We start from the raw sequence: 230,686 nt of genomic DNA on the forward strand, positions 1-230,686 counted from the left end.
GAGAGAATATGACGATTACCTGCTCGGATTGCCGGGCACCGCTTGAGCCTCTGAATGGGGTGGCACACTGCGAGAGCTGTAATAAGGATATTGCGCTTGAAGCCCGCTGCCCGGAGTGCCATCAGCCACTCCAGGTCTTAAAAGCCTGTGGGGCGGTGGATTATTTCTGCCAGAACGGCCACGGTCTTATCTCCAAAAAACGCGTGGAGTTCGTTCGGGCCGAAGGTTAATCGCACACGCAGCCTTCGCCTTTCTTCCACAGCTCGACCAGCGACTCGGGCGCTTCCTGCTCCGGTACCAGCACGATGATATCGGCGTAGTGCGCCTGATTTTGCCCGGTCCAGATAATCTGGATGCGGAAATAGCGCTGGTCGCCGCTGCCGGGTGAAGAGGCTTGCCCGGGCGGCTGGCCGCGCGGAAAGGCCTGCTCCAGGATGCTTACCAGGCGCTGGCGCTGGGCCTCATTGAGCGAGGAGAGCGCGATGGTGCGCTGTCCGCTCAGCTTGGGAATAAAAGCGACGCCGCCTTCCCGGGCCAGCTCAACAACGGCGTCATCCGTCAGTTCCGGAACCTGCATTTACAACACTCCCACCTGTTCCCAGGCTTGTTTAATGGCCGCCCCCACGTCGCCGCCGGAACGTTTCTCTCCGTGCGCGATCGTCAGTTTTGCGAAGGCCTCAAAATCCGCATCCTGCGCCAGATTGCGATCGCAAACCGTGTCGTACCAGGCATAACCCGCTTTTTTCCAGGCGTAGCCGCCGATCGCCGTTGCCGCCAGATAAAATGCCCGGTTGGGGATGCCGGAGTTCAAGTGCACGCCGCCGTTATCCTCACGCGTTTTGATGAAATCTTTCATGTGTGCAGGCTGCGGGTCTTTGCCGAGCAGCGGATCGTTGTAGGCGGTGCCCGGTTCAGACATCGAGCGCAGCCCTTTGCCGTTGATGCCTTTTGCCAGTAATCCCTCACCAATCAGCCAGTCCGCTTTATCGGCGGTTTGCTTCAGATGGTACTGCTTCACCAGTGAGCCAAACACGTCCGACAGCGACTCGTTCAGCGCGCCGGACTGCTCAAAGTAGATAAGCCCGGCTTCGGTCTCGGTCACGCCGTGGCTCAGCTCGTGCGCCACGACGTCTATGGCGATGGTAAAGCGGTTAAATATTTCCCCGTCACCGTCGCCGAATACCATCTGCTGTCCGTTCCAGAAGGCGTTCTGATATTCCCGGCCATAGTGAACGGTACCGGTTAAAATAAGTCCTTTATTATCGAGCGAATCGCGCTGATATTCTTTCCAGAAGAAATCATGGGTAATACCTAAATACTCGTAGGCCTCATCCACCGCTATATCACCGTTCGACGGCTGGCCTTCGTAACGCACCTGTGTGCCCGGTAGTTCCTGGGTCTGCTTCGCGTCGTAAATATCACGCTCGAGCTGTCCGGCTTTATTCACGTGCGGCGCGGCGGGTTTGCCGGGCATATGGGCCATCAGCGTCTGGACATGGGTTAAGGTCTGGCGGGCACAGCGCTGCTGCGGTTCGGAACCGCTTTCGATAATACGACGAAGAATATACGGGGGAATCACGCTATAAAGATGGGTCATGCTGCTCTCCTTATTAAAAAAGGGAATAGCAGCAGTATAGTAAGTAACCGGCGAAGAATTATCCGGTTTTACGCTGACGCGTTTTTTTCACCGGTTTAATTGATTTCACTTCGCTTTCTACCCAGCCGTCTGACAGGCGCGTCGTCAGCACATCGCCGGTACTCACCTGTTTGGTTTGCTTCAGCACTTTGCCGTCCGTCGCCGTCGTCACGCTATAGCCGCGCGCCAGCGTGGAGAGGGGGCTAACCGCTTCAAGGTGGGTCACCGCATTGCCAAAGCGTTCGCGGGTGGTGCTCAGTCGCGCACGGATAGTTTCCGCCAGACGATACTCCAGCTGCTGAATTCGCGTTTGCGCGCGATAAATTTTCGGCTGCGGGTTCTGCTGGTTCAGGCGCTGGGTCGCGCGCTGCTGGCGCGATATCGCGCGCTTAAGCTGCGCGTCCACCGCAACGTTCATGCGCTGACGCAGACGTTCCAGAACGGTCTGCTGACGCGCCAGACGCAGCTGCGGGTGCTGCTGCTGTAGACGGTGGTGAAGCTGGGTAAAGCGCCGGGTCCGGTTGGCGAGGTAGTAGTCCATCGCCATCTCAAGACGCTGCTGGCCGTTCTGAATCTGACGCAGCAGCTCCAGCTGGTTGCGGCTGACCACTTCCGCCGCGGCGGACGGCGTCGGCGCGCGGAGATCCGCGACAAAATCGGCGATCGTTACGTCCGTTTCGTGGCCGACGGCGCTCACCACGGGGATCTGACTTGCAAAGATTGCCCGCGCAACGCGCTCGTCGTTAAAGCTCCACAAGTCTTCCAGCGAGCCGCCACCGCGCCCGACGATTAGGACGTCGCACTCCTGACGGGCGTTCGCCAGCTCAATGGCGCGCACAATCTGGCCCGGCGCATCGTCACCCTGCACGGCGGTCGGGTAGATGATGACGGGCAGGGAAGGGTCGCGACGCTTCAGCACGTGCAAAATATCGTGCAGTGCCGCACCGGTTTTCGAGGTGATGACCCCAACGCAGTGGGCGGGGGAGGGCAGCGTCTTTTTGTACTGCTGGTCGAACAGCCCCTCGGCAGAGAGCCGGGCCTTTAACTGTTCATACTTCTGCTGCAGCAGGCCTTCGCCCGCAGGCTGCATGCTCTCGACGATAATCTGATAGTCGCCGCGCGGCTCATACAGGGTGATATTGGCGCGAACCAGAACCTGCTGGCCGTGCTGAGGGCGAAACGTCACGCGACGGTTGCTATTGCGGAACATCGCGCAGCGCACCTGGGCGGTGTCGTCTTTTAAGGTAAAGTACCAGTGACCGGAGGACGGCTGCGTGAAGTTAGAGATCTCACCGCTGATCCAGACCTGCCCCATTTCCTGCTCAAGCAGCAAACGCACCGTCTGATTCAGGCGGCTGACGGTATAAATTGAGGGGGATTGAGAGGATAACATGTGAGCGGGATCAAATTCTAAATCAGCAAGTTATTCAGTCGATAGTAACCTGCTGAGAGGCAATCGCAAGCTTTTTTATAAAAAAGTGTAGATGCAATCGGTTACGCTCTGTATAATGCCACGGCAATATTTAACCACCCAGGTCAGAGATATTGCCCATGCTACGTATCGCTAAAGAAGCACTGACGTTTGACGACGTCCTCCTTGTTCCCGCTCACTCCACCGTTCTGCCGAATACTGCCGACCTCAGCACGCAGTTGACGAAAACCATTCGCCTGAACATTCCTATGCTCTCTGCGGCAATGGACACCGTGACTGAAGCGCGCCTGGCTATTGCCCTGGCACAGGAAGGCGGCATTGGCTTTATCCACAAAAACATGTCCATCGAACGTCAGGCAGAAGAAGTTCGCCGCGTGAAGAAGCATGAATCCGGCATCGTGTCTGACCCACAGACCGTTCTGCCAACCACCACGCTGCACGAAGTGAAAGCCCTGACCGAACGTAACGGCTTCGCCGGTTACCCGGTGGTGACCGAAGAGAACGAGCTGGTCGGTATTATTACCGGTCGTGACGTGCGTTTCGTGACTGACCTGAACCAGCCTGTTAGCGTGTACATGACGCCAAAAGAGCGTCTGGTCACCGTTCGCGAAGGTGAAACCCGCGATGTGGTGCTGGCAAAAATGCACGAAAAACGCGTTGAAAAAGCGCTGGTTGTTGACAGCAACTTCCACCTGCGCGGCATGATCACCGTTAAAGATTTCCAGAAAGCAGAACGTAAGCCTAACGCCTGTAAAGACGAGCATGGCCGTCTGCGCGTTGGCGCTGCGGTAGGCGCAGGTGCCGGTAACGAAGAGCGCGTTGACGCGCTGGTTGCAGCGGGCGTTGACGTCCTGCTGATTGACTCCTCTCACGGCCACTCCGAAGGCGTTCTGCAGCGTATCCGTGACACCCGTGCCAAATACCCTGACCTGCAGATCATCGGCGGTAACGTGGCGACGGGCGCAGGTGCTCGCGCGCTGGCTGACGCCGGCTGCAGCGCGGTGAAAGTGGGTATCGGCCCTGGCTCTATCTGTACTACCCGTATCGTGACCGGCGTGGGCGTTCCGCAGATCACCGCGGTGTCTGACGCGGTTGAAGCGCTGGAAGGCACCGGTATTCCGGTTATCGCTGACGGCGGTATCCGCTTCTCTGGCGACATCGCGAAAGCGATCGCAGCGGGCGCAGCTGCCGTAATGGTAGGCTCCATGCTGGCCGGTACCGAAGAATCCCCGGGTGAAATCGAACTCTACCAGGGCCGTTCTTACAAATCTTACCGCGGTATGGGCTCCCTGGGCGCGATGTCCAAAGGCTCCTCTGACCGTTACTTCCAGACCGATAACGCCGCAGACAAACTGGTGCCAGAAGGTATCGAAGGTCGCGTTGCCTATAAAGGCCGTCTGAAAGAAATTATTCACCAGCAGATGGGCGGCCTGCGCTCCTGTATGGGTCTGACCGGCTGTGGTACCATTGACCTACTGCGTACTAAAGCGGAATTCGTACGCATCAGCGGTGCGGGTATCCAGGAGAGCCACGTTCACGACGTGACGATCACCAAAGAGTCCCCGAACTACCGTCTGGGCTCCTGATAAGTTTCCGCGCCCGGCTTCTGCCGGGCGCTCTGTTTTTGTTTCACTTGCCTCGGAATTAGCGTCAATGACGGAAAACATTCATAAACATCGCATTCTCATCCTGGACTTTGGTTCTCAGTACACTCAGCTGGTGGCGCGTCGCGTGCGTGAACTGGGCGTTTACTGTGAGCTGTGGGCGTGGGATGTCACGGAAGCACAGATTCGCGAATTCAATCCAAGCGGCATCATCCTGTCCGGCGGCCCGGAAAGTACCACCGAAGAGAACAGCCCGCGCGCGCCGCAGTACGTGTTCGAAGCTGGCGTGCCGGTATTTGGCGTCTGCTACGGTATGCAGACCATGGCAATGCAGCTGGGCGGCCACGTAGAAGGCTCCAGCGAGCGCGAGTTCGGCTATGCGCAGGTTGAAGTGGTTAACGACAGCGCGCTGGTGCGCGGTATCGAAGACTCCCTGACCGCAGACGGCAAACCGCTGCTGGACGTATGGATGAGCCACGGCGACAAAGTTACCGCCATCCCGTCTGACTTCGTGACCGTTGCCAGCACCGAAAGCTGCCCGTTTGCCATCATGGCGAACGAAGAAAAGCGCTTCTACGGCGTGCAGTTCCACCCGGAAGTGACCCACACCCGTCAGGGTATGCGCATGCTGGAGCGCTTCGTGCGCGACATCTGCCAGTGTGAAGCTCTGTGGACCCCGGCAAAAATCATCGACGACGCCGTTGAGCGTATCCGCCAGCAGGTTGGCGATGACAAAGTGATCCTCGGCCTCTCCGGCGGCGTGGACTCCTCCGTGACCGCGATGCTGCTGCACCGCGCCATCGGCAAAAACCTGACCTGCGTCTTCGTGGACAACGGTCTGCTGCGTCTGAACGAAGCCCAGCAGGTTATGGACATGTTCGGTGACCACTTCGGTCTGAACATCGTTCACGTGGAAGGCGAGCAGCGCTTCCTGGCCGCGCTGAAAGGCGAGAACGATCCGGAAGCAAAACGTAAGATCATCGGCCGCGTGTTCGTGGAAGTGTTCGACGAAGAAGCGCTGAAGCTGGACGACGTGAAGTGGCTGGCGCAGGGTACCATCTACCCTGACGTGATCGAGTCTGCGGCTTCCGCCACCGGTAAAGCACACGTCATCAAATCTCACCACAACGTGGGCGGCCTGCCGAAAGAGATGAAGATGGGCCTGGTTGAACCGCTGCGCGAGCTGTTCAAAGACGAAGTGCGTAAGATCGGTCTGGAACTGGGTCTGCCGTACGACATGCTCTACCGTCACCCGTTCCCGGGCCCGGGTCTGGGCGTGCGCGTGCTGGGTGAAGTGAAGAAAGAGTACTGCGACCTGCTGCGTCGCGCGGACGCTATCTTCATCGAAGAGCTGCACAAAGCTGACCTGTACAACAAGGTAAGCCAGGCGTTCACCGTGTTCCTGCCGGTTCGCTCCGTCGGCGTGATGGGCGATGGCCGTAAGTACGACTGGGTTGTTTCCCTGCGTGCGGTGGAAACCATTGACTTCATGACCGCGCACTGGGCGCATCTGCCGTATGACTTCTTAGGCCGCGTGTCTAACCGCATCATCAACGAAGTGAACGGTATTTCCCGCGTGGTGTATGACATCAGCGGTAAACCACCGGCTACGATTGAGTGGGAATAATGTCCCTCTGAATTAACCCAAAACCCTCTGCCTGTGCAGGGGGTTTTTTTATTGCCTTACTTCCCCTCTCCCAGCCGATACGCCAGCGCCACCACCAGCGACTGCACCAGGCACAGCGTCGCCGACTGCGAGCGAAACGCATCCACCTGAGCCTCCTTCACCACAAAGCAGAGATCGCTGAACGTCGCCAGCGGGCTAATCTGGCTGTCCGTAATCACAATCTGCCGCGCGCCGACGCTGGCGGCGGTTTCGCTGACCATCACCGTCTCTTCCGCGTACGGCGAGAAGCTGATCGACACCACGATGTCGCGCGCCTTAATGCGGCTGATCTGTTCGCGCAGCATCCCGCCCATGCCATCGAGCAGAATAGGGCGACACTCCAGGTGGCTCAGGGCATAGGTGAGGTACGCGGCGACGCTAAAGGAGCGGCGCAGTCCGGCGATGTAGATGGTGTCGGCCTCGGCCAGCAGCTGTACTGCGCGCTCCAGCATCTCCGGCTCGGCGCGGGCGGCCAGCTGCTGCAGCGCCTGCGCGTTCGAGCGGGCGAACTCCTGCAGGATATCGAGCGGCGTTTCCGGCACGGCCTCGCTCTCCATTTCGCGGAACAGCCGGGCGCGGTCGCTGTAGCTGGCGGTCTCCTCCACCAGGTTCATGCGAAACAGCTGTTTCATTTCGTTGAAGCCGGTGAAGTCAAAGGCGTTGGCAAAGCGGATCAGCGTCGAGGGCGGCACGTCGGCGCGCTCGGCAATAACGGCAACCGTATCAAAGGCCACGCTGTTGGTGTTATCCAGCACGTAGCGGGAGACCTGCTGCAGCCTCTTGCTCAGGCTATCGTAGCGATCGCGGATTTGCTGCTGCAGTTCGTTCAGGCTGGTTGCTGTCGTCATCTTTTCCCCCAAATACAGTCATATGATTCTAAACGCAAAACCGCGTCTTTTAAATGTCGGCCATCCATCTGGCAGCAAAAATGAAACAGAAGCTTCAGTCATTTCCTCGCCCGAGAACCCTTAATAGCGCACGCGGCGTCAGTGATGCTGGCTGTTAACATAAAAATCCATCCTTGATCACAATAATCATCATTTATTTTATTTCAACTTAAAATGGAATATTTGTTTCATATATAGTGTTCAGTACAGAGTGTTCAGGTCAAGTCACGTATCAACAGCGAGAGGTTAAGGATGGAGACGGTAGCGAATTTTATTCACGGCGAATGTGTCACCGGTTCAGGCCAGCGCGTTCAGGCGATCTTCAACCCGGCCACCGGCGAGCAGATCCGCCAGGTGGTGATGAGTACGGCACAGGAAACGGAGCAGGCGATTGCCGCCGCGCAGCAGGCGTTTCCGGCGTGGGCGCGTCATGCTCCGCTTAAGCGCGCGCGCGTGATGTTCCGCTTCAAGGCGCTGCTGGAAGAGAACATGGATCGCCTGGCCCGCCTCATCAGCGAAGAGCACGGCAAGGTCTTCTCCGACGCGGTGGGCGAGCTGACCCGCGGCCTGGAAGTGGTGGAGTTTGCCTGTGGTATTCCGCATCTGCAAAAGGGCGAACACTCGGCGAACGTCGGGACCGGCGTTGACAGCCACTCGCTGATGCAGCCGCTCGGCGTCTGCGCCGGGATCACGCCGTTTAACTTCCCGGCGATGGTGCCGATGTGGATGTTCCCGATTGCGCTGGCGACCGGGAATACATTCGTGCTGAAACCGTCGGAAAAAGACCCTTCGCTGGCGCTTGCGCTGGCGCAGCTGCTGAAAGAGGCCGGCCTGCCGGACGGCGTCTTCAACGTGGTGCAGGGCGATAAAGAGTCCGTTGACGTGCTCCTGACCGACCCGCGCGTGCAGGCGGTGAGCTTTGTCGGCTCCACGCCGATTGCCGAATACATTTACCAGACCGCGTCCGCCCACGGTAAGCGCTGTCAGGCGCTGGGCGGCGCGAAAAACCACTGCATTTTAATGCCGGATGCCGACATGGAGATGGCGACCAACGCCATCATGGGCGCGGCCTACGGCGCGGCGGGCGAGCGCTGCATGGCGCTCTCGGTGGTACTGGCGGTGGGCGATAACACCGCCGATGACCTCTGCGCCCGGCTGGAAAAACAGATTGCCGCGCTGCGCGTCGGGCCGGGGCTGGACCAGACGCCGGAAAACGAAATGGGGCCGCTCATCTCCTCCGCGCACCGCAGCAAGGTGTTGGGCTACATCGACAGCGGAGAAGCGCAGGGGGCGACGCTTCGCGTGGACGGTCGCAGCTTCAGCGTGAAGGGCCACGAGCAGGGCTATTTCGTCGGGCCGACGCTGTTCGATAACGTCACCCCGGAGATGACCATCTATAAAGAAGAGATTTTTGGTCCGGTGCTTTCTGTGGTGCGCGTAGCAGATTACGCCAGCGCGGTGGACCTGATTAACCGCCATGAATATGGTAATGGCTCGGCAATCTTCACCCGCGACGGCGGCTGCGCGCGCCGCTTCTGCGAAGAGGTGCAGGCGGGCATGGTGGGCGTCAACGTGCCGATCCCGGTGCCGATGGCATTCCACAGCTTCGGCGGCTGGAAGCGCTCCATCTTCGGCGCGCTCAACGTCCACGGCAGCGACGGCGTGCGCTTCTACACCCGAATGAAAACCATCACCGCGCGCTGGCCGGAAATGCAGCAGGAGACAGGCGCTGCGTTCTCCATGCCGACGCTGGGCTGACAGGAGGCGTTATGCAAACCGAACGTATCACCATGGCTCAGGCGCTGGTCCGGTTCCTTAATCAACAGTACGTTAGCGTGGATGGCAACGAAACGCCCTTCGTGGAGGGCGTCGCCACCATCTTTGGGCACGGCAACGTGCTGGGCATTGGCCAGGCGCTGGAGCAGGATCCCGGCCATCTGCAGGTGATGCAGGGCTGCAACGAGCAGGGCATCGCCCATATGGCGACGGGATTTGCCAAACAGCACCGCCGTCAGCGCATCTTTGCCGTCACCTCCTCCGTCGGGCCGGGCGCCGCCAATATGGTCACGGCCGCGGCAACCGCCACGGCGAACCGCATCCCGCTGCTGCTGCTTCCGGGCGATATCTATGCCAGCCGCCAGCCGGACCCGGTGCTGCAGCAGATCGAGCAGTATCACGACCTCAGCATCAGCACCAACGACTGCTTCCGTCCGGTCTCCCGCTACTGGGACCGCATTAACCGCCCCGAGCAGTTGATGAGCGCAATGCTTAGCGCGATGCGAACGCTTACTGACCCGGCAGATACCGGTGCGGTGACGATTTGCCTGCCGCAGGACGTGCAGGGGGAAGCGTGGGATTACCCGCTGAGCTTCTTCGCGCGTCGCGTGCACCACATCGAGCGTCGTCCGCCCGATCCGCAGCGTCTGGCGCAGGCGCGGGCGCTGATCGCCCGCAAGCGTCGCCCGCTGGTGGTGTGCGGCGGTGGCGTGCGCTATTCCGGCGCACATGAGGCGTTTCGCGAATTTGTCGAGACGCTGCAGCTGCCGTTTGCCGAAACTCAGGCCGGAAAGGGGGCGCTGGTAAGTGACCACCCACTTAACCTCGGCGGCGTAGGGGTGACGGGCGGAATGGCGGCCAACCAGCTCGCGCCGCAGGCTGACCTGGTGATTGGCATCGGCACGCGCCTGACCGACTTTACCACCGGCTCCAAGGCGCTCTTTTCCCATCCGGACGTCGAATTTCTGCTGCTGAACGTGGCCGAGTTTGACGCCCTGAAGCTGGACGCCACGGCGCTGATTGCCGACGCTCAAACCGGGCTCGAGGCATTGACCCACGCGCTCGGTGATTACCGCAGCGGCTGGGGAGAGGCGATCGCTGAGGCGAAATCCGCCTGGCGCGACGAGTGCCGCCGCCTGTGGGATCGCCAGTGGCGTCCTGACGACGCGCCCGAAGTGGCGGGGCACCTGGACGCGCAGTTGGCGGAGTACGGCGAGGCGCTCAATACCCGCCTGACCCAGACGCGGGTGCTGGGGCTGATCAACCAGCATGTGGAAGATAACGCCATCGTGGTGGGCGCGGCCGGTTCGCTGCCGGGCGATTTACAGCGCCTCTGGCAGGTCAAAACGCCGGACAGCTATCACCTGGAGTACGGCTACTCCTGCATGGGTTACGAGATTGCGGCAGCCATCGGCGCGAAGCTTGCCCGACCCGAGCAGCCGGTATACGCCATGGTGGGGGATGGCTCCTACATGATGCTGCACTCCGAGCTGCAAACCGCGGTGCAGGAGGGCATTAAGGTCACCGTTCTGCTGTTTGATAATGCCAGCTTCGGCTGCATTAACAACCTGCAGATGGGGCACGGTATGGGCAGCTTTGGCACGGAAAACCGCCATCGCAACCCGGAAACCGGACGGCTTGACGGTCCGCTGGTGAAGGTCGATTTTGCGCAAAACGCGGAGAGCTACGGCTGCCGCGCGTGGCGGGTGCACGACGAGCAAAGCCTGCTGGCGGCGCTGGAGGCGTCACGCGCCCATCCGGGCCCGACGCTGCTGGACATCAAGGTGCTGCCGAAGACCATGACCCACGACTACGCCTCCTGGTGGCGAACCGGTGATGCGCAGGTGGCGGAATCGTCTGCCGTGCGTGAGGCCGCTGAGCAAACGCAGGCGCAGGTGAAAAAAGCCCGGCAGTATTGAGTTTTCTTTTCGTAACGAAATTTTCATTTCATTTTTGTTTTCCCCTCACCCTAACCCTCTCCCACAGGGAGAGGGGACGGATCGGTGCGGTTTTTTCTCCCTCGCCCCTTTGTAATGGCGAGGACATCCCTCCCGCCATGTTGTGAGATTGATAACAAAATTTATCTCATTCATCTCAAAAGTGTTAACCCGCACTCAAAAACATAATTTTCACTATTTATAAAAATGAAATAAATGTTTTATTTATAGGGTCGTTAGTTCACAGCATTCACCAACACCGGGAGCCGTTATGTTTAACATTGCTTTACTGGGCGCTGGCCGAATTGGCCAGGTACATGCAGCTAACATCGCCAGCCACGGCGCGACCACGCTCTGGTCCGTGGTTGACCCGAATCAGGAATTTGCCACCCGTCTCGCCACGCAGTATCAGGCCCGCCAGCAGAGCCTGAACGAGGCGATGACCGACCCTAACGTTCACGCCGTGCTGATCGCCTCCGCCACCGATACCCACGCGGACCTGATTGAAATGGCCGCCCGCCACGGCAAGGCCATCTTCTGCGAAAAGCCGGTCCACCTCGACCTCGCCCGCGTGCGCGACTGCCTGAAGGTGGTAAAAGAGTATGACGTGCCGCTGTTTATCGGCTTTAACCGCCGCTTTGATCCGCAGTTCCGCCGCGTGAAAACCGACGCGCAGGCCGGGTGCATCGGCAAACCGGAATCGTTGCTCATCATCTCCCGCGACCCGTCTCCGCCGCCTGCGGAGTACGTGCGCGTTTCCGGCGGCATGTTCCGCGATATGACCATTCACGACTTTGACATGGCCCGCTTCATCATGGGCGAAGAGCCGGTGTCGGTGTATGCCCAGGGCAGTAACCTGGTGGATCCGGCGATTGGCGAGGCGGGGGACATCGATACCGCGTTTATCGTCCTGAAATACGCTTCCGGCGCGATGGCGACCATCGTCAACAGCCGCCGCTCATCTTACGGCTACGACCAGCGCCTGGAGCTGCACGGCTCCGAAGGGCTGCTGTGCGCGGGCAACATTCTGGAAAACCAGGTGCAGCACTACGGCAAACAGGGCTGCACCAGCGCGCTGCCGGAACACTTCTTCCTGCAGCGCTACAAATCCGCTTACGCCGCGGAATGGGAACACTTTGTCGCGGTCCTGCGCGGCGAAGCGGTGCCTGACTGCAGCGGCGATGATGGTGAACGTGCGCTGTACCTCGCGGATAAAGCGCTGGAGTCACTGCGCAGCCAGCGCGAGATCGTCCTCTAAACACAACTACCCTACACAGAGAGACATAATAATGAAAAAACTGATCGTAGCCGCCCTCATCGCCATGACGTCCGGGGCCGCCCTCGCCGAAAACGAGCAAATTGTTTTCAGTACGCCAAACCTGGCCATGCCGTTTGAAGTTCACATGCAGCGCACGGCGGTGAAAGCCGCAAAAGAGATGGGCGTGAAGCTTCAGGTACTGGACGGGCAGGGCAGCTCGCCGAAGCAGGTTGCTGACCTGGAAAATGCCATCACCCGCGGGGCGCAGGGCTTTATCGTTTCCCCGAACGATGTGAACGCGGTCTCCAGCGCGGTGGATGAAATTCAGGATGCGAAGCTGCCGGTGGTCACCCTTGACCGCTCCGTCGACAGCCAGAAGAAGGTGCCGCACTTTGGCGCCAACAACTACAAGGGCGGCCAGGCGATTGGCGACTTCGTTAAAACCAAATACCCCGACGGGGCGGAGATCATTCTGCTGACCGGCCAGCCGGGCTCCTCCTCCAACATCGAACGCACCAAAGGGATCCGCGACAGCCTGAAGGCAGGCGGGGATAAGTACAAGATCGTCGCCGATCAGACCGGCAACTGGATGCGTTCTGAAGGGATGCGCATCGTGGAAAGCGTGCTGCCCTCGCTGCCGAAGCGTCCTCAGGTGATCCTCTCCGCCAACGACGACATGGCGCTGGGGGCGATTGAAGCCCTGCAGAGCCAGGGCGTGAAGCCGGGCGAAATTCTGGTCACCGGCTTTGATGCGGTACCGGAAGCGCTGGCCCGCGTGCGCGACGGCTGGCTGGCGGTGACGGCGGATCAGCGTCCGGGCTTTGCGGTGCAGACGGCGATGAGCCAGCTGGTGGCCAACGTGCGCGAGAAAAAAGCCATCACCGGGGCCGACTACCCGCCGACGCTGATCACCAAAGAAAACCTGCAGCAGGCTGAGCGTATCGGTGAGGCCGGTAACTGATTTATCCGCAGCCGCCGCTGGCGCGGCGGCTCACTCTAAAGGAGGAGCAGACCGATGTCGCAACCCTTACTGAAAGTGACCGACCTGGCAAAAAGCTTTTCCGGCGTCTGGGCGTTAAGCAGCGCCCAGCTGACCGTCGGCGCGGGCGAGATCCACGCCCTGCTGGGGGAAAACGGGGCGGGTAAATCCACGCTGCTGAAGGCGCTCGCGGGGGCGCAGCCGCAAACCCGCGGGGATATCTGGTTCAACGGCGAAACGCTGCCGGTGGACGACTCCCCGGTGGAGCGCCAGAACAAGGGCATTATCACCATCTATCAGGAATTTAATCTGCTGCCCAACATGACCGTCGCGGAAAACATGTTTCTCGGGCGCGAGCCGCGTAAACGCAACCTGATCGTCGACGAAAAGGCGGTAAATCAGGAAGCGCAGGTCATTCTCGACTATCTGCAGCTGAACGTTGCGCCGACCACGCCGGTCGCCCGTCTGAGCGTTGCCCAGCAGCAGATGGTGGAGATCGCCCGGGCGCTGACCCTCAACGCCAGGCTAATCATTATGGACGAACCGTCCGCCGCGCTGAGCGATAGCGAGGTGGAAAGCCTGCATCGCGTGGTGCGGGAGCTTAAAAACCGCGGCGTAAGCATTATTTATGTTACCCACCGTCTGCACGAAGTTTTCCAGCTCTGCGATCGCTTCACCGTTTTCCAGGACGGCCGCTTCACCGGCACCGGCGCGGTGGCGGAGACCAACGTCGAACAGCTGATCCGCCTGATGGTCGGTCGCGACGTGGCCTTTAACCGCCGTCCCGCCAGCGAAACGCATCATGAGGATAAACCCGTCCGCCTGGCGGTGAAGGGGCTGAGCCGCGAAAAGCCGCCGCTGGATCCGCACGGCATAGCCCTGCATGACATCAGCTTCCACGTTCACGCCGGGGAGGTCTTAGGCATTGCCGGACTGGTGGGCGCCGGGCGCACCGAAGTGGCCCGCTGCCTGTTTGGCGCGGACGCGTTTACCTCGGGCAGCTTTGAACTGGACGGCGTGCCGTACCAGCCGCGCGACCCTCTTTATGCGCTCGATCAGGGCGTGGCGCTGGTGCCGGAAGACCGCAAAAAAGAGGGGGCGGTGCTGGGGCTGTCGATTCGCGACAACCTGTCGCTCTCCTGCCTCTCCTCGCTGCTGCAGTGGCGCTGGTTCGTGAACACCCGCAAAGAGGACGATCTGATCGAGTCCTACCGCAAGGCGCTGCAGATCAAAATGGTCAACAGCGCGCAGGAGGTGCGCAAGCTCTCCGGCGGTAACCAGCAAAAGGTGATCCTCGCGCGCTGCATGGCGCTCAACCCGCGGGTGCTGATCGTAGATGAGCCGACGCGCGGCATTGACGTGGGGACCAAATCAGAAGTGCACCAGGTGCTGTTTGACATGGCGAAAAAGGGCGTGGCGGTGATCGTGATCTCCTCCGATCTGCCTGAAGTGATGGCGGTGTCAGACCGGATCATCACCCTGAGCGAAGGGCGAGTGACCGGCGAGATCCACGGTGACGACGCTAACGAAGAACGGCTGATGACGATGATGGCCATCAACCACAACGCCCTGAACGCGGCATAACGGAGTTTCTCATGACGCAGATGATTTCTAAAACGCAGGCCCCGGTCAAACGCGCCGGACGCATCGATCCCATCGCCTTCTTCGAGCGCTTCGGGGTGCTGATTTTCATGATCCTGCTGCTGATCTTCTTCCAGTCGCAGAACAGCAATTTTTTCTCTGAACGCAATATTTTCAACATCCTGACCGAAGTCTCCATCTACGGGATCATGGCCGTGGGGATGACCTTTGTCATCCTGACCGCCGGGATCGACCTTTCCGTCGGCTCCATTCTGGCGGTCTGCGCCATGACCGCGGCGTACGTGATTAAGGGCGACAACTTCACCACCGTCGACCCGAACGCCTGGGGCGGCATGAGCTGGCTGATTGGTCTGGGGATTTGTCTGGCGATGGGCACGGCGATTGGATTCCTGCACGGTCTGGGCGTAACACGCCTGCGCCTGCCGCCGTTCATCGTGACCCTCGGCGGGATGACCATCTGGCGCGGCCTGACGCTGGTGATCAACGACGGCGCGCCGATTGCCGGTTTCGATCAGGGCTACCGCTGGTGGGGGCGCGGGGAGCTGCTCGGCATCTCCATTCCGATCTGGATCTTCGCCATCGTCGCCCTCGGCGGCTATCTGGCGCTGCATAAAACCCGCTGGGGCCGCTTCGTCTACGCCATCGGCGGTAACCCGGAGGCGGCGCGCCTGGCGGGGGTGAACGTCAAGCGCGTGCTGGTCAGCGTCTATGTGCTGATCGGCTGTCTGGCGGGACTGGCGGGCTTCATCCTGAGCGCGCGTCTGGGGAGCGCCGAGGCGGTGGCCGGGATCTCCTTTGAGCTGCGCGTCATCGCCTCGGTGGTGATCGGCGGTACCTCGCTGATGGGCGGCTACGGGCGCATCGGCGGCACCATTATCGGCTCCATCATCATGGGGATTCTGATTAACGGCCTGGTGCTGATGAACGTCTCGGCCTACTACCAGCAGATTATCACCGGATTAATTATCGTTCTGGCGGTGGCGTTTGATACCTACGCCAAGAGCCGTCGCGGCGCACTGTGAGGATCACGATGAAAGAGGTTCGTATTGGATTAATTGGCACCGGGTATATCGGCAAGGCGCACGCTATCGCCTATGCCCAGGCCCCAACGGTGTTCAACCTGCGCGGCAGGCTGGTGCGCGAGATGGTGGCGGAAGTCACGCCGGAGCTGGCGGCAGAGCGCGCGCAGGCGTTTGGCTTCAACCGCTCCACGGGCGACTGGCGGGCGCTGGTGGCCGACCCGGCTATTGATGTGGTGGATATTTGCTCACCCAACCATCTGCATAAAGAGATGGCGCTGGAGGCGATCCGCCACGGCAAGCACGTCTACTCGGAGAAGCCGCTGGCGCTGAACGCCCACGACGCGCGGGAGATGGTTGACGCCGCGAAGCGGGCCGGGGTGAAAACGCTGGTGGGGTTCAACTACATGAAGAACCCGACGGCGCAGCTGGCGAAGGAGATTATCGCCCGCGGCGAGATAGGCGAGGTGATCCACTTCTACGGCACCCACAACGAAGACTATATGGCCGACCCGTTGTCGCCTATTCACTGGCACTGCTTTAAAGAGACCGCCGGGCTGGGGGCGCTGGGCGACCTCGCGGCGCACATCGTCAACATGGCCCAGTACCTGGTTGGGGATATCGAGCAGGTCTGCGGCGATCTGAAGATCGTGGTCCCGGCGCGCCCGGCGAAGGCCGGATCGTCGGAGATGATTGCCGTCGAAAACGAGGATCAGGCCCACGCGATGGTGCGCTTCGCGGGCGGGGCGCAGGGCGTGATTGAAACCTCCCGCGTCGCCTGCGGCCGCAAGATGGGGCTGTCGTACGTCATCACCGGGACGAAAGGCGCCATCAGCTTCACCCAGGAGCGCATGGCGGAGCTGAAGCTCTATCGGCATGACGATCCGGTGAACCGTCAGGGATTCCGGACCTTACTCGTCGGCCCGGCGCACCCGGACTACGCCGCGTTCTGCATGGGCGCAGGACACGGGATTGGCTTTAACGATCAAAAAACGGTGGAGGTGCGCGATCTGGTAGACGGGATTGCCGCCGACGCGCCGATGTGGCCGGACTTCGAAGAGGGCTGGAAGGTGTCGCGCGTGCTGGACGCGATTGCGCTCTCGCACCGGGAAGGCCGCTGGCTGAACGTGAACGACATTGTCTGATGAGGTATCAACGTGGAAAAGCAGTTTGATGTGATATGCATGGGCCGCGTGGCGGTAGACCTCTACAGCCAGCAGATTGGTGCCCGTCTGGAGGATGTGTCGAGCTTCGCCAAATATCTCGGCGGGTCGTCCGGCAACGTGGCGTACGGCACCGCCCGTCAGGGTTTACGCTCGTCGATGCTGGCGCGCGTCGGCGATGAACATATGGGCCGCTTCCTGCGGGAAGAGCTCAACCAGGTGGGCTGCGATACCAGCCATCTGATTACCGATAAACAACGCCTAACGGCGCTGGTGCTACTCGGCATTAAAGACCGGGACACCTTTCCACTGATTTTTTATCGCGATAACTGCGCGGACATGGCGATTACCGCCAGCGATGTGGACGAAAGCTACATTGCCTCCGCACGTTGTCTTGCCATCACCGGGACCCACCTTTCTCATCCGCAGACCTGCGAGGCGGTGCTGACGGCGCTGGGCTATGCCCGCCGTCATGGCGTGCGCACGGTGCTGGACATCGACTACCGTCCGGTGCTGTGGGGGCTGACCGCCTTAGGCGACGGGGAAACGCGCTTTATCGCCGCCGATAAGGTCACCCGCGAGTTGCAGGAGGTGCTTCACCTCTTCGACGTTATTGTCGGCACCGAAGAGGAGTTTCACATTGCGGGCGGCAGCACGGATACCCTGCAGGCGCTGGAGCAGGTGCGCGCCGTCAGTGAAGCAGCGCTGGTCTGCAAACGCGGCGCGCTCGGCTGCTCGGTCTACACCGACGCCATTCCGTCCCGGCTGGACGACGGCCTGACGGTGACCGGCGTGCGCGTGGAGGTGCTGAACGTCCTCGGCGCGGGGGACGCGTTTATGTCCGGCCTGCTGCGCGGCTATCTGAACGACGAGGGCTGGGAGCAGGCGTGCCGCTACGCCAACGCCTGCGGCGCGCTGGTGGTCTCGCGCCACGGCTGCGCCCCGGCGATGCCGAGCAAAATCGAGCTGGATGACTATCTTTCGCGCGCTGCAGATGTGCCGCGCCCGGATCTCGACCCGCGTCTTAACCATCTCCACCGGGTGACCACCCGACGCCGCGAGTGGCCGGAGCTGTGCGTGATGGCCTTCGACCACCGCAGCCAGCTTGAGGATATGGCGATGCAGTGCGGCGCGTCGCTTAAGCGCATTCCGGCGCTGAAGCAGCTGATCCTGCAGGCCAGCCGCGAGGCGGCGAGCCGCGCCGGGCTGGAGGGCAAAGCCGGTCTGCTGTGCGACGGCACCTTTGGTCAGGACGCGCTGAACGCCATTACCGGCGAAGGGTGGTGGATTGGCCGCCCCATTGAGCTGCCGGGCTCGCGTCCGCTGGAGATGGAGCATGGCAACATCGGCACCCAGCTCATCAGCTGGCCGCAGGAGCACGTGGTGAAATGCCTGGTCTTTTTCCATCCGGAAGACGCCCACGGCCTGCGCCTGGAGCAGGAGCAGAAAATTGCCGAGGTGTACCACGCCTGCTGCCGGTCCGGGCACGAGCTGCTGCTGGAGGTGATCCTGCCCGCGACCATGCCGCGCAGCGACGAGCTCTACCTGCGCGCTATCTCCCGCTTCTACAACCTCGGCATTTACCCGGACTGGTGGAAGCTGCCGCCGCTCTCCGCCGACGGCTGGACGGCGCTGAGCGAGATTATCGAACGCCGGGATCCGCACTGCCGCGGGGTAGTGATCCTCGGCCTGGACGCCCCGGCGGAACAGCTGCGCGCTGACTTTAAAGCCGCAGCGGGTCAGACGCTGGTGAAAGGCTTCGCCGTAGGGCGCACGCTGTTTGGCGATGCCTCCCGCGCGTGGCTGAAACACGATATTGACGATGCGCAGCTGGTGGCGCGCATCAGGGACAACTACCTGCAGCTTATCGCCTGGTGGCGCGAGCGCGGACACGCATAATGGAGACGACAATGAGTGTACAACTGGGCATTAACCCGCTGACGTGGACGAACGACGATCTGCCTTCTCTGGGCGCAGAGACGTCGCTGGAGACCTGCCTGAGCGAAGGTAAAGAGGCCGGTTTCGCCGGCTTCGAGCTGGGCAATAAGTTCCCGCGCGAAGCGCGCCTGCTCGGCCCCATCCTTCAGCGCCATGACCTGCAGCTGGTCTCCGGATGGTACTCCGGCCGCCTGCTGGATCGCAGCGTGGAGGAGGAGATCGCCGCCGTGCAGTCCCACCTGACGCTGCTGCGCGAGCTGGGGGCGAAGGTGCTGGTCTTTGCGGAAGTGAGCGGCTGCATTCACGGCGAGCAACAGACGCCGGTGCATCTGCGCCCGCGCTTCCCGCAGTCACGCTGGAAGGAGTACGGCGAGAAGCTTACCGAATTTGCCCGCTACACCCAGCAGCAGGGCGTGCAGATTGCCTACCATCACCATATGGGCACGGTGATTGAGTCCGCCGACGACGTGGACAACCTGATGACCCACACCGGCGACGCGGTGGGGCTACTGCTCGATACCGGCCATCTGACCTTTGCCGGGGCCGATCCGCTGGCGGTGGCGCAGCGCTGGGCGTCGCGTATCAACCACGTTCACTGCAAAGACGTGCGTGCCGACGTGCTGGCGGACGTGAAAAACCGTAAAACCAGCTTCCTTGATGCGGTACTGAGCGGCGTGTTTACGGTGCCGGGCGACGGCTGCGTGGATTATCCGCCGATTATGCAGCTGCTGAAGGCGCAGGACTATCACGGCTGGCTGGTGGTCGAGGCGGAGCAGGATCCGGCCATTGCCCATCCGCTTACCTACGCCCGTCTGGGGTACAACAACCTGAGCCGCCTGGCGCGCGACGCCGGGCTTATCTGAGGAGGCGACATGTCACGTTTGCTATCACGCTGGCAACAGCCGAACGCGGAGGGACGCACCCAGTCCGTCACGCCGGAAAGCGCAGGGTGGGGGTACGTCGGCTTTGAGGCGTATGAGCTGCAGGAGGGGCAGACGCTGACGCTGCCCGCCGTCAGCGAAGAGCGCTGTCTGGTGCTGGTCGCCGGGCGCGCCTCCATCAGCACGCCCTCCGCGCAGTTTACCGACATTGGCGGGCGGATGAGCCCGTTCGAGCGCATCAAGCCGTGGGCGGTGTACGTCACCCCGCAGGAGACGGTGCAGGTGAAGGCGCTGACGAAGCTTGAGCTGGCGGTCTGCGCCGCGCCGGGCAAGGGCACCTATCCGACGCGGCTGATTGCGCCGCAGGATATCGACGGTGAAGCGCGCGGCAAAGGTCACAACCAGCGCTATGTGCACAACATTTTGCCGGAAGACAGGCCCGCCGATAGCCTGCTGGTGGTGGAGGTCTGGACTAACGAGGGCTGCACCAGCTCGTACCCGAGCCACAAGCATGACACGGATAACCCGCCGCAGGAAACCTATCTGGAGGAGACCTACTACCATCGCCTCAACCCGGAGCAGGGGTTCTGCATGCAGCGCGTCTACACCGACGACAGAACGCTGGATGAGTGTATGGCGGTCTATAACCGTGACGTGGTGATGGTGCCGAAGGGCTACCACCCGGTGGCGACGATGGCCGGGTATGACAGCTACTACCTCAACGTGATGGCCGGGCCGGTGCGCAAATGGATGTTCACCTGGGAGGAGGACCACGCGTGGATTAATCGCGATTATCCCGGGGATAGCGGGCACTGAGGCTATTATTTGCCGGGTGGCGCTGCGCTTACCCGGCCTACAATTTACAAAATATTATTTTGCTTCAATCGCCTGCTCAATCGTCCGGGCAACGATCTGCGGCTGGCTCACCATCGATACGTGGCTTGCCGCCACCTCGGTGGTTTTCGCGTGGATCGTCTTCGCCATCGCCCGTTCAAGATCGGGGTTGATCATTCGGTCATTCTTGCTGACCACATACCAGCTCGGTTTGTCATGCCACGCCGCGTGGACGACTTTTTCACCAAACGCCTCTGCCTTAATTGGCCCCTGCGTGGCTGCAATCGTATCTTGAATGGCTGGCTTCACGTCAGGCGCGAAATCCTTCCTGACGGCTTCCGTCGGCAGGTATAAATAGCCGTCCGCCGTTTTGGCAATGCCCGCGCTACCCGGCGGTGCAGGGTAGCTTCCTGCCAGGTCCGCCGTCGACTGGCCGGAATCCGGGGCGAACGCCGCCACGTACACCAGCGATTTTACCCGCGCATCGTTTCCCGCCTCGCTAATCACGGTGCCGCCCCAGGAGTGGCCCACCAGCACCACGTCACCCTGCGCACGGGCGATGGCCCGCTTTGTGGCGGCAACGTCATCGTTGAGCGACGTGAGCGGGAGCTGGACGGCAATGACCTCGGCGTGCTGCTTCTGCAACAGGGCAATCACCTTATTCCAGCTGCTGCCGTCGGCAAACGCGCCGTGAACCAGCACGACGCTGGTTTTACCCTGTGCAAAGGCGCTGGCGGAAAGCGCCAGCAGGCCTGCCGTGACTACAGACAGTGCTTTCATCTTCAGACTCCTTAAAAATGGTGGACCGCCGCGTGGGGCGGGACGGTGAATTCAACGGTTTTGTGGTCGAGCGGCTTGTGTGTCGGGTCGGCCAGAATTATCGTCACCTTGTGTTTACCGGCGGGCAGCCCCACCAGGATCACCGGCTCTCCGCTGGCGTCAGCCCAGTGCCACGGCGCATCATCCACCACCACGTGAATGTGCCCGATGCGCGGGGTGACCTTGAGCGCGTCGGGCCCGAATACCGGCTCGATGCGAAGATTTTCGGCGCGGTATTGGATAAACACCGCGCCTTTGCTCAGCGGCCCGGCAAGCGGCGGATCGACGATCAGTTTTGCAGGCGGCTGCGGCTGCGCCAGCGGGGCAACGGCGGCGGGGCCGTTAACGTCCGCGGCGCTCAGATTGTCCAGGGGAGTGGCCTGGGCACCTGCGACGGATGTCAGGACAAGCAGGGGGAAAAGTACGTAGCGACGAATCATTGCTCTCTCTCCTCATCAGTTCTCAATGGCGACAGGGAAAGAAAACCATTTTTATGTATCGGAGATATTTGCCGGAGGGGGCGTTTTGTACCCGTTTGTCACCGTGGCCCGCGGGATACAGTGCGATACAGTTTGCCTCCCGGGACGGCGCACAATGGCTATCGCCAGCCCGGCAATCAGCAGCGTCAGGCCCGTCGACACCCCCATTACACCCGCGATCCCCAGCGTTTTATTTAGCCACGCATAGGCATACGGTGAGGCTGCGGCCAAAAGCTGACCGGGGATAAGCAGCATGCCCGTGCGGCGGGCATAGCTTTCCGCGCTAAACAGCTCCAGCGGCAGGGTGGCTTTGACAAGGGTAACCAGCCCGTTGATGGCCCCATAGCCCAGCACAAAGCCGGCCGCACACCAGACAAACAGGGCGCTGCTCAACCCAACAAGAAAACAGAGCGGCATGGCGAGAGCGGTAAAAAGCGTTAATGTGAATGGCGTTAAGCGAGCCCCCGCCAGCACCTCCAGCGAGCGCGCGCCTGTCTGGCCGATTCCCCACAGCATGCCGATAGCGACCGGCAGGCCGTAGTGGGCAATAAACTCCGGCAGATGGGTGGAGGTGCCGTTAGAGACAAAGGTGATGAGGGCAATGAAGGCGGCATAAAGCCAGCCGTTTCGGCGCTCGTTGTTCAGCGGCGGTGCGGCGATTTTCGTCGTCACCGTCAGCCGCTGCCGGGGAAGCGTGCGGATCAGCAACGCGCTCAGCAGGCCAAGCAGGGCATAAATGCGTAATGCGTCCTGCCAGCGCATCACGTGAAGCAGCGCATCGCCCAGCGGCCAGAAGACGACAGAGGCCAGCCCGCCCGCCAGCGTGACGCGCGAGATTGTTCTTCGCGCCTGTTGTCCGTAGAGGTTGACCAGCGCGGCGAAGAGCGCATCGTACAGCGACAGGCGCATTCCCACGCCTGTGATCAGCCAGGCGCCGTACCATCCATAAAGCGTCCGGGTATACGCCATACAGGCACAGCTTGCGGCGATCAGCAGCGTTCCGCCCACCACCACCTTCTGACCGCCAAAGCGTGCCAGCAGGCGGGCGACAAAAGGGGAAACCGCCGCCATCACCAGCATCGCCAGCGTCAGGCCGAGGTAAATCTGCGGTGATGACCATCCCCGGTCGGCTGAAATGGCCAGCGCAAAGGTGCCGGGCATATAAAACGAGATCCCCCAGTTGATGAGCTGATTGCACCCGGCTGTGAGGGCGAGGCGGTGTGGCAGGGCAGGTATTTCCATGAGTGTTCATTCCGCTATGCAGTTGTCCTGAGCATAACGGGCGCGGTATTGTGCTGGCAGGGCTGCAACCTTATGCGCGGTATAAGAGAAACTTTGAATGACGACGCTTAATCTGGGCTATCTCGCCACCTTCCGTCTGGTGATCCAGCGCGGCAGCTTTTCAGCAGCAGCGGATGTGCTGGGTATCTCCCAGCCCGCCGTCAGCCTGCAAATACGCCAGCTGGAGCAGTTTCTGCAAACGCGGCTGGTGGAGCGTACCGGGCGAGGGATAAAGGCGACGGCAGCCGGAGAGGCATTGCTGGCGCATGGGGAGCGTATTCAGCAGGTGGTGGATGACGCCATTCGGTCGGTGAGCGCATTCAGCCACGATGTGAGCGGCACTATTACGCTTGGCACGGGGGCAACGGCCTGCATTCATTTTCTGCCACCTCTGCTGGAGCAGCTACGACGCGACTATCCGCTCCTGAACGTAGGGGTGACGACGGGCAACACCCGCGATATCGTCAGGGCCATCGAAGAGAACCGTCTCGATATGGGGCTGGTCACGCTGCCGGTGAGTGGCAAGGCGTTGGACGTCATGCCGGTGATGGACGAAGAGTTTGTTTTTATCGCCTCGCCGGAGCTGAAGGATGTTTTCAGAGACTTTACCCCGGATGCGCTGCACGCTCAGCCGCTGATTGCCTTTGAATCAGGTAGCGGAACCCGGACGCTGATCGATGGCTGGTTTGCGGCTAATGGATTAACGATCGCACCGGTGATGCAGCTTGGCAGCATCGAGGCGATCAAACGCATGGTTCGCGCGGGACTGGGCTACAGCATCGTGCCTCGAATGGCGGTAGAACAGGATGGCGATCGCGAAGGGCTATGCGTGATGTCGCTTACGCCCATGCTGCAGCGGCAGCTGGCGGTGGTGATGCGACAGGATAAAATCCTCAGCAAAGGGATAGCGGCCATTATTCGGCTCGTGCAGCATCCTTCGGCGGTTTAGCGGTCAGCGGTGTCGACGGTGAGGCTGGATTGCTGCGACTGGGTTTTGTCCTGATGGTGGTACCAGGCGCCAATCGAGGAGTAAACGAAGCGGCCAAAGAAAAACAGAAAGCTGATGAGCAGTATGATGCGGGTCATTCGGGTGTTAAATCGATGTCGTTTGCGCATACGCGTGACCTGACTCACTCTGTTTATCCTGGGTAAGCCCTTTTGGGCGATAAGGATATTAAGGCACAGCGGGAAGAAGGGGTCAATTCTGCAGTGTGTAAATAACCGTCAATGTATACATTTATTAATGTTATTGAATTTAATTAATGCATTTACCATATTGATAATATGAAGAAAATTATTTCAAAAAAAATGCCACAAAGAGTAATTTGCGTAAAGTAGTTTGATTTAAGTCAACGGATTCCCGGCCCTTATATTTAAAATCCTTCCTCCACACAGTTCGCCCCGCACGCCGCCGGGCGGCGCGTACGTCAGGTTGGATGCCTGTCTTTATTTTCCCTCTGGAGCGAAAGGGGTTTAACCGGGCATCTATGAACATTCTCGCTTTCCTGAAAAAAAATGAAAACCGTTGGTGGGCATTGCCGCTTATTTTGCCTGTGGTTTTGCTTCCCGTACTGAGCATCGCGAATACCTTCACGCAGCTGGGAGACGGCATTGCGGCACTCTATTATTTACCCCTCTCATTTTTGCTTTCGCTGATGATGTTCTTTGGGCTGGAAGCGCTGCCCGGGATCGTATTGTCGCTGTTTATCCGCTATTACCCCTCGGTCGGCATGTTCGAAACGGTCGCTGGTATGCTCCATTTTGTCGTCCCTTTAGTGCTGAGCTGGGGCGGCTACCGGGGGTTTGCGCCCAGACGGAATATGACCGCATACGGCGACATCCGGCTGATGGCGCAGCGCATCTTCTGGCAGGTCTTCTGCCCCGCGACGCTATTTCTGGTGCTGTTTCAGTTTGCGGTGTATTTAGGCGTGTATGAGAGCCGGCAGAGCCTTGCGGGATTAAACCCTCTTAATATTCGCACGCTCATCAACTATCAGACGCTGCTGGTCAGCGGGCTGACGGGCGTGCCGCTGAGCTATCTGCTGATCCGCCTGATTCGCCATCCGCGCTATCTCAAAAGCCTTTTCTCGCAGATCCGTTCCCAGATAGATAAAAAGGTGACGGTCATTGAGTTTCTGATGTGGGCGATTGCGCTAGGCGGGCTGCTTACGCTGCTGCTGCTCCCGATGAATGAAAACAGCTCCATTTTCACCACGAACTACACCCTGTCGCTGCTCATGCCGGTGATGCTCTGGGGCGCGATGCGTTTTGGCTATAAGCTGATTTCGCTAATCTGGACGCCGATACTGCTGGTATCTATTCACTATTTTTACCGCTATATCCCGGTGAACCCGGGGTATGACATTCAGCTGGCGATCACCTCTTCCAGTTACCTGGTCTTCTCGTTCGTGGTGATTTATATGTCGATGCTGGCAACCCGGCAGCGCGCGGTGAACAAACGCTCGCGCAGGCTGGCGCTGCTCGATCCGGTCGTCCATATGCCTAACCTGCGGGCGCTGTCGCGCGATCTGGCGAAAAACCCGTGGTCGGCGCTCTGCCTGCTGCGTATTCCGGAGCTGGAAATTCTGGGTCGAAATTACGGCGTGTTGCTGCGGATTCAGTACAAGCAGCAGCTGGCGCAGTGGGTAAACGGTACCCTCCAGCCCAACGAGCAGGTGTATCACCTCACCGGGTATGACATGGCGGTGCGGCTCAACGCGGAATCGCACCAGCAGCGAATTGAAACCCTGGACGAGCATATCAAGCAGTTCCGCTTTGTCTGGGACGGCATGCCGCTGCAGCCGCAGGTGGGCGTGAGCTATTGCTATGTCCGGTCCCCGGTTAACCATCTTTATCTGGTGCTGGGCGAGCTGGGCGTGGTTGCCGACCTGTCGCTCGCCTCCAACCATCCGGAAAATCTTCAGCAGCGGGGTGCCGTCCATTTGCAGCGCAACCTGAAGGATAAAGTCGCGATGATGAGCCGCCTGCAAAAGGCGCTTGATAACGACGAATTCACCCTGCTGGTTCAACCCGTTCGCGGCATGCGTGGCGATTGCTATCACGAAGTCCTGCTCCGGATGCCGGATATCAACGGGCTATTGATCTCCCCCGACCAGTTCCTGCCCGTCGCGCAGGAGTTTGGTCTCTCTTCTCGGGTAGATTTGTGGGTGCTCGAGCACACCCTGCGCTTTCTCGCCGCGCATCGCGAAAGACTGCCCGGCCAGCGCTTTGCCATTAATCTGGCCCCGTCGACCGTGTGTCGGGTGCAGTTTCCGCTTGAGGTGAGCCGCCTGCTGGCGAAATACGCCATTGAGCCGTGGCAGCTAATCTTTGAAGTGACGGAGTGCAGCACCTTTTGCAATGCGGAGCAGGCGCAACACATCCTCCGGCAGCTGCAGAAAATGGGGGTACGTATTGCGATTGATGATTTTGGCACCGGCTATGCGAGCTATGCGCGGCTGAAAAGCGTGGATGCGGATATTCTCAAGATCGACGGCAGCTTTATCCGCAATATCGTCAACAACAGCCTGGATTATCAGATTGTGGCGTCTATCTGCCATCTGGCGCGCATGAAGAAGATGCTGGTGGTGGCGGAGTACGTCGAGACCGAAGAGATACGTAGCGCGGTTCACGCGCTAGGCATCGATTATGTGCAGGGCTATCTGATTGGCAGACCGGCGCCGCTTGAGTCGCTGCTGGAAGCTGAGGCGTCCTGCGCGGACGCCTGAACCGTTACGCGGCGACGTCGGCGCTCTCTTCTTCAATTTTAAGCAGCCAGCCGGTGACCGCTTCCCAGTACTGCTGCTCTTTTTCCAGGTCCAGCAGGACCAGCGCGTTCTGGCTGAACCAGTCGTGCGGGAAGCTCAGCGTCCAGTGATGGTCGTCGGTTTTAAGCTTCAGCGTGGGCGGCGTGGTGGTGGCCTGGCGCTGGTTATTGAGCAGTACGCCCAGACGCAGCAGCTGTATAAGCGGCAGGAACTGTTTTTTCTTGAACAGCGTGAAGCGCGGCAGGTCGTCGAGCTTGATAGCTTTGCGGTGATAACGCACCAGGGTCGCCATCATGGTTTGCTGCTCCTGGTTGAAGCCAGGCAGATCGCTATTTTGCAGAATGTAGGCCGAATGGCGATGCATCCCGCTGTGGTTGATGTTGAGCCCCACCTCGTGGAGCATTGCGGCCCATTTTAACAGCGCGGCAAGCTGCGGGTGCGCGAGCTTCGGATTCTGCTCTTCCCACTGCTCGTACATCTGCACCGTGGTGTCCAGCACGCGCTTCGCCTGCTCGCGGTCGATGTTGTACTGGTTAGCCAGGCTTTGCGCGGTGCGGCTGCGAATATCCTGATGGCGGAAGCGGCCTTCCATCTCATACAGCACACCTTCGCGCAGCGCGCCGTCGGAAAGGCGCAGCTCTTTAATGGCGAGGGCATCAAACACGCCGCAGAGGATGGCCAGCCCCGGAACGAAGACCACCTTACGCTCGTCGGAAAGCCCCGGCAGGCTTAAGGCGTCAAAACTTTTATGCTTCAGCACCTCTTCGGTCAGCAATGTCAGGCGTTCGGGCGTGATAAACCCGTCTTTTTCACCCATCGCCAGCAGCACTTCATGCGCCGCTTTGATGGTACCCGACGCGCCAAGCGCCACGTTCCAGCCCTGGATACGGTACTGCCAGGCCAGGTTTTCCAGCTTCTGGACGGCCGCCATCCGCGCACGCTGGAAGTTCTCGCGGGTGATGCTACCGCCCGGGAAATACATCTGTGCGAAGCTGACGCAGCCCATACGGCGGCTTTCCACCAGGCGCGGCTCAAAGTCTTCGCCGATCACAAGCTCCGTAGAACCACCGCCGATGTCGATCACCAGCTTGCGCCCTTTTTCCGGCTGGGTGTGCTCGACGCCCATGAAGATCAGACGCGCTTCCTCGTTGCCGGAGATGATCTCAATCGGGTAGGGGATCACCTTTTCGGCCCGCTTGAGAAACTCAGGGGCATTCAGGGCCTGGCGCAGGGTGTGGGTGCCCACGATGCACACGCTGGAGGGCGAGAAGCCCTGCAGGCGCTCAGCAAACAGCGACAGGCAGTTTAACCCGCGCTCCATCGCCTCTTCGCTGAGCATGCTGCGTTCATCAAGACCATCCGCCAGGTGTACGCGCTGCTTCAGACGACCGATGATCTGCAGCGCGCCATCCACCTCACGGGCGATGACCATGTGGAAACTGTTAGAGCCAAGATCGACCGCGGCGAATTCCTGCGGGCGTGGGGTCTTATCATTTATCGGCATAGGTTAATCGGGTTGCTCGAGTGATTTGATATAGTCGTAAATCGCCAGTTGCGACCGCACTTTACGGCGGTTGCCGCGCGGTACATAGCGGTTACTGAGTTCTTTGTCGATATAGCGTGCTTTCACGGTATCGCTGAACAGAATCTCGATGATGTCGAGGATCTGCTGCTTCAGGCGCGGATCCAGCAGCGGTGCCGCGACTTCAATTCGGTAGTCAATATTGCGCGTCATCCAGTCTGCCGAAGAAAGATAGACCTGCTTATCACCCGCATTATCGAAAATATAGACCCGATCGTGCTCCAGGTAGCGGTCAACAATGCTGATCACGCGAATATTGTCGCTGATGCCTTCCAGTTCCGGGATCAGCGAGCACATGCCGCGGATCAGAAGATTAACCGGTACGCCGGAGCTGGACGCCGCATACAGCCTGTCCACCAGCCCTTTATCGACCAGGTTGTTAAGCTTCAGCGTGATGCCGGACGACAGCCCTTTCTGGGCATTGGCGATCTCTTTATCGATCATATCGTACAGCAGACGGCGCGAGTTCTGCGGCGAGACCAGCAGATAGTCAAAGCTCACCGGACGGTACGGGTTTTCGATAAAGTTAAAGACCCGGCGCACTTCGTTAGTGATGCGGGCATCGGCAGTTAAGAGCGAGTAGTCGGTATAAATTCGCGCGGTTTTCTCGTTAAAGTTCCCGGTACCGATGTGGGCATAACGCACCACCTCATCGCCCTCTTTACGAGAGATGAGGAACAGCTTGGCGTGAATTTTCAGCCCCGGCGCGGAGAAAATAACGTGCACACCGGCTTCCGTCAGACGACGCGCCCAGTGAATGTTCGCCTCTTCGTCGAAGCGCGCCTGCAGCTCAACCACCACGGTGACTTTTTTGGCGTTGTGCGCCGCGTGGATCATCGCATCGATGATGCGGGAATCTTTTGCCACGCGGTAGATGTTGATTTTGATCGCCAGCACGCTCGGGTCGAACGAGGCCTGACGCAGCAGTTCCAGCACGTGCTCGAAGGTGTGGTACGGATAGTAGAGCAGGACATCGCGTTCGCGGATGGCGTCGAATCCGTTGCGGAATTTATCGAACCAGAGATGGCGCAGGCGCGGCAGCGGCTTGTTTACCAGATTGGCTTTGCCGACGTTCGGGAAGCCAATAAAATCTTTAAAGTTGTGGTAACGACCGCCCGGAACGATGGAGTCATAGCGCGAAATGGTCAGTTTCTCACGCAGCATCTCCACCATGGCGTCCGGCATATCGCGCTGATAGACGAAGCGCACCGGTTCAGCCGTCAGGCGCTGTTTCAGGCTGGATGACATCAGCTCCATCAGGCTGGCTTCCATCTCGTGCACCAGGTCATATTCGGCGTCACGGGTCATTTTCATCGAGTAGGCGTTTAACGCATCGTAATCGAAGAAGCCTTTGAAGATGTCGTCCAGACAGTAGCGCAGGATGTTATCCAGCAGGATCATTGGTTTGCGTCTGCGCGGAGTTTCCGGCGGCAGGTTCACAAAGCGCGGCACCTTGTCGGATGGGATCTCCAGCAGCGCGTAACGGATAGACTCACCGCGAATAATTTCCACCGCCAGGTAGGTGTAGTCATCTTTCAAAAACTGCACCAGATCGGTTTCGCGGTTGATCAGAATGGGGGTAATGTGCTGGCGCAGATAGTGTTTGAAGTAGTGGCGCAGCCAGTTTTGTTGGTTAACGGAAAGCTGACGTTCGTTAATCAGGAAGATTTGATTGCGCGCCATCTCCAGCAGCAGTTCGTTATACAGGCCGTCAAATTCCTGATCGGCTTTCAGCACGCGGGACTGGATTTTGCCCAGCAGATGCCGCGAGTGCGAGTTTAAGCCCTGTTCTTCGCTGATGATGATGCGTCTTTTCAGCTCGGCAAAGCGAACTTTGTAGAACTCATCCAGGTTGTTCGAATAAATACCCAAAAAACGCATGCGCTCGATCAGCGGGTTACTTTTGTCTGCCGCTTCCTGGAGTACACGTTCGTTGAATGCTAACCAGCTTAGCTCTTTCTCGATATATAACTTTTCCTGACCCATTACAGCTCACACTCCAGTTCAATCACAGGACGTGGTAAATCCGTCTCGTCCTTATTATGGCGAGCATTTCCACGATATGTCCAACAGTGCCAGAAAAGTATGACAGTTATTTTTTTTGTTGAGGAATTTAAAGGGTTGGGGAGGGGACATTCGGGTAATGCATCAGGCAGGTCGGGTAAGCGCAGAAGCGCCACCCGACATATTAAACTACTCTTCCGCCGCATGGCCCTGCGGAGGTAACTTAACGCCGTCCAGCCAGGCAGCGCCGTCGCGCATCTCGAGACGTCCGTCGACAAACCAGCTTACCACCAGCGGGTAAATGGCGTGTTCCTGGGTCTGCACGCGTTCGGTCACGTCTTCTTCGCTATCGCCGTCAAAGACCGGGACTTTCGCCTGCAGGATAACCGGACCGCCGTCCAGCTCGTCGGTAACGAAATGCACGGAGGTGCCGTGCTCCTCATCGCCATTTTCCAGAACCTGACGATGGGTATGCAGGCCGGGATATTTCGGCAGAAGAGAAGGGTGAATATTCAGCAGACGTCCGGCGAAGTGTTCTACAAAAGCCGGGCTCAGAATGCGCATATAGCCCGCCAGCACGACTACGTCCGGCGCGTAGGCATCAATCTCATGCACCAGCTCGCGGTCAAAGGCTTCACGTCCGGCGAACTGGCTGGCTTCCAGCGCGTGCGCGGGAATGTTGGCTTCCCGCGCGCGCTCAAGGCCGAACGCGTCGGCCTTGTTGCTGAATACTGCCCGAATGGTGCCGTTGATTTTCTTCTGCTTGCAGGCGTCTATGATGGCCTGCAAATTGCTTCCGTTGCCGGAAATGAGCACCACGATGTTTTTCATTCAATGACCACACGCTGTTCGGAATCGGAGGCTTTAATCGTACCGATTTTCCACGCGTTTTCACCTTTCTCCGTCAGCAGCTTCACTGCTTTATCCGCTTCGCTTGCCGGCAGGGCGATAACCATGCCCACGCCGCAGTTAAAGGTGCGGTACATTTCGTGAGAGCTCACGTTGCCCGCGGTCTGCAGCCAGTTAAACACGGCTGGCCACTGCCATGAGGATTCGTCGATCACCGCCTGGGTGTTGTCCGGCAGAACGCGCGGAATATTTTCCCAGAAGCCGCCGCCGGTCAGGTGGGCAATGGCGTGAACGTCGACGTTCTCGATAAGCTCGAGCACGTTCTTCACGTAGATACGGGTTGGCGCCAGCAGATGGTCGGCCAGCGGTTTACCGTCGAGTTCGGTCGTCAGCGGGTCACAGCCGCTCACTTCGAGGATTTTACGCACCAGGGAGTAGCCGTTAGAGTGCGGGCCGCTGGAGGCCAGCGCGATCAGCACATCGCCATCGGCCACTTTGCTGCCGTCGATAATTTCTGATTTTTCTACTACGCCGACGCAGAAGCCCGCGACGTCATAATCTTCGCCGTGATACATGCCCGGCATTTCTGCGGTTTCACCACCGACCAGCGCGCAGCCAGACTGCAGACAGCCTTCGGCGATACCGTTAATCACGCTTGCCGCGGTATCTACGTCCAGTTTGCCGGTCGCGTAATAATCGAGGAAGAACAGCGGCTCTGCGCCCTGTACCACCAGGTCATTCACGCACATCGCGACCAGATCGATACCGATCGTGTCGTGACGTTTTAAATCCATCGCCAGGCGCAGCTTGGTGCCTACACCGTCAGTACCCGAGACCAGAACAGGTTCACGATATTTTTGCGGCAGCGCGCACAGTGCGCCGAATCCACCCAGACCACCCATCACTTCCGGGCGGCGGGTTTTTTTCACCACACCTTTGATTCGGTCAACCAGCGCATTACCTGCGTCAATATCAACACCGGCATCTTTGTAGCTGAGAGAAGTTTTGTTGGTCACGGCTTAAATCCCCACGCGATTGCATAGCTAGTAAGAAAAATCGGCGCAATTCTAACAGTCCAGGCAAACGTTTGCGAGCCTATTCTGGACGTGGGGATCTTTTTTTCTGTGTGCCTTATGAATGCAGCCAAACTTGACTCTGTTCACGAAAATGAAACCGGTTTCTGAGAACTGCTTGCAACAGCTATGCCCTTTGCACATCATCGAACTGAAACCGGTTTCTGTAATTGTTTTTGCAGAAAATAACGCAGAATGAGGGAAAGCGAATGTCAGGATTTAAAGCAGATTTTCTGTGGGGCGGGGCCGTTGCGGCGCACCAGCTGGAAGGCGGCTGGAAAGAGGGCGGCAAGGGCGTGAGCGTTGCCGATGTCATGACCGCGGGGGCGCACGGCGTGCCGCGTGAAATCACCAACGGCGTGCTGGAGGGGAAAAATTACCCTAACCATGAAGCCATTGATTTCTACCACCGCTATAAAGAAGACATCAGACTCTTTGCCGAGATGGGGTTCAAATGCTTCCGCACCTCTATTGCCTGGACGCGGATCTTCCCGAAAGGCGACGAGCTTGAGCCTAACGAGGCTGGCCTGAAATTCTATGACGATCTGTTCGACGAATGCCTGAAGTACGGCATCGAACCGGTTATCACCCTTTCTCACTTCGAGATGCCTTTCCATCTGGTCACGGAATACGGCGGCTGGCGCAACCGTAAGCTGATCGACTTCTTCGTTCGTTTTGCAAAAGTGGTATTCCAGCGCTATCAGCATAAAGTGAAGTACTGGATGACCTTCAACGAGATCAACAACCAGGCCAACTTCCACGAAGATTTTGCGCCGTTCACTAACTCCGGGCTGAAGTACGCGCCGGGTGAAGACCGTGAGCCGGTGATGTTCCAGGCGGCGCACTATGAGCTGGTGGCCAGCGCCCTGGCGGTGAAGGCGGGGCGCGAGATTAACCCGTCGCTGCAGATTGGCTGCATGATTGCCATGTGCCCTATCTACCCGCTCACCTGCGCGCCGGACGATATGATGATGGCGATGAATGCCATGCACCGCCGCTACTGGTTCACCGACGTGCACGTGCGCGGCAGGTACCCGCAGCATCTGCTCAACTACTTTGCGCGTCGCGGCTTCACGCTGGATATTACCGAAGAAGATAAAGCCGCGCTGAAGCAGGGCTGCGTCGATTACATCGGCTTCAGCTACTATATGTCCTTCGCCACCAAGGCGACGGCGGATAACCCGCAGCTGGATTACGACGAGAGCAAGAGCCTGGTCACTAACCCGTACGTGCAGAAATCGGACTGGGGCTGGCAGATTGACCCGGTGGGGCTGCGCTACTCCCTAAACTGGTTCTGGGATCACTATCAGCTGCCGCTGTTTATCGTTGAAAACGGCTTTGGCGCGATCGACGTGCAGGAGAGCGACGGCACGGTGAACGACCAGTACCGCATTGACTACCTGTCCGCCCACATCCGCGAGATGAAAAAAGCGGTGGAGGAAGATGGCGTGGATCTGATGGGCTATACCCCGTGGGGCTGTATCGACCTCGTTTCTGCCGGTACGGGCGAAATGAAAAAACGCTACGGCTTTATCTTTGTCGACAAAGACAATGAAGGCAACGGCACGCTGAACCGCAGCAAGAAGAAATCGTTCGACTGGTATAAGCAGGTAATTGCGAGCAACGGCGATAGCCTGTAATTGCCGGGTGGCGCTAACGCTTACCCGACCTACACTACACGTAGGTCCGCGTAAGCGCAGCGTCACCGGGCAGAACCCGCACCCAAGCCGGAGTCTCGCCTCCGGTTTTTTTTGTCTCTAAATCACTTTGCTTGATATACGTCAAGCAAGATGGGTATGGCCTAATCCGAAAAAAGCGGTATAATCCCGCGATTTTTTTGCGGACGCCGCCTCAGAGGAGAAAGAGAATGAAGATTGTGGAAGTGAAACACCCACTCGTTAAACACAAGTTGGGCCTGATGCGTGAGCATGACATCAGCACGAAGCGTTTTCGCGAACTGGCATCTGAAGTCGGCAGCCTGCTGACATACGAAGCGACCTCCGATCTGGAAACAGAAAAAGTCACCATCGAAGGCTGGAACGGCCCGGTGCAGGTTGAGCAGATCAAAGGTAAGAAAATTACCGTGGTGCCAATCCTGCGTGCCGGTCTCGGCATGATGGAAGGCGTGCTGGAGCACGTGCCAAGCGCGCGCATCAGCGTGGTCGGGATCTACCGTAACGAAGAAACCCTTGAGCCGGTTCCTTACTTCCAGAAGCTGGTGTCTAACATCGACGAGCGTATGGCGCTGGTGGTTGACCCGATGCTGGCGACCGGTGGTTCGATGATCGCCACCATCGACCTGCTGAAAAATGCAGGTTGTAACAGCATTAAGGTGCTGGTGCTGGTTGCGGCTCCGGAAGGGATCGCGGCGCTGGAAAAAGCGCACCCGGACGTTGAGCTGTATACCGCCTCTATCGACCAGGGCCTGAACGAGCACGGATACATCATTCCGGGGCTCGGCGATGCCGGCGATAAGATCTTTGGTACGAAATAATCGAATAACGATAAATAAGCCGACTTTGATAGTCGGCTTTTTTTTGAATAAAACACCAACAACAATACTACTCAGAGGAAAACACTATGACGCGCCGTGCTATCGGGGTGAGTGAAAGACCGCCGCTTTTACAGACTATCCCGCTTAGTTTGCAGCACCTGTTCGCCATGTTTGGCGCAACCGTGCTGGTGCCAATCCTGTTCCACATTAACCCGGCAACCGTGCTGTTGTTCAACGGCATCGGTACGTTGTTGTACCTCTTTCTCTGTAAAGGCAAAATCCCGGCGTATCTCGGGTCGAGCTTCGCGTTTATCTCGCCGGTTTTGCTGCTGCTGCCGCTGGGTTATGAAGTCGCGCTGGGCGGCTTTATCATGTGTGGCGTCCTGTTCTGCGTGGTGTCCTTCATTGTGAAGAAAGCCGGTACCGGCTGGCTGGACGTGATGTTCCCGCCTGCGGCGATGGGCGCCATCGTTGCGGTCATCGGTCTTGAACTGGCGGGTGTGGCGGCGAATATGGCCGGTCTGCTGCCTGCTGACGGCCAGTCACCGGATTCCAAAACCATTATCATCTCGCTGGTTACGCTGGGCGTAACGGTGTTTGGCTCCGTCCTGTTCCGCGGCTTTATGGCGATAATCCCGATCCTGATCGGCGTGCTGGCGGGCTACGCGCTCTCCTTCGCGATGGGCGTGGTGGACACCACTCCGATTGCCGAGGCGCACTGGTTCGCGCTGCCAACCTTCTACACCCCTCGCTTCGAATGGTTTGCGATTTTCACCATTCTGCCTGCGGCGCTGGTGGTGATTGCGGAGCACGTCGGCCACCTGGTGGTGACGGCGAACATCGTTAAGCGCGATTTGATCCGTGACCCGGGTCTGCACCGTTCCATGTTTGCGAACGGTTTCTCCACCATTATCTCCGGTTTCTTTGGCTCAACGCCAAACACCACCTACGGTGAGAACATCGGCGTGATGGCGATTACCCGCGTCTACAGTACCTGGGTTATCGGCGGCGCGGCGATCATCGCCATTCTGCTCTCCTGCGTCGGCAAGCTGGCGGCAGCGATTCAGATCATCCCGGTGCCGGTGATGGGCGGCGTGTCTCTGCTGCTGTACGGGGTAATTGGTGCCTCCGGTATTCGCGTGCTGATTGAATCCAAAGTGGATTACAGCAAGGCGCAGAACCTGATCCTGACCTCAGTAATCCTGATTATCGGCGTGAGCGGCGCGAAGGTGCACATCGGTGCGGCCGAGCTGAAGGGCATGGCGCTGGCGACCATCGTCGGCGTTGGCCTGAGCCTGATCTTCAAGCTGATCTCGGTGATCCGCCCTGAAGAGGTGGTACTGGACGCGGACGAAAGCGAAAAAGCGTCACATTGATCGAAAAGTCGGGCGAGGGATCGCCCGGTTCTCTCCTTGCAGGTTCCGTGTTAAACTCCTTTCCGATTTTACGTAGGATCTCTGGTTGAGGTATTTCTGAACGGACCGGCACAGCTCTCTCTGCCACTTTATCTCCCTGACGACGAAACTTTCGCGAGTTTCTGGCCGGGTGATAACCCCTCTTTACTGGCTGCACTGCAAAACGTGCTGCGCCAGGATCACAGCGGATACATCTATATCTGGTCACGCGAAGGCGCGGGGCGCAGCCATCTGCTGCATGCCGCCTGCGCGGAGCTTTCAGCGCGCGGTGATGCAGTAGGCTACGTGCCGCTGGATAAACGTACGTGGTTCGTGCCTGAGGTGCTGGAGGGAATGGAACATCTCTCGCTGGTCTGCATCGATAATATCGAGTGCGTGGCGGGGGACGAGCCGTGGGAAATGGCGATCTTCAACCTCTACAACCGCATCCTGGAGTCGGGCAAAACCCGGCTGCTGATCACCGGCGATCGTCCACCGCGACAGCTGAATCTGGGGCTGCCGGATCTGGCGTCTCGTCTGGACTGGGGGCAAATCTACAAGCTCCAGCCGCTGTCGGATGAAGATAAGCTTCAGGCGTTACAGCTGCGCGCAAAACAGCGCGGATTTGAGCTGCCGGAAGACGTGGGCCGCTTTCTGCTCAAGCGGCTGGATCGCGAAATGCGTACGCTGTTTGACACGCTCGATCAGCTCGATCGCGCCTCCATTACCGCCCAGCGCAAGCTGACCATTCCGTTTGTGAAAGATATTCTCAAGCTTTGAATTTTCTCGCCCGGTGGCGGCTAAATATCCCCAATTAGATGCTCAACCAGAAGTGGAATCGGTCTTCCCGATGCCACGCTCCGTCCGTTTCCGCGCCACAGCGCCGTACCGCTGATGTCCAGATGCGCCCACGGGATTGTCGGCGGGCAAAAGTGGTGCAGAAGCCACGCTGCCGAAGCACTGATTGCTGCATTATTGGTCGGCGTGTTGCACAGATCGGCGATGGCGCTGTCGGTCTGTTTTTTCAGCCGCGCATCCAGCGGCAGGGACCACACTTCATCGCCGCTCTGCTTGCCCGCCAGCGTCAGCGCCGCGCGCAGCGGTTCATCCTGCGTCATTAATCCGCTCAATTCATACCCCAGCGCCTTCACGACCGCACCGGTTAAGGTCGCCATATCAATAATATAGCGCGCCTGCGGATGGCGCTGGCTGGCCCAGGCGATGGCGTCTGCCAGCACCAGTCGGCCTTCGGCATCGGTATTGTTGATTTCAACCGTGGTGCCGTTGCAGGCCGTCGCCACCGTTCCGGGCTGCATGGCGTCCGGGCCAATGGCGTTTTCCGCCAGTGCCAGCACGCCCATAATGCGTACGGGCAGCGCCAGCTCTGCGGCGGTCAGCATCAGGCCCAGCACGTTAGCCGCACCGCACATGTCGTATTTCATGGTATACATGCCCGCGCCTTCCTTCAGCCACAGGCCGCCTGTATCAAAGGTTATGCCTTTTCCCACATAGCAGCGCACCGGGCCGTCGTTGACGCCGTCATAATGGATCGCCAGCAGGCGCGGCGGACAGGTCGCCCCTTTGCCAACGGCGTGCAGCAGCCCCAGACTCTGCTCAACGATTTGCTTTTCATCCAACACCTCGCAGCGCAGAAAAGGGAAGGCGGCACACAGTTTTTGCGCCTCTTCCACCACAAACTGCGGCGTGCATCGGTCGGACGGGATATCCGCCAGCCGTCGCGCAGCGACCATTCCGTGGGCGATGGCCTGCTGCTGGCGGAAGATTCCCTCCAGTTTTGCCTGCTGTTCCGGCAGGCAAAGGGCAGTAATGTGCGTAAGGCGCACCGTCGATTCATCCGTTTTCTTCAGCTTCAGATCGCTTAGCCTGTGCGCCTGATTAAAGAGAAAACGCAGCACCTGCGCCAGCACCACATCGTCGATATCGGTAACGTCCAGTATCAGCTCGGGGCTGACGGGCGAGGCCAGCAGCGGGCGCAGCGCCGTCAGTAATCCTTCGGTCAGGCTATCCTGCCAGAGCGCATCGGGCAGCAGAGTGATCCGGGCAAACGGGGCGCAGCCAAAGCGGGTGTCAGCGATGCTGGCAGACTCGCGCATTTCTGCGACCAGCGCCGTTTCGGGCAAATGCGTACAGGTGGCGGACGCAATCAAATGGCTCTGCGGAGCCGCGTCAGAAAGCGCGTTGATAAACTGATACGTAATCATCATGACTCCTCAATCGGCGCGCGGATCCGCGCGGCATAGGCCTGCATCCACTCATCGTCTACCGCGTGATAATGCGTTTTCTCCCGCAGGCGTTCGGTACGAAAAACGGTGAGAGGCTGGCGAGCCGTCGCCACCACAAACGAGAAGGTTTTGATGTTGGTGGCGGCACCAAATTCGCCTTTGTTGTTCATGCACACCACTGAGAGATCGCCCGCGCGCCCAAAGCGCGACATCAGCTTGTCTTCCAGTTCGAACACTACCGAATCGGCAGCCTGCTGGGGCGTCATGCCCTGCGCCATGCGGCGGACGATTTCGTAGCTGGTGCAGCCTTTCATCAGATCTTCACCGACGCCCGTGGCGGTGGCAGCGCCGATTTCACTGTCGCAGTAAAATCCGGAACCAATAATGGGCGAATCCCCGAGTCGACCGCGCTTTTTCATGAACAGGCCGCTGGTGGACGTGGCGACGCTCATCGAGCCCTGCTTATCGAGGCCGATAATGCCGACGGTGTCATGCCCGTCGTAAGGGCTTAAGCCCTTATCCAGCGTTTCACGGCAGCGTTTGCGGTAGTGCTGCAAGGCGCGGTCAGTGAGCATGGTTTTGTCGGCAAAGCCCTGGCTCAGCGCCCATTCGCGCGCGCCCTGGCCCACCAGCAGGCTGTTGTAGCGCTGGCGGCTTAACGCATGCGCCACCCGCACCGGGTTGGCGATATCCACCAGGTTGCCCACGGCACCAAACGCCAGCGTATCGCCGTCCATGTAGGCGGCGTCCAGCTCCACTTCGCCATTTTCGGTGGGCAGCCCGCCGTAGCCGACGGATTTATAAAACGGAAAATCTTCGACGGCGGCGACGGCATCCACCACCGCTGCCGAGACCGGTTTCCCCGCAGCCAGCGCAGATGCAGACTCGGTGACGCCTTCAAGCGCCATTCTCCAGGTCGCGATAATTCCCCACATGCTTTACTCCTGTTTTGCAAGGGTGGTGTCGGTTTGCGTAACGGTGACCATTTCCGCCGCGCGGTACTGTTTGTCCACGATACGCATGAAAGGTAGGTACAGCATGGCGCCAATTAGCAGGTTGATAAGCTGCATCACGCTGCCGCTCAGGTGCCCGGTAACGATAAAACCGCTGATAACGGGTGGCAGCGTCCAGGGAATAAACACCCCGGTGGTGACGGCAACCGCGCCAATCTTCATCGCTGCATACTGCACGGTAACCAGCACCAGCGGCACCAGATTGAACGGGATAAGCATGATTGGGTTCATGATCACCGGCAGGCCAAACAGGATCGGTTCGTTGATGTTAAACACTGACGCCCCGGCGCCGAGGCGCGCCACTTCCCGCATGTTTTTGCTGCGGGCGAAAATCAGCATCGCAATGACCAGCGACAGCGTGGCCCCCGCGCCGCCCATCCAGATCATGTCAAAAAACTGTTCGGTGATAATGTGCGGCGGCGTGGCGCCAGCCTGAATGGCCGCGATGTTGTCGGTCTGGTTCTCCATCCACAGCGGGCGAATGATGCCGTTAATCATCGAGCCGGAGTTAATGCCCACTGACCAGAGAATGGTGATGCTGAACACCGTCATCAGCGCGCCAAAGTATGAGGTACCGTAGTGGCGAACCGGCGTGGCCACTACTTCGTAAATAAACTGGTGGATAGTGTTGTAGTGGGTGTTTTCAAACACGATACGGATACCCAGCACCAGAATCATCACCAGCAGGGCCGGGATTAATGCCGCGAACGACTCCTGCACCGCCGGCGGCACGCCGTCCGGCATTTTGATGACCAGTTTTTTGCGCTTGAGCCAGCAGAACAGTTCCGTCCACAGCAGAGAACCAATCATCGCCACGAACAGCCCTTTACTGCCAATCCACTCCACCGGAATGACGGTAATACCGCCGTTTTCCGCCACTTTGATAAAGGGCGTCAGGATGAGAAAGGCGACCAGCGCCAGGATGCCGCAGGAGATGCGATCCTCGCCGTAGTGTTCCGCCAGGCGGAAGGCCACCAGGAAGCTGATGAACAGCGACATGGTGGAGAACACCGCGTTGAACGGAATTTCAATAATGGCGCTCCAGCTCTCACCAAAGGCCTGAGACATAAACTGCTGATAGGCTTGATTCGGGAATGACGAGATCACCAGCAGAACGGAGCCGACGATGATAAACGGCATGAAGGATACGTAGGCGCCGCGAATGGCCCCGAGATGACGCTGCTGGGCCGTTTTGGCCGCCAGCGGCATCAGTTTTGCTTCAAGAAATCCCAGAACATTGTTCATTGTGAACTCCGTACAAGATTGAGGGGTGTTGGTTGTGTTATGTCTGGGAATTATCAGTGAAGCGTGGCGAGCGAAAGGTGAAATCGGTCACAAAGCAATCGCTACTGTAGTATAAATCTCATAAGATTAGTTCTGAGGACTTGCGATGGAAATTAAACTGCATGCTAATGCCACCACGACGCCGCGCATCCGTCGCTATCTTCAGCAGTCAGATAAAAGCGACAGAGAGCTTGCCGCTGAGCTGGGCATTTCGGTCACTACCGTCAGGCGCTGGCGCAACCGCGAGCAGATTTCGGACAACCACACAACGCCAAAAGTGATACACAAAGCGTTGAGACAAGAGCAGATCGCACTGGTGAATGTCCTGCGTGACGTCTCGGGAGCGCCGCTTGATGAACTGCTGCAGATTGTAAACGGCGTGCTGGGGATCCCCGTATCCCGGGCGACATTGAACCGCTACCTCAAACCTACCTCTGCGCAACAAAGAGGGGCTCCGTTGCAGGGGAAAAAGGCGCTCAAGGCAGGTATCGTGCCGCAAAAACTTCTGTTACATCATCAGCCCCTGTCTCTGCATATGGACGATGGCGGAGAACAGCATCTACTTTGGGCGCGTGAACCGGTGAGCGGCTGGTGCTACGCCCGGCTGTACGCGGGCACTTCTCCGCAGCTGCTGGCCCGCTGGGCGCACGACGCGCTGGAAGCCTGTCCGGCTGATATTCAATCTATTGAGACTTTTGGTTTCGAGGTGAAGCCAGAGGAGCGTAATACCACCGTTACGGTGCATCCGCAGCAATACTCCGCCGTTCAGGTTGCTCAGCCGCTCTGTGAAATCATTCCACGCCTGAACAGTGAGCCGGCAGGCGAGCTGTTGATCCAGCTGTGCGAATTTTACAACCGGGGAAAAGCGCAGAAAAAGTTAGGAGAGAGTACGCCGCAGGCCTTTCTTGAAGCGCTGCGGCGTAACGATTAGAGGATCTCGAGCACGTCTTCCGGCGGACGTCCAATGCGCGCCTGGCCGTTCGCCACCACAATCGGGCGCTCAATCAGCTTTGGATTTTCAACCATCGCCTGGATCAGCTCAGACTCGGTGAGACGGCTGTCATCCATGTTAAGCGACTTATACAGATCTTCTTTCTGACGCATCAGCTCTCTAGCACTGCCCATTCCCAGCATGCGCAGCAGCTGGCGGAGGGTTTGCGCGTCAGGTGGAGTGTCGAGGTACAGCACCACTTCCGGCTCCACGCCGTTAGACTTCAGCAGGCTCAGGGTATCGCGGCTCTTGGAGCAGCGAGGGTTGTGATAAATCTTTACGGCGTCTGTCATGACGTGAATTCTCCTTTATTACATCTTCTCGTACGGCTTAAAGCGCTGCTGCAGGCCGCGCAGCTGATCGATACGCGCGTCGTAACGTGCCTGCTGGAGGCTGCCGAGCTTGACCTGCGAGCTGGCGCTGCTGAGCGCGGAAATCGCCTGATCGAGGCGGCCCACCAGGGCAAAGCCTTCGGCACGCGCCGCAAGCTCCTGATCGCGGTTGCCGAGCTGGGCTTCCGCCTGAGCGAGCAGATCCCAGCCGTTTTGATCGTCTTTATTATTAAAGGTGTAGCGGTTCAGGATAATCGCCGCTTCACCCGGCTGGCCGCCCTGCAGGTAAGCATTCGCCAGGTTAAGCTGCAGCACCGGGTTGGTACGGACGTCTTTCGCCCCTTTCAGACGGTTAATCGCATCGGCGGTTTTCTTCTGCCCCAGATCGATATCCGTCGACAGATCGAGATACCACGGGTTGTTCGGGTCGGCAGCCAGAAGCGGCTGCAGCGCTTTACGCGCCTCGTCGTATTTGCTGGCTTCCATCGCCTGAAGCGCCTGACCATACTGCGCGGCGTTTTTCTCACGCACGTTGCCTTTCGCCAGGGTATCCAGCAGGTCACTGGTGAGCTGGTTACGCCCGGAATTGTACATTCCCAGGGTTCTCACTTTCGCCATGTAGAAATCCTGCGAAGACTGGACCACCACAGGACGCATCTGGTTTGCACGGTTACGCGCGTCCGATAGTCGGCTTTCAGGCAGCGGGTGCGTCAGCAGGATTTCCGGCGGACGGGAAGAGTAACGCGCCTGATCGAGCAGTTTTTCCAGGAAGCTCGGCATGGCCTGCGGGTCAAAGCCCGAGCGCTGCAGCACCTGAATCCCGATGCGGTCCGCTTCCTGCTCGTTTTGTTGGGTAAAGCTGATCATCCCCTGACGTGTTCCCGCCAGCGTACCGGTCAGCGCTGCCATCCCGGCCTGCGGGCTGGCCATCGCCAGCAGAATCGATCCCAGTGCACCCACCCAGGTGAGGGGAGCGTTACGTTTCTGGTCTTCCATCGCACGCGCCAGGTGACGTTGTGTGACGTGCGAAATTTCGTGCGCCATTACCGAGGCCAGCTGGCTTTCGTTGTCAGAGTAACGGAATAACGCCGAATGCAGCACCACGTTACCGCCAAAGAAGGCGAAGGCGTTGATTTCGTCATTATTGATTAAATAGAAATGGAAGGGGGTCTTTACCGAGTCGGCGTGCGCTACCAGACGCATCCCCAACCCGTTTATGTACTGCACCAGCAAAGGGTCGTTGATCAGCGGGGCGCTGCCGCGCAGCTGGCGAACATAGTAATCCCCCATTTGCATCTCTTGCCCAATAGAGAGCGTGCTTCCTGCTGTGGTGCCCATGTCCGGCAATGAATCGGACGAGTCAGCAAAAGCGGGCAACACCTGACCGACCGTCACCGCGGCAATCAGTGTTGCAACCAGTGTTTTTCTCAATTGCCTGAACATAACCACTGTCCTGTATGTTGGATGTGCTAATTTGACCGATGAACCGGCATATCGTTCATCTCTGCTGCCCTGCGAGTGTAGCCGTGTTGTAGCATGAAGAAAATCCCATTCATCAGGGTTTTGCGGATTGCGATCGGGATACAAAAAGCGAAAGTCTTTTTTGTGACAGTTAGATACAATTCACCGTCTCACTCCCGCCATTCGATTCAGGGAAGGGTTGTATGCTCGAAATGTTAATGCAGTGGTACCGGCGTCGGTTCAGCGACCCGGAAGCCATTGCTTTGTTGGTTATTCTGGTTGCCGGGTTCGGTATTCTGTTCTTCTTCAGCGGCCTGCTCGCCCCTCTGCTGGTGGCGATTGTGCTGGCGTACCTGCTGGAGTGGCCCACGGCGCGTCTGGAACATATCGGCTGTTCCCGCCGCTGGGCGACCAGCATCGTGCTGGTGCTGTTTGTCGGCATCCTGCTGTTAATGGCTTTTGTGGTGATGCCGGTCGCCTGGCAGCAGGGAATTAACCTGATCCGCGACATGCCCGGCATGCTGAACAAGCTGTCTGATTTTGCCGCCACGCTGCCGCGCCGTTATCCGGCCCTGATGGATGCCGGAATTATCGACGCGATGGCCGAAAATATGCGCGCCCGCATCATGACGATGGGTGATTCGGTGGTGAAATACTCTCTGGCGTCCCTGGTCGGACTGCTGACGCTGGCGGTTTACCTTGTGCTCGTGCCGCTGATGGTCTTCTTCCTGGTGAAAGATAAAGATCAAATGCTCAACGCCGTGCGCCGTATTCTGCCGCGCAATCGCGGGCTGGCGGGGCAGGTCTGGGAAGAGATGAACCAGCAGATCACCAACTACATTCGCGGCAAGGTGCTGGAGATGATTGTCGTGGGGGTAGCGACCTGGATTGGCTTCCTGATTTTCGGCCTGAACTACTCGCTGCTGCTGGCGGTGCTGGTGGGGCTGTCGGTTCTGATCCCGTACATAGGCGCGTTTGTGGTGACCATTCCGGTTGTTGGGGTCGCGCTGTTCCAGTTTGGGCTGGGGACTGAGTTCTGGAGCTGTTTCGCGGTGTACCTGATTATTCAGGGCCTGGACGGTAACCTGCTGGTGCCGGTGCTGTTCTCCGAAGCGGTGAACCTGCATCCTCTGGTGATTATCTTATCCGTGGTGATTTTCGGCGGGCTGTGGGGATTCTGGGGCGTGTTCTTCGCCATTCCGCTGGCAACGCTGATTAAAGCCGTGGTCCACGCGTGGCCGGATGTGCCGGCGGTGGAAGAGAAGTAGAGGGGGGCGGCCTGATGCCCTCACCCCGACCCTCTCCCACAGGGAGAGGGAGAAAACATGAAAAACGGCAACCTGGGTTGCCGTTTTGCTGTTTATCAGGCGCTTTGTTTCAGCCAGTTCAACACCACGTCGTGGTGGTTGCTGGTTTTGAAGTCGTCAAACACGTGTTCAACTTTACCGTCAGCGTCAATCAGGAAGCTGATGCGGTGGATGCCGTCGTAGGTTTTACCCATAAACGTCTTCTCGCCCCAGACGCCGAACTGCTCGCATACCTGATGATCTTCATCGGAAAGCAGCGTGAAGTTCAGCAGCTCTTTTTCAGCAAATCGTGACAGCTTTTCTGGTTTATCGGTGCTGATACCCAGCACTTCCACGCCGACTTTTTTCAACTCGTCCATGTTGTCGCGTAAGCCGCAGGCCTGTACGGTGCAGCCGGGGGTCATGGCTTTCGGGTAGAAATAGACCAGAACACGCTGTCCCTGGAAGTCGGTCAAATTTACTTGCTCGCCGTCTTGATCCGGTAAGCTAAATTTCGGTGCGATGTCACCGGCTTTCAGTGGGTTCATTACTCAACTCCATCCTGTTCGTGCTGCGAATAATTGACGACGCTTATACTGCCCTGCGCGTTTAATTCTGTACAGAGGGCTTTGAACGCTTGCTCGATATTTGACGCATCCTGTGAGGCAGGGCTGTGCGCGGTAATTTGAATAAACAGCACCGGAAGACCATGGTCATCGCTTGTCTGCGTACGGGAAACCAGTTCGGCAATATTCATCTGATGACTGTCAAAAAGCGCCGTGAAACGCTCAATCAGATGCGGAGAATCAGGCACTTCAACCTGTACCCAGACGGTAGAAGGCAGTGCCGGACGCGGACGCGCAGTGGTGCGCTTCATGACAATCAGCAAATCCAGTTCGGCCCCTTTCAGCGGCAGGGTCGATTCAATCAACGTGATGGCGTTCCATGTCCCGGAAAGTAACATTATAAATGTGAACTCTTCACCGAGCATCGCCAGACGGCTGTCTTCGATATTACAGCCGCAGCTGCTTACGTGGCGGGTGATGGTGTTCACGATACCCGGCCTGTCGGCACCCAGCGCAGTGATAACCAGGTAATGTTGTGATGAGGTTGTCAAACCTGTTCTTCCTTTGCATGGTTAAGTCTTCCTAAGGAAAGCATAAAAAAAACATGCATACAACCGCCTGAGAGCCTCAGGTCGCTTGCTTTTATTACAGTTCCAAACGTAACATTGAGGCTCTTGTTCGCACAGAGGATGGCTCATGTTCACGGGAAGTATTGTCGCGCTTGTTACACCGATGGATGAAAAAGGTAATGTCTGCCGGTCAAGCATGAAGAAGCTCATTGATTACCATGTCGCCAACGGAACCTCGGCGATCGTTTCGGTAGGGACTACCGGTGAATCCGCAACGCTGAGCCACGACGAGCACGGCGATGTGGTGATGCTGACCCTGGAACTGGCTGACGGACGTATTCCGGTCATCGCGGGCACAGGGGCTAATGCAACCGCAGAAGCTATCAGCCTGACCAAACGTTTTAACGACAGCGGCATCGTTGGCTGTCTGACGGTGACTCCTTACTACAACCGTCCTACTCAGGAAGGTTTGTTCCAGCACTTCAAAGCCATCGCTGAACATACTGACTTGCCACAAATTCTGTATAATGTGCCGTCCCGTACCGGTTGCGATATGCTGCCGGAAACCGTTGGTCGTCTCTCGGAAGTAAAAAATATTATCGGTATTAAAGAGGCGACAGGGAACTTAAGCCGCGTTCATCAGATCAAAGAGCTGGTTTCAGACGACTTTATCCTGTTGAGTGGTGATGATGCGACCGCGCTGGACTTTATGCAGCTCGGTGGCCATGGCGTGATCTCCGTAACGGCAAACGTTGCGGCGCGCGACATGGCTGAAATGTGCAAACTGGCAGCAGCAGGTCATTTTGATGAAGCGCGCGTCATTAATCAGCGTCTGATGCCGCTGCACAATAAATTATTTGTCGAACCCAATCCGATCCCAGTGAAATGGGCATGCAAGGAGTTGGGTCTTGTAGCAACCGATACGCTGCGTCTGCCAATGACACCGATCACCGACCACGGTCGTGATATCGTCAGGGCTGCGCTGAAGCATGCCGGTTTGCTGTAGAGTTTAGGGAGATTTGATGGCTTATTCAGTACAGAAGTCGCGCCTGGCGAAGGTTGCGAGTGTTTCGCTTGTTATGCTGCTCGCTGCCTGTAGTTCAGACTCGCGCTACAAGCGCCAGGTGAGCGGTGATGAATCCTATCTGGATGCAACCCCGCTTGCTGAACTTCACGCACCGGCTGGTATGATCCTGCCGATTCAGAACGGCGATTATAATATTCCCGTGACCAACGGCAGCGGCCTGGTCGGTAAAGCGCTTGATATTCGTCCGCCAGCACAGCCTCTGGCGCTGGTTAGCGGGGCGCGTACCCAGTTCACCGGTGATACGGCGTCTCTGATGGTTGAGAGCGCGCGCGGTAGCAATCTTTGGCCGCAGGTTGTCAGCGTCATTCAGTCGAAGAACTACACCATCGATAAACGCGATGACGCCAGCCAGACGTTAACCACCGACTGGATCGAATGGAACCGTCTGGATGAAGACCAGCAGTACCGCGGTCGCTATCAAGTCTCCGTTAAACCACAGGGTTATCAGCAGGCGGTCAACGTTAAGCTGTTGAACCTGGAGCAGGCGGGTAAACCGGTTGCGGATGCCGCGTCCCTGCAGCGTTACAGTACCGAAATGTTGAACGTGATTGCCGCAGGTCTGGATAAGACCGCTACCGATGCCGCCAACGCTGCGCAGAGCCGTAACGGTGTGACCTTCGATGTTCAGAGCGGCGCGGATGATACCGGCCTGCCAATGCTGGTAGTGCGTGCACCGTTTAACCAGACCTGGCAACGTCTGCCAGCAACGCTGGAAAAAGTGGGCATGAAAGTGACCGACAGCACGCGTTCAACCGGCAGCATGACGGCAACCTATAAGCCGCTCTCCGACAGCGCGTGGCAGGAACTGGGCGCGAAAGATCCACAGCTTGCCTCCGGTGACTATAAGATTCAGGTAGGCGACCTAGATAACCGCAGCAGTCTGCAGTTTATCGATCCAAAAGGTCACACGCTGACCCAGTCGCAGAACGATGCGCTGGTCGCTGTCTTCCAGGCAGCATTCAGCAAATAAATACGAGGGCTGGTGAATCCAGCCCTTTTTATTTTAGTGCCACGCAAACGTGTGCGTGGCATAATATCCCCAGTTTTGAACACAAATCATCACACCAGGAGTAATGAAGATGCAGAAGCAAGCTGAGTTGTATCGTGGCAAAGCGAAGACCGTATACAGCACGGAAAACCCGGATCTGTTGGTGCTCGAGTTCCGCAATGATACGTCAGCAGGGGATGGCGCACGCATTGAGCAGTTCGATCGTAAAGGCATGGTGAACAACAAGTTCAACCACTTCATTATGACCAAACTGGCCGAAGCGGGTATCCCGACCCAGATGGAAGCGTTGCTGTCCGATACGGAATGTCTGGTGAAAAAACTGGATATGGTTCCGGTTGAGTGCGTTATTCGTAACCGTGCGGCGGGCTCCCTGGTGAAGCGTCTCGGCATTGAAGAAGGTATCGAACTGAATCCACCGCTGTTCGACCTGTTCCTGAAAAACGATGCCATGCACGATCCGATGGTCAATGATTCCTACTGCGAAACCTTCGGCTGGGTGAACAAAGAGAACCTGGCGCGCATGAAAGAGCTGACCTACAAAGCCAACGACGTGCTGAAAAAACTGTTTGATGACGCGGGCCTGATCCTCGTCGACTTCAAGCTGGAGTTTGGTCTGTTCAAAGGCGAAGTGGTGCTGGGCGATGAGTTCTCACCAGACGGTAGCCGCCTGTGGGATAAAGAAACGCTGGATAAAATGGACAAAGACCGTTTTCGCCAGAGCCTGGGTGGCCTGATTGAAGCGTACGAAGCGGTTGCTCACCGTTTAGGCGTTAAGCTCGACTAACTCCCTCACTTGCCAAAGGATGTTCGCATCCTTTGGCGTCTTACCTTTGTTTCCTATGGTAATCTTGCCGTTAACCGCCTACGATCATAGCTATTATAAATGGAATAGTTAGAGGTGGTTATGCGCTGGCAAGGGCGTCGTGAAAGTGACAATGTAGAAGACAGACGCAGTGATGGCGGCGGCGGTCCTTCAATGGGGGGACCCGGCTTCCGGTTACCCAGCGGTAAGGGCGGCATCATCCTGCTGATTGTGGTTTTAGTCGCGGGTTATTACGGCGTTGACCTCACAGGGTTGATGACCGGTCAGCCGCTGCAACAGCAGCAATCTCAGCACTCCATCAGCCCGAATGAAGATGAAGCGGCCAAATTTACCTCCGTTATCCTCGCCACAACGGAAGACACCTGGGGTCAGCTGTTTGAGAAGATGGGGCGTACCTACCAGCAGCCGAAGCTGGTGATGTACCGGGGCGCAACCCGCACCGGATGCGGCACCGGACAGTCCGTGATGGGGCCGTTCTACTGCCCGGCGGACGGCACCGTCTATATCGATCTCTCCTTTTACGATGACATGAAACGCAAGCTTGGCGCTGACGGTGATTTTGCCCAGGGCTACGTGATCGCGCATGAAGTCGGCCATCACGTGCAAAAGCTGCTGGGGATTGAGCCTAAGGTGCGCCAGCTGCAGCAAAATGCCTCGCAGGCAGAAGTTAACCGACTGTCCGTCAAAATGGAGCTGCAGGCGGACTGCTTCGCGGGCGTCTGGGGCCACAGCATGCAGCAGCAGGGCGTTCTGGAATCCGGCGATCTTGAGGAGGCGTTAAACGCCGCTCAGGCTATCGGTGACGACCGTCTTCAGCAGCAGAGCCAGGGGCGCGTCGTGCCGGACAGCTTCACTCACGGTACCTCACAGCAGCGCTACAGCTGGTTCAAACGCGGCTTCGACAGCGGCGACCCGGCGCAGTGTAATACCTTCGGTAAAGCGATGTAATGCTGGCGTTTGAACAGCTGATACGCGAGCTTGAGCGCACCGGCCATCGTCGGCTGGTGGTGCTCAGCGGCGAGGCGCAGTGGACGTTAACCCAGGCGCTTGCCCTGCGTGCTGCCCTGCCCGGAGACTGGGTTTGGCTTGACGAACATCCTTCAAAAGCCATCAGCGGCCTGCTGGGACGCGAGTTCCGGCATGCTGTTTTTGACGCCAGCGCCGGGTTTGATGTCGCCGCGTTTGCCGCCCTGAGCGGAACGCTGAGCGCCGGAAGCCTTCTGGTGCTGCGGGTTCCGCCACTCGACGCGTGGGCCGGGTTGCCAGACAGCGATTCACTGCGCTGGAGCGACAGCGCGGAAGCAATAGCCACGCCGCATTTTGTCCACCATTTCTCCCGGACGATTGCAGCCGATCCCGACGCGATTGTCTGGCTTCAGGGCCGCGCGTTATCCCTTCCGCCTTTACCCGACGCGCCAGACTGGCAGCCTGCCAGCGGCGCCCCGCAGCGCGAACAGGCTGAGATCCTGGATGTGCTGCAGGGGATGTCGGGTGGCATCGTGGCCGTCACCGCCGCGCGCGGGCGCGGAAAATCAGCCCTGGCAGGAATGTTGCTGAGCCGCATTGCTGGCAGCGCCGTGGTTACCGCGCCGTCGAAGGGGGCAACGGATATCATCGCCCGCTTTGCCGGAGAGCGTTTTCATTTTATGGCCCCGGACGCGCTGCTTGCCTCTTCACGCCAGGCAGACTGGCTGATTGTTGATGAAGCCGCTGCGATCCCCGGACCTCTGCTGGAAAAGTTAGTTGCCCGTTTCCCCCGCGTGCTGTTAACCACCACGGTGCAAGGCTATGAAGGGACGGGCCGGGGATTTTTGCTTAAATTCTGCGGTCGGTTTGCCGGGCTGCAGCGCTACAGCTTATCTACACCTGTGCGCTGGGCGGCGGGCTGCCCGCTTGAGCGGATCGTCGCCAGCGCGCTGCTGTTTGACGATACGCTGATCGACCGTCGCCCGGAAGGAGAGGTGCACTTAACGTCTCTGGCGCCGACGGCATGGGAAAGCCGCCCGGCGCTTGCCGCGAGCGTGTATGAGCTCCTCTGCGCGGCGCATTACCGCACCTCGCCGCTCGATTTGCGCCGCATGATGGACGCGCCCGGGCAGCAGTTTGCCGTTGCCGAAACGAACCCGGTTATCGCCGGGGCGCTATGGCTGGTGGAGGAGGGCGGGCTGTCCCCTGAGCTTAGCCGCGCCGTGTGGGCGGGGTTCCGGCGTCCGCGCGGGAACCTGGTGGCGCAGTCTCTGGCGGCACACGGCGGCTCTCCGCTGGCGGCGACGCTCAGAGGACGGCGGGTGACCCGCATTGCCGTGCACCCTCGCCGTCAGCGGGAAGGGATTGGCCAGGCGCTTGTTCGCAGCGCCTGCGGCGAAGATTATCTGTCGGTGAGCTTTGGTTACACCGATGAACTTTGGCATTTCTGGCAGCAGTGCGGCTTTGTGCTGGTGCGGATGGGCAGCCATCGTGAAGCCAGCAGCGGCTGCTACACGGCGATGGCGCTGCTGCCGCTTAGCGAGGCAGGGCGTCGGCTGTGCGCGCAGGAACATCAGCGTTTGTGCCGGGATATGCGCGTCCTGTCTGCCTGGAACGGTGAAAAGATCCCCGTGGAAGACCGATGGGAAGCTACCCTTAATAGTGACGACTGGCTGGAGCTGGCGGGGTTTGCTTTTGCACACCGGGCGTTTTCAACCTCGGTTGCCGCGCTGACGCGGCTGTTGTTAGCCGTGGACATGCCGCTTCCGGCCCTGCGTGGGAAAATGGCAGGAAAAACGGAAGACGTCGGGCGAAAAGCGTTGCTGGCAAAGCTGCGCAGTGAAACCGCGCAAGCGCTTGAAAGCCTTGATTATCCCCGCTGCCAGCAGTTGAAGGAAGACATTTTGCAATGGCAATTTTTTCAATGACTTCTTCAGTAAAGTGGCATGGTCATTCACGTCGGGAGGCGTAGAATCCAGGTCATCTATTAAGGAGACCACCATGAAACACGATCATTTTGTTGTTCAAAGCCCTGACAAACCGGCTAAACAGTTACTGCTTCTGTTTCATGGGGTTGGCGATAATGCCGTCAATATGGGGCAGATTGGCAGCTGGTTTGCGCCCGTTTTCCCCGAAGCGCTGATTGTCAGCATCGGTGGCGTAGAGCCATGCGGCCCGAACGGGCGCCAGTGGTTCTCGGTTCAGGGCGTGACGGAAGAGAACCGTCAGGCGCGCATTGACGCCATCATGCCGACCTTTATCGACGTTGTCCGCTACTGGCAGCAGCAGAGCGGCGTGGGTGCCGAGGCGACCGCGCTGATTGGCTTCTCGCAGGGGTCAATCATGTCGCTGGAAAGCGTAAAGGCGCACCCGGGTCTGGTGTCACGGGTGATTGCGTTTAACGGCCGTTTTGCGACGTTACCAACAAGCGCAACCACGCAGACCACGATCCACTTAATCCACGGCGGTGAAGACCGGGTGATTGAGCTCTCGCATGCGGTTGCTGCCCAGGAAGCGCTGATTCGGGAAGGTGGGGATGTGACGCTGGATATCGTTGACGATCTGGGCCACGCCATTGACGACCGCAGCATGCAGTTTGCGCTCGATCGTTTACGCTATACCGTACCGAAGCACTACTTTGATGAAGCGCTCAGCGGCGGTAAGCCGGATAACGATGATATTGTTGAGTTTATGTGAGGTTATCCCCTCTCCACAGGAGAGGGGATACGGACCGGTTACTTCTTCTGGTCTTTCTTCGGCCAGTCGTCGTCATCGTCCCACTTGTCGTTGAAATCACGGTGCGGGGGAAGATCCGGTTTGTCGGCGAGAAATTTTTTATGGTCCACGCGCTTAAGGTCTTTAATCACGTTAAGCAGTACGCCGACCAGAAAAACCAACACCAGAACCCACCAGTACTTTGAAAGCCAATCCATTCGCTATTCCTCTCAGAGCGTTCGTCAGGCGACGAGTTGCTCCATAATACGTTGATACATACGGGCCAGCAGTTGCAAATCTGCCGCATTGACACACTCATTTATTTTATGAATGGTTGCGTTCACTGGCCCCAGTTCGACAACCTGAGCACCCATACGGGCGATAAAGCGTCCGTCTGAGGTGCCACCCGTTGTCAGCAGCTGTGGCTTAATTTCATTATAGTGCTCGATGGCGTTCACCACCGCATCCACCAGTTTGCCGCGCTGCGTCAGGAACGGCTGGCCGGAAAGCCACCACTCCACGGTGTAGCGCAGGTGATATTTTTCCAGCAGGGCGACAACCCGCGCCTTGATCATTTCATCGGTCAGTTCCGTGCTGAAGCGGAAGTTGAACTGGACGAAGTAATCCCCCGGGATCACGTTATTGCTTCCGGTCCCGGCCTTGACGTTCGCAATCTGCATGCTGGTCGGCGGGAAGAACTCGTTGCCCTTATCCCACTCAATCGCCACCAGCTCGCTCAGCATTGGCGCAGCGCGGTGGACCGGGTTATCGGCCAGATGCGGATACGCAACGTGCCCCTGAACGCCGTGAATGGTCAGGTTACAGGTCAGCGAGCCACGGCGTCCGTTTTTGACGACGTCACCCACCACTTCGGTGCTGGACGGCTCACCGACCAGGCAGTAGTCGAGACGCTCGTTGCGTGCCATCAGCGCTTCAACAACCTTCACGGTACCGTTGTGCGCGCTGGCTTCTTCGTCGGAGGTTACCAAAAACGCGAGACGGTTTTTGTGGTTGGGATGCTGCGCCACAAAGCGCTCTGCCGCCACGACCATCGCCGCCAGAGAGCCTTTCATGTCTGCCGCGCCGCGACCAAACAGCATGCCGTCGCGAATGGTCGGTTCAAACGGCGGGTTAATCCAGCGGTCCGCGTCACCGGCGGGAACGACGTCAGTATGCCCGGCGAAGGCCAGCGTTTCGCCCTGTCCGCGCCACGCCCAGAAGTTCTGGGTATCGCCAAAGTCCATGCGTTCAACGGTAAAACCGATGGCGCGCAGGCGTTCAATCATAAGAGCCTGACAACCTGCGTCGTCCGGGCTAAGGGAAGGACGGCGAATAAGCTGCTGAGTCAGCTCAATGACCGGGCATGACATAAACTACACCTCAACGAAAAAAGTCGGAATAAAGGGTTTCACTGAAACCCAGCAGCATAGGCTGCCCTGGCGCGCAGAGCAATGGGCGTTTGATAATTGCCGGCATCTCGATCATCAGTTTTGCCGCGCTGTCGGCATCGGTGATGCTGGCGCGCAGAGATTCGTCCAGTTTACGCCATGTGGTACCGCGGGTGTTCAGCAGAGCTTCCCAGCCCAGTTCGCGGATAGCGCTATGCAGAAATTCTGCATCAAGCCCATCGGCGCGGTAATCGTGGAAACGGTACTCCACGCCGTTCGCTTCCAGCCATCGACGGGCTTTTTTGATGGTGTCGCAATTTTTAATGCCGTACATCACAACCATGGTGAATCCTTTTGACCTTATGATGATTAAATGTTCAGTAAATTCGAAGATATATCCTTAAGTGGAATATAACACATTCAGGAATCGTCTGGATTTACACTTTATATTAATTCAACTCACATCTGTGCGCTGAATATTCTTTCACCATTTAAGCATAGATGTCCATAAACTTTAAAAACCCAATAAACTCAGCAAATAAAATAAAACTCACCCATCCGTAGGGTTATTTCAAAATATTGCTGGCCGTCACAAAAAATTGAGGTCTCACCGTTCATATTTATCATAAATCCCCGCAGGACGTGGGTTACAATCACAGCAATTGGTTAAATAGTCTTCACAATGATGGCCCGTTTTTGTAGAATGCGCATAATAATAAGAGAGGTAGTTATGATTGAACGTGAACTGGGGAACTGGAAAGATTTTATCGAAGGCATGCTTCGTAAATGACATTCAGTAAGAATTGCAAGAGCACTAAAATAAGTAAAATAACCATAGTGTGAATTAATCACACAGTAAAAAGGCGGCCGATAAAGCCGCCTTTTTTTATTTCAATCACTTACTCAGCACGTTCCTTTAGCGGGAAGCGACGACGCACCAGCACAAAGAATAGCGGAACGAAATAAATGGCCAGGATGGTGGCCGAAATCATGCCGCCCATGACCCCCGTCCCGACGGCATGCTGGCTGCTGGAGCCTGCTCCCGTACTGGTTGCCATCGGCAGTACGCCAAAGACAAACGCCAGTGACGTCATCAGGATCGGGCGTAAGCGCTGACGGCAGGCGTGCAGCGTGGCCGCCATCAGCTCGTGGCCTTTGGCATTCATCTCGTTGGCAAACTCAACGATCAGAATGGCGTTTTTCGCCGACAGCCCAATCACGGTGAGCAGACCCACCTGGAAGTAAACATCGTTCTCCAGACCGCGCATCCAGGTCGCGAGCAGGGCACCAATGACGCCAAGGGGCACGACCAGCATGACGGAGAACGGGACCGACCAGCTTTCATACAGGGCGGCGAGGCAGAGGAAGACCACCAGCAGAGAGAGTGCGTAAAGTGCGGGAGCCTGTGCCCCGGAGAGGCGCTCCTGGTAAGACATGGCCGTCCACTCCAGACCAAAACCGGCGGGCAGCTGTTGCACCAGTTTTTCCATAGTGTCCATGGCGGTACCGGTGCTGACGCCCGGCGCGGCTTCCCCGACGATTTCAACCGCAGAGTAGCCGTTATAGCGCTCCAGGCGTGGCGATCCGCTCTCCCAGTGCGAAGTCGCAAAGGCAGAGAACGGCACCATGCCGCCAGCGTTATTCCTGACAAACCAGCGGTTAATATCATCCGGCAGCATGCGGAACGGCGCGGCGGACTGGACATAGACTTTTTTCACGCGGCCACGATCCATAAAGTCATTCACATAGCTCGAGCCCCACGCCGTTTGCAGGGTATCGTTGATATCGTTGATCGATACGCCCAGCGCCTGCGCCTTACGCTGATCGATATCCACCTGAAGCTGCGGGCTGTCATCCAGACCGTTATGGCGAACGCGGGTCAGGCCGGGATCGTTGCCCGCCAGCGCTAACAGCTTATCGCGTGCCGCCATCAGCGCCGTGTGTCCCGCACCGGCGTGATCCTGCAGCTCCATGTCAAACCCGGCGGAACTGCCAAGGCCGCTGATTGCCGGCGGGCTGCTGGCAAAGACGCGCGCCTCTTTGATGTGCGCGAAGGCTTTGGTCGCGCGTTCAATGATGGCAAATGATGTTCCCGTTCTGGTATCGCGCTCGTCCCAGTCCTTCAGGCGGACGAACATGCGGGCGACGTTCTGCCCGTTCCCGCCCGGCCCGGAACCGACGGTAGAGAAGACGGATACGACGTTATCTTTCTCTTTAGTAAAGAAATACTGCTCCACTTTCTGGACTACTTTCAGCGTCTGCTGCTGCGTTGCGCCGCTCGGCAGCTGCACCGAGGTGGTAAACATCCCCCGGTCTTCCATCGGCAGGAACGAGGTGGGCAGGTGCAGGAACAGCCACACCATCCCGCCCAGCAGCACGACGTAAACCATCATCCAGCGCAGGCTGCGGTGGAGTACACGCCCAACGGCAGATTCATACCGCGCGGCGTTGCGGTCGAACATGCGGTTAAACCAGCCGAAGAACCCTTTCTGCCCGCGATGCTCTCCTTTATGCAGCGGTTTCAGCAGGGTGGCGCACAGCGCGGGGGTGAGGATCAGCGCGACCAGCACGGAGAGCACCATCGCCGAGACGATGGTGATCGAGAACTGGCGATAAATCGCCCCGGTGGTGCCGCCAAAGAAGGCCATCGGGATAAAGACAGCCGACAGTACCATCGCGATACCGACTAGCGCCCCCTGAATTTGACCCATGGATTTACGCGTCGCCTGGCGCGGAGAGAGCCCTTCTTCGCTCATGATGCGCTCGACGTTTTCAACCACGACGATGGCATCATCCACCAGCAGGCCGATTGCCAGCACCATCGCAAACATCGTCAGGGTATTAATGCTATACCCGAACGCGTAAAGCACCGCAAAGGTCCCAAGCAGCACCACGGGGACTGCAATGGTGGGGATCAGCGTCGCGCGGAAATTTTGCAGGAACAGGTACATGACCAGGAACACCAGCGCGATGGCTTCCAGCAGGGTCTTCACCACGTCCTCAATGGAGGCTTTAACGAAGGAGGTGGTTTCATAGGCGACTTTGTACTCCAGCCCGTGCGGGAAATACTGTGAAAGCTCGTCCAGACGGTCTAACACCAGTTTTGCTGTCGCCATTTCGTTCGCGCCGGAGGCCAGTTTAATCCCCAAACCGGAAGCCTGATTGCCGTTAAAGCGGCTAAGGTAGTCGTATTTTTCGGCCCCCATTTCCACCGTGGCGACATCGCCCAGACGCACTTCCGACCCGTCCTGATTCACGCGCAGGGTGATGTTGCGGAACTGGTCCGGCGTCTGCAGCAGGGATTGCGAATTGATGGTGGCGTTCAGGGCTTGCTTATCAACGGAAGGCGTTCCCCCCAGTTGCCCCACCGCAATCTGGGCGTTCTGGGCTTTGATGGCATTCGTTACGTCGGTCGCCGTCATCTGATAGCTGTTGAGCTTGTTGGGATCGAGCCAGATGCGCATGGAGTATTGTGAGCCGTAGGCGTCAATATCTCCGACGCCGTTAATCCGGCTGATGGGATCCTGAATATTACTGGCGACGTAGTCCGCGATGTCCTGTTTATCCATTGAGCCATCTGTCGAGACAAACGCGATGGTCAATATGTTGGTATCACCGGTTTTACGCACGGTTACACCCTGGTTCTGCACCGCCTGGGGCAGCTTGCGCATGGCCGACTGCAGCTGGTTTTGGACCTGCTGCACCGCTTCGTCCGGGTCGGTGCCCGCCTTGAAGCTCAGGGTCACCGTCGCCTGTCCCGTGGCGCTACTTTGCGAGGACATGTACATCAGGTTATCCAGACCCGTCATGTTCTGCTCGATAACCTGCGTGACGGTATTTTCCAGCGTCTGTGCCGACGCGCCGGGGTAGTTTGCTGTGACGCGCACGTTCGGCGGTGCCAGGTCGGGGTATTGCTCAACGGGAAGTGAAGTAATCGCCAGGACGCCCGTCAGACACAACAGGATGGCAAGCACCCAGGCAAAAATGGGGCGATCGATAAAAAAATTCGCCATGAAAGTGTGACCTCGTTTTGCTGCACGTCATTATTGTTTATTGCCCGCATAACTTTAGCGGTAAGGCCCAGGTCAAACGTGGAGAAATAAAGGAGATAATGTAAATTATCATGCGCTTTTCCCTGCGCTTCCCTCTTTACCGTTATTTACCCGTTAACGGCGTGGGCGCCGGAAACGTCACGCTGACCAGCGTGCCGCCGTTTTGCGGCTGCGAAAAGTGCAGCATCCCACCGAGCCGTTGCGCGCGTTCGCGCATAATATTCAGGCCGTAATGTCCCGGCGGCTCGCTGGCCTCGCCAATCCCAATACCGTTGTCACGAATGCTGACGCTGTGCGTCCCGTCCACTGAGGTCACGCAGCTTACGGTGATCTCGCTGGACTGCGCGTGCTTAATGGCATTCAACACGGCCTCGCGGACGATCTGCAGCAAATGCACCTGCTTTTGCGCATCGAGCGCCAGCGAGGACAGACGACAGTCCAGATGCAGTTTGGCCTGCGTCTGGCTCTGCAGCACGTCGAGGGACTCCTGCAGCGCCGCGGGTAAGTTCGCGTGGTTCAGCGTCAGGCGGAAGGTGGTCAGCAACTCGCGCAGCTGCTGCCAGGCATTGTTCAGCTCGCGGGAGAAGTCGGTGATGATGGTCTGCGCCGGGGTATTTTCCTCGGGCACGGCGCGTTTGAGCAGCGCAAGCTGAATGCGCAGATACGACAGCACCTGCGCCAGCGAATCGTGCAGCTCGCGGGCAATGGTGGCGCGCTCTTCCATCAGCAGCAGCTGCTGGTAATGCTTTTGCGCCTGGTTAAAGTACAGCCCGCGCCCGAGCATAGTCGCCACGCTTCTCATCAGCGGAAGGGGGACGCTGTCCGCCTCGCTTTGCCAGCGCAGCTCGCCGTAGAGCGTGTCCTGCATCAGTACCGGCAGGTTTTGCAGAGGAGTGCCATGTGCCTCCGTCCCTTCACACAGCCGCCAGTCGTCGCTGGTGCGCAGTTCCAGATAATTCATCTGCGTATAGTCATGGACAATCTGCAGGATATGCCGGAAGCAGTGGCTGTCTATCTGGCCGGTATTCAGCGCCTGCGAGCACTTGAACAACATGTCGAGCTGCTGGTGGGCTTCGTGCAGGTGCCGCGTCTTTTCCGCAACCGAGGCTTCGAGCGAACGGTAGAGCGTATCGAGCTCGGCTGACATGTGGTTAAAGGCGCGCGAAAGCTGACCCAGCTCGTTCGGCAGGGCGCTATCCGGCGCAGGCGTGGCAAACTCGCCGCGCTCAATGCGTTCGCTGGCCGCCACCAGGTTATTCAGCGGTAGCACCACCTGGCGGCGGATGCGTCGCAGAGTAAACAGCGTCAGCAGCAGGATCCCGAGTGCGCCAGCCAGCGAGAGCAGGGTGACCGTCTGAATTTTATGTTCAGTGTAGTGCTGCAGGGCGAGCACAAAGGCATCAATGCGGCCGACAAAATCTTCAATATTGCGTTGATACCACGCGCTGTCGCCGCGGGCGATGCGCGCATCCATCTCCTGCCAGGCCACATGCAGCTGCTGATAGCGTGCTTTCACATTGTCCGGGACGTACCAGCGGTTCAGCTTCTGCAGGGCAGGCGCGCCGAGCGTCTGTTGCCAGCTCTCGCGATGTGCCGCAAGGGAAGGGCTGTTGCGCTGCATTTCGTAGCCCAGACGATAGCTCTGCATGCGCAGCGAACCGGCGATATTAATGGCTTCGGCATCGCGCTGGCTGCTTGCCAGCGTCAGCAGCGCGACGGTGCTGGTCAGCACGGACAGGGCTATGATCGAAAAGAAAGCCCAGGCAAGGCTTCCGGAAACGGGTCGTTTAACGGTCACAGAACGGCTCTCTGAATAAAATTGATCTGCCACAGGTTCACTGGAAATAATTGGGCGCTTCAGTCATGTGAACGTTGCCCGATCGCACCGTGATGCGTAAATACCATACTCTTATAAAGAGAAAGGTTATTGAACCAAAAACAGGTGTGGTTATGAATCGTTTTATTATGGCTAACAGCCAGCAGTGCATTGGGTGTCACGCCTGCGAAGTGGCCTGCGTGATGGCGCACAACGATGAGCAGCATGTCGTGAGCGAGCGCCATTTTCATCCGCGTATCACGGTCCTGAGAGCTGGCGAGAAGAGCCGCCCCGTGACCTGTCATCATTGCGAAAACGCGCCCTGCGCGCAAAGCTGCCCGAACGGCGCCATCAGCAAATGCGATGACAGCGTACAGGTGAATCAACAAAAATGCATCGGCTGTAAGGCCTGCGTGGTGGCCTGCCCGTTTGGCACGATGGAGATTATCGTCACCCCGCTCGACAACGGCGGTGTGAAGGCCTCGGCGAATAAATGCGATCTCTGTCTGACGCGTCCACACGGCCCGGCCTGTATCGAAAATTGCCCGGCGGATGTCCTCTCTCTGGTAACGCCTGCCGCGCTGTATAACCTGGCGAAATCGCGCCGACAGCGCACGGCCTGCCTGGAGGCGCAGCCCTGGCATGCGGAGGTCGTCGGCGTGGACGCGCCGCGTACCAAACTGCAGCAGATGCAGGCGACGGCGCCACGCGGCGAGCCCGACAAGCTGGCTGCTGCAGAACGCGTGGGCCATTTTAACGAAATTTACCTGCCATTCCGGGCCGAACAGGCCGCCCGCGAGGCGTCGCGCTGCCTGAAGTGCGGAGAGCATAGCATTTGCGAGTGGACCTGCCCGCTGCACAACCACATTCCGCAATGGATCGAGCGCCTCAACGCGGGAGATATCGCCGGCGCGGCCGAGCTTTCTCATCAGACTAACTGTTTACCTGAAATTACCGGTCGCGTCTGCCCGCAGGATCGATTATGCGAGGGTGCCTGCACAATACGTGAAGAGGCAGGATCCGTGACCATCGGCAACATCGAGCGCTATATCTCCGATCGGGCGCTGGCGATGGGCTGGCGGCCGGATATGTCCGCCGTCACGCCGTCAGGTAAACGCGTCGCGATCGTCGGCGCGGGGCCTGCCGGGCTGGCGTGCGCCGACGTGCTGGCGCGCCGCGGCGTGAGCGTGACGGTCTATGACCGGCACCCGGAAATTGGCGGATTGCTGACCTTTGGCATCCCGGCGTTCAAGCTGGACAAATCGCTGCTCGCGCGGCGCAGAGAGATATTTACCGCGATGGGGATCCGCTTCGAGCTTAACTGCGAGGTGGGCCAGGACGTGTCGATGTCGCAGTTAAAGCACGATTACGACGCCCTGTTTATTGGCGTGGGAACCTATCGCTCGATGAAGGCGGGTATCCCACATGAAGACGCGCCAGGTGTCTACGACGCGCTGCCTTTCCTGGTGGGCAACACGCGCCATGTTATGGGGCTGGAGGCAACGGCCAGCGAACCGTTCATCGACGCCCATGGCCTGAACGTGGTGGTGCTTGGAGGGGGCGATACCGCGATGGACTGCGTCCGAACCGCGTTACGCCACGGGGCGGCGAAGGTGACCTGCGCCTATCGTCGGGATGAGGCCAACATGCCGGGCTCGAAGAAAGAGGTGAAGAACGCCAGTGAAGAGGGGGCGGCGTTTGAATTTAACGTCCAGCCGGTTGAGCTGACGCTGGATCCGAACGGAAAGGTCAACGGTATCCGAATGCTGCGAACCGAGCTCGGAGAGCCGGATGCGCAGGGACGGCGGCGACCGGTTCCGGTGGCGGGCAGCGAGTTTGTGATGGCCGCGGATGCGGTCATCATGGCGTTTGGTTTTAACCCGCACGCGATGCCGTGGCTGCAGGCGCAGGGTGTCGAAACGGATGACAGGGGGCGGATCGTGGCCTCTGTCGAGAGCCGCTACCGTTACCAGACGACCAACCCGCAGATCTTCGCCGGGGGCGATGCGGTACGCGGCGCGGATCTGGTGGTAACCGCAATGGCGGAAGGGCGCCATGCCGCGCAAGGGATCCTCGACTGGCTTGGGGTTAACGCGCCAAAACATCATTAAACCGGCGGGCGACAAAGCGGGATTCACGGCGTAGTATAGGACGACTCATTGTGTTGTGGAGCCCGTATGACCCTGAAAATTGACGTTATCAAAGACAAAATTCTCTCTGAAAACTACTTTGTCCTGCGTAACATCACCTATGATCTTACACGTAGCAATGGTGAGGTTATCCGCCACAAACGCGAGGTCTACGACCGCGGCAACGGAGCGACCATTCTGCTCTATAACCGTGACAAGCAGAGCGTGGTGCTAATCCGTCAGTTCAGGGTGGCGACATGGGTTAATGGCAACCCTGATGGACGTTTGATTGAAACCTGCGCGGGCCTGCTTGATGACGATGAGCCGGAAGTTTGTATCCGCAAAGAGGCCGTGGAAGAAACCGGCTTCGAAGTGGGTGAGGTCAAAAAGGTCTTCGAGCTGTTTATGTCGCCGGGCGGCGTAACGGAAATTGTGCATTTCTTCATTGCCGAATACAGTGACGCCCAGCGCACGCACCGGGGCGGTGGCGTAGAGGATGAAGATATTGAAGTGCTGGAGCTTCCTTTTGCCCGGGCGCTGGAGATGATGCGTTCAGGCGAAATCAGGGATGGTAAGGCAGTGATATTACTGCAGTATTTACAGACGACCGGGTTGATGAACGCTGCTTTCGAGCGGATGTAGTGCATTTTTCGGGTATATCTGATAAATCCGATTGAGCAACCCCGCCGGGAACACGAAGATACTGCCCAGTTAAGCGTTTTCGTTCCGGGATTGTGTCATTCATGCGCTACAGCGTCTTTTTGTTTTACCTGTTTTGTGTGCTCCTCGCGCCGCAGGTGCGGGCTGCACCTGCCCAGCAAGCCTTCTCCGACTGGCAGGTAACCTGCAATAACCAGAATTTTTGCCTTGCACGCAACACGGGTGAACACCGTGGTCTGGTCATGACGCTCACCCGTAGCGCCGGGGCGAAAACGGATGCCACGCTGCGTATCGATCTTGGCGGTCTTGATACACCCTCGATCAAAGAGCCAGAGATTGCCCCCCGGCTGCTGCTGGATAGCGTTCCTCTGAAGCTGGACAAACAGCGCTGGCAGCTCACGCCATGGCATCTGAAAACGGACGATGCGGCCACCATCACCGCCTTTCTGAAAAATATCCAGGAAGGGAAGGCCCTGACCCTGCGCGGCGGTAAGCAGGTCATTTCACTGACAGGGCTTAAGGCCGCACTACTGTTCATTGATGCGCAGCAAAAGCGCGTCGGCAGCGAAACCGCGTGGATCAAGAAAGGTGACGATCCGCCGTTAAGCGTTCCGCCTGCACCCGCCTTAAAAAAGGTGGCGGTCGTCAATCCGACCCCGACGCCACTCTCCCACGCCGAACTGAACGACCTGCTGGACTATGGTACCGGACGGATGAACAGCAGCCAGTGCTCGCTGGATCCTAACCGCCGTGAAGTGCGCGTCACCGCGTTAACCGATGAGAAAGCGCTGCTGATCGTCAGCTGCGAGGCGGGGGCCTATAACACGGTCGATCTGGCGTGGCTGGTATCACGTAAAAAACCGTTCACCGCACGCAGCGTCAGGCTGCGTCTGCCGTTTACGCCGTCAGGCGACGGGAGCGAAATGGAGTTGATGAATGCCAGCTTCGATGAAAAGACGCGCGAGCTGACAACGCTGGCGCTGGGGCGCGGTTTGGGCGATTGCGGAGTCCAGACGCGCTGGCGTTTTGACGGACAGCGATTCCGCCTGGTGCGCTACGCCGAGGAGCCCAGCTGTGATAACTGGAACGGGCCAGATGCCTGGCCCACGCTGTGGATCACGCGCTAGTTTTGCCCGGTAAGCGTAGCGCCACCGGGCACGCAGACCGCGCTACAGCACGCTTAACGCCTTCTCAACCACGTTCTCAACGGTAAAGCCGAAGTACGGGAACAGCTTGTCGGCAGGGGCGGACTCACCGTAGCCCCTCATGCCGACAATCGCCCCTTTCAGACCCACATATTTGTACCAGTAGTCGGCAATACCGGCTTCCACCGCCACGCGCGCTGCGACGTTTGAGGGCAGTACCGATTCGCGGTACGCCTCATCCTGGGCATCGAAAATATCCGTAGAAGGCAGGGACACCACGCGCACCGCGTGGCCTTCGGCGGTCAGTTTCTCCGCCGCTTTCACCGTGATTTCCACCTCGGAGCCGGTGGCAATCAGGATCACGTCCGGCTTGCCGCCGCTGTCCTTGAGGATGTAGCCGCCGCGGGCGATGTTTTTCACCTGCTCCGGGGTACGCTCAATCTGCGCCAGGTTCTGGCGCGACAGAATCAGTGCCGTTGGGCCGTTGTGGCGTTCTACCGCCAGCTTCCAGCCCACCGCAGCTTCGACCTGATCGCAGGGACGCCACGTGCTGAAGTTCGGCGTCAGGCGCAGGCTCGCCAGCTGTTCAACCGCCTGGTGGGTGGGGCCGTCTTCTCCCAGACCGATGGAGTCGTGGGTATAGACCATAATCTGCCGCGCCTTCATCAGCGCTGCCATGCGCGCCGCGTTACGGGCGTACTCGACGAACATCAGGAAGGTGGCGGTGTAGGGCACGAAGCCGCCGTGATGGGCGATGCCGTTGGCAATCGCGGTCATCCCGAACTCGCGCACGCCGTAATGGATGTAATTCCCGGCGATGTCCTCTTTCAGCGATTTCGAACCCGACCAGATAGTCAGGTTACTCGGCGCCAGATCCGCCGATCCGCCGAGCAGTTCGGGCAGAAGAGGGCCGATTGCATTCAGGGTATTTTGCGACGCCTTACGGGTGGCGATTTTCGCCGGGTTGGACTGCAGATTTTCAATCAGCGCCTGGGTTTTATCGTCCCAGTCTTCCGGCAGGCCGCCGCTCATGCGGCGGGAAAACTCGGCCGCCAGTTCAGGATGCGCTTTTTTGTAGGCGGCAAATTTATCGTTCCATGCGTGCTGCGCTTTCTCACCCTCTTCGCGTGCATCCCATGCCCGGTAGATCTCTTTCGGGATCTCAAACGGCGGATGTTTCCAGCCCAGCTTCTTCCGGGTCAGCGCCACTTCCTCCTCGCCCAGCGCCGCGCCGTGCGCTTCTTCTTTACCCGCCTTGTTCGGCGAGCCGAAGCCGATCGTGGTGCGGCAGATAATCAGGGACGGTTTATCCTTCACGCTTTGCGCTTCCTGAATCGCTTTTTTCACTGCCTCAGGGTCGTGACCGTCGATCTCATGCACCACGTGCCAGTGGTAGGCTTCGAAGCGTTTTGCCGTGTCGTCGGTAAACCAGCCTTCGGTTTCCCCGTCGATGGAGATGCCGTTGTGATCGTAGAACCCGATCAGCTTGCCGAGCCCCAGGGTGCCCGCCAGGGAGCAGACCTCATGGGAGATCCCCTCCATCAGACAGCCGTCACCCATAAACACGTAGGTGTAGTGATCGACAATCTCGTGGTCCGGCTGGTTGAACTGTGCCGCTAGCGTGCGTTCGGCAATCGCCAGCCCGACCGCATTTGCCAGCCCCTGGCCGAGCGGCCCGGTGGTGGTCTCCACGCCCGGCGTATAGCCGATCTCCGGGTGCCCCGGGGTTTTGGAGTGCAGCTGGCGGAAGTTTTTCAGCTCCTCAAGCGGCAGATCGTAGCCGGAAAGGTGCAACAGGCTGTAGAGCAGCATTGAGGCGTGACCGTTGGAGAGAATAAAGCGGTCGCGATCGTACCAGGTGGGGTCATTGGGGTTGTGCTTCAGAAAGTCGTTCCACAGTACTTCGGCTATATCAGCCATGCCCATCGGCGCGCCGGGGTGGCCGGAATTGGCTTTCTGCACGGCATCCATGCTGAGGGCGCGGATGGCATTGGCTAGCTCTTTACGGGACATAGTTCACTCCGTGGCAAGGTTAAAGTTTGGCGGCGAGAAGATCTTCTAGTTTGCGCTGGTCGACGGCGAACTGGCGGATACCGTCCGCCAGTTTTTCCACGGCCATGGCGTCCTGGTTGTGCTCCCAGCGGAACTCCGCTTCGGTCATGGCTTTCGGTTTTGGCAGAACGGTGGAGGTCGGCACCAGCTTGCGGATCACCGTTTCTTCTTTGTCCTGTAGCTCCTGGAGCAGGTTGGGTGAAATTGTCAGGCGGTCGCAGCCTGCCAGGGCGAGGATCTGCTCGGTACGGCGGAAGCTGGCACCCATCACGATGGTTTCGTAGCGGTGCTGCTTGTAGTAGTCGTAGATATTACGTACCGATTTCACGCCCGGATCCTCATCCACCACGTACGGATCCATCGGCTGTTTCGCCTGGTACCAGTCGTAGATGCGCCCGACAAACGGTGACACCAGGAACACGCCCGCTTCGGCACAGGCGCGCGCCTGGGCAAAGGAGAACAGCAGCGTCAGGTTGCAGTGGATGCCCTCTTTTTCCAGTACCTCTGCCGCGCGGATGCCTTCCCAGGTGGAGGCGAGCTTGATCAGAATGCGTGATTTATCTATCCCCTGTTCCTCGTACAGTTCCACGAGGCGACGCGCCTTGTTAATGCTCTTTTCTTTATCGAAAGAGAGGCGGGCGTCGACTTCGGTCGAGACGCGGCCCGGGATGCTTTTAAGAATTTCCGCACCAAAATTAACCGCCAGCTTGTCGCTGGCTTCGGCGACCTGCTGCTCCTGCGTCTTCCCGCGCTTTTTACCGTAGGCAATGGCGTCATCAATCAGATGACTAAAATGGGTAAGCCCGGCAGCCTTGAGCAGTAGCGAAGGGTTGGTGGTCGCATCCTCCGGCTGATAGTGGCGAATCGACTCGATATCGCCGCTGTCTGCCACCACCGTGGTGAATTGTTTGATGCCGTCTAGCTGGTTCATAAATGATTACTCCTTGGAAATAAAAGAGTTAGATGAGTGCGTTAGTTCACACTTCTGGAAAAATCATGATGGACTTAACAAAAAAGCATAGCAGACGGGGGAGGCATTGCTTTTGAGACGGGTAACATGGCTGTTATAAATTGATAACAATTTTTAATGTGTGATGGTGAGAGTTTGGCTGCCTTCAAAGTTTAGGAGGCGGCCTGAGGCGATACTAGGCGGCACACCAGGGTGTGCATCAGGATCGCTTACGTCACCCTTTTGACCGATACGTGAAAGGAAAAATAAGATGGATGAGCAGTTGAAACAGAGTGCCCTCGATTTTCACGAGTTCCCTGTCCCGGGCAAAATCCAGGTCTCCCCAACCAAGCCGCTGGCAACTCAGCGCGATCTGGCACTGGCCTATTCCCCGGGCGTAGCTGCCCCGTGTCTGGAAATCGAAAAAGACCCGCTGGCGGCCTACAAATACACCGCGCGCGGCAACCTTGTCGCCGTGATCTCTAACGGCACGGCGGTGCTGGGGCTGGGCAACATCGGCGCGCTGGCCGGTAAGCCGGTGATGGAAGGCAAGGGGGTGCTGTTCAAGAAATTCGCCGGTATCGACGTGTTCGATATCGAGGTGGATGAACTCGATCCTGACAAGTTCATCAACGTAGTGGCCGCGCTGGAGCCTACCTTCGGCGGGATCAACCTGGAAGACATCAAAGCGCCGGAATGTTTCTATATCGAGCAGAAGCTGCGCGAGCGTATGAATATTCCCGTGTTCCATGATGACCAGCACGGTACGGCCATTATCAGCACCGCTGCGATTCTGAACGGCCTGCGCGTGGTTGAGAAAAACCTCTCCGACGTGCGCATGGTGGTCTCCGGCGCCGGCGCCGCGGCCATCGCCTGTATGAACCTGCTGGTGGCGCTGGGTATGCAGAAACACAACATTGTGGTCTGTGACTCCAAGGGCGTTATTTATAAAGACCGCGAGCCGAACATGGCGGAAACCAAAGCGGCGTATGCGGTAGAAGACGACGGCAAGCGCACGCTTGAGGACGTCATTGACGGCGCGGATATCTTCCTCGGCTGCTCGGGTCCGAAGGTGCTGACCCAGGAGATGGTGAAGAAGATGGCGCGTGCGCCAATGATCCTGGCCCTGGCCAACCCGGAACCGGAAATTCTGCCGCCGCTGGCGAAAGCGGTGCGTGAAGACGCCATCATCTGTACCGGCCGTTCGGACTACCCGAACCAGGTCAACAACGTGCTCTGCTTCCCGTTCATCTTCCGCGGCGCGCTGGACGTCGGCGCGACGGCGATCAACGAAGAGATGAAGCTTGCAGCCGTTCACGCCATCGCGGAGCTGGCCCACGCCGAGCAGAGCGAAGTGGTTGCCTCAGCCTATGGCGATCAGGATCTTAGCTTTGGCCCTGACTACATCATTCCAAAACCGTTCGACCCGCGTCTGATTGTTAAAATTGCGCCAGCCGTTGCCAAAGCGGCAATGGATTCCGGCGTGGCGACGCGTCCGATTCACGACTTCGACGCGTACGTCGATAAACTCACCGAGTTTGTCTATAAAACCAACCTGTTCATGAAGCCGATCTTCTCTCAGGCGCGCGCCGACGCGAAGCGCGTGGTGCTAGCGGAAGGGGAAGAGGCGCGCGTGCTGCACGCCACCCAGGAGCTGATCACATTAGGCCTGGCGAAACCGATCCTGATTGGTCGTCCGAGCGTGATTGAAATGCGTATCCAGAAGCTGGGCCTGCAGATTAAGCCGGGCGTCGACTTCGAGATCGTCAACAACGAATCCGATCCGCGCTTCAAAGAGTACTGGAGCGAATACTACGCGATCATGAAGCGTCGGGGGATCACCCAGGAGCAGGCGCAGAAAGCCGTCATCAGCAACACGACGGTGATCGGCGCGATCATGGTCCATCGCGGCGAGGCGGATGCGCTGATCTGCGGTACCATCGGGGATTATCACGAGCACTTTAGCGTGGTGCAGGAGATCTTCGGCTATCGCGACGGCGTCCATACCGCCGGGGCGATGAACGCCCTGCTGTTGCCGAGCGGGAACACCTTTATCGCTGACACCTATGTTAACGACGATCCGAGCCCGGACGAGCTGGCGGAGATCACCGTGATGGCCGCCGAGACCGTGCGCCGCTTCGGTATCGAGCCGAAGGTGGCACTGCTGTCGCACTCTAACTTCGGTTCGTCCAAATCAGCGGCGGCGTGCAAAATGCGTGAGACGCTGGCGCTGGTGCGCGAGCGTGCGCCGGAGCTGATGATTGACGGGGAAATGCATGGCGATGCCGCGCTGGTGGAGAGCATCCGTAACGAACGTATGCCGGACAGCCCGCTGAAAGGATCGGCAAACATCCTGATTATGCCGAACGTGGAAGCGGCGCGTATCAGCTATAACCTGCTGCGCGTCTCCAGCTCTGAAGGGGTGACCGTAGGACCGGTGCTGATGGGCGTGGCGAAGCCGGTGCACGTGTTAACGCCGATTGCCTCCGTGCGTCGTATCGTGAACATGGTGGCGCTGGCGGTGGTTGAGGCGCAGACGCAGCCGCTGTAATTTTTACCCTCACCCTAACCCTCTCCCTTTGGGAGAGGGCCGGGGTGAGGGGAGGGTTACACCCAGTCCCGAACCTGAATAAACTCTTTTAAGGCAGCCTCCGGGCTGCCTTCTTTTGGCTCGTAGCAGTACTCCCAGCGCACCAGCGGCGGCATCGACATCAGAATTGACTCCGTGCGCCCGCCGGTCTGCAGGCCGAACAGCGTCCCGCGATCCCACACCAGGTTGAACTCCACGTAGCGCCCGCGGCGGTAGAGCTGGAACTCGCGTTCGCGCACGCCGTAGTCGGTGTTTTTACGGCGTTCGACGATGGGCAGATAGGCGTCGGTATAGCCTTCACCCACCGCGCGCATAAAGCTGAACGCGGTATCAAAATCAGGCGTGTTGAGATCGTCAAAGAACAGTCCGCCGATGCCGCGCTGCTCGTCGCGATGCTTCAGGTAAAAGTAGTCGTCGCACCACTTTTTATATTTCGGGTAAATGTCTTCGCCAAACGGCAGGCAAAGATCCCGCGCGGTGGTGTGCCAGTGTACGGCATCCTCTTCGAAGCCGTAGTAGGGCGTCATGTCGAAACCGCCGCCAAACCACCAGACCGGATCGGCCCCCTGCTTTTCCGCAATGAAAAAGCGCACGTTGGCGTGGCTGGTTGGCACGAACGGGTTGTGCGGGTGCACCACCAGCGAGACGCCCATCGCTTCGAAGCTGCGGCCCGCCAGCTCAGGACGATGTGCCGTCGCAGACGCGGGCATGGCGTCGCCGTGAACGTGGGAAAAATTCACGCCAGCCTGTTCGAAGATGCCGCCGTTACGCAGCACGCGACTGCGCCCGCCGCCGCCGGCCTCGCGCTGCCAGGTATCTTCCTGAAATTCTCCGCCGTCTGCGGCGGCCAGTTTCTGGCAAATCTCATCCTGCAGCTGCAGCAGGAAAGTTTTGACCAGTTGTGCATCGGGTTTCATCAACGTTTCCTGGAGTGCGCTTTTTGGTTATCGAACCAGTTGAAATAACTGATAATGCCGGAGGCGATAGCGTTGGCGATCTTCTGACGAAATGCCGTGGTGCCAAGGAGTCGCTCCTCTTCCGGGTTCGTGATGAAGGAGGTTTCCACCAGCACGGACGGGATGGACGGTGATTTCAGGACCACGAACGCCGCCTGCTCGGTGCCTTTGCTGTGCAGGCGATGCACCGGCTTAATCTTCTTCAGGATGTGCGAGCCAAGCGTCAGGCTGTTTTTGATCGTATCCGTCTGCACGAGGTCGAACAGCACCTGCTGTAGCAGGTGGTCTTTGTCGGTGGCTTTTTTCCCGGCGACTTCATCCGCCCGGTTTTCGCGGTCGGAGAGGTATTTCGCCATGGCGCTACTGGCGCCGCGGTTGGAAAGCGCAAATACCGAGGCACCTGCCGCAGAAGGGTTGGTAAAGCCGTCCGCGTGAATCGACATAAACAGATCCGCACCGTGCTGGTGGGCGATCTCTACGCGGTCATACAGCGGAATAAAGGTATCGCCAGAGCGCGTCAGACGGGCGTCAATGCCGTTACTGCGTAAAATCGCCCGCACATTTTTTGCAATCGCCAGCACGACGTGTTTTTCTTTCGACCCGTTTTTGCCGATGGCGCCGGTATCAATGCCGCCGTGCCCAGGGTCGAGCATCACCAGACGCTTCGCGCCCGGCTTTTTGGTTTTCGGTTTGCTGTGTCCGTTACTGGTTTTAAGCGTGCTCTCGTCTTTCGCCTGAGCCTGCTTTGCGATACCCGTTAACGTTAAGGCCGCCAGCCCCGCTTTGAGAACCTGACGACGCGATGTGAGTGCTTTTAATGGTTTGAATGTGCTCATGCGGCCTGAATACTAAAAAATGGGGTCCTGGTGTTATATCGTATCGTGTTTCCCGTTACGACAGTCCATGTTGAGAATTGTTTTACTTTTCATTTCAATACGTGACAAAGTGACATTATGCCAAATTTTGGCGAGATTTTCCCCGGTTATTGGCTAAAGGCGAGCTTCGCGCCATAATCACAGTTTTTAAACCCGAAAAGGCGGTTAATACCATGGAGATACGCGTTTTTCGCCAGGAAGATTTCGAAGAGGTGATTACCCTTTGGGAGCGCTGCGATCTGCTGCGTCCGTGGAACGATCCGGAAATGGATATCGAACGTAAGGTGAATCACGACGTCAGTCTGTTTCTGGTCGCGGAAGTCAACGGTGAGGTTGTGGGGACGGTAATGGGCGGTTACGACGGCCACCGCGGCTCGGCCTATTATCTGGGCGTCCATCCGGAATACCGTGGTCGCGGCATTGCCAATGCGCTGCTTAACCGGCTCGAGAAGAAGCTGATCGCTCGCGGCTGCCCGAAAATCCAGATTATGGTGCGGGAAGATAACGATGTGGTGCTGGGCATGTATGAGCGTCTGGGCTACGAGCATTCTGACGTGCTGAATCTGGGAAAGCGTCTGATCGAAGATGAAGAGTACTGAGATTCATCCGGCAGACTATGACGCGCAGGGCCGCGTCAGGCTGCCCTTTTTATTCTGGTGCGTTCTGCTGCTCCAGGCCCGTACCTGGGTGCTGTTTGTGATGGCCGCCGCGTCGCGCGGGCAGGGCGATACGCTGCTGAATCTTTTTTATCCCGATCACGATGCTTTCTGGCTCGGCTTACTGCCGGGCGTACCGGCGGTGGTGGCTTTTTTGTGTAGCGGACGACGGCACCTGATCCCTCGTTTTTGGCGCACGCTTCGCTGGCTGCTAATCCTTGCCCAGACTGCGCTGCTCTTATGGCAGCCGGTTCTCTGGTGGTACGGTGAACCGCTGACGGGCTCCGGCGTTGCGCTGGTGGTTGCTGATATTGTGGCGCTGCTGTGGCTGATGACCAACCCGCGTCTTCGCGCCTGTTTTGCGCCTCAGGATGATTAATCCGGCACTTTTTGCCGATGTCGCACTCCAACAAGCGTTGATTTAACAAGTAAGGACGTTTCAATGAAATCGCTGCGTTTACTCTTATGCGCTCTCCCGCTGGCATTGACCGGCTGTTCGACGCTCTCCTCCATTAACTGGTCCGCTGCGTATCCGTGGAACTGGTTTGGCTCATCAACGGAAGTAACCGAGCAGGGCGTGGGGAAAATTACCGCCGCGACGGCGCTGGATCAGAATGCTATCCAGGATGCGCTCAGCAGTGATTACCGCCTGCGCAGCGGCATGAAAACGGAGAATGGCAATATTGTTCGCTACTACGAGGCGCTGAAGGGCGACAAGCTGGCGCTGGTGATTAACGGTGATAAAGGCACGGTCAACCGAATTGCGGTGATGGATGAAGATATTCCGACGGCGAGCGGTGTGAAGGTGGGGACCCCGTTTAGCGATCTTTATAAGCAGGCCTTTGGCAACTGCGCCAGCGTGCCGTCTGACGACAAGGTTGCGGTGGAATGTAAGGCTGAAGGCAGCCAGCACATCAGCTATGTATTCACCGGCACCTGGAGCGGCCCGGAAGGACTGATGCCGTCTGACGACACGCTTAAGAGCTGGAAAGTGAGCAAAATACTCTGGAAGCAGTAATTTGCGCCTGAGCAAACCGCCTCGCTGAAATCCGGGTATAATACCCGCCATCAATGCCACGCTGACGTGGCATCTTTATTTCAGGAGGAGCGATGTCTCAGGTTCAGAGTGGCATTTTGCCAGAACATTGCCGCGCGGCGATTTGGATTGAAGCCAATGTTAAAGGGGACGTGGATGCCCTGCGTGCGGCCAGCAAAGCGTTTATTGATAAACTGGCGACCTTCCAGGCCAAATTCCCGGAAGCACACCTCGGCGCCGTTGTCGCCTTTGGCAATAACGTCTGGCGTCAGCTGAGCGGCGGGGAAGGGGCGGAAGAGCTGAAAGACTTCATCCCTTACGGCAAAGGCCTGGCTCCGGCGACCCAGTACGACGTGCTGATCCACATCCTTTCTTTACGTCACGACGTGAACTTCTCGGTTGCGCAGGCGGCGGTGGCGGCCTTTGGCGACAGCATCGAGGTGCAGGAAGAAGTTCACGGTTTCCGCTGGGTCGAAGAGCGCGATCTGAGCGGCTTTGTCGACGGAACCGAAAACCCGGCAGGGGAAGAGACGCGTCGTGAAGTCGCGGTAATCAAAGATGGCGTGGACGCGGGCGGCAGCTACGTGTTCGTGCAGCGCTGGGAGCACAACCTCAAGCAGCTTAACCGCATGAGCGTGCACGACCAGGAGATGATGATTGGCCGTACGAAAGAGGCTAACGAAGAGATCGACGGCGACGACCGTCCCGTTACCTCGCACCTGACCCGCGTTGACCTCAAAGAAGACGGCAAAGGGCTGAAGATTGTCCGCCAGAGCCTGCCGTACGGTACGGCAAGCGGAACGCACGGCCTTTACTTCTGCGCCTACTGCGCGCGCCTGTATAACATCGAGCAGCAGCTGCTGAGCATGTTCGGCGATACCGACGGCAAGCGCGACGCAATGCTGCGCTTCACCAAACCGGTGACCGGCGGCTACTACTTTGCGCCGTCCGTTGAGCGTTTGCTAGCGCTGTAATGGCATTTCTCCCTCTCCCTGCGGGAGAGGGCCGGGGTGAGGGCACCAGGCCTCACCCTTATTCCCTTTTCTGCTTCTAAATCACCAAACGGTATATAAAACCGTTACTCCTTTCATCCCCGTTATAAATATTATGACTATAAGATAGTCATCACATTTATAAGGGTGCGCAATGGCCGTTACTGTACTGAAAAAAGGAACTCTGGCGCTGGCAGGTTTACTGCTGGTGGCACAGGCGCAGGCGACTGAACTGTTGAACAGTTCGTATGACGTCTCCCGCGAGCTGTTTGCCGCCCTTAATCCCCCGTTCGAACAGCAGTGGGCGAAAGACAATAACAGCGATAAGCTCACCATCAAGCAGTCCCACGCCGGCTCGTCCAAGCAGGCGCTGGCCATTCTTCAGGGACTGAAAGCGGACGTCGTGACCTACAACCAGGTGACTGACGTGCAGATCCTGCACGACAAAGGCAAGCTCATCCCGGCGGACTGGCAGAGCCGACTGCCGAACAACAGCTCGCCGTTCTACTCCACCATGGGCTTCCTGGTGCGTAAGGGCAACCCTAAGAATATCCACGACTGGAGCGACCTGGTGCGTTCCGACGTGAAGCTGATTTTCCCGAACCCAAAAACCTCCGGTAACGCGCGTTATACCTATTTAGCCGCGTGGGGCGCGGCGGACAAGGCTGACGGTAACGATAAAGCCAAAACCGAGCAGTTCATGACCCAGTTCCTGAAAAACGTCGAAGTATTTGATACCGGCGGCCGCGGGGCGACAACGACCTTCGCGGAGCGAGGTCTCGGCGATGTTCTGATCAGCTTTGAATCGGAAGTGAATAACATCCGCAAGCAGTATGAAGCGCAGGGCTTTGAGGTGGTTATCCCGAAAACCAACATTCTGGCCGAGTTCCCGGTCGCATGGGTGGATAAAAACGTGCAGGCGAACGGTACCGAGAAAGCGGCAAAAGCCTATCTCAACTACCTCTACAGCCCTCAGGCGCAGACCATCATTACCGATTACTACTACCGCGTGAACAACCCGGACGTGATGAACAAGCTGAAAGATAAATTCCCGCAGACCGCGCTGTTCCGCGTGGAAGACCATTTTGGCTCCTGGCCTGATGTGATGAAAACGCATTTTGCCAGCGGCGGTGAGTTAGACAAACTGCTGGCGGCGGGGCATAAGTAATGTTTGCTGTCTCGACAAAACGCGTCCTGCCGGGCTTTACCTTAAGCCTCGGGACCAGCCTGCTGTTCGTCTGCCTGATCCTGCTGTTGCCGCTCAGCGCGCTGGTGATGCAGCTTGCTCAGATGAGCTGGGCGCAGTACTGGGACGTGGTCACCAACCCGCAGGTGGTGGCGGCCTATAAGGTGACGCTGCTGTCGGCGTTTGTCGCCTCCATTTTTAACGGCGTGTTTGGCCTGCTGATGGCGTGGATCCTGACCCGCTATCGCTTCCCGGGTCGCACGCTGCTTGACGCCCTGATGGATCTGCCGTTTGCGCTGCCGACGGCGGTGGCAGGCTTAACCCTCGCGTCGCTCTTCTCTGTAAACGGGCTGTACGGCGAGTGGCTGGCGAGATTTGATATCAAAGTAACCTACACCTGGCTCGGTATCGCGGTGGCGATGGCCTTCACCAGCATCCCGTTTGTGGTACGTACCGTGCAGCCGGTGCTGGAAGAGTTGGGTCCGGAATACGAAGAAGCGGCGGAAACGCTGGGCGCCACGCGCTGGCAGAGCTTCCGCAAGGTGGTGCTGCCGGAGCTCTCTCCAGCGCTGATGGCAGGTGTCGCGCTGTCGTTTACCCGCAGCCTCGGTGAGTTCGGCGCGGTGATTTTTATCGCCGGGAACATCGCCTGGAAAACGGAAGTGACCTCGCTGATGATTTTCATCCGCCTGCAGGAGTTTGATTATCCGGCGGCGAGCGCGATTGCTTCGGTGATCCTCGCCGCCTCGCTGCTGCTGCTGTACTCGATTAACACTCTGCAAAGTCGCTTTGGTCGACGTGTGGTAGGTCACTGATGGCGGAAGTTACGCAATTGAAGCGATACGATGCGCCCCGCATCAACTGGGGTAAATGGTTTCTGATTGGGGCGGGCGTGCTGGTTTCCGCCCTCATTCTCGTCGTGCCGACGATTTATATTTTCGTTCAGGCGTTCAGCAAGGGTCTGATGCCCGCGCTGGAAAACCTGGCGAACCCGGATATGCTCCATGCCATCTGGCTCACCGTGCTGATTGCCCTGATCACCGTCCCGGTGAACCTGGTGTTCGGGACCCTGCTGGCGTGGCTGGTGACGCGCTTTAACTTCCCCGGACGTCAGCTGCTGCTGACCCTGCTGGATATTCCGTTTGCCGTGTCGCCGGTGGTGGCGGGCCTGGTGTACCTGCTCTTTTACGGCTCCAACGGCCCACTGGGCGGCTGGCTGGATGCGCATAACCTGCAGATCATGTTCGCCTGGCCGGGCATGGTGCTGGTCACCATCTTCGTGACCTGCCCGTTTGTGGTGCGCGAGCTGGTGCCGGTGATGTTAAGCCAGGGGAGCAACGAAGACGAAGCGGCGGTGCTGCTGGGGGCTTCGGGCTGGCAAATGTTCCGCCGCGTGACGCTGCCGAATATCCGCTGGGCGTTGCTTTATGGCGTGGTGCTGACCAACGCCCGCGCGATTGGCGAGTTCGGTGCCGTTTCCGTTGTTTCCGGCTCTATCCGGGGTGAAACCCTGTCGCTGCCGCTGCAGATTGAACTGCTGCAGCAGGACTACAACACCATCGGCTCGTTTACTGCCGCAGCGTTATTGACGCTGATGGCCATTTTGACCCTGTTTTTGAAGAGTGTGGTGCAGTGGCGTTTAGAAAATCAGGAAAAACGTCAGCATCAGGAGGGAAATCATGAGCATTGAGATTGCCAATATTAAGAAGTCTTTTGGTCGCACCCAGGTGCTGAATGATATCTCGCTGGATATCCCTTCCGGACAAATGGTGGCGCTGCTGGGGCCGTCCGGCTCGGGCAAAACCACGCTGCTGCGTATTATCGCCGGGCTTGAGCACCAGACCAGCGGGCACATCCGCTTCCACGGCACCGACGTGAGCCGCCTGCACGCCCGCGATCGTAAAGTGGGTTTTGTGTTCCAGCATTACGCGCTGTTCCGCCACATGACCGTGTTTGACAACATCGCGTTTGGGCTTACCGTGCTGCCGCGTCGCGAGCGCCCGGATGCGGCAACCATTAAGGCGAAGGTGACCAAACTGCTGGAGATGGTGCAGCTGGCTCACCTGGCGGATCGTTTCCCGGCCCAGCTGTCCGGCGGGCAGAAACAGCGCGTGGCGCTGGCTCGCGCGCTGGCCGTTGAACCGCAAATTCTGCTGCTGGATGAGCCTTTCGGCGCGCTGGATGCGCAGGTGCGTAAAGAGCTGCGCCGCTGGCTGCGTCAGCTCCATGAAGAGCTGAAATTCACCAGCGTCTTCGTGACCCACGATCAGGAAGAGGCGATGGAAGTTGCGGATCGCGTGGTGGTCATGAGCCAGGGCAACATTGAGCAGGTTGACGAACCGGAGCAGCTCTGGCGTGAACCGGCGACCCGCTTCGTGCTGGAGTTTATGGGCGAGGTGAACCGTCTGCAGGGCACTATTCGCGGCGGTCAGTTCCACGTGGGCGCGCACCGCTGGCCGCTGGGCTATACCTCCGCGCACCAGGGCCCGGTCGATCTGTTCCTGCGTCCGTGGGAAGTGGACGTGAGCCGCCGAACCAGTCTGGATTCACCGCTGCCGGTGCAGGTGCTGGAAGCGAGCCCTAAAGGTCACTACACCCAACTGGTGGTACAGCCGCTGGGCTGGTATACCGAGCCGCTGACCGTGGTCATGCGCGACGACGTCCCGCCGCACCGGGGGGAGCGCCTGTTTGTCGGGCTGCAGCATGCCCGGATTTATCACGGGAAGGAGCGCATCGAGACGCGCGAGGATATTGCTCTGGCGGAGTCAGCCTGATAGGTTATTAGGATGTTTATCGCCCGGTGGCGCTGCGCTTACCGGGCCTACAGTTATCACTGCGTCTTGTAGGCCGGGTAAGCGAAACGCCACCCGGCTTTTTTATTGAGTAAAAAACGTGAATACACTCGAACACACCATCGGCAACACCCCTCTGGTCAAACTTCAGCGCATGGGGCCGGCTAACGGCAGCGAAATCTGGGTCAAACTCGAAGGCAATAACCCGGCGGGGTCGGTAAAAGATCGTGCCGCGCTGTCGATGATTGTCCAGGCTGAAAAGCGCGGCGAGATTAAGCCGGGCGACGTACTGATTGAAGCCACCAGCGGTAACACCGGTATCGCCCTGGCGATGATTGCGGCGCTGAAAGGCTACCGCATGAAGCTGCTGATGCCTGACAACATGAGCCAGGAGCGCCGCGCCGCGATGCGTGCCTACGGGGCCGAGCTGATTCTGGTGACCAAAGAGCAGGGGATGGAAGGCGCGCGCGACCTGGCGTTAGAAATGGCCGAGCGCGGCGAAGGTAAACTGCTCGATCAGTTTAATAACCCGGACAACCCGTACGCGCACTACACCACCACCGGCCCGGAAATCTGGCAGCAAACCGACGGGCGAATTACCCATTTTGTCTCCAGCATGGGCACCACCGGCACCATTACCGGCGTATCGCGTTTTCTGCGCGAGCAGGACAAAGCCGTCACCATTGTGGGCCTGCAGCCGGAAGAGGGGAGCAGCATTCCGGGCATTCGCCGCTGGCCGGCGGAGTATATGCCCGGCATCTTTAATGCGCAGCTTGTGGACCAGGTGCTGGATCTTCACCAGCGCGAGGCGGAAAATACCATGCGTGAGCTGGCCGTACGCGAAGGTATCTTCTGCGGCGTCAGCTCGGGCGGCGCGGTAGCGGGCGCGATTCGGGTAGCGCAGGCAAACCCGGGTGCTGTGGTGGTGGCGATTATTTGCGATCGAGGCGATCGCTATCTGTCTACCGGCGTCTTTGGTGAAGAGAGTTATTCGCAGGGGGCGGGGATTTAAGCGTCATGGAGATGATTCTATTCCGGGATAATACCCGGGCGCAGCAAACTGATATTGTCGCGGTACAGTCGCAGGTGGTGTACGGCAGCGTGGGTAACAGCATTGCGGTTCCTAATATTCGAACCCACAGGCTGAACGTCACCGCCGTGCCAACGGTACTGTTCAGCAACACGCCACACTATGACACCTTCTATGGTGGCGTGATCCCCGATGAGTGGTTCAGCGGCTACCTGAAGGCGCTGGAAGAGCGCGAGATCCTGCGCGAGCTTAAGGCGGTTACCACCGGCTATATGGGAAATGCCAGCCAGATCGTCCTGCTGGCGCAGTGGCTGAAGGCGGTCAAAGCTCAGCATCCTGATCTGCTGGTGCTGGTCGACCCGGTTATCGGAGATATCGACAGCGGGATGTACGTGAAGCCGGATATCCCGCAGGCGTATCGGGAGCACCTGCTGCCGCTGGCGCAGGGGATTACGCCAAACGTCTACGAGCTGGAAGTGTTAAGCGGCAAACCGTGCCGCACGCCGGAAAGCGCCATCGCGGCGGCACAGGGACTGCTTTCAGACAGCCTGAAATGGGTGGCGATCACCAGCGCGCCGGTCGCAGACGACCCGCAAAACATCCACGTGGTACTGGTGACGAATGAGGGCGTGACCGTCAGCGCGCACCCGCGCGTAGAAACCGATCTGAAAGGGACGGGCGACCTGTTCTGTTCAGAGCTGGTGAGCGGAATTGTAGAGGGGAAAACCGTTGCAGATGCCATTCGCATGGCCGGCGATCGGGTGACTGACGTGATGCTTTATACCCAGTCGAAAGGCTACGACGAGCTTATCCTCCCGGCATAAACAAAAATGGCGCCCGAAGGCGCCATTTTTCTGTGCGGCAAGAATTACTTCTTGATGCGGATAACCGGGGTTTCACCCACGGTGACGCTGCCAGACAGTTTGATCAGTTCTTTGATTTCGTCCATGTTGGAGATAACAACCGGCGTCAGGGTAGACTTGGCTTTTTCTTCCAGCAGTGGCAGATCGAATTCAATTACTGGGTCGCCAACTTTAACACGCTGGCCTTCTTCCGCGATACGTTTGAAGCCTTCGCCTTTCAGTTCAACGGTGTCGATACCGAAGTGAACGAACAGTTCGATACCGCTATCAGATTCGATAGAGAACGCATGGTTGGTTTCAAAAATTTTACCGATGGTGCCGTCAACTGGAGCAACCATTTTGTTGCCAGTTGGTTTGATAGCAATGCCATCACCAACGATTTTCTCAGCAAACACTACATCCGGCACGTCTTCGATGTTGACGATCTCGCCGGAGAGCGGAGCAACAATCTCAATAGTTCCGGAGTCTTTCTTATCATCAGAAACCAGAGATTTCAGTTTATCGAACAAACCCATGATCTTCTCCTAAGCAGTAATTTGGGCCGCATCTCGTGGATTAGCAGATTGTTTTTTCTTCAATGAACTTGTTAACCAGCGTCATTAACTCGTCCGTTGTCGGTTGAGCAAGAGCCTGCTCTGCTAACACCTTCGCATCTTCGAAGTTCGTGTTACGGATAATCTTCTTAATGCGCGGGATGGAAATGGCGCTCATAGAGAATTCGTCCAGACCCATACCCAGCAACAGAAGTGTAGCACGTTCGTCGCCTGCAAGCTCACCACACATGCCAGTCCATTTACCTTCTGCATGAGAAGCATCAATAACTTGCTTGATCAAGTTCAGTACGGACGGTGACATTGGCTGGTAGAGATGTGAAATCATATCATTACCACGGTCAACTGCCAGGGTGTACTGCGTTAAATCATTGGTGCCGATACTAAAGAAATCAACTTCTTTGGCTAAATGACGCGCAATAGTCGCCGCCGCAGGTGTTTCCACCATTACGCCGATCTCGATTGACTCGTCAAACGCTTTACCTTCGTCGCGCAGTTCCTGCTTGTAAATTTCGATCTCTTTCTTCAGTGCACGCACTTCTTCAACAGAGATGATCATCGGGAACATGATGCGCAGTTTACCGAAAGCAGAGGCACGCAGGATCGCGCGAACCTGGTCACGCAGGATCTCTTTACGATCCATCGCGATACGAATCGCACGCCAGCCCAGGAACGGGTTCTCTTCTTTCGGGAAGTTCATGTACGGCAGCTCTTTGTCGCCACCAATGTCCATAGTACGGACGATAACCGCCTGAGAGCCACACGCTTCAGCCACGGCTTTATAGGCAGCAAACTGCTCTTCTTCCGTTGGCAGCGCGTCGCGGTCCATGAACAGGAATTCTGTACGATAGAGACCTACGCCTTCCGCACCGTTGCGCTCAGCGCCATCAACGTCGCGAACGGTACCGATGTTTGCGCATACTTCTACCTGATGGCCGTCAAGGGTGATAGCTGGCAGGTCTTTCAGCTTAGCGAGTTCCGCTTTTTCAGTCGCAACCTGCTCCTGAACCGCGCGCAGTTTATCGATCTCTTCATTAGTTGGGTTGACGTAAACCAGATTGTTTACGGCATCCAGAATCAGATAGTCGCCATTTTTCACCTGAGAGGTGACGCTACCGGTACCCACGATGGCAGGCAGTTCCAGAGAGCGCGCCATGATAGAGGTGTGGGAGGTACGGCCACCCGCGTCGGTGATGAAACCGAGGACCTTTTTCAGGTTCAGCTGTGCGGTTTCAGACGGGGTGAGGTCCGCGGCAACCAGGATCACTTCATCCTGAATTGCGCTCAGGTCGATAATGGCCAGACCCAGGATGTTGCGCAGCAGGCGCTTACCGATGTCACGTACGTCAGCCGCACGCTCTTTCAGGTATTCATCATCCAGTTCTTCCAGGGCAGTTGCCTGACCTTCGATAACTTCATGCGCAGCCGCGTCGGCCGTCATGCCTTTATCTTTAATCAGGGCTATGATTTCCTGCTCCAGCTCCTCATCTTCGAGCAGCATGATGTGCCCTTCGAAGATGGCTTCTTTTTCTTCACCGAAAGTTTCGCCAGCTTTAGTTTTGATTGCTTCCAGTTGCGCAGATGCCTTGGCACGACCGCTCAGAAAACGTTCAACTTCCTGATCAACCTTGTCGGCAGAAATTTTTTTCCGGTCGATGACGATCTCGTCTTCTTTCAGCAGCAATGCTTTGCCGAAAGCGATACCCGGGGATGCTAAAATGCCTGAAATCATAACCCTACCTTACTTGTGACTGATATTTAAAAGAACCCGGAAACTTACTCGAGCTCAGCCATCAGTTTTACCAGATGCTCAACTGCTTTCTGCTCGTCTTCACCTTCCGCAGAGATGGTGACAACGGTGCCCTGAGTCAGGCCCAGAGTCTGCAGTTTGAACAGGCTTTTTGCGCTCGCGCTTTTGCCGTTGGAAGTCACAGTGATTTCAGAAGAAAAGCCTTTTGCTTCTTTAACAAACTGAGCAGCAGGGCGGGTGTGCAGACCGTTCGGAGCGGTAATGGTAACTTCTTGCTGGAACATTGTATTTCCCCAACTTATAGGTTTAGTGTTGTGGAACTAAAGTCTAGCCTGGCGACTGAACTTTAGCCTGTATTGTTAGCGCTGACGTTTCGATCGTCATTAAACATTATGCAGCGAAAGCAAGACTTGAACCAAATCATAAAATCGATTCAGCAAGGCTATTTCATTCACCGATTAATTTCACGCATCAAAATAATTGCTGGTTTAAATACCAGACCCAACGGGGTGAAGCAATGCCAGGAGGGGTAAAAGTTTGAAGCAGGCCACAAAAAAGCACCTGAAAAGGTGCTTTTTTACGCGTTATTAACATGCTGGCACTACTGTTGCAGCTCTTTTTCGGTAAACAGATCGGCAAACAGTGCGGTGCTCAAGTAACGCTCACCCGAGGACGGAAGGATAACCACAATATTCTTATTGGTAAAGGCTTCGTCTTCCTGCAGCTTGAGCGCTGCCGCAACGGCCGCACCGGAAGAGATACCCGCCAGAATGCCTTCTTCATCCATCAGGCGACGCGCGGTAGAGATGGCTTCTTCGTTAGTGATGGTGACCACTTTATCGATCAGCTTCAAATCCAGGTTGCCCGGAATGAAGCCTGCGCCAATACCCTGGATTTTATGCGGGCCTGGTTTGAGCTCTTCACCGGCCAGGGCCTGGGTGATAACCGGTGAGTCAGTCGGCTCAACGGCAACGGTGATCAGGTCTTTTTTACCCTTTGTGCCTTTAATATAGCGTGACACGCCGGTCAGCGTACCGCCGGTACCCACACCGGAGATAAAGACGTCAACCTGGCCGTCGGTATCTTCCCAGATTTCCGGACCGGTGGTCTTCTCGTGAATTTCCGGGTTTGCGGGGTTGCTGAACTGCTGCAGCAGCAGATATTTCGCCGGATCGCTGGCCACAATCTCTTCGGCTTTCTGAATGGCGCCCTTCATGCCCTTCGCGCCTTCGGTCAGCACCAGGTTCGCGCCAAGCGCTTTAAGCAGCTTACGACGCTCGATGCTCATCGTTTCTGGCATAGTCAGCGTCAGCTTGTAGCCGCGCGCAGCAGCAACATAGGCCAGAGCAATACCGGTGTTGCCGCTGGTCGGTTCCACCAGCTCAACGCCAGGCTTCAGTACGCCACGTTTTTCAGCATCCCAAATCATGTTTGCACCGATACGGCATTTAACGCTGAAGCTCGGGTTACGTGATTCGACCTTCGCCAGGATGCGTCCATTACCGATACGGTTCAGTCGAACCAGGGGCGTATGACCGATAGTCAGCGAGTTGTCTTCATAAATCTTACTCATGGCCTGTCCTTAACTGTATGAAATTGGGATACCGACCCAGCATACCTGTTGAGCAGGTAGGGGGAAGTAAGGAATTCGCATATCTATATACTGCAAGGAAATAATGGGGATCAGTATGGAATAAGGGGCGGCATAAGCCACCCCTGCTTTACACATTTTTGCATTATTTCCATAACGCGTGCTTAGCACGGTAGCAGTCGACCCACATCGCCGTCGCGCCGCAAACGGCGACGGGCATGATGAACAGATTCAGGAAGGGAATCATGGTGAACAGGCTGGTCAGTGCGCCAAACTGCATATTGGCGACCTTCTGGCTGCGCAGGGCGGTGCGCATCTCTTTAAACGGTACCTTGTGGTTATCGAAAGGATAGTCGCAGTACTGAATGGCCAGCATCCAGGCGCTGAACAGGAACCACAGCACTGGTGCCACGGTCTGGCCAATGCCTGGCACAAAATAGAGGATAAGCAGCACGAGCGCGCGGGGCAGGTACCAGGCAAACTTCTGCCATTCGCGCTTCATAATGCGAGGGAGGTCTTTCATGATCCCCCATATCCCTGTGTCCGGCGGCGTCGCACCGGTAAGCCGCGCTTCCAGCTGTTCCGCCAGCAGACCGTTAAACGGTGCGGCTATCCAGTTTGCAATTGTCGAGAAGAAGTAGCCAAACACCAGCAGCACGGAGATCACCGCCACCGGCCAGAGCAGGTAGTTAAGCCACTGCAGCCAGTCCGGCACGTAACTCATCAGCGACGGGATCCAGCTCTCCAGCTTTGTAAACAGCCACCAGAACGCGCCGCCCATAAGAATAATGTTGATCAACAGCGGCAGAATGACGAAGCGTCGAATCCCCGGCAGGGAGACCAGTTTCCAGCCCTGAGAAAAATACCAGACGCCGCTGCGCGGGGGGGAAGAAGATGTTGAAACCATAGCCAGGCTGTACTCCTTTTTACACAACCAGTGGAATTGCCCGCCTATATTATCCACTTACTGAGCAATGACCAGTTCGGAAATGTTCGAAAAACCAGCAAAAAGCACGATTTCCTTCATCTTTATGCTGTGAATGCTCTGCACACACTTGCACTTGACGTAAACGGCAAATACTCTTAGTGAGTAAATGTTTGCCGTGGTGGCAAGGTGTTAGAACAACAGAGAATATAATGATGCAGGATTTGCGTCTGATATTAATCATTGTTGGCGCGATCGCCATAATCGCTTTACTGGTACATGGTTTCTGGACCAGCCGTAAAGAGCGTTCATCGATGTTTCGCGATCGCCCACTGAAGCGCATGAAGTCCAGTCGTGACGACGATGACAGTGAAGATGACATCGACGGCAGCGATGACGACGGCGTGGGTGAAGTTCGTGTTCATCGGGTCAATACTGCGCCCGGCGCAGGCCATGGGGAGCATGAAGCGCCTCGTCCTTCGCAGCACCAGTATCAACCGCCGTATGCTTCTGCACAGCCGCGCCAGCCAGCGCCGCAACCTGTGGAAGAGCCGGTGCGCCAGCCGCCGCAACAGCCTGTTTATCAGCAGCCTGCTGCGCCACAGCCGGTTCAACATCAACCGGTACAGCAACCGGTTCAGCAGCCCGTGCAGCAACAACCTGCTCAGCCGGTACAACAACCGCAGCAGCCTGTTCACGTACAGCCTGCGCCTCAGCCTGCTCCGGCCCCGCACGTTGAGCCTGAGCCCGTTGCAGAGCCAGAGCCGGTTGTTGAAAAACCGCAGCGTAAAGAAGCGGTGATCATCATGAACGTGGCCGCGCATCACGGTAGCCATCTCAATGGCGATGTGCTGCTTAACAGTATTCAACAGGCAGGCTTCAAGTTTGGCGATATGAATATTTTCCATCGCCACCTGAGCCCTGACGGTAGCGGTCCGGCGCTGTTCAGCCTGGCCAACATGGTTAACCCTGGCACCTTCGATCCGGAAATGACCGGTGATTTCGTGACCCCGGGCGTCACTATTTTTATGCAGGTGCCGTCATACGGTGATGAACTGCAAAACTTTAAGCTGATGCTGCAGTCCGCTCAGCACATCGCTGACGAAGTCGGTGGCGTGGTGCTCGACGATCAGCGTCGAATGATGACCCCGCAGAAATTGCGCGAGTATCAGGACCGCATCCGCGAAGTTAAGGAAGCTAACGCGTAATCGCCGCGTTGACTTCAACTCCTCCTCAACCCCCGCATGTCGGGGGTTTTTTCTCATTGATGGTGCGATATGGACTCAATCGAACAACAACTCACTGAACTGCGAACCACGCTTCGCCATCATGAATACCTCTATCATGTTATGGACGCGCCGGAAGTGCCGGATGCGGAGTATGACCGCCTTATGCGCGAGCTGCGCGAACTAGAGGCGCAGCATCCTGAACTCATCACGCCGGATTCCCCCACCCAGCGTGTCGGCGCTGAGCCTCTGGGCGCTTTCAGCCAGGTGCGTCATGAAGTGCCGATGCTGTCGCTGGATAACGTCTTCGATGAAGAGAGCTTCCTCGCGTTTAACAAGCGCGTGCAGGATCGCCTGAAAAGCAGCGACTCTCTCACCTGGTGCTGCGAGCTCAAGCTGGATGGCCTGGCGGTCAGTCTTCTCTATGAAAACGGCGTGCTGGTGCGTGCCGCGACGCGTGGCGACGGCACGACGGGCGAAGACATCACCACCAACGTGCGTACCATCCGCGCGATCCCTCTGAGGCTGCAGGGTGACAACATTCCTGCTCGTCTGGAAGTGCGCGGCGAAGTGTTCCTGCCGCAGGCGGGCTTCGAGAAAATTAACGAAGAGGCTCGTCGCACCGGCGGGAAAGTGTTTGCTAACCCGCGTAATGCGGCGGCGGGCTCGCTGCGCCAGCTTGACCCACGTATTACCGCGAAGCGACCGCTTACTTTCTTCTGCTACGGTGTGGGTATTCTGGAGGGCGGCGAGCTGCCGGATACGCACCTCGGACGCCTGCTGCAGTTTAAAGCGTGGGGCCTGCCGGTAAGCAATCGCGTCCAGCTCTGCGACTCGCCGGAAGCGGTACTGGCGTTCTACCACAAGGTGGAAGAGGACCGTCCGACGCTCGGTTTTGATATTGATGGCGTCGTCATCAAGGTGAATTCACTGGCGCTGCAGGAGCAGCTGGGCTTTGTGGCGCGCGCGCCGCGCTGGGCGGTGGCGTTTAAGTTCCCTGCCCAGGAGCAGATGACCTTCGTTCGCGACGTGGAGTTCCAGGTCGGTCGAACGGGGGCTATTACACCGGTCGCCCGTCTGGAGCCGGTGCAGGTGGCGGGCGTGCTGGTGAGTAACGCCACGCTGCACAACGCCGATGAAATCGAACGCCTGGGCCTGCGCATTGGTGACAAAGTGGTGATTCGCCGCGCAGGGGACGTGATCCCGCAGGTGGTTAACGTTGTGGAGTCAGAACGTCCTGATGATACGCGCGAGGTTGTCTTCCCAACCCATTGCCCGGTGTGTGGTTCGGACGTTGAGCGTGTGGAAGGTGAAGCGGTGGCCCGCTGTACGGGGGGCTTAATCTGTGGCGCGCAGCGTAAAGAGTCACTGAAGCACTTCGTCTCCCGTCGCGCAATGGACGTTGACGGCATGGGCGACAAGATTATCGATCAGCTGGTTGAGAAAGAGTACGTCCACACGCCAGCGGACCTCTTCAGGTTGACCGCTGGTAAACTGACCGGTCTGGACCGCATGGGACCAAAGTCTGCCCAGAATGTGGTTAACGCGCTGGAAGCCGCAAAAGAGACGACTTTCGCCCGTTTCCTCTACGCGCTGGGCATTCGTGAAGTGGGTGAAGCAACCGCAGCAGGTCTGGCAGCATACTTTGGTACGCTGGAGGCGCTGGAAAAGGCGAGCATCGAGGAGCTGCAGAAAGTCCCGGACGTAGGTATTGTCGTCGCCACGCACGTCTTTAACTTCTTCGCCGAAGAGAGCAACCGTAACGTCATCGGCGAACTGCTGGAAGAGGGCATTAAATGGCCCGCGCCGGTGGTGGTTAACGCTGAAGAGATCGACAGCCCGTTCGCCGGTAAAACGGTGGTGCTGACCGGCAGCCTGAGCCAGCTTTCACGCGACGATGCAAAAGCGCGTCTGGTGGCGCTGGGGGCAAAAGTGGCGGGCAGCGTGTCGAAGAAAACCGACCTGGTGATCGCCGGAGAAGCGGCGGGTTCTAAGCTGGCGAAAGCCCAGGAGCTCGGCATTGAGGTTATCGACGAAGTGGAAATGATGCGTCTGTTAGGAGAGTAACGTGGAGAAAGAGCAGCTCGTTGAGATCGCCAATACCGAGATGCCGTTCGGTAAATACAAGGGCCGCAGGCTGATTGATTTGCCGGAGGAGTATCTGCTGTGGTTTGCCCGTAAGGATGAATTCCCGGCAGGGCGACTGGGCGAGCTGATGGCTATCACGTTACTGATCAAAACCGAGGGGCTGACTCAGCTGGTGCAGCCCCTGAAACGTCCTTAACTTAAGCCTTCGCGGCGCGGGTCTCTTCCTGTGCCAGCTTTTCGGTCTGGCGCTTGTAGCGACGCGCCAGCACCGCGCAGACCATCAGTTGGATCTGGTGGAAAATCATCAGCGGCAGCACCATCATCCCAATCACCGAGGTCGGGAACAGAATGTTGGCCATCGGGATGCCGTTCGCCAGGCTCTTTTTCGAACCGCAGAATACGATCGTAATTTCATCCGCTTTGTTGAAGCCGCATTTGCGTGCCACAAAGACGTTAACGGCAATAACAATCGCCAGCAGGACGATGCTGACCACCACGATAAACAGCAGCGAGCCTGCCCCCACCTTGTGCCAGATCCCGTTTACGACCGCTTCGCTGAAGGCGGAGTAAACCACCAGCAGAATCGAGGTCTGGTCGGTTTTTGAAATCCATTTTTTATGCTTCGCCACAAACGCGCCGGTCCACGGTCGGGAAAGATGCCCCAGCACAAACGGCAGCAGCAGCTGCAGACAGATTTTGCCGACCTGCTCAAGGTTACCTTCCGCACCGTGCATGTTCATCAGCAGGCCTACCAGCAGCGGCGAAACGAAAATCCCTAACAGGCTGGATGCCGATGCCGAGCAGACCGCGGCCGCCACGTTCCCTCCCGCGAGAGAGGTAAAGGCAATCGCGGACTGCACCGTGGCCGGAAGAATACAGAGATACAGGAAACCGGTGTAAAGCGCCGGGTCGACGTTAACCGGCGCCCACCAGGCAAACAGCACCCCGAGGATCGGAAACAGAATGAACGTGCTGCACATCACCCACAGGTGTAGTCGCCAGTGGCTACCGCCCGCGATAATGGCTTCGCGGGAGAGCTTTGCGCCGTGCATAAAGAACAGTAGCGCGATGGCGGCCGTCGTCAGCCCTTCAAAAAACGGAACGAAACCGCCGCGAGCGGGGAAGAAAGAGGCCAGTAAAACGGTAACTACCAGGGTGAGCGTAAACGGATCAACAATACGAAATAGTTTCATAATGACTCCTGAAAACAGATGACGCTATTGTGCTTTTTTCCATTTGAGAAATAAAATTGATTTATTGCATCCATTCATGAATTAAACAGATGAATTATTCACTCCGTCAGCTTCGTGTTTTTGTCACCGTGGCGCAGGCTCGTAGCTTTAGCCGGGCAGGAGAGATGATTGGCCTGAGCCAGTCGGCGGTTAGCCACAGCGTGAAAGAGCTGGAAAATCAGACTGGCGTCCGGTTGCTTGACCGCACCACGCGAGAAGTGGTGCTGACCGAAGCCGGGCAGCAGCTGGCTCTGCGCCTTGAACGGTTGCTGGATGAGCTCAACAGCACGCTCAGAGACGTGGGAAGGCTGGGCCAGCAGCTTTCGGGTACCGTGCGGGTCGCGGCCAGCCAGACGATATCCGCACACCTTATACCTCAGTGTATTGCCGAGGGAAGCCATCGCTACCCGGACATTGATTTTGTGCTGCATGACAGGCCGCAACAGTGGGTGCTGGAGAGCATCCGCCAGGGGGATGTCGATTTTGGTATTGTTATCGATCCCGGTCAGGCAAGCGATCTGGCGTGCGAAAGCGTACTTTCTGAGCCTTTTTTGCTGCTCTGCCGTGACGACGATCCGCTGGCCTCGTTGCCGGAGGTCAGCTGGCAGTCCCTGCAGGGCGCGAATCTGGTATTACAGGATTATGCCTCGGGCAGCCGTCCGTTGATTGATTCCGCGCTGATGAATCAGGGCGTAAAGGCAACAATCGTGCAGGAGATTGGTCACCCGGCGACGCTGTTTCCCATGGTGGAAGCCGGCATTGGCATCAGCGTATTGCCCGCCCTGGCGCTCCCCCTGCCGCAGGGAAGCAGACTGGCCGTCAGGCGATTAACGCCCGTTGTCGAGCGAAAGCTGATGCTGGTGCGGCGAAAAAATCGTTCACTCTCGGGGGCGGCGCAGGCTATCTGGGAAGTGGTGCGTATCCAGGCACAACGATTAACCGAAGCCCGCATACGCGACCCACTGTTTAACGCATCAGAAGATCAGATGTAGATATCAATCTGATTATTGTCTGACGGGCTATTCACGCCTTCCACTTTGCCCAGTTTTTGTTCCTGCTTCTTCTGGGCCTCTTCGGCCTGCTGGCGCTGCAGCGCCGCGAGCTGAGCCTGCAGCACTTTGAGCTGGGTCTGAATAAGTTCCTGCTGCTTTTTCTTCTCGTCGGTGCTGATGGGGCTGTTCGACAGCTCTTTTAACTGCTGGGTCAGTTTTTTGATCTTGTCGAGAATGCGGGTGATTTGCGCAGAGATATCGTTACTGCTCGAAGTTCCACTCGCGCCGCTGGTTTGAATCTGTTGGGTTGAAGCCTGAATGGTCGTCATACTTTTTCCTCGCGTTATAAAACAGAAGTATCGGCACCAATGGGATTAGCTTGAGCAAAACTGCCATATCTGGCAGGGAGTTGCATCGATACACAATCAGTATTGATTGCGACGTTGAAGGCAGGGAAGTAGACAAACTGCGGATAGCAAAAAGGCGCCTTTAGGGCGCCTTTTTACATTGGTGGGTCGTGCAGGATTCGAACCTGCGACCAATTGATTAAAAGTCAACTGCTCTACCAACTGAGCTAACGACCCGAAATGGTGGGCGATGACGGGCTCGAACCGCCGACCCCCTCCGTGTAAAGGAGATGCTCTACCAACTGAGCTAATCGCCCATTTCGGAACTGCTGCGATAAGGTGAGAATGGTGGGCGATGACGGGCTCGAACCGCCGACCCCCTCCGTGTAAAGGAGATGCTCTACCAACTGAGCTAATCGCCCAATCTCAATTCTTATCTACACTGCGGGTCTACCGAAGTAGATGGTGGGTGATGACGGGCTCGAACCGCCGACCCCCTCCGTGTAAAGGAGATGCTCTACCAACTGAGCTAATCACCCCCGCTGTGTGGAGTCGCATTATAGGGAGAGTTGAAAATGAGTCAACGCATTTTCTAAAGTTTTTATTCGTTCGTCGTAAAATTAAGCAAAACGATCGCGAAACGGGCTGTGGCGCATGATTTCTAAACAAAAATCGCAAACTCGGTCACGATAAAGGGATCAACATTGAGGAATCGCCGCACAGTGATAGAATATTGCCCATCGTTTTTTCCCCAGGATTTGCCGATTGCCGGCATCTTTATAACGTAAGGCCATTTCATGAAAATCAAAACTCGCTTCGCGCCGAGCCCGACAGGCTATCTGCACGTCGGTGGTGCACGTACCGCTCTCTATTCCTGGCTTTTCGCACGCCACAACAAAGGTGAGTTCGTGCTGCGTATTGAAGACACCGATCTTGAGCGCTCCACGCCGGAAGCAATTGAAGCCATTATGGATGGGATGAACTGGCTGAATCTGGAATGGGACGAAGGCCCTTATTTCCAGACCAAACGCTTTGACCGCTATAACGCCGTCATTGATGAAATGCTGGTCGCGGGCACGGCGTATAAGTGCTATTGCTCCAAAGAGCGTCTGGATGCGCTGCGCGAAGAGCAGATGGCGAATGGTGAAAAGCCGCGTTATGACGGCCGCTGCCGCCATGACCACAGCGAGCATGCTGCTGATGAGCCTTGCGTTGTGCGTTTTGCTAACCCGCAAGAGGGGTCTGTGATCTTTGACGACCAGATCCGTGGCCCGATCGAATTCAGCAACCAGGAGCTGGACGATCTGATCATCCGCCGCACCGATGGTTCCCCAACCTACAACTTCTGCGTGGTGGTTGACGACTGGGATATGGAAATTACTCACGTTGTCCGTGGTGAAGACCACATCAACAACACGCCACGTCAGATCAACATCCTGAAGGCGCTGAACGCCCCTGTGCCTGTTTATGCGCACGTCTCCATGATCAACGGCGACGACGGGAAAAAGCTGTCTAAACGTCACGGCGCGGTCAGCGTCATGCAGTATCGCGACGACGGTTATCTGCCAGAAGCGCTGCTGAACTATCTGGTGCGTCTGGGCTGGGCTCACGGTGACCAGGAGATCTTCAGCCGTGAAGAGATGATCGAACTGTTCTCTCTGAGCTCTGTCAGCAAATCAGCGAGCGCGTTTAATACCGACAAGCTCCAGTGGCTGAACCATCACTACATCAATACCATGCAGCCAGAATATGTAGCGACTTACCTGCAGTGGCACATTGAGCAGGCAAATATTGATACCCGCACTGGCCCTGAGCTGGCGGATCTGGTGAAACTGCTCGGCGAGCGCTGCAAAACTCTGAAAGAGATTGCTGAAAGCTGCCGCTACTTCTATGAAGAGTTTGCTGAGTTCGACGCGGACGCCGCGAAGAAACACCTCCGTCCGGTTGCGCGTCAGCCGCTGGAAGTGGTGCGTGACAAGCTGGCTGCGCTCACCGAATGGACCGCTGAGAATGTGCATCACGCCATTCAGGCGACGGCAGACGAGCTGGAAGTCGGCATGGGTAAAGTCGGTATGCCACTGCGCGTTGCGGTGACCGGAGCGGGTCAGTCTCCGGCGCTGGACGTAACGGTTCATGCCATCGGCAAATCACGCAGCGTGGCGCGCATTAACAAGGCGCTGAACTTTATCGCTGAACGAGAAAATCAGCAGTAATAACGTCTCAGATAAAACAAACGGCAGGGGAACCTGCCGTTTGTTTATGCTTCTTCTTCTGCAATACCCAGACGCTTAAGAAATCCGTGTATGCCTTCGCGCTTCAATAACGCATCCAGACGCTTCTGCTCCGGCTTAGTCATACTCTCCAGCGTCTCAATAATGCCCGGATACAGGTTTGAAGAGGGGGTATTGTAGGAAGACGTGGCCTCCGCGAGATGGTAAACCTCGTGAGTGGTACGAATTGCCGGGAGGCTCATAATATGTTCCTTCACCCGCGCATCGACATGAATGAGCCGCGCGCGACCGCCTTTCACGCCGTTGAGTCCTTCGGTTTTCCATCCCTGCTGGCGTATCCAACGATTAACCGTTTGCCTGGCGACGCCCAAACTCTCCGCCAGCTCTTCCGTGGTCATTTTGCTCCGTAATCTTTTCATATCAGTCCCGATCGCGAATCCCTAAACGTTGCAACAATCCGGTGATCCCTTCTCGCAGTAATAGCGATGTCATCTGCTTCTGCTCTTCCGGCGTCATTTCATTGGCTAGCGTCAGGAGCAGGGTGTGAAGTGAACTATCATGACTGACGCCTTCTGGCAGTTCGGATGTTTCGCTTGCCCGACGTGCACTGCGGATAAATTCACGGACTTTTTCGTTCACATGTACCAGACGCGCTTTCCCGCCCTGGACGCCTGGTTTAGGTGACGTAATCCAACCCTCTTTGCGTACCCATTTATTGATGGTCTGTCGGCTATAGCCAGTGAGGAGGGCTAACTCTTCTGGCGTCATTCGTTCCTTGATCATGCAATTTCCTGAATATCTGTGGGGTTAATTAGCGGCTCATTTTATAGCACCCTTTAACGTGAAAACGTGACAGGCTTAACTCCTGACTGCGAGCAGGCTCGCAAAGTGATTCATTTGCATGATTTTTCGGCGATTGAATAGCTGGAATTGATTTTGCCGTTGACACTCCGCAGCGGAATTCATATTATGCCGCCCGTCAACATGACAGCTTTACGATGGGGCTATAGCTCAGCTGGGAGAGCGCTTGCATGGCATGCAAGAGGTCAGCGGTTCGATCCCGCTTAGCTCCACCAAACTCTGAACCCAACAGAGTGCGGTTAGTAAAGTCATATGTGGGGCTATAGCTCAGCTGGGAGAGCGCTTGCATGGCATGCAAGAGGTCAGCGGTTCGATCCCGCTTAGCTCCACCAAAATTGTAAACCCTCGTCGAATGACGGGGGTTTTTTTTATCTGTTTGTAACGCCCTTTACCGCATTTTGTTATCAAAAAGAAGGTATTTCTGTACCTCGCCTCAATCGTAATCAATAAACCGGTCTATAAATAGACTTGAACTTGATTCGCGCAATTAATAAACCTATTATCCATCCGGTCAATGATTCTCCTGGAAAATAACGTCCCTGATTAATGAATAAAAAAACGTATGATAATGTAAAGATATTTATGATTGCCCTGGCACTTTGCCTGATTGCGGTGCCTGTCTCCCGTTATCTTTCTCCACGCGCAATTGTTAATGGTCACGACGTTTATTTAGCATGGTTGCCACTCAGCGTTATGCTGGCGGTCATTCTGATATTTGGGCGCAGAGCAATTCTTCCCATTCTGTTAGGTTTTACTGTCACTAATTTATTCTATATTAATTTAGCGCCGCTACAATATCCAGTTTTACTGTTCTGTCAGACCCTTGCGTTATTCGCGGGGTGCGGCCTGCTACGCCTTATGCTGGGCAAGCGCTGGCGCTACAGTATCCCTAACAAACACATCGGGCTTCGTATATTCTGGCTCGGTTTTGTCGTGCCATTAGGTATTAAGCTGTCGATGTATATGGCAGGCTATTTCTTTGATTTTCCGGTGACAATTTCGACCTATTTCGGCGAAGGTACGGTAATTTATAACGTTGTGGATATTCAAAGCCTGATATGCGCGGCGCTGATTTTTACCATGATGTTCTATTACCCGTTAAGAATGATAATTAATCCTCGTTATGCCGTCACCTTCTGGCGGCGAAGCGTGAAGCCCGTGTTTTATCACAAGAATCCATTATATATTTTTGTCTGGTTAGCGCTTTTAAGCTTCATTCTTGTCATTTTATGTGGTCCTTTTGAGTCACCGGTCATTGCGGGCTATTTGATGCCGCTGATATTTATTCTTTTTACCTTAGCGATAAGCCGCCTGACCTATGCGTTGATTTCTCTGCTGTGGGCCACATCAGCGCTCCTGCTGCTGACATACAACTATAATTTCCTTAACGGGGTGGAATCGGGACATTCGCTCTCCTTTATCCTCTCCGTGCTGATCTCTTTCGCCATCTGTTTGCTTTACATGTCTCGCATTTACCAGCGCAGCGAGTGGCTGAAGCGGGGCTGGCAGGACAGGGCGCTGACCGATCCTCTTACCGGTCTGCCTAATATTCGTGCGCTGGAGGATTACCTTGAAATTCATCCGGATGCCAAAGTGTGCATTTTGCGCATGGATAATCTGGAGTTTTTGAGCCGCCACTACGGGATTATCATGCGGGTCCATTGCAAACGAACGATCGCCACGTCGCTCCAGCCGCTCCTGCAAAAAGATGAGATGCTCTTCCAGCTTCCCGGAAGCGAGTTGGTGCTGGTCTTGCTCGGGCCGGAAATTGCTGAACGTCTCCAGCATATGGTCGATCGGCTCAACAGCAATAAGATTTTCTGGAACAACACCGGGCTGGATATTGAGTTTGGCGCGTCATGGGGAATGGTCGAAGACGGTGAGAAACTGCATCACACGCTGGGGCAGCTAAGCTGGCTGGCAGAACAGGCCTGCGGAGAGCAAAACGTACTCGCGCTCACGAATAGTCTTGAGGTGGCATCAGGGCAAACGACAGAGCGTGTCCTGATGCTGGCCCGGATTAAGCATGCGCTTGAGGCGGGGCAGTTTAATTTGTATGCGCAGCCGATCCAGAAGGCGGACGGGAGCGGGTACTATGAAATCCTGACGCGAATGGAGAGCGAGGGGGAGATTATTACCCCTGACCGCTTTATTCCGCTGATTGCGCAGTTCAACCTCAGCCACCGGTTTGATATGTGCGTCATGGAAAAATTACTGGTGTGGCTGCGCGATAACCCTGCAACGCACGCTGGCGCCCGTTTTTCCGTCAACCTGATGCCGCTGACGCTGATGCAAAAAGAGGTGGCGACCGAGATTTGCGCGCTGTTTGAACGGTACGGCGTTGCGCCTCAGGCAGTCGTGATTGAGATTACTGAAGAGCAGGCTTTCTCAAATTCAGGCACGAGTATCAACAATATTCAGCAATTGCGGGAGTATGGTTTCCGTATTGCCATCGATGATTTTGGTACTGGCTACGCTAACTATGAGCGTCTCAGACGCCTGCAGGCGGACATCATTAAAATCGACGGCTGCTTTGTGAAAGACATTTGTACAGACGACATGGATGCAATGATTGTGCAGTCGATGTGTAATCTGGCAAAGACAAAATCGCTCTGCGTCGTCGCGGAATATGTGGAAACACCGGCGCAGCGGGAGATGCTGCTCCGCTTCGGTGTGGATTACCTGCAGGGCTACCTGATAGGCAAACCCAAACCGCTGGAAGAATTACGGACATAAAAAAACCGGGAGCCTGGCTCCCGGTTTTTGTTTCACGGTAAACGTTACAGGACCAGTGCCGCAATGGACGCTGACAGGACGCTCACCAGCGTAGAGCCGTAAACCAGTTTCAGGCCGAAGCGAGATACCACGTTACCCTGTTCTTCGTTCAGACCTTTAATCGCACCCGCGATAATCCCGATGGACGAGAAGTTCGCGAAGGAGACCAGGAACACGGAGAGAATGCCTTCCGCACGCGGAGAAAGCGTACTGGCAATTTTCTGCAGATCCATCATTGCAACGAATTCGTTAGAAACCAGCTTGGTTGCCATGATACTGCCCACCTGCAGCGCTTCGTGAGCCGGAACACCCATCACCCATGCAACCGGATAGAAGATGTAGCCCAGAATCCCCTGGAAGGAGATACCCAGCACCGCAGCGAACAGGGCGTTCAGCGCAGAAATCAGCGCAATGAAGCCGATCAGCATGGCGGCAACGATAATCGCGACTTTGAAACCGGCCAGAATGTACTCACCCAGCATTTCGAAGAAGCTCTGGCCTTCGTGCAGGTTTGACATCTGAATGTTCTCTTCGCTTGCGTCAACGCGGTACGGGTTGATCAGCGACAGAACGATAAAGGTGCTGAACATGTTCAGAACCAGCGCAGCAACCACGTATTTTGGTTCCAGCATGGTCATATACGCGCCCACGATAGACATGGAAACGGTAGACATTGCGGTTGCCGCCATGGTGTACATGCGGTTGCGGGACATCTTGCCGAGAATATCTTTATACGCGATGAAGTTCTCAGACTGACCGAGGATCAGGGAACTGACGGCGTTGAAGGATTCCAGCTTGCCCATACCGTTCACTTTGGATAACAGGAAGCCAATTCCACGAATCACGAACGGCAGAACGCGGATGTGCTGCAGAATACCGATCAGCGCGGAGATGAAGACGATAGGGCAGAGAACCTTCAGGAAGAAGAACGCCAGACCTTCGTCGTTCATTTTACCGAAGACAAAGTTGGTCCCTTCGTTGGCGAATCCGAGCAGTTTTTCGAACATTTCGGAGAAGCCTTTCACGAAGCCGAGGCCTACGTTGGAGTTCAGGAAGAACCACGCAAGTAAAACTTCAATGACCAGCAGTTGAACAACATAACGGATACGAATTTTTTTGCGGTCTGTGCTGACCAGCAATGCAAGTGCAGTAACGACAACAAGTGCCAGGACAAAATGAAGGACGCGGTCCATATTTGCTCCAAATATGAGGCAGGTTTAATTTTCGTGCACATTCTATGTAACAACCGAAAAGAAAACGAGATCGAGGACACACTATAGTTACATCCTGTGACGAGTCTCAAAAATAGTGATCCACAATACATTTTTGTAATGTTAGGTAAATGCGTGAAAAGTTAAGTTTGTGTGCTAGTCTTCACAAAAGCATGCGCGATTTCAGTTTCGGTTAGATCGCCCCACTTACCCGCCCGTCTATCGTTCAAAGCTATCAGAGAAATCACTGCAAACTTTATAAATGATCTTGATAACCATTCTCATTTTGATAGCATTAAACATAGCAAAGGCTATATTTCAGAGGCAGAAATGACAAACAGTCGCGTAGAGGGTAGCAGTGGCAGAGCCGCGCGCAAGTTGCGGTTCGCATTAATGGGACCTGCGTTCATCGCTGCCATTGGCTATATCGATCCAGGAAACTTTGCGACCAATATTCAGGCCGGGGCCAGCTTCGGCTATAAGCTGCTGTGGGTGGTGGTCTGGGCTAACCTGATGGCGATGCTGATTCAGATGCTCTCCGCAAAGCTGGGGATTGCGACGGGTAAAAACCTGGCGGAGCAAATTCGCGACCATTACCCGCGTCCCGCCGTCTGGCTCTACTGGGTTCAGGCTGAAATCATCGCCATGGCTACTGACCTCGCTGAGTTTATCGGTGCAGCGATCGGCTTTAAGCTGATTCTGGGCGTGTCGCTGTTGCAAGGGGCGGTGCTGACCGGGATTGCCACTTTCCTCATCCTGATGCTGCAGCGTCGGGGTCAAAAGCCGCTGGAGAAGGTGATTGGTGGTCTGCTGCTTTTTGTGGCGGCGGCCTACATTGTCGAGCTGATTTTCTCACAGCCGAATCTGGCACAGCTCGGTAAAGGGATGGCGATCCCAAGCCTGCCAACGTCGGAAGCGGTGTTCCTGGCCGCCGGGGTGCTGGGGGCGACCATCATGCCGCACGTGATTTATTTGCACTCCTCGCTGACGCAGCATCTCCACGGTGGGACGCGTAAAGAGCGTTACTCCGCCACCAAGTGGGACGTCGCGATCGCTATGACCATCGCAGGGTTTGTAAACTTGGCGATGATGGCGACTGCAGCCGCGGCTTTCCACTTTAACGGTCATACCGGTATTGCCGATCTCGACCAGGCGTATCTCACGCTGGAGCCGTTGCTGAGCCATGCTGCCGCCACGATATTTGGTCTCAGCCTGGTAGCTGCCGGCCTTTCTTCTACGGTGGTGGGCACGCTGGCAGGCCAGGTTGTGATGCAGGGGTTTGTCCGCTTCCACATTCCGCTGTGGGTTCGTCGCTCCGTCACCATGCTACCGTCATTTGTGGTGATTCTGATGGGTCTCGACCCAACGCGAATTCTGGTCATGAGCCAGGTTCTGCTGAGTTTTGGTATCGCGCTGGCGCTGGTGCCGCTGCTGATCTTTACCAGCAACAAAACTCTGATGGGCGAGCTGGTTAACTCAACGCTGGTAAAACGAACAGGATGGGCCATCGTGGTGGTGGTCGTTGCGCTGAACCTGTGGTTGTTGGTGGGAACCGCACTGGGTCTTTAACAAAAAAAGGAGCCTCCATGGCTCCTTTTTTATTAGTGGTGATGGCCGTGACCATGACCTTTCCCGCGACCCCAGCCGCCGCGACGGTCGTCACGATCGTTCCAGCCTTCACGGTAGCCGCGCTCATACGCGTTGTCTTTATACCAGCCGCGGTGTCTGCCGTTATCATGTTTCCACCAGCGATCGCCGCGCCATTCATAATGACGGTGCCAGTAGTCACGGTCGCGCCAGTAGCCGCCGTCCCAGTATCTGCCGTAGTCGTCACGATCGCCAATTTGTAATTTTACTGATGGCAACAGGGTGATTTCGCCCGCAGTGGCGATCAGCGGCGCCGAAGCCAGTAATACCGCTGCAAGAATCAGTGACCTGAACATACTCTTTCTCCTTCACGATCGGGGCCTTTGGTGGGCCTGTTAACGCAATTTTACGAGTTGGTAAAGCTTCGTATCATCGCCTCAACTCCGAATTCCTGGGGGAGAGCACTTTTTGCTAAAAACGGTTTTATATTGAACTGCTCAGGATCGCGTCTATACGGGCCAAATCATCCACAGAGAAATGGCGGTTTGCCAGCATCCCCACGGCGTCATCAATTTGAGCCGCTTTACTCGCCCCAATCAGCACTGAGGTCACACTCTCATGACGTGATACCCAGGCCAGCGCCATCTGGGACAGCTTCTGGCCGCGCTCTTCCGCCATGGCGTTCAGCTTTCTAATCTTCTCCAGCTTCTCTTCGGTGAGCTGGTCGGGGTTAAGGAACTGACTGCCGCTTGCCGCGCGTGAGTCTGTGGGAATGCCGTTCAGATAGCGGTTGGTCAGTTGCCCACCGGCCAGCGGCGAGAAGGGAATACAGCCGACTCCTTTTTCCTGCAGCACGTCCAGCAATTCTTCTTCCGGCGCACGCTCAAACAGGGAATATTTCGGCTGGTGGATCAGGCAGGGCGTACCGAGATCGTCAAGGATATCAATCGCCTTGCGGGCCAGTTCAGCGGGGTAGTTGGATAATCCAACATACAGAGCCTTCCCCTGACGCACCGCATGGTCAAGCGCTTTCATGGTTTCCAGCAGCGGCGTCTGCGGGTCAGGACGGTGATGATAGAAGATATCCACATACTCCAGCCCCATCCTCTTCAGGCTTTGATCGAGGCTTGCCAGCAGGTATTTGCGTGACCCCCAGTCGCCGTAAGGACCCTCCCACATGGTATAGCCCGCTTTGGTTGAGATGATTAGCTCGTCGCGCCAGGGCAGGAAGTCCTCCTGTAAAATACGGCCGAAATTACGTTCGGCCGATCCCGGTGGCGGGCCATAGTTGTTGGCAAGGTCGAAATGCGTAATGCCCAGATCGAACGCACGCTGTAAAAGTTGACGGCTGTTTTCGATAAGGGTGGTATCACCGAAGTTATGCCACAGCCCGAGCGAGATGGCGGGCAACCTGAGCCCGCTTTGCCCACAGCGGCGATACTCCATTGTCCCGTAACGATTTTTGTCCGGCTGATAACCCATTTTCGTAACCTCTGGCGCTGAAGTGTAAAATCAGTGTATGCGTTTACATTTACGTGAAAAAAAGCAGCATAGCGCAGCCTTTTTTGTAAAGCATTCTTTCCATGTCCTTCTTATCGCCAATTCTGGACAGCCATCACGCTTATTTAATACTCAAGGTGAGGTCAACATTAGAAGGATACCTGTTCATGCGTACCCCATACTGCGTCGCCGATTACCTGCTGGACCGTCTTACAGATTGTGGAGCCGATCATCTGTTTGGCGTGCCGGGCGACTATAACCTGCAGTTTCTCGACCACGTGATAGACAGCCCCGATATCTGCTGGGTGGGCTGTGCCAACGAGTTAAACGCCTCTTATGCCGCGGACGGATATGCCCGATGTAAGGGCTTCGCCGCGCTGCTGACGACATTTGGCGTAGGAGAGTTAAGCGCCATGAACGGCATTGCGGGCAGCTATGCCGAACATGTTCCGGTACTGCATATTGTGGGGGCGCCGGGTATGGCGTCACAGCAAAGAGGGGAGCTACTGCACCACACGCTGGGCGACGGTGAGTTTCGTCATTTTTATCATATGAGCGAGCCGATTACTGCTGCACAGGCGATCCTGACCGAACAAAACGCCTGCTATGAAATCGACCGGGTGTTAACCACTATGCTCCGGGAGCGTCGCCCCGGCTATCTGATGTTGCCTGCCGACGTGGCAAAAAAGGCCGCCACGCCTCCTGTAAGCGCTCTCACGCTCCGCCATGCGCATGCCGATAGCGCCTGCCTGAAAGCGTTCCGGGAGGCCGCTGAGAACAAGCTTGCCAGAAGCAAGCGTACTGCGCTGCTGGCCGATTTCCTTGTCCTGCGCCATGGCCTGAAGCATGCGCTACAGAAATGGGTTAAAGACGTGCCGATGGCACATGCCACCATGCTGATGGGCAAAGGAATATTTGACGAACGTCACGCTGGTTTTTACGGCACCTACAGCGGATCGGCGAGCGCTGGCGCGGTAAAAGAGGCGATTGAAGGGGCTGATATCGTGCTGTGCATCGGGACGCGATTTACCGATACCCTTACCGCCGGCTTCACGCATCAGCTCACCCCGGCACAAACGATAGAAGTTCAGCCTCATGCTTCACGCGTTGGTGATATCTGGTTTACCGGCATCCCCATGCTTCAGGCAATCGAAACGCTGGTGGAGCTGTGTAAACAGCACGTGCACGGTACGCCCGTACCGTCCTCTCAAAACTTGATGGCCTACCCGCAGCCGGATGGCTCGCTGACGCAGGCGAATTTCTGGCAAACGCTGCAGACGTTTATTCGTCCGGGAGACATCATTCTTGCGGATCAGGGCACCTCGGCCTTCGGCGCGATCGACCTTCGTCTGCCGGCGGACGTGAATTTTATCGTCCAGCCGCTGTGGGGATCGATCGGTTACACGCTGGCGGCGGCATTTGGCGCACAGACGGCCTGCCCGAACCGGCGCGTGATTGTCCTGACGGGGGATGGCGCGGCGCAGCTCACCATCCAGGAGCTCGGCTCGATGCTGCGGGATAAACAACACCCCATCATTCTGGTCCTTAACAACGAAGGGTATACGGTGGAAAGAGCGATCCATGGGCCTGAGCAACGCTATAACGACATTGCGCTATGGAACTGGACGCAAATCCCGCAGGCACTGAGCCTTGATCCTCAGGCCCAGTGCTGGCGGGTCAGTGAAGCGGAGCAGCTGGCGGACGTCCTTGAAAAAGTGGCGCACCACGAGCGGCTCTCGCTGATTGAGGTGATGCTGCCGAAAGCGGATATCCCGCCGCTGCTGGGGGCGATTACCAAAGCGCTGGAAGCGCGCAATAGCGCCTGATTATTTGTCGTTTCGCCAGGCCATCATCATCGGTTTGCCCGCCAGCAGGAGCCAGGCGGGCAACATCACGATACAAAGCAGAGGGAAAAGCGTCGAATCTGGTACGACTACAGCCGCCATAAACAGGCTTAGCCAGGCGTCGCGCGTGACCACCAGAACCAGCCCCAGAATAGAACAAGAGACGGTAATCGCCGCAGGGACCGCATCGACATGCTCGTGCAGCATCAGCCCCAGCGCGACGCCGACAAAGACCGCCGGGAAGATGCGTCCACCGCGGAAACCGCAGGCGGCCGCCACCACCAGCGCTGCCAGCTTGATTACGGCAAACAGCAGATAGTCGGAGACGCTAAATACCTGGCTGAAGGCCAGCTGCTGCATCTCGTCCAGACCTTTGAACAGCGTCACCGGCCCGCCGATTGCCCCTAAGATACCGAGGATCAAACCGCCGGCTCCCAGAATCAACACCGGGTGTTTGAGTCTATGCATCAGCCGATGCAGACGTGGAAGGCACCACACTGCCACCATGCCCAGCGCAATGGCGATGGCGACGACGATGGCGCCGCTGAAAATATCAGCGATTTGCATCTGGCCGTAGTGGGGCAGGGAGAGTGAAAAATGGGGATGGAAAAACAGGCTGGTGGTCAACGCCCCGGCTGCTGCGGCCATCAGCGGCGCAAACAGCTTATCCCACAGCGGGACGTCGTTATTGCTACTGAGCGTCTGCGAAAAGATCAGTGCTGCCGCAACGGGCGTGCCGAAAAGCGCCCCGATGGTGCCTGCGGAGGCGAGAATGGTCCAGTCCAGCGCGCCGACGCGAGGCAAAATGCGTGAACCGAGAAAAACCGCCAGGCCAATATTCACGGCCATAATCGGGTGCTCAGGACCCAGACTGACGCCGCCGGCAAGGCCCAGAATCAACGCAATGATTAGCCCTGGCAACGCCGAGGGCGCAACCGGGGCACCAATCAACGGTTCCTGTGCCGGATCGGGGCCGGCATGGCCGGGACTGAAACGGATCACCAGACCCACCGCTATACCGGTTAACGTCAGCATTCCAACGATCCAGGCAGGAGAATCAACGGGGACGCCCAGTCCTGCAGGAAGCGCGTTCCATAATAGTGTTTGCAGCACCGACGCGACTTTCATCACGACAATGAGCACCAGACTTGAAACCACGCCAATGATGAGCGCCGGAATGGCCAGCAATAGCATGGTTCTGGCTCGCGGGTGGAGCATGATGATTTCCTTGTACAAAACGGTATTACGTTACTTTGCACATTAAGCCTTATGGCAATAGTGCAAAAGGTGCTGAAACGGTAAAGTTATTCTGTGACGAAGATCGATAATCCACGGGCATTCACCTTCCGGTCGTTGTTGTTATCACGCCTTGAATTTACAGTGTCCCAAAGATTTATTTTGACTTTAGCGGAGCAGTTGAAGAATGACAAAGTATGCGTTGGTAGGTGATGTGGGCGGCACGAACGCGCGCCTCGCATTATGCGATGTAAGTAGTGGTGAAATTTCCCGGGCGAAAACCTATTCCGGGCTGGATTATCCAAGCCTTGAGGCCGTTGTCCGCGTATATCTGGAAGAACATCAGGTGAGCGTTGAAGATGGCTGCATCGCAATTGCCTGCCCGATAACCGGCGACTGGGTCGCCATGACCAACCATACCTGGGCATTCTCCATCGCCGAAATGAGAAAAAACCTCGGCTTTGCGCATCTTGAAATCATCAATGACTTCACCGCGGTGTCCATGGCGATCCCGATGCTGAAGCCGGAGCATCTGATCCAGTTTGGCGGCGCTGAACCGGTCGAGGGTAAGCCGATTGCGGTCTACGGGGCCGGTACCGGCCTGGGCGTTTCACATCTGGTGCATGTCGCTCAGCGCTGGGTGAGCCTGCCGGGTGAAGGTGGTCACGTGGACTTTGCGCCTAACAGCGAAGAAGAGGGCATTATCCTCGAAGAATTGCGCGCTGAGATCGGCCACGTCTCCGCCGAGCGCGTCCTTTCAGGTCCGGGACTGGTGAACCTGTACCGGGCGATTGTGAAATCAGACGGTCGTCTGCCGGAGAATCTACAGCCAAAAGACGTTACCGAACGCGCGCTGGCGGACAGCTGCATTGACTGCCGTCGTGCCCTGTCGCTGTTCTGCGTGATTATGGGACGCTTCGGCGGCAACCTTGCGTTGACGCTGGGTACCTTCGGGGGCGTTTATATCGCGGGCGGAATTGTGCCGCGCTTCCTGGAGTTCTTCAAAGCCTCCGGCTTCCGCGGCGGGTTTGAGGATAAAGGGCGATTCAGAAGCTACGTACAGGACATCCCGGTTTATTTGATCGTGCATGATAACCCGGGCCTGCTGGGGTCGGGTGCCCACCTGCGTCAGGTTCTCGGTCAGATTCTCTGATGCTTGGCCCTCTCCCGCGGGAGAGGGCTTTTTCTTTACAGGTGCATAAGCTGGCGGAACTCTTTCACCTTGCTGCGGCTCACCGGCACCTGAAAATCCAGATCCTTCAGGCGCAAGATATAGGTGTTGTTAAACCACGGTTCGATCTCGCGGATCTTGTTTAAATTCACGCAGAACGAGCGGTGGCAGCGGAAAAAGTGCGACGCAGGCAGCTTGCTGAAAAACTCGGTGATGTTCATCGCCATCACGTAAGATTCCCGCCGCGTATAGACAAAGGTCATCTTTTCATGGGCTTCGGCATAGTAGATATCATTGACCGGCGTCACGATGATGCGCTCATCTTTGACCAGATTGATGGTGTCGTTGTCCCTTACCGTTGGGCTGGCGTTAGCAGGGGCTGTCTGCTGCTGCCATGCGGCCTCCAGCTTTTGCAGCATGCTGACAATCCGCGATTCCTGGTAAGGCTTAAGGATATAGTCAAACGCCTCCAGCTCGAAGGCCTCTACGGCGTGCTCTTTCCAGGCGGTAACGAACACAATAAACGGCTTATGGGCAAACTGATTGATGTTTTGCGCCAGCAATACGCCATCCAGCGACGGAATATTGATATCCAGAAAAATGGCGTCGACCCGGTTATGCTGCAAAAACTTCAACACGTCCAGACCGTCATCAAACGTACCCACAATGTCCATCTGGCTGTGGGTGTTGATAAGCCAGGTTAGCTCCTGTTGAGCCAGAATTTCATCTTCGACAATAATAACTTTCATGGGTTACTCCACCTGGGGCAACAGTGATGTTGTCGAATGGACCGGAGAGCGCTCATTCGGGACGTAAAAAGCAATTTCGGTGCCCGGTTCAAGACGCTGAATGTGCAGTCCATCGCCGTAAAGCAGCTTGACCCGGTGGTGTACGTTCAGCAGGCCGATTTTATTTCCGGGCATCTCGTTAGACTCGACGCGCTCAATGACTTTAGGATCAATTCCGTGGCCGGTATCGCGCACGGCAATCCGCACCCGGTTTCCGCTTTCGGTGATGCTGATGGTGACCACCCCTTTGCCTTTACAGGGTTGAATGCCGTGAACAATCGCGTTTTCGACCAGCGGCTGGATAAGCAGGCTCGGGATCACGCAGTTGACCTCTTCATCAATATCGTAAATGACCGTGAGCTTGTCGCCAAAGCGCGCCTGCTCAATCGCGATGTAGTCTTTTATCTGATACAGCTCTTTTTTGATGTCGATCTGCTCGTCATCTTTCAGCTCGATGTTGTAGCGCAGATAGCGCGACAGATTAAAAATCAGCTGGCGCGCGGTGTCCGGATTAAGACGAATGGACGAGGAGATCGCGTTCAGCGCGTTAAACAGGAAATGGGGATTGATTTTGCTCTGCAGCGCGCGAAGCTCTGCCTTATTTGCCATCTCACGCAGCTGTTCTGCCCGCGAAACCTCCAGCTGAGTCGAGATAATCTGCGACAGGCCGATGGCCATCTCCTGCAGCGTCGAGGTGATCTGATGCGCGTGGCAGTAATAAATTTTCAGCGTACCCGTCACGACGCCTTTCTCCCACAGCGGGATCACCAGCATGGAGTGGATTTCCGGCGTTCGGTGGGCTTCATCATTGTTTTTAATAATGATTTTACCGTAGTTAATCGCCTGTCTGGTGGTCGGGCTAATGGTGTCATCGTTGTCGCGATAGTTGTGTTCCCCCACGCCGACGTAGGCCAGCACGTGGTCAATATTGGTGATGGCGACAGCGTCAGCATGAATGTCGTGGCGAATGATCTCGCAGACCTGACGCAATGATTCCGCGTTAACGTGACGGAAGAGCGGCAGCGTTTTGTTGGCGATATCCAGCGCCAGCTTGGCCTGACGTGCGGCGCTTGCTTCTTTTTCGCCTTCAACGCTTTGCACCAGCAGCACGATAAAGCCGATGCACACGCTGCCCAGAATCATCGGAATACCGATTTTCGAGACGATATCCAGCCCCAGCGCGGTGGTGGGGGCCCAGATAACGACCAGGATCATGGTCAGCGTTTCGCACACCATGCCCGCCACGATCCCGGCGCGCCAGCGCTGTTTTTTCGGGATTTTGCGGCTGATCCAGCCGGATAGCACCCCGGCGATAATGCTGGTGATAAAGCAGGGCACCGCCGTCACGCCGCCGATATCAATCAGATAGCGATGGGTTCCGGCAATCACGCCGGTGATGACGCCCACCCACGGGCCAAACAAAATTCCGCCGGACATCACGGCGATAATGCGCACGTTAACCAGCGAACCCTCTACCGGCACGCCTGACCAGGTGCTGAACAGGGCGAACAGGGAAAAGATAGCGGTAACGGCCAGCAGCTCTTTTGGCGAGTGTGCGGATTTGTGCAACAGCTCGCGAAACAGGCGAATGCGAATGAGGAAGAACAGGCAAATCAGCATTAATGCCGCACGGTCAAAAACCGCCAGCAGCATAGTAAATATTTCGTGCACGAGTAGACCTGGGAAAACGGGAAAGAACCATGATAAAAAACCTGGCGCGTATTGACCAGCTATCCGTCAGGTTTATCAAATGAGGAAAAACCATAATTTCTAAAGGGGATTGTCTGTCGGTAACGGACACGTCCTGATTTTTTATAGCCTGCGTATCGTCAGGTAACTGTTTTGATATCATCCTGTTAAATAACAGCTATCAGAAAGCCAACCCTGAAACAGGGGCTTCCGCTTTTCGTCACAGCAGGGTTCCGGTTTTCAGGCGATTGCTTTTTTTTCACTTCCCTCTCGACAGCATGATTTTTTTCAGGTTATTTTCTAAACATGCCACATCGGTGGCAACGTCGCTCGGACGGTCCGGGCGCTAACGTTAATCTGAGGAATCTATGGCTGAATTCAGTCCTGAACGCCGTTTTACGCGTATCGATCGTCTCCCCCCTTATGTTTTCAATATCACAGCTGAACTGAAAATGGCTGCGCGTCGGCGCGGCGAAGACATCATTGATTTCAGCATGGGTAACCCTGACGGCCCAACGCCACCGCATATCGTTGAGAAGCTCTGCACGGTTGCCCAGCGCCCGGATACGCACGGCTACTCAACCTCTCGCGGTATTCCCAGGTTACGTCGCGCGATCTCGCGCTGGTATCAGGATCGCTATCAGGTTGATATCGATCCGGAAAGTGAAGCGATTGTCACCATCGGCTCGAAAGAGGGGCTGGCACACCTGATGCTGGCTACGCTGGATCATGGCGATACGGTGCTGGTGCCTAATCCAAGCTATCCGATCCATATCTACGGCGCGGTGATTGCCGGCGCCCAGGTCCGCTCTGTGCCGCTGGTGGAAGGTGTCGATTTCTTTAACGAACTGGAACGTGCGATTCGTGAAAGTTATCCGAAACCGAAGATGATGATCCTCGGCTTCCCGTCGAACCCAACGGCGCAGTGCGTGGAGCTTGATTTCTTCGAGAAAGTGGTTGCGCTGGCTAAGCGTTATGACGTGCTGGTGGTTCACGATTTAGCCTATGCTGACATCGTCTATGACGGCTGGAAAGCCCCGTCGATTATGCAGGTCCCGGGCGCGCGTGACGTGGCGGTAGAGTTCTTTACCCTGTCGAAAAGCTACAACATGGCGGGCTGGCGTATTGGCTTTATGGTGGGTAACAAAACGCTGGTGAGCGCACTGGCGCGCATTAAGAGTTACCACGATTACGGCACCTTCACGCCGCTGCAGGTCGCGGCTATCGCTGCCCTGGAGGGCGACCAGCAGTGCGTTCACGAGATTGCCGCCCAGTATAAGCGCCGCCGTGACGTGCTGGTAAAAGGCTTGCATGAGGCGGGCTGGATGGTGGAAATGCCGAAGGCATCCATGTACGTCTGGGCAAAAATTCCGGAACCGTATGCGGCGATGGGATCGCTGGAGTTTGCCAAAAAACTGCTTCAGGATGCAAAGGTGTGTGTCTCGCCTGGCATTGGATTCGGTGATTATGGCGACACCCATGTGCGATTTGCCCTGATTGAAAACAGCGACCGTATTCGTCAGGCGGTGAGGGGCATCAAGAGTATGTTCCGGGCCGATGGTCTTCTCACCTCAAAGAGCGTCGCAGAACATCCCGCATCGTCATGACATAAAAAAACAGGAGCCGATGGCTCCTGTTTTTTTGACTGCATGTTCTTCACTAAATCATCAGGGCAAAGGTTCCGGCCCAGACTAAAACAATCACCGAAATGCCCATAAAGAAATATTTCACGTTTCATCGCTCCGCGTATCTTGTGGTACGCATTTAAAAACAGAGTCCACCTGATTATAGAGAGCTGAAATCCGGTCAAAACGAAAATGAGAATTTTCCCGTTACGCCGCCGACTCCAGCTCAGAATTCTGTGCTTTCCTGTTGCCAGACGGCGCTAATGTACGCCTAAAAATGAAGGGTGACAAGAGGGATTTTTTTAAATAATTTCCGCTACTTACGAGTGTCGTGGAACGGCGACAGTTTGATTTCACAACGCAATAAATTCACTTTGAGCGACGCAATGAGTGACGGGTTTTCAGCGGGAAGACAGGTGATTGAAAAGGTTAGTTTCTTAGCGAAACTAACCTTCATGAAGAGCTTAAATATAGAGCGAGGCTTCGCCAAGAGGGCGTGTTTTGAAACGACGATGCATCCACAGATACTGCTCTGGAGCACGCATGATTTCAATTTCGATGACTTTATTGATAAACGCTGCGGCTTCGCACTCGTTTTCCGGATAGTTAGCCATTTCAGGGGAGATGTGCAGACGGTAGCCTGATTTATCTGCTTTTCTCACCATCGTCACGGTCAGCATGGAGGCGCCCGATAATCGAGAAATGACAAAGGTACCGTTAGTCGTCGCAACGTCTTTCACCGCAAAGAAGGGGGCAAAGCTGCTGCCTTTACGTCCATAATCCTGATCGGGTGCAAACCAGACGGCCTCTCCTTTCTTGAGAGCGCCGACCATACCGCGCAGGTTATTACGACTGATCATCGCCTTATTGGAACGCATGCGGCCACGCGTTTGCACCCACTCCATCAGAGCGCTATTGTGCGGTCTGTAAGTTGCCATCATTGGCTGACAAAGCCCCATCACGCGGCCACCCAACTCCAGCGACATAAAGTGAACGCCGACGACCATCACGCCGCGTTTTTGCATCTGCGCGCGTTTCAGATTATCCAGTCCTTCCACGTCAAACCACTTGCGGACACGCTCATCCGGCCAGAACCAGGCCATGCCCGTTTCAAGCAGCGCCATGCCGATAGACTTGAAGTTTTCAGCAATGAGTTTTTCGCGCTCTTCGGCATTGTACTGCGGAAAACAAAGCTCAATATTTTTACGCGCGATGGATTCGCGACGTTTCAGGAAAACGCGGGAAGCGCTGCCCAGTTTCGACCCTAGCAAGCGCAGGACCGGGTATGGAAGTTGAACCAGCAGCCAGAGTACGCCAAGACCAAACCATGTAAACCAGTAACGCGGGTGTAAAAACGCGCGTTGAAATTTGGATTGAGACAAAATAGTAGAACCTATATGAAGCCTGTAAAGGTAGCGCAGAGTTTGCGATACGACGTGCCGATAAGACCGTTCTTCAAGGTGATGGTTGCAGGCTTTACCGAACTTTACGGCGTTGCCTGGCCACTGCTGATTTGGGCGGGCGACGTAATGTAGCACCGTTATACGATATGTGCTATTACTCGTTTTTGATTAAAAAAGCGGCAGTCCGAGAGGTCCTTGATTTTACAGATTTTATCGACTTTCACATGGAAAGCGCCTTTCCTGCCTCAGCGGAACGCAGTAGCGTTAGCGTTCAGAAAGAAAGCGTAACGAAAAAAATGCGTCGTTGATTTTCGCCAAATTTAATATTTACGCGTTTATTTACCCCTTCATATAATACTTAAGAATTTTCTTTATGAAAATTCTTAAGTATTATTCATGCTGTCAATGGAGTGGTCGCCTTCTTTCCTCGATTACGTTCCCCTTTTAATCTTGCCGCAATAAGATATTGCAGTTCTTTAGCGTTTTTTGGCGTGGTGCTGTGATGCAAATCAAAACAAGATGTTTTTATTAACATCTCTCTGGCTGCAATCCCTTCTGCGATACAAATATTCGATTTGTGCGAAAAGAGCAGTTTCTTTTTCTGAGTTAATTAGGCAATTTGCGATAATGTATTAGAGGAAAATTCTTAAGAAAATTCTTGTCATGGATAAATGATCTGTGTATTTGATTTTGTTTCGATCAATATTCTATTATTGCGCATCAAGAACGATACCGTGAAGTTGGCATAGCTAAACAAAGAGGGATGATTAAATGGCTGACAGTTTTCAGAATGAGGTGCCTAAGGCACGTATTAACCTGAAGCTTGACCTGCATACTGGCGGAGCAAGCAAGAAAATGGAATTACCCTTGAAATTGCTTGTTACAGGTGATTTCAGTAATGGACAGGAATCTGCACCAATATCGGAGCGTGAAAAAGTTAATATCAACAAAAATAATTTTGATAGCGTTCTTTCCGAATATTCCCCAAAAGTTAATCTGGCCGTTAAAAATACGCTGTCTGAAGATGGCGGTGAGGACAACATTCAGCTGACTTTCCAGAGCATGAAAGATTTCACGCCAGAGCAGGTGGCGGCCCAAATTCCACAGCTGAAGGCGATGCTGGCAATGCGCAACTTGCTCCGCGATCTGAAGGCCAACCTGCTGGATAACCAGACTTTCCGAAAAGAGCTGGAGAAAATCGTTCTTGACCAGACGCTTAGTGCTGAGTTGCGAAATGAGTTATCCGCGCTGGCTTCAAAAAAACCTTAATCATCATGCTGTTTTAACGGATTAATCAAGGAATGCTCATGTCTGTACAAAATAATACTGCTGGCGGGGAAAGCGTGGTGCTGGAACGCCCTGCTGTGGGTGGGGTGTACGCCTCACTGTTTGAGAAAATCAATCTGAACCCTGTCTCTGAGCTGAGCGCGCTGGACATCTGGCAAGATGCGCAGGCGATGTCGGATGCGACCGCAGACGAGCGTCTGACCGCAGGTATGCAGGTCTTTCTGGAATGCCTGACCAAGGCAGGCTCGAAGGTCGAAAAACTGGATAAAAGCCTGATCGATCACCATATCGCTGAGCTCGACTACCAGATAAGCCGCCAGCTGGACGCCGTTATGCACCATGAAGAGTTTCAGTCGGTTGAGAGCCTGTGGCGCGGAGTGAAGTCGCTGATTGATAAAACAGATTTTCGCCAGAACGTGAAAATCGAGCTTCTGAGCATGTCTAAAGAAGAGCTGCGCCAGGACTTTGAAGACAGCCCGGAAGTCATCCAGAGTGGTTTGTATAAACACACCTACATTGATGAATATGATACCCCTGGCGGCGAGCCGATCGCGGCGTTGATTTCCGCTTATGAGTTCGATGCTTCAGCGCAGGATGTCGCTCTGCTGCGCAACATCTCTAAAGTATCTGCGGCTGCACATATGCCATTTATCGGCTCAGCAGGCCCGAAATTCTTCCTCAAGGAGTCCATGGAAGACGTCGCGGCGATTAAAGATATAGGTAACTATTTTGACCGCGCAGAGTACATCAAGTGGAAATCGTTCCGCGATACGGACGACGCTCGCTACATCGGTCTGGTGATGCCCCGCGTGCTTGGACGTTTACCGTATGGCCCGGATACCGTTCCGGTTCGCAGCTTCAACTATGTTGAAGAAGTCAAAGGTCCGGATCACGACAAATACCTGTGGACGAATGCGTCGTTTGCCTTCGCTTCCAACATGGTGCGTAGCTTTATTAATAACGGCTGGTGTGTCCAAATCCGTGGCCCGCAGGCCGGCGGTGCGGTTCAGGATCTGCCTATCCATCTTTATGATCTGGGGACAGGCAATCAGGTAAAAATACCGAGCGAAGTGATGATCCCTGAAACGCGTGAATTCGAATTCGCGAATCTGGGCTTTATTCCGTTGTCCTACTACAAAAACCGCGACTACGCCTGCTTCTTCTCAGCAAACTCCACTCAGAAACCGGCGCTGTATGACACCGCTGATGCAACGGCCAACAGCCGTATCAATGCGCGTCTGCCGTACATCTTCCTGCTGTCGCGTATCGCCCACTACCTGAAGCTAATTCAGCGCGAGAACATCGGTACCACCAAGGATCGTCGACTACTGGAGCTGGAACTGAACACCTGGGTCCGCAGTCTGGTGACAGAAATGACCGATCCGGGCGACGAGCTGCAGGCGTCTCATCCACTGCGTGATGCAAAAGTGGTGGTGGAAGATATTGAAGATAACCCAGGCTTCTTCCGCGTGAAATTGTATGCGATTCCACACTTCCAGGTGGAAGGGATGGACGTCAACCTGTCGCTGGTTTCCCAGATGCCGAAAGCGAAATCGTAATAACAGGCAGGAAGCCGATGAAAACGGAACAACCGTTATGGGGTAGGGGCATTATGGTCGCTCCCCAGCATTTTCAGCAACAGGTCGCTTATGCGGCCTGGTCTGCCGAGTGTATTGCCCGGCTGGGCCTCTCCTGCCCGTGGGGGGTTATAAATGCTACCTTCGAGCCGGAAGCTCTCAGGCTTGGACGTCTGCAGGCCCGTCATCTGCATGTCCGTTTTCAGGACGGTACGCTGATTGATACAAACAATGCTGATTCGCTGCCACCGGTACTGTCGCTTGAAAGCGAATCGCAGGAGGTGACGGTGGTGCTGGCGCTCCCGCTACTGCGGGCGAACGGCGGCAACTGCCTGAAACCCGATGAGGTGGCCGAGCGTCCGGTGCGATATCGTCAGCGCTGGCGGGATGTACGCAATACCTTTGGGGAAGACACTCGTCAGATTGCCGTGATGCAGCCGGAACTGACGCTGCGTTTTGCGCATCAGAACAACAGCGATTATCTGACCTGTCCGGTCGCCCGCCTGCAGCAGGACTCACAGGGGATGTGGTTACTGGATGAGACGTTTCTCCCTCCGTTGTTGACCCTCCAGGGCAGCCGTTGGCTGGTAACTCAGCTGGAACAGCTGATGACCCAACTGCGGGCCCGACTGTGCCGTCTGATGGCAATGCGGCGTGAAAGCAATGAGCGTATGGCAGACTTCGCCGTGGCTGATGTATCACTGTTCTGGCTGCTAAATGCGCTGAACAGCGCCGAGCCCGTGCTCGGACAGTTTCAGCGATACCCGCAAAGCCCACCGGAGCGTCTATATCCGGAACTTTCTCGCCTGGCGGGGAGCCTGCTGACCTTCTCCCTGGAGCATCAGGTGAGCGCCATTCCGGCCTGGCATCATGAGCAACTCAATGCAGTGTTTCCACCGCTGTTTGACTTGCTTGGCGATCTGCTTGAAGCCAGCCTGCCGTCACGGGTGGTGGCCCTGGCACTCGACTATGACCCACGGCTGCACTTCTGGCAGGCTCGCCTGCATGACCCGCGTCTGCGCGAAGGGGCGGATTATTACCTCTCAGTGCGTTCACCGATGCCGGTGGCACAGCTGCAGGAACAGTTCCCACGTCAGTGTAAGGTCGGCAGCCCTGACCATGTCAGGAGTATCGTCAATTCATCACGGGTGGGGGTGCCCCTGGTGCCACTGCGGCATGTGCCGGCTGCCATTCCGCTTCGCCTGGAAAATCAGTATTTCAGTCTCGATCTCTCCCATCCTCTGGCGACTGAAATGCTCCAGAGTGGGACATGTATGTTTTACGTCCCGGGCATGCTCGGCGAGCCTGAACTTGAACTCTTTGCGGTATTGAGAACATGAGTGAACGTAAACACGGCGCGGTCGTGTCTGTTGATATTGACGCACTGCTGCAGGATACCTGGCTTCAGGTAATCAGCCTTCGCCATGGCCCGCAGTTTCAGGAAGGAGAAGGTCGGGTCTTGTGGGAACGCTGTATCGCTGATGTGGAACGCGTTCAGCGTGAACTGAAAGCGAGTGAACTCGATGAAGCCAGCTGTAAGCATATCCTCACTGCACAATGTGCATTGCTTGATGAGGCGGTCAAAGGGCGCGGTGTAGAGGATGATGCCTGTGTGCAGTGGTATGACATTCCTCTGCAGGGACACTTCCTTGGCACAATGGACGCGGGTGACACTTTGTGTGACAGGATGCGCGATGTGCTGAGTGAACCTGCATCAGACAATGCCGTACTGACCTGTTTCCAGCGTGTAATGATGCTCGGATTTCTGGGCAACTTTCGCTCGCTGAACGATCCGGAACGCCAGGAGCTGGTCAGCGCCCTCAATGAACGTGTTACGCCGTTCAGCTATCCGCAGACTCACCCTGTTCTGGCAGAAAGCCGCACGGGGCGCGGGGCGGGGGGCTGGCTGGCGTCATGGCCCGCGCGCATAGGCCTGAGCGTGATTGTTATTGTCGCGCTCTGGTGGGGACTGGATCGCTGGCTCGATCAGATGCTGCTGACCCTGTTGCCGGGAGTCGCAAAATGAGTCCTGTACAACAGCGCGTTCTTGCGCTGTGGGCCGCCCTGCTGAGTGCCGTGGTCTGTCTGGCTTTTCTGCCGGTATCCCGGCTGGCTTCAGTGCTCGTTTTGCTGGCGATGTTCGGGATTATCGTCGCGTTCTGGTATATCGCCAGATTTCGTCGGGAGCATGACGTCACCCTGCATCTGGATGACCTTCCTGAAACCACTTACCGTCAACCCGTGGTGCTGGTTTGTGGCGATATGCCTCTGACCTGGCCGCAACGGTCACCGGAACTGATGGTCACGCAGGGATGCTGGATCCGCGTTGAGGACCATCAGGATCTGGAACATGTAGCCCGTCAGATTCTGTGGCAGCATCCGGACTGGGGGCGTCAGCTGTCGGTGATGGTCAGTGTCTGCCCGCAGAAACACGTCGACAGCGAAGCCCTGACAAGTCGTCTGCTGGCTCTGCGCTGGCAAATCAGCCAGTTGCGTAAAGAAACGGGACATTCTGTGCCATTGATTCTGAATGGTCAGATCGGCAGCGCGATGACGGATGACATGCTCTGGCAGGCCGCTATTCCGGGTGAAGGGTGCACTGTCTGGCGTGAGTCTAATGCGCCTTGTTCGATCGCCGCGTGGGTCACCACTGGTGGTGCGCCTGTGATGCAGCAGCAGGTGCTGATGAATAGCCTGATGAGCTGGTTCCATCAGCATGTCCAGGCGGTATTCATCGATGAGAATCCTGATGTTCCGGCCATTGCACCTGCAGCGTTGCTGTGGGGAATGGGGCCGATTCTTGCCGGAAGCTGTGCGTCCTCTGCCTGGACGACGTGGTTATCGCGTCATACTGCCATGCAGCAGGTAGCCGGCTGGCAACCGGTAGGGACGGACAGTACGGTGATATCACCCTTCCCGGATTTCATCCTGCCGCTGTTACCGGAAGGAAGTGGACTTACTCCCCGGACCCGCACCTGGCGCTGCGCCCTTGGTCTTTTCACCCTGGCGGCCATCGCCGCGCTGCTCAGCAGTGGCTGGAACAATCGCCAGCTGCTGCATCGCGTGAGCTTCGATATAGCCCGTTACGACAGCCTCTCCATCGATGATTATGGCCCGAAGGCTACCGCCGTTGCGGTCCTTCGCGAGAATGCGGCGCTGCTGGATGACTATGCACGTAACGGTGTACCGGCCCGGTTGGGTCTGGGGCTTTATCAGGGAGAACGTCTACGGATGCCCCTTCTGGAAGCGATCCGCTCGTATGTGCCGCCGCCCCCTAAACCGCAGCCAGCCCCAAAACCAGTTCCGAAAATAGTAAGGCTGGACAGCATGTCGCTGTTCGATACCGGCAAGTTCGTGCTGAAAGCCGGCTCTACCAAAATGCTGGTGAATTCACTGGTTGGCATTAAAGCGAAGCCGGGCTGGCTGATTGTCGTGTCAGGGCATACCGATAACACCGGCAATCCGCAACTGAACCAGACGCTGTCTCTGAAGCGTGCCGAAGCAGTGCGCAGCTGGATGCGTGACACCGGCGACGTGCCGGAAAGCTGTTTTGCGGTGCAGGGCTATGGCGAAAGCCGCCCTGTCGCAACCAACGACACCCCGGAAGGGCGTGCGCTTAACCGCCGTGTCGAAATTAGTCTGGTACCGCAGGCGAACGCCTGTCAGATACCCGGCAAACACCCGGCGTCATCGCAGGATGATGGCGCTTCACTACACAATGGAGAGTAATTCCATGGCAATTCCTGTTTATCTTTGGCTGAAGGACGACGGCGGCGCGGACATCAAAGGGTCTGTTGACGTTCAGGATCGTGAAGGCAGCATCGAAGTGGTCGCTCAGGAACATAATCTGTACATCCCGACCGACAACAACACCGGCAAGCTGACCGGCACCCGCATCCACACGCCGTTCCTGTTCACGAAGGAAATCGATTCCTCCAGCCCGTACCTGTACAAGGCGGTGACCACCGGTCAGACCCTGAAATCCGCTGAGTTCAAGTGGTACAAAATCAACGACGCGGGTCAGGAAGTGGAGTACTTCAACACCAAACTGGAAAACGTGAAGGTAGTGAAAGTGAATCCTGAAATGTATGACATCAAGGATCCTTCTAAAGAGAAGCACAACCACCTTGAACGCGTTGAACTGCGTTACGAAAAAATCACCTGGACCTACAAAGACGGCAACATCATTCATTCCGATTCCTGGAACGAACGCGCCACGGCGTAATCCTGATGCGGGCAGGTTTTCCTGTCCGCAGTTTTTTGCTGAGTGCCTGAGATGCGGGCACTCAGCAAAGAAAACAATCTGCCTGCCTGACCTTATGCGCTTTGGTGAACAGCGAGGGGCGGTAGCGTGTCCAGGAACCGACAAAGAGAGAATCTCATGGAAAATCCAGCCATCCTGTTACGTCGTCTGAACCCTTACTGTGCCCGAGCGATGGAAGGCGCAGCTTCGCTCTGTCAGACCCGTGCCCATGCCGAAATTCTGCCGGAGCACTGGCTGCTGAAGCTGCTGGAGCAGGGGGAGGGTGACCTGACGGTGCTGGCGCGTCGCTATGAATGGGATATGGATGGCATCTGGCAGGATCTGCTCGGCTGGCTCGACAGACAACCTCGCTCCGTGCGCCATCGGCCCCAGCTCTCAGAGGACATCCAGACTCTGATGCAGCAAGCCTGGCTACTGGCCTCACTCCATGGCGAAGAGCACATTCGCAGCGTCCATCTGCTGATGGCCCTGGTGGAAAAACCGAAACTGGCACGTTGTGACGGCCTTTGGCCGTTGTTAACGCTTGGTCAGAGCCAGCTGGAGCGCCTGCGACCTTTGCTGGATGCGCAATCGGATGAACGTCCGGAAATGCAGCACGAAGCCGAGCTGGCACAGAGCCACGGTGGTGAGGTGGAGTTTGTCGGGCGTCCGGCTGGCGTGGAAATGAAAGAGGGGGAGCTGAGCCCTGCGCTGCAGAACGCGCTGGATAAATTCACCCTCGACGTCACCGCCAAAGCGAAGGAAGGGAAGATCGATCCTGTGTTTGGCCGCGACACAGAAATACGCCAGATGGTGGACATCCTCTCTCGTCGCCGCAAAAACAACCCGATTCTGGTCGGCGAGCCGGGCGTGGGGAAAACTGCACTGGTTGAAGGTCTGGCATTGCGTATTGCCGAGGGTAATGTGCCTGAATCACTGAAAGCGGTCACTCTGCGTACCCTTGATCTGGGCCTCCTGCAGGCCGGTGCAGGCGTGAAAGGCGAGTTCGAACAGCGTCTGAAAAACGTCATTGATGCGGTGCAGCAATCCCCGTCCCCGGTCCTGCTATTTATTGATGAAGCGCATACCATCATCGGCGCGGGCAACCAGGCGGGGGGCGCCGATGCAGCGAACCTGCTGAAACCGGCGCTGGCGCGTGGCGAACTGCGTACCATTGCGGCCACCACCTGGTCTGAATACAAACAATACTTCGAGCGCGACGCGGCCCTGGAGCGTCGTTTCCAGATGGTAAAAGTCGATGAGCCTGACGATGACATCGCCTGCCTGATGCTCCGTGGTCTGAAATCCCGCTATGCCGAACACCATAACGTGCACATTACCGACGATGCGTTGCGCGCTGCTGTTACGCTTTCCCGCCGCTATCTGACGGGCCGCCAGCTGCCGGACAAGGCGGTTGACCTGCTCGACACCGCCGCAGCGCGCGTCCGAATGAGCCTCGACACGGTACCGGAACAGCTGACCTGCATTCGCTCGCAGATTACCTCTCTTGAAATGGAGAAGCAGGCGCTGCTGGAAGATATTGCTGTCGGCAATCAGAGCCATGGTGAACGCCTGACCGTCATTGAGCAGGAAGAGAACGCTCTTATCGTTGCCCTCGATGAGCTTGAAACGCAGTACGGGCAGGAACTGAAACTCACCGAACAACTGCTGGAAAGCCGCCAGGACATCTCCCGTCAAAGCGAGACGCACGCGCTGCAGCAGGAACTGAACGGCATGCAGCACAGCAACCCGCTGCTCTCCGTGGATGTGGATGTACGCACGGTAGCAAACGTGATTGCTGACTGGACAGGCGTGCCGCTGTCATCGCTGATGAAAGATGAGCAGACCGAACTGCTGACCCTTGAAAATGGAATGGGTAAACGTGTGGTCGGACAGGATGTGGCGCTTGAGGCCATCGCCCAGCGTCTGCGTGCGGCAAAAACGGGTCTCACTTCCGAGAATGGTCCGCAGGGCGTGTTTCTGCTGGTGGGACCGAGCGGGGTGGGGAAAACCGAAACCGCGCTTGCGCTGGCCGATGTCATGTACGGCGGTGAGAAGTCACTCATTACGATTAACCTCTCCGAATACCAGGAGCCGCATACGGTTTCCCAGCTGAAGGGTTCCCCTCCGGGCTACGTCGGTTACGGTCAGGGCGGTATTCTCACCGAAGCGGTACGCAAGCGTCCGTACAGCGTGGTTTTGCTCGATGAAGTCGAAAAAGCCCACCGCGACGTGATGAACCTGTTCTACCAGGTCTTTGACCGCGGCTTTATGCGCGACGGAGAAGGGCGTGAAATCGACTTCCGCAACACCGTCATTCTGATGACCTCGAATCTCGGCAGCGACCACCTGATGCAGCTGCTTGACGAACAGCCGGAGGCCAGCGAAGGCGATCTTCACGAGCTGCTGCGTCCGATACTGCGCGATCACTTCCAGCCGGCGCTGCTGGCCCGCTTCCAGACCGTGATTTACCGCCCTCTCTCGGAAGCAGCCATGCGTACCATCGTGGAAATGAAACTCTCACAGGTTAGCAAGCGTCTGCATCGACACTACGGCCTGAGCACGCACATTGATGAAAGTCTTTATGATGCGCTGACTTCAGCCTGCCTGCTGCCAGATACCGGTGCGCGTAACGTCGACAGCCTGCTCAATCAGCAAATTCTGCCGGTGCTCAGTCAGCAACTGCTGACCCATATGGCCGCAAAACTGAAACCACAGTCATTACGTTTTAGCTGGAGTGAGGAAGAGGGGAGCGGGCTGGAATTTGATGTGAAACAGGGAGTGGACGCATGAGTAATAATCCTCCATTAAGATACAGCCATAGCCACCACCTGCTGGCGGTGAAGGGATGTGACACAGAACTCGACGTGCTCTCTTTCGAAGGTGATGAGGCTCTTAGCACGCCGTTCCGCTACCGTATTGAATTCACCGGCATTGACCACGCTATCGCCAGAGAGGCGATGCTGATGAAGCCCGGCTCGCTGACGCTACAGGCCCCGGTAGACCAGGGTTACGGCATTAAAGTGCAGCAGGCCGTGCGCACCCTTCAGGGCGTGGTGACCGGTTTTGAACGCCTCAGCACGTCAAAAGATGAAACCCGCTACGCCCTGACGCTCCGGCCACGTCTGGCGCTGCTCGACCGCTCGCACCAGAACGCCATTTACCAGGACATGTCGGTTCCGCAAATCGTGGAAAAAATCCTGCGCGAGCGCCACGGTATGCGCGGTCAGGATTTTCTGTTCTCGCTGTCAAAAGAATACCCGCGTCGTGAACAGGTGATGCAGTACGGTGAGGACGACCTGCACTTTATCACCCGCCTGCTGGGTGAGGTCGGTATCTGGTTTCGCTTCACCACCGACACGCGCCTCAACATTGACGTGGTGGAGTTTTACGACAGCCAGCAGGGGTATGAAAAAGGTCTGACGCTGCCGTCGGTACCGCCATCGGGCCAGCATTCAAAAGGCGTGGATTCAGTCTGGGGCATGGAGTGCCACCACAACGTGGTGCAGAAGCAGGTCAGCACCCGGAACTACAACTACCGTCAGGCCACGCAGGACATGAACACCCTGGTGGATGCGACCCGCGGGGATGTCACCACGTACGGGGATGCCTATCACTGGGCGGATAACTACCTGACGCCGGGCAGCGCGCATGACCGCAACCCGGCCCCGGAGTCCGGGGCGTTTTATGCCCGTATCCGGCATGAGCGCTACCTGAATGGTCAGACCCGGGCGCAGGGCATCACCAGCTGTCCGACGCTTTTTCCGGGGATGTTGCTGAAAGTCACCGGCGGGTATGAAGTGGCCGACGTGTTTGCGCAGGGCGTGGTCATCACGGCGATGCACAGCCATGCGCGCCGTGATGAAGACTTTAGCGTTAACTTCGACGGCATCCCGGACAGCACCGATTTTGGTTTCCGCCCGGTGCCTGGCTCACGCCCGGTGATGGCTGGCACCTTGCCGGCACGCGTCACGAGCACCACCGAGAACGACACCTACGGTCACATCGATAAAGACGGCCGCTATCGCGTCAACATGCTGTTTGACCGTGATAACTGGGAAACCGGGTTCGAGAGCCTGTGGGTGCGCCAGTCCCGCCCGTATGCCGGCGACACTTACGGTCTGCACCTGCCGCTGCTGGCGGGCACCGAAGTGGCGATTGGTTTCGAGGACGGTAACCCGGACAGACCGTACATTTCTGGCGTACTTCACGACTCGGCGCACGGTGACCATGTCACTATCCGAAACTACAAACGTAACGTCCTGCGCACCCCGGCGAACAACAAAATCCGCCTTGATGACAGCCGCGACCAGGAGCATATCAAGGTCTCCACGGAGTACGGCGGCAAGAGTCAGCTGAATCTCGGACATTTAGTGGATGCGGAGAAGCAGAAGCGCGGTGAGGGTTTTGAGCTCAGAACCGACAGCTGGGGAGCCATCCGGGCACAGAAAGGGATTTTTATCAGCGCTGACGGGCAGACGAAAGCACAGGGCCAGGTGCTGGAGATGCAGCCGGCGGTCAGCAATCTGGGGGATGCCCGGGAGCAGATGACATCCCTCTCCGGTGACGCGCAGAAGGCGACCGCGAACCCGGCCGATCTCCAGGCGCAAATCAAACTGCTGGAACAGCAGCTGACAGACCTCAAAAAATCAGTGCTGCTGCTCAGTGCACCGGATGGAATGGCGCTGACCAGCGGACAACATCTGCAGGTATCAGCCGGGCAAAACCTGATAGCCACTGCCGGTAAAAATGCCGACGTCAGCGTGGTGAAAAATCTGTTCATCGGGGTGGGTAATGCCCTGAGCGTGTTTGTTCGTAAGCTGGGGATCAAGCTCATCGCGAACCAGGGGCCGGTGCAGGTACAGGCGCAAAACGACCTGATGGAATTGCTGGCACGTAAAGAAATCAGCATTGTCAGCACGGAGGATGAAATCAAAATCATCGCGAAGAAGAAGCTGACGGTAAATGGTGGTGGGAGTTATATCACTCTGGATGTTAATGCCATTGAATCAGCGACGATGGGAGATTTCAGGACAAGAGCAGGGCATTATGCCAGACAAACGAGAGCGCAGCATAAGCCTGATATTTCACCGTTAGCGAATGCTATTGATGATGGCAGCCACAATATTCGCTATTTGTGCACAGATGATAATGGAACACCAATGCTCAATACTCCTTACAGGGCATTTTTGGCTGATGGCTCAGTACTGGAAGGTGTTAGTGATGGTGAGGGGTATACGAGGCTGTTTACTTCTGCACAGACTCAGGATGTGTTACTGCATATGATGCCGGGAGTTATCAATGCCTAAGTATAAGATATATACAAAAATTGAATCAAATGTACCAGTATCCGATCTGTTTTATGACCTTGATGTATATAAAACGGATGCCAATAATAAAAAGCATGTTCTGTTGTCAGTGGCACAACAACCTGTAGACCCAAGTTATTATACTCAGCCTCATGATACGAATGAGACTGATGATGATTTGTCAGTGATCTACATTTTAGAAATTAACTTATATCGCAAACACGGTGGTAAACTGATTTCGGTGCTTTCATCCCCGGTAAAAAAAATGTATACACTGGGTGAAATAGCCTCCGGGAAAGCCTACTCAAAAAATAAACGAGAAAATGTCTGTTATTTTGAGACTAAAGCTCAGACAAAACCCGTGAATGATAAAGGTGAAGATAATATCCATAATGTACAAATTACTTGCCAACCAAGATTTTTTGTCTCACTGGAACATCCAATTGGAGACCCGTTAGATCCTTTTACAAAAAACATTATAAAGAATGAGCTTGATGCCAGAAAGGCTGCTTCTCTATTAAACCCAGAAGGAGAGTATTATCCAAACCAGTATTACTCTATGTTATGTGGACCAGCAGCATTTTACTATTGTTTAATGATGGATCGATATGATGTTTATGAGCAGCTAGTTTGGGATCTATGGAGTTATGGTAAAGGAATGTTGGGATCTTTTTTGCTCCAGCCAAGTTCTAACACAATGAAAGTAAGCGATTTGTTCGCAGGGCTGAGTCATCCCCGAGTTTCCGCAATTGATTGGATTACCATGGCAAGCTTGCGTGATTCATCTAATAATTTGTTAAAATATGAGTCAGTCGGGGATAAAGTATCTGCAATTACATTGTGGGGTGATATTGAAAAGTGGATGTTGAGTGCAGGTGCGCATAAAATATTTAGCAATATAAGTATGTACCATAGTAATTTAAGTGATATTTGTAAGTTAAACTCATTAATGAGTAATGATGTTCATATTTTAAGCTTGATCTCTGCGGGTATGCTCCAACAAGGCGCTGATGTCCCATTCAAAGATCACTGGATAGTTTGGGATGGAGAGTTAAAGCTAGCTAACGGACAACGAATTACTAACGAAACGAATTTAGAAGAAATTGTGTCGTTGAGACTTTTTTCATGGGGTGAAGTTAAAGATAATTCACTACGAACATCATTGACGTTAGGTGAGTTCTTAAGTCATACTTTTGGGGGGATGGTGTTTACAAAAATACCATGATTAGAATGAATAAACGTCGCGTATTTGTTTTTTGTTTTTTGTTTTTGGCTGGGTGTAGTAACCATATTATATTTGAGCCAAATGAGTTACCTGATGGACATGTTGGTCAAGAATATTCTGTTCCAATCACTATCTCCGGAGGCTCAGGGCCGGTTGTTGATTTGAGTTATGAAATTCACCCATCAAATTCTGGATTAAGTTTAGTATTTTCTGAAAAAAAGTATTATACAAGATATATATATAATAACTTTACCATACAAGGCAAACCTAAATCACAAGGGGTTGTAATAATCAGTATTAGGGGCGGGGTGGTTGCTAGTGCAGGGCAATATTTTGAAAAAAAATATGAGGTTAATGTTCTAAAATAAATTAACGATAAAACTAATCTGTTTTTCATGCAGTACGGTTAAAAATCGAATCAAGCTAAACAAAGATTTGGAATATGTCCGTAAGCACGTTTTTGGAAGCGTGGTTTTCAATTTATTGAGATAAATGAAATATTTTATTCATGCCTTAATCCTTATTGCGTGCGGTTGCACAGGCACTCACCCAATAGTCCTTCCTGGAAAAAACGTTCTCAAAGTTGCAACCGTTAATCACAATTATCAGGATGTCATTGAAATAAAAGGCGGGGCTGTTAATGAATCCAGCGTATCGGTGAGTATAATCCCGAACGACTCAGGGTTAGCATGGAATCCGGAAGAAATAAAATATAGTTTTGGTGGAGAGGATGGAGTAAACAAAAATTACCATCGCATCATCATATCTGGGATCCCGAAAAAGTCAGGTGATTATCGCGTAACTGTTTCTGGATTTACTCTTGGCACAATGTATTCCGGTAAAGACTTTTATAAGCAATATACGATAAAGATCAAGTAGTAACTGACTTAATGCATGTTTATTTTTCTAGAGCATAATTTCTCTGCCGATGTGAAGGAATACTATGAGCACTAATCCCCCGATAAGATTCAGCCACAGCCACCACCTGCTTTCGGTGAAAGGCTGCGCGTCGGAACTTGATGTACTGGCGTTTGAAGGCGATGAAGCCCTGAGCACGCCGTTCAGTTACCGTATTGAATTCACAAGCGCTGACCATGCCATCAGCAAAGAAATGATGCTGATGAAAGCAGCCTCCCTGACGCTGCAGGCCCCGGTGGACCAGGGTTACGGCATCAAGATGCAGCAGGCCGTGCGAACCCTTCAGGGGGTGGTGAGCGGCTTTGAACGTCTCAACACCTCAAAAGATGAAACCCACTATGCCCTGACGCTGCAGCCACGCCTGGCGCTGCTCGATCGTTCGCACCAGAACGCCATTTATCAGGACATGTCGGTCCCACAAATCGTGGAAAAAATTCTGCGCGAGCGTCATAACATGCGCGGTCAGGATTTTCTGTTCTCACTCTCAAAAGAGTACCCGCGTCGTGAGCAGGTGATGCAGTACGGCGAGGATGACCTGCACTTTATCACCCGCCTGCTGGGTGAGGTCGGTATCTGGTTCCGCTTTACCACGGATACGCGCCTGAACATCGACGTGGTGGAGTTTTACGACAGCCAGCAGGGTTACGAGAAAGGCCTGACCCTGCCATCAGTGCCGCCGTCGGGTCAGCATTCCAAAGGCGTGGACTCGGTCTGGGGCATGGAATGCCATCATAACGTGGTGCAGAAGCAGGTCAGCACCCGGGACTACAACTACCGTCAGGCCACGGATGACATGAACACCCAGGTCGATGCGACTCGCGGGGATGCCACCACCTATGGTGATGCCTATCACTATGCGGATAACTATCTGACAGCGGGCAGCACCTACGACCGCAATCCGGCCCCGGAGTCCGGAGCCTTTTTTGCCCGCATTCGTCATGAGCGTTATCTGAATGGCCAGACGCAGACTCATGCCATCACCAGTTGCCCGACCCTCTCTCCGGGTCAGGTACTGAAAGTCACCGGCGGGTATGAAGTGGCAGAGGTCTTTGCTCAGGGCGTGGTCGTCACGGCAATGCACAGCTATGCACGTCGTGATGAGGACTTTGGCGTCAGGTTTGACGGCATCCCGGACAGCACTGATTTTAGTTTCCGTCCTGAGCCTGGCTCACGCCCGGTGATGGCCGGTACATTGCCGGCACGCGTCACGAGCACCACCGAGAACGACACCTACGGTCACATCGATAAAGACGGCCGCTATCGCGTCAACATGCTGTTTGACCGTGATAACTGGGAAACCGGGTTCGAGAGCCTGTGGGTGCGCCAGTCCCGTCCGTATGCAGGGGACACTTACGGTCTGCACCTGCCGCTGCTGGCGGGCACCGAAGTGGCGATTGGCTTTGAGGACGGTAACCCGGACCGGCCGTACATTGCCGGCGTGCTGCACGACTCGGCGCACGGCGACCACGTCACCATCCGGAACTACAAACGCAACGTCCTGCGCACCCCGGCGAACAACAAAATCCGCCTCGATGACGAGCGCGGAAAAGAGCATATCAAGGTCAGCACGGAGTACGGCGGGAAGAGTCAGCTGAACCTCGGCCACCTGGTTGACAGTGAGAAACAGCAGCGCGGGGAGGGGTTTGAGCTCAGGACGGACAGCTGGGGTGCCATCCGGGCGCAGAAAGGGATATTTATCAGCGCTGATGGCCAGATGAAAGCGCAGGGTCAGGTGCTGGAGATGCAGCCTGCGGTCAGCAATCTGGGTGATGCCCGGGAGCAGATGACGTCTATCTCCGATGATGCGCAGAAGGCAACCGCGAACCCGGCCGATCTCCAGGCGCAAATCAAACTGCTGGAACAGCAGCTGACAGACCTCAAAAAATCAGTGCTGCTGCTCAGTGCACCGGATGGAATGGCGCTGACCAGCGGACAACATCTGCAGGTATCAGCCGGGCAGAACCTGATAGCCACGGCCGGTAAAAATGCCGACGTCAGCGTGGTGAAAAATCTGTTCGTCGGGGTAGGTAATGCCCTGAGCGTGTTTGTTCGTAAGCTGGGGATCAAGCTCATCGCGAACCAGGGGCCAGTGAAAATACAGGCGCAGAATGATTTGATGGATCTAATAGCCCGCGGCGAACTAAATCTCATCAGCACCGAAGACGAAATCCATATAACTGCGAAGAAAAAAGTCACGATTAACGGAGGCGGAAGTTATATCACGCTTGATGCCAATGGTATTGAGTCAGCCACTCAGGGGGAATACCGGACCAAAGCCGGTCATTACGGGCGAAAAGATAAGGCCGATGATCCAAAAGACTTCCCTAATGTGGCACCAGAAACTACGGAACCTTCCAGCAAATTCAGCTTTTCCTGACAAGGAGTCAACACATGATTATCAGTCCTCCGTTTCTGAGAGATAAAGATGCCACTCAGTCTGACGCAGACTGGGTTGATGCGATGATGCCTGTCAATTCACGCCGTGGATATCCTCTGAATGCATCAGAGTCCTGGCATGGTGGGATCCATATATCGCATACGGATGCAGGCACAAGACCAGAGAAAGTGAGGGCAATAGCTGACGGGACGGTGGTATCGTTCCACAGGCCCTCCCCGCCACATAAAAGAGATCAGTTCCCATTGAAGTATGCCCCCATCAGAGGAACGGATGATGGCTATGTTTTATTGAAACATGAGACAGAAATAGGTTCCGGAGAGGACGGTAAGGTCGTTTTTTACTCTCTATATATGCATCTGAAGTTTCTGGAAGCTGAGATAAAAGCTGACGCCAAAATTTACCGGAAAGACCCACTTGGCTCTTCCGGAATGACTGATGGCCAGAATGAATTTCACTTCCAGATTTTCTGCGATGATGCCAACATCAGTAAACTGGTGGGACGAAAAACGAAGGAACTGGATATTTCGAAAGATGGTCGCACTGATGTTGTCTATGGAGACATCCATTTTTATCTGCCAGCAGGTACAACGTTTTACGATAAAGCTCCAACGAACAACAGTACTTCCACTACAGGTATTTCTGAACGCTATACAAGTAATGCGCCTCTGTATGTCAGCATGACCCTGGTAAAAGGTAACTGTACGATGGTGACCCGGCAAAAAAATCCGCAAATCGACGGGAAGTATGATCTGTTGGGAGAGCCGCTGATTAACGCTGATGGTGAAGATTATGAATACAATCTTTATAAAACCGCTATGCGGAATTATAAGCAAAGCCCCAGTGCCGGATTTGAGTTGCTTCGTTTTGGCCGTGTAATCAATACCGAGCATGAAACGCTGGTGCCGGCAGATGCGCCATTATGGATGACGGTTAGGTATCCAGGTGGAACAGGAGTGGTAAATCTTGCCGCTCCCGATGTCAAAAAGTTTAGCGATGCAGATTTCCCCCACTGGACGGGATGGCTGCTGGTTGATGATGACACTGATACCCACAGCCAGTGTAGTTCGGCGATTATCGGAAAATTGCAGGAAGAAGGCAGTTACGAAACTCAAAGCAACAGGCTTATCTGCTGCTTACCGTTCGAGTGGGAAAAAAGCACAATAGATGCCAGGTATAAATGGTTGATGACCGGTCTGCCCTGGGAGCAGTGTACGCAGGAAAAAAAGGACCGCGTTCTGATGAATGAGGAAGATTATGGCAAGTTCAAACAGCACGCAGAAGCGCTGTGTTTTGATGCCGGAGCGTTTAGTTCTGGTCGATTATGGCACTTTCACCCTGTTGAATTTATCAGTCTTTTCCGGAAATGTAATTGGCTAAGTGAACAGGACTTTATTAGAACGATCAGAAAAACCGTAAAAAATGAATCTTCTTTAAGAGAAGAAGGGCGGTTGACGGAAAAAACAGTAATTGAACACCTGAATCAAAAGAAAGAAAAATCAACAGGGGTATTTATTCGGCCATCAGAAATGAGAAAAAGCTTAGCATTGACAATGAGAAATTTTGGTGTAAATAGCACAATTAGATTGGCTCACTTTTTATCACAAATATATTGCGAAACGGGTCGGGTTAGCGAATGTGAAGAAAAAGGGAAAGACTCATACTTTGATAAGTATGAACCTGAATTTGATGCAAAACATTATAATAAAAACGAACTTGCGAAAAAGCTTGGTAACGATCAAATTGGAGATGGTATTAGATTTAAAGGCCGTGGAATTATACAGCTAACAGGCAGGACTAATTATAGGGTGTATGGTGAATACAAAGGCAGTAGCGAGAAGTTCATAAGTTCAGCAGGTGCAGAAACTTTAATTTCGTCATCCTATTATTGTTGTGATGCCGGTGGATTCTATTGGATTCAGAAGCAAAGAATGAAGGTGCAAAATAAGAAATTAGTTAACTGGGGCCCATTGTGCATACATTACTGGGCCGACCAAGGGACTACTTATGCAGAAGTTAAGGCAGTAACTAAGTGTGTGAATGGCGGGAGTAATGGACTAGATGGTAGCCGATGGCCTTGTTTTGAACACGCATTTTACGCTTTAAATGATAGTGTTTCTCCAAATGATAATGTTAAATTTTTAGGTTGAAGGTGCATATATGAAAATTAAAATCATGGCTGCCATTCTTGCAATGGGAGTCGTTGCAAGTACTTATGCAAAAAATATTGATTATTGTAAGACGATAACGTTTGACACTGGAGGTTTTAATTATTCTGCTATTATGCAAGCGTCTTCTGATTCCGAATGTCGTGATAAGCCCGTTCCAATTCAATACAAAGGAATAAAAGATACATTCATCCTTACATCAGAGGCAAATCCAACTGGCGGAGCAAGCTATCTGACATGGGATGAATCAACTAAAACGTATGGATATGATAAGGATGAATTAAAGAGCACAATTCATGATATTGTGAAACAGGGTGGGAGTGATAAGTATATTGAAGCATTGAATCCGATTGTTAAAATAAAGTTCACTCCAAAGGATAAAGGGGGGGTGGTTGTATCTGATATTATCTTCGAGGATGAAAACAACAAACCAATCAGCATCGTCAGGGATATATATTTTTACTCACAAGATAACTATGCTGCAGTGTATGGTTCTACTCCAATAAAATACACTCAGAAGAATAAGATCTTTTTTATAGATGAAGTTGAATCACTTTTCGAGACAATGAATATAAATTGGTAAAGTTTTGGGTTTGTTGATGATAAAACACCTAAAAGCTAATGATACTGTAATCACATATACTAAAAAACAGTTGAAGTACAAAAAGGTCGTAGTACTGTAAAAATCATTATTGATTACACCTGACAGGGCAAGTGAGATGGCGGTTAATTATGGATAATACAATTTTACTGTTAGGTTTTGTTAGTGCCATTAATTTTTTTTCATTGGGTGCGTCTGCGAATGATATAGATTTATCATCGGCAGTTAAAAGCTATACCTTCAAGGATGGAGAACCTTATGGCCTATCACAAGTATATCAAATTGATGCACCTGACACCGGTTTCCCGCCTTATTATATTTTCCAGAAGTTAGGTAAAGGGAACGCTTACCCATTTTTTTTAATCGCGAAGGACTACCTGGTAAAGATGAGCCATACAGTCGGTGTAACGTAGTGCTCAAAGTTAATGATCAATATCTCATGCCAAACAGGAATTATAAATCTGGATATGCCGAAAATTCTGAACAATGCCTCGGGATCGATAGAATGCAGATTATTAAAGGTAACAAAAATATTAAATGGTATGTGACCGAGGCTTTATATCAGTCAGAAGGTGATACACCAGATAAAACTGAAGAAGTATATTTTTATTCTGATGGTTTTTTTTGCTTTTCAAAAAATTTTAGTTCAAAACTAGCTGCAGGCAAAATTAAAACAAAAGACCTCGAGAATTTGTCTGTGGATGAGAAATACGCTGAAGAATGTGCTAAATAAAATTCAGTGAAGATTTCCAGTAACTTCAGCTTTTCCTGACAAGGAGTCAAACATGATTATCAGTCCTCCGTTTCTGAGAGATAAAGAGGCGACTCAGTCTGACGCAGACTGGATTGAAGCGATGATGCCTGTCAATGCTCGCCGGGGATATCCTCTCAATGCATCAGAGTCCTGGCATGGGGGCATTCATATATCACATACGGATTCAGGCACAACGCCGGAGAAAGTGAGGGCAATTGCTGAGGGAACCGTGGTGTCGTTCCGCAAGCCGTCCCCGCCAGAAAAAAGAGACCAGTTCCCACTAAAGTATGCCCCTGTAAGGGGGACGGATGATGGCTATGTTTTACTGAAACATGAGACAGAAATTGGTTCCGGAGATGACGGTAAGGTCGTTTTTTACTCTTTGTATATGCATCTGAAGTTTCTGGAAGCAGAAATAAAAGCTGATGCCAAAATTTACCGGAAAGACCCGATTGGCTCTTGCGGAATGACTGACGGGGAGAATGAATTTCACTTCCAGGTTTTCTGCGATGATGACAACATCAGTAAACTGGTGGGACGAAAAACGAAGGAACTGGATATTTCGAAAGATGGTCGCACTGATGCGGTTTACGGTGATATCCATTTTTATCTGCCAGCAGGGACAACGTTTTACGACAAAGCACCCACAAATAACAGTACTTCCCTGACCGGGCTTTCTGAGCTGTATACCAGCAGTGCGCCTCTGTATGTCAGCATGACCCTGGCGCATGGCAACTGTACGATGGTGACCCGACAGAAGAATACACAGACTGACGGGAAGTATGATCTGCTGGGCGAGCCGCTGGTTAACGCCGATGGTGAAGATTATGAATACAATCTTTATAAAATCGCTATGCGGAATTATAAGGAGAGCCCCAGTGCCGGATTTGAGCTGCTTCGTTTTGGCCGTGTAATCAATACCGAGCATGAAACGCTGGTGCCGGCAGATGCGCCGTTATGGATGACGGTTAGGTATCCAGGTGGAACAGGGGTGGTAAATCTTGCCGCTCCCGATGTCAAAAAGTTTAGCGATGCAGATTTCCCCCACTGGACGGGATGGTTGCTGGTTGATGATGACAACGATACACACAGTCAGTGTAATTCGGCGGTCATAAGAAAGTTGCAGGAAGAAGGCAGGTACGAATCTCAAAGCAACAGACTTATCTGCTGTTTACCATTCGAGTGGGAAAAAAGCACAATAGATGCCAGATATAAATGGTTGATGACCGGTCTGCCCTGGGAGCAGTGTACGCCGGAAAAAACGGCCATATGGCAGGTTCCCGGGTCGCAGCAATCAAATGAACGTACGCTAATGAGTGAGGAAGACTATGGCAAATTCAAGCAACACGCAGAAGCGCTGTGTTTTGATTCAGGAGCTCTCGGTTGCGGAAGATTGTGGCATTTCAACCCTGTAGATTTTATTGCTCACATGAGACTTTGCAGTTGGCTCAGTCTGAACGATATTATTAAATTGGTGAGAAAGTATCAAAAATCACCTGTGTCTGTTTATGATCGTCGACATCCATTAACCATTGATGAACTAACAAAGCGATTAACAGGAGAGGGCATGAACAGTGCAGGGGATGTTAAACGTCCAGCGGCGATAAATGAGGCTCTCCCCAAAATACTAAATAAATATGGAATTAATACACCAATCAGAATTTCACACTTCTTCGGTCAGATGGCTGCTGAAACTGGGCGGTTCGATAGTTTAGTCGAGCTAGGCTCTGCGAACTACTTTTCTGTACACTACGACCCGGGCACGGATCAGGGTCATAAGTTAGGGAATACATTGACTGGTGATGGTGCTAGATTTAAAGGCCGAGGATCTATTCATCTAACTGGAAGGGCTAATTATGGTCATTACAGTGAATATCGGCAAGGTTCAGGTTCTAATTATTTCACTACTGAACCCCATAATGATCTGATTGTAGAGGATGCATTTTTTGCATTTGATGCCGGAGGTTATTACTGGTCCAGTAAGCAAAAATATATAAGTCGCAATGGGCGACTTGTAGCCTCAGGAAAATTAGGTATAAACTTTTGGGCTGATCAAGGTGCGACTCATAACGATGCAGAAGAGGTTACAAGGAGAATAAATCCAGGGAGAATGGCGTTTGAGGACGTCAGGTGGCCTGCGTTTAAGCATGCGTGGTATGTGCTTAACGATTCTACAGAACAAGAAGCCGATTATTTTGCTATTAAGGAATAAATATGAAATATTTAAAATTGCTAATCGTGTTATTTGTGTCGATGACCTTTTCTGCATTTGCTATGAGTTCAAATCCAAACTTTACTCCTCAACAGACAGTTATTAATTTTATAAGTGACTATGAGCAGTGGAATGAAGAAGCTACGCAAAATCTAAGTGAAGATACTGGTTTTCAGGCAAAAGATGAGTACATTAAATTACTTAATAAGTATTGCACTCAATCTACAAGCAGGATTGGTTATGATGTCTATGGTCAATACTCGTTGCATATTGCCGATGGAGAAAAAATACTCAGCACTACAAAAAATGGTCAAGAGGTTATAATTAAAACAGAGGTGTCGTCCAGATTTGGAGATACGGCCGCTGATATGGATTATTTTGAATATCACCTGGTTTTGGATAAAAATAAATATTTAATTGAAGAAGTATATCAGTTGTCAAAATCTGGTAAAAAGACCAAAACATTATAACTTCATAAGTTTTATTCTTAGATGCTCTCTTGCAAAAAATTTGCTGGGGCATCTGATTTAAAGTTTGTTAAATATAGTGTTCGACGTTTTATTGTAGTTATTTGGCTGAGAAAATATGTTTTATTCCCTAAAGCATCTCCCTGAATGTTATCCACGACCGGTCACACCAAAAAAAACACGTTGGCTTGCTGTCCTGGTGGCAATGTTGGTCATCAGCGTGATCTTCATGCGTATATTCGGGCGATACATCGATAACAACCACTTCTGGTTGGTCGCTATTGGTACGCCCGCTGTTGTTTGGATTGTAACTTTCGGTTTTCGCATGTTGGTCTGGTCATTACAGGACAGCAAGGCGAATGGTTTTGACCGGCGTCGGGAGCAATGGATCCTGAGTGAGACTCGTAGGGCTCGTCGTGCGCTTCAGGTGTTGAATACGACATTTATTACAGCCCATCAGGAAGACGAACAGCGTCCTGTCGCTGATGATATGCTCAATAATCACAGCATTATCATTTCGCAGTCGGACTGGAAAGGCGAAAAAAGCAGGAGGCTGAGCCGTATTACGGCAGAACCAGAAGATACTCCTGGATTGATTATCTCACGTTTGTTCTCTGAGCTTATTGCCGATCTTCCAGCTCACCAGTTTCCTGAGAACGCTTCGCTTGTTGTCATCCTCGATGTCTCGTCATCTCTGTCCTTCCCTGTTGTCAGAAATATCTGGCAGGAAGCCTGGCAGGAGAGTGGCATAACCTGTGCGCTTGAGTACACAGACAGCAATGGGCCGGGGGTAGTCAACCACTGGCTTGATCACCGCATTAAAGACGATGCGATGTTATTGATTGTTGGCCTCCAGATTGATCCGGTTGTTTCAAACAATACTGCTGAAGCAGCCGTTACTCTGCTTCTTGGCAACCGCCTGACCCAGGAGGCACTCGAACCTCTCGCGTTGCTCCACCGGCCAGATGCTTCTCCAACCGGTGAGCTGAGGGAGGGGATGAACATGGCTGCCTATAACGTACCGCTCAAAGAAAATATCGTCAAAAATTTATGGCTTGCCGGGCTGACAGGTGAGCAGCGTGCAGAAGTTATTGCGTGCCAGAATGCGCACCCTGCGCAGTCTGTAGAGGACGAAGCCGTCATTTCGCTCGATACATCTATGGGACATGCCGGTGCCGCGGCCCCCTGGCTGGCTATCGCTGCCGCTACCGTAATCGCCCGACAAACTCAGTTACCACAGATGATTATCTGCGGTGATACCACACAGAATGTGCTGTGGAGCACGCTCATTACCCCGATTGCTTCCCGACAGGAGATGGATCCGTGAAGCTACCTTTAGCACCGAAGACTACGGAAGGCCGCTATCTTGCTGTCGCATTGATTTTCTTTTTGCTATTAGCTGTTATGACTTCCATGGTCTGGAAGCATCCGGATATAGCCGGGATTGAAGACGGAAGTCAGCAGCAAATTTACTGGCTTATTGCCGGCGGATGTATTTCAGGCTGCGCCCTTATCGTTTCCGTAGTGCTTCTGGCGGCGGTACGCAATGCCGGCAAACAGGAGTTTAATAAGCTTGTCGACAACACCAACGGTGATGATGAGAAAAAGAAGCGGGAAAATGATAAAGCGCCTGTTCACCCTGCGGTGGTCATGTGTAACAAGATCCGGGGACATCTCCGCTCCCGTATTGGCCTTTACTGGCGTCGTAAAACCCGTCTGCTGTTAATCACTGGCGATGAGGCGGCAATCGAACTACTGGTACCTAGCCTGCAGGAAAACCAGTGGCTTGAAGGTAACCGTACCGTTCTGATATACGGCGGCAGTCTGACTGCTGAGCCCGATAAGGAAAAATACGCCGCGCTGCGTAAACTGCGTCGCGGGCGTCCACTGGACTGTATTGTCCGCGTCATGCCGCAGTCGCTTAATCTGACCCCACAAATCAGCGACAACAATTTACGCGGACTGGAAAAAATCAGCGAACTGCTCCGTTATTCCGCCCCGGTCTGGCTGTGGCAGCTGTGCGACAGCACCTGGTCGCAGGCAAAACGTACTGAGCAGCCGGTCGGGGCCAGTTTCCCACTGCGTGCTAAGCCCGACGATATTACCCGCCAGCTTGAGCTGATGCTGCCGGCCCTGCGAACGCAGGGCGTGAGTCAGGTCGCTGAGAACAATGGCCACGACTTCCTGCTGCGCCTGGGCCAGCACCTTAAAGACGGCGGCATCGCCCGCTGGGCTCAGCAACTGGTGCCATGGCTGGCCGCCTCTCAGCAGCGCGTTCCGCTGCGAGGCCTGATGTTCAGCCTGCCGGAGAATAAACCCGCCGCTACCGCAGGAGAAACAGCCAGTGCTGCACCTGCCGACGCTGAGAAATATATCCCCGAATCACAACGCCATGCCCTTGCCCTGCCCGCAACATGGCAGGGTATCGTTGATGACTGCATCCGCGTAAGTGGCCGCCGGGTCGGTATGGCCTGGGAACAGACGCTGGCCTGGACGCTGATGACCATCATCGGTATCTGGGGAGCGGGTACACTGCTGTCGTTCGCGGTCAACCGCATGCAGATAATCTCTGTTGCCGAGCAGGCGCATGCGCTGGTGGAGCATCCTTCCGTATCGGATTACCAGCTCACGGCTCTGCATACCCTGCGTAATGACGCCGGCCGCCTGCAGCACCGTATTCAGGAAGGCGCCCCCTGGTATCAGCGCTTTGGTCTGAACCATACTCCGCAATTGCTCGATGCGATGCTGCCCTGGTACGGGGTGGCGAATAACCGCCTGATTCGCGACCCGGCTAATGCGGCCCTCACGCAAAAACTCAGCGCTTTGGCAAACTCTGCCCCCAACAGCGACCAGCGTGCACAACTGGCGAAGCCGGGCTATGAACAGCTGAAAGCCTGGCTGATGATGGCCCGTCCGGATAAGGTTGACGGCGCGTTTTATGCGCAGACCCTGAAAACCGTGCAGCCGACACGAATGGGTATTTCAACCGGCCTGTGGCAAAGCCTGGCGCCGGATTTGTGGGCCTTCTACATCACCGAACTGCCTGAGCAGCCGCAGTGGAAAATCACACCGGATGCGCAGCTGGTCAGCCAGAGTCGACAGGTGCTGCTGCAGCAAATCGGGCGTCGTAACGCTGAAAGCACACTGTATGAAAATATGCTCAAGTCAGTGCGTCGTAACTTCGCCGATGTCTCCCTGGAGGATATGACCAGCGGTACCGATGCGCGTCGGCTGTTCACTACCGACGAAGTGGTGCCGGGCATGTTTACCCGCCAGGCCTGGGAAGGGGGCATTCAGCAGGCCATTGAGAAGGCGGCAACGTCGCGCCGCGATGAAATTGACTGGGTGCTGAGTGACAGCCGGAAAGCCGTTTCCTCAGACCTGTCGCCGGAAGCTCTGAAAGCGCGTTTGACGCAACGCTACTTCACCGACTTTGCCGGCAGCTGGCTGAGCTTCCTTAACAGCCTGCGACTTAATCCGGCAAACAATATTGCGGACGTTACCGACCAGTTGACGCTGATGAGCGATGTCCGCCAGTCGCCACTGATTGCCCTGATGAATACCCTCGCCTGGCAGGGACAGACAGGCCAGCAAAGCGAAGGTCTTTCGGACTCCCTCATCAAATCGGCCAAAGAGCTGGTTGGTGGAAAAGACAAACCCGCAATTGACCAGTCAGCAACAGGTCCCCGGGGACCACTGGATGAAACTTTCGGTCCGCTGCTTCAGCTTTTGGGTAAAAACACGGGCAGCAACGTCATGTCGGCGGACAACTCCCTGAGTCTGCAGACGTATCTGACCCGCATCACCCGCGTGCGTCTGCGGCTGCAGCAGGTGGCCAGCGCTTCTGACCCGCAGGCAATGATGCAGACCCTGGCGCAGACCGTGTTCCAGGGCAAAAGCGTGGACCTCACCGACACTCAGCAATACGGCAGCCTGATTTCGGCAAGTCTTGGCGAGGAGTGGAGCGGATTTGGCAGCACAATGTTTGTGCAGCCGCTGACCCAGGCCTGGGAGACCGTGCTTCAGCCGTCGGCAGCCAGTCTGAATGACAAATGGAGCCGCTCGGTTGTCGCGAACTGGCAAACTGCCTTTGACGGACGTTTCCCGTTTGCCGCCAGCAAAAGTGATGCCTCTTTACCGATGCTGGCTGAATTTGTGCGTAAGGACAGCGGACGGATAGAGCGCTTCCTGTCGACAGAGCTCAACGGTGTGCTGCACAAAGAGGGCAGCCAGTGGGTGCCGGATAAGGTCAACAGCCAGGGGCTGAACTTTAACCCGGCCTTCCTGCGGGCCATTAACCAGCTGAGCCAGCTGTCAGACATCCTGTTCACCGATGGCAGCCAGGGCATCAGCTTTGAGCTGCAGGCGCGTCCTGTGCCGCAGGTGGTGGAGACGCAGCTAACCATTGATGGACAAAAGCTGCACTATTTCAACCAGATGGCCGAGTGGCAAAGCTTCCGCTGGCCGGGAGACACGTACAAGCCGGGAACGATGCTGACATGGACCACGGTCAACGCCGGTGCGCGTCTGTTCGGGGATTACAGCGGGACCTGGGGCTTTATCCGCTGGCTGGACTTGAGCAAGCGTCAGCAGCTGGACCGCAGCCAGTGGATGATGAGCTTTACCGCCCCGGACGGTCGCACCCTGCAGTGGGTGCTGCGCTCACAACTTGGAAAAGGCCCGCTGGCGCTGTTGGATCTGCGCGGTTTCACGCTGCCGGATCAGATATTCAGTGTCGACAGCGCGGCCACCGCTCAGGCGCTGATGGCTAATACGGAAAACAATGACATGGAGGGCGTCGAATAATGAGCACATTGCAGAATTTGGTTACCGCCTGTCAGGCTGACGATGCTCAACTGCGTGAACAGGCGCAGGCGCGCACGGATAACTGGCAGCCCTGGCTTGCTCCGTTAAGCGTTGCCAGTCCGACAGGGGAAGACCCGGGATATGACGATGATTTTCAGCGTATCCGCGAAGAGGTTAATAAGCTCTCCGGGATTGATACCGAACTGATATGCACGCTTGCTGAAAAGTTACTGACCACCACGGCCAAAGACATCCGGGTTGCAACGTATTACTGCTGGGCGCGGCTTCACCAGGATGGCGAAGCCGGCTTTGCCGAAGGGCTTGAACTGCTGGCGGGATTACTGCAGCGCTACGGCATGCTGCTTCACCCGCAGCGGGACCGAAGCCGCAAGGCTGCACTGGAATGGCTTGCCGGTAGCCGTGTCCTGGACAGTCTGTCACTGTTTCCGGAGGTCATCCGCGAGGATGCACAGCGTACAGCCGGGGCCTTGCTGCTCATCAGTACCCGTCTGGAGACCGAGCCGGAAGCATCGCGGCCAGAGCTGAATGCCCTTTACAGCGGGCTGGAGTCTCGCCTGATGAAGGCCGGTGGTGTGGATGCCGTGGTACCGCAGAACGCAGGGAATAAGGCGCAGTCACAGCCCTTTACGCATGCGACCGAGTCAGATGCGCCGGTTCTGAACCGCATCACCTCCGGTCAGGATTTGCTGGCCCAGGCCCGTACCCTGACGGGATATCTGCGCGAGCAGCCCGATGGCTGGCTTGCCGCACACCGGCTCATGAAAAGCTTACGTCATGACACGCTGAGAGCGATCCCTGCGCCGGATGCCGAAGGGAAAACGCGTATCGAACCTCCGCGAGCTGACCAGCGGGCCATGCTCAAACGATTGTACCTGCAGCAGAGTTGGCTGGAGATACTGGAGCAGGCGGACAGCACCTTCTCGCGTGGCGCCAATCACCTCTGGCTGGATTTGCAGTGGTATATCCATCAGGCCCTGGTGAAGTCAGGGCAAGATGTGCTGGCCGATATCATCGCCGCCGACCTGAAAGGACTGCTGCGCCGCCTTACCGGTCTTGAAACGCTGGCCTTTAACGACGGTACGCCGTTTGCCGATGAGGTCACGCTCAACTGGATAAATCAGAGCGTGCTCGACGATATGCCCGGCTGGCGGGATGAACCAGTCAGTGCCGACAGTGGGGATAATAACGATATTCTGGCTCTTGAGCCGGAAGCGCTGGAGAAAGCGGACACTGACGGTCTGGACGCCACACTCCACTGGCTCCAGACGCGCCCGGGTGCGGATTCCACGAAAGACAAATGGCTGCTGCGTTTGCTGATGGCCCGTGTGGCCGAGCAGAAAGGTAAGAATGAACTGGCGCTGCATTTGCTGGGTGAGCTCGATGGTGCAGCACAGTCAATCACCCTCACACAGTGGACTCCTGCGCTGTTGTTTGAAGTGAAATCACGTCGCCTCAGACTGCTGCGCATGAAAGCCACACGAAGTGAAACTGATAAATCACGGCTTCAGCCCGAGATGGATTTGCTTCTGTCCGGTCTGATTGCGCTCGATCCGGCCAGCAGTGCAGTGCTTTGCGGATAACCCGGACAGAATTCAGCTAAAGGGAAAAATATGGCAGCAGAAGGCTTTTACCTGGTGCAGGGCGACAAGACGACCTGCGGCGGGAAAATCACCACGGGCGCAGAGGATCACACTCTGTTTGATAAACCTGTAGCGCGGGAGCAGGACAGTGTGACCTGCGGGAAGCATGCCGGACTATTCAAGATAGCCGGCGGCATCGACAACGATACTATTCATGACCGGCGAATGGCCGGAACCCTCGACAGCTATAGTACTTGCCCCTGCAAGGCGAGGTTTATTCCATCAATGATGGATGATACATACGAGAAGAGCAGTGGAGCTTCCGCTGGGGAATCGGCAGCAGGCTTTACAGCGGCCCCGGCGCAGACTTCTCCTGAGTTGCCTGGTTATCTGACCGGTGAGCAAAAGCCAACGGGATTCGTATCTGATTACCCTGTGTTAAAAAACACACATGATTTACCTGATGAAAAGTTAAGAATGATGTTTAAGAAAAATAACCAAGACATCATGTTACTAACTTTACCCGAAGTGTTTGAGATATTGTCATCCTGGGGGGCGTGGAAATACGGTTGGATTGCGATAACTGAAAGCACACCAGGTCAAATAATTGTTAACTATGGTACAAATATAAAGGATGTCGTCACAACATCCATGTTGGTGGGGCAGTTAGGTAGTTTTGGGATAAAGGCCACGGTATATGTGAATCATAAAGGCACAGAATTGATTAAAATCAGTGGCTACCCAGGGGTTAGGAAAATATTAAATGCGCCAGTTTTTTCTGCAAAGAACCCTAAGGTTGTAGATATAGGCATAGGCAAGTATGGTCTGGCGAAATCGATCATAGAAGGTGCAAGATTAACTTTTTATGTGGCTGCAGCATATCGCACTATCGATTACATTATGAATGATGAAACCTCCTTCGCTGAATTTATTGGTAGTCTGGCAACAGATGCAGTTAAAATTGGTATAGCATCTGCTGTCGTTTGGGGGGGGGACTGGTTCTGGTAACTCCATGGATCGTTGCAAACTTAGCAATAGTTGTCGTCGTTGGCGGTGTTGCTGCCATTACCTTAAATGTTCTTGATGAAAAATTTGGTGCGACTGACAAGGTTGTAGCCTATATAGAGTCAGCACAACAAGAATTTGCAAACAAAGCCAGAGAGGCTGAACAGGGATTACTGGATCTTGGGGCAATGTTTGCTGAGCAAATGTTAATTAGAGGAAAGAATGTGATTATTGAGGAGGTTCGAAATTATATTCGGGATAATCTGACGAGTATTCAACGGAGATTGTACTGATGTTTGAAGAAAAAATCCGACCTTTTCTTGCTATAGTAATAATCCTCGGCTTATGCGTGCTGAGTATTTATCTTGGAAATAGTATATTTCAGTCATACTTCTCTTTCGAAGATAGCATTGTTTTCTCATGGTTAAGCATTGCATTAATTGCCTTGCCTGTTGTGATGATTTTTCCACTTATTTATTTTATTCTGATGATTGTTAAGGGGAAGGATTTTGCTTTCAAAACAATGGATAATTATGTTTCTTATTTGAAGTGGAGTTGCATTGCTATCGTAGTATTAGGAGTGTTATTTTCCTGTTTGTACCCCCAAGAATTGCTCAACAAGGGATATCTCCGTTGTAATGGTGTTCCTTCGGGCTGGATGGCAGGAACTGCAACCCGCTATGTTAAAGATCCGTCTATCTGCGTCATACATTGACGACCTAACATCGCAGGTGATTGATTTATGAGTCCTAAACATAGATTTTTTGGTAACCTTATTATTTGGTGTGTTTCCTCAATAGGCTCTTTGTGGTTCGCAATTGATGCATATAGTGAGTTATTTGGGTTTGGAAGTGACATTGTATTTTCACCAACAGTTTCCGCTTTGCTAATGATTCCGATTATTCTGATATTTCCATGTATATATTGGTATTTGGCTATGCGGTACGGCGAGGAACAGGCGGTTATTAAATGTAAAAAAACAAGCAGAGTATTTATTGGTCTGGTAGGTGTTTTTATCGTCAGTTCTGTCATCTTTTCGTTTGCGTACACTTCGACTCTTGAGAGTAAAGGCTATGTGAAATGCACCGGCCGTCCTGATGGATGGATGCCGGGGATGGCCACTGAGTATGTACTACCACCATCGGTATGTGGGCAGCGTGGTAATTAATAAGATGTTCCTTTCCTCAGGAACATCATCAGCACAATTTTATTCAGATAATACTATTCATTCAGCAATTATTGAGCAGAAATAAATATGGATGATTTAACCCTGCGTTATTATGACGCTGAAATGCGATATCTGCTGGAAGCCGGTGAAGAGTTTGCGCGTGCTCACCCCGAGCAGGCGGCAATGCTCAATCTCGATAAAGCAGGGGCGCGCGACCCTTACGTGGAGCGGCTGTTCGAGGGCTTTGCCTTCCTGATGGGCCGGCTGCGCGAAAAGCTCGATGACGACCTGCCTGAACTGACCGAAGGGCTGGTCAGCCTGCTGTGGCCGCATTACCTGCGTACCATTCCGTCCATGTCGGTGGTGGAATTCACCCCTGACTGGCGTGAGATGAAAGAGCAGATGCGCATCGTCAAAGGCTTTGAGGTGAACTCGCGGCCGATCGGTGAGAAAGGCACGCGTTGCCGGTACACCACCACCAAAGAGATTACCCTTCAGCCATTGTCGCTTGAGAGTGCCCGACTGGCGACCGATCCAGATGGCCGTTCGGTCATCACGCTGCGCTTTAACTGCAGTCATCTCGCCGACTGGAGCCGTGTCGATCTCAGCCAGCTCCCGTTCTACTTCAACGCTGATGCACCGCTGGCCTGCGCCATGCATGAGGCCTTTACCATGAACACGGCCCGCCTCTGGCTGCGGATGCCGGGAGACATGGACAGAAGACCGCTCGACGGGTATTTCACCGCGCTGGGTTTCGGCGACGACGATGACCTGTGGCCGAAGGGAAGCAGCAGCTTTAGCGGCTATCAACTGCTGCTGGAGTACTTCACCTTCCGTGAAAAATTCATGTTCACAGGGCTGCGTGGGCTGGAGACCGTGGTCTTTCCGGCTGAGCTCCCCTGGTTTGAAATTGACGTGGTACTGGCGGAGCGCTGGGAGCATGATTTCAGCTTTATCGAAAAGCATCTGCGCCTGAACTGTGTGCCGGTGATCAACCTGTTCCCGCTGGAATCTGACCCGCTGACGCTCAACTCCCTGCAGACCGAATACATGCTGCGCCCGATGCGCGTGCAGGATGGCCATACCGAGATATACGCGGTCGATTCTGTGATGTCATCGAGCCAGCATACCTACGTGCCTTTCTCCAGCTTCCGTCACAAAGGCGGAATGATGCGCCATGAAGCCCCGGAATATTACTACCACACCCGCGTGCGCCGAGGTCCCTCCGGACTGCATAACACCTGGCTTATCCTGGGGGGGGAAGCGTTTGATAACCACACGGTGCCGGAGGATGAAAGCCTGTCGCTGACGCTAACCGGCACCAATGGCCAACTGCCTCGCAGAGCGTTGCAAAGTACCGTGCTTGATACAGTGATGAAAACCACTTCAGCCAGTATCGCCGTGCGTAACCTGTGTGCGCCGACGCTGCCTTGTTATCCCCCGGCACAGGATCGCTTTCACTGGCGCGTGCTGAGCCATCTCGGCAGCGGTTTCCTGTCGATGATGGACAATGCCGACGTGCTGCGCGGCACGCTGGCGCTGTACGAGTGGACTGACAGCGAGATGAACCGCCGTCGTCTGGAGGCGATTATCGATGTGAAGCACAGTGAAACGGAACGCTTTGAGCAGGGCTACCTGGTACGCGGCGTGCAGATTGAGGTGACGCTTGAGAGCAACGGCTTTGCCGGGCGCGGCGATATCTGTCTGTTTGGCGAGATGCTGAGCCGCTTCTTCGCGCTCTACACCGATATCTATCTGTTTAACCGCCTGATTATTATTCTGCAACCGACCGGAGAGCGCCTGGAATGGGAAGAGAAGCACAATCGCCGTATTCCCGGCTGACCCCGCGGCTGGAGGCCGATCTTCACCGCATCAACTTTTATCGTTTATGCCAGCTACTGGAGAAGCGTAATCCGGGCAGGCCGCTGATGGGCTCTACCAGCCATCCGGCGGATGACCCGGTGCGGTTTGCGCCGCATCCGGGGATGGGGTTCCCGGCGAGCGAGCTGAAGGCTGTCGAGTATGACGAGGATGATGACAGCAGGCCACCGCTCATCCGCACAACCTTTATGGGGATGTACGGCGTTGATTCGCCTTTACCAACGGCCTACCTCGATGACATCACCCAGCGCCGGGAAGGGCACGAGGCGCTGCAGGGCTTTCTGGATATTTTCAGTCACCGCATCCTGACGCAGTTTTATCGCGTCTGGCGTAAATACTCGTATCCGGCCACGTTTGAGCCTGGAGGGACCGACAGCATTTCGCAGTCGTTATTGGGACTGGTGGGGCTGGGGATACCGGGCACGGCAAATCATATTGCCACGCCAGTGTCGCGCTTTCTGGCTCTGCTGGGGGTTTTGCAGCAGCCGGGTAAAACTCAGGAAGGGATGCAGGCACTGGTGCGCCTGCTGGCGCCCGAGACGACGGTGCAGGTGAGTCCGTATTGCCTCCGGCCTCTGGAGATTGACAGGCCGCTGGGTTTTTACGGTGACGAAGAGTTTCTGCTTGATGGCAATACGCCTCTGGGTGACGAAGCGATGGATGCTGGCAGCCAACTGCTGGTTGCTCTCGCGACGGACAACGAACAGGAAGCGCAGGGCTGGAAACCGGATGGTCAGTTGTACCTGGATTTCCTGGTAATGCTACGGGTGTATCTGGGCTGGCGGTTTAAGGCCAGAATTACCCTGACCACTTCCGTACGTCTGCTGGCCGTTCCACCGCTTGGAGAAAATCCTTTCTGGCTGGGGTTGAACGGCGTGCTGGGCGCTGACGGTGATAGCCTACCGGATGATATTCCTGAGACCTTTACCACAGAGCTGGGTTATTACAGCGGTCTGGAGCCTGCAAAATCACAACAAGGAAACCGACGTGTTACGTACAAGTTTAATTAAGACTACGCGCTGGCTGATGCCGCTGATAGCACTCTCTCTAACTGGCTGTGGGGTAACGCAGAGCGTCACCGACGGAACCAAATCGGCGTTCAATTCAGTGTTCTATAAAAAAATTAAAATCCTGCATCTGGATTTCACCGCGCGCGAGGCGCTGAACACCGACTCCCGTGAAAGTAACTCGCTGTCTCAGCCGGTGGTGGTAAGGGTTTATCAGCTCAAAGACCGCAAAACCTTTGATAAGGTGGTATATCAGCAGTTGCTTCAGGATGATGCCACCATCCTGAAAGACGACATGCTGGCCAGTCGTGATGTCGTGGTGAAACCGGGTGGCGATGCAAACCTTGATATGCCAATGGAAGAAGAGACGCAGTTTGTCGCGGTGGTAGGGCTGTTCCGCCATCCGGATATGGACAACAACGCCTGGAAGCAGGTTATTAAACGCAGTGACCTGGATCCGGATAAACCGCGAATTCTGGAAGCAGGCGATAACTCTCTGACGCTGCAACCGCTTAAGGACGACTGATGCCCTACGGACATAACACGCCTTCGCTGTATGAAATGCTGACCGGAAATTTTACAGGCGGCCTCAACCTCAACCAGGTCAGTGAGGAAAATCAGGTCATCCTCTCGGTACTTGATAACATGCAGCGTATCCTTAACTGCCGCGCCGGCACGCTGGCGCATCTGCCTGACTACGGCCTTCCGGACATGACCAAAATCCTGCAGGGCATGCCGGGAACGGCCCATGAGCTTATGGGAACATTGTCTGCTGTCCTGCTCAAATATGAACCACGCCTGAAAAAAATAACCGTTGTCCTGCTGGAACAGAATGTCCCCGGTGAACTGCGCTATGCCATTGACGCTGAACTTAAAGGGATTGGCCTGGTGCGCTACGGGACTGAATTTATGCCCGAAGGGCGGGTCCTGTTAAGGCATCTCAGGCAACAGCAGTATCTCGACACCACTCTCCGTATATAAGGTCCGATAACATCATGTCCGTAAAATCACAGTTCCTGAAGAAGTTGCAGGCAAGACAACCTGCACCTGTTCCTGCAATCAGCAGGAGTCAGGCTGATATTGCAGAGTTTCGCCAGCGAATGGCTGAGCTTCAGGATGAGATGAACGCGTGGCTGACAGATACGGGACTGAATGTGGAGCCACTGACGGTATCCGTTCCGGATCTGCTGGTGGAGGGCGGGGCTTTTGAGATTTCCGGTATCGTTCTGCATTATGGCAGCCGAGCGGTCAGATTTATGCCGATCTTTCTGTATGGACAGGGCGTAGCTGGTTGTGTCGAGGTGACTTTCTGTTCCGGGGATAAGGTGATTTCTCAGGGACGCCTGTTCATGCGTGTGGGGAGCGTAAATGGCTGGATCTTTACGCCCCCTGATATCTCATCCCGTTCAGGACAACTATTTGATGAAGGCATTTTTTACAGCCTGATTTTAGCGCTGCTGCCATAGCGATAACATTCATTCCTTTTATTAGTCACTGCATTTTTAATCGCAAAATAGCCTTACATCTCAACTGACGAAATTAACTACACGGATATGCAGGCCCTTCAGGATGACCACACATATAACGTTAAAAACCGGCGGCGACCCGCGTACGCTGCCAGATTACGCCGCCCTTCGCGATGAACTCAGTAAGCTTACGCATCCTGCTCGCCCGGATGTGAACTGGCAATATGTCGAAAAACTCGGTCTCTCTCTGTTTGAACAAAACGGTGTGGAGTTGCAGACTGCGGCCTGGTACACCCTTGCCCGTACTCACCTGTCTGGATTAGCTGGCCTGAACGAAGGGTTGGCAATTCTGGAGGCCCTGATTAGCCGCCAGTGGGACGTTTTCTGGCCGAAGACGCTACACGCTCGTCTGGAAATCCTTAGTGGCCTGAGCCAGCGCCTGCAGCAGCGCATGCGCATGCTTGCATTGAACAACAGCCATCTACGTGAGCTTTATAGTGCCGAAGCGTTGCTTGCCAGCCTGAGCGCGGTGTTCCAGCGCCTCGAACTCAAACACCTTAGCCAGTTCGATACGTTACGAACGTTGATACGTTCAAGTGCTGCACGGCTGGAAAGCGGTAATGACGCATCAGATTTGAATGCGATCATAATGCCCGGTCGCGAGTTACCTCAGGAGAGGGCAGAACCGATTGGCGAAGTGAAATGGGTCTACGTTGTGCAGCAGGAAAATCAGCCGGATACAAAGGATCGTCCGACTGCGCAAGGGTCTGTCAGACCATGGAAACCCTTTCTCGCCGGGATGTGTTCTGTGCTGGTGGTCAGCCTCGCCGTGGCGTGGGGAGGGGGCTTTCTGTCGAGACCGGATCCCTTAACGACTCAGGCCATTGCCTCGCTGGCGCCGTTACCGGAAGTGCTTACTCCTGTTCAGCAAGACGCGTTAGTGCAGCGAGGCACCATTCCGTCCACGTTTATCACCGAAACGCAGCAGCAGCTTGCCCGACTGGATAAGCTGCCACCAGACTGGAATATTTCCTACAGCCTTCAGTTGTTAGCGCAACTCCAGACTTTGCAGCCGGAGGAAGCGAAGTCGCTCACCGTGCAGTGGAAGCAAAAATTTAACTCGGCAGCGTTGCCTGTCGATTCCATGAACAGCTGGTATCAGGGAATGATGAAGCTTCAGCAACTGAGCCATAGGCTGAGTAGTCTGGATGAGCAAAAAGGAAAATATATCACGGTAAGTGAGCTTAAATCGGTGGTTTTTTCAGCTATACAGTCCTTTAACCAAACCATACCGGCTGAAGAACAACTCCGACGCCTGTCAGAGCATAGTGCTGAAAGCGCGCTGCCTGAAGCCGAAAAGACCCAGCTGGAGTTGCGTCTAAGACAGCTGGCAACGCGTTATGCTCAAATCAAACAGGATTTTTCTGCTCAATGAATGCGGGTGTGAAGAAGCGATGTGCAGAAATAAGCGGGAGGGTAAAGTGTCCCCTGCAGGAATCGAACCTGCAACTAGCCCTTAGGAGGGGCTCGTTATATCCATTTAACTAAGGGGACGAGGCGGCACGAGTATAGCCTTATTTACACTTTGCGTTAAGCGCATCGCCGCCTGACTGCTCAAAGAGTCACCATTCAGGTCGATTTTTTTGTCGATTTATCATCATTTTCCCGTGCCTTAAGCTCAGCTTTGCGTTTGTTCGACATGTCGTTACGGATTTGGGCGTGGCTTAACAGCGCGAAGATAAACGTTCCGCCGCAGATGTTTCCCGCCAGCGTCGGAAGGGCAAACGGCCAGAAGAAATCGCTCCAGTGAAGCGTACCGTTAAAGACCAGATAGAGGATTTCAACGGTCCCGACCACAATATGCGTGGTGTCCGCCAGCGCAATCAGCCAGGTCATCAGTATGATCACGACAATTTTGGCGCTGCCTGCTGAAGGGAACATCCACACCATCGTGGCGATAATCCAGCCGGAGATGATGGCATTCGAGAACATCTCGACCGGCGTGTTTTTCATTACATCCATGCCGATTTTTACAAACGCATCCCGTGTGGGTTCATCAAATATCGGCATATATTCAAACGCCCAGGCCGCGATGCCCGTGCCGATGATATTTCCCAGCAGGACCACGCCCCAGAGCCGCATCAATAAACCGAAATTCCCGAGTGTGGGGTTTTGCATCACCGGCAGAACCGCGGTCACCGTGTTTTCAGTAAATAGCTGCTGGCGGGCCATGATGACGATAATAAAGCCGAAGGTATAACCGAGGTTCTCGAGTAAAAAACCGCCGGGTACGCCCTCCAGCTGCACATGAAATATCCCTTTCGCAAGCAGAGATGCTCCCATTGAGAGCCCTGCAGCGATGGCTGACCAGAAGAGAGCCATCGCGTCGCGCTCCATCTCTTTTTCACCGTCCTGGCGGATATGCTCGTGAATGGCCATCGCGCGGGAAGGGAGGCGATCTTCGTCAATTTCTATTTTCTCGCCGCGCGCTTTCTCCTCGCTTTCAATTTCAAGTTCCTCATTGCTCTCGCCAATTTTTTCTTCGCCCACTTCTTTCATATATGCTCCCGGAGATTGATCTTTCTGTTAAGCGTAGCGGCTTTTGTCGGGATGCCTGTGGGGATGCTCTTAAATTGGCAGCAATGACAACAAAGGTGATACATCTCTTTCAAAGGCATTATAAAATTGCCAGCGAAACGAATTCTAAAAGCCAGGCTATGCTGAGATCAGAGTCACGCTGGTTACTGCCCGTAATTGTGCTCATAGACATCGGTAAACGTGCTGTTACAATCGCTTGCACGTTTACAGACGGAGCATCAGGCTCCGTTACGGATGGCAATCAACGATAGCCATACTGAACAGGGAGATATTTATGAAACTTCGGCTGTCGGCGCTTGCGCTGGGCGCGACGATGCTTGTGGGCTGCGCCAGCTCTGGGGAGCAAACGGGCCGCTCCGATCCTCTCGAAGGATTTAACCGCTCCATGTATAGCTTAAACTACAACGTGCTGGACCCGTATGTGGTTCGCCCGGTGGCAGTGGCATGGCGCGATTATGTTCCACAGCCCGCGCGTAACGGGTTAAGTAACTTTACCAGCAACCTCGAAGAGCCTGCGGTAATGGTGAACTACTTCCTGCAGGGCGACCCCTACCAGGGGATGGTCCACTTTACCCGCTTCTTCCTGAACTCCATTCTGGGGATGGGCGGCTTTATTGACGTCGCAGGCATGGCGAACCCGAAACTTCAGCGTGAACAGCCGCACCGTTTTGGTAGTACGCTGGGGCATTATGGTGTCGGTTACGGCCCTTACGTTCATCTGCCGTTCTATGGCAGCTTCACCGTGCGTGATGACGGCGGTGATATGGTCGATACGCTGTATCCGGTTCTGTCATGGCTGACCTGGCCGCTGTCGGTGGGTAAATGGACGGTAGAAGGGATTGAAACCCGCGCGCAATTGCTCGACTCTGATGGCCTGCTGCGCCAGTCTTCTGACCCGTACATTATGGTACGTGAAGCGTACTTCCAGAATCATGACTTTATTGCCAACGGCGGTAAGCTGAAGCCGGAAGAGAATCCAAACGCGAAGGCGATCGAGAACGAACTAAAAGATATCGATTCTGAGTAAATAAAAAAGGTGAGCAATGCTCACCTTTTTTGATTCTGTCGCGATTAGAACGCGTAGTTGAAGTTCGTACCGAACAGCCAGGCTTTACCTTCAGAGGTAAACTCGTAAGGGCCTTCCTGGAACGTCACTTTCTGACCGTGCATATAAGATACGCCCGCATCGATGGATGCATTCTCGTTGAACGCATACGTCGCGCCCGCGCTTAACCAGAAACGGTCCTGATCCGGAATGGAAATGGAACGTTTGTCTGCCGGAACCGGGCTGTCGTCAAATGCGATACCGGAGCGGAATGTCCAGTTTTTATCGTAGTAGTAGGTGGTACCCAACGCAATACGATAGGCGTCGTGGAAGCTTTCGTCCTTATAGAACAGCGTCTGGCCATTGGTTCCGGTCGCTTTCAGCTCCTGGAACTGGCTCCAGCTGGTATAGGCCAGGCTATAGTGGATAGCCCATTGCGGCGCAACACGGTTGTAACCGGACACTTCCCACATTTCTGGCAAATGCAGTGACAGTGAACCTGGAACGGTCTGGTTGGACGTTCCCCAAGGAATGGTTGTACCCGCACCAGGAACCAGGTTGTTCACAGGCGTCAGGATGCCGCTCTTGTAATCGCCGTCGAAGTCAATTTTCACTTCGGAACGATAGGTCAGGCCCCAACGGTTGTTTTTGTCCAGCTCGTAGAGGATACCGGCGTTCCAGCCATAGCCCCACTCATCACCTTCAAGACTGGCAATTTTATTGCTGTTTTTAGGCAGGCGCGCAGTCTGTTCCCCGGAATAACGTTCGATTTTGGCATCGGCGTAAACGGCATCAAAGCCCAGACCAAAGCTCCAGTTATCGTTCAGGCGATACGCACCGCTCAGGTTGAGGTTCAGCGTAGTAAGGTCTGTTTTACCGCCGTATTCACCAGCCGGGTAGTTGTTATTGAACTCGGTAGCCAGGCCGTAGTTAGACGTTACGGATGCACCCCAGCCAAACTGTTCGTTAATGGGCGCAACGAAGTGCAGGTTGGGGATCCATGCTGTTGGGGCAATGTTGTCCGCTTTAAGGCTCGCACCCGTATAAGGCGACTTACCAGAAACGTTGACATCAGGGTCGATATAAACCGCACCGGCAGAGAAAGTCGGACGATCGAACATCATGATCAACGCGGGGTTACGACTCGCGTTACCCGCATCATCAGCAATAGCGCCTTCCCCGGAATACGCACGGCCAAGGCCAGAGGAAGAAAATTCGTTTAACTGAAAGCCCGCTGACCAGGCGGAAGTGGAGACGAGTGCCACTGCGACTGCCAGCGCAGTCTTGTTGAACAGGGTTTTCTGGCTCATGACCATAACCTCATTGAGTTATTTTTATTCAATAATTGTTACATACCGTAACAGGAGCGCGAAGTGTAGGGTCTGAGGTATGACAGACAAATCAGACCAGTGGCCAGAGTATAGGTCTGACCAGCCAGAATGTTGCAAGTTTGTTTATTAATATTTTCAAACATGTTTCGCGAAACGAGATCTGGTTGGCAAAATTGTGACCATCGCGACTCACCCAAAAGGGTGGTTTTTGTTCTGGATCATTTTTTAGTGTGATATTGGTCACTTATCCGTTTTTGCGCCATTAACGGCTGGAGAGAGCCCGCGCCGGGGCGTAAAATATCAGCATCGTGTTTATCTCGCGCGCTGCGCGAATACAGAGGAAATTGAGCTATGAGTAAATGCAGTGCTGATGAAACCCCGGTTTGCTGCTGTATGGATGTTGGGACCATCATGGACAACTCCGATTGCACCGCGTCTTACAGCCGTGTGTTCACTAACCGTGCCGAAGCGGAAGAGACCCTGGCCGCGCTGAGCAAGCGTGCGCGTGATGTTGAATCCGATCCGTGTGAAATCAAGTCGACCTTTACCGAAGTGGAAGGCGGCGTGAAGCTGGACATCGACTTTGTTTTCGCCTGCGAAGCAGAAACGCTGATTTTCCAGCTGGGTCTGCGTTAATCCTTTTTGCCCGGCGGCGCTTTGCTTGCATGGGCCTACGATCGTGTAGGCCGAGTAAGGCAACGCCGCCACCCGGCAACAAACCGCACAAATGCCCCTGCCATGCAGGGGCATTTTCTTTTTCTTCTCTGTGTTTTAGCTCGCACTTTTTCGTTTCCCCGATTGGCTGAATGTAAAAAAATGGTTAAGACTATTATCAGGTCAGACCACTTTATGTTTGCGAAAAATTTTTTACAGGGGAGTGTTATGAGTCAGGCATTACCGCTAATTACCCGTCAGGGCGATCGCATTGCCATAGTCAGTGGATTGCGAACGCCATTTGCGCGTCAGGCAACGGCGTTTCATGGCATACCGGCCGTTGACCTGGGGAAAATGGTAGTGGGGGAGATGCTGGCTCGCAGCGAAATTCCGCCTGAGGTCATCGAACAGCTGGTGTTCGGTCAGGTCGTGCAGATGCCTGAAGCCCCCAACATTGCGCGGGAAATCGTCCTTGGTACCGGGATGAATGTGCACACCGATGCCTACAGCGTCAGTCGCGCCTGCGCAACCAGTTTCCAGGCCGTGGCGAACGTCGCCGAAAGCCTGATGGCGGGGACTATCCGCGCCGGGATTGCGGGCGGGGCAGACTCCTCTTCGGTGCTGCCGATTGGGGTCAGTAAAAAGCTGGCGCGTATCCTGGTCGATGCCAACAAAGCCCGTACGACGGGTCAGAAACTCAAACTCTTCTCACGTTTACGTCTGCGCGATCTGATGCCCGTGCCACCTGCCGTAGCGGAATACTCCACTGGCCTGCGCATGGGCGATACCGCCGAGCAGATGGCGAAAACCTACGGCATTACCCGTGAACAGCAGGATGCGCTGGCGCATCGCTCGCATCAGCTTGCGGCAAAAGCCTGGTCGGAAGGCAAGCTGACCGACGAGGTCATGACCGCCTACATTCCGCCCTATCGCGAACCGCTTGCGGAAGATAACAATATTCGCGGCACCTCGACGCTGGCGGATTACGCAAAGCTGCGCCCGGCGTTTGACCGCAAGCACGGCACGGTGACGGCGGCGAACAGTACGCCGCTGACGGACGGGGCCGCCGCCGTGATCCTGATGACCGAATCCCGCGCGAAAGAGCTGGGCATCACTCCCCTGGGCTATTTACGCAGCTATGCCTTCACCGCCATTGATGTCTGGCAGGACATGTTGTTAGGTCCGGCATGGTCGACGCCGCTGGCGCTGGAGCGCGCGGGGCTGACGATGGCTAATTTAACCCTGATTGATATGCATGAAGCGTTTGCCGCGCAGACTCTGGCAAACGTTCAGCTACTGGCAAGCGAGCGTTTCGCGCGCGATGTGCTGGGCCGCGCCCATGCCACAGGCGAAGTGGATCAGAGTAAGTTCAACGTGCTGGGTGGTTCTATCGCCTACGGTCATCCGTTTGCCGCCACCGGTGCGCGAATGATCACGCAAACATTACATGAACTCCGTCGCCGGGGCGGCGGGTTTGGCCTCGTTACCGCCTGTGCGGCGGGTGGCCTTGGCGCAGCAATGGTTCTGGAGGCTGAATAATGGATATGCCATCTGCATTTAATCTGACGGTTCGCCTCGATAACGTGGCCGTTATCACTATTGATGTGCCTGATGAAAAGATGAATACCCTGAAGGCCGAATTTGGTGTTCAGGTGCGCGCGATGCTAAAGCAGATCCGCGAAAACAAAGCCATTCGCGGCCTGGTGTTTATCTCTGCCAAACCCGACAACTTTATCGCCGGGGCGGATATCAACATGATCGACCGGGCGCAAAACGCACTGGAAGCCGAAGAGCTGGCGCGTCAGGGCCAGCAGGTAATGTCGGAGATCAACAGCCTGCCGATCCCGGTTATCGCAGCGATCCACGGCGCCTGTCTGGGCGGCGGGCTTGAGCTGGCGCTGGCATGTCACAGCAGGATTTGTACTGACGATGCAAAAACCATTCTGGGCCTGCCGGAAGTGCAGCTGGGCCTGCTGCCTGGCTCCGGCGGAACGCAACGGCTGCCGCGCCTCGTGGGCGTCAGCACGGCGCTGGAGATGATCTTGACCGGTAAACAGCTGCGTGCCCGTCAGGCGCTAAAAGCCGGTCTGGTCGATGACGTCGTGCCGCAGTCCATTTTGCTGGAGGCCGCCGTTGAGCTGGCGCTGAAAGGGCGTCAGGCAAAACGTCCTTTGCCGGTACGCGAGCGCGTGCTGGCTGGCCCGCTGGGAAGAACGCTTCTGTTCAACATGGTGGGCAAAAAGACTGAACAAAAAACCAAAGGCAACTACCCGGCGGCAAAGCGGATCCTGGAAGTGATCGAAACCGGGCTGTCGCAGGGAAGCAGCAGCGGCTATGCCGCGGAGGCCAAAGCCTTCGGCGAACTGGCGATGACGCCGCAGTCACAGGCGCTGCGCAGCATCTTCTTCGCCAGCACGGACGTGAAAAAAGATCCCGGCAGCGAGGCTGAGCCTGCACCGCTGCGTGCCATTGGCGTACTGGGTGGGGGGCTCATGGGCGGCGGTATCTCTTTTGTTACCGCCAGCAAAGGCAAATTACCTGTACGTATCAAAGACATCAATCCGAAGGGTATCAACCACGCGCTGCAGTACAGCTGGCAGAACCTTGATCAAAAGGTGAAACGCCGCCATATCAAAGCAAGCGAGCGTGATAAAACCCTGGCGATGATCTCCGGTACGACGGATTACAGCGGTTTTGCGCACCGCGATCTGGTGATTGAAGCCGTGTTTGAAGATCTGGCGCTTAAGCAGCAGATGGTGGCAGACGTTGAGCAACATTGTGCTCCGCATACCATTTTTGCTTCCAATACGTCGTCATTACCGATTGGCGATATCGCGGCGAAAGCCGCGCGTCCGGAGCAGGTGATTGGGCTGCACTTCTTTAGCCCGGTCGAAAAAATGCCGCTGGTGGAAGTCATTCCACACGCGACGACCAGTCCGCAAACCATCGCCACGGTAGTCAAACTTGCGAAGAAGCAGGGGAAAACGCCGATCGTAGTAGCAGATAAGGCCGGCTTCTACGTTAACCGCATTCTGGCTCCCTATATTAATGAAGCCATGCGATTGCTGACGGAGGGAGAGAAGATCGAGCACGTCGACGAGGCGCTGGTAAAGTTTGGTTTCCCCGTAGGTCCAATCCAACTTTTGGATGAGGTGGGAATAGACACCGGCACTAAAATTATACCAGTGCTGGAAGCCGCATATGGCGATCGTTTCAGCCCACCTGCAAATATTGTTTCTGCGATTTTGAAGGACGATCGCAAAGGCAGAAAAAATGAACGCGGTTTCTATCTTTACGGCGCGAAAGGGCGTAAAAGCAGGAAACAGGTCGACCCTTCGGTTTATGGACTTATTACGACTTCTGGTCAGGGAAAACTCTCCGCCGTTCAGTGCGCTGAGCGCTGCGTGATGATGATGCTCAATGAAGCGGCGCGCTGCTTTGGTGAGCAGGCGATCAAGAGCGCGCGCGATGGAGACATTGGTGCGGTATTTGGCATTGGTTTCCCGCCGTTCCTTGGCGGCCCGTTCCGTTACATGGATACGCTCGGCGCGGGTGAAGTGGTTGCAATCCTGCAACGTCTGGCTTCGCAGTATGGTCCACGGTTTACACCGTGTGACCAATTATTGCAGATGGCGGAACGGGGCCAGACATTTTGGCCAGCAAGGGAAACTGTCCTCGTAAGCTGAGGTCAAAGAAGGGTAAATCCTGAGGTGAAGGAACCTGTTCTGGCGATTTTGTAAACAGAGATTGACTATACTTACGCCATTGAGGTAAAAAACAGCGTTTCATTCACCGAATGGATCAGGCACAATGCCCGGCCATCGGGTTTTCTACCTCTCAGCATTTATCGCGGGTAGTTAACGCCGGTGATTCTGGTTAACAAAAGCGGTGCAATATGCAAGTTTTTATCATGCGTCACGGCGACGCGGCACTCGATGCCGCCAGTGACTCAGTACGTCCTTTGACCGTCTGTGGCTGCGACGAATCTCGTCTGATGGCGACCTGGCTTAACGGTCAAAAAGTGGACATCGAACGCGTTCTGGTGAGTCCGTTCCTGCGTGCAGAACAGACGCTGGACGTGGTAGGGGAGTGTATGAACCTACCATCCAGCGTGGATGTTCTCCCTGAACTCACCCCGTGTGGCGATGTAGGCCTTGTCAGCGCTTATCTTCAGGCGCTGTGCAATGAAGGTGTCGCTTCAGCGCTGGTCATTTCCCACCTGCCACTGGTTGGCTATCTGGTATCTGAGCTTTGCCCTGGCGAGACCCCGCCTATGTTCACGACATCCGCTATTGCCAATGTTTCTCTCGACGAAACGGGCAAAGGTGTCTTCAACTGGCAAATGAGTCCGTGCAACCTGAAGATGGCAAAAGCGATCTGACGTGACGTGCGATATGGCGGGGTGCAATGTGCTTCCCGCCATTCTGTCAGGGCAACTCTGGCGGTTGCCACTCTTCCACTTCAATCAACACCAGCAACGCGGCATCTCCGCCGTACTCTTTCGGTGCCTGATGAAAAGCCATCACGTGCGGGTGCTGCGCCAGCCACAGGGGCGTCTGTTGCTTGAGAATATGTTTACCGTGGCCATGCATTACGCAGGCGCAAAAAACATGTTCGCGACGGCAGGCGGCGATCAATGCCCCCAACTCCTGTTTGGCCTGCATCTGCGTTAAGCCGTGGAGATCGAGAAACAGCTCCGGCGAATAATCCCCGCGGCGTAATTTTTTCAGCTCAAAATGGCTGACGTCTTCGCGTACATACTTAACAGCCCCTTGCGTATTAAGCAGCGGCTGAAATTCATCTGAAAAATAGTGGCTGTTATCGGCCTGCTCCTGCAGCAGGCGTTTGACCGGGACTTCGCTGATTTTTTTACGCTGCGGGCGATGAACGATGGTGTCCTGCGCGATCTTACGCGTCCCGGTCATCAGCTGTCGGAAGAGCGCCTGATCCTCCTCGCTGAGCGATGTTTTCTTTTTCATTCGTCATTCTCATCTCGTATTTCCGATAGTGTACCCGACTAAACGCATTTTTTAACCTCAAGCGCGACGCGTCATTGCTGATTTATCGCCGTCTTCATGGCAAACTAGCCGCCGAAAATTATGCGAGCATGCCCTGGAGGAAAGAGTGGATAAAATATTTGTCGATGAAGCAGTAAACGAGCTGCATACCATACAGGACATGTTGCGCTGGTCGGTTAGCCGCTTCAGCGCCGCCAATATCTGGTACGGTCACGGTACCGATAACCCATGGGATGAAGCCGTGCAGCTGGTGCTGCCGTCACTCTACCTGCCGCTGGATATCCCGGAAGACATGCGCACCGCGCGCCTGACCTCCAGCGAAAAACACCGCATCGTTGAGCGCGTGATCCGTCGCGTGAACGAGCGTATTCCGGTCGCCTATCTAACCAACAAAGCCTGGTTCTGCGGCCACGAGTTCTATGTCGATGAACGCGTGCTGGTGCCGCGCTCGCCGATTGGTGAGCTGATTAACAACCACTTTGAAGGCCTGATCGGCCATCAGCCGCAGCACATTCTCGATATGTGTACCGGCAGCGGCTGCATCGCGATTGCCTGCGCGTACGCCTTCCCTGAAGCGGAAGTGGACGCCGTCGATATCTCCACCGACGCGCTGGCCGTGACCGAACACAATATTGAAGAGCACGGCCTGATCCATCACGTTACGCCAATTCGCTCCGATCTGTTCCGCGATCTGCCGACGCTGCAGTACGATCTGATCGTCACCAACCCGCCGTACGTCGATGCGGAAGATATGTCCGATCTGCCGAACGAATACCGCCACGAGCCGGAGCTGGGTCTGGCTTCTGGCTCTGACGGCCTGAAGCTGACCCGCCGCATTCTGGCCTGCGCGCCGGATTATCTGACCGACGACGGCGTTCTGATTTGTGAAGTGGGCAACAGCATGGTACATCTGATAGAGCAGTACCCGGATGTGCCGTTCACCTGGCTTGAGTTCGACAACGGCGGTGACGGCGTCTTTATGCTGACCAAAGCGCAGCTGCTCGACGCGCGCGAACACTTCAGCATCTATAAAGATTAATCCAGCGGGCTTCGGCCCGTTTCACAACGCTCAAACACAAACAACAACATCGGAGCCGTGATGGCAGGAAACACTATTGGACAGTTATTCCGCGTGACCACCTTTGGCGAGTCACACGGGCTGGCGCTGGGCTGTATCGTTGATGGCGTACCGCCAGGCATCGAACTGACCGAAGCCGATTTACAGCACGACCTCGACCGTCGTCGTCCGGGCACCTCTCGCTACACCACGCAGCGTCGCGAGCCGGACCAGGTCAAAATTCTCTCCGGCGTCTTTGAAGGCCGCACCACCGGCACCAGCATCGGTTTGCTGATCGAAAACACCGATCAGCGCTCCCAGGACTACGGCGCCATCAAAGACGTGTTCCGTCCGGGCCACGCCGACTATACCTACGAACAAAAGTACGGGTTCCGCGACTATCGCGGCGGCGGACGCTCTTCCGCCCGTGAAACCGCAATGCGCGTGGCGGCTGGCGCCATTGCCAAAAAATACCTGCAGCAGAAATTTGGCATCGTTATCCGCGGCTGTCTGACCCAGATGGGCGACATTCCGCTGGCGATCAAAGACTGGGATCTGGTCGAGCAAAACCCGTTCTTCTGTGCCGATGCCGACAAGCTGGACGCGCTGGACGAACTGATGCGCGGCCTGAAAAAAGAGGGCGACTCCATCGGGGCGAAAGTGACCGTGGTGGCCGATGGCGTCCCGCCAGGCTGGGGCGAGCCGGTATTTGACCGTCTCGACGCCGACATCGCCCACGCGCTGATGAGCATCAACGCGGTGAAGGGCGTTGAGATTGGCGACGGTTTTGACGTGGTATCCCTGCGCGGCAGCCAGAACCGCGACGAAATCACGAAAGCGGGCTTCCAGAGCAACCACGCGGGCGGCATCCTGGGCGGGATCAGCAGCGGGCAGCAGATTGTTGCCAACATCGCGCTGAAGCCAACCTCCAGCATTACCGTGCCGGGCCACACGATTAACCGCGATGGCGAAGAAGTTGAGATGATCACCAAAGGACGTCACGATCCGTGCGTGGGGATCCGCGCGGTGCCGATCGCAGAAGCGATGCTGGCGATCGTGCTGATGGATCACTTCCTGCGCCAGCGCGCGCAGAATGCGGATGTGACGACCACCATTCCACGCTGGTAAACATGAAAAAAACCGCAATTGCTCTGCTGGCGCTGCTGGCCAGTGGAGCCAGTCTGGCCGCCACACCGTGGCAAAAAATCACCCATCCGGTGGCGGGGAGCGCGCAGTCGATCGGCGCTTTTTCCAACGGCTGTATCGTGGGCGCGCAGGAACTTCCGCTGCAATCGGAGACCTATCAGGTGATGCGTACCGACCAGCGTCGTTACTTCGGCCACCCGGATCTGGTGCTGTTCATTCAGCGACTGGGAAACCAGGTTCATAACCTGGGGCTGGGCACGATGCTGATCGGCGATATGGGGATGCCTGCCGGCGGTCGTTTTAACGGTGGACACGCCAGTCACCAGACCGGACTGGATGTGGATATCTTCCTGCAGCTGCCGAAAGCCCGCTGGACCGCAGCCCAACTGCTGAAACCGCAGGCGCTGGATCTGGTGGCGAGCGACGGCAAGCGCGTTGTGCCGTCCCTGTGGACGCGGGACGTATCCAGCATGATCAAGCTGGCGGCAGAAGATAACGACGTCACGCGGATTTTCGTTAACCCGGCCATCAAGCAGCAGCTCTGTCTGGATGCCGGAATCGATCGTGACTGGCTGCGCAAAGTGCGGCCGTGGTTCCAGCATCGTGCGCACATGCACGTTCGTCTGCGCTGCCCGGCGAATAGCCTGGAATGTGAAGATCAGCCGCTACCTCCGCCAGGCGATGGCTGCGGTGCGGAACTGCAAAGCTGGTTTGAACCGGCAAAACCTGGAACCTCTAAGCCTGAGAAGAAGATACCGCCTCCGCTGCCGCCTTCCTGCCAGGCGCTACTGGATGAGCATGTACTTTAATGGATAATTTCGTCGATCTGTTTATGGTGTCACCGCTGCTGCTGGTGGTGCTGTTCTTCGTGGCCATGCTGGCCGGTTTTATTGATGCCCTTGCGGGCGGCGGCGGGTTATTAACCGTACCCGCGCTGCTGGCGGCGGGCATGAGCCCGGCGCAGGCGCTTGCCACCAACAAGCTTCAGGCCTGCGGCGGCTCGCTCTCGGCGTCGCTCTATTTTATCCGCCGCAAGGTGGTGAGCCTGGCCGATCAGAAGCTCAATATCCTGATGACCTTTATTGGTTCCACGTCGGGCGCGCTGCTGGTGCAGCACGTGCAGTCGGATATTTTGCGCCAGATCCTGCCGGTTCTGGTTATCTGCATCGGTCTCTACTTCCTGCTGATGCCAAAGCTCGGTGAGGAAGACCGCCAGCGTCGTCTTCACGGCCTGCCGTTTGCCCTGATTGCCGGGGGCTGCGTCGGTTTTTACGACGGTTTCTTCGGCCCGGGGGCAGGCTCGTTTTACGCGCTGGCGTTCGTGACGCTGGCCGGGTTTAACCTCGCCAAATCCACCGCCCATGCCAAAGTGCTCAACGCCACCTCGAACGTCGGCGGCCTGCTGCTGTTTATCATTGGTGGCAAGGTTATCTGGGCAACCGGGTTTGTGATGATGGCAGGGCAGTTCCTGGGCGCGCGCGCGGGCTCGCGCCTGGTATTAAGCAAAGGGCAAAAACTGATTCGCCCGATGATCGTCATCGTCTCGGCCGTGATGAGCGCCAAACTACTTTATGACAGCCATGGACAGGAGATCCTCACCTGGTTGGGGATACACTAATGAACAGTACGCATAAATACGAACAGCTGATTGAGATTTTCGACGGCTGTTTTGCTGACGATTTTAATACCCGTCTGATTAAAGGCGACGACGAACCGATCTATCTTCCTGCAGATGACGAGGTTCCGTATAACCGCATCGTCTTTGCCCACGGCTTTTACGCCAGCGGCTTGCACGAGATTTCGCACTGGTGCATCGCCGGAAAAGCGCGGCGCGAGCTGGTAGACTTTGGTTACTGGTACTGCCCGGACGGACGTGACGCCGCGACGCAGGGGCAGTTTGAAGATGTGGAAGTCAAACCACAGGCGCTGGAATGGCTGTTCTGCGTCGCGGCGGGTTTCCCGTTCAACGTCAGCTGTGACAACCTCGAAGGCGACTTCGAGCCAGACCGTATCGTCTTCCAGCGCCGCGTGCATGCGCAGGTGATGGAATATCTTGAGAAAGGCATCCCGGAACGTCCGGCGCGCCTGATCGAGGCCTTACAGAATTATTACCACACGCCGGCGATCGCGGCGGAATGCTTCCCTTGGCCGGAAGATCTTTAACAGAGGAAAGAAGATGATCGCAGAATTTGAATCACGCATTCTGGCGTTAATTGATGACATGGTGGAACACGCCAGCGATGATGAGCTGTTCGCCAGCGGTTATCTGCGTGGTCACCTGACGCTCGCGGTAGCCGAGCTTGAAGCGGGGGACGATCACTCTGCCGACGCCGTTCACGAAGAAGTGACCCGCAGTCTGGAGAAAGCCATTCAGGCCGGGGAACTCTCTCCGCGCGACCAGTCTCTGGTGCTGGGCATGTGGGACAACCTGTTCCAGCAGGCAAAAGCGAAGTAAGTGTTTCACCACCCTCTCCCTGTGGGAGAGGGGCGGGGTGAGGGCCCCGGAACGCACCCTATTTAATCTTCTTCCCCTTCAGCAGTTTCCGCACCCACAATCGATTCGGATTCAGGCCCGCAAGCGTAATTCTGTCCAGCGGAATCGGCTCTCCGCTCATTTGTGCTGCTAAGACTTCGGCCAGCAGCGGCGCAGAACACAGCCCGCGAGAACCCAGCCCGCCGAGTATATACAGTTCCGGATAAACCGGAGCGCTCACCGCTTTATCCCGGTTATTAGCAAGGTCCTGATAAACCTCAAGCGTCGCATCATAGTCCGGCACATTTCCCGCCATCGGCAGATGATCGCGGGTGGCGCAGCGCACGCCGCAGCGCGCGTCACCCTCGCTGACGTCAACCTCTTTCGCCCACGCCGCATCCGGGAAGCAGTCAATCAGGCGCTGGCGGTTCTGGGCCTGATCCGCTTCGCTGTAGCGCATATCCGTTTCGCCACGATGATAGCTGGCCCCGATGCAGTGGTGGCCGTTAGACGGATTTTGCGGCGTCAGATAGCCGTCATAGCACAGCACCTGACGCAGTTTGCTCAGTTCAGGCGCGGAAGGAATATGGCTTACCTGGCCGCCGACCGGATAAACCGGCAATGACTCTGTCTGGGTAAACTGGCTGATGTTATGCCCGTTTGCCAGCACAACGCTGGCATGACTCGCCTCTTTGCCATCGGCAAAACGCAGATTCCAGCGTTCTGTCCGGCTCAACGATTCAACCTTGCGAGCATAATGCGCCGTCAGCCCGCGCGACTGCGCCAGGGCAATGGCTGCCGCGGTCAGTTCAGCCGGGCACAGCCAGCCGCCGAGCGGATACTGAATGCCCCCACACCCGGTTTCCACGCCAGCGGTCTCTGCCACCTCTTGCGCACTTACCGCACGGGCAATCTCGTCAGGCAGACCCAGCGACAGCATCTGCGTGATTTTTTGCTGGCTCTTTTCATCCCAGCCGAGCTGCGTCACGCCGCACCAGTCATGGTCAAACGCCACCGGCAGGGCATCGTACAGGCGACGAGCGAAGGTAAACGCTGCCGGGAAAAAACGGAACAGGGCCGGGTCGTGCGCGCTTAAAAGCGGATAGAGCGCCCCCTGGCGGTTGCCGGACGCGCCGCGTGCTGGCGCGTCGTCAGCACAGTAGAGCGTGACCTGCCAGCCGCGGTGGAGAAGCGCGAGAGACAGCAGAGCGCTGGCGATCCCCCCGCCAACTATCGCCACCTCACGTGATGCGCTGGCGCGGCGCGCAAACCAGGGAGCACTGGCGGGGATATCCAGAGTCTGCTCCATTCTGCCGACCAGCATGTCGCGCTTGCGGCCAAAACCTTTGGTTTTCTGCATGGTAAAGCCCGCCTCCTGTAGTCCGCGGCGGACAAAGCCTGCCGAGGTGAAGGTGGCAAGCGTTGCGCCCGGGCGCGCCAGCCGCGCCATCGCGCTAAACAGATGCTGGCTCCACATGTCCGGGTTTTTGGCGGGGGCAAAGCCGTCAAGGAACCAGGCGTCCACCGTCTGATTCATCGAATCATCGAGCGTATCGGTCAGGTCATTGATGTCGCCAAGCCATAAATCCAGCGTCACGCGTCCGCCGTCCAGAATCAGACGGTGGCAGCCGCCGATGTGGGGTGGCCACTGCGCCTGAAGCTGCTCCGCCCAAGCACCAAGCTCTGGCCAGCGCTGATGAGCGAGCCGCAGATCGTGCGCGGTGAGCGGGAATTTTTCAAAACTGATGAAATGTAATCTTTGTAGCGTAGCCTCAGGGTGGGCAGCGTGAAACTGGTCAAACGCCTGCCAGAGGGTCAGAAAATTGAGCCCGGTACCGAATCCGCTTTCCGCGACCACAAACAGGCTCCGCGGATGCTCCGGGAAGCGGGTGCTGAGCTGGTTTCCGTCGAGGAAAACATAGCGAGTTTCTTCGAGTCCGTTATCATTAGAAAAATAGACGTCATCAAAATCTCGGGAAACAGGTGTACCCTCAGCGTTGAATTCGAGGTTGGCGGGTTGTATAGCGTTTTGTTTCACGTAAGTTACTCGTCTGACAGGCAGTGGCACGATCTTAACGATGTGAGTCCATCGGTGCAAATTTCCGCAGAAAATGTCTGATCGGACTTGTTCGGCGTACAAGTGTACGCTATTGTGCGACTCGAAACTTACTATAGTGCGACTTACAGAGGTATTGAATGAAACGTGCAGTGATTACTGGCCTGGGCATTGTTTCCAGCATCGGTAATAACCAGCAGGAAGTCCTGGCATCTCTGCGTGAAGGACGCTCCGGGATCACTTTCTCTGAAGAGTTTAAAGATTCAGGTATGCGCAGCCACGTATGGGGTAACGTCAAACTGGACACCACCGGTTTGATTGACCGCAAAGTGGTTCGTTTCATGAACGATGCCTCTATTTATGCTTATCTCTCCATGCAGGAAGCGATCAAAGATTCCGGCCTGAGCGAAGAGGTTTATCAGAACAACCCGCGCGTGGGTCTGATTGCCGGTTCCGGCGGCTCATCTAAAGCGCAGGTATTCGGTGCTGACGCAATGCGTAGCCCGCGTGGTCTGAAAGCGGTAGGTCCGTACGTGGTTACTAAAGCCATGGGTTCTGCGGTTTCCGCATGCCTGGCGACCCCGTTCAAAATCCACGGTGTGAACTACTCCATCAGCTCCGCGTGTGCGACCTCCGCGCACTGCATCGGTAATGCTGTTGAGCAGATCCAGCTGGGTAAACAGGACATCGTATTTGCTGGCGGCGGCGAAGAGCTGGGCTGGGAAATGGCCTGCGAATTCGACGCGATGGGCGCACTGTCCACCAAGTACAATGAGACTCCGGACAAAGCTTCCCGTACCTACGATGCGCACCGCGACGGTTTCGTCATCGCGGGCGGCGGCGGTATGGTTGTGGTTGAAGAGCTGGAGCACGCCCTGGCACGTGGCGCGCACATCTACGCTGAAATCGTTGGCTACGGTGCAACGTCTGACGGCGCCGACATGGTTGCGCCATCCGGCGAAGGCGCGGTGCGCTGCATGAAGATGGCGATGCACGGCGTTGACACCCCAATCGACTACTTGAACTCCCACGGTACCTCTACTCCGGTAGGCGACGTGAAAGAGCTGGGTGCGATCCGTGAAGTCTTCGGCGACAACAGCCCGGCGATCTCCGCGACTAAAGCCATGACCGGTCACTCTCTGGGTGCGGCTGGCGTGCAGGAAGCGATCTACTCTCTGCTGATGCTGGAAAACGGCTTTATCGCGCCAAGCATCAACATTGAAGAGATGGACGAGCAGGCTGCCGGCCTGAACATCGTGACCAAACCAACGGAAGCGACGCTGACTACCGTCATGTCAAACAGCTTCGGCTTCGGTGGTACCAACGCCACGCTGGTTATGCGTAAGCTGAAAGCATAAGTTTTAAGTTTGATTCCGAAAGGGAGCCATAAGGCTCCCTTTTTTATGCATTGACAAGCGGCTGATCTCACAGGCAAACTTCCCCCCTCAACATTATCCTCACGATAATGCGTAAGCGTTTAACGTCAACCAACGCGCCTTAATCCTGATAACCAGGTAGAGGGGGCGTGGCATTTTCCCGCCTTACTCTTCATTTCGGAGTAAAGCATGACTGCAGTAACTCAAACAGAAACAACCCCTTCAGCGAACGTTTCGCTGTTCCGTATCGCCTTTGCGGTATTCCTGACCTACATGACCGTTGGCCTGCCGCTGCCGGTGATCCCGCTTTTCGTTCATCAGGAACTGGGCTATGGCAACACCATGGTCGGCATTGCCGTGGGCATTCAGTTTTTAGCCACGGTATTAACCCGCGGCTACGCCGGACGGCTGGCGGATCAGCACGGTGCCAAGCGCTCGGCGCTGCAGGGCATGTTTGCCTGCGGGCTGGCGGGCGGCGCCTGGCTGCTGGCGGCTCTACTGCCGGTCGATGCCGCGTATAAATTTGCGCTGCTGGTGCTGGGCCGTTTAATTCTTGGCTTCGGTGAAAGCCAGCTGCTGACCGGCACCCTGACCTGGGGAATGGGGCTGGTGGGGCCTGCTCGTTCCGGTAAGGTGATGTCCTGGAACGGTATGGCCATCTATGGCGCGCTGGCTGCCGGTGCGCCGCTTGGGCTGCTTATCAATAGCCAGTTTGGATTTGCGGCATTGGCCGCAACCACCATGGTTTTACCTCTGCTGGCGTGGGCGTTTAACGGCTCGGTGCGTAAGGTGCCCGCGCACAAAGGCGAGCGTTCTTCCCTGTGGAGCGTGGTAGGCCAAATCTGGCAGCCGGGTCTTGGCCTGGCGCTGCAGGGCGTGGGTTTTGCGGTGATTGGGACGTTCGTTTCGCTCTATTTTATGAGCCGTGGCTGGGCGATGGCCGGTTTTACGCTCACCGCTTTTGGCGGCGCGTTTGTGCTAATGCGCGTCTTCTTCGGCTGGATGCCGGATCGCTTTGGCGGCGTGAAGGTGGCGGTGGCGTCGCTGGTGATTGAGACCATCGGTCTGCTGCTGCTGTGGAATGCTCCCGTGGCTTCCGTTGCGTTGCTTGGTGCGGCGCTGACCGGCTGCGGCTGTTCACTGATCTTCCCGGCGCTGGGTGTTGAAGTGGTGAAGCGCGTAGCCCCGCAGGTGCGCGGTACGGCGCTGGGCGGCTATGCGGCGTTTCAGGATATCTCATACGGGGTAACCGGACCGCTGGCCGGGGTGTTAGCCACCTCGTTTGGCTATCCGTCCGTCTTCCTGGCAGGTGCGGTTTCCGCGGTGGTTGGGATTATTGTGACGCTGATGGCGTTTCGCAGGGCTTGAGCCGTTGTAGGCCCGGTAAGCGCAGCGCCACCGGGCCAAACCTCAGACAACCAGCCAGAAAATCGCCAGTGCAATCAGTAGCGCAATAAACATCAACCCCGGACGCGCGGAGAGCGTTCTGAAGGTTTCCACGACCGGCGCAAACAGCGGGCTGTAGATCGGCTGAATGTTTCTTACCTCCGGCACGCCGCCTTCACGCTCTGCGCGGCGAACGAAGATCTGGTTGAGCAGATCCTGCACCTGCGCGGTGGTCAGTACCGTCTGCGGCGTGGCCTGCCAGTTTTGCTGGGCGTAATCCCGAATCACCTCGAACTCGTGCGGCTCAAGCGGCTGTTTCAGCGCGGCCTGGACGGTATGCAGGGTAGGGGCGCTCTGGGTGCTGAGCGTCTGGCGCGCCTGAAGCCAGGTCACCAGATGAGTAAACTGTTTGGCCGGGATTAACTCACCCGCCTTCACGCCGGACAGCTCCAGCATGGATTGCCAGATAAGCTTCGTCGGCTCGCCGGTGGCCGCTGCCAGCTTCGTCACCATCTGCTTGAGCGTATTGTGCTCCGCGGGCAGCAGCGGACGCTCGGTCGCCGGGCGCACCTGTGGCTGCGGAATAGACAGCTCGTTATTCTGCAGCAGGGTCAGCACGGTTTTGAGCTGGTCGGGCGTCAGCTGGCCCAGCGCGGTCTGACCATACTGCTGGCGAATAAAATCACTTACCGCCTGGCGGTTATTTCCCTGACCCAGCAGCTCCGTCAGCTGAGAAACAATCTGGCGGGTGGTGTGGTTCTGCTGCGCGGTCGTAATACGCTGGTTCAGATTTTGTTCGGCCGCCGGGAAATGGCGCGACTGCAGCGGTGCGTCGTTTCTCACGCCTAAATCATGCTTTACCCCGGCCCAGACTTCCGCGTTCTGCTGCGAAGTCAGCGCAATCAGGCGCGTGATCAGTCGCTCCAGCACGGTGCGCTGTTGCGTGGATAGCGGTTGTTCACCGGCAACGTTTGGCGTGACCGGGCCTTCACCCGGAGGGCGTGGCGGCGTACCTGAAATGGGCTGCATCGTCAAAAATCCTTAAAGTCAAAACTCAGCGTAAACCTGGCAGACGTATATGCCTGGCGGCCAGATTATGGCACACTTGGCAGGTTTTCTTCCTCTCAAACAGGTACTCAGACGTGAAAATCCTCGTTGATGAAAATATGCCTTACGCCCGTGAGCTGTTTAGCCGCCTGGGTAACGTAAAGGCTGTTCCTGGTCGCCCGATCCCGGTCAACGAACTGGACGATGCCGACGCCCTGATGGTGCGCTCGGTGACCAAAGTAAATGAGGCGTTGCTCGCCGGTAAGGCGATTAAGTTCGTTGGGACCGCAACGGCAGGGACCGATCATGTGGATGATAAATGGCTGAAGCAGGCCGGAATCGGTTTTTCCGCCGCACCGGGCTGCAATGCCATTGCAGTCGTGGAATACGTTTTCTCCTCGCTGCTGATGCTGGCCGAGCGCGACGGTTTTGCGCTGAAAGACCGCACCGTGGGGATTGTCGGCGTGGGTAACGTCGGCGGGCGCCTGCAAAAGCGCCTGGAAGCGTTAGGGATCCGCACTCTGCTGTGCGATCCGCCGCGCAAAGACAACGGCGAGGACGGGGATTTCCGCTCGCTGGACGAGCTGGTTGAACAGTGTGACGTGCTGACGTTCCACACGCCGCTGTTTAAAGAGGGGCCGTATAAGTCGCTGCATCTTGCCGATGAGGCGCTCATTCGCCGTCTGAAGGCTGGCACTATTCTGATAAATGCCTGTCGTGGTCCGGTAGTCGATAACGCCGCCTTGCTGACGTGTCTGAACGAAGGACAAGATCTCAGCGTGGTGCTGGACGTCTGGGAGCCGGAGCCGGACCTCAACGTTGAGCTGCTTAACAAGGTGGACGTGGGCACCGCGCATATCGCCGGTTATACCCTCGAAGGGAAAGCCCGCGGCACGACGCAGGTCTTCGAGGCCTACAGCGCGTTTATCGGCCATCCGCAGCAGGTGGCGCTGGATACCTTACTCCCCGCACCTGAATTTGGCCGCATTACTCTCCACGGCCCGCTCGATCAGGCAACGCTGAAAAGGCTGGTGCATTTGGTGTATGATGTGCGCCGCGATGATGCGCTGCTGCGTAAAGTGGCGGGGATCCCGGGCGAGTTTGATAAGCTGCGCAAGAACTACGTTGAGCGCCGCGAGTGGTCTTCCCTGTATGTGATGTGCGACGACGCCCCGGCGGCGACGCTGCTGCACAAGCTGGGGTTTAACGCCGTTCATCACCCGGCGCATTAATGTCTTCTTAATGCTCCCTGTCGGATACTCCGACAGGGACGCTTTTTTATTTCTGGAGTAAACCACCATGTCTGAAGGCTGGAACATTGCCATTTTAGGTGCCACGGGTGCCGTGGGCGAAGCCCTGCTCGAAACGCTTGCTGAGCGTCAGTTCCCGGTGGGCGATATCTATGCGCTGGCGCGTACCGATAGCGCGGGTGAGCATCTGCGTTTTAACAGTAAATCCGTCATGGTTCAGGATGCGGCGGCGTTCGACTGGACGCAGGCGCAGCTGGCGTTTTTCGCTGCAGGTGCTGAAGCCACTGCGGCGTACGTTGAAGAGGCGACCAACGCAGGCTGCCTGGTGATTGACCTGAGCGGCCTGTTCTCCATGGAGCCGGATGTGCCGCTGGTGGTGCCGGACGTGAACACGTTTGTGCTGGCTGACTACCGCAACCGTAACGTCATTGCGGTGCCGAACAGCCTGACCAGCCAGCTGCTGACTGCACTGAAACCGCTGATCGACGACGGCGGCCTGTCGCGCATTACCGTCACCAGCCTGCTGTCGGCGTCCGCAAACGGCAAAAAGGCCGTTGACGCGCTGGCCGGGCAGAGCGCGAAGCTGCTGAACGGCATTCCAATTGATGAAGATGATTTCTTTGGCCGCCAGCTGGCGTTCAACATGCTGCCGCTATTGCCGGATCGCGAGGGCTCCGTGCGCGAAGAGCGCCGTATCGTCGATGAGGTGCGTAAAATTCTGCAGGACGATGGCCTGATGATCTCCGCAAGCGTCGTACAGTCCCCGGTCTTCTACGGTCATGCGCAGATGGTCGGCTTTGAAGCGCTGCGTCCGCTGGCTGCAGAAGAGGCGCGCGATGCGTTTGGCCGCGGGGAAGACATCGTCCTCTCTGAAGAGAGCGAGTTCCCGACCCAGGTAGGCGATGCTACCGGTAGCGCGCATCTTTCCGTTGGCTGCGTGCGTAACGACTACGGTATGCCGGAGCAGGTCCAGTTCTGGTCCGTTGCCGACAACGTTCGCTTCGGCGGCGCGCTGATGGCGGTCAAGATCGCTGAAAAACTGGTGCAGGAGTACCTGTACTGATGTCAGACGTGGAACAAACGCCGGTTCATAAAATTGCCCTCGGTATTGAATACGACGGCAGTAAATATTATGGCTGGCAGCGTCAAAATGAGGTGCGCAGCGTTCAGGAGAAGCTGGAGAAAGCGCTCTCTCAGGTGGCAAACGAGCCGATTAACGTCCTGTGCGCAGGCCGTACGGATGCCGGCGTTCACGGCACGGGGCAGGTGGTTCACTTTGAAACCACCGCCGTGCGTAAGGATGCCGCCTGGACGCTGGGCGTAAATGCGAATTTACCTGGTGACATTGCGGTGCGCTGGGTGAAAGCTGTGCCGGATGATTTTCACGCGCGCTTCAGCGCCACGGCGCGCCGTTACCGCTACGTCATCTACAACCAGCGCCTGCGTCCGGCTGTGTTGAGCCAGGGCGTGACGCATTTTTATGAACCGCTCGACGCAGAACGTATGCATCGCGCGGCGCAGTGTCTGATTGGTGAAAATGACTTTACGTCGTTTCGTGCGGTGCAGTGTCAATCCCGTACGCCGTGGCGCAACGTCATGCACATCAACGTCAGCCGTTTTGGCGCGTATGTGGTGGTGGATATCAAAGCCAATGCCTTTGTACATCATATGGTTCGGAATATTGTGGGCAGCCTGATGGAAGTAGGTGCCGGACACCAGCCGGAGAGCTGGATTGCAGACCTGCTGGCAGCGAAGGACAGAACGCTTGCGGCAGCCACGGCGAAAGCGGAAGGATTGTATCTGGTCTCAGTAGACTATCCGGAACGATTTGACCTGCCGAAACCGCCAATGGGCCCGCTGTTTTTAGCGGACTAAACAAAGGTGCAATAAGGGCTTAGACAATATGGACGTAATACGTTTTCTGATTGATTTCATTTTGCATATTGATGTTCACCTGGCGGAGCTGGTCGCGCAGTACGGCGTCTGGGTTTACGCCATTCTGTTCCTCATTCTGTTTTGTGAAACCGGTCTGGTCGTTACCCCATTCCTGCCAGGGGATTCACTGCTGTTCGTTGCCGGGGCGTTATCGGCGTTACCCACCAATGACCTGAACGTGCATCTTATGGTTGTGCTGATGGTAATTGCCGCCATTGTCGGTGATGCGGTCAACTATACGATTGGTCGCGTATTCGGTGAGCGGCTTTTCAGCAATCCGGATTCGAAAATTTTCCGTCGCAGCTATTTAGATAAAACCCATGCGTTTTATGAACGCCATGGCGGTAAAACCATTATCCTTGCGCGTTTTGTGCCTATTGTGCGCACATTTGCACCGTTTGTGGCGGGAATGGGACATATGTCCTATCGTCATTTTGCCATGTATAACGTCGTGGGGGCGCTGCTGTGGGTACTGCTGTTTACCTACGCAGGCTACCTGTTTGGCGATCTCCCTGTGGTTCAGGAAAACCTTAAGTTACTGATTGTAGCGATTATTGTGCTTTCCGTACTGCCTGGCGTTATCGAAATTATTCGTCACAAACGTGCGGCGGCAAAACAAGCGAAGTAAATGCACGCTGGCGGTTCGACCACTTTTTTATCCAAAGTTTCGGGCTGTTATGTTTTAATGTGCAACATTCATGGTCTGTTGGAGGCAAAAATGGCATTATTCGCCTCTTATAGCAAAACTGGCATACGACCAGGTTCAGGCAGAAAGGTTATCAATGAGCTGGATTGAACGAATTAAAAGCAACATTACCCCAACGCGCAAAGCGAGCATTCCTGAAGGGGTATGGACGAAGTGTGATAGCTGCGGTCAGGTTCTGTATCGCGCAGAGCTGGAACGCAACCTTGAGGTGTGTCCGAAGTGTGACCACCATATGCGTATGTCGGCGCGCAACCGCCTGCATAGCCTGCTGGACGAAGGTTCTCTGGTAGAACTGGGCAGCGAGCTTGAGCCAAAAGACGTGCTGAAGTTCCGCGATTCCAAGAAATATAAAGATCGTCTGGCCTCCGCACAGAAAGAGACCGGCGAGAAAGACGCGCTGGTCGTCATGAAAGGCACCCTGCATGGGATGCCGGTTGTTGCCGCTGCGTTTGAGTTCTCCTTTATGGGCGGCTCAATGGGCTCCGTGGTCGGTGCGCGCTTTGTGCGTGCCGTTGAGCAGGCGCTGGAAGATAACTGTCCGCTGATCTGCTTCTCTGCCTCCGGCGGTGCACGTATGCAGGAAGCGCTGATGTCTCTGATGCAGATGGCTAAAACCTCAGCAGCGCTGGCGAAGATGCAGGAACGCGGTCTGCCGTACATCTCCGTGCTGACCGACCCAACCATGGGCGGCGTCTCCGCGAGCTTCGCGATGCTGGGCGACCTGAACGTCGCTGAGCCAAAAGCGCTGATCGGCTTTGCGGGTCCTCGCGTTATCGAGCAGACCGTTCGTGAAAAACTGCCGCCGGGCTTCCAGCGCAGTGAGTTCCTCATCGAGAAAGGCGCCATCGACATGATCGTCCGCCGTCCGGAAATGCGCCTGAAGCTGGCGAGCATCCTGGCGAAGCTGATGAATCTGCCAGCGCCAAACCCGGATGAGCCGCGCGAAGGCGTGGTGGTACCGGATCAGGAACCCGAGGCCTGATAACTGAAAAGGGCAGGGCCGGTTGGCGCTGCCCTTTTGCTTTCTAATCTGTTAATGACAACCGGGCATTATGGAAAATAAAAGCATTCCCCAAGCCACGTCGCCCCTGGCCGCGTGGCTTTCTTATCTGGAAAACCTGCACAGTAAAACCATCGATATGGGGCTTGAACGGGTGAGCCAGGTTGCCGCGCGTCTTGATGTGCTCAAACCGGCACCTTTCGTGTTCACCGTCGCAGGGACCAACGGTAAAGGCACGACCTGCCGCACGCTGGAGTCCGTCCTGATGTCGGCCGGTTACAGGGTAGGCGTTTATAGCTCTCCACACCTGGTCCGCTACACCGAGCGGGTTCGCGTGCAAAATCGCGAACTGCCGGAATCCGCGCATACGGCGTCGTTCGCGGAAATTGAAGCCGCGCGCGGCGAGATCTCATTAACCTATTTTGAATACGGCACCCTGTCGGCCCTGTGGCTGTTTAAACAGGCGCAGCTGGATGTGGTGATCCTTGAGGTTGGCCTCGGCGGACGTCTTGATGCAACCAATATCGTGAATGCAGATGTGGCGGTGGTTACCAGCATCGCGCTGGATCATATCGACTGGCTGGGTCCGGATCGTGAAAGCATTGGCCGCGAGAAGGCCGGTATTTTCCGTGCAAATAAACCCGCCGTGGTCGGCGAGCCGGATATGCCACACACCATTGCAGACGTAGCAAATGAGAAGGGCGCGCGTCTGCTGCGCCGCGGCGTTGACTGGCAGTATGAAGTGCGTGACAACGCCTGGTGCTTTAGCGACGCGCAGGGGGCACTGGATAACTTGCCGTTGCCGCAGGTTCCGCAGCCGAACGCGGCCACCGCGCTGGCGGCACTGCGCGCCAGCGGATTGGTGGTGAGCGAGCAGGCAATCCGCAACGGCATTCAGAGCGCAATTCTGCCCGGGCGTTTCCAGATTGTCAGCGAGTCACCGCGCCTGATTCTGGACGTGGCGCATAACCCGCATGCGGCGGCGTATCTCGCGGGACGTCTCAAATCGTTACCAAAAACCGGGCGCGTGCTGGCGGTTATCGGTATGCTTCATGATAAAGATATCGGCGGGACGCTGGCCTGCATGGAGAGTGTGGTCGATAGCTGGTATTGTGCTCCTCTGGAGGGGCCGCGCGGCGCGAAGGCCGAGCAGCTGATGGAACATCTCGGCAAAGGCGCAATCTACAGTAGCGTGGCTCAGGCCTGGCATGCCGCGATGGCGGATGCTAAACCAGAAGATACCGTGCTGGTGTGTGGTTCATTCCACACGGTGGCACATGTCATGGAAGTGATGGACGCGGGGAGAACCGGTGGCGAGTAAGTTTCAGAACCGTTTAACAGGAACCATTGTGCTGGTCGCGCTCGGGGTGATTATTCTTCCCGGGCTGCTCGACGGGCAGAAAAAGCATTATCAGGATGAGTTTGCCGCTATTCCGCTGGTGCCTAAACCGGGTGACCGCGATGAGCCGGATATGCTGCCCGCGGCGACGCAGGCGCTCCCTGCTCAGCCACCGGAAGGGGCGGCGGAAGAGGTGCGCGCGGGCGATGCCGCAGCACCGTCGCTCGATCCGTCTCGCCTGGCGGCAGCGAGCAGCAGCGATATCGATCCGGTGCCGGTAGAGCAGCCTAAACCGGTTGAAAAACCGAAGCCGGTTGAGAAGCCGCAGCCGAAACCGCAGCGCGATAAAACGGCAGAACAGCTCGCCGCGGCGTCAGAAACCCCACCGCCAGCAAAACCGGCGCAGCAGGAAGCTGCTGCCCCAACGGGTAAAGCCTACGTGGTGCAGCTCGGTGCGCTGAAAAACGCCGACAAAGTCAACGAGGTCGTGAGCAAACTGAGAAGTGCGGGATACCGTGTTTACACTTCACCTTCCACGCCGGTGCAGGGTAAAATTACCCGTATCCTCGTGGGGCCAGAAGCGTCTAAAGACAAACTGAAAGGGTCGCTGGGTGAGCTGAAGCAGATCTCCGGCCTGAGCGGTGTGGTGATGGGCTACAGCGCAAACTAAGTACGACCTGCTCCTTTAAGAGAGAGGCGATAAGCCACGGCGTTGAACATTTTTTCAGCGCCTTTTTTATTTACGCGCGGGAAGGAAATCCCTACGCAAACGTTTTCTTTTTCTGTTAGAATTCGCCCCGAACTGGATGACAGGGCGTTTAATCGTGGGACACATATGGTCTGGATTGATTACGCCATCATAGCGGTGATTGGTTTTTCCTGTCTGGTTAGCCTGATCCGTGGCTTTGTTCGTGAAGCGTTATCGCTGGTGACTTGGGGTTGTGCTTTCTTTGTCGCCAGTCATTACTACACTTACCTGTCTGTCTGGTTCACGGGCTTTGAAGATGAACTGGTCCGAAACGGAATTGCCATCGCGGTGCTGTTTATCGCAACGCTGATTGTCGGCGCTATCGTGAATTACGTGATAGGTCAGCTGGTCGAGAAAACCGGTCTGTCAGGAACGGACAGGGTGCTCGGGATCTGTTTCGGAGCGTTGCGAGGCGTGCTGATTGTGGCCGCGATCCTGTTCTTCCTGGATACCTTCACCGGGTTCTCCAAAAGCGAAGACTGGCAGAAATCGCAGCTCATTCCAGAGTTCAGCTTCATCATCAGATGGTTCTTTGACTATCTGCAAAGCTCGTCGAGTTTTTTGCCCAGGGCATAAACCCTGAGATGTGGCTTAACGAGGAAAAGACGAATGTGCGGTATTGTCGGTATCGCCGGTTTCATGCCGGTAAACCAGTCGATTTATGACGCGTTAACGGTGCTTCAGCACCGTGGGCAGGATGCTGCGGGTATCATCACCATTGATGCAAACAACTGCTTCCGTTTACGCAAGGCGAATGGCCTGGTAAACGATGTGTTTGAAGCCCGCCATATGCAGCGTCTGCAAGGTAATATGGGGATCGGTCACGTTCGTTATCCTACTGCTGGCAGTTCCAGCGCCTCCGAGGCACAGCCTTTCTACGTCAACTCACCGTATGGCATCACCCTTGCCCATAACGGCAACCTGACGAACGCACATGAGCTGCGTAAAAAGCTGTTCGAAGAGAAACGTCGCCACATTAACACCACCTCTGATTCTGAAATCCTGCTCAATGTGTTTGCCAGCGAGCTGGATAACTTCCGTCACTACCCGCTGGAAGCAGACAACATCTTTGCCGCGATTGCCGCGACAAACCGTCAGATCCGCGGCGCGTACGCCTGCGTTGCGATGATCATCGGTCACGGTATGGTCGCCTTCCGCGATCCAAACGGCATTCGTCCGCTGGTGCTCGGTAAGCGCGACCTTGGCGATGGCCGTACTGAATATATGGTTGCCTCTGAAAGCGTGGCGCTGGATACCCTGGGCTTCGAATTCCTGCGCGACGTTGCGCCGGGCGAAGCGGTCTACATCACCGAGAAGGGTCAGCTGTTTACCCGCCAGTGTGCCGATAACCCGGTCAGTAACCCGTGCCTGTTTGAATACGTTTACTTTGCCCGTCCGGATTCCTTCATCGACAAGATTTCCGTCTACAGCGCGCGCGTCAACATGGGCACCAAGCTGGGCGAGAAGATTGCCCGCGAGTGGGACGATCTCGAAATCGACGTGGTTATTCCTATCCCGGAAACCTCCTGCGATATCGCGCTGGAGATCGCCCGCATTCTGGATAAGCCATACCGTCAGGGCTTCGTGAAGAACCGCTACGTTGGCCGCACGTTTATCATGCCGGGGCAGCATCTGCGCCGTAAGTCCGTGCGCCGCAAGCTGAACGCCAACCGCGCGGAGTTCCGCGACAAGAACGTTCTGCTGGTGGATGACTCCATCGTTCGCGGCACCACCTCTGAGCAGATTATCGAGATGGCGCGCGAAGCGGGTGCGAAGAAAGTCTACCTGGCCTCTGCTGCGCCGGAGATTCGCTTCCCGAACGTGTACGGTATTGATATGCCAACCGCCAACGAGCTGATCGCTCACGGTCGTGAAGTGGATGAAATTCGCCAGATCATCGGTGCCGACGGCCTGATTTTCCAGGATCTGAACGATCTCATCGACGCGGTGCGTGCCGAGAATCCGGAAATTCAGCAGTTTGAATGCTCCGTGTTTAACGGTATTTACGTGACCAAAGACGTTGACCAGCAGTACCTCGACTATCTTGATTCACTGCGCAACGACGACGCCAAAGCCGTCCAGCTGCAGAACGATCTCGAAAGCTTAGAGATGCACAACGAAGGTTGATGCTCCGGCAGGTGAGGGCGAATGCCCTCACTTGCAACTCCCCGCAAAATCCTGCACAGTCTGCCCTGAAATCAGTAAGGGCAAAAATCATGAAACGACTCATTGTTGGGCTCAGCGGCGCCAGCGGCGCGATTTACGGCGTACGTTTGTTACAGGTTCTGCGTAGCGTGGCGGACGTCGAAACCCATCTGGTGATGAGCCAGGCGGCGCGGCAGACCCTCTCTCTGGAAACCGATCTCTCCCTGCGCGATGTTCAGGCGCTGGCGGATGTCGTTCACGATGCCCGTGATATCGCTGCCAGCATCTCCTCAGGCTCGTTTAAAACGGCCGGCATGGTTATCCTGCCCTGTTCAATTAAAACGCTCTCCGGCATTGTGAACAGCTATACGGACACCCTGGTGACGCGCGCGGCGGATGTGGTGCTGAAGGAGCGGCGTCCCCTGGTGCTGTGCGTGCGGGAAACGCCGCTGCACCTGGGCCATCTGCGCTTAATGACGCAGGCTGCGGAGCTGGGGGCTGTCATCATGCCGCCGGTACCCGCGTTCTATCATCGCCCGACCTCGCTGAATGACGTGATTAATCAGACCGTTAACCGCGTGCTGGATCAGTTTGACATCGACCTGCCCGAAGATCTCTTCAGCCGCTGGCAGGGAGCCTGAATCTGTGCACAAAACAGGTGCATGAAAAGACAAGTTGCCCTGTTTCAGGGCAATTATGCAACGGCGATCATATCCTCGACATTTAATTCGTTTTTTCCCTTTTTCTCTTTCCGGTTCGTTCGGCAGACCTGCTATCTTTCACCATTAAGGCAATATCGCAACGTTTTATTAACATATTTAACGTCGAAGTTTTGACCAGACGGCAATGTGGCATAAGACCTGCAAGATGAAGCCTGCAACACAACACACAACACAATACATAATAAAATCACGGTACTTGAGGGTAAATGTATGAAGAAGACGGTTCTGGCTCTGTCTTTGCTCGTGGGGTTAAGTGCGGCAGCAGGTAGCTACGCAGCGCTTCCACAGACGGTTCGTATCGGTACAGACGCAACCTACGCGCCATTCTCTTCCAAGGATGCGAAAGGTGATTTCGTAGGGTTTGATATCGATCTGGGTAATGAAATGTGCAAGCGCATTGCGGTGAAATGCACATGGGTGGGCAGCGACTTTGACGCGTTAATCCCGTCGCTGAAAGCCAAGAAAATTGACGCCATTATCTCTTCTCTCTCCATCACCGAAAAACGTCAGCAGGAGATTGCCTTCTCTGACAAGCTCTACGCCGCGGATTCTCGCCTGATTGCGCCGAAAGGCTCCCCGATTAAGCCCACCATCGACTCTCTGAAGGGCAAACACGTCGGCGTGCTTCAGGGCTCGACGCAGGAAGGCTATGCCAATGCTAACTGGCGTGAGAAGGGCGTAGACGTGGTGGCTTACCAGAACCAGGATCTGATTTACTCTGACCTGGCGGCAGGCCGTCTGGATGCTGCATTCCAGGATGAAGTCGCCGCGAGCGAAGGCTTCCTGAAGCAGCCTGCGGGCAAAGAATTCGCGTTTGCTGGCCCGTCTGTAAAAGACAAAAAGTACTTTGGTGACGGCACCGGTATTGGCCTGCGTAAGGATGATACCGAGCTGAAAGCCGCCTTCGACAAAGCCTTTGCAGAGCTGCGTAAAGACGGTACTTACGACAAACTGGCGAAGAAATACTTCGACTTCAACGTATACGGTGAATAACACCTGGCGGTAACGCACCGGAGAGGTGCGTTGCGGGAGCGGTTGACCCAATACAGTGCGTTAAATGCACTGTATTGGATCGCTTTGTGCATACTTACGCATTTATAATGCAAAAATTCCCGCCTGAAGGGCATTAGTCTTTGCCTGGCAGAGGGGATTAATGGCACATTAGCACCACCCCGTCGTCGTAAAAATCCCGTATGAAGACAGTTTGTTGAGGATAAATATGAAAAAACTCGTGTTGTCACTATCTCTGGTACTGGCCTTTTCCAGCGCCACCGCGGCATTCGCAGCCATTCCGCAGAAAATCCGAATTGGTACCGATCCAACCTATGCGCCGTTCGAATCGAAGAATTCAAAGGGTGAACTGGTCGGTTTTGACATCGATCTGGCCAACGAGCTGTGCAAACGCATCAAAGCACAGTGTACCTACGTTGAGAACCCGCTGGATGCGCTGATCCCGTCCCTGAAAGCGAAAAAAATCGACGTAATCATGTCCTCGCTCTCCATCACCGAAAAACGCCAGCAGGAGATTGCCTTCACCGACAAACTCTATGCGGCCGATTCACGTCTGGTGGTAGCTAAAGCTTCTGACATTCAGCCAACGCTGGAGTCGCTAAAAGGCAAACGCGTCGGCGTGCTGCAGGGCACCACGCAGGAAACCTACGGCAACGAACACTGGGCGCCGAAGGGGATTGAAATCGTCTCCTATCAGGGCCAGGAAAATATCTACGCTGACCTGACGGCAGGCCGAATTGATGCGGCATTCCAGGACGAAGTCGCGGCAAGCGAAGGCTTCCTGAAAACGCCGGTGGGTAAAGATTACAAGTTTGGCGGCCCGTCCATTAAGGACGTGAAGTTGTTTGGTGTGGGCACCGGTATGGGCCTGCGCAAAGAAGACAACGAGCTGCGTGAGGCGCTGAACAAAGCGTTCGCTGAAATGCGTGCTGACGGTACCTACGACAAGCTGGCGAAAAAGTACTTTGATTTTAATGTTTACGGCGGCTAATCGCCCCGTCAAATAACGTGCGGCCCCTCCCGCTGCGGGAGGGGAAAAGACACGGTTCCACCACTCACGATACGACAGGGCTCGCGGTATGCTGTACGGATTTTCTGGCGTTATTTTACAGGGCGCGCTTGTCACCCTTGAGCTGGCTATCAGCTCCGTGGTGCTGGCGGTGCTGATAGGTCTGGCAGGCGCAGGGGCGAAGCTTTCGGCTAACAAACCGCTGGCGCTGATTTTTGAAGGCTACACCACGCTTATTCGCGGCGTTCCCGATCTGGTGCTGATGCTGCTTATCTTTTACGGTCTGCAGATTGCGCTGAACAGCGTAACGGACGCGATGGGCATGGGACAAATTGATATCGATCCAATGGTGGCCGGTATTATTACCCTCGGTTTTATCTACGGCGCCTACTTCACCGAAACCTTCCGCGGCGCCTACATGGCCGTGCCGAAAGGCCACATTGAGGCGGCAACCGCATTTGGTTTTACCTCTTCACAAACGTTTCGTCGGATTATGTTCCCGGCCATGATGCGCTATGCGCTCCCGGGCATCGGCAACAACTGGCAGGTTATCCTTAAAGCCACGGCGCTGGTCTCGCTGCTCGGTCTGGAAGACGTCGTGAAAGCGACTCAGCTGGCGGGCAAGAGCACCTGGGAGCCGTTCTACTTTGCGGTGGTCTGCGGCGTGATCTATCTGGTCTTTACGACCGTCTCCAATGGTGTGCTGCTTCTTCTCGAGCGTCGCTACTCCGTGGGTGTGAAGAGGGCTGACCTGTGATTGAGATTATTCAGGAATACTGGAAATCGCTGCTGTGGACAGATGGCTACCGCTTTACCGGCGTGGCGATTACCCTCTGGCTGCTGATCTCCTCCGTGGTGATGGGCGGTATTCTGGCGGTGTTTCTCGCCATTGGCCGCGTGTCGAACAATAAATTCATCCAGTTCCCGATCTGGCTGTTCACCTACGTATTTCGCGGTACGCCGCTGTACGTGCAGCTGCTGGTGTTCTATTCGGGGATGTATACGCTTGAGATCGTAAAAGGCACTGAGATGCTGAATGCGTTCTTCCGCAGCGGTCTGAACTGTACGGTGCTGGCGTTGACGCTCAACACCTGCGCCTACACCACCGAGATTTTCGCGGGGGCGATTCGTTCGGTTCCATACGGTGAGATAGAAGCTGCGCGGGCCTACGGCTTCTCGTCGGTGAAACTCTACCGCTGCATCATTCTGCCGTCGGCCCTGCGTATTGCGTTACCGGCGTACAGTAATGAAGTGATTTTGATGCTGCACTCCACCGCGCTCGCTTTTACCGCGACGGTGCCGGATCTGCTCAAAATCGCGCGCGATATTAACTCCGCGACCTATCAGCCGTTTACCGCGTTTGGCATTGCGGCGGTGCTCTATTTAATTATCTCTTATGTTCTGATTAGCCTGTTCCGTAAGGCTGAAAAACGCTGGTTGCAGCATATAAAACCTTCTTCGACGCACTGAGAAAGATGATGGCTGAGAACAAATTAAACGTTATTGATTTGCACAAACGCTACGGCGAACATGAAGTGCTGAAAGGGGTGTCGCTGCAGGCAAATGCTGGCGACGTAATCAGTATCATCGGCTCATCCGGCTCGGGGAAAAGTACCTTCCTGCGCTGCATTAACTTCCTCGAAAAGCCGAGCGAAGGCTCGATTGTGGTGAGCGGGCAGAATATTAACCTGGTCCGTGACAAAGACGGACAGCTGAAGGTTGCGGATAAAAATCAGCTACGCCTGCTGCGTACCCGCCTGACGATGGTTTTTCAGCACTTCAACCTCTGGAGCCACATGACGGTGCTGGAGAACGTGATGGAAGCGCCGGTTCAGGTGCTGGGCCTGAGCAAGCATGAAGCTCGCGAGCGCGCGGTGAAATACCTGGCGAAAGTGGGCATCGACGAGCGCCAGCAGATGAAATACCCGGTGCATCTCTCCGGCGGTCAGCAGCAGCGTGTCTCCATCGCACGCGCGCTGGCGATGGAACCCGAGGTGCTGCTGTTCGACGAACCGACCTCCGCGCTGGACCCCGAACTCGTTGGCGAAGTGCTGCGCATCATGCAGAAGCTGGCCGAAGAGGGCAAAACGATGGTGGTGGTGACGCACGAGATGGGCTTCGCCCGTAACGTCTCGAACCACGTTATCTTCCTGCATCAGGGGAAAATTGAAGAGCAGGGGCACCCGGACGAAGTGCTGGCGAACCCGCAAAGCCCGCGTTTGCAACAGTTCCTGAAGGGGTCGTTGAAGTAGATTTTGTCTTTCCCCTCTCCCTGTGGGAGAGGGGCGAGGTGAGGGCATCAGGCCGCACCGCACTCCAACCTGTACACCCAGTCGTCATAGCGCACGCCGTCAATCTCATACGCCTTTTCCAGCACCTGCGTACGCACGAACCCGACTTTCTCCAGCACCCGCACCGACCCGCCGTTGTCCGCCAGGACATACGCGTTAATCGCTTTCACGCCGGTCTGGTTGAACGCATAATCACACACCGCGCGCAGCGCCTCGCTGGCGATACCTTTCCCTTGCGCGGCAGGTACAACCGTATAGCCGATATCCGCCTCTTCACGATTCTCTGCGCTGATTTGCAGGCCGATATCGCCCAGCGGCGTATCATCATTCCGGGAGCGAATGACAAACACATGAGCAGCAGCGAGTCGCGCGGCAAACACGCGTCGATTCTCTTTTTCCGGCGCGATGGCGGCCATGTAGCGCATGATACTGCGATCTTCTCGTAGCGAGCGGAAGAAGGCCCAGTCAGTGGGTTCGAAAGGGGTGAGGTAAAGCCGGGGTGTGGTGATGGTTGCCATTGTTACGCCATATCTTCGGAACACGGCCTGTCACTGTACCATATTCACCGCACCACATCCCCCAGCGCCTCTTCTAATTCATACCAGCGGAACGCAAACCCGGCCGCTTCCAGCCGTTTGGGCAGTGCCCGCTGCCCGCCTAATACCAGAACAGACGCTTCACCCATCATCAGGCGAATAACCGTCGCAGGCACGCGCAAAATTGCCGGACGGTGCAGGGCATGCCCCAGCGCGTGGGCAAACTGTTCATTACGCACCGGATACGGCGCAACCATATTGAACGGCCCGCGCAGATCGTTATCCAGCAGCCAGAGAATCCCGTTGACCATATCGTCGATATGGATCCAGGCCAGGTACTGACGACCATTACCGATGGGGCCACCGAGTCCGAGCCGGAAAGGGGGAAGCATCTTAGCCAGAATGCCGCCTTTCGGCGCGAGAACGACACCGGTCCGCAGCAGGCAGACGCGGGTCCGCTCGCTCTGCGCCGCGCAGGCGATACGCTCCCACTGGGCGCAGAGCTTATGGGTAAACTCGTTATGGGGCGGCTCTTCCTCGGTTACAACCACCTCGCCAAGATCGCCGTAGTAGCCCACTGCGGAACCCGAAATCAGCACCGAAGGCGGCGTGCGGCTATTGCGGATCAGCTCGACCAGCTTTTCGGTGATGTTCCACCGGCTGCTGCACAACAGCTGTTTTTGCTCTTCCGTCCAGCGCTTATCGGCGATGGGTTCACCCGCGAGGTTAATGACGGCGTCGAAGCCGTCCAGATTTTGCTGCTCGGCCAGATTTTTCCAGATATCAACACCTGCCCCCAGCACCTGGCGCGCTTTCTCCGGGCTGCGCGTGACCACGGTAATGTCGTGATGCAAGGCCTGCAGACGCGCAATGAGGTGACGACCAATCAGGCCTGTACCGCCGGTCAGCAAAATCTTCATACAACCTCCAGGTTTACGCCTGGCGCCGCCAGCTTAACGTCATGGAGACGGAATCGGCGTAGCGCAGGGCGTGAAGTTTATCGATCTCAACTTCAGCATAAGTGACCCAGTGATGTTCGCGTGCGATATCGAGCACATCCTGAGTTAATTTTTCCAGCAGAGAAAAGCGGTTATTCTCAACGTACTGGATGATGTTTTTGGTGATTGTGCGGTAGTTCAGCGCGTCGTTGATGTCTTCGCTGGCCCGCGCTTTGTCTGCGGGGTAGTGAATTACCACGTTAATGACAATATCCTGACGGTTGGCGATCTCTTCCTCTTTGATGCCGATGAAGGTACGCAGGCGTAAATTTTTTATGCGAATAATAGCGTCTGGCTGTGACATTGCAGGTCTTCTCCGTGTCAGTATTTCCTGCCCATAATACATGAGAGCTTCACAGGCACCCAGCCTCATACCGGGTTAAATTTGCTGGATTTTTTGCATCGCCCGCTCGGTCGCCGGGCGGGTCCGGATGCGCTCAAACCAGTTGTTCACCGCCGGGTAAGCGGCCAGGTCAATGCGGTGTTTTTCATGCGTATTCACCCACGGCCAGCAGGCGATATCGGCAATACTGTAATGATCGCCCCCGAGCCACGGCGTTTTCTTCAGCCGACGGTTCAGAACGTCATAGAGCCGTTGAGTCTCAACCTGATAGCGTTCTATCGCGTAAGGAATAGGCTGCGGGGCGTAAGCGGTAAAATGATGATTTTGTCCCAGCATGGGGCCCAGCCCGCTTGCCTGCCAGAAAAGCCATTGCAGGGTATGGTGACGCTCGCGCAGTTCGCCGCTCAGCAGCTTGCCGGTTTTCTCCGCCAGATAGAGCAAAATTTCACCGGATTCAAACAGGCTCAATGGTCTGCCCCCGTCCGCCGGCTGGTTATCAATAATGGCCGGGATTTTATTATTCGGCGAGATAGCCAGAAAGAGAGGGCTGAACTGTTCGCCTTTGCTGATATCCACGCGAATGATCCTGTAATCCAGCTCGGCTTCTTCAAGAAAGAGGGTGATCTTATGGCCGTTTGGGGTAGGGGCGTAATAAAGGTCGATCATTCTCAACTCCTGTCCATGCGAATAGTGGTGCCATGACAAATGAGTATAGGTGGTTGTTGTAAATCGTGAGTTTTCATCAAGTGACAGCGAGGCAAAGAGATTATATGTTGAGTAAAAACCGATCAGCCTATGAGGATGTTATGAACCAGCCCGTCATCACGTTGTGGTCCGATGCGAATTTCTTTTCTCCCTATGTTATGAGCGTATACGTTGCGCTGGCCGAAAAAGGGCTCACCTTTACGCTGAAGACCGTTGATCTCGACGGCGGTGAACATCTCAAACCACAGTGGCAGGGTTACGACCTGACCCGACGCGTGCCGGTGCTGGAGATTGACGGTTTTGCCCTGAGCGAATCGTCGGCGATCGATGAGTATCTGGAAGATCGGTTCGCCCCCCCGGAGTGGGAACGTATCTATCCTCACGATCTGCAAAAGCGCGCGCGGGCGCGGCAGATCCAGGCGTGGCTGCGTAGCGATCTGGTGCCGATTCGCGTCGAACGCTCGACGGACGTCGTGTTTGCCGGGGTGAAAAAGCCGGCGCTGAGCGCAGAAGGTGTAGAAAGCGCGAAGAAACTGATTGAAACCGCCACCTCGCTGCTTGCCCATGGCAACCCGAATCTTTTTGGCGAGTGGTGCATTGCCGACGCCGATCTGGCGTTGATGCTAAACCGCCTGATCCTCAACGGTGATGAGGTGCCGCAGCTGCTGGTGGATTATGCTACGTTTCAGTGGCAGCGTGCCTCCGTGCAGCGCTATGTGGCACTCTCGGCTAAGCGCGCGGGCTGATAAGCCCAGACGCTTAAGGTATGATGGGGGCAGTCTGTTTTACCGAGGTGTGACTGATGAAACTGATGTTTGCGTCGGATATCCATGGATCGCTGCCCGCAACCGAGCGTGTCCTTTCCCTGTTTGAGAAAAGCAGTGCACAGTGGCTGATTATTTTGGGCGACGTGCTGAATCACGGCCCGCGCAACGCGCTGCCGGAAGGCTATGACCCTGCGCGGGTCGCGGAAAAACTCAACCCGTATGCCTCGCGCATCATCGCCGTTCGCGGCAACTGTGACAGCGAAGTGGACCAGATGCTGCTGCATTTTCCCATTACCGCGCCGTGGCAGCAGGTGCTGCTCGAACAACACCGCCTGTTCCTGACCCACGGACATCTTTTCAGCCCGGATAATCTCCCGGCTCTCGCGGCTGGCGATGTCCTGGTTTACGGTCATACTCATATTCCGGTTGCGGAAAAACGCGGTGAGATTTATCACTTTAATCCGGGCTCGGTCAGCATCCCAAAAGGCGGATATCCTGCGAGCTACGGCATGCTGGAAGGAAATACCCTGAGCGTTATCGCACTTAATGATCAGCAAGTTATTGCGCAGGTAGCGATTAATCCGTAAGTTACACCTCAACTGCAAACGCGCCGAAAGAGCGCTTAGAAGAGAAGGTTTCCCGATGGTGGAGCAGAGTCATTTGGCAAGTACAGAGTGGGTTGACATTGTCAGCGAAGAGAATGAAGTGATCGCGCAGGCCAGCCGCGAACAAATGCGTGCGGAGCGTCTGCGTCACCGCGCAACGTACATCGTTGTGCATGACGGTATGGGCAAAATTCTGGTCCAGCGCCGCACGAACACCAAAGATTTTCTCCCGGGTATGCTGGATGCCACCGCAGGCGGTGTCGTCCAGGCGGATGAGGTCCTGCTGGATTCTGCGCGTCGTGAAGCGGAAGAAGAATTAGGCATCGCCGGCGTGCCGTTTGCCGAGCACGGTCAGTTCTATTTCGAAGACGAAAACTGTCGCGTCTGGGGCGGGCTGTTTAGCTGCGTTTCTCACGGCCCGTTTGCCCTGCAGGAAGAAGAGGTGAGTGAAGTCTGCTGGATGACGCCGGAAGAAATTACCGCGCGTTGCGACGAGTTTACGCCGGATTCATTAAAAGCGCTGGCGCTGTGGATGACCCGCAACGCCAAAAACGAATCGACCAAATCAGAGAAAGAGGAAGAGGCTGAGTAAGCTTCAGCAACTCTCTCTCAGACACAGACTGGACGCGATGGGCTTTTGATCGCGCCAGTCGCCGCCAATCAGTCGCTCCAGTAGTGCTTTCCCGGCTTCAACTCCAATCTTACGATGCGGCACCGCCATCGTCGTCAGCGGCGGCTGACAGACGCGGCTCACGTCGCTATCGCCAAACCCTACCACTGCCAGATCGTCCGGCACTTTGATTCGCCTGCGCTGGCACTCGTATAGCGCGCCGCAGGCCAGCTCGTCAGAGACGCATACCAGCGCATCCAGCTCCGGCCACGCCAGCAGGAACTCGGGCAGCTGCGCCGCGCCGGTCGAGAAGCTCGGCGGCATCGCCGCGTTAATGACCCGGTTCGGCGACATATGGTGGCGAAGCATGGCCTTGTACCAGCCCTGCAGATGCTGCTGGAAAATCCACTGCTCCTGGTTGGCGCACAGGAGGCCAATATTTTGGTAGCCGCGCTTAATCACCATTTCCGTGAGCTCATACATGGCCGCTACGTTATCAATCCCGATATTCATATCAATCGGGTCGGCGCGCATGGCGCCCATCTCCATCACCGGAATAGAGGCGTTTTTCAGCCAGTGGCGAACGGTATCGGTATGTTCAACGCTGAGCAGGATAGCGGCGGCAATGTTCGACGCCAGCAGCGTCTCCAGCAGTTTCTCCTCCTGCTCCAGGCGATGCTGGGATTCTGCCAGCATGATCTGATACCCGGCAGGCTGCAGCACCTGCTGTAGCCCGGCGAACATCTCCGAGCAGCCGGCTTCGGAGAGGTTGGGCACCACCATGGCTATTGTCCACGACGACGCCGAGGCAAGCGCGCTGGCGGCAAGATTAGGCATATAACCCAGCTCCTGCACGGCAGCTTCAATTTTTTCTCGTAGTTTATCGGAAACCTGTTCGGGCGTGCGGAGTGCACGGGACACGGTCATCGTGCCCACACCGGCAAGCTGTGCGACATCGGCGAGTGTCACTTTACCAGTACTGCGCCGTTTTCGGGTTAGAGACATACACCTTCCTGCTGACCAGACGCGTTCTTCATTTCCTTCGCTTCACGTGACAGGCAGTATACGCCTTAAATCCCTTTTTTTGCTGTGATTTAGCGCCGTGAATGTAATTTGATAGCGCTATCACATTTCTGCATGTTAACGATTGGTAGCGCTATCTTTGTGATCCCGATCGCAGTCATCCAGCGATGTGTTGAATAAAGTTTGCTCATCTTTAGCGTGTCGCGGGAGTAAAAAGTGCTCAAAAAATGGATATATGATACAACCATCACGCTGCAGGATAGCGTGGAAAACTGGCCGCAGGCGCTGGAGCTGTGCGCGAAGCCGCTGCTGGATTTGCAGGTGATTGAGCCTGAATACGTCACGGCCATCATTCAGCAGCACCACACGTTAGGACCTTATTATGTGCTGGCACCAGGGCTGGCGATGCCGCATGCGCGGCCGGAGGAAGGCGCCAAAGGACTGGGGTTGTCGTTATTAAAACTAAAACAGGGCGTCTCGTTTGGTGCCGGTGAGTTTGACCCTGTCGATGTGATTATCATGCTCGCGGCACCGGACAAACATAGCCATATTGAAATGATATCCGGACTCGCGGAATTATTTTCCAGCGACGAGGATATGGAGAAACTGCATCAGGCGAATACGCGGGAGGAAATTAAAACAATTATTAACCGCTTCTGATTTAATTCTGTAATCCGGTTTTTCACAACATTATGCGTCAGCGTGATGGGGCGTACTCTACTCAAAATAAGGGGACAACAATGAAAATCATGGCTATTTGCGGTTCTGGCCTGGGCAGCAGTTTTATGGTCGAAATGAATATAAAAAAGGTGCTCAAAAAGCTGGAGATTGAGGCTGAGGTTGAACATTCCGATCTCTCCTCGGCCACGCCGGGCGCGGCCGATCTGTTCGTGATGGCAAAAGACATTGCGGCCAGCGCCAGCGTGCCGGAAAGCCAGCTGGTGGTGATCAACAACATCATCGACATCAACGAACTTGAAGCGCAGCTGCGCGCCTGGTTCGAAAGACAATAACCCTGATAAGGCGAGGTGGATATGTTTATCCTTGAAACGCTGAATTTCGTTGTTGATATTTTAAAAGTCCCTTCGGTGCTGGTCGGTTTAATTGCGCTTATTGGTCTGGTTGCGCAGAAAAAAGCGTTTTCGGACGTGGTGAAAGGAACCATTAAAACTATTCTGGGCTTTATTGTACTGGGCGGCGGTGCCACCGTGCTGGTCGGGTCATTAAATCCTTTAGGCGGTATGTTCGAACACGCCTTTACGATTCAGGGCATTATTCCAAACAATGAAGCGATTGTCTCCATTGCGCTGGAAAAATACGGTGCAGCGACCGCGCTGATTATGGCCTTCGGCATGGTGGCAAATATTATCGTCGCGCGCTTTACTCGCCTGAAGTACATCTTCCTGACCGGGCACCACACGTTTTACATGGCGTGCATGATTGGCGTGATCCTGACGGTAGCAGGCTTTGAGGGCGTGGGTCTGGTCTTTACCGGCTCGCTGATCCTCGGCCTGATCATGGCTTTCTTCCCGGCGATTGCGCAGCGCTACATGAAGCGCATTACCGGCAACGATGAGATTGCCTTCGGCCACTTTGGCACGCTGGGCTACGTGCTGTCGGGCTGGATTGGCAGCAAGGCCGGCAAAGGCTCCCGCTCAACCGAAGAGATGAACCTGCCGAAGAATCTGAGCTTCCTGCGCGACAGCTCGATCTCCATTTCCCTGACCATGATGATTATCTACCTGATCATGGCGGTGAGCGCCGGGCGCGAGTACGTCGAGGCTACCTTCAGCGCCGGCCAGAACTACCTCGTCTACGCCATCATCATGGCAATCACCTTTGCGGCGGGGGTGTTCATTATCCTGCAGGGCGTACGCCTGATTCTGGCAGAAATCGTCCCGGCCTTTACCGGCTTCTCGGAGAAACTGGTGCCGAACGCGCGTCCTGCGCTGGACTGCCCGGTGGTGTACCCCTATGCGCCAAACGCGGTGCTGATTGGCTTCCTGTTCAGCTTCCTCGGCGGGATTGTGGGGTTGTTCATCTGCGGTCAGTTTAGCTGGGTGCTGATCCTCCCGGGCGTCGTGCCGCACTTCTTCACCGGCGCAACGGCGGGCGTGTTCGGTAACGCCACCGGTGGACGTCGCGGGGCGATGATCGGTGCGTTTGCCAACGGCCTGCTGATTACCTTCCTGCCGGTCCTGTTGCTGCCGGTACTGGGCGCCATTGGTTTTGCCAACACCACCTTCTCGGACGCCGACTTCGGCGCGGTCGGGATTGTGCTCGGCAACCTGGCGCGCTTCCTGTCGCCGCTGGCCATCACCGGGCTGGTCGTGGCGCTGTTTGCGCTGCTGGTGGCGTACAACATCTTCGCGAAAAACAAACCTGCAGGCGGTAACGCGCAGGAAAACACCGGAGCCAAATCATGAATGAGAAAGAGATAACCGAACTCGCGCGTCAGATCCGTCTTGAGACGCTGAAGTCGCTGACGCAGCTGGGCTTTGGACACTATGGCGGCAGCATGTCGGTGGTTGAAACGCTGGCCGTGCTCTACGGCGCGGTGATGAAAATCGACCCGGCGGATCCGGACTGGCCGGAGCGAGACTATTTTGTCCTGTCGAAAGGCCATGCGGGCCCGGCGCTCTACAGCACGCTGGCAATCAAGGGCTACTTCCCGGTGGAAGAGCTAAGCACGCTAAACCAGAACGGCACGCGCCTGCCGAGCCATCCGGACCGCCTGAAAACGCGCGGCGTAGATGCTACCACCGGTTCGCTGGGACAGGGGATTTCCATCGCCGGCGGTATGGCGCTGTCGCACAGGCTGGCCGGGCGACCGAATCGGGTCTTCTGCATCGTCGGCGACGGCGAGCTGAACGAGGGGCAGTGCTGGGAAGCATTCCAGTTTATTGCTCACCATCGCCTGAACAACCTGACGGTATTTGTCGACTGGAACAAACAGCAGCTCGACGGCGAGCTGGACGAGATCATCAGCGCGTTCGACCTGGAGGGGAAATTCCGCGCCTTTGGCTTTGACGTGGCGACGGTGAAGGGGGACGACATTCCGGGTCTGCTGGCAGTGACGTCGCGGATCCTGGCAGCCGATGCGCGTCCGTTAGTCGTCATCCTCGACAGCATCAAAGGCCAGGGGGTGCCGTATCTGGAGCAGCTCAGCAACTCGCACCACCTGCGATTGACCGCGGAGAGCAAAGCGGCCCTCAACGAAACGATTCGCCAACTGGAGGCTTCACATGATTAAGGTTGCACCGGCAGGACAGAAAGACGCCGTTGAGATGCGTAAGGTCTACGCTGGCTTCGTGGCAAAACAGATTGAGGCCGGAAGCGACATCATTGCGCTCGAAGCAGACCTGATGAGCTCGATGGCGATGGACGGCGTAGCGCGCGATTATCCGCAGCACGTGATTAACTGCGGCATTATGGAGGCCAACGTCATCGGCACGGCGGCGGGGCTGTCGCTTACCGGACGCAAGCCGTTCGTTCACACCTTCACCGCCTTTGCCAGCCGCCGCTGTTTTGACCAGCTGTTTATGTCTCTGGACTATCAGCGAAACAACGTGAAGGTGATTGCTTCAGACGCGGGCGTGACGGCCTGCCACAACGGCGGAACGCATATGTCGTTTGAGGATATGGGCATCGTGCGCGGTCTGGCGCATTCGGTGGTGCTGGAGATGACCGACGCGGTTATGTTCGAGGACGTGCTGCGCCAGCTTATCGATCTCGACGGCTTTTACTGGGTACGGACCATCCGTAAGCAGGCACCGAGCGTGTATGCGCCTGGCTCAACCTTCACAATCGGCAAAGGCAACGTGCTGCGCGAAGGAACCGATATTACCCTGATTGCCAACGGCATCATGGTGTCGGAAGCGCTGGAAGCCGCGCGCCAGCTTGAGCAGGAGGGCGTCAGCGCGGCGGTCATCGACATGTTTACCCTGAAGCCTATCGACCGGATGCTGGTGAAAAACTACGCCGAGAAGACCGGGCGCATCGTCACCTGTGAAAACCACAGCATTCACAACGGCCTCGGGTCGGCGGTGGCGGAAGTGCTGGTGGAAACCTGCCCGGTGCCGATGCGGCGGGTGGGCGTTAAGGAGCGTTATGGCCAGGTGGGGACGCAGGATTTTCTGCAGAAAGAGTATGGCCTGACGGCACATGACATTGTATCGGCGGCGCGCGAGCTGCTGTAAATAAAAAAGGCGACCGGTTAAGTGATCGCCTTTCTTGCCCGGTAAGCGCTAGCGCCACCGGGCTTTTTAACATTACTGCTGCTGCGAAGACTGGATCGCCGTCAGCGCGATGGTGTAAACGATATCGTCTACCAGTGCGCCACGAGACAGGTCGTTCACAGGTTTACGCATGCCCTGCAGCATTGGCCCGATGGAGATCAGGTCGGCAGAACGCTGTACCGCTTTGTAAGTGGTGTTACCGGTGTTCAGATCCGGGAAGATGAACACGGTAGCGCGGCCTGCAACCGGCGAGTTCGGCGCTTTAGATTTTGCAACGTCAGCCATAACCGCGGCGTCGTACTGCAGCGGGCCGTCGATCATCAGATCAGGACGTTTTTCCTGCGCAATACGGGTCGCTTCACGCACTTTCTCTACATCGCTACCTGCACCTGAGGTGCCGGTGGAGTAGGAGAGCATCGCCACGCGCGGCTCGATACCGAAAGCGGTCGCGGAGTCCGCGGACTGGATAGCGATCTCGGCCAGCTGCTCTGCAGTTGGATCCGGGTTGATCGCGCAGTCGCCGTAAACGTAAACCTGTTCAGGCAGCAGCATGAAGAACACGGAAGAAACCAGAGAGCTGCCTGGCGCGGTTTTGATCAGCTGCAGCGGTGGACGGATGGTGTTCGCCGTGGTGTGAACCGCACCGGAAACCAGACCGTCGACTTCGTCCTGCTCCAGCATCAGCGTGCCCAGCACTACGTTGTCTTCCAGCTGCTCGCGCGCAACGGCTTCGGTCATGCCCTTGCTCTTACGCAGCTCAACCAGACGGGCCACGTAGCTTTCGCGAACCACTTCTGGGTCAACGATTTCAATGCCAGCGCCCAGCTCAACGCCCTGAGAGGCTGCTACGCGGTTGATCTCATCCGGGTTACCCAGCAGCACACAGGTCGCGATGCCGCGCTCTGCACAGATAGCCGCTGCTTTAACGGTACGTGGTTCATCGCCTTCTGGCAGAACAACGCGTTTGCCCGCTTTGCGCGCCAGCTCGGTCAGCTGGTAACGGAATGCTGGAGGAGACAGACGACGGCTGCGCTCGGAGGTCGCGGTCAGGGATTCGATCCAGTCTGCGTTGATGTAGCCAGCAACGTATTCCTGAACTTTCTCGATACGCTCGTGGTCATCAACCGGCACTTCCAGGTTGAAGCTCTGCAGGCTCAGGGAGGTCTGCCAGGTGTTGGTGTTCACCATGAAGACCGGCAGACCGGTGGCGAACGCGCGTTCGCACAGCTTGCTCACGCGCGGGTCCATCTCGTAGGCACCGGTCAGCAGGATCGCACCGATTTCCACACCGTTCATCGCGGCCAGGCACGCTGCAACCAGCACGTCTGGACGGTCTGCGGAGGTCACCAGCAGGGAACCTGCGCGGAAGTGTTCCAGCATGTGCGGAATGCTGCGCGCACAGAAGGTTACTGACTTCACGCGGCGAGTGTTGATGTCACCTTCGTTAACGATGGTGGCGTTAAGGTGGCGCGCCATATCGATTGCACGGGTGGCAATCAGATCGAAGCTCCATGGCACCGCGCCCAGAACTGGAAGCGGGCTGGATTCCTGCAGCTTAGCCGGGTCAACTTTGATGACTTTCGCTTTGGAAGAGTCGTCGAAGATCTCGGACAGGTCAGGGCGAGTACGGCCCTGCTCATCCACTGGCGCGTTCAGCTTGTTGACGATCACGCCGGTGATGTTGGTGTTTTTCGCGCCGCCGAAGCTGCTGCGCGTCAGTTCGATACGCTCGTTCAGCTGCTCTGGGGTGTCGGTGCCCTGAGACATCACGAAAACGATCTCTGCGTTCAGGGTTTTCGCGATTTCAAAGTTCAGAGACTGAGCAAACTGATGTTTGCGGGTTGGAACCAGACCTTCTACCAGCACCACTTCCGCGTCTTGCGCGTTAGCATGGTAGTTGGCGATGATCTCTTCCATCAGCACGTCTTTCTGGTTGCTGGAGAGGAGAGATTCAACGTGGCTCATCTTCAGCGGTTCGGCCGCTGGCAGATTGGAGTTCTTGCGCACGATGGTGGTGGTCTGGTCTGGCGCATCGCCACCGGCACGTGGCTGGGCAATTGGCTTAAAGACGCTCAGACGAACGCCTTTGCGTTCCATAGCACGGATAACGCCAAGGCTGACGCTGGTCAGGCCGACGCTGGTTCCGGTAGGGATCAGCATAATAGTACGGGACACGGTTTATCCTCTTTCGTTACCGCCGCAATTGGGCGGGTTACAAAACAGCACCGCCAGCATTGCTGGCGGTGTGGAATCAGGCAGTCAGGCGGTGCGCGTCTTGCGCAATGACCAGTTCTTCGTTAGTTGGGATAACGAGAGCAGGGCGGGTGCCTACTTTGTTGATGAAGCCAGACTTGCCGAAGCGGGCAGCCAGGTTACGCTCGTGATCAACGTCGAAGCCCAGAACGCCCAGTTTGCCCAGGGACAGTTCACGAACCATTGCCGCGTTCTCACCGATACCACCGGTGAAGATAACCGCGTCCAGACGTCCTTCCATCAGCGCAGTGTAAGAGCCGATGTACTTCGCCAGACGGTGGCAATAAACGTCCATTGCACGTTTAGCGTCTTCTTTCTCTGCGTAGTTGTCTTCAACGTAACGGCAGTCGCTGGTGACTTCGGTCAGACCCAGCAGGCCAGACTCTTTCGTCAGCATTTTGTTGATCTGGTCAACGCTCATGCCCAGGGTGTCGTGCAGGTGGAAGATGATCGCCGGGTCGATGTCACCGGAACGGGTACCCATCACCAGACCTTCCAGCGGGGTCAGACCCATGGAGGTATCAACACATTTACCGTTGCGGATAGCCGAAACAGAACCACCGTTGCCCAGGTGGCAGGTGATGATGTTCAGTTCTTCAACCGGCTTGTTCAGCACTTTTGCCGCTTCCTGAGTCACATAGAAGTGGCTGGTGCCGTGCGCGCCGTAACGACGTACGCCATGTTCTTTGTACAGGCTGTATGGCAGGGCATAGAGGTAAGACTCTTCCGGCATGGTCTGATGGAACGCGGTATCGAATACGGCCACGTTTTTGTCTTTCAGATTCGGGAAGGATTTCAGTGCTTCAGCGATACCGATCAGGTGAGCCGGGTTGTGCAGCGGTGCGAAGGACGCAGAGTCCTTGATGCCCTGGATCACAGATTCGTCGATAACGACGGAGCTGGTGTATTTTTCGCCGCCGTGGACGATACGGTGACCAATCGCAGTCAGCTGAGCAGACAGTTCTGGTTTTTGTGCCAGAATAGTGTTAACGATAAAGTTCAGCGCTTCACTGTGAGCGGCGCCTGCACCTAAAGCCGCTTCTTGTTTGCTGCCGTCCATCTTCCACTTGATGCGTGCTTCAGGCAGATGGAAACATTCGGCCAAACCAGAGAGGTATTCGTCACCGTTGAGCGCATCGATGATGGCGAATTTCAGTGAGGAGCTACCGCAGTTCAGAACCAGTACTAACTTACTCGACATGGAAGTACCTATTATTGATACGTGGCTAAAAAAACGTCAGTGAGTCTAACAGCGTAACGCATGATGACTCGGACATTTATGATTAACATCATGCCAAACGAACATTGTGGCATGATGGAAGAAATAACTATGATTTTATGCCATTTTGCACAATTTTCAGCCAATGGCATAATATGCAATAATTTGACGAGCTAATGATTCTCGTCTATGGCCCTATCAGGCTGGCACAGGATACCCGATACGGGGTAGAGATGACAAAATATTTTGAACGTTGTCATAGCTTGTTGTGGTTTTGCACGAAAATTTTAATTTTTATATGTGAAGTTGAGGTACAGCCATGTCGACACCAGAGAACCCGTCCGTAAATTTCTTCAGTCTGTTTCGTCGGGGACAGCATTATGCAAAGACGTGGCCAATGGAAAAGCGCCTTGCGCCGATGTTTATTGAGAATCGCACCATCCGTGCCACGCGCTATGCGATTCGCTTTATGCCGCCTGTCGCTGTCTTTACGCTGTGCTGGCAGATTGCGCTGGGTGGGCAGCTTGGACCTGCCGTCGCCACGGCGCTCTTCGCATTAAGCCTGCCGATGCAGGGCCTGTGGTGGTTAGGTAAACGGTCCATCACCCCACTTCCACCTTCTATTTTACACTGGTTTTATGAAGTGCGCGGTAAGCTGGAAGAGGCCGGGCAGGCGCTCGCTCCGATTGAAGGCAAGCCGGATTACCAGGCGCTGGCGGACACGTTAAAGCGTGCTTTTAAGCAACTGGATAAAACATTCCTCGATGATTTGTGATTGATCATCGAAACGACGACGAAAAGAAGGCACAGTAACAATCAGTTACCGTGTCTTTTTTTTAAGTGCAATGCGCTACAGGAGTCGAAAGATGGAAATGACCCATGCTCAACGTCTGATTTTGTCTAACCAGTACAAGATGATGACTATGCTTGATCCCGATAACGCTGCGCGCTACAGCCGCCTGCAAACCATCGTCGAACGCGGCTTTGGTTTGCAAATGCGTGAACTGGACCGCGAGTTTGGCGAGCTGAAAGAAGAAACCTGCCGCATCGTGATCGACATTATGGAGATGTATCACGCTCTGCACGTGTCATGGACGAATCTCAAAGATCGGCAGTCGATTGACGAGCGCCGCGTGACCTTTTTAGGCTTTGATGCCGCAACGGAAGCGCGTTATCTGAGCTATGTTCGTTTTATGGTGAATACGGAAGGGCGTTATACCCACTTTGACGCGGGCACCCACGGCTTCAACGCGCAGACCCCGATGTGGGATAAGTATCAGCGCATGCTGAGCGCGTGGCATGCCTGTCCGCGTCAGTACCATTTAAGCAGCAACGAAATTCAACAAATCATTAATGCCTGACGGAGGTGCGTGTGCAGTGTAGAGGTTTTCTGTTTGATCTGGACGGTACGCTGGTGGACTCGCTGCCGGTTGTTGAGCGTTCATGGTGCCATTGGGCTGACAGACATGGCATCGACCATCAGGACGTGTTGAATTTTATCCATGGCAAACAGGCCATTACCTCGCTACGGCACTTCCTGGCCGGACGCACTGAGGACGAAATTCAGGCGGAGTTCAAATACCTGGAGCATATTGAAGCCACCGATACTGACGGCATCACCGCATTACCAGGCGCGCGCGAACTGCTTGAGCATTTGAACGAGGCGCAGATCCCGTGGGCTATCGTCACCTCCGGTTCCGTACCGGTTGCCCACGCCCGACACAAGGCGGCAGGGTTGCCGACGCCTGACGTGTTTATTACGGCGGAGCGCGTGAAGCGGGGTAAACCGGAACCTGATGCATTTTTACTGGGCGCTGAACTGCTGGGCCTCGACCCGGCAGAGTGCGTGGTGGTGGAAGATGCGGCGGCAGGCGTACTGGCCGGGCTGAACGCAGGGAGCCACGTCATCGCCGTTAACGTTCCGGCGGGATCTCCCCGCCTGGAGGAGGCAGATTTGGTGCTCGATTCACTGACGGCACTGGCTGTTTCGAAAGCCTCTGATGGTGTTGTAACCGTCTCGCTAAAAATGTAAACCCATGATATAGCCCCACGCTGATGGGGCTTTTTTATGGCAAAATTTCTCATCTCCCACTGACAAGGACATGTTGTGAACGGTGAACTGATTTGGGTCCTGAGCCTGCTTTTAATCGCCATCCTTCTTTTTGCAACGGGCAAGGTACGCATGGACGCCGTCGCCCTGTTTGTCATCGTCGCGTTTGTGCTGAGCGGTACGCTCACGCTGCCGGAAGCCTTCTCCGGGTTTAGCGATCCCAACGTTATCCTGATTGCAGCCCTGTTTATTATTGGTGATGGGCTGGTGCGCACCGGCGTGGCGACTATTGTGGGGTCGTGGCTAGTGAAAGTGGCGGGCAGCAGCGAAACCAAAATGTTGATCTACCTGATGGTGACCGTCGCCGGGCTGGGAGCGTTTATGAGCTCCACGGGCGTGGTCGCCATCTTTATCCCGGTGGTGCTGAGCGTTTCCATGCGGATGCAGAGCTCGCCGTCGCGCCTGATGATGCCCCTGAGTTTCGCCGGTTTGATCAGCGGAATGATGACGTTGGTGGCAACCCCGCCGAACCTGGTCGTCAACAGCGAGCTGATCCGGGAAGGATTTGAGGGCTTCAGTTTTTTCAGCGTCACCCCGCTTGGGCTGGTTATTCTTGTAATGGGCGTGGTCTACATGCTGCTGACCCGTTTTGCCCTTAAAGGTGAAAGACAGGACAAAAATAAAGAAGGATGGAAGCGACGCACCTTCCGCGATTTGATTAAAGAGTACCGCCTTACCGGGCGCGCGCGCCGTCTGGCTATTCGCCCCGGCTCGCCGATGGTGGGACAGCGGCTGGATGACCTGAAGCTGCGTGAGCGGTATGGCGCGAACGTGATCGGCGTAGAGCGCTGGCGTCGTTTTCGTCGGGTGATCGTCAACGTCAACGGGGTGTCGGAATTCCGCGCGCGGGACGTCCTGCTGATTGATATGTCCACCGCCGATGTGGACCTGCGCGAGTTCTGCAGCGAACAGCTGCTGGAGCCGATGGTGCTGCGCGGGGAGTATTTCTCCGATCAGGCGCTGGATGTCGGCATGGCCGAAGTATCGCTCATCCCTGAATCGGAGCTGTTGGGCAAAACCGTGCGGGAAATGGGGTTCCGAACCCGCTATGGCCTGAACGTCGTGGGGCTGAAGCGCGATGGCGTAGCAATAGAAGGGGCGGTAGTGGATGAGCCGATCCTGCTGGGCGATATCTTCCTGGTTGTCGGTAACTGGAAGCTGATTAGCCAGCTAGGGCAAAAAGGACGCGATTTTGTGGTGCTCAACATGCCTGTTGAGGAGAGCGACGCGTCGCCTGCGCACAGCCAGGCGCCTCACGCTATTTTTTGTCTGGTGCTGATGGTCGCGCTGATGCTGACCGATGAAATTCCCAATCCGGTCGCGGCAATCATCGCCTGCCTGTTGATGGGTAAATTCCGCTGTATTGACGCCGAAAGCGCCTATAAAGCCGTTCACTGGCCGAGCATTATTCTCATCGTCGGGATGATGCCTTTCGCCCTGGCGTTGCAAAAAACCGGTGGCGTGGATCTGATCGTTAAAGGCTTAATGGACGTCGGCGGCGGGTATGGGCCGTACATGATGATGGTCTGCCTGTTTATCATGTGCGCCACCATCGGTCTGTTTATCTCGAATACCGCGACGGCGGTTCTGATGGCGCCTATCGCGCTGGCGATGGCAAAGTCCATGGGCGTTTCGCCGTACCCGTTTGCGATGATGGTGGCGATGGCCGCTTCCGCGGCATTTATGACGCCGGTCTCTTCTCCGGTAAACACGCTGGTGCTGGGGCCGGGGAACTATCGATTCAGCGATTTCGTAAAGCTGGGCGTGCCGTTCACCGTGCTGGTGATGGTGGTGTGCGTGGTATTGATACCGGTCCTGTTCCCGTTTTAAGCGTGAGTGCAGAAACGTAGGCCGGGTAAGGCGAAGCCGCCACCCGGCGAAAAATTACAACGGCGAATCCTGACTGATCTCATCCAACGATAAATGGAAGCTCGGTACGAACACCTGCATAAAATAATCCATCTCTTCGCTGCGGCGGGATTCCAGAGTTTTTTCCAGGCGCGTTTTTGCCAGTAAAAATTCGTTATTCCCTGCGGACAACTCTTCGAGACACTTCAGATAGGCGCAGAGCGCGTCGGCCTGTTTGACCAGCGACTTTTCATCTTCCGTGTACTGATGCTCATCGATGAGCGGCTCAAAGATGTCGCGCAACTCATCCGGCACCATGTCGATCAGCTTCTGCTGGGCAATCTTCTCGATGGCCTTATATTCCTGCGCAATTTGCGAGTTGAAATATTTCACCGGAGTAGGCAGGTCGCCGGTCAGCACTTCTGACGCATCGTGGTACATCGCCAGCAGGGCGATGCGCTCTGCATTGACCTGACCGTTGAATTTGCGGTTTTTAATGGCGGCCAGCGCGTGAGCGACCATGGCAACCTGCAGGCTGTGCTCTGACACGTTCTCTGTGCGCACGTTGCGCATCAGCGGCCAGCGGTTGATGAGTTTCAGGCGGGAGAGGTGGGCAAAGAAATGACTCTGACTCATAGGATACCTTTTGTCTTCACTGCGACAGGCGTTCATTGTGCGGGGAGGGGAGGGAAGATGCAAATCAGGCTACCGAAGTAGCCTGATTTTAAGATTACTGATGGTAACCAGAGAGGAAGCGACCAAAGCGGCTGATGGCCATTTCGAGGTCATCTTCGCGCGGCAGCGTCACGATGCGCACATGATCCGGCCACGGCCAGTTAAACGCCGTGCCCTGGACCAGCAGCACTTTTTCCTGCAGCAGGAAATCAAGCACCATTTTCTGATCATCGTGAATATTGAAGCGCTTCGCGTCAATTTTCGGGAACATATAGAGCGCCCCATTCGGCTTCACGCAGGAAACCCCCGGAATATCGTTGATCAGCTCCCACGCGCGGTTACGCTGTTCGTACAGGCGTCCACCGGGCACGATGAACTCGCTAATGCTCTGATAACCACCCAGCGCCGTCTGGATTGCGTGCTGCGCCGGAACGTTGGCACATAAACGCATGGAGGCCAGCATCTCCAGCCCTTCAATATAGCCTTTGGCGTGCTTTTTCGGACCGTTTAATACCATCCAGCCTTGACGGAAACCGGCCACGCGGTAGGTTTTAGACAGGCCGTTAAAGGTGACGGTCAGCAGATCCGGGGCCAGCGCTGCGATTGAGTGGTGCTGTGCCGCGTCGTACAGGATCTTGTCGTAAATTTCGTCGGCAAAGATGATCAGGTTGTGCTGGCGGGCGAGCTCGACGATCTCCATCAGCAGCTCTTTTGAGTATACCGCACCCGTTGGATTGTTCGGGTTAATGATCACGATGCCGCGCGTGCGGGGCGTGATTTTTGCGCGAATATCATCGAGGTCCGGGAACCAGTCGGAGGACTCGTCGCAAAGATAGTGCACGGCCTTACCGCTGGACAAGGATACTGCAGCCGTCCACAGCGGATAGTCCGGTGCGGGAACCAGCATTTCGTCCCCGCTGTTCAGCAGCGCCTGCATCGCCTGCACGATCAGTTCGGAGACGCCGTTGCCAATATAAATATCTTCAACGGTAACATCACGCATGCCGCGTGCCTGGTAGTGCTGCATGATGGCTTTACGTGCGGAGTAAAGTCCTTTTGAATCGCAATAGCCTTGTGCAGTAGGAAGGTTGCGGATCACATCAACCAGAATTTCATCCGGCGCTTCAAAACCAAATGGCGCAGGGTTACCAATGTTGAGTTTCAGAACCTTGTTGCCTTCCTCTTCAAGGCGTTTTGCCTCTTTCAGAACCGGGCCGCGGATGTCATAACAGACGTTATCTAGCTTGCTGGATTTTTCGATAGGGGACATGAACCTTTAACCTTTTCGCTATTATTGCCGCTCCCTGCCGTGGAAGTCAGCACGGAATAATGTACTCCCCCCTCGCTTCGTTTTGAAGGGTGTGCAGTAGAAGATTTTGTGCCGGCAGCAAAAAATTGATAAATCTTTTTCGCTGCACATTCGCTTTTATACTGGCTTAAAGTTGCACTTACGGTACCAGGATGGGTCGAATGTGCTATTAATTTTTCAAAATCCTGTATATTGTGCTGAATAAAATAAGTGGTGAGCCGGACGACGGTAGCAATCACCCTGAGTGACTTTTCGTAAATCCTGAATGCTTGAGGAATGTTCCTGTAAAAGCATAATGTGGCTAAAAGTTACTCATGTGAAATTAATGTTAAGTGCCATTAATGAATGGTCTTAATCTAAATTAAAATTTATTTATTATTAACCTATAAAATGCAACTTTAGTTAATTTTAATAAAATTAGTTTAGAAGCTTAACATTCTTCTTTAATCCTCAATATTGCAATAAGACTTATAAATAAAGTGGATTTGGGTTAAGATGTCTTACAGGAAAGCAGGGGGCAGATACACGGTTTTTGTATATCTGTAACTGATTTTCCGAATTAATTGATTGTTATTGTTGGAGTTATCTCTGGCTGGAATGTGTCGAACATCTCCTGCTACGTTGACAGCGCTGCGATAAAGATGGCAGAAAAGGTGTTATACCTTTAATGTAATTTACATAAACCTGCGAACATCTAAATATCCTGAACGTTTAAGAGAATAAAAATAACGTCATGAAACGTGCTTTCTGACTGTTGATATAAAGCAGCACAATAACTATCTGTCAGGCAGTCTGCCGGGCCGGGATGCGAGGGAAAACCTTCAGAGGGAATTGCTTAACTGTTACACACAGCTTCAACCCGGGCAGCTCCGCACGAGCAACCTGAAAGTGAATAGATATGATAAATGCAAATCGTCCGATAATGAATCTCGACCTCGATCTGCTGAGAACGTTTGTTGCGGTCGCCGATCTCAACACTTTTGCAGCAGCTGCTGCCGCCGTTTGCCGAACTCAGTCCGCCGTCAGCCAGCAAATGCAGCGGCTGGAGCAACTGGTTGGTAAAGAGCTTTTTGCGCGTCATGGGCGTAATAAGCTCTTAACGGAACACGGTATTCAGCTTCTGGGTTATGCCAGGAAAATTCTTCGCTTTAATGATGAAGCATGTATGTCATTAATGTTTAGCAACCTACAAGGGGTGCTAACGTTAGGCGCATCTGATGAGTCAGCGGATACAATATTGCCGTTTCTTCTCAATCGTATCAGTTCGGTTTATCCGAAGCTTGCACTGGACGTTAGCGTAAAGCGTAATGCTTTTATGGTTGAGATGTTAAATGAGAATAAAGTCGACCTGGTGGTGACTACGCATCGTCCCGGGCAGTTTGATTGCCTGACGCTGCGTACATCGCCTACGCACTGGTATTGTGCAGCCGAATACGTGCTGCAAAAAGGGGAACCGGTGCCACTGGTCTTACTGGATGACCCGAGCCCGTTTCGCGATATGGTGCTCACGGCGCTGAATGAGGCCAACATTCCGTGGCGTCTGGCGTATGTGGCTTCCACGTTACCAGCGGTCCGTGCAGCCGTGAAGGCCGGTCTGGGTGTAACGGCGCGTCCGGTAGAGATGATGAGCCCCGATCTGCGCGTTCTGGGGAAGTCCGATGGCCTGCCTGCGCTGCCGGATACGGAATATCTGCTCTGCCACAATTCGTCCAGCCATAACGAGCTGGCAAAGGTGGTGTTCGACGCGATGGAAAACTACCATAACCCGTGGCAGTTCGAGCGCGTTACCTCCGAAGGGGGGGATGATTCCCTGATCGTTGAAGGGGATTTTGAGTGATCGCCAGCTCAAAATTCTGGTAACAAAATGTAAGTGTAAAAAAAAGCCACTCGTGTGATTTTCGCATGCAGTGGCTTTTTTTTAGCAATAATATCCGCTTATAACATATGGATTTTCAGGATACTCTCTATTTATCAATAAGCTAAATGATTTTGCTTACATATTGTCCGTTTTCCGTTCTAACTTCATCCATATCCCTCTCATGTTAAAAAAACAGGAAATATGTTGCCGTTTTCCTGGTTGAATTAACAAAAGCGTGTCACAGATCAAGAAAATACTCCTATTTGGGGGGAGGAATCGTTGGCAAATCCTGTCAAAATAGGAGGGTTATTTTTTTTACTTCCGAAACGGACACGATTCAACAACATACATTTGACGGAAAGTCATGCACCCACCAGGGTTAAAGGGCACCAAATGTTAATGAGAATCGCTCGATGTAATTTAATGTGAAGAAACCTTTGTTAAAGTTGACAATAGGTTATAGAAAGGAGTAAAAAACCCCATCATTTTGCTGTCTACGTCTCATTTCTGACAGTTAGTGTAAGGTTATTTGTTCCTCCCCATGAATCGATGTGATGCCCATCTGCCAGCAAGAGCAGTGTCGTTGGTATCACTTTTGATGAGTAAGCAATGAGTATGTCAACATCCACTGAAGTCATCGCTCATCACTGGGCATTCGCAATCTTTCTTATTGTAGCCATTGGCCTGTGCTGCCTGATGTTAGTCGGCGGCTGGTTCCTGGGCGGTCGCGCCCGTGCAAGGCACAAAAACACACCTTTCGAATCAGGTATTGATTCAGTAGGTTCCGCTCGCTTACGCCTGTCTGCCAAGTTCTATCTGGTAGCCATGTTCTTCGTCATCTTCGACGTGGAAGCGCTTTACCTTTTCGCATGGTCAACGTCCATCCGCGAAAGTGGTTGGGTGGGCTTTGTCGAGGCCGCAATTTTCATTTTAGTGCTACTGGCCGGTCTGGTTTATCTGGTGCGTATTGGCGCGCTTGACTGGACGCCTGCGCGTTCACGTCGTGAACACATCAACCCGGAAAACAGTATCTCTAATCGTCAGCAGTAACAGCGAGGCAATAAGATGGATTATACGCTCACCCGCATAGATCCTAACGGTGAGAATGACCGTTACCCCCTGCAAAAACAGGAGATCGTAACCGACCCCCTGGAGCAAGAAGTCAATAAAAGCGTGTACATGGGCAAACTCGAACATGCCATGCACGATATGGTCAACTGGGGTCGTAAGAACTCCATCTGGCCTTACAACTTTGGCCTTTCTTGCTGCTACGTTGAAATGGTGACGTCATTCACTGCGGTGCATGACGTTGCGCGTTTTGGGGCAGAGGTACTGCGTGCTTCCCCACGTCAGGCTGACCTGATGGTGGTAGCCGGTACGTGCTTTACCAAGATGGCACCTGTTATTCAGCGTCTTTATGACCAGATGCTGGAGCCTAAATGGGTTATCTCCATGGGGGCATGTGCTAACTCTGGCGGTATGTACGACATCTATTCCGTCGTACAGGGCGTAGATAAATTTATTCCAGTGGATGTGTACATCCCGGGTTGCCCGCCACGTCCGGAAGCCTACATGCAGGCGCTGATGCTGCTGCAGGAATCTATTGGTAAAGAACGTCGCCCACTGTCGTGGGTTGTTGGCGATCAGGGTGTGTATCGCGCGAACATGCAGTCTGAGCGCGAGCGTAAACGTGGTGAACGTATTGCCGTCACCAACCTGCGTACGCCTGACGAAATTTAAATTGCGCCTGTAGGCCTGGAGAACACCTTCGCATATCACTACTCAAATAGCGCGAAGCCAGGCTCAACAGTCACCACGGACCATTTGCAATGGTGAACAATATGACCGACTTAACCGCGCAAGAAGCCGCCTGGCAGACCCGGGATCATCTGGATGACCCAGTCATTGGCGAACTGCGCAACCGTTTTGGGCCGGATGCCTTTACTGTTCAGGCTACCCGCACCGGGGTACCCGTTGTTTGGGTGAAGCGTGAGCAATTGCTGGAAGTTGTCGATTTCCTCAAGAAATTGCCAAAACCGTACGTCATGCTGTTTGACTTACACGGCATGGATGAACGTCTGCGTACCCACCGCCAGGGTCTCCCTGCTGCGGACTTTTCCGTTTTCTACCACCTGATCTCAATAGACCGTAATACGGATATCATGCTCAAGGTGGCATTGTCTGAAAACGACATGCATTTGCCGACGATCACCAAACTTTTCCCGAACGCCAACTGGTATGAGCGTGAAACCTGGGAAATGTTCGGCATGACCTTCGACGGCCATCCGCACCTGACGCGCATCATGATGCCGCAGACCTGGACCGGCCACCCGCTGCGTAAAGACTACCCGGCACGTGCAACCGAATTCGATCCGTTTGAGCTGACTAAAGCCAAGCAGGATCTGGAGATGGAGGCGCTGACCTTCAAACCGGAAGACTGGGGCATGAAGCGCGGAACCGACAACGAGGACTTCATGTTCCTCAACCTCGGTCCAAACCACCCGTCTGCGCACGGTGCATTCCGTATTATTCTTCAGCTTGATGGCGAAGAGATTGTCGACTGCGTTCCGGACATCGGCTACCACCACCGTGGTGCTGAGAAGATGGGCGAGCGTCAGTCCTGGCACAGCTACATTCCGTATACCGACCGTATCGAGTACCTCGGCGGCTGCGTCAACGAGATGCCATACGTGCTGGCCGTTGAGAAACTGGCCGGTATTGTTACGCCGGATCGCGTTAACGTGATTCGCGTCATGCTGTCAGAACTGTTCCGTATCAATAGCCACCTGCTGTACATCTCCACGTTCATTCAGGACGTCGGCGCGATGACCCCGGTCTTCTTCGCCTTTACCGACCGTCAGAAAATCTACGATCTGGTAGAAGCCATTACCGGTTTCCGTATGCACCCGGCCTGGTTCCGTATCGGCGGTGTGGCCCACGATCTGCCGCGCGGCTGGGACCGTTTGCTGCGTGAGTTCCTCGACTGGATGCCAAAACGTCTGGCCTCTTACGAGAAAGCCGCGCTGCGTAACACCATCCTGAAAGGTCGTTCCCAGGGCGTTGCTGCCTACGGCGCGAAAGAAGCGCTGGAGTGGGGTACGACAGGTGCAGGTCTGCGTGCGACCGGTATTGATTTCGACGTGCGTAAAGCCCGTCCTTACTCTGGCTACGAGAACTTCGACTTTGAAGTTCCGGTGGGCGGCGGCGTGTCCGACTGCTACACCCGCGTGATGCTTAAAGTAGAAGAGCTGCGCCAGAGTCTGCGCATCCTTGAGCAGTGCCTCAACAACATGCCGGAAGGCCCGTTCAAGGCGGATCACCCGCTGACGACGCCGCCGCCGAAAGAGCGCACGCTGCAACATATCGAAACCCTGATCACCCACTTCCTGCAGGTTTCCTGGGGTCCGGTCATGCCGGCGCAAGAATCCTTCCAGATGATTGAAGCGACCAAGGGTATTAACAGTTACTACCTGACCAGTGACGGCAGCACCATGAGCTACCGTACCCGCGTGCGTACGCCGAGCTTTGCGCACCTGCAGCAGATCCCGTCCGCCATCCGCGGCAGTCTGGTCTCCGACCTGATTGTGTATCTGGGTAGTATCGATTTTGTTATGTCAGATGTGGACCGCTAATTATGCACGAGAATCAACAACCACAAACCGAGGCTTTTGAGCTGAGTGAAGCAGAACGTGCCGCCATTGAGCACGAGATGCACCACTACGAAGACCCGCGTGCGGCGTCCATTGAAGCGCTGAAAATCGTACAGAAACAGCGTGGTTGGGTGCCGGATGGGGCGATCTATGAGATCGCGAAAGTGCTGGGTATTCCGGCAAGTGACGTAGAAGGCGTAGCCACGTTCTACAGCCAGATCTTCCGTCAGCCGGTTGGCCGCCATGTGATCCGCTACTGTGACAGCGTTGTCTGCCACATCACCGGTTATCAGGGCATCCAGGCTGCGATTGAGAAGAAGCTCAATATCAAGCCGGGCCAGACCACGTTCGATGGACGCTTTACTTTGCTGCCAACCTGCTGCCTGGGTAACTGCGACAAGGGGCCGACCATGATGATTGATGAGGACACTCACAGCCATCTGACGCCGGAAGCGATTCCTGACCTGCTGGAGCAGTACAAATGAAAACTGTAATTCGTACTGCTGAGACGCATCCGCTGACCTGGCGTCTGCGTGATGACAAACAGCCGGTATGGCTCGACGAATATCAGAGCAAAAACGGCTATGCCGGTGCGCGTAAAGCCCTTGGCGGCATGGCGCCGGACGACATCGTTAACGCGGTAAAAGAGTCTGGCCTGAAAGGCCGCGGCGGCGCGGGCTTCTCCACCGGTCTGAAGTGGAGCCTGATGCCAAAAGACGAATCCATGAACATCCGTTACCTGCTGTGTAACGCCGATGAAATGGAGCCGGGTACCTATAAAGACCGTCTGCTGATGGAGCAGCTGCCGCACCTGCTGGTGGAAGGCATGCTGATTTCCGCGTTCGCGCTGAAAGCGTACCGTGGCTACATCTTCCTGCGCGGTGAGTACATCGAAGCGGCGGAAAACCTGCGTCGCGCGATTGCCGAAGCCACCGAAGCGGGCCTGCTGGGTAAAAACATCCTGGGCACCGGGTTTGACTTCGAACTGTTCGTGCACACCGGTGCCGGGCGTTACATCTGTGGTGAAGAAACCGCGCTGATTAACTCCCTGGAAGGTCGCCGTGCGAACCCGCGTTCCAAGCCACCGTTCCCGGCAAGCTCCGGCGTGTGGGGTAAACCGACCTGCGTAAACAACGTCGAAACCCTGTGTAACGTTCCGGCTATCCTCGCCAACGGCGTGGAGTGGTATCAGGGCATCTCCTCAAGCAAAGATGCCGGTACCAAGCTGATGGGCTTCTCCGGTCGCGTTAAAAATCCTGGCGTCTGGGAGCTGCCGTTCGGTACCACCGCACGCGAAATTCTTGAAGACTACGCCGGCGGCATGCGCGATGGCCTGAAATTTAAAGCCTGGCAGCCGGGCGGGGCAGGGACGGACTTCCTGACCGAAGCCCACCTTGACCTGCCGATGGAGTTCGAAAGCATTGGTAAAGCAGGCAGCCGTCTGGGTACGGCGCTGGCGATGGCCGTCGACCACGAGATCGGCATGGTCTCGCTGGTGCGTAACCTGGAAGAGTTCTTCGCTCGTGAGTCCTGCGGCTGGTGTACACCGTGCCGTGATGGTCTGCCGTGGAGCGTGAAGATCCTGCGTGCAATCGAACGTGGCGAAGGCCAGCCTGGCGATATCGAGACGCTTGAGCAACTGTGTCGATTCTTAGGGCCAGGTAAAACCTTCTGCGCCCACGCACCGGGTGCCGTCGAGCCGCTGCAGAGCGCGATTAAATATTTCCGCGACGAATTCGAAGCAGGCATCAAGCAGCCGTTCAGCAATACCCATTCGATCAATGGTATTCAGCCGAACCTGCTGAAAGCGCGCTGGTAACGACAAGAATTTTGATTAACGCTCGGTTTCGACTGAGCCAACTGGAAGCATGCTAATGGCTACGATTCATGTAGACGGCAAAGAATACGAAGTCAACGGGGCGGACAACCTGCTGGAAGCTTGTCTGTCTCTTGGCCTCGATATTCCGTACTTTTGCTGGCATCCGGCGCTGGGCAGCGTCGGTGCTTGCCGCCAGTGTGCGGTGAAGCAATATCAAAACGCGGAAGACACGCGTGGTCGCCTGGTGATGTCCTGTATGACGCCAGCCACCGAAGGCACCTTTATTTCGATTGATGACGAAGAAGCCAAACAGTTCCGTGAAAGCGTGGTGGAGTGGTTGATGACCAACCACCCGCACGACTGTCCGGTTTGTGAAGAGGGCGGTAACTGCCACCTTCAGGATATGACCGTGATGACCGGTCACAGCTTCCGTCGCTATCGCTTTACCAAGCGTACCCACCGTAACCAGGATTTGGGGCCGTTCATCTCTCACGAAATGAACCGCTGCATCGCCTGCTACCGCTGCGTGCGTTACTACAAAGACTACGCGGACGGTCAGGATCTGGGCGTGTATGGCGCGCATGACAACGTCTACTTCGGTCGTCCGGAAGACGGTACGCTTGAAAGCGAATTCTCCGGTAACCTGGTAGAAATCTGCCCGACCGGCGTATTCACGGATAAAACCCACTCCGAGCGTTACAACCGTAAATGGGACATGCAGTTTGCGCCAAGCATCTGCCAGCAGTGTTCCCTCGGCTGCAACACCAGCCCGGGTGAGCGCTACGGCGAACTGCGTCGTATCGAAAACCGTTACAACGGTACCGTTAACCACTACTTCCTGTGCGACCGCGGTCGTTTCGGCTATGGCTATGTGAACCTGAAGGACCGTCCGCGTCAGCCGGTTCAACGCCGTGGCGACGACTTCATTACCCTGAACGCTGAACAGGCGATGCAGGGCGCGGCAGACATTCTGCGCCAGTCGAAGAAAGTGATCGGTATCGGCTCTCCGCGCGCCAGCATCGAAAGCAACTTCGCCCTGCGCGAGCTGGTTGGGGCGGAAAACTTCTATACCGGTATCGCCCAGGGCGAGCAGGAACGTCTGCAGCTGGTACTGAAAGTGCTGCGTGAAGGCGGTATCCATACCCCTGCGCTGCGCGAAATCGAATCCTATGATGCGGTCCTGGTGCTGGGTGAAGACCTGACGCAGACCGGCGCACGCGCGGCTCTGGCGGTTCGCCAGGCGGTGAAGGGTAAAGCACGTGAAATGGCAGCGGCGCAGAAAGTGGCTGACTGGCAGATTGCGGCGATCCTGAACATCGGCCAGCGCGCGAAGCATCCACTGTTTGTGACCAACGTCGACAACACCCGTCTGGACGATATCGCGGCGTGGACCTACTGCGCACCGGTTGAAGATCAGGCGCGCCTCGGCTTTGCGATTGCCCACGCGCTGGACAACAGCTCACCGGCCGTTGAGCTGGATCGCGACCTGCAAAACAAGGTCGACGTGATTGTTCAGGCACTGGCAGGTGCGAAGAAGCCGCTGATTATTTCCGGTACCAACGCCGGTAGCGCGGAGATCATTCAGGCGGCAGCCAACGTGGCCAAAGCTCTGAAAGGCCGTGGTGCGGACGTCGGCGTGACCATGATTGCCCGTGCGGTGAACAGCATTGGTCTGGGCATGATTGGCGGCGGCTCGCTGGAAGAAGCCTTAAGCGAACTGGAATCCGGTGCCGCTGACGCCGTGGTGGTGCTGGAAAACGACCTGCATCGTCATGCTTCTGCCGCTCGCGTTGACGCTGCGCTCTCCAAAGCGCCGCTGGTGATGGTGATTGACCATCAGCGCACCGCGATTATGGACAAAGCGCACCTGGTGCTCTCTGCGGCAAGCTTCGCAGAAAGCGACGGTACCGTTATCAACAACGAAGGCCGCGCGCAGCGTTTCTTCCAGGTTTATGACCCGGCGTACTACGACAGCAACACCGTGATGCTGGAAAGCTGGCGCTGGCTGCACTCCCTGCACAGCACCGTGCAGAGCCGTGAAGTGGACTGGACGCAGCTCGACCACGTTATCGACGCGGTAGTCGAAAAACTGCCTCAGCTGGCAGGCATTAAAGATGCCGCGCCTGAAGCAAGCTTCCGCATTCGCGGCCAGAAACTGGCACGTGAACCGCACCGTTACAGTGGCCGTACTGCGATGCGTGCCAACATCAGCGTGCACGAACCGCGCCAGCCGCAGGATAAAGACACCATGTTCGCCTTCTCGATGGAAGGGAACAACCAGCCGTCTGCGCCGCGTTCGCAAATCCCGTTCGCATGGGCACCGGGCTGGAACTCCCCGCAGGCATGGAACAAGTTCCAGGCTGAAGTGGGCGGCTCCCTGCGCCACGGCGATCCGGGCGTGCGTCTGATTGAAGCCTCCGAAACCGGTCTGGACTTCTTCACCACCGTACCGGCGCGCTTCCAGGCGCAGGACGGTAGCTGGCGTATTGCCCCGTACTACCACCTGTTCGGTAGCGACGAGCTGTCCCAGCGTTCACCGGTCTTCCAGACCCGTATGCCGCAGCCGTACATCAAGCTTAACCCGGCTGATGCCGCGAAGCTTGGCGTTAACGCGGGTGCAAACATCGCCTTTAGCTATGACGGCCAGACCATCAGCCTGCCGCTGATTATTTCTGAAAGTCTGACAGCAGGGCAGGTGGGTCTGCCGATGGGTATGCCAGGCATCGCTCCGGTTCTGGCGGGTGCGCGTCTTGATAATCTGCAGGAGGCAAAAGCATGAGTTGGTTAACGCCGGATCTTATCGACATCCTGCTGAGCATTCTGAAAGCGATTGTAATCCTGCTGGTGGTGGTCACCTGCGGCGCGTTCATGAGCTTTGGTGAACGTCGTCTGCTCGGTCTGTTCCAGAACCGTTACGGACCGAACCGCGTGGGCTGGGGTGGTTCACTCCAGCTGGTCGCGGACATGATCAAGATGTTCTTTAAAGAGGACTGGATCCCGCGCTTCTCTGACCGCGTGATCTTTACTCTGGCACCGATGATCGCCTTCACCTCGCTGCTGCTGGCATTTGCTATCGTTCCGGTCAGCCCGACCTGGGTGGTCGCTGACCTGAACATCGGCATTCTGTTCTTCCTGATGATGGCAGGCCTCGCGGTTTACGCGGTGCTGTTCGCAGGCTGGTCCAGTAACAACAAATACTCGCTGCTGGGTGCGATGCGTGCTTCCGCGCAGACGCTGAGCTACGAAGTGTTCCTGGGTCTCTCCCTGATGGGCGTGGTGGCGCAGGCTGGTTCATTCAACATGACCGACATCGTCAACAACCAGGCCGACATCTGGAACGTTATTCCGCAGTTCTTTGGGTTTATTACCTTTGCCATCGCGGGCGTGGCAGTGTGTCACCGTCACCCGTTTGACCAGCCAGAAGCCGAACAGGAACTGGCCGACGGTTACCACATCGAATATTCCGGTATGAAATTCGGTCTGTTCTTCGTGGGCGAGTACATCGGTATCGTCACCATTTCCGCGTTGATGGTAACGCTGTTCTTCGGTGGCTGGCATGGCCCGTTCTTACCGCCGTTCATCTGGTTCGCGCTGAAAACCGCGTTCTTCATGATGATGTTCATTTTGATTCGCGCAGCGTTACCGCGTCCGCGTTATGACCAGGTAATGTCCTTCGGCTGGAAAGTGTGCCTGCCGCTGACGCTCGTCAACTTGTTGGTAACGGCCGCTGTCATTCTCTGGCAGCAGCCATAAGGGGCAATAGACCATGACCTTAAAAGAATTACTGGTAGGCTTCGGTACCCAGGTACGCAGTATCTGGATGATCGGCCTGCACGCGTTTGCCAAACGCGAAACCCGGATGTACCCGGAAGAGCCGGTATATCTGCCGCCGCGCTACCGTGGCCGTATCGTGCTGACGCGCGACCCGGACGGTTCCGAGCGCTGCGTTGCCTGTAACCTTTGTGCGGTAGCGTGTCCGGTAGGCTGTATCTCTCTGCAGAAAGCCGAGACGGTAGACGGCCGCTGGTACCCTGAGTTCTTCCGCATCAACTTCTCACGCTGCATTTTCTGCGGTCTGTGTGAAGAAGCGTGCCCAACCACGGCGATTCAGCTGACTCCAGACTTCGAGCTGGGTGAGTACAAGCGTCAGGACCTGGTGTACGAGAAAGAGGATCTGCTGATTTCCGGTCCGGGCAAATACCCGGAATATAACTTCTACCGGATGGCGGGTATGGCAATCGACGGCAAAGATAAGGGTGAAGCAGAGAACGAAGCTAAGCCTATCGACGTCAAGAGCCTGTTACCGTAAGGAGAGGGCAATGGAATTCGCTTTTTATATCTGTGGCCTTATCGCCATCCTGGCTACGCTGCGAGTGATCACGCACACCAATCCGGTGCATGCGCTGCTGTACTTAATCATCTCGCTGCTGGCCATTTCCGGGGTGTTCTTCGCACTGGGCGCGCACTTCGCCGGTGCGCTGGAAATCATCGTCTACGCCGGAGCCATCATGGTGCTCTTCGTGTTCGTGGTGATGATGCTGAACCTGGGCGGCTCTGAAATTGAGCAGGAACGTCAGTGGTTAAAACCGCAGGTGTGGATCGGCCCGGCAATTTTGTCGGCCATCATGCTGGTGGTGATCGTTTACGCCATTCTGGGTGTTAACGATCAGGGCATCGATGGCACGCCGATTGGCGCGAAAGAGGTAGGTATCACGCTCTTTGGCCCATACGTTCTGGCGGTTGAACTGGCCTCAATGCTGCTGCTGGCAGGTCTGGTTGTGGCTTTCCACGTTGGCCGCGAAGAGCGTGCTGGCGAGGTGCTGAGCAACCGCACTGACGACCGCGCGAAAAGAAAAACGGAGGAGCGCGCATGATCCCCTTAACACATGGACTGATCCTCGCTGCGATTTTATTCGTTCTGGGTCTGACCGGTCTGGTTATCCGCCGCAATCTGCTGTTTATGCTGATCGGGCTGGAAATCATGATTAACGCCTCCGCGCTGGCCTTCGTGGTCGCCGGAAGCTACTGGGGCCAGACCGATGGTCAGGTGATGTACATTCTCGCCATCAGCCTCGCGGCTGCCGAAGCGAGTATTGGCCTGGCGCTGTTGCTGCAGCTCCATCGTCGCCGCCAGAATCTGAACATCGATTCAGTAAGTGAGTTGCGTGGATGAACATGCTTGCCTTAACCATTATTTTTCCGCTGATTGGCTTCGTACTGCTGGCGTTTTCTCGCGGCCGCTGGTCTGAGAATCTGTCTGCGACCGTCGGCATGGGCTCTGTTGGCCTGGCCGCGCTGGTGACAGCGTATGCGGGTATCGACTTCTTTAACAACGGGCGTCAGCCTTTCAGCGTACCGCTGTGGACCTGGATGTCGGTCGGTGATTTCAACATCGGCTTCAACCTGGTGCTGGATGGTCTCTCGCTCACCATGCTCTCCGTGGTCACCGGCGTTGGCTTCCTGATCCACATGTTCGCCTCCTGGTATATGCGCGGTGAAGAGGGTTACTCCCGCTTCTTCGCCTACACCAACCTGTTTATCGCCAGCATGGTGGTTCTGGTGCTGGCCGATAACCTGCTGCTGATGTATCTGGGCTGGGAAGGCGTAGGTCTGTGTTCTTACCTGCTGATCGGTTTCTACTATACCGATCCGAAGAATGGCGCAGCGGCCATGAAAGCGTTCGTCGTGACCCGCGTGGGTGACGTCTTCCTCGCTTTCGCGCTGTTCATTCTTTACAACGAACTGGGCACGCTGAACTTCCGCGAAATGGTGGAACTGGCGCCAGCGCACTTCGCTGCAGGCAACAACATGCTGTGGTGGGCGACGCTGATGCTGCTGGGTGGTGCCGTGGGTAAATCCGCGCAGCTGCCGTTGCAGACATGGCTGGCAGACGCGATGGCGGGTCCAACCCCTGTCTCCGCGCTGATCCACGCTGCGACCATGGTTACCGCCGGTGTTTACCTGATTGCGCGTACCCATGGCCTGTTCCTGATGACCCCGGAAATTCTGCATCTGGTGGGTATCGTCGGTGCGGTCACGCTGGTGCTGGCAGGCTTTGCCGCGCTGGTGCAGACCGATATCAAGCGCGTTCTCGCGTATTCCACCATGAGCCAGATTGGTTACATGTTCCTGGCGCTGGGCGTTCAGGCGTGGGACGCGGCCATTTTCCACCTGATGACGCACGCGTTCTTTAAAGCGCTGCTATTCCTCTCATCCGGTTCCGTGATTCTGGCCTGCCACCACGAGCAGAACATCTTCAAGATGGGCGGACTGCGTAAGTCCATTCCGCTGGTTTATGTCTGCTTCCTGGTGGGCGGCGCGGCGCTGGCGGCACTGCCGCTGATCACCGCGGGCTTCTTCAGTAAGGACGAAATCCTTGCGGGTGCCATGGCGAATGGTCATATCAATCTGATGGTTGCGGGTCTGGTCGGCGCGTTCATGACCTCCCTGTATACCTTCCGTATGATTTTCATCGTATTCCACGGTAAAGAACAAATTCACGCTCACGCAGGGAAGGGGATTACCCATCACCTGCCGCTGATTGTGCTGCTGGTACTGTCCACCTTCGTTGGCGCGATGATTGTGCCACCGCTGCAGGGCGTACTGCCGGACACCACCGAGCTTGAGCACGGTCGCGTTCTGACGCTTGAAATCACCTCCGGTGTGGTCGCTATCGCGGGCATCCTGATCGCTGCATGGCTGTGGCTGGGCAAACGTACGCTGGTCACTGCCGTGGCCAACAGTGCGCCGGGCCGCCTGCTGGGCACCTGGTGGTACAACGCGTGGGGCTTCGACTGGCTGTACGACATGATCTTCGTTAAGCCGTTCCTGGGCATCGCGTGGCTGCTGAAGCGCGACCCGCTGAACAGCCTGATGAATATCCCGGCGATCCTTTCCCGCTTTGCAGGTAAAGGCCTGCTGTACAGCGAGAACGGTTACCTGCGCTGGTATGTGGCGTCCATGAGCATCGGTGCGGTTGTCGTGCTGGCGCTGCTGATGGTGTTGCGTTGATCGTTAAGTGAATTTTATTCGAATTCGTTGAAAATCAGGCCCCTGCTGGGGGCCTTAAAAAGGAATGTAAATCGCCATGTTACTACCCTGGCTAATATTAATTCCCTTCATCGGCGGCTTCCTGTGCTGGCAGACTGAACGCTTTGGCGTGAAGATGCCGCGCTGGATCGCGCTGATCACCATGGGATTGACGCTCGCGCTTGGCCTGCAACTGTGGTTGCAGGGCGGTTACTCACTGACCCAGTCTGCGGGCATTCCGCAGTGGCAGTCTGAGTTCATCCTGCCGTGGATCCCGCGTTTCGGCATTACGATCCACCTGGCGATTGACGGTCTCTCACTGCTGATGGTGGTCCTGACCGGTCTGCTCGGCGTTCTGGCGGTACTTTGCTCCTGGCGAGAAATCGAAAAATACCAGGGCTTCTTCCACCTGAACCTGATGTGGATCCTGGGCGGCGTAATCGGCGTGTTCCTTGCCATCGACATGTTCCTGTTCTTCTTCTTCTGGGAGATGATGCTGGTGCCGATGTACTTCCTGATCGCGCTGTGGGGCCACAAGGCGTCCGACGGTAAAACGCGTATCACGGCGGCAACCAAGTTCTTCATCTATACCCAGGCGAGTGGTCTGGTGATGTTGATTGCCATTCTGGCGCTGGTGTTTGTTCACCACAATGCGACCGGCACCTGGACCTTCAACTACGAAGACCTGCTGAAGACCCCAATGTCACACGGCGTGGAATATCTGCTGATGCTGGGCTTCTTCATCGCGTTCGCGGTGAAAATGCCGGTCGTTCCGCTGCACGGCTGGCTGCCAGACGCACACTCTCAGGCGCCAACGGCGGGTTCCGTTGACCTGGCGGGCATCTTGCTGAAAACGGCGGCCTACGGCCTGCTGCGTTTCGCTCTGCCGCTGTTCCCGAACGCCTCCGCAGAGTTCGCACCGATTGCCATGTGGCTGGGTGTGATCGGTATCTTCTACGGTGCCTGGATGGCTTTCACCCAGTACGACATCAAGCGACTGATTGCCTACACCTCCGTTTCCCACATGGGCTTCGTGCTGATTGCTATCTACACCGGCAGCCAGCTGGCGTACCAGGGCGCGGTGATCCAGATGATTGCGCACGGTCTGTCTGCAGCCGGCCTCTTCATCCTGTGCGGTCAGCTGTACGAACGTCTGCATACCCGCGACATGCGTATGATGGGCGGTCTGTGGAGCAAAATTAAGTGGCTGCCAGCGCTTTCCATGTTCTTCGCGGTGGCTACCCTGGGGATGCCGGGTACCGGTAACTTCGTCGGCGAATTTATGATTCTGTTCGGCAGCTTCAAAGTGGTACCGGTGATTACCGTGATTTCCACGTTTGGTCTGGTGTTCGCTTCCGTATACTCGCTGGCGATGCTGCACCGCGCTTACTTCGGTAAAGCGAAGAGCGAAATTGCTGCACAAGAACTGCCGGGGATGTCGCTGCGTGAGCTGTTCATCATCCTGCTGCTGGTCGTACTGCTGGTGCTGCTGGGCTTCTTCCCGCAGCCGATTCTGGATACCTCGCACAGCGCGATGGGTAACATCCAGCAGTGGTTTGTTAATTCTGCTTCTACTACAAGGCCGTAATTCGCCATGACAATAACTCCACAACAACTGATCGCGCTGCTACCGCTGCTGATCGTCGGATTGACGGTGGTGGTTGTGATGCTCTCCATTGCGTGGCGACGCAATCACTTCCTGAATGCCACGCTGTCGGTCATCGGCCTGAACGCCGCGTTAGTCTCTCTCTGGTTTGTTGGTCAGGGTGGGGCGATGGACGTCACCCCGCTGATGCGCGTTGACGGTTACGCCATGCTGTATACCGGACTGGTGCTGCTGGCAAGCCTGGCAACCTGTACCTTTGCGTACCCGTGGCTCGAAGGCTACAACGACAATAAAGAAGAGTTTTACCTGCTGGTTCTGATTGCCGCGCTGGGCGGCATTCTGCTGGCGAATGCGAACCACCTGGCCGCGCTGTTCCTCGGCATTGAGCTGATATCTCTGCCGCTGTTCGGCCTGATTGGTTACGCCTTCCGTCAGAAGCGCTCCCTGGAAGCAAGCATCAAGTACACTATTCTGTCTGCTGCTGCATCCTCGTTCCTGCTGTTTGGTATTGCGCTGCTGTACGCACAGTCCGGTAATCTCTCCTTCATGGCGCTCGGCAAGAGCCTCGGCGATGGCATGCTGCATGAGCCGCTGCTGCTGGCGGGTCTGGGCATGATGATTGTTGGCCTTGGCTTCAAACTCTCTCTGGTGCCGTTCCACCTGTGGACGCCAGACGTATACCAGGGCGCTCCGGCTCCGGTGTCGACCTTCCTGGCGACGGCGAGCAAAATCGCTATCTTCGGTGTGGTCATGCGTCTGTTCCTGTACGCGCCGGTAGGTGACAGCGAAGCGGTTCGCGTGGTGCTGGGCATTATCGCGTTCGTCTCCATCATCTTCGGTAACCTGATGGCGCTGAGCCAGACCAACATCAAGCGTCTGCTGGGCTACTCGTCTATCTCTCATCTGGGCTACCTGATGGTGGCGCTGATTGCGCTGCAGAGCGGCGAGATGTCGATGGAAACCGTGGGCGTGTATCTGGCCGGTTACCTGTTCAGCAGTCTCGGCGCCTTCGGCGTGGTGAGCCTGATGTCCAGCCCGTACCGTGGTCCGGATGCCGATTCACTGTTCTCCTACCGTGGACTGTTCTGGCACCGTCCGATCCTGTCTGCGGTGATGACCGTGATGATGCTCTCTCTGGCAGGTATCCCGATGACGCTTGGCTTTATCGGTAAATTCTACGTGCTGGCAGTCGGTGTGCAGGCGCACCTGTGGTGGCTGACCGCGGGCGTGGTGATCGGTTCCGCGATTGGTCTCTACTACTACCTGCGCGTGGCCGTGAGCCTGTACCTTAGCGCGCCTCAGCAGCTCAACCGTGATGCCCCAACCAACTGGCAGTACAGCGCCGGTGGTATCGTAGTGCTTATCTCGGCGCTGCTGGTGCTGATCTTCGGTATCTATCCGCAGCCGCTGATTGATATCGTGCAGCGAGCGATGCCGCTGATGTAAAACAAAAAACCCGCCGAGGCGGGTTTTTTTATGGTTTTCGCCCTCTCCCTGTGGGAGAGGGACGGGGTGAGGGCACCAGCCCGCACCAGACTTAAGCCAGCTGCTTCCTGCTTATAAGCGGCCCGTCAATCTTCTTCATCGAGCGGTCCAGCACTTCCTCAATCACCGACGACAGCTCGTTTAGCTCAAACTTCGCCACATACCCGTCCGCTTTCACCTTACGAATATGGTCTTCGTTGGCGTTACCGGAAAGGGAAGAGTGGATCACCACCGGAATGTCTTTCAGGAACGGGTCGGTTTTGATTTTGCGCGTCAGCGTAAAGCCGTCCATCTCCGGCATTTCAAGATCGGTCAGCACAAGCGCGATCTTATCGGTGATGGGAACTCCCTCGGCCTGCGCCTGAGCGGCCAGTACGCCAATTTTCTCCCACGCATCTTTGCCGGTGATATGCAGCTGCGCGGGGATCTCCATCGCCTGCAGACCTTTCTCCAGCATCGAGCGCGCTACCTTGGAATCTTCCGCAACGATGGCGACAGCGCCCGGCTTAATATGGAATTTGGTGGTCTTCAGATTCGTGGCGTGCAGATCGTGATTGGCCGGAGTGATGTCGTACAGGATCTGCTCAACGTCCAGCACCATCGCCAGATCGTTGGTATCCGTTTTCTCATCCAGGCAGGCGATGCTGGTGATGTAGCGACCGCTGACTGCGGTTTCCGCCGCGTGCACCTGCTTCCAGTCCAGACGCATGATGTTCTCAACCGACTCCACGGCAAACGCCTGCACGCTGCGCGCGTATTCGGTGATCAGCAGGATATTCAGCCCGGTGGTGGGCTTACAGCCCGCCACGGCGGCCAGGTCGATCACCGGGATCACCTGATCGCGAATATTCACCATTCCCATCAGCGGTGACTTCATCCCGGCAGGTTTCGTGAACTCCGGCATCGGCACAATTTCACGCAGCTTAAAAACGTTAATGCCAAACAGCTCGGATTTATTTTCGTTAAGAGAAGTGCCAAGACGGAACAGCAACAGTTCAAAACGGTTCGACAGGGTCAGATTCGCCCTGTCATCAATATCTTTCTGGAAATTATCCATTCTACCCTCGAGAGAAATGCTGACCTTTTAATCGTTATCGGCATCCTGAGGGAAAAATGAAGGACTAAACGCTGACCTGAGCGAAATCTTCGGCCAGCTCACATTCCGGGAACAGCGCGCGGCACTCTGCCTGCAGCTTTTCACAGCCCCGCGCGTCGTAGCGCGAGCTGACATGGGTGACGATGAGTCTCCCGACGCCCGCGTCACGGGCAAGCTGCGCCGCCTGACGTGTAGAGCTATGGCCCCGGCCATTGGCTTTTTCTTCCATCGCTGTTTCAAGCGTTGCTTCATGCACCATCACATCCACGCCCTGGGCAAGCTGAAGCGCTGCCGGGCACGGGGCCGTGTCGCCAAATATCGCCAGCTTTTTGCCGGGCTGCGGTGCGGCGAGATAATCCTGGCCGTTGATGACGCGCCCGTCCTCCAGCGTGACGGTCTCACCGTGCTTCAGGCGCTGGAACAGCGGCCCGGGTTTGACGCCATCGGCCATCAGCGCGGCGGCGTCCAGCGCGCCGGGTTTGTCATGCGCGTCAATGCGATAGCCATAGCACTCGACAGGGTGACTGAGCGGCTGAGCGCTCACCTTATAATCGTCGTCATCGAAAACCAGGCCTTCGCTAATTTCAACGACCTCCAGCGGATAATCCGTCCATGACCCGCTAAGGCGCAGCGTGGTTTCAACAAATTCACGAATACCCGCAGGCCCGTAAATCGTCAGCGGGTTGGCGTTACCGGCCATCGAGCGGCTGCACAGCAGGCCGGGAAGGCCAAACAGATGGTCACCATGCAGATGGGTGATAAAAATTTTATCCAGCTTGCCGGGGTGATAAGCGGTGTGTAACAGCTGATGCTGCGTCCCTTCACCACAGTCAAATAGCCACAGCCCGCCGCGGGTGGGATGTTTAAGATCCAGAAGGATCGCCGTCACGTTCCGTGAGCGGGTTGGCACGCCAGCGGACGTACCCAGAAAAATCAGTTCCATAACGCAATCAGCCCTTTGCCGAACGGGGAGGGGTTTAGTATAACGTGATGAACCCCAGGAAGGAGACTGACATGATCCAGTGGCAAGATTTACACCATAGTGACCTCACCGTTCATTCACTTTACGCCCTGCTGAAACTGCGCTGCGAAGTTTTTGTGGTTGAACAGACCTGCCCGTATCAGGACATCGACGGCGATGATCTCGTTGGCGAGAACCGCCATATACTCGGCTGGCGGAATAACGAGCTGGTGGCGTATGCGAGGATTCTGAAAAGCGAAGACGATTTTGAGCCTGTCGTCATTGGCCGCGTCATCATCAGCGGTAAGGCGCGCGGCGAAAAGCTGGGCTATCAGCTGATGGAAAAAACGCTGGATGCGTGCCGGAAACAGTGGCCTGACAAGGCGTTATACCTGGGCGCGCAGGCACACCTGCAGTCCTTCTACGGCCACTTTGGTTTCGTGCCGGTCACCGATGTGTACGATGAAGATGGCATTCCCCACGTCGGCATGGCGCGAGAAGCGAAGCAGGCGTAATAGCGAGTCGTTGGCTATAGTTAGCGGACTGGTGTACTAACATGGAGAAAAATATGTCATTTCAATCCTGGGATACCCGTATCGACGACGACCTGGCTTTACTGAGCGAAACGCTGGAAGAGGTGTTACGTTCCTCGGGCGACCCTGCCGATCAGAAATATATTGAGCTAAAAGCCCGCGCCGAGCAGGCGCTGCATGAAGTGAAAAACCGCGTCAGCCATGCGTCTGATACCTACTACTACCGCGCCAAAAAAGCAGTGTATCGTGCCGATGATTACGTGCATGAAAAACCATGGCAGGGTATTGGCGTGGGGGCTGCCGTAGGGCTGGTACTGGGGCTGCTGCTGGCCCGTCGCTAAACCGCTTAACCACTCCCTATACGTGGGTACTGCTATTTATCGTCAGTACCCCGTATAATACGAGGTTTTAACAGGGAGAGGTTCGCGTGAATTCGATTTTCCTCGCGCTGGAGCAATTGCGTACCCAGCTTTCGCAAGCGTTACCCGCAACACCCGGCTTACGTCATTTCGACGTCTCTTTCCCGTTAAACGACGCCTTCGACCCTCTCGCCTGGCTTGGGGCTCAGCAGTGCTATCCGCAGTTTTACTGGCAACAGCGTAACGGCGATGAAGAGCTGGCTGCGCTGGGGGCTGTTACACAATTTTCCTCTCTGGCGTTAGCCACGCAGTTTTTGCGCGAGCAAAACGCGGCACAAGATACCCGTATCTGCGGCCTGAACGCTTTTAATCCGGAGCAGGGGAGCCTCTTTTTACCGCGGCTGCTCTGGCGACGTACCGCCGGCAACGCCACGCTGCGCCTGCAGCTGTGGAGCAATTATTCTCTTCAGGAAGATGCCCGCGCTGCGCTGGATTTTTTACAGCAGCTCCGTCCTGCAAGGCCTATCCGCCCGCTGTCCGTTCAGGTAGAGCACGAAACCCATCTGCCGCAGCAGGCCGAATGGCTGACGCTTATCCGCAGGGCGACAGAGACCATTGCGTGCGGTGAATTTGAAAAAGTGGTTCTCGCCCGGGCAACCGATATTCGTTTTACACAGCGCGTAAACCCCGTCGCGCTGATGGCAGCCAGCCGGGCCCTGAATTTACATTGCTACCATTTCTGCATGATTTTCGACGCCAGCAACGCGTTTCTCGGCTCGACCCCCGAGCGTCTGTGGCGGCGGCGCGGCACGCTGCTGCGTACGGAAGCGCTGGCGGGCACCGTCGCCAGCCATAGCGATGATAGCCAGGCGCAGCGTCTCGGCGAGTGGCTGCTGAACGATGATAAAAACCAGCGTGAAAATATGCTGGTCGTGGAGGATATTTGCCAGCGTCTTCAGCACTCCACGCAGACGCTCGAGGTACTGCCCCCCCAGTTGGTACGTCTGCGTAAAGTGCAGCATTTGCGCCGCTGTATCTGGACCGAGCTTAAACAGGCTGATGACGAGCAGTGTCTGCTCATGTTGCAGCCGACCGCGGCCGTTGCCGGATTACCCCGACAGCCTGCGCGCGAGTTTATTCAGAAGGTTGAACCCTTTAACCGCGAATGGTACGCCGGTTCGGCCGGGTATTTATCCCCCGAGCAGAGTGAGTTCTGCGTGGCGCTGCGCTCCGCGCGCGTTCAGGAGGACTCCCTGCGGCTCTACGCCGGCGCCGGTATCGTCAGCGGGTCTGACCCGGAGCAGGAGTGGCAGGAGATTGAAAACAAAGCCGCCGGATTGCGCTCTCTGCTCCTAAGGGATTAATACAGATTCGCGCAATCCCGATTCATATCAAAATTCCATTTTTTTCTATTATTTATACTGTGTCGCATTCTTGATACCGGACAATCTCATGTCAGTAAGTTCTTTTAACCGACGCTGGGCGGCGGTGATCCTTGAAGCCCTGACGCGCCACGGCGTCAGGCACGTGTGTATTGCACCGGGTTCTCGCTCAACGCCGCTGACGCTGGCGGCAGCCGAAAACCGGGCGTTAATTCACCACACCCACTTTGATGAGCGCGGCCTCGGCCATCTTGCGCTGGGTCTGGCGAAAGTCAGCAAAGAACCCGTGGCGGTGATTGTCACTTCCGGTACCGCCGTGGCGAACCTCTATCCGGCGCTGATTGAAGCCGGGTTAACCGGTGAAAAATTGATCTTACTGACGGCCGATCGTCCTCCTGAGCTTATCGACTGCGGCGCCAATCAGGCCATTCGCCAGCCGGGACTCTTTTCTTCGCATCCTTCGCAGACGATTTCGCTGCCCCGTCCCACCCAGGATATTCCGGCAAGCTGGCTGGTCTCCACCGTCGATCACGCCATGGAGACGTTGCGTCGCGGAGCGTTGCATATCAACTGCCCGTTTGCCGAGCCGCTGTACGGTGAGCTGGACGACACGGGTCTTGACTGGCAGCAGACCCTCGGCGACTGGTGGGAGAGTGAAAAACCGTGGCTGCGCGAGCAGACGCACCTTGAGAGCGCGAAACAGCGCGACTGGTTCTTCTGGCGGCAGAAGCGCGGCGTGGTTATCGCCGGGCGCATTAGCGCCTCTGAAGGCAAGCTGGTTGCCGAATGGGCGCAAACCCTGGGCTGGCCGCTGATAGGCGACGTGCTTTCCCAGACCGGTCAGCCGCTGCCGTGCGCCGATCTCTGGCTGGGTAATGCCAAAGCGGTCACCGAACTGGCGCAGGCGCAGATTGTGGTCCAGCTTGGATCGAGCTTGACCGGCAAACGGTTACTGCAGTGGCAGGCGACCTGCACACCGGACGAGTACTGGCTGGTGGACGCGCTGGAAGGGCGGCTTGACCCGGCGCACCACCGCGGTCGTCGTCTCGTCAGCTCTATCGACGCCTGGCTGGCGCTCCATCCCGCTGAAAAACGCAAGCCCTGGGCGGTGGCCATTCCGGACCTTTCGCGCCAGGCGTGGGAACTAACCAAAGCGCACTGTGAAGCGTTTAGCGAAGCCGGGCTGGCACACCGTATTCGCCAGTACCTGCCCGAGCAGGGGCAGCTGTTTGTCGGCAACAGCCTGGTCGTGCGGCTGATTGATGCTTTTTCGAAGCTGCCCGCGGGCTACCCGGTATACAGCAACCGTGGCGCCAGCGGCATCGACGGGCTGATCTCCACGGCGGCGGGCGTGCAGCGCGCCAGCGCGAAATCGACGCTGGCGATCGTGGGCGATCTCTCCGCGCTCTACGATCTCAACGCGCTGGCGCTGCTGCGTCAGGCGTCAGCCCCGTTTGTGCTGATTGTGGTCAACAACAACGGTGGGCAGATTTTCTCCCTGCTGCCTACGCCCCAGAGCGAGCGCGAGCGTTTCTATCTGATGCCGCAGAACGTGCAGTTCGAACACGCCGCGGCGATGTTTAGCCTGAAATACCATCGCCCGGAAAGCTGGGAACAGCTGGACGCGGCGTTAAACAGCGCATGGAAACAGCCGGGCGCGACGCTGATTGAGCTTGTGGTGAACGATGCTGACGGTGCGCAGGCCCTGCAAAGCCTGCTGGCGCAGGTGAGCCAGCTGTGATCCTTTCGGGCGTGCTGCAGGCCGGAAAACCAGGCTATCCCTGGCTGGTCTTTTTGCACGGTTTTTCGGGTGACTGTCGCGAGTTGCAGAGGGTCGGTGAAGGACTTAGCGATTATCCCAGGCTATATCTGGATCTGCCGGGGCACGGTGGATCCCGGAATCTGGGTGTGAAGGGGTTTGACGAGATGAGCGCGTTGCTCACCCGAACCCTGCTTAGTTACAACATACTTAAATTCTGGCTTGTCGGGTACTCCCTCGGCGGCCGCATTGCGATGTTCCATGCCTGCCAGCAGCCGAAGGGGCTGCAGGGCGTGGTGGTGGAGGGAGGGCATCCGGGCCTGCAGGATGCCGATGCGCGAAATGCCCGGCTGGCATCCGATCGCCGCTGGGCAACGCGTTTTCGTACCGAACCGCTGGAGAACGTGTTCGCTGACTGGTACCAACAGCCCGTTTTCGCCTCCCTTACGGACGCCCAGCGCGATGCGCTGATTACCCTGCGCAGCCAGAACAGCGGCGCGACGCTGGCGATGATGCTCGAGGCGACGTCGCTGGCCGTGCAGCCCGATTTGCGTGTCGCGCTTAGCGCACGCGATTTCACTTTTGATTATCTCTTTGGCGAACGTGATGAGAAGTTTGCGGCCCTGGCCGCCGAGCTGAACGCTGTTCTCCATGCAATTCCCAACGCCGGACACAACGCCCACCGGGAAAATCCCGATGCGGTTACCGCGAGTCTGGCTCAGATACTGCGTCTTCGCATAAAGGACACTCTATGATCTACCCTGATGAAAACATGCTCTATGCACCGGTTGAATGGCAAGACTGCTCCGAAGGCTACACCGACATTCGTTACCACAAATCCACCGACGGCATTGCTAAAATCACCATTAACCGTCCGCAGGTGCGTAATGCCTTCCGTCCGCTGACCGTGAAAGAGATGATTCAGGCCCTGGCGGATGCGCGCTACGACGATAACATCGGCGTGATTGTCCTGACCGGCGAAGGCGATAAAGCGTTCTGCTCCGGCGGCGATCAGAAAGTGCGCGGTGACTACGGCGGATACCAGGACGACGCGGGTACGCACCACCTGAACGTCCTCGATTTCCAGCGTCAGATCCGCACCTGTCCAAAACCGGTGGTGGCGATGGTGGCGGGCTACTCCATCGGCGGCGGCCACGTGCTGCACATGATGTGTGACCTGACTATTGCCGCCGAGAACGCCATCTTCGGCCAGACGGGCCCGAAAGTGGGATCCTTCGATGGTGGCTGGGGGGCCTCCTACATGGCGCGCATCGTCGGTCAGAAAAAGGCCCGCGAAATCTGGTTCCTGTGCCGTCAGTACAACGCGCAGGAAGCGCTGGATATGGGCCTGGTGAACACCGTGGTGCCGCTTGCCGATCTCGAAAAAGAGACCGTGCGCTGGTGCCGTGAAATGCTGCAAAACAGCCCGATGGCGCTTCGCTGCCTGAAGGCCGCGCTCAATGCCGACTGTGACGGTCAGGCGGGTCTGCAGGAGCTGGCGGGCAACGCCACCATGCTGTTCTACATGACCGAAGAGGGTCAGGAAGGGCGCAACGCGTTTAACGAAAAACGCCAGCCGGACTTCAGCAAATACAAACGGAATCCGTAATGCGTCGCGCGCAAGTTTACCGCTGGCAGATACCGATGGACGCGGGCGTGGTGCTGCGTGAGCGGCGGTTAAAAACCCGTGACGGCTTCTTCGTGCATCTGCAGCAGGGCGAGCGGGAAGGCTGGGGCGAGATTTCGCCGCTGCCGGGCTTTAGCATGGAGTCGCTGGATGTCGCGCAGACGGCCTTGCTTGCGTGGGCGGACGCGTGGCGCGAGGGTGCAAATCCGGCGCTGCCGGATGTGCCTTCCGCGGCTTTTGGTATCAGCTGCGCGCTCGCGGAGCTGGACGGCAGCCTGCCGGAAGCGGGGAATTACCGCGCGGCACCGCTCTGCACGGGCGATCCGGACGAACTCTTCGCGCTGCTCTCCGCCATGCCGGGGGAGAAAGTGGCGAAAATTAAAGTCGGTCTCTATGAAGCCGTGCGCGACGGCATGGTCGCCAACCTGCTGCTGGAGGCGATCCCCGACCTTCATCTGCGTCTGGACGCTAACCGTGCCTGGACGCCGCTCAAGGCGCAGCAGTTTGCGAAGTACGTCAACCCGGCGTACCGCAGCCGCATTGCCTTCCTCGAAGAACCGTGCAAGACGCGGGAGGATTCGCGTGCGTTTGCCCGCGAAACGGGGATTGCCATCGCCTGGGATGAAAGCCTGCGCGAGGCCGATTTTGAATTTGTCGCCGAACCCGGCGTCAGCGCGGTGGTGATTAAACCAACGCTGACCGGCAGCCTGGCGAAAGTGCGCGAGCAGGTCGCGGCGGCGCACGCCTTAGGGCTGACGGCGGTCATCAGCTCGTCGATTGAGTCCAGCCTTGGGCTAACCCAGCTGGCGCGCATTGCCGCCTGGTTAACGCCTGACACGGTCCCTGGTCTCGACACGCTGAACCTGATGCAGGCTCAGCTTCTCCGCCCGTGGCCGGACAGCGCGCTGCCGTGCCTCGACGTTACGGCGCTGGAGCCGCTGCAATGAGTTTTACCGACTGGCCGTGGCGGCACTGGCGCGCGCTGTCTGCCGATAAGCCTGCCCTGAGGCTGAACGACGAGACGTTTACCTGGCAACAGCTGTGCGCGCGCGTCGACAGCCTTGCGGCGGGGTTTCACCAGCAGGGCGTGGAGGAGGGCGACGGCGTGCTGCTGCTGGCCTATAACCACCCGCAAACCCTGCTGGCGTGGCTGGCGCTGCTCCAGTGCGGAGCGCGTATTCTTCCCGTGAATCCGCAGCTGCCGCGCCCGCTGCTGGGCGTGCTGCTCCCGCAGATGACGCTGCGCTTTGCGCTGGTGCTGGATGGCAGCTACGACTGTCTTCCTGCCCTGAGCATGCGCGAGACAGCAGATGCGTATTGCGCTGCGTGGCAACCGGCGCGGCTGGCGTCCATGACGCTGACCTCCGGCTCCACCGGGCTGCCGAAAGCGGCGGTCCATACCTGCGAGGCCCATCTTGCCAGCGCGCGCGGCGTTTTGTCGCTGATGCCCTACGGTGAAGACGACGACTGGCTGCTTTCGCTGCCGCTGTTTCACGTTTCCGGCCAAGGGATTTTATGGCGCTGGCTGCAGGCCGGCGCGCGGTTAACCGTGCGCGAGAAACAGCCGCTGGCGGAGGCGCTGTGCGGCTGTACCCACGCCTCGCTGGTGCCAACCCAGCTCTGGCGTCTGCTTAATGCACACCAGCATGTTGCACTGAAAGCGGTGCTGCTGGGCGGGGCGGCCATCCCTGTTGAATTGACCGAACAGGCGCGAGAACAGGATATACGCACCTTCTGCGGCTACGGCCTGACCGAGTTTGCCTCTACCGTCTGCGCGAAAGAGGCGGACGGCGAGCCGGACGTGGGCTATGCGCTGCCGGGCAGAGAGGTTCAGGTGGTCAACGGGGAAGTCTGGATCAGGGCGCAAAGCATGGCCTCAGGCTACTGGCGGGATGGCGAACTGATTCCGCTGACCAACGCGCAGGGATGGTTCGCCACACGCGATAGCGGCGAATGGCATAACGGCCGTCTGACGATCCTGGGCCGCATGGACAACCTCTTTTTTAGCGGCGGAGAAGGGATCCAGCCGGAATCGCTGGAGCGCGTTATCGCCACGCACCCGCAGGTTAACCAGGTGTTTATTGTTCCGCTGGACGACGCTGAGTTTGGGCAGCGTCCGGTGGCGGTGGTGGAGTGTGAGCCGGGAACGGATATCACCTGTTTACCTGACTGGGTGAGGGATAAGGTGGCGCGTTTTGAGCAACCCGTCCGCTGGCTGCTGTTGCCGACCGAACTCAAAAATGGCGGTATTAAAGTCTCGCGCCGCGCGTTGCAGCAGTGGGTGAACGCATCGCTGAAGGGATAATAGTCGTTTCAAATAGTTACAATCTAATGACCTGCCGCACGCAGAGTGCTTGATCCCCGGGAGACTCCGGTTAAAATCTCGCGGTTTTGGGACTTCTTTATAATAATTGTGCGGGATCACGACAATGAAAAAAGTGGCATTAGTGGGCTTAGGCCTGATGGTTGTATCTGCGGCGGCTAACGCCATCAGCATTAACGGATCGGCGGGTCAGGATTATACCCACCTTGGCTTTGGCATGGGTACCGAGACTTCGGGTCTGGCGATGACCGGCGGCTGGACGCATAACGATGATGACGGCGACGCGGCCAGCCTCGGCCTGGGTCTCAACGTTCCTCTAGGCCCGTTCCTGGCCACCGTCGGTGGTAAAGGTATCTATACCAACCCAAATGACGGTGACGAAGGGTACGCGGCGGCAGTGGGCGGCGGCCTGCAGTGGAAAATTGGCGACAGCTTCGGCCTGTTTGGTGAGTACTACTATTCGCCGGACTCCCTCTCAAGCGGTATCGAAAGCTATGAAGAGGCTAACGCCGGCGCGCGCTGGACCATTATGCGTCCAATCACCATCGAAGCAGGCTATCGCTATCTGAACCTGGCCGGTAAAGACGGCAACCGCGACAACGCGCTGGCCGACGGCCCGTACGTGGGCGTCAGCGCAGGCTTTTAATCACTCCGGCGCGGCATTCTGTCGCGCCAGTTTCTCTCTTATCCACCCCGCGTTTGCGTTATAGTGTTTTGACCAAATAAGCGGGAGAACATAATGATTAACGTGGAGATGTTATCCACCGGCGACGAAGTGCTGCATGGACAAATTATTGATACCAATGCTGCCTGGCTTGCCGATCTTTTCTTTGAGCAAGGATTACCGTTAACGCGCCGCAATACGGTGGGCGACAATCTTGAGTCACTGGTCGCTATTCTGCGTGAACGCAGTGAGCACTGTGACGTGCTGATTGTGAACGGTGGGCTCGGCCCTACCAGTGACGATCTCAGCGCGCTGGCCGCCGCGACCGCAAAAGGCGAAGGGCTGGTGCTGCATGAGGCGTGGCTCTCGCAGATGGAGCGCTTTTTCTCCGAATGTGGCCGCGTCATGGCCCCCAGCAATCGCAAACAGGCTGAAATTCCCGCCAGCGCCGAGCTGGTCGATAACCCGGTGGGTACCGCGTGTGGATTTGCCATGCAGCTGAACCGCTGCCTGATGTTCTTCACGCCGGGCGTGCCCTCAGAATTTAAAGTGATGGTCGAGCAGCAGATCCTGCCGCGCCTTCGCCAGCGTTTTACCCTGCCGGAACCGCCGCTGTGCCTGCGTCTGACCACCTTTGGCCGCTCGGAAAGCGATCTGGCCCAGAGCCTCGATCACCTTCCGCTGCCGCCTGGCGTGTCCATGGGCTATCGCTCCTCCATGCCGATCATTGAACTTAAGCTGACAGGCCCGGCCGAGCAGAAAGAGGCGATGCTGGCGTTGTGGCCCGAGGTGCAGCGCGTGGCTGGCGAAAGCCTGATCTTTGAAGGTACGGAAGGGTTGCCCGCGCAGATTGCGAAGCATCTGCAGGCGCGTCAGCTCAGCGTGACCTTAAGCGAGCAGTTCACCGGTGGCCTGCTGGCGCTGCAGCTGTCGCGCGTCAACGCGCCGCTGCTGGCCAGCGAAGTTGTGCCGTTCCAGCAGGAGACCCTGGCGCAGACCGCCCGCTGGGCGTCCGAGAGAAGGGTGAAGCATTTTGCCGGTCTGGCGCTGTTCGTCGGCGGGCTGGATGAAGAACACCTCAACTTCGCGCTGGCGACGCCCGAGGGCACCCACGCCCTGCGGGTGAAAATGAGCATTACCCGCCACAGCCTGGCGGTGCGTCAGGAGGTATGCGCCATGATGGCGCTGAACATGCTACGCCGCTGGCTGAATGGCAAAGAGGTGGCCAGCGAGCACGGCTGGATTAACGTGGTTGAGTCGCTGTTCGTGGAGTAACGCCTGTGCCGGGGCCTTTCGCCCCGGCCATGTTCAGCCGAGCGCCTTTGCCAGCAGCGTAATCGGATGTTCGCAGCGCTTGCTGGTGGACATCTCAAT

208 protein-coding genes, 7 tRNA genes and 1 pseudogene (1 of these 216 running past the window's edge) are annotated in these 230,686 nt (G+C 56.0%); 149 read left to right on the forward strand and 67 right to left on the reverse strand.

Annotation, left to right across the window (positions count from 1 at the left end; genetic code table 11):
• Nucleotides 1–8: 8 nt before the first annotated feature.
• Nucleotides 9–230, forward strand: a complete 222-nt coding sequence (locus AC4IBF_RS05465; protein WP_252093300.1) for a zinc ribbon domain-containing protein — start codon at nucleotides 9–11, stop codon at nucleotides 228–230.
• On the opposite strand, the gene AC4IBF_RS05470 is transcribed toward AC4IBF_RS05465, so the two are convergent.
• From AC4IBF_RS05470 to xseA, 3 genes are read right to left on the reverse strand one after another with little or no spacing between them, the layout of a single operon-like run.
• Nucleotides 227–577 (reverse strand): protealysin inhibitor emfourin, encoded by a 351-nt coding sequence (locus AC4IBF_RS05470; protein WP_024908659.1) that lies wholly within the window; start codon nucleotides 575–577, stop codon nucleotides 227–229. The genes AC4IBF_RS05465 and AC4IBF_RS05470 overlap by 4 nt on opposite strands.
• A complete protein-coding gene (locus tag AC4IBF_RS05475) occupies nucleotides 578–1,597 on the reverse strand; it encodes a M4 family metallopeptidase (RefSeq protein WP_133294911.1) in 1,020 nt (339 codons plus the stop codon).
• Between the two features lie 58 nt (nucleotides 1,598–1,655).
• On the reverse strand, nucleotides 1,656–3,029 hold the full coding sequence (gene xseA, locus AC4IBF_RS05480) for an exodeoxyribonuclease VII large subunit (protein WP_133294910.1): 1,374 nt from the start codon (nucleotides 3,027–3,029) through the stop codon (nucleotides 1,656–1,658).
• Nucleotides 3,030–3,187: 158 nt separating this feature from the next.
• On the opposite strand from xseA, the gene guaB reads away from it, so the two are divergent.
• On the forward strand, nucleotides 3,188–4,654 hold the full coding sequence (gene guaB / locus AC4IBF_RS05485; protein WP_008502128.1) for an IMP dehydrogenase: 1,467 nt from the start codon (nucleotides 3,188–3,190) through the stop codon (nucleotides 4,652–4,654).
• A gap of 67 nt (nucleotides 4,655–4,721) precedes the next feature.
• Nucleotides 4,722–6,299, forward strand: coding sequence for a glutamine-hydrolyzing GMP synthase (gene guaA, locus AC4IBF_RS05490; protein ID WP_325813830.1), 1,578 nt, complete (start codon nucleotides 4,722–4,724; stop codon nucleotides 6,297–6,299).
• Between the two features lie 56 nt (nucleotides 6,300–6,355).
• On the opposite strand, the gene AC4IBF_RS05495 is transcribed toward guaA, so the two are convergent.
• Entirely contained in the window at nucleotides 6,356–7,186 is an 831-nt protein-coding gene (locus AC4IBF_RS05495) for a MurR/RpiR family transcriptional regulator (RefSeq protein WP_325813828.1), read from the reverse strand.
• A gap of 291 nt (nucleotides 7,187–7,477) precedes the next feature.
• Here AC4IBF_RS05495 and AC4IBF_RS05500 point away from each other — a divergent pair, with 291 nt between their 5' ends.
• From AC4IBF_RS05500 to iolB, 10 genes are all read left to right on the forward strand, one after another.
• Nucleotides 7,478–8,983 (forward strand): CoA-acylating methylmalonate-semialdehyde dehydrogenase, encoded by a 1,506-nt coding sequence (locus AC4IBF_RS05500; RefSeq protein ID WP_491463187.1) that lies wholly within the window; start codon nucleotides 7,478–7,480, stop codon nucleotides 8,981–8,983.
• A gap of 11 nt (nucleotides 8,984–8,994) precedes the next feature.
• On the forward strand, nucleotides 8,995–10,920 hold the full coding sequence (gene iolD / locus AC4IBF_RS05505) for a 3D-(3,5/4)-trihydroxycyclohexane-1,2-dione acylhydrolase (decyclizing) (protein ID WP_491463188.1): 1,926 nt from the start codon (nucleotides 8,995–8,997) through the stop codon (nucleotides 10,918–10,920).
• Nucleotides 10,921–11,209: 289 nt separating this feature from the next.
• A complete protein-coding gene (iolG, locus tag AC4IBF_RS05510) occupies nucleotides 11,210–12,196 on the forward strand; it encodes an inositol 2-dehydrogenase (protein WP_133294907.1) in 987 nt (328 codons plus the stop codon).
• A gap of 31 nt (nucleotides 12,197–12,227) precedes the next feature.
• Nucleotides 12,228–13,157: a sugar ABC transporter substrate-binding protein gene (locus AC4IBF_RS05515; protein ID WP_133294906.1), complete on the forward strand. Its 930-nt coding sequence runs from the start codon at nucleotides 12,228–12,230 to the stop codon at nucleotides 13,155–13,157.
• Between the two features lie 54 nt (nucleotides 13,158–13,211).
• Nucleotides 13,212–14,759, forward strand: a complete 1,548-nt coding sequence (locus tag AC4IBF_RS05520) for a sugar ABC transporter ATP-binding protein (RefSeq protein ID WP_025912800.1) — start codon at nucleotides 13,212–13,214, stop codon at nucleotides 14,757–14,759.
• Nucleotides 14,760–14,770: 11 nt separating this feature from the next.
• A complete protein-coding gene (locus AC4IBF_RS05525) occupies nucleotides 14,771–15,799 on the forward strand; it encodes an ABC transporter permease (RefSeq protein WP_008502116.1) in 1,029 nt (342 codons plus the stop codon).
• A gap of 8 nt (nucleotides 15,800–15,807) precedes the next feature.
• A complete protein-coding gene (locus AC4IBF_RS05530) occupies nucleotides 15,808–16,941 on the forward strand; it encodes a Gfo/Idh/MocA family protein (RefSeq protein ID WP_133294905.1) in 1,134 nt (377 codons plus the stop codon).
• Between the two features lie 12 nt (nucleotides 16,942–16,953).
• Entirely contained in the window at nucleotides 16,954–18,858 is a 1,905-nt protein-coding gene (locus AC4IBF_RS05535) for a bifunctional 5-dehydro-2-deoxygluconokinase/5-dehydro-2-deoxyphosphogluconate aldolase (RefSeq protein ID WP_491463189.1), read from the forward strand.
• A gap of 11 nt (nucleotides 18,859–18,869) precedes the next feature.
• Nucleotides 18,870–19,760 (forward strand): myo-inosose-2 dehydratase, encoded by an 891-nt coding sequence (gene iolE, locus AC4IBF_RS05540; protein ID WP_133294903.1) that lies wholly within the window; start codon nucleotides 18,870–18,872, stop codon nucleotides 19,758–19,760.
• 9 nt (nucleotides 19,761–19,769) lie between these two features.
• Nucleotides 19,770–20,594, forward strand: coding sequence for a 5-deoxy-glucuronate isomerase (gene iolB / locus AC4IBF_RS05545; RefSeq protein WP_133294902.1), 825 nt, complete (start codon nucleotides 19,770–19,772; stop codon nucleotides 20,592–20,594).
• A 54-nt stretch (nucleotides 20,595–20,648) separates the two neighbouring features.
• Here the strand turns inward: iolB and AC4IBF_RS05550 are convergent, their stop codons facing one another.
• The 3 genes from AC4IBF_RS05550 to AC4IBF_RS05560 are packed head-to-tail and all read right to left on the reverse strand — an operon-like array spanning nucleotide 20,649 to nucleotide 23,152.
• Nucleotides 20,649–21,392 carry an alpha/beta fold hydrolase gene (locus tag AC4IBF_RS05550; RefSeq protein WP_252093296.1) on the reverse strand — a complete coding sequence of 248 codons (744 nt, stop codon included), beginning with the start codon at nucleotides 21,390–21,392 and terminating at the stop codon, nucleotides 20,649–20,651.
• Between the two features lie 11 nt (nucleotides 21,393–21,403).
• Nucleotides 21,404–21,871, reverse strand: a complete 468-nt coding sequence (locus tag AC4IBF_RS05555) for a DUF6130 family protein (RefSeq protein WP_248174857.1) — start codon at nucleotides 21,869–21,871, stop codon at nucleotides 21,404–21,406.
• A 51-nt stretch (nucleotides 21,872–21,922) separates the two neighbouring features.
• Nucleotides 21,923–23,152, reverse strand: coding sequence for an MFS transporter (locus tag AC4IBF_RS05560; protein ID WP_325849393.1), 1,230 nt, complete (start codon nucleotides 23,150–23,152; stop codon nucleotides 21,923–21,925).
• Between the two features lie 97 nt (nucleotides 23,153–23,249).
• Here AC4IBF_RS05560 and AC4IBF_RS05565 point away from each other — a divergent pair, with 97 nt between their 5' ends.
• A complete protein-coding gene (locus AC4IBF_RS05565; RefSeq protein ID WP_115875979.1) occupies nucleotides 23,250–24,140 on the forward strand; it encodes a LysR family transcriptional regulator in 891 nt (296 codons plus the stop codon).
• On the opposite strand, the gene AC4IBF_RS05570 is transcribed toward AC4IBF_RS05565, so the two are convergent.
• A complete protein-coding gene (locus AC4IBF_RS05570; protein WP_008501648.1) occupies nucleotides 24,137–24,307 on the reverse strand; it encodes a YfgG family protein in 171 nt (56 codons plus the stop codon). The two genes, AC4IBF_RS05565 and AC4IBF_RS05570, sit on opposite strands and share 4 nt — an antisense overlap.
• Before the next feature lie 371 nt (nucleotides 24,308–24,678).
• On the opposite strand from AC4IBF_RS05570, the gene AC4IBF_RS05575 reads away from it, so the two are divergent.
• Nucleotides 24,679–26,919 carry an EAL domain-containing protein gene (locus AC4IBF_RS05575; protein WP_136195548.1) on the forward strand — a complete coding sequence of 747 codons (2,241 nt, stop codon included), beginning with the start codon at nucleotides 24,679–24,681 and terminating at the stop codon, nucleotides 26,917–26,919.
• Nucleotides 26,920–26,923: 4 nt separating this feature from the next.
• Here the strand turns inward: AC4IBF_RS05575 and ppx are convergent, their stop codons facing one another.
• From ppx to purM, 4 genes are all read right to left on the reverse strand, one after another.
• On the reverse strand, nucleotides 26,924–28,462 hold the full coding sequence (gene ppx, locus AC4IBF_RS05580) for an exopolyphosphatase (RefSeq protein WP_045399702.1): 1,539 nt from the start codon (nucleotides 28,460–28,462) through the stop codon (nucleotides 26,924–26,926).
• A 3-nt stretch (nucleotides 28,463–28,465) separates the two neighbouring features.
• Nucleotides 28,466–30,526, reverse strand: a complete 2,061-nt coding sequence (gene ppk1, locus AC4IBF_RS05585) for a polyphosphate kinase 1 (protein ID WP_111965176.1) — start codon at nucleotides 30,524–30,526, stop codon at nucleotides 28,466–28,468.
• 207 nt (nucleotides 30,527–30,733) lie between these two features.
• Entirely contained in the window at nucleotides 30,734–31,375 is a 642-nt protein-coding gene (gene purN, locus AC4IBF_RS05590) for a phosphoribosylglycinamide formyltransferase (protein WP_032646794.1), read from the reverse strand.
• Nucleotides 31,372–32,409 carry a phosphoribosylformylglycinamidine cyclo-ligase gene (gene purM, locus AC4IBF_RS05595; protein WP_008501643.1) on the reverse strand — a complete coding sequence of 346 codons (1,038 nt, stop codon included), beginning with the start codon at nucleotides 32,407–32,409 and terminating at the stop codon, nucleotides 31,372–31,374. The genes purN and purM overlap by 4 nt, the downstream gene beginning before the upstream one ends.
• A gap of 266 nt (nucleotides 32,410–32,675) precedes the next feature.
• Here purM and AC4IBF_RS05600 point away from each other — a divergent pair, with 266 nt between their 5' ends.
• The 4 genes from AC4IBF_RS05600 to AC4IBF_RS05615 all read left to right on the forward strand — a co-directional run bounded on the left by AC4IBF_RS05600 (nucleotide 32,676) and on the right by AC4IBF_RS05615 (nucleotide 37,134).
• Nucleotides 32,676–34,106 carry a 6-phospho-beta-glucosidase gene (locus AC4IBF_RS05600; RefSeq protein WP_302236111.1) on the forward strand — a complete coding sequence of 477 codons (1,431 nt, stop codon included), beginning with the start codon at nucleotides 32,676–32,678 and terminating at the stop codon, nucleotides 34,104–34,106.
• 227 nt (nucleotides 34,107–34,333) lie between these two features.
• A complete protein-coding gene (gene upp, locus AC4IBF_RS05605; RefSeq protein ID WP_023308769.1) occupies nucleotides 34,334–34,960 on the forward strand; it encodes a uracil phosphoribosyltransferase in 627 nt (208 codons plus the stop codon).
• An 86-nt stretch (nucleotides 34,961–35,046) separates the two neighbouring features.
• Nucleotides 35,047–36,336: a uracil permease gene (gene uraA, locus AC4IBF_RS05610; protein ID WP_491463190.1), complete on the forward strand. Its 1,290-nt coding sequence runs from the start codon at nucleotides 35,047–35,049 to the stop codon at nucleotides 36,334–36,336.
• A 96-nt stretch (nucleotides 36,337–36,432) separates the two neighbouring features.
• Nucleotides 36,433–37,134, forward strand: coding sequence for a DnaA inactivator Hda (locus AC4IBF_RS05615; RefSeq protein WP_211438414.1), 702 nt, complete (start codon nucleotides 36,433–36,435; stop codon nucleotides 37,132–37,134).
• A 20-nt stretch (nucleotides 37,135–37,154) separates the two neighbouring features.
• Here the strand turns inward: AC4IBF_RS05615 and AC4IBF_RS05620 are convergent, their stop codons facing one another.
• From AC4IBF_RS05620 to celB, 3 genes are read right to left on the reverse strand one after another with little or no spacing between them, the layout of a single operon-like run.
• The gene (locus AC4IBF_RS05620) at nucleotides 37,155–38,576 is read right to left on the reverse strand and encodes a leucyl aminopeptidase family protein (RefSeq protein ID WP_491463315.1); all 1,422 of its coding nucleotides are present in this window, start codon (nucleotides 38,574–38,576) and stop codon (nucleotides 37,155–37,157) included.
• The gene (locus AC4IBF_RS05625; RefSeq protein ID WP_491463191.1) at nucleotides 38,576–39,532 is read right to left on the reverse strand and encodes a glycosylasparaginase; all 957 of its coding nucleotides are present in this window, start codon (nucleotides 39,530–39,532) and stop codon (nucleotides 38,576–38,578) included. Before AC4IBF_RS05625 ends, AC4IBF_RS05620 begins: the two co-directional genes overlap by 1 nt.
• A gap of 3 nt (nucleotides 39,533–39,535) precedes the next feature.
• A complete protein-coding gene (gene celB, locus AC4IBF_RS05630) occupies nucleotides 39,536–40,855 on the reverse strand; it encodes a PTS cellobiose transporter subunit IIC (RefSeq protein WP_115875973.1) in 1,320 nt (439 codons plus the stop codon).
• A gap of 145 nt (nucleotides 40,856–41,000) precedes the next feature.
• Here celB and AC4IBF_RS05635 point away from each other — a divergent pair, with 145 nt between their 5' ends.
• On the forward strand, nucleotides 41,001–41,825 hold the full coding sequence (locus tag AC4IBF_RS05635; protein ID WP_133294896.1) for a helix-turn-helix domain-containing protein: 825 nt from the start codon (nucleotides 41,001–41,003) through the stop codon (nucleotides 41,823–41,825).
• Here AC4IBF_RS05635 and arsC read toward each other — a convergent pair.
• Both arsC and bepA read right to left on the reverse strand, forming a co-directional pair.
• On the reverse strand, nucleotides 41,822–42,178 hold the full coding sequence (arsC, locus tag AC4IBF_RS05640) for an arsenate reductase (glutaredoxin) (RefSeq protein ID WP_491463192.1): 357 nt from the start codon (nucleotides 42,176–42,178) through the stop codon (nucleotides 41,822–41,824). The two genes, AC4IBF_RS05635 and arsC, sit on opposite strands and share 4 nt — an antisense overlap.
• 18 nt (nucleotides 42,179–42,196) lie before the next feature.
• On the reverse strand, nucleotides 42,197–43,660 hold the full coding sequence (bepA, locus tag AC4IBF_RS05645) for a beta-barrel assembly-enhancing protease (RefSeq protein WP_325848837.1): 1,464 nt from the start codon (nucleotides 43,658–43,660) through the stop codon (nucleotides 42,197–42,199).
• Nucleotides 43,661–43,881: 221 nt separating this feature from the next.
• Here bepA and AC4IBF_RS05650 point away from each other — a divergent pair, with 221 nt between their 5' ends.
• Nucleotides 43,882–44,946, forward strand: coding sequence for an AI-2E family transporter (locus AC4IBF_RS05650; RefSeq protein ID WP_033146172.1), 1,065 nt, complete (start codon nucleotides 43,882–43,884; stop codon nucleotides 44,944–44,946).
• Between the two features lie 95 nt (nucleotides 44,947–45,041).
• Here the strand turns inward: AC4IBF_RS05650 and bcp are convergent, their stop codons facing one another.
• Complete coding sequence (gene bcp / locus AC4IBF_RS05655) at nucleotides 45,042–45,512, reverse strand: thioredoxin-dependent thiol peroxidase (protein ID WP_014171119.1); 471 nt, start codon at nucleotides 45,510–45,512, stop codon at nucleotides 45,042–45,044.
• Entirely contained in the window at nucleotides 45,512–46,081 is a 570-nt protein-coding gene (locus AC4IBF_RS05660) for a glycine cleavage system transcriptional repressor (protein WP_023308758.1), read from the reverse strand. The genes bcp and AC4IBF_RS05660 overlap by 1 nt, the downstream gene beginning before the upstream one ends.
• A 145-nt stretch (nucleotides 46,082–46,226) precedes the next feature.
• On the opposite strand from AC4IBF_RS05660, the gene dapA reads away from it, so the two are divergent.
• From dapA to ypfH, 6 genes are all read left to right on the forward strand, one after another.
• Nucleotides 46,227–47,105 carry a 4-hydroxy-tetrahydrodipicolinate synthase gene (gene dapA / locus AC4IBF_RS05665; RefSeq protein WP_008501633.1) on the forward strand — a complete coding sequence of 293 codons (879 nt, stop codon included), beginning with the start codon at nucleotides 46,227–46,229 and terminating at the stop codon, nucleotides 47,103–47,105.
• A gap of 16 nt (nucleotides 47,106–47,121) precedes the next feature.
• Complete coding sequence (bamC, locus tag AC4IBF_RS05670; RefSeq protein WP_111965182.1) at nucleotides 47,122–48,156, forward strand: outer membrane protein assembly factor BamC; 1,035 nt, start codon at nucleotides 47,122–47,124, stop codon at nucleotides 48,154–48,156.
• Between the two features lie 109 nt (nucleotides 48,157–48,265).
• Nucleotides 48,266–48,979, forward strand: a complete 714-nt coding sequence (gene purC, locus AC4IBF_RS05675; RefSeq protein WP_008501631.1) for a phosphoribosylaminoimidazolesuccinocarboxamide synthase — start codon at nucleotides 48,266–48,268, stop codon at nucleotides 48,977–48,979.
• 120 nt (nucleotides 48,980–49,099) lie between these two features.
• Nucleotides 49,100–49,966, forward strand: a complete 867-nt coding sequence (ypfJ, locus tag AC4IBF_RS05680; protein ID WP_111965183.1) for a KPN_02809 family neutral zinc metallopeptidase — start codon at nucleotides 49,100–49,102, stop codon at nucleotides 49,964–49,966.
• Complete coding sequence (locus AC4IBF_RS05685; RefSeq protein WP_491463193.1) at nucleotides 49,966–51,912, forward strand: tRNA(Met) cytidine acetyltransferase TmcA; 1,947 nt, start codon at nucleotides 49,966–49,968, stop codon at nucleotides 51,910–51,912. Before ypfJ ends, AC4IBF_RS05685 begins: the two co-directional genes overlap by 1 nt.
• 73 nt (nucleotides 51,913–51,985) lie before the next feature.
• A complete protein-coding gene (gene ypfH / locus AC4IBF_RS05690; RefSeq protein ID WP_136195541.1) occupies nucleotides 51,986–52,681 on the forward strand; it encodes an esterase in 696 nt (231 codons plus the stop codon).
• Between the two features lie 38 nt (nucleotides 52,682–52,719).
• On the opposite strand, the gene AC4IBF_RS05695 is transcribed toward ypfH, so the two are convergent.
• Genes AC4IBF_RS05695 through AC4IBF_RS05705 form a run of 3 tightly spaced genes read right to left on the reverse strand, consistent with a single transcriptional unit; the run spans nucleotide 52,720 to nucleotide 54,430 of the window.
• Nucleotides 52,720–52,917 carry a YpfN family protein gene (locus AC4IBF_RS05695; RefSeq protein ID WP_491463194.1) on the reverse strand — a complete coding sequence of 66 codons (198 nt, stop codon included), beginning with the start codon at nucleotides 52,915–52,917 and terminating at the stop codon, nucleotides 52,720–52,722.
• 24 nt (nucleotides 52,918–52,941) lie between these two features.
• Nucleotides 52,942–54,069: a succinyl-diaminopimelate desuccinylase gene (gene dapE, locus AC4IBF_RS05700; protein ID WP_325813784.1), complete on the reverse strand. Its 1,128-nt coding sequence runs from the start codon at nucleotides 54,067–54,069 to the stop codon at nucleotides 52,942–52,944.
• A 10-nt stretch (nucleotides 54,070–54,079) separates the two neighbouring features.
• Nucleotides 54,080–54,430 carry an ArsC family reductase gene (locus tag AC4IBF_RS05705; RefSeq protein ID WP_143345383.1) on the reverse strand — a complete coding sequence of 117 codons (351 nt, stop codon included), beginning with the start codon at nucleotides 54,428–54,430 and terminating at the stop codon, nucleotides 54,080–54,082.
• Nucleotides 54,431–54,817: 387 nt separating this feature from the next.
• On the opposite strand from AC4IBF_RS05705, the gene ypfM reads away from it, so the two are divergent.
• Entirely contained in the window at nucleotides 54,818–54,877 is a 60-nt protein-coding gene (gene ypfM, locus AC4IBF_RS05710; protein WP_015572204.1) for a protein YpfM, read from the forward strand.
• Nucleotides 54,878–54,986: 109 nt separating this feature from the next.
• On the opposite strand, the gene acrD is transcribed toward ypfM, so the two are convergent.
• Nucleotides 54,987–58,100 carry a multidrug efflux RND transporter permease AcrD gene (acrD, locus tag AC4IBF_RS05715; RefSeq protein ID WP_491463195.1) on the reverse strand — a complete coding sequence of 1,038 codons (3,114 nt, stop codon included), beginning with the start codon at nucleotides 58,098–58,100 and terminating at the stop codon, nucleotides 54,987–54,989.
• Between the two features lie 142 nt (nucleotides 58,101–58,242).
• The gene (gene narQ / locus AC4IBF_RS05720) at nucleotides 58,243–59,937 is read right to left on the reverse strand and encodes a nitrate/nitrite two-component system sensor histidine kinase NarQ (RefSeq protein WP_133294890.1); all 1,695 of its coding nucleotides are present in this window, start codon (nucleotides 59,935–59,937) and stop codon (nucleotides 58,243–58,245) included.
• Nucleotides 59,938–60,089: 152 nt separating this feature from the next.
• On the opposite strand from narQ, the gene aegA reads away from it, so the two are divergent.
• From aegA to AC4IBF_RS05735, 3 genes are all read left to right on the forward strand, one after another.
• Nucleotides 60,090–62,066, forward strand: coding sequence for a formate-dependent uric acid utilization protein AegA (aegA, locus tag AC4IBF_RS05725; RefSeq protein ID WP_325849397.1), 1,977 nt, complete (start codon nucleotides 60,090–60,092; stop codon nucleotides 62,064–62,066).
• A gap of 66 nt (nucleotides 62,067–62,132) precedes the next feature.
• Nucleotides 62,133–62,726: a GDP-mannose pyrophosphatase NudK gene (gene nudK / locus AC4IBF_RS05730; protein WP_252093286.1), complete on the forward strand. Its 594-nt coding sequence runs from the start codon at nucleotides 62,133–62,135 to the stop codon at nucleotides 62,724–62,726.
• Nucleotides 62,727–62,827: 101 nt separating this feature from the next.
• Nucleotides 62,828–63,871 carry a DUF1176 domain-containing protein gene (locus AC4IBF_RS05735; RefSeq protein ID WP_111965192.1) on the forward strand — a complete coding sequence of 348 codons (1,044 nt, stop codon included), beginning with the start codon at nucleotides 62,828–62,830 and terminating at the stop codon, nucleotides 63,869–63,871.
• 42 nt (nucleotides 63,872–63,913) lie between these two features.
• On the opposite strand, the gene tkt is transcribed toward AC4IBF_RS05735, so the two are convergent.
• Together tkt and tal are read right to left on the reverse strand one after the other, a co-directional pair.
• Nucleotides 63,914–65,902 carry a transketolase gene (gene tkt, locus AC4IBF_RS05740; RefSeq protein WP_133294886.1) on the reverse strand — a complete coding sequence of 663 codons (1,989 nt, stop codon included), beginning with the start codon at nucleotides 65,900–65,902 and terminating at the stop codon, nucleotides 63,914–63,916.
• 19 nt (nucleotides 65,903–65,921) lie between these two features.
• Nucleotides 65,922–66,872: a transaldolase gene (tal, locus tag AC4IBF_RS05745; protein WP_115875961.1), complete on the reverse strand. Its 951-nt coding sequence runs from the start codon at nucleotides 66,870–66,872 to the stop codon at nucleotides 65,922–65,924.
• Between the two features lie 289 nt (nucleotides 66,873–67,161).
• On the opposite strand from tal, the gene maeB reads away from it, so the two are divergent.
• The gene (gene maeB, locus AC4IBF_RS05750; protein WP_115875960.1) at nucleotides 67,162–69,441 is read left to right on the forward strand and encodes an NADP-dependent oxaloacetate-decarboxylating malate dehydrogenase; all 2,280 of its coding nucleotides are present in this window, start codon (nucleotides 67,162–67,164) and stop codon (nucleotides 69,439–69,441) included.
• Between the two features lie 56 nt (nucleotides 69,442–69,497).
• On the opposite strand, the gene hemF is transcribed toward maeB, so the two are convergent.
• Nucleotides 69,498–70,397 carry an oxygen-dependent coproporphyrinogen oxidase gene (gene hemF / locus AC4IBF_RS05755; protein ID WP_133294884.1) on the reverse strand — a complete coding sequence of 300 codons (900 nt, stop codon included), beginning with the start codon at nucleotides 70,395–70,397 and terminating at the stop codon, nucleotides 69,498–69,500.
• Complete coding sequence (amiA, locus tag AC4IBF_RS05760; RefSeq protein ID WP_023308739.1) at nucleotides 70,397–71,272, reverse strand: N-acetylmuramoyl-L-alanine amidase AmiA; 876 nt, start codon at nucleotides 71,270–71,272, stop codon at nucleotides 70,397–70,399. The genes hemF and amiA overlap by 1 nt, the downstream gene beginning before the upstream one ends.
• Before the next feature lie 212 nt (nucleotides 71,273–71,484).
• Here amiA and AC4IBF_RS05765 point away from each other — a divergent pair, with 212 nt between their 5' ends.
• From AC4IBF_RS05765 to pdxK, 10 genes are all read left to right on the forward strand, one after another.
• On the forward strand, nucleotides 71,485–71,910 hold the full coding sequence (locus tag AC4IBF_RS05765; protein WP_014884750.1) for a GNAT family acetyltransferase: 426 nt from the start codon (nucleotides 71,485–71,487) through the stop codon (nucleotides 71,908–71,910).
• Complete coding sequence (locus AC4IBF_RS05770; protein ID WP_115875958.1) at nucleotides 71,897–72,346, forward strand: DUF2919 domain-containing protein; 450 nt, start codon at nucleotides 71,897–71,899, stop codon at nucleotides 72,344–72,346. The genes AC4IBF_RS05765 and AC4IBF_RS05770 overlap by 14 nt, the downstream gene beginning before the upstream one ends.
• Before the next feature lie 63 nt (nucleotides 72,347–72,409).
• On the forward strand, nucleotides 72,410–72,985 hold the full coding sequence (locus tag AC4IBF_RS05775; protein ID WP_111965198.1) for an RpoE-regulated lipoprotein: 576 nt from the start codon (nucleotides 72,410–72,412) through the stop codon (nucleotides 72,983–72,985).
• 92 nt (nucleotides 72,986–73,077) lie between these two features.
• On the forward strand, nucleotides 73,078–73,977 hold the full coding sequence (locus AC4IBF_RS05780; RefSeq protein WP_048226164.1) for a Dyp-type peroxidase: 900 nt from the start codon (nucleotides 73,078–73,080) through the stop codon (nucleotides 73,975–73,977).
• A 172-nt stretch (nucleotides 73,978–74,149) separates the two neighbouring features.
• Complete coding sequence (locus tag AC4IBF_RS05785; RefSeq protein WP_133294882.1) at nucleotides 74,150–75,163, forward strand: sulfate ABC transporter substrate-binding protein; 1,014 nt, start codon at nucleotides 74,150–74,152, stop codon at nucleotides 75,161–75,163.
• Nucleotides 75,163–75,996 (forward strand): sulfate/thiosulfate ABC transporter permease CysT, encoded by an 834-nt coding sequence (gene cysT / locus AC4IBF_RS05790; RefSeq protein WP_115875956.1) that lies wholly within the window; start codon nucleotides 75,163–75,165, stop codon nucleotides 75,994–75,996. The genes AC4IBF_RS05785 and cysT overlap by 1 nt, the downstream gene beginning before the upstream one ends.
• Nucleotides 75,996–76,871 carry a sulfate/thiosulfate ABC transporter permease CysW gene (gene cysW, locus AC4IBF_RS05795; RefSeq protein WP_045325891.1) on the forward strand — a complete coding sequence of 292 codons (876 nt, stop codon included), beginning with the start codon at nucleotides 75,996–75,998 and terminating at the stop codon, nucleotides 76,869–76,871. Before cysT ends, cysW begins: the two co-directional genes overlap by 1 nt.
• Nucleotides 76,861–77,955 (forward strand): sulfate/thiosulfate ABC transporter ATP-binding protein CysA, encoded by a 1,095-nt coding sequence (gene cysA / locus AC4IBF_RS05800; protein ID WP_008501607.1) that lies wholly within the window; start codon nucleotides 76,861–76,863, stop codon nucleotides 77,953–77,955. The genes cysW and cysA overlap by 11 nt, the downstream gene beginning before the upstream one ends.
• A gap of 118 nt (nucleotides 77,956–78,073) precedes the next feature.
• Nucleotides 78,074–78,985 (forward strand): cysteine synthase CysM, encoded by a 912-nt coding sequence (gene cysM, locus AC4IBF_RS05805; RefSeq protein ID WP_115875955.1) that lies wholly within the window; start codon nucleotides 78,074–78,076, stop codon nucleotides 78,983–78,985.
• A gap of 5 nt (nucleotides 78,986–78,990) precedes the next feature.
• A complete protein-coding gene (gene pdxK / locus AC4IBF_RS05810) occupies nucleotides 78,991–79,827 on the forward strand; it encodes a pyridoxine/pyridoxal/pyridoxamine kinase (protein WP_133294881.1) in 837 nt (278 codons plus the stop codon).
• A 44-nt stretch (nucleotides 79,828–79,871) separates the two neighbouring features.
• Here the strand turns inward: pdxK and crr are convergent, their stop codons facing one another.
• From crr to cysZ, 5 genes are all read right to left on the reverse strand, one after another.
• A complete protein-coding gene (gene crr, locus AC4IBF_RS05815; RefSeq protein ID WP_003861316.1) occupies nucleotides 79,872–80,381 on the reverse strand; it encodes a PTS glucose transporter subunit IIA in 510 nt (169 codons plus the stop codon).
• Between the two features lie 40 nt (nucleotides 80,382–80,421).
• Nucleotides 80,422–82,149: a phosphoenolpyruvate-protein phosphotransferase PtsI gene (gene ptsI / locus AC4IBF_RS05820; RefSeq protein ID WP_023332954.1), complete on the reverse strand. Its 1,728-nt coding sequence runs from the start codon at nucleotides 82,147–82,149 to the stop codon at nucleotides 80,422–80,424.
• Nucleotides 82,150–82,193: 44 nt separating this feature from the next.
• Nucleotides 82,194–82,451: a phosphocarrier protein Hpr gene (gene ptsH, locus AC4IBF_RS05825; protein ID WP_045909449.1), complete on the reverse strand. Its 258-nt coding sequence runs from the start codon at nucleotides 82,449–82,451 to the stop codon at nucleotides 82,194–82,196.
• Nucleotides 82,452–82,768: 317 nt separating this feature from the next.
• Nucleotides 82,769–83,740: a cysteine synthase A gene (cysK, locus tag AC4IBF_RS05830; RefSeq protein ID WP_014884739.1), complete on the reverse strand. Its 972-nt coding sequence runs from the start codon at nucleotides 83,738–83,740 to the stop codon at nucleotides 82,769–82,771.
• A 163-nt stretch (nucleotides 83,741–83,903) separates the two neighbouring features.
• Nucleotides 83,904–84,665: a sulfate transporter CysZ gene (cysZ, locus tag AC4IBF_RS05835; protein WP_111965203.1), complete on the reverse strand. Its 762-nt coding sequence runs from the start codon at nucleotides 84,663–84,665 to the stop codon at nucleotides 83,904–83,906.
• Nucleotides 84,666–84,895: 230 nt separating this feature from the next.
• Here cysZ and zipA point away from each other — a divergent pair, with 230 nt between their 5' ends.
• From zipA to AC4IBF_RS05850, 3 genes are all read left to right on the forward strand, one after another.
• Nucleotides 84,896–85,891 (forward strand): cell division protein ZipA, encoded by a 996-nt coding sequence (gene zipA, locus AC4IBF_RS05840; RefSeq protein WP_459921193.1) that lies wholly within the window; start codon nucleotides 84,896–84,898, stop codon nucleotides 85,889–85,891.
• A 69-nt stretch (nucleotides 85,892–85,960) separates the two neighbouring features.
• Nucleotides 85,961–87,976: an NAD-dependent DNA ligase LigA gene (gene ligA, locus AC4IBF_RS05845; RefSeq protein WP_271368396.1), complete on the forward strand. Its 2,016-nt coding sequence runs from the start codon at nucleotides 85,961–85,963 to the stop codon at nucleotides 87,974–87,976.
• Nucleotide 87,977: 1 nt separating this feature from the next.
• A complete protein-coding gene (locus AC4IBF_RS05850) occupies nucleotides 87,978–88,193 on the forward strand; it encodes a DUF3820 family protein (RefSeq protein WP_003861328.1) in 216 nt (71 codons plus the stop codon).
• A 1-nt stretch (nucleotide 88,194) separates the two neighbouring features.
• Here AC4IBF_RS05850 and AC4IBF_RS05855 read toward each other — a convergent pair whose 3' ends face one another.
• Nucleotides 88,195–89,190 carry a bile acid:sodium symporter family protein gene (locus AC4IBF_RS05855; protein ID WP_111965206.1) on the reverse strand — a complete coding sequence of 332 codons (996 nt, stop codon included), beginning with the start codon at nucleotides 89,188–89,190 and terminating at the stop codon, nucleotides 88,195–88,197.
• A gap of 89 nt (nucleotides 89,191–89,279) precedes the next feature.
• Between AC4IBF_RS05855 and AC4IBF_RS05860 the strand changes: the two genes are divergently transcribed.
• Nucleotides 89,280–90,221, forward strand: a complete 942-nt coding sequence (locus tag AC4IBF_RS05860; RefSeq protein ID WP_111965207.1) for a LysR family transcriptional regulator — start codon at nucleotides 89,280–89,282, stop codon at nucleotides 90,219–90,221.
• Here the strand turns inward: AC4IBF_RS05860 and AC4IBF_RS05865 are convergent.
• From AC4IBF_RS05865 to AC4IBF_RS05885, 5 genes are all read right to left on the reverse strand, one after another.
• Complete coding sequence (locus AC4IBF_RS05865) at nucleotides 90,212–90,550, reverse strand: FlxA-like family protein (protein ID WP_111965208.1); 339 nt, start codon at nucleotides 90,548–90,550, stop codon at nucleotides 90,212–90,214. The genes AC4IBF_RS05860 and AC4IBF_RS05865 overlap by 10 nt on opposite strands.
• A 179-nt stretch (nucleotides 90,551–90,729) precedes the next feature.
• Nucleotides 90,730–90,805: transfer RNA gene (locus tag AC4IBF_RS05870), tRNA-Lys, on the reverse strand.
• Between the two features lie 4 nt (nucleotides 90,806–90,809).
• Nucleotides 90,810–90,885 (reverse strand) — tRNA-Val (locus AC4IBF_RS05875).
• 29 nt (nucleotides 90,886–90,914) lie between these two features.
• A tRNA-Val gene (locus AC4IBF_RS05880) sits at nucleotides 90,915–90,990 on the reverse strand.
• A 41-nt stretch (nucleotides 90,991–91,031) separates the two neighbouring features.
• Nucleotides 91,032–91,107, reverse strand: a tRNA-Val gene (locus tag AC4IBF_RS05885).
• 258 nt (nucleotides 91,108–91,365) lie between these two features.
• On the opposite strand from AC4IBF_RS05885, the gene gltX reads away from it, so the two are divergent.
• Complete coding sequence (gene gltX / locus AC4IBF_RS05890; protein WP_491463196.1) at nucleotides 91,366–92,781, forward strand: glutamate--tRNA ligase; 1,416 nt, start codon at nucleotides 91,366–91,368, stop codon at nucleotides 92,779–92,781.
• 44 nt (nucleotides 92,782–92,825) lie between these two features.
• Here the strand turns inward: gltX and AC4IBF_RS05895 are convergent, their stop codons facing one another.
• Together AC4IBF_RS05895 and AC4IBF_RS05900 are read right to left on the reverse strand one after the other, a co-directional pair.
• Nucleotides 92,826–93,218: a YfeC-like transcriptional regulator gene (locus AC4IBF_RS05895; protein ID WP_133294877.1), complete on the reverse strand. Its 393-nt coding sequence runs from the start codon at nucleotides 93,216–93,218 to the stop codon at nucleotides 92,826–92,828.
• 1 nt (nucleotide 93,219) lies between these two features.
• A complete protein-coding gene (locus AC4IBF_RS05900; protein WP_115875947.1) occupies nucleotides 93,220–93,582 on the reverse strand; it encodes a YfeC-like transcriptional regulator in 363 nt (120 codons plus the stop codon).
• Between the two features lie 217 nt (nucleotides 93,583–93,799).
• On the opposite strand from AC4IBF_RS05900, the gene AC4IBF_RS05905 reads away from it, so the two are divergent.
• From AC4IBF_RS05905 to AC4IBF_RS05915, 3 genes are all read left to right on the forward strand, one after another.
• Nucleotides 93,800–93,875: transfer RNA gene (locus AC4IBF_RS05905), tRNA-Ala, on the forward strand.
• 41 nt (nucleotides 93,876–93,916) lie between these two features.
• Nucleotides 93,917–93,992: transfer RNA gene (locus tag AC4IBF_RS05910), tRNA-Ala, on the forward strand.
• Between the two features lie 214 nt (nucleotides 93,993–94,206).
• Complete coding sequence (locus AC4IBF_RS05915) at nucleotides 94,207–96,396, forward strand: sensor domain-containing phosphodiesterase (protein ID WP_491463197.1); 2,190 nt, start codon at nucleotides 94,207–94,209, stop codon at nucleotides 96,394–96,396.
• A gap of 44 nt (nucleotides 96,397–96,440) precedes the next feature.
• Here AC4IBF_RS05915 and AC4IBF_RS05920 read toward each other — a convergent pair whose 3' ends face one another.
• Complete coding sequence (locus AC4IBF_RS05920) at nucleotides 96,441–97,628, reverse strand: NupC/NupG family nucleoside CNT transporter (RefSeq protein ID WP_008501591.1); 1,188 nt, start codon at nucleotides 97,626–97,628, stop codon at nucleotides 96,441–96,443.
• Nucleotides 97,629–97,976: 348 nt separating this feature from the next.
• Here AC4IBF_RS05920 and AC4IBF_RS05925 point away from each other — a divergent pair, with 348 nt between their 5' ends.
• Entirely contained in the window at nucleotides 97,977–99,215 is a 1,239-nt protein-coding gene (locus AC4IBF_RS05925) for an Nramp family divalent metal transporter (RefSeq protein ID WP_008501590.1), read from the forward strand.
• Nucleotides 99,216–99,247: 32 nt separating this feature from the next.
• On the opposite strand, the gene AC4IBF_RS05930 is transcribed toward AC4IBF_RS05925, so the two are convergent.
• Nucleotides 99,248–99,589 (reverse strand): DUF2502 domain-containing protein, encoded by a 342-nt coding sequence (locus tag AC4IBF_RS05930; RefSeq protein WP_111965213.1) that lies wholly within the window; start codon nucleotides 99,587–99,589, stop codon nucleotides 99,248–99,250.
• Nucleotides 99,590–99,716: 127 nt separating this feature from the next.
• Complete coding sequence (gene mgrA / locus AC4IBF_RS05935) at nucleotides 99,717–100,715, reverse strand: L-glyceraldehyde 3-phosphate reductase (protein ID WP_133294875.1); 999 nt, start codon at nucleotides 100,713–100,715, stop codon at nucleotides 99,717–99,719.
• A gap of 185 nt (nucleotides 100,716–100,900) precedes the next feature.
• Here mgrA and ipdC point away from each other — a divergent pair, with 185 nt between their 5' ends.
• Entirely contained in the window at nucleotides 100,901–102,559 is a 1,659-nt protein-coding gene (ipdC, locus tag AC4IBF_RS05940; protein WP_111965215.1) for an indolepyruvate decarboxylase, read from the forward strand.
• Here ipdC and AC4IBF_RS05945 read toward each other — a convergent pair whose 3' ends face one another.
• Entirely contained in the window at nucleotides 102,560–103,795 is a 1,236-nt protein-coding gene (locus tag AC4IBF_RS05945) for an ion channel protein (protein WP_133294874.1), read from the reverse strand.
• 205 nt (nucleotides 103,796–104,000) lie between these two features.
• Between AC4IBF_RS05945 and glk the strand changes: the two genes are divergently transcribed.
• Nucleotides 104,001–104,966 carry a glucokinase gene (gene glk, locus AC4IBF_RS05950; protein ID WP_115875942.1) on the forward strand — a complete coding sequence of 322 codons (966 nt, stop codon included), beginning with the start codon at nucleotides 104,001–104,003 and terminating at the stop codon, nucleotides 104,964–104,966.
• Nucleotides 104,967–105,001: 35 nt separating this feature from the next.
• Here the strand turns inward: glk and AC4IBF_RS05955 are convergent, their stop codons facing one another.
• Complete coding sequence (locus AC4IBF_RS05955; RefSeq protein WP_491463198.1) at nucleotides 105,002–105,733, reverse strand: LytR/AlgR family response regulator transcription factor; 732 nt, start codon at nucleotides 105,731–105,733, stop codon at nucleotides 105,002–105,004.
• Between the two features lie 3 nt (nucleotides 105,734–105,736).
• Nucleotides 105,737–107,443 carry a sensor histidine kinase gene (locus tag AC4IBF_RS05960; protein WP_115875940.1) on the reverse strand — a complete coding sequence of 569 codons (1,707 nt, stop codon included), beginning with the start codon at nucleotides 107,441–107,443 and terminating at the stop codon, nucleotides 105,737–105,739.
• A gap of 386 nt (nucleotides 107,444–107,829) precedes the next feature.
• Between AC4IBF_RS05960 and alaC the strand changes: the two genes are divergently transcribed.
• Complete coding sequence (gene alaC, locus AC4IBF_RS05965; RefSeq protein WP_023308710.1) at nucleotides 107,830–109,068, forward strand: alanine transaminase; 1,239 nt, start codon at nucleotides 107,830–107,832, stop codon at nucleotides 109,066–109,068.
• A gap of 52 nt (nucleotides 109,069–109,120) precedes the next feature.
• On the opposite strand, the gene ypdK is transcribed toward alaC, so the two are convergent.
• Nucleotides 109,121–109,192 carry a membrane protein YpdK gene (ypdK, locus tag AC4IBF_RS05970; protein WP_099458937.1) on the reverse strand — a complete coding sequence of 24 codons (72 nt, stop codon included), beginning with the start codon at nucleotides 109,190–109,192 and terminating at the stop codon, nucleotides 109,121–109,123.
• Nucleotides 109,193–109,550: 358 nt separating this feature from the next.
• Nucleotides 109,551–110,471 carry a kdo(2)-lipid IV(A) palmitoleoyltransferase gene (gene lpxP / locus AC4IBF_RS05975; RefSeq protein ID WP_136195586.1) on the reverse strand — a complete coding sequence of 307 codons (921 nt, stop codon included), beginning with the start codon at nucleotides 110,469–110,471 and terminating at the stop codon, nucleotides 109,551–109,553.
• A 12-nt stretch (nucleotides 110,472–110,483) separates the two neighbouring features.
• Between lpxP and AC4IBF_RS05980 the strand changes: the two genes are divergently transcribed.
• The 31 genes and pseudogenes from AC4IBF_RS05980 to AC4IBF_RS06130 all read left to right on the forward strand — a co-directional run bounded on the left by AC4IBF_RS05980 (nucleotide 110,484) and on the right by AC4IBF_RS06130 (nucleotide 148,014).
• Nucleotides 110,484–110,621, forward strand: a complete 138-nt coding sequence (locus AC4IBF_RS05980; RefSeq protein ID WP_168708026.1) for a hypothetical protein — start codon at nucleotides 110,484–110,486, stop codon at nucleotides 110,619–110,621.
• A gap of 639 nt (nucleotides 110,622–111,260) precedes the next feature.
• Entirely contained in the window at nucleotides 111,261–111,758 is a 498-nt protein-coding gene (gene tssB / locus AC4IBF_RS05985) for a type VI secretion system contractile sheath small subunit (RefSeq protein ID WP_111965220.1), read from the forward strand.
• A 32-nt stretch (nucleotides 111,759–111,790) separates the two neighbouring features.
• Nucleotides 111,791–113,335 (forward strand): type VI secretion system contractile sheath large subunit, encoded by a 1,545-nt coding sequence (gene tssC, locus AC4IBF_RS05990; protein WP_115875938.1) that lies wholly within the window; start codon nucleotides 111,791–111,793, stop codon nucleotides 113,333–113,335.
• A 17-nt stretch (nucleotides 113,336–113,352) separates the two neighbouring features.
• Nucleotides 113,353–114,693, forward strand: a complete 1,341-nt coding sequence (gene tssK / locus AC4IBF_RS05995; protein WP_136195525.1) for a type VI secretion system baseplate subunit TssK — start codon at nucleotides 113,353–113,355, stop codon at nucleotides 114,691–114,693.
• Nucleotides 114,690–115,379, forward strand: a complete 690-nt coding sequence (tssL, locus tag AC4IBF_RS06000) for a type VI secretion system protein TssL, short form (RefSeq protein WP_491463199.1) — start codon at nucleotides 114,690–114,692, stop codon at nucleotides 115,377–115,379. Before tssK ends, tssL begins: the two co-directional genes overlap by 4 nt.
• Nucleotides 115,376–117,082 (forward strand): OmpA family protein, encoded by a 1,707-nt coding sequence (locus tag AC4IBF_RS06005; RefSeq protein WP_348943024.1) that lies wholly within the window; start codon nucleotides 115,376–115,378, stop codon nucleotides 117,080–117,082. The genes tssL and AC4IBF_RS06005 overlap by 4 nt, the downstream gene beginning before the upstream one ends.
• Nucleotides 117,083–117,086: 4 nt before the next feature.
• On the forward strand, nucleotides 117,087–117,578 hold the full coding sequence (gene hcp / locus AC4IBF_RS06010) for a type VI secretion system effector Hcp (RefSeq protein ID WP_023325816.1): 492 nt from the start codon (nucleotides 117,087–117,089) through the stop codon (nucleotides 117,576–117,578).
• Between the two features lie 156 nt (nucleotides 117,579–117,734).
• Entirely contained in the window at nucleotides 117,735–120,389 is a 2,655-nt protein-coding gene (gene tssH, locus AC4IBF_RS06015; RefSeq protein WP_491463200.1) for a type VI secretion system ATPase TssH, read from the forward strand.
• Complete coding sequence (locus tag AC4IBF_RS06020) at nucleotides 120,386–122,905, forward strand: type VI secretion system Vgr family protein (RefSeq protein ID WP_325813743.1); 2,520 nt, start codon at nucleotides 120,386–120,388, stop codon at nucleotides 122,903–122,905. Before tssH ends, AC4IBF_RS06020 begins: the two co-directional genes overlap by 4 nt.
• Nucleotides 122,898–124,130: a hypothetical protein gene (locus tag AC4IBF_RS06025; RefSeq protein WP_325813742.1), complete on the forward strand. Its 1,233-nt coding sequence runs from the start codon at nucleotides 122,898–122,900 to the stop codon at nucleotides 124,128–124,130. Before AC4IBF_RS06020 ends, AC4IBF_RS06025 begins: the two co-directional genes overlap by 8 nt.
• A gap of 5 nt (nucleotides 124,131–124,135) precedes the next feature.
• Nucleotides 124,136–124,498 carry a hypothetical protein gene (locus tag AC4IBF_RS06030; RefSeq protein WP_325813741.1) on the forward strand — a complete coding sequence of 121 codons (363 nt, stop codon included), beginning with the start codon at nucleotides 124,136–124,138 and terminating at the stop codon, nucleotides 124,496–124,498.
• Between the two features lie 124 nt (nucleotides 124,499–124,622).
• Nucleotides 124,623–125,009: a hypothetical protein gene (locus tag AC4IBF_RS06035; protein ID WP_325813740.1), complete on the forward strand. Its 387-nt coding sequence runs from the start codon at nucleotides 124,623–124,625 to the stop codon at nucleotides 125,007–125,009.
• A gap of 64 nt (nucleotides 125,010–125,073) precedes the next feature.
• Entirely contained in the window at nucleotides 125,074–127,425 is a 2,352-nt protein-coding gene (locus AC4IBF_RS06040) for a type VI secretion system Vgr family protein (protein ID WP_491463201.1), read from the forward strand.
• A gap of 14 nt (nucleotides 127,426–127,439) precedes the next feature.
• The gene (locus AC4IBF_RS06045; RefSeq protein WP_491463202.1) at nucleotides 127,440–129,593 is read left to right on the forward strand and encodes a hydroxyethylthiazole kinase; all 2,154 of its coding nucleotides are present in this window, start codon (nucleotides 127,440–127,442) and stop codon (nucleotides 129,591–129,593) included.
• A 10-nt stretch (nucleotides 129,594–129,603) separates the two neighbouring features.
• Complete coding sequence (locus AC4IBF_RS06050; RefSeq protein WP_136195520.1) at nucleotides 129,604–130,194, forward strand: hypothetical protein; 591 nt, start codon at nucleotides 129,604–129,606, stop codon at nucleotides 130,192–130,194.
• Nucleotides 130,195–130,343: 149 nt separating this feature from the next.
• Nucleotides 130,344–130,625 (forward strand): hypothetical protein, encoded by a 282-nt coding sequence (locus AC4IBF_RS06055; RefSeq protein ID WP_143345373.1) that lies wholly within the window; start codon nucleotides 130,344–130,346, stop codon nucleotides 130,623–130,625.
• Between the two features lie 92 nt (nucleotides 130,626–130,717).
• Nucleotides 130,718–130,945, forward strand: a complete 228-nt coding sequence (locus AC4IBF_RS06060; RefSeq protein WP_143345372.1) for a hypothetical protein — start codon at nucleotides 130,718–130,720, stop codon at nucleotides 130,943–130,945.
• A gap of 52 nt (nucleotides 130,946–130,997) precedes the next feature.
• Complete coding sequence (locus tag AC4IBF_RS06065; protein ID WP_325813736.1) at nucleotides 130,998–133,178, forward strand: hydroxyethylthiazole kinase; 2,181 nt, start codon at nucleotides 130,998–131,000, stop codon at nucleotides 133,176–133,178.
• 2 nt (nucleotides 133,179–133,180) lie between these two features.
• The gene (locus AC4IBF_RS06070; RefSeq protein WP_136195518.1) at nucleotides 133,181–133,648 is read left to right on the forward strand and encodes a hypothetical protein; all 468 of its coding nucleotides are present in this window, start codon (nucleotides 133,181–133,183) and stop codon (nucleotides 133,646–133,648) included.
• A 115-nt stretch (nucleotides 133,649–133,763) separates the two neighbouring features.
• Nucleotides 133,764–134,972: a hypothetical protein gene (locus AC4IBF_RS06075; protein ID WP_136195517.1), complete on the forward strand. Its 1,209-nt coding sequence runs from the start codon at nucleotides 133,764–133,766 to the stop codon at nucleotides 134,970–134,972.
• Nucleotides 134,969–138,451 carry an ImcF-related family protein gene (locus tag AC4IBF_RS06080; RefSeq protein ID WP_252093275.1) on the forward strand — a complete coding sequence of 1,161 codons (3,483 nt, stop codon included), beginning with the start codon at nucleotides 134,969–134,971 and terminating at the stop codon, nucleotides 138,449–138,451. Before AC4IBF_RS06075 ends, AC4IBF_RS06080 begins: the two co-directional genes overlap by 4 nt.
• Nucleotides 138,451–140,052 carry a type VI secretion system protein TssA gene (gene tssA / locus AC4IBF_RS06085; RefSeq protein WP_136195515.1) on the forward strand — a complete coding sequence of 534 codons (1,602 nt, stop codon included), beginning with the start codon at nucleotides 138,451–138,453 and terminating at the stop codon, nucleotides 140,050–140,052. The genes AC4IBF_RS06080 and tssA overlap by 1 nt, the downstream gene beginning before the upstream one ends.
• A gap of 30 nt (nucleotides 140,053–140,082) precedes the next feature.
• Nucleotides 140,083–141,350, forward strand: a pseudogene (locus AC4IBF_RS06090) (PAAR domain-containing protein).
• Nucleotides 141,350–141,772: a DUF1240 domain-containing protein gene (locus tag AC4IBF_RS06095; RefSeq protein ID WP_136195513.1), complete on the forward strand. Its 423-nt coding sequence runs from the start codon at nucleotides 141,350–141,352 to the stop codon at nucleotides 141,770–141,772. The pseudogene AC4IBF_RS06090 and the gene AC4IBF_RS06095 overlap by 1 nt, the downstream one beginning before the upstream one ends.
• 27 nt (nucleotides 141,773–141,799) lie before the next feature.
• Nucleotides 141,800–142,225 carry a DUF1240 domain-containing protein gene (locus AC4IBF_RS06100; protein WP_136195512.1) on the forward strand — a complete coding sequence of 142 codons (426 nt, stop codon included), beginning with the start codon at nucleotides 141,800–141,802 and terminating at the stop codon, nucleotides 142,223–142,225.
• Between the two features lie 87 nt (nucleotides 142,226–142,312).
• On the forward strand, nucleotides 142,313–144,067 hold the full coding sequence (tssF, locus tag AC4IBF_RS06105; protein ID WP_252093274.1) for a type VI secretion system baseplate subunit TssF: 1,755 nt from the start codon (nucleotides 142,313–142,315) through the stop codon (nucleotides 144,065–144,067).
• Entirely contained in the window at nucleotides 144,031–145,116 is a 1,086-nt protein-coding gene (tssG, locus tag AC4IBF_RS06110; RefSeq protein WP_325848604.1) for a type VI secretion system baseplate subunit TssG, read from the forward strand. Before tssF ends, tssG begins: the two co-directional genes overlap by 37 nt.
• A complete protein-coding gene (tssJ, locus tag AC4IBF_RS06115; RefSeq protein ID WP_491463203.1) occupies nucleotides 145,094–145,639 on the forward strand; it encodes a type VI secretion system lipoprotein TssJ in 546 nt (181 codons plus the stop codon). The genes tssG and tssJ overlap by 23 nt, the downstream gene beginning before the upstream one ends.
• Entirely contained in the window at nucleotides 145,639–146,094 is a 456-nt protein-coding gene (tssE, locus tag AC4IBF_RS06120) for a type VI secretion system baseplate subunit TssE (RefSeq protein ID WP_059355594.1), read from the forward strand. The genes tssJ and tssE overlap by 1 nt, the downstream gene beginning before the upstream one ends.
• 14 nt (nucleotides 146,095–146,108) lie before the next feature.
• Complete coding sequence (locus AC4IBF_RS06125) at nucleotides 146,109–146,579, forward strand: hypothetical protein (protein WP_252093272.1); 471 nt, start codon at nucleotides 146,109–146,111, stop codon at nucleotides 146,577–146,579.
• A 103-nt stretch (nucleotides 146,580–146,682) separates the two neighbouring features.
• Nucleotides 146,683–148,014: a VasL domain-containing protein gene (locus tag AC4IBF_RS06130; RefSeq protein ID WP_491463204.1), complete on the forward strand. Its 1,332-nt coding sequence runs from the start codon at nucleotides 146,683–146,685 to the stop codon at nucleotides 148,012–148,014.
• Nucleotides 148,015–148,061: 47 nt separating this feature from the next.
• On the opposite strand, the gene AC4IBF_RS06135 is transcribed toward AC4IBF_RS06130, so the two are convergent.
• Together AC4IBF_RS06135 and AC4IBF_RS06140 are read right to left on the reverse strand one after the other, a co-directional pair.
• A tRNA-Arg gene (locus tag AC4IBF_RS06135) sits at nucleotides 148,062–148,133 on the reverse strand.
• Between the two features lie 75 nt (nucleotides 148,134–148,208).
• Nucleotides 148,209–149,138 carry a formate/nitrite transporter family protein gene (locus AC4IBF_RS06140; RefSeq protein ID WP_133294871.1) on the reverse strand — a complete coding sequence of 310 codons (930 nt, stop codon included), beginning with the start codon at nucleotides 149,136–149,138 and terminating at the stop codon, nucleotides 148,209–148,211.
• Between the two features lie 313 nt (nucleotides 149,139–149,451).
• Between AC4IBF_RS06140 and mlaA the strand changes: the two genes are divergently transcribed.
• Complete coding sequence (gene mlaA, locus AC4IBF_RS06145; RefSeq protein ID WP_115875917.1) at nucleotides 149,452–150,204, forward strand: phospholipid-binding lipoprotein MlaA; 753 nt, start codon at nucleotides 149,452–149,454, stop codon at nucleotides 150,202–150,204.
• 44 nt (nucleotides 150,205–150,248) lie between these two features.
• Here the strand turns inward: mlaA and fadL are convergent, their stop codons facing one another.
• The gene (gene fadL / locus AC4IBF_RS06150) at nucleotides 150,249–151,532 is read right to left on the reverse strand and encodes a long-chain fatty acid transporter FadL (protein WP_115875916.1); all 1,284 of its coding nucleotides are present in this window, start codon (nucleotides 151,530–151,532) and stop codon (nucleotides 150,249–150,251) included.
• Nucleotides 151,533–151,904: 372 nt separating this feature from the next.
• Between fadL and AC4IBF_RS06155 the strand changes: the two genes are divergently transcribed.
• The 4 genes from AC4IBF_RS06155 (at nucleotide 151,905) to sixA (ending at nucleotide 156,588) form a co-directional block, all read left to right on the forward strand.
• Nucleotides 151,905–152,189, forward strand: a complete 285-nt coding sequence (locus AC4IBF_RS06155) for a YfcZ/YiiS family protein (RefSeq protein ID WP_023294142.1) — start codon at nucleotides 151,905–151,907, stop codon at nucleotides 152,187–152,189.
• A gap of 246 nt (nucleotides 152,190–152,435) precedes the next feature.
• The gene (gene fadI, locus AC4IBF_RS06160) at nucleotides 152,436–153,746 is read left to right on the forward strand and encodes an acetyl-CoA C-acyltransferase FadI (RefSeq protein ID WP_133294870.1); all 1,311 of its coding nucleotides are present in this window, start codon (nucleotides 152,436–152,438) and stop codon (nucleotides 153,744–153,746) included.
• Nucleotides 153,746–155,893: a fatty acid oxidation complex subunit alpha FadJ gene (gene fadJ, locus AC4IBF_RS06165; protein ID WP_136195506.1), complete on the forward strand. Its 2,148-nt coding sequence runs from the start codon at nucleotides 153,746–153,748 to the stop codon at nucleotides 155,891–155,893. Before fadI ends, fadJ begins: the two co-directional genes overlap by 1 nt.
• 209 nt (nucleotides 155,894–156,102) lie before the next feature.
• Nucleotides 156,103–156,588 carry a phosphohistidine phosphatase SixA gene (gene sixA, locus AC4IBF_RS06170; RefSeq protein WP_045330962.1) on the forward strand — a complete coding sequence of 162 codons (486 nt, stop codon included), beginning with the start codon at nucleotides 156,103–156,105 and terminating at the stop codon, nucleotides 156,586–156,588.
• Nucleotides 156,589–156,634: 46 nt separating this feature from the next.
• On the opposite strand, the gene smrB is transcribed toward sixA, so the two are convergent.
• Nucleotides 156,635–157,186: an endonuclease SmrB gene (smrB, locus tag AC4IBF_RS06175; RefSeq protein ID WP_008502613.1), complete on the reverse strand. Its 552-nt coding sequence runs from the start codon at nucleotides 157,184–157,186 to the stop codon at nucleotides 156,635–156,637.
• A gap of 145 nt (nucleotides 157,187–157,331) precedes the next feature.
• On the opposite strand from smrB, the gene prmB reads away from it, so the two are divergent.
• Genes prmB through AC4IBF_RS06205 form a run of 6 tightly spaced genes read left to right on the forward strand, consistent with a single transcriptional unit; the run spans nucleotide 157,332 to nucleotide 161,883 of the window.
• Nucleotides 157,332–158,264 (forward strand): 50S ribosomal protein L3 N(5)-glutamine methyltransferase, encoded by a 933-nt coding sequence (prmB, locus tag AC4IBF_RS06180; RefSeq protein ID WP_008502612.1) that lies wholly within the window; start codon nucleotides 157,332–157,334, stop codon nucleotides 158,262–158,264.
• A gap of 60 nt (nucleotides 158,265–158,324) precedes the next feature.
• Nucleotides 158,325–159,410, forward strand: coding sequence for a chorismate synthase (gene aroC, locus AC4IBF_RS06185; protein WP_115875913.1), 1,086 nt, complete (start codon nucleotides 158,325–158,327; stop codon nucleotides 159,408–159,410).
• A gap of 2 nt (nucleotides 159,411–159,412) precedes the next feature.
• Entirely contained in the window at nucleotides 159,413–160,237 is an 825-nt protein-coding gene (gene mepA / locus AC4IBF_RS06190; RefSeq protein ID WP_491463205.1) for a penicillin-insensitive murein endopeptidase, read from the forward strand.
• A complete protein-coding gene (locus tag AC4IBF_RS06195; RefSeq protein ID WP_136195504.1) occupies nucleotides 160,237–161,046 on the forward strand; it encodes a sulfite exporter TauE/SafE family protein in 810 nt (269 codons plus the stop codon). Before mepA ends, AC4IBF_RS06195 begins: the two co-directional genes overlap by 1 nt.
• A complete protein-coding gene (locus AC4IBF_RS06200) occupies nucleotides 161,046–161,591 on the forward strand; it encodes an elongation factor P hydroxylase (protein ID WP_111965248.1) in 546 nt (181 codons plus the stop codon). Before AC4IBF_RS06195 ends, AC4IBF_RS06200 begins: the two co-directional genes overlap by 1 nt.
• 13 nt (nucleotides 161,592–161,604) lie before the next feature.
• A complete protein-coding gene (locus tag AC4IBF_RS06205; protein WP_048029667.1) occupies nucleotides 161,605–161,883 on the forward strand; it encodes a YfcL family protein in 279 nt (92 codons plus the stop codon).
• 58 nt (nucleotides 161,884–161,941) lie between these two features.
• Here AC4IBF_RS06205 and mnmC read toward each other — a convergent pair whose 3' ends face one another.
• On the reverse strand, nucleotides 161,942–163,939 hold the full coding sequence (mnmC, locus tag AC4IBF_RS06210; protein WP_136195503.1) for a bifunctional tRNA (5-methylaminomethyl-2-thiouridine)(34)-methyltransferase MnmC2/FAD-dependent 5-carboxymethylaminomethyl-2-thiouridine(34) oxidoreductase MnmC1: 1,998 nt from the start codon (nucleotides 163,937–163,939) through the stop codon (nucleotides 161,942–161,944).
• Between the two features lie 158 nt (nucleotides 163,940–164,097).
• Between mnmC and fabB the strand changes: the two genes are divergently transcribed.
• Both fabB and AC4IBF_RS06220 read left to right on the forward strand, forming a co-directional pair.
• On the forward strand, nucleotides 164,098–165,315 hold the full coding sequence (gene fabB / locus AC4IBF_RS06215) for a beta-ketoacyl-ACP synthase I (RefSeq protein WP_014832795.1): 1,218 nt from the start codon (nucleotides 164,098–164,100) through the stop codon (nucleotides 165,313–165,315).
• 207 nt (nucleotides 165,316–165,522) lie between these two features.
• Nucleotides 165,523–166,701, forward strand: coding sequence for an MFS transporter (locus AC4IBF_RS06220; RefSeq protein WP_133294865.1), 1,179 nt, complete (start codon nucleotides 165,523–165,525; stop codon nucleotides 166,699–166,701).
• A gap of 42 nt (nucleotides 166,702–166,743) precedes the next feature.
• On the opposite strand, the gene flk is transcribed toward AC4IBF_RS06220, so the two are convergent.
• Nucleotides 166,744–167,748 (reverse strand): flagella biosynthesis regulator Flk, encoded by a 1,005-nt coding sequence (gene flk, locus AC4IBF_RS06225; protein ID WP_045402671.1) that lies wholly within the window; start codon nucleotides 167,746–167,748, stop codon nucleotides 166,744–166,746.
• Between the two features lie 113 nt (nucleotides 167,749–167,861).
• On the opposite strand from flk, the gene pdxB reads away from it, so the two are divergent.
• The 15 genes from pdxB to hisP all read left to right on the forward strand — a co-directional run bounded on the left by pdxB (nucleotide 167,862) and on the right by hisP (nucleotide 181,883).
• Nucleotides 167,862–168,998: a 4-phosphoerythronate dehydrogenase PdxB gene (gene pdxB / locus AC4IBF_RS06230; protein WP_111965253.1), complete on the forward strand. Its 1,137-nt coding sequence runs from the start codon at nucleotides 167,862–167,864 to the stop codon at nucleotides 168,996–168,998.
• A 67-nt stretch (nucleotides 168,999–169,065) separates the two neighbouring features.
• Nucleotides 169,066–170,079, forward strand: a complete 1,014-nt coding sequence (locus AC4IBF_RS06235; protein ID WP_491463206.1) for an aspartate-semialdehyde dehydrogenase — start codon at nucleotides 169,066–169,068, stop codon at nucleotides 170,077–170,079.
• A complete protein-coding gene (gene truA, locus AC4IBF_RS06240) occupies nucleotides 170,079–170,891 on the forward strand; it encodes a tRNA pseudouridine(38-40) synthase TruA (RefSeq protein WP_111965254.1) in 813 nt (270 codons plus the stop codon). Before AC4IBF_RS06235 ends, truA begins: the two co-directional genes overlap by 1 nt.
• A 28-nt stretch (nucleotides 170,892–170,919) precedes the next feature.
• Nucleotides 170,920–171,579 (forward strand): DedA family protein, encoded by a 660-nt coding sequence (locus AC4IBF_RS06245; protein WP_008502599.1) that lies wholly within the window; start codon nucleotides 170,920–170,922, stop codon nucleotides 171,577–171,579.
• A gap of 154 nt (nucleotides 171,580–171,733) precedes the next feature.
• A complete protein-coding gene (gene accD / locus AC4IBF_RS06250; protein ID WP_111965256.1) occupies nucleotides 171,734–172,639 on the forward strand; it encodes an acetyl-CoA carboxylase, carboxyltransferase subunit beta in 906 nt (301 codons plus the stop codon).
• Nucleotides 172,640–172,709: 70 nt separating this feature from the next.
• Entirely contained in the window at nucleotides 172,710–173,978 is a 1,269-nt protein-coding gene (gene folC / locus AC4IBF_RS06255; RefSeq protein WP_491463207.1) for a bifunctional tetrahydrofolate synthase/dihydrofolate synthase, read from the forward strand.
• On the forward strand, nucleotides 173,968–174,666 hold the full coding sequence (gene dedD / locus AC4IBF_RS06260; protein WP_045402682.1) for a cell division protein DedD: 699 nt from the start codon (nucleotides 173,968–173,970) through the stop codon (nucleotides 174,664–174,666). Before folC ends, dedD begins: the two co-directional genes overlap by 11 nt.
• Nucleotides 174,667–174,831: 165 nt before the next feature.
• Complete coding sequence (gene cvpA / locus AC4IBF_RS06265) at nucleotides 174,832–175,320, forward strand: colicin V production protein (protein WP_000262116.1); 489 nt, start codon at nucleotides 174,832–174,834, stop codon at nucleotides 175,318–175,320.
• Between the two features lie 33 nt (nucleotides 175,321–175,353).
• Entirely contained in the window at nucleotides 175,354–176,871 is a 1,518-nt protein-coding gene (gene purF, locus AC4IBF_RS06270) for an amidophosphoribosyltransferase (protein ID WP_139963160.1), read from the forward strand.
• 89 nt (nucleotides 176,872–176,960) lie between these two features.
• Entirely contained in the window at nucleotides 176,961–177,530 is a 570-nt protein-coding gene (locus AC4IBF_RS06275; RefSeq protein WP_136195498.1) for a UbiX family flavin prenyltransferase, read from the forward strand.
• A 291-nt stretch (nucleotides 177,531–177,821) separates the two neighbouring features.
• Nucleotides 177,822–178,604, forward strand: coding sequence for a lysine/arginine/ornithine ABC transporter substrate-binding protein ArgT (gene argT / locus AC4IBF_RS06280; protein ID WP_023616063.1), 783 nt, complete (start codon nucleotides 177,822–177,824; stop codon nucleotides 178,602–178,604).
• A gap of 226 nt (nucleotides 178,605–178,830) precedes the next feature.
• A complete protein-coding gene (hisJ, locus tag AC4IBF_RS06285) occupies nucleotides 178,831–179,613 on the forward strand; it encodes a histidine ABC transporter substrate-binding protein HisJ (protein ID WP_023336423.1) in 783 nt (260 codons plus the stop codon).
• 88 nt (nucleotides 179,614–179,701) lie between these two features.
• Complete coding sequence (locus AC4IBF_RS06290; RefSeq protein ID WP_014832782.1) at nucleotides 179,702–180,388, forward strand: histidine ABC transporter permease HisQ; 687 nt, start codon at nucleotides 179,702–179,704, stop codon at nucleotides 180,386–180,388.
• Nucleotides 180,385–181,101, forward strand: coding sequence for an ABC transporter permease (locus tag AC4IBF_RS06295; RefSeq protein WP_008502590.1), 717 nt, complete (start codon nucleotides 180,385–180,387; stop codon nucleotides 181,099–181,101). The genes AC4IBF_RS06290 and AC4IBF_RS06295 overlap by 4 nt, the downstream gene beginning before the upstream one ends.
• Before the next feature lie 8 nt (nucleotides 181,102–181,109).
• A complete protein-coding gene (hisP, locus tag AC4IBF_RS06300) occupies nucleotides 181,110–181,883 on the forward strand; it encodes a histidine ABC transporter ATP-binding protein HisP (RefSeq protein ID WP_014832781.1) in 774 nt (257 codons plus the stop codon).
• 47 nt (nucleotides 181,884–181,930) lie between these two features.
• Here hisP and AC4IBF_RS06305 read toward each other — a convergent pair whose 3' ends face one another.
• From AC4IBF_RS06305 to yfcG, 4 genes are all read right to left on the reverse strand, one after another.
• Nucleotides 181,931–182,440 (reverse strand): GNAT family N-acetyltransferase, encoded by a 510-nt coding sequence (locus tag AC4IBF_RS06305; protein ID WP_133294862.1) that lies wholly within the window; start codon nucleotides 182,438–182,440, stop codon nucleotides 181,931–181,933.
• A gap of 44 nt (nucleotides 182,441–182,484) precedes the next feature.
• Nucleotides 182,485–183,378 carry a TIGR01777 family oxidoreductase gene (locus tag AC4IBF_RS06310; RefSeq protein WP_133294861.1) on the reverse strand — a complete coding sequence of 298 codons (894 nt, stop codon included), beginning with the start codon at nucleotides 183,376–183,378 and terminating at the stop codon, nucleotides 182,485–182,487.
• 13 nt (nucleotides 183,379–183,391) lie between these two features.
• Complete coding sequence (folX, locus tag AC4IBF_RS06315; protein ID WP_023312555.1) at nucleotides 183,392–183,760, reverse strand: dihydroneopterin triphosphate 2'-epimerase; 369 nt, start codon at nucleotides 183,758–183,760, stop codon at nucleotides 183,392–183,394.
• A 75-nt stretch (nucleotides 183,761–183,835) separates the two neighbouring features.
• On the reverse strand, nucleotides 183,836–184,465 hold the full coding sequence (yfcG, locus tag AC4IBF_RS06320; RefSeq protein WP_023312554.1) for a GSH-dependent disulfide bond oxidoreductase: 630 nt from the start codon (nucleotides 184,463–184,465) through the stop codon (nucleotides 183,836–183,838).
• Nucleotides 184,466–184,605: 140 nt separating this feature from the next.
• On the opposite strand from yfcG, the gene yfcF reads away from it, so the two are divergent.
• From yfcF to yfcD, 3 genes are read left to right on the forward strand one after another with little or no spacing between them, the layout of a single operon-like run.
• On the forward strand, nucleotides 184,606–185,250 hold the full coding sequence (gene yfcF / locus AC4IBF_RS06325) for a glutathione transferase (protein ID WP_491463208.1): 645 nt from the start codon (nucleotides 184,606–184,608) through the stop codon (nucleotides 185,248–185,250).
• A 56-nt stretch (nucleotides 185,251–185,306) separates the two neighbouring features.
• Nucleotides 185,307–185,858 (forward strand): phosphodiesterase, encoded by a 552-nt coding sequence (yfcE, locus tag AC4IBF_RS06330; protein ID WP_143345350.1) that lies wholly within the window; start codon nucleotides 185,307–185,309, stop codon nucleotides 185,856–185,858.
• 55 nt (nucleotides 185,859–185,913) lie between these two features.
• Entirely contained in the window at nucleotides 185,914–186,468 is a 555-nt protein-coding gene (yfcD, locus tag AC4IBF_RS06335) for an NUDIX hydrolase YfcD (RefSeq protein ID WP_127731796.1), read from the forward strand.
• 3 nt (nucleotides 186,469–186,471) lie between these two features.
• On the opposite strand, the gene AC4IBF_RS06340 is transcribed toward yfcD, so the two are convergent.
• Entirely contained in the window at nucleotides 186,472–187,491 is a 1,020-nt protein-coding gene (locus AC4IBF_RS06340) for a LacI family DNA-binding transcriptional regulator (RefSeq protein WP_133294858.1), read from the reverse strand.
• A 234-nt stretch (nucleotides 187,492–187,725) separates the two neighbouring features.
• Between AC4IBF_RS06340 and AC4IBF_RS06345 the strand changes: the two genes are divergently transcribed.
• The 5 genes from AC4IBF_RS06345 to AC4IBF_RS06365 all read left to right on the forward strand — a co-directional run bounded on the left by AC4IBF_RS06345 (nucleotide 187,726) and on the right by AC4IBF_RS06365 (nucleotide 191,708).
• Nucleotides 187,726–188,169: a PTS sugar transporter subunit IIA gene (locus AC4IBF_RS06345; protein WP_136195494.1), complete on the forward strand. Its 444-nt coding sequence runs from the start codon at nucleotides 187,726–187,728 to the stop codon at nucleotides 188,167–188,169.
• Nucleotides 188,170–188,249: 80 nt separating this feature from the next.
• A complete protein-coding gene (locus tag AC4IBF_RS06350; protein WP_003861447.1) occupies nucleotides 188,250–188,522 on the forward strand; it encodes a PTS sugar transporter subunit IIB in 273 nt (90 codons plus the stop codon).
• 21 nt (nucleotides 188,523–188,543) lie between these two features.
• Entirely contained in the window at nucleotides 188,544–189,935 is a 1,392-nt protein-coding gene (locus AC4IBF_RS06355; protein WP_252093268.1) for a PTS ascorbate transporter subunit IIC, read from the forward strand.
• The gene (locus AC4IBF_RS06360) at nucleotides 189,932–190,762 is read left to right on the forward strand and encodes a transketolase (protein ID WP_047174243.1); all 831 of its coding nucleotides are present in this window, start codon (nucleotides 189,932–189,934) and stop codon (nucleotides 190,760–190,762) included. Before AC4IBF_RS06355 ends, AC4IBF_RS06360 begins: the two co-directional genes overlap by 4 nt.
• Entirely contained in the window at nucleotides 190,755–191,708 is a 954-nt protein-coding gene (locus AC4IBF_RS06365; RefSeq protein ID WP_133294857.1) for a transketolase family protein, read from the forward strand. The genes AC4IBF_RS06360 and AC4IBF_RS06365 overlap by 8 nt, the downstream gene beginning before the upstream one ends.
• Before the next feature lie 72 nt (nucleotides 191,709–191,780).
• Here AC4IBF_RS06365 and pta read toward each other — a convergent pair whose 3' ends face one another.
• Together pta and ackA are read right to left on the reverse strand one after the other, a co-directional pair.
• Nucleotides 191,781–193,922: a phosphate acetyltransferase gene (gene pta / locus AC4IBF_RS06370; protein WP_045327913.1), complete on the reverse strand. Its 2,142-nt coding sequence runs from the start codon at nucleotides 193,920–193,922 to the stop codon at nucleotides 191,781–191,783.
• Nucleotides 193,923–193,998: 76 nt separating this feature from the next.
• Nucleotides 193,999–195,201 carry an acetate kinase gene (ackA, locus tag AC4IBF_RS06375; protein WP_252093267.1) on the reverse strand — a complete coding sequence of 401 codons (1,203 nt, stop codon included), beginning with the start codon at nucleotides 195,199–195,201 and terminating at the stop codon, nucleotides 193,999–194,001.
• A gap of 337 nt (nucleotides 195,202–195,538) precedes the next feature.
• Between ackA and yfbV the strand changes: the two genes are divergently transcribed.
• The 4 genes from yfbV to AC4IBF_RS06395 all read left to right on the forward strand — a co-directional run bounded on the left by yfbV (nucleotide 195,539) and on the right by AC4IBF_RS06395 (nucleotide 199,159).
• On the forward strand, nucleotides 195,539–195,994 hold the full coding sequence (gene yfbV / locus AC4IBF_RS06380; RefSeq protein ID WP_491463209.1) for a terminus macrodomain insulation protein YfbV: 456 nt from the start codon (nucleotides 195,539–195,541) through the stop codon (nucleotides 195,992–195,994).
• 91 nt (nucleotides 195,995–196,085) lie between these two features.
• Nucleotides 196,086–196,580, forward strand: coding sequence for a YfbU family protein (locus AC4IBF_RS06385; RefSeq protein ID WP_023617380.1), 495 nt, complete (start codon nucleotides 196,086–196,088; stop codon nucleotides 196,578–196,580).
• An 11-nt stretch (nucleotides 196,581–196,591) separates the two neighbouring features.
• Nucleotides 196,592–197,251 (forward strand): sugar phosphatase, encoded by a 660-nt coding sequence (locus AC4IBF_RS06390; protein ID WP_115875897.1) that lies wholly within the window; start codon nucleotides 196,592–196,594, stop codon nucleotides 197,249–197,251.
• A gap of 75 nt (nucleotides 197,252–197,326) precedes the next feature.
• A complete protein-coding gene (locus tag AC4IBF_RS06395; RefSeq protein ID WP_133294856.1) occupies nucleotides 197,327–199,159 on the forward strand; it encodes an SLC13 family permease in 1,833 nt (610 codons plus the stop codon).
• Between the two features lie 54 nt (nucleotides 199,160–199,213).
• Here AC4IBF_RS06395 and yfbR read toward each other — a convergent pair whose 3' ends face one another.
• Both yfbR and alaA read right to left on the reverse strand, forming a co-directional pair.
• Nucleotides 199,214–199,813 (reverse strand): 5'-deoxynucleotidase, encoded by a 600-nt coding sequence (gene yfbR, locus AC4IBF_RS06400; protein ID WP_010433329.1) that lies wholly within the window; start codon nucleotides 199,811–199,813, stop codon nucleotides 199,214–199,216.
• A 94-nt stretch (nucleotides 199,814–199,907) separates the two neighbouring features.
• Nucleotides 199,908–201,122, reverse strand: coding sequence for an alanine transaminase AlaA (gene alaA, locus AC4IBF_RS06405; protein ID WP_008500204.1), 1,215 nt, complete (start codon nucleotides 201,120–201,122; stop codon nucleotides 199,908–199,910).
• A 937-nt stretch (nucleotides 201,123–202,059) separates the two neighbouring features.
• Between alaA and lrhA the strand changes: the two genes are divergently transcribed.
• The 14 genes from lrhA to nuoN all read left to right on the forward strand — a co-directional run bounded on the left by lrhA (nucleotide 202,060) and on the right by nuoN (nucleotide 218,569).
• Complete coding sequence (gene lrhA / locus AC4IBF_RS06410) at nucleotides 202,060–202,998, forward strand: transcriptional regulator LrhA (RefSeq protein WP_111965271.1); 939 nt, start codon at nucleotides 202,060–202,062, stop codon at nucleotides 202,996–202,998.
• Between the two features lie 630 nt (nucleotides 202,999–203,628).
• Nucleotides 203,629–204,069 (forward strand): NADH-quinone oxidoreductase subunit NuoA, encoded by a 441-nt coding sequence (gene nuoA, locus AC4IBF_RS06415; RefSeq protein WP_014171000.1) that lies wholly within the window; start codon nucleotides 203,629–203,631, stop codon nucleotides 204,067–204,069.
• A 15-nt stretch (nucleotides 204,070–204,084) separates the two neighbouring features.
• Nucleotides 204,085–204,759, forward strand: coding sequence for an NADH-quinone oxidoreductase subunit NuoB (gene nuoB, locus AC4IBF_RS06420; protein WP_003861482.1), 675 nt, complete (start codon nucleotides 204,085–204,087; stop codon nucleotides 204,757–204,759).
• A gap of 89 nt (nucleotides 204,760–204,848) precedes the next feature.
• Nucleotides 204,849–206,651 (forward strand): NADH-quinone oxidoreductase subunit C/D, encoded by a 1,803-nt coding sequence (gene nuoC / locus AC4IBF_RS06425; RefSeq protein WP_023312537.1) that lies wholly within the window; start codon nucleotides 204,849–204,851, stop codon nucleotides 206,649–206,651.
• Between the two features lie 2 nt (nucleotides 206,652–206,653).
• The gene (gene nuoE, locus AC4IBF_RS06430) at nucleotides 206,654–207,154 is read left to right on the forward strand and encodes an NADH-quinone oxidoreductase subunit NuoE (protein WP_006176513.1); all 501 of its coding nucleotides are present in this window, start codon (nucleotides 206,654–206,656) and stop codon (nucleotides 207,152–207,154) included.
• The gene (nuoF, locus tag AC4IBF_RS06435) at nucleotides 207,151–208,488 is read left to right on the forward strand and encodes an NADH-quinone oxidoreductase subunit NuoF (RefSeq protein WP_003861487.1); all 1,338 of its coding nucleotides are present in this window, start codon (nucleotides 207,151–207,153) and stop codon (nucleotides 208,486–208,488) included. The genes nuoE and nuoF overlap by 4 nt, the downstream gene beginning before the upstream one ends.
• A gap of 55 nt (nucleotides 208,489–208,543) precedes the next feature.
• Nucleotides 208,544–211,267 (forward strand): NADH-quinone oxidoreductase subunit NuoG, encoded by a 2,724-nt coding sequence (nuoG, locus tag AC4IBF_RS06440; RefSeq protein ID WP_133294854.1) that lies wholly within the window; start codon nucleotides 208,544–208,546, stop codon nucleotides 211,265–211,267.
• Complete coding sequence (gene nuoH / locus AC4IBF_RS06445) at nucleotides 211,264–212,241, forward strand: NADH-quinone oxidoreductase subunit NuoH (protein WP_008500211.1); 978 nt, start codon at nucleotides 211,264–211,266, stop codon at nucleotides 212,239–212,241. Before nuoG ends, nuoH begins: the two co-directional genes overlap by 4 nt.
• A 13-nt stretch (nucleotides 212,242–212,254) precedes the next feature.
• Nucleotides 212,255–212,797 (forward strand): NADH-quinone oxidoreductase subunit NuoI, encoded by a 543-nt coding sequence (nuoI, locus tag AC4IBF_RS06450; RefSeq protein WP_003861491.1) that lies wholly within the window; start codon nucleotides 212,255–212,257, stop codon nucleotides 212,795–212,797.
• Between the two features lie 10 nt (nucleotides 212,798–212,807).
• A complete protein-coding gene (gene nuoJ / locus AC4IBF_RS06455) occupies nucleotides 212,808–213,362 on the forward strand; it encodes an NADH-quinone oxidoreductase subunit J (RefSeq protein WP_008500212.1) in 555 nt (184 codons plus the stop codon).
• Nucleotides 213,359–213,661: an NADH-quinone oxidoreductase subunit NuoK gene (gene nuoK, locus AC4IBF_RS06460; RefSeq protein WP_003861496.1), complete on the forward strand. Its 303-nt coding sequence runs from the start codon at nucleotides 213,359–213,361 to the stop codon at nucleotides 213,659–213,661. The genes nuoJ and nuoK overlap by 4 nt, the downstream gene beginning before the upstream one ends.
• Nucleotides 213,658–215,499 (forward strand): NADH-quinone oxidoreductase subunit L, encoded by a 1,842-nt coding sequence (nuoL, locus tag AC4IBF_RS06465; protein ID WP_023325763.1) that lies wholly within the window; start codon nucleotides 213,658–213,660, stop codon nucleotides 215,497–215,499. Before nuoK ends, nuoL begins: the two co-directional genes overlap by 4 nt.
• Before the next feature lie 76 nt (nucleotides 215,500–215,575).
• The gene (gene nuoM, locus AC4IBF_RS06470) at nucleotides 215,576–217,105 is read left to right on the forward strand and encodes an NADH-quinone oxidoreductase subunit M (RefSeq protein ID WP_023312532.1); all 1,530 of its coding nucleotides are present in this window, start codon (nucleotides 215,576–215,578) and stop codon (nucleotides 217,103–217,105) included.
• A gap of 6 nt (nucleotides 217,106–217,111) precedes the next feature.
• Nucleotides 217,112–218,569 (forward strand): NADH-quinone oxidoreductase subunit NuoN, encoded by a 1,458-nt coding sequence (gene nuoN, locus AC4IBF_RS06475; RefSeq protein WP_023312531.1) that lies wholly within the window; start codon nucleotides 217,112–217,114, stop codon nucleotides 218,567–218,569.
• 91 nt (nucleotides 218,570–218,660) lie between these two features.
• Here nuoN and AC4IBF_RS06480 read toward each other — a convergent pair whose 3' ends face one another.
• Nucleotides 218,661–219,665 (reverse strand): chemotaxis protein, encoded by a 1,005-nt coding sequence (locus AC4IBF_RS06480; protein WP_136195492.1) that lies wholly within the window; start codon nucleotides 219,663–219,665, stop codon nucleotides 218,661–218,663.
• Between the two features lie 64 nt (nucleotides 219,666–219,729).
• Entirely contained in the window at nucleotides 219,730–220,647 is a 918-nt protein-coding gene (gene rbn, locus AC4IBF_RS06485) for a ribonuclease BN (protein WP_491463210.1), read from the reverse strand.
• Nucleotides 220,648–220,718: 71 nt separating this feature from the next.
• On the opposite strand from rbn, the gene AC4IBF_RS06490 reads away from it, so the two are divergent.
• The 10 genes from AC4IBF_RS06490 to AC4IBF_RS06535 all read left to right on the forward strand — a co-directional run bounded on the left by AC4IBF_RS06490 (nucleotide 220,719) and on the right by AC4IBF_RS06535 (nucleotide 230,587).
• Nucleotides 220,719–221,180 carry a GNAT family N-acetyltransferase gene (locus AC4IBF_RS06490; protein WP_143345349.1) on the forward strand — a complete coding sequence of 154 codons (462 nt, stop codon included), beginning with the start codon at nucleotides 220,719–220,721 and terminating at the stop codon, nucleotides 221,178–221,180.
• Nucleotides 221,181–221,233: 53 nt separating this feature from the next.
• Entirely contained in the window at nucleotides 221,234–221,539 is a 306-nt protein-coding gene (gene elaB, locus AC4IBF_RS06495) for a stress response protein ElaB (protein WP_008500219.1), read from the forward strand.
• An 86-nt stretch (nucleotides 221,540–221,625) separates the two neighbouring features.
• Nucleotides 221,626–222,921 carry an isochorismate synthase MenF gene (gene menF, locus AC4IBF_RS06500; RefSeq protein ID WP_143345348.1) on the forward strand — a complete coding sequence of 432 codons (1,296 nt, stop codon included), beginning with the start codon at nucleotides 221,626–221,628 and terminating at the stop codon, nucleotides 222,919–222,921.
• Between the two features lie 88 nt (nucleotides 222,922–223,009).
• Entirely contained in the window at nucleotides 223,010–224,680 is a 1,671-nt protein-coding gene (gene menD, locus AC4IBF_RS06505; protein WP_491463211.1) for a 2-succinyl-5-enolpyruvyl-6-hydroxy-3-cyclohexene-1-carboxylic-acid synthase, read from the forward strand.
• Nucleotides 224,677–225,453 (forward strand): 2-succinyl-6-hydroxy-2,4-cyclohexadiene-1-carboxylate synthase, encoded by a 777-nt coding sequence (menH, locus tag AC4IBF_RS06510; RefSeq protein WP_491463212.1) that lies wholly within the window; start codon nucleotides 224,677–224,679, stop codon nucleotides 225,451–225,453. The genes menD and menH overlap by 4 nt, the downstream gene beginning before the upstream one ends.
• Nucleotides 225,450–226,307, forward strand: coding sequence for a 1,4-dihydroxy-2-naphthoyl-CoA synthase (gene menB, locus AC4IBF_RS06515; RefSeq protein ID WP_045402731.1), 858 nt, complete (start codon nucleotides 225,450–225,452; stop codon nucleotides 226,305–226,307). Before menH ends, menB begins: the two co-directional genes overlap by 4 nt.
• Nucleotides 226,307–227,272 (forward strand): o-succinylbenzoate synthase, encoded by a 966-nt coding sequence (gene menC, locus AC4IBF_RS06520; RefSeq protein ID WP_133294848.1) that lies wholly within the window; start codon nucleotides 226,307–226,309, stop codon nucleotides 227,270–227,272. Before menB ends, menC begins: the two co-directional genes overlap by 1 nt.
• A complete protein-coding gene (menE, locus tag AC4IBF_RS06525) occupies nucleotides 227,269–228,630 on the forward strand; it encodes an o-succinylbenzoate--CoA ligase (protein WP_133294847.1) in 1,362 nt (453 codons plus the stop codon). Before menC ends, menE begins: the two co-directional genes overlap by 4 nt.
• Nucleotides 228,631–228,754: 124 nt before the next feature.
• A complete protein-coding gene (locus AC4IBF_RS06530) occupies nucleotides 228,755–229,294 on the forward strand; it encodes a YfaZ family outer membrane protein (protein WP_111965282.1) in 540 nt (179 codons plus the stop codon).
• Between the two features lie 93 nt (nucleotides 229,295–229,387).
• The gene (locus tag AC4IBF_RS06535; RefSeq protein WP_252093263.1) at nucleotides 229,388–230,587 is read left to right on the forward strand and encodes a nicotinamide mononucleotide deamidase-related protein YfaY; all 1,200 of its coding nucleotides are present in this window, start codon (nucleotides 229,388–229,390) and stop codon (nucleotides 230,585–230,587) included.
• 33 nt (nucleotides 230,588–230,620) lie between these two features.
• Here the strand turns inward: AC4IBF_RS06535 and glpC are convergent, their stop codons facing one another.
• Nucleotides 230,621–230,686: the 3' end of an anaerobic glycerol-3-phosphate dehydrogenase subunit GlpC gene (gene glpC, locus AC4IBF_RS06540; protein WP_288461834.1), read on the reverse strand. Its footprint extends 1,125 nt past the window's final position; the window shows 66 of its 1,191 coding nt (coding positions 1,126–1,191); its start codon lies off the right edge, out of view; it ends in the stop codon at nucleotides 230,621–230,623.

This window comes from Enterobacter sp. Taxon_8 (genome assembly GCF_058354585.1).

Coding starts and splice junctions, on each gene's coding strand:
- AC4IBF_RS05465 (WP_252093300.1), top strand. CDS start 9: ATGACGATTACCTGCTCGGATTGCCGGGCACCGCTTGAGCCTCTGAAT.
- AC4IBF_RS05470 (WP_024908659.1), bottom strand. CDS start 577: ATGCAGGTTCCGGAACTGACGGATGACGCCGTTGTTGAGCTGGCCCGG.
- AC4IBF_RS05475 (WP_133294911.1), bottom strand. CDS start 1,597: ATGACCCATCTTTATAGCGTGATTCCCCCGTATATTCTTCGTCGTATT.
- xseA (WP_133294910.1), bottom strand. CDS start 3,029: ATGTTATCCTCTCAATCCCCCTCAATTTATACCGTCAGCCGCCTGAAT.
- guaB (WP_008502128.1), top strand. CDS start 3,188: ATGCTACGTATCGCTAAAGAAGCACTGACGTTTGACGACGTCCTCCTT.
- guaA (WP_325813830.1), top strand. CDS start 4,722: ATGACGGAAAACATTCATAAACATCGCATTCTCATCCTGGACTTTGGT.
- AC4IBF_RS05495 (WP_325813828.1), bottom strand. CDS start 7,186: ATGACGACAGCAACCAGCCTGAACGAACTGCAGCAGCAAATCCGCGAT.
- AC4IBF_RS05500 (WP_491463187.1), top strand. CDS start 7,478: ATGGAGACGGTAGCGAATTTTATTCACGGCGAATGTGTCACCGGTTCA.
- iolD (WP_491463188.1), top strand. CDS start 8,995: ATGCAAACCGAACGTATCACCATGGCTCAGGCGCTGGTCCGGTTCCTT.
- iolG (WP_133294907.1), top strand. CDS start 11,210: ATGTTTAACATTGCTTTACTGGGCGCTGGCCGAATTGGCCAGGTACAT.
- AC4IBF_RS05515 (WP_133294906.1), top strand. CDS start 12,228: ATGAAAAAACTGATCGTAGCCGCCCTCATCGCCATGACGTCCGGGGCC.
- AC4IBF_RS05520 (WP_025912800.1), top strand. CDS start 13,212: ATGTCGCAACCCTTACTGAAAGTGACCGACCTGGCAAAAAGCTTTTCC.
- AC4IBF_RS05525 (WP_008502116.1), top strand. CDS start 14,771: ATGACGCAGATGATTTCTAAAACGCAGGCCCCGGTCAAACGCGCCGGA.
- AC4IBF_RS05530 (WP_133294905.1), top strand. CDS start 15,808: ATGAAAGAGGTTCGTATTGGATTAATTGGCACCGGGTATATCGGCAAG.
- iolE (WP_133294903.1), top strand. CDS start 18,870: ATGAGTGTACAACTGGGCATTAACCCGCTGACGTGGACGAACGACGAT.
- iolB (WP_133294902.1), top strand. CDS start 19,770: ATGTCACGTTTGCTATCACGCTGGCAACAGCCGAACGCGGAGGGACGC.
- AC4IBF_RS05550 (WP_252093296.1), bottom strand. CDS start 21,392: ATGAAAGCACTGTCTGTAGTCACGGCAGGCCTGCTGGCGCTTTCCGCC.
- AC4IBF_RS05555 (WP_248174857.1), bottom strand. CDS start 21,871: ATGATTCGTCGCTACGTACTTTTCCCCCTGCTTGTCCTGACATCCGTC.
- AC4IBF_RS05560 (WP_325849393.1), bottom strand. CDS start 23,152: ATGGAAATACCTGCCCTGCCACACCGCCTCGCCCTCACAGCCGGGTGC.
- AC4IBF_RS05565 (WP_115875979.1), top strand. CDS start 23,250: ATGACGACGCTTAATCTGGGCTATCTCGCCACCTTCCGTCTGGTGATC.
- AC4IBF_RS05570 (WP_008501648.1), bottom strand. CDS start 24,307: ATGCGCAAACGACATCGATTTAACACCCGAATGACCCGCATCATACTG.
- AC4IBF_RS05575 (WP_136195548.1), top strand. CDS start 24,679: ATGAACATTCTCGCTTTCCTGAAAAAAAATGAAAACCGTTGGTGGGCA.
- ppx (WP_045399702.1), bottom strand. CDS start 28,462: ATGCCGATAAATGATAAGACCCCACGCCCGCAGGAATTCGCCGCGGTC.
- ppk1 (WP_111965176.1), bottom strand. CDS start 30,526: ATGGGTCAGGAAAAGTTATATATCGAGAAAGAGCTAAGCTGGTTAGCA.
- purN (WP_032646794.1), bottom strand. CDS start 31,375: ATGAAAAACATCGTGGTGCTCATTTCCGGCAACGGAAGCAATTTGCAG.
- AC4IBF_RS05600 (WP_302236111.1), top strand. CDS start 32,676: ATGTCAGGATTTAAAGCAGATTTTCTGTGGGGCGGGGCCGTTGCGGCG.
- upp (WP_023308769.1), top strand. CDS start 34,334: ATGAAGATTGTGGAAGTGAAACACCCACTCGTTAAACACAAGTTGGGC.
- uraA (WP_491463190.1), top strand. CDS start 35,047: ATGACGCGCCGTGCTATCGGGGTGAGTGAAAGACCGCCGCTTTTACAG.
- AC4IBF_RS05620 (WP_491463315.1), bottom strand. CDS start 38,576: ATGATTACGTATCAGTTTATCAACGCGCTTTCTGACGCGGCTCCGCAG.
- AC4IBF_RS05625 (WP_491463191.1), bottom strand. CDS start 39,532: ATGTGGGGAATTATCGCGACCTGGAGAATGGCGCTTGAAGGCGTCACC.
- celB (WP_115875973.1), bottom strand. CDS start 40,855: ATGAACAATGTTCTGGGATTTCTTGAAGCAAAACTGATGCCGCTGGCG.
- AC4IBF_RS05635 (WP_133294896.1), top strand. CDS start 41,001: ATGGAAATTAAACTGCATGCTAATGCCACCACGACGCCGCGCATCCGT.
- arsC (WP_491463192.1), bottom strand. CDS start 42,178: ATGACAGACGCCGTAAAGATTTATCACAACCCTCGCTGCTCCAAGAGC.
- bepA (WP_325848837.1), bottom strand. CDS start 43,660: ATGTTCAGGCAATTGAGAAAAACACTGGTTGCAACACTGATTGCCGCG.
- AC4IBF_RS05650 (WP_033146172.1), top strand. CDS start 43,882: ATGCTCGAAATGTTAATGCAGTGGTACCGGCGTCGGTTCAGCGACCCG.
- bcp (WP_014171119.1), bottom strand. CDS start 45,512: ATGAACCCACTGAAAGCCGGTGACATCGCACCGAAATTTAGCTTACCG.
- dapA (WP_008501633.1), top strand. CDS start 46,227: ATGTTCACGGGAAGTATTGTCGCGCTTGTTACACCGATGGATGAAAAA.
- bamC (WP_111965182.1), top strand. CDS start 47,122: ATGGCTTATTCAGTACAGAAGTCGCGCCTGGCGAAGGTTGCGAGTGTT.
- purC (WP_008501631.1), top strand. CDS start 48,266: ATGCAGAAGCAAGCTGAGTTGTATCGTGGCAAAGCGAAGACCGTATAC.
- ypfJ (WP_111965183.1), top strand. CDS start 49,100: ATGCGCTGGCAAGGGCGTCGTGAAAGTGACAATGTAGAAGACAGACGC.
- AC4IBF_RS05685 (WP_491463193.1), top strand. CDS start 49,966: ATGCTGGCGTTTGAACAGCTGATACGCGAGCTTGAGCGCACCGGCCAT.
- ypfH (WP_136195541.1), top strand. CDS start 51,986: ATGAAACACGATCATTTTGTTGTTCAAAGCCCTGACAAACCGGCTAAA.
- AC4IBF_RS05695 (WP_491463194.1), bottom strand. CDS start 52,917: ATGGATTGGCTTTCAAAGTACTGGTGGGTTCTGGTGTTGGTTTTTCTG.
- dapE (WP_325813784.1), bottom strand. CDS start 54,069: ATGTCATGCCCGGTCATTGAGCTGACTCAGCAGCTTATTCGCCGTCCT.
- AC4IBF_RS05705 (WP_143345383.1), bottom strand. CDS start 54,430: ATGGTTGTGATGTACGGCATTAAAAATTGCGACACCATCAAAAAAGCC.
- acrD (WP_491463195.1), bottom strand. CDS start 58,100: ATGGCGAATTTTTTTATCGATCGCCCCATTTTTGCCTGGGTGCTTGCC.
- aegA (WP_325849397.1), top strand. CDS start 60,090: ATGAATCGTTTTATTATGGCTAACAGCCAGCAGTGCATTGGGTGTCAC.
- nudK (WP_252093286.1), top strand. CDS start 62,133: ATGACCCTGAAAATTGACGTTATCAAAGACAAAATTCTCTCTGAAAAC.
- AC4IBF_RS05735 (WP_111965192.1), top strand. CDS start 62,828: ATGCGCTACAGCGTCTTTTTGTTTTACCTGTTTTGTGTGCTCCTCGCG.
- tkt (WP_133294886.1), bottom strand. CDS start 65,902: ATGTCCCGTAAAGAGCTAGCCAATGCCATCCGCGCCCTCAGCATGGAT.
- tal (WP_115875961.1), bottom strand. CDS start 66,872: ATGAACCAGCTAGACGGCATCAAACAATTCACCACGGTGGTGGCAGAC.
- maeB (WP_115875960.1), top strand. CDS start 67,162: ATGGATGAGCAGTTGAAACAGAGTGCCCTCGATTTTCACGAGTTCCCT.
- hemF (WP_133294884.1), bottom strand. CDS start 70,397: ATGAAACCCGATGCACAACTGGTCAAAACTTTCCTGCTGCAGCTGCAG.
- amiA (WP_023308739.1), bottom strand. CDS start 71,272: ATGAGCACATTCAAACCATTAAAAGCACTCACATCGCGTCGTCAGGTT.
- AC4IBF_RS05765 (WP_014884750.1), top strand. CDS start 71,485: ATGGAGATACGCGTTTTTCGCCAGGAAGATTTCGAAGAGGTGATTACC.
- AC4IBF_RS05770 (WP_115875958.1), top strand. CDS start 71,897: ATGAAGAGTACTGAGATTCATCCGGCAGACTATGACGCGCAGGGCCGC.
- AC4IBF_RS05775 (WP_111965198.1), top strand. CDS start 72,410: ATGAAATCGCTGCGTTTACTCTTATGCGCTCTCCCGCTGGCATTGACC.
- AC4IBF_RS05780 (WP_048226164.1), top strand. CDS start 73,078: ATGTCTCAGGTTCAGAGTGGCATTTTGCCAGAACATTGCCGCGCGGCG.
- AC4IBF_RS05785 (WP_133294882.1), top strand. CDS start 74,150: ATGGCCGTTACTGTACTGAAAAAAGGAACTCTGGCGCTGGCAGGTTTA.
- cysT (WP_115875956.1), top strand. CDS start 75,163: ATGTTTGCTGTCTCGACAAAACGCGTCCTGCCGGGCTTTACCTTAAGC.
- cysW (WP_045325891.1), top strand. CDS start 75,996: ATGGCGGAAGTTACGCAATTGAAGCGATACGATGCGCCCCGCATCAAC.
- cysA (WP_008501607.1), top strand. CDS start 76,861: ATGAGCATTGAGATTGCCAATATTAAGAAGTCTTTTGGTCGCACCCAG.
- pdxK (WP_133294881.1), top strand. CDS start 78,991: ATGGAGATGATTCTATTCCGGGATAATACCCGGGCGCAGCAAACTGAT.
- crr (WP_003861316.1), bottom strand. CDS start 80,381: ATGGGTTTGTTCGATAAACTGAAATCTCTGGTTTCTGATGATAAGAAA.
- ptsI (WP_023332954.1), bottom strand. CDS start 82,149: ATGATTTCAGGCATTTTAGCATCCCCGGGTATCGCTTTCGGCAAAGCA.
- ptsH (WP_045909449.1), bottom strand. CDS start 82,451: ATGTTCCAGCAAGAAGTTACCATTACCGCTCCGAACGGTCTGCACACC.
- cysK (WP_014884739.1), bottom strand. CDS start 83,740: ATGAGTAAGATTTATGAAGACAACTCGCTGACTATCGGTCATACGCCC.
- cysZ (WP_111965203.1), bottom strand. CDS start 84,665: ATGGTTTCAACATCTTCTTCCCCCCCGCGCAGCGGCGTCTGGTATTTT.
- zipA (WP_459921193.1), top strand. CDS start 84,896: ATGATGCAGGATTTGCGTCTGATATTAATCATTGTTGGCGCGATCGCC.
- ligA (WP_271368396.1), top strand. CDS start 85,961: ATGGACTCAATCGAACAACAACTCACTGAACTGCGAACCACGCTTCGC.
- AC4IBF_RS05855 (WP_111965206.1), bottom strand. CDS start 89,190: ATGAAACTATTTCGTATTGTTGATCCGTTTACGCTCACCCTGGTAGTT.
- AC4IBF_RS05860 (WP_111965207.1), top strand. CDS start 89,280: ATGAATTATTCACTCCGTCAGCTTCGTGTTTTTGTCACCGTGGCGCAG.
- AC4IBF_RS05865 (WP_111965208.1), bottom strand. CDS start 90,550: ATGACGACCATTCAGGCTTCAACCCAACAGATTCAAACCAGCGGCGCG.
- gltX (WP_491463196.1), top strand. CDS start 91,366: ATGAAAATCAAAACTCGCTTCGCGCCGAGCCCGACAGGCTATCTGCAC.
- AC4IBF_RS05895 (WP_133294877.1), bottom strand. CDS start 93,218: ATGAAAAGATTACGGAGCAAAATGACCACGGAAGAGCTGGCGGAGAGT.
- AC4IBF_RS05900 (WP_115875947.1), bottom strand. CDS start 93,582: ATGATCAAGGAACGAATGACGCCAGAAGAGTTAGCCCTCCTCACTGGC.
- AC4IBF_RS05915 (WP_491463197.1), top strand. CDS start 94,207: ATGAATAAAAAAACGTATGATAATGTAAAGATATTTATGATTGCCCTG.
- AC4IBF_RS05920 (WP_008501591.1), bottom strand. CDS start 97,628: ATGGACCGCGTCCTTCATTTTGTCCTGGCACTTGTTGTCGTTACTGCA.
- AC4IBF_RS05925 (WP_008501590.1), top strand. CDS start 97,977: ATGACAAACAGTCGCGTAGAGGGTAGCAGTGGCAGAGCCGCGCGCAAG.
- AC4IBF_RS05930 (WP_111965213.1), bottom strand. CDS start 99,589: ATGTTCAGGTCACTGATTCTTGCAGCGGTATTACTGGCTTCGGCGCCG.
- mgrA (WP_133294875.1), bottom strand. CDS start 100,715: ATGGGTTATCAGCCGGACAAAAATCGTTACGGGACAATGGAGTATCGC.
- ipdC (WP_111965215.1), top strand. CDS start 100,901: ATGCGTACCCCATACTGCGTCGCCGATTACCTGCTGGACCGTCTTACA.
- AC4IBF_RS05945 (WP_133294874.1), bottom strand. CDS start 103,795: ATGCTCCACCCGCGAGCCAGAACCATGCTATTGCTGGCCATTCCGGCG.
- glk (WP_115875942.1), top strand. CDS start 104,001: ATGACAAAGTATGCGTTGGTAGGTGATGTGGGCGGCACGAACGCGCGC.
- AC4IBF_RS05955 (WP_491463198.1), bottom strand. CDS start 105,733: ATGAAAGTTATTATTGTCGAAGATGAAATTCTGGCTCAACAGGAGCTA.
- alaC (WP_023308710.1), top strand. CDS start 107,830: ATGGCTGAATTCAGTCCTGAACGCCGTTTTACGCGTATCGATCGTCTC.
- AC4IBF_RS05980 (WP_168708026.1), top strand. CDS start 110,484: ATGAAGCCTGTAAAGGTAGCGCAGAGTTTGCGATACGACGTGCCGATA.
- tssB (WP_111965220.1), top strand. CDS start 111,261: ATGGCTGACAGTTTTCAGAATGAGGTGCCTAAGGCACGTATTAACCTG.
- tssC (WP_115875938.1), top strand. CDS start 111,791: ATGCTCATGTCTGTACAAAATAATACTGCTGGCGGGGAAAGCGTGGTG.
- tssK (WP_136195525.1), top strand. CDS start 113,353: ATGAAAACGGAACAACCGTTATGGGGTAGGGGCATTATGGTCGCTCCC.
- tssL (WP_491463199.1), top strand. CDS start 114,690: ATGAGTGAACGTAAACACGGCGCGGTCGTGTCTGTTGATATTGACGCA.
- AC4IBF_RS06005 (WP_348943024.1), top strand. CDS start 115,376: ATGAGTCCTGTACAACAGCGCGTTCTTGCGCTGTGGGCCGCCCTGCTG.
- hcp (WP_023325816.1), top strand. CDS start 117,087: ATGGCAATTCCTGTTTATCTTTGGCTGAAGGACGACGGCGGCGCGGAC.
- tssH (WP_491463200.1), top strand. CDS start 117,735: ATGGAAAATCCAGCCATCCTGTTACGTCGTCTGAACCCTTACTGTGCC.
- AC4IBF_RS06020 (WP_325813743.1), top strand. CDS start 120,386: ATGAGTAATAATCCTCCATTAAGATACAGCCATAGCCACCACCTGCTG.
- AC4IBF_RS06025 (WP_325813742.1), top strand. CDS start 122,898: ATGCCTAAGTATAAGATATATACAAAAATTGAATCAAATGTACCAGTA.
- AC4IBF_RS06030 (WP_325813741.1), top strand. CDS start 124,136: ATGAATAAACGTCGCGTATTTGTTTTTTGTTTTTTGTTTTTGGCTGGG.
- AC4IBF_RS06035 (WP_325813740.1), top strand. CDS start 124,623: ATGAAATATTTTATTCATGCCTTAATCCTTATTGCGTGCGGTTGCACA.
- AC4IBF_RS06040 (WP_491463201.1), top strand. CDS start 125,074: ATGAGCACTAATCCCCCGATAAGATTCAGCCACAGCCACCACCTGCTT.
- AC4IBF_RS06045 (WP_491463202.1), top strand. CDS start 127,440: ATGATTATCAGTCCTCCGTTTCTGAGAGATAAAGATGCCACTCAGTCT.
- AC4IBF_RS06050 (WP_136195520.1), top strand. CDS start 129,604: ATGAAAATTAAAATCATGGCTGCCATTCTTGCAATGGGAGTCGTTGCA.
- AC4IBF_RS06055 (WP_143345373.1), top strand. CDS start 130,344: ATGGATAATACAATTTTACTGTTAGGTTTTGTTAGTGCCATTAATTTT.
- AC4IBF_RS06060 (WP_143345372.1), top strand. CDS start 130,718: ATGCAGATTATTAAAGGTAACAAAAATATTAAATGGTATGTGACCGAG.
- AC4IBF_RS06065 (WP_325813736.1), top strand. CDS start 130,998: ATGATTATCAGTCCTCCGTTTCTGAGAGATAAAGAGGCGACTCAGTCT.
- AC4IBF_RS06070 (WP_136195518.1), top strand. CDS start 133,181: ATGAAATATTTAAAATTGCTAATCGTGTTATTTGTGTCGATGACCTTT.
- AC4IBF_RS06075 (WP_136195517.1), top strand. CDS start 133,764: ATGTTTTATTCCCTAAAGCATCTCCCTGAATGTTATCCACGACCGGTC.
- tssA (WP_136195515.1), top strand. CDS start 138,451: ATGAGCACATTGCAGAATTTGGTTACCGCCTGTCAGGCTGACGATGCT.
- AC4IBF_RS06095 (WP_136195513.1), top strand. CDS start 141,350: ATGTTTGAAGAAAAAATCCGACCTTTTCTTGCTATAGTAATAATCCTC.
- AC4IBF_RS06100 (WP_136195512.1), top strand. CDS start 141,800: ATGAGTCCTAAACATAGATTTTTTGGTAACCTTATTATTTGGTGTGTT.
- tssF (WP_252093274.1), top strand. CDS start 142,313: ATGGATGATTTAACCCTGCGTTATTATGACGCTGAAATGCGATATCTG.
- tssG (WP_325848604.1), top strand. CDS start 144,031: ATGGGAAGAGAAGCACAATCGCCGTATTCCCGGCTGACCCCGCGGCTG.
- tssE (WP_059355594.1), top strand. CDS start 145,639: ATGCCCTACGGACATAACACGCCTTCGCTGTATGAAATGCTGACCGGA.
- AC4IBF_RS06125 (WP_252093272.1), top strand. CDS start 146,109: ATGTCCGTAAAATCACAGTTCCTGAAGAAGTTGCAGGCAAGACAACCT.
- AC4IBF_RS06130 (WP_491463204.1), top strand. CDS start 146,683: ATGACCACACATATAACGTTAAAAACCGGCGGCGACCCGCGTACGCTG.
- AC4IBF_RS06140 (WP_133294871.1), bottom strand. CDS start 149,138: ATGAAAGAAGTGGGCGAAGAAAAAATTGGCGAGAGCAATGAGGAACTT.
- mlaA (WP_115875917.1), top strand. CDS start 149,452: ATGAAACTTCGGCTGTCGGCGCTTGCGCTGGGCGCGACGATGCTTGTG.
- fadL (WP_115875916.1), bottom strand. CDS start 151,532: ATGAGCCAGAAAACCCTGTTCAACAAGACTGCGCTGGCAGTCGCAGTG.
- AC4IBF_RS06155 (WP_023294142.1), top strand. CDS start 151,905: ATGAGTAAATGCAGTGCTGATGAAACCCCGGTTTGCTGCTGTATGGAT.
- fadI (WP_133294870.1), top strand. CDS start 152,436: ATGAGTCAGGCATTACCGCTAATTACCCGTCAGGGCGATCGCATTGCC.
- fadJ (WP_136195506.1), top strand. CDS start 153,746: ATGGATATGCCATCTGCATTTAATCTGACGGTTCGCCTCGATAACGTG.
- sixA (WP_045330962.1), top strand. CDS start 156,103: ATGCAAGTTTTTATCATGCGTCACGGCGACGCGGCACTCGATGCCGCC.
- smrB (WP_008502613.1), bottom strand. CDS start 157,186: ATGAAAAAGAAAACATCGCTCAGCGAGGAGGATCAGGCGCTCTTCCGA.
- aroC (WP_115875913.1), top strand. CDS start 158,325: ATGGCAGGAAACACTATTGGACAGTTATTCCGCGTGACCACCTTTGGC.
- mepA (WP_491463205.1), top strand. CDS start 159,413: ATGAAAAAAACCGCAATTGCTCTGCTGGCGCTGCTGGCCAGTGGAGCC.
- AC4IBF_RS06195 (WP_136195504.1), top strand. CDS start 160,237: ATGGATAATTTCGTCGATCTGTTTATGGTGTCACCGCTGCTGCTGGTG.
- AC4IBF_RS06200 (WP_111965248.1), top strand. CDS start 161,046: ATGAACAGTACGCATAAATACGAACAGCTGATTGAGATTTTCGACGGC.
- AC4IBF_RS06205 (WP_048029667.1), top strand. CDS start 161,605: ATGATCGCAGAATTTGAATCACGCATTCTGGCGTTAATTGATGACATG.
- fabB (WP_014832795.1), top strand. CDS start 164,098: ATGAAACGTGCAGTGATTACTGGCCTGGGCATTGTTTCCAGCATCGGT.
- AC4IBF_RS06220 (WP_133294865.1), top strand. CDS start 165,523: ATGACTGCAGTAACTCAAACAGAAACAACCCCTTCAGCGAACGTTTCG.
- flk (WP_045402671.1), bottom strand. CDS start 167,748: ATGCAGCCCATTTCAGGTACGCCGCCACGCCCTCCGGGTGAAGGCCCG.
- AC4IBF_RS06235 (WP_491463206.1), top strand. CDS start 169,066: ATGTCTGAAGGCTGGAACATTGCCATTTTAGGTGCCACGGGTGCCGTG.
- truA (WP_111965254.1), top strand. CDS start 170,079: ATGTCAGACGTGGAACAAACGCCGGTTCATAAAATTGCCCTCGGTATT.
- AC4IBF_RS06245 (WP_008502599.1), top strand. CDS start 170,920: ATGGACGTAATACGTTTTCTGATTGATTTCATTTTGCATATTGATGTT.
- accD (WP_111965256.1), top strand. CDS start 171,734: ATGAGCTGGATTGAACGAATTAAAAGCAACATTACCCCAACGCGCAAA.
- folC (WP_491463207.1), top strand. CDS start 172,710: ATGGAAAATAAAAGCATTCCCCAAGCCACGTCGCCCCTGGCCGCGTGG.
- cvpA (WP_000262116.1), top strand. CDS start 174,832: ATGGTCTGGATTGATTACGCCATCATAGCGGTGATTGGTTTTTCCTGT.
- purF (WP_139963160.1), top strand. CDS start 175,354: ATGTGCGGTATTGTCGGTATCGCCGGTTTCATGCCGGTAAACCAGTCG.
- AC4IBF_RS06275 (WP_136195498.1), top strand. CDS start 176,961: ATGAAACGACTCATTGTTGGGCTCAGCGGCGCCAGCGGCGCGATTTAC.
- argT (WP_023616063.1), top strand. CDS start 177,822: ATGAAGAAGACGGTTCTGGCTCTGTCTTTGCTCGTGGGGTTAAGTGCG.
- hisJ (WP_023336423.1), top strand. CDS start 178,831: ATGAAAAAACTCGTGTTGTCACTATCTCTGGTACTGGCCTTTTCCAGC.
- AC4IBF_RS06290 (WP_014832782.1), top strand. CDS start 179,702: ATGCTGTACGGATTTTCTGGCGTTATTTTACAGGGCGCGCTTGTCACC.
- hisP (WP_014832781.1), top strand. CDS start 181,110: ATGGCTGAGAACAAATTAAACGTTATTGATTTGCACAAACGCTACGGC.
- AC4IBF_RS06305 (WP_133294862.1), bottom strand. CDS start 182,440: ATGGCAACCATCACCACACCCCGGCTTTACCTCACCCCTTTCGAACCC.
- AC4IBF_RS06310 (WP_133294861.1), bottom strand. CDS start 183,378: ATGAAGATTTTGCTGACCGGCGGTACAGGCCTGATTGGTCGTCACCTC.
- folX (WP_023312555.1), bottom strand. CDS start 183,760: ATGTCACAGCCAGACGCTATTATTCGCATAAAAAATTTACGCCTGCGT.
- yfcG (WP_023312554.1), bottom strand. CDS start 184,465: ATGATCGACCTTTATTACGCCCCTACCCCAAACGGCCATAAGATCACC.
- yfcF (WP_491463208.1), top strand. CDS start 184,606: ATGAACCAGCCCGTCATCACGTTGTGGTCCGATGCGAATTTCTTTTCT.
- yfcE (WP_143345350.1), top strand. CDS start 185,307: ATGAAACTGATGTTTGCGTCGGATATCCATGGATCGCTGCCCGCAACC.
- yfcD (WP_127731796.1), top strand. CDS start 185,914: ATGGTGGAGCAGAGTCATTTGGCAAGTACAGAGTGGGTTGACATTGTC.
- AC4IBF_RS06340 (WP_133294858.1), bottom strand. CDS start 187,491: ATGTCTCTAACCCGAAAACGGCGCAGTACTGGTAAAGTGACACTCGCC.
- AC4IBF_RS06350 (WP_003861447.1), top strand. CDS start 188,250: ATGAAAATCATGGCTATTTGCGGTTCTGGCCTGGGCAGCAGTTTTATG.
- AC4IBF_RS06355 (WP_252093268.1), top strand. CDS start 188,544: ATGTTTATCCTTGAAACGCTGAATTTCGTTGTTGATATTTTAAAAGTC.
- AC4IBF_RS06360 (WP_047174243.1), top strand. CDS start 189,932: ATGAATGAGAAAGAGATAACCGAACTCGCGCGTCAGATCCGTCTTGAG.
- AC4IBF_RS06365 (WP_133294857.1), top strand. CDS start 190,755: ATGATTAAGGTTGCACCGGCAGGACAGAAAGACGCCGTTGAGATGCGT.
- ackA (WP_252093267.1), bottom strand. CDS start 195,201: ATGTCGAGTAAGTTAGTACTGGTTCTGAACTGCGGTAGCTCCTCACTG.
- yfbV (WP_491463209.1), top strand. CDS start 195,539: ATGTCGACACCAGAGAACCCGTCCGTAAATTTCTTCAGTCTGTTTCGT.
- AC4IBF_RS06385 (WP_023617380.1), top strand. CDS start 196,086: ATGGAAATGACCCATGCTCAACGTCTGATTTTGTCTAACCAGTACAAG.
- yfbR (WP_010433329.1), bottom strand. CDS start 199,813: ATGAGTCAGAGTCATTTCTTTGCCCACCTCTCCCGCCTGAAACTCATC.
- alaA (WP_008500204.1), bottom strand. CDS start 201,122: ATGTCCCCTATCGAAAAATCCAGCAAGCTAGATAACGTCTGTTATGAC.
- lrhA (WP_111965271.1), top strand. CDS start 202,060: ATGATAAATGCAAATCGTCCGATAATGAATCTCGACCTCGATCTGCTG.
- nuoA (WP_014171000.1), top strand. CDS start 203,629: ATGAGTATGTCAACATCCACTGAAGTCATCGCTCATCACTGGGCATTC.
- nuoB (WP_003861482.1), top strand. CDS start 204,085: ATGGATTATACGCTCACCCGCATAGATCCTAACGGTGAGAATGACCGT.
- nuoC (WP_023312537.1), top strand. CDS start 204,849: ATGGTGAACAATATGACCGACTTAACCGCGCAAGAAGCCGCCTGGCAG.
- nuoE (WP_006176513.1), top strand. CDS start 206,654: ATGCACGAGAATCAACAACCACAAACCGAGGCTTTTGAGCTGAGTGAA.
- nuoF (WP_003861487.1), top strand. CDS start 207,151: ATGAAAACTGTAATTCGTACTGCTGAGACGCATCCGCTGACCTGGCGT.
- nuoG (WP_133294854.1), top strand. CDS start 208,544: ATGGCTACGATTCATGTAGACGGCAAAGAATACGAAGTCAACGGGGCG.
- nuoH (WP_008500211.1), top strand. CDS start 211,264: ATGAGTTGGTTAACGCCGGATCTTATCGACATCCTGCTGAGCATTCTG.
- nuoI (WP_003861491.1), top strand. CDS start 212,255: ATGACCTTAAAAGAATTACTGGTAGGCTTCGGTACCCAGGTACGCAGT.
- nuoJ (WP_008500212.1), top strand. CDS start 212,808: ATGGAATTCGCTTTTTATATCTGTGGCCTTATCGCCATCCTGGCTACG.
- nuoK (WP_003861496.1), top strand. CDS start 213,359: ATGATCCCCTTAACACATGGACTGATCCTCGCTGCGATTTTATTCGTT.
- nuoL (WP_023325763.1), top strand. CDS start 213,658: ATGAACATGCTTGCCTTAACCATTATTTTTCCGCTGATTGGCTTCGTA.
- nuoM (WP_023312532.1), top strand. CDS start 215,576: ATGTTACTACCCTGGCTAATATTAATTCCCTTCATCGGCGGCTTCCTG.
- nuoN (WP_023312531.1), top strand. CDS start 217,112: ATGACAATAACTCCACAACAACTGATCGCGCTGCTACCGCTGCTGATC.
- AC4IBF_RS06480 (WP_136195492.1), bottom strand. CDS start 219,665: ATGGATAATTTCCAGAAAGATATTGATGACAGGGCGAATCTGACCCTG.
- rbn (WP_491463210.1), bottom strand. CDS start 220,647: ATGGAACTGATTTTTCTGGGTACGTCCGCTGGCGTGCCAACCCGCTCA.
- AC4IBF_RS06490 (WP_143345349.1), top strand. CDS start 220,719: ATGATCCAGTGGCAAGATTTACACCATAGTGACCTCACCGTTCATTCA.
- elaB (WP_008500219.1), top strand. CDS start 221,234: ATGTCATTTCAATCCTGGGATACCCGTATCGACGACGACCTGGCTTTA.
- menD (WP_491463211.1), top strand. CDS start 223,010: ATGTCAGTAAGTTCTTTTAACCGACGCTGGGCGGCGGTGATCCTTGAA.
- menB (WP_045402731.1), top strand. CDS start 225,450: ATGATCTACCCTGATGAAAACATGCTCTATGCACCGGTTGAATGGCAA.
- menC (WP_133294848.1), top strand. CDS start 226,307: ATGCGTCGCGCGCAAGTTTACCGCTGGCAGATACCGATGGACGCGGGC.
- menE (WP_133294847.1), top strand. CDS start 227,269: ATGAGTTTTACCGACTGGCCGTGGCGGCACTGGCGCGCGCTGTCTGCC.
- AC4IBF_RS06530 (WP_111965282.1), top strand. CDS start 228,755: ATGAAAAAAGTGGCATTAGTGGGCTTAGGCCTGATGGTTGTATCTGCG.
- AC4IBF_RS06535 (WP_252093263.1), top strand. CDS start 229,388: ATGATTAACGTGGAGATGTTATCCACCGGCGACGAAGTGCTGCATGGA.